Consider the following 230686-nt stretch of genomic DNA (forward strand, 5'->3'; position numbering starts at 1 on the left):
TCAACAGGCTGCTCTTGCAAGTAGGCAAGCCCTGTCTTGCCACAATGTGCACAATAAACGTCATACCCTTCTTGTTCGAGCACCTCTTGAAGTAACTCACAGAGAGCGATGTCATCATCTACAACCAGGATCTTAGACACAAAATACTACACTTATTGAAATCATTATCATTTGAGAAGCATTATCATGCCTCTATCTACTGCAATCAAGGCTAACACATGCACTCAGATACTGATTGCGTTCAAAATACACAGGCTTTTCTCGCAAAAAAGCAAAATTGAGCTGCGTCAATAACCTTTATTTTTCATGATGTTTTTATAATGATTTCATGAACACAGGTATTGACTTTGCTGAAGCCAGCATGGGGATTAGCTCTCCACCATTTCCCACAGAGTTACTAACAAGTTTTGTGGATAATAAAGTTATCCACAGGCTTGAGTAACTTTCCACCCAAGTAACGTCAAAAAATATTAACCTTTCATCAATCAACCAAAAGCCCCCACTAAACATTAAAAAAAACCAATTACAACACATAAATAGAGCGTAACCATGATTTTAACCACCAAAATACACTAAATAGCATAAGCTCGCCCATTATCAGCGCTTAAGGCTATGGTTTTATGAAAAGAAATCGTTTTCATATAAATCAACACAGTGCAAAATTATGATATCTGCGTTAAGAGTACGAAATGCGTAGCTGTTAGATTTTCTTTGTCAACAATAACTATCAAACACCGCCAGACAAACGTTTTCCTTTTTAACAGTCACGCATACCAAAAAAATGTAAATCATTGTTATAAATACATTTAAACAAACAACATTGCAAACAATAAAAAATATCATCAAAACAAATTTGACAGCTTCTATTTATCTACTAAAATACGCGCCGTTTATCTGTAAATCAGTACTATTATTTTAATGACGTTAGAGGTGTTTCAATGGCTGGCGATAACAACTACAGTCTAGGGCCTGTGCCGAAATCGGCACGTAAAGGAGTAGTTTCACTGACCATGGTGATGCTGGGACTGACCTTCTTTTCAGCCAGTATGTGGACAGGAGGCACATTAGGAACAGGGCTTTCCTTTGATGATTTCTTCCTCGCTGTTCTCATTGGTAACCTCATTCTTGGTATCTACACTTCCTTCCTCGGATACATCGGCGCTTCTTCTGGTCTCTCTACTCACCTTCTTGCTCGATTCTCTTTTGGTTCTAAAGGCTCTTGGCTTCCTTCGTTACTTCTTGGCGGTACTCAGGTCGGTTGGTTCGGTGTTGGGGTCGCGATGTTTGCCATTCCAGTTCAGAAAGCTACAGGCATTGATACCAACGTTCTGATTCTGGTGTCAGGCTTGCTGATGACAGCAACGGTATACTTTGGCATTTCAGCATTGATGGTGCTTTCTGCTATTGCTGTTCCAGCCATTGCCTTACTTGGTGGCTACTCGGTTTTTGAAGCCGTTGGCAGTTCTGGCGGTATTGACGGCCTAAAAGCCATTACACCAGAAAACCCTATCGAATTTTCAACCGCACTTGCGCTAGTTGTTGGCTCTTTCGTTTCAGCCGGTACATTGACTGCTGACTTTGTCCGCTTCGGTAAAAAGCCAATGGGTGCTGTCATGGTTACGATGATCGCCTTCTTTATCGGTAACTCTCTAATGTTCATTTTTGGTGCCGCAGGTGCCGCCGCTACTGGTCAGTCTGATATCTCTGAGGTAATGATTGCCCAAGGTCTTTTAATCCCAGCGATTATTGTACTTGGCCTGAACATTTGGACCACCAATGACAATGCGCTTTACGCTTCTGGCCTTGGTTTCTCGAATGTTACCGGCCTGCCAAGCAAATACCTTTCAATGGCTAACGGCCTTATCGGTACCCTGTGTGCACTATGGCTCTACAATAACTTCGTTGGTTGGTTAACCTTCTTGTCGGCGGCGATTCCGCCAATCGGTGGAATTATCATTGCAGACTTCATTAAAAACCGTCATCGTTACAAAGATTTCGCAAACGCCGAGTTCAAAACAGTTAACTGGGCTGCAATCATCGGTGTTGCGGTAGGTGTCGCTGCTGGCAACTTATTGCCAGGTGTTGTTCCAATCAATGCCGTACTTGGCGGTGCCATCAGCTACCTTATCCTTAATCCGATGCTAAACCGCGAAACAGAAGCTTGTGCAAGTAACGCGTAAGGACAACTAAGATGCAAACCTCAAATATGCTCATAAAAAACGTCACCATCAAAGGCAAGGATGGCCTGCATCAGATACTGATTAACGAAGGTAAGTTTCATTCTATCAAGCCAATGGACGAGCAGGTTGATTTCAACGGTCCAGAACTTGATGGCGAGGGTGGTATGGCTGTACCTCCTTTCTGTGAGCCACATATTCACTTGGACACTACCCAAACAGCGGGTGAGCCAAATTGGAATATTTCTGGCACCTTGTTTGAAGGCATCGAGCGCTGGGCTGAGCGTAAGTCCATGCTTTCGATCGAAGATGTCAAAGCTCGCGCGAAACAAACACTAAAATGGCAAATTGCTAACGGTGTTCAGCATGTCCGTACCCATGTTGACGTTTCAGATCCAACGCTTATTGCTCTAAAAGCAATGCTTGAAGTGCGTGAAGAAATGAAAGAATGGGTTGATATCCAGATTGTGGCATTTCCACAAGAAGGTATTTTGTCTTACCCAAACGGTAAAGAACTGCTTGAGGAAGCCGTTAAGCTAGGTGCTGACGTAATCGGCGCTATCCCCCACTTCGAGTTTACTCGTGAGTACGGTGTAGAGTCTCTTCATTATGTTTTCGAGCTAGCGCGTAAGTACGATCGCCTTATAGATGTTCACTGCGACGAAATCGATGATGAGCAATCTCGCTTTGTGGAAACCCTTGCCGCTCTTGCCCATAAATTTGAAATGGGTGACAAGGTAACAGCAAGCCACACGACTGCTATGCACTCATACAACGGCGCTTATGCTTCACGTCTGTTCCGTCTTCTAAAAATGTCAGGGATCAGCTTTGTCGCCAACCCGCTGGTGAATATCCACTTGCAGGGCCGTTTTGATGATTATCCGAAACGCCGCGGTGTGACCCGTGTGAAGGAGATGCTCGCTTCAAACATCAATGTCTGCTTTGGCCATGATGATGTTTTTGACCCATGGTACCCACTGGGAACAGCTAACATGATGCAGGTTCTGCATATGGGGCTACATGTTTGTCAGGTAATGGGCTATGAGCAAATCAATCAATCTCTGGACTTGATCAGCACTAACTCTGCAACAACGCTAAACATTCAAAACCGTTACGGTATTGAATTAGGCAAGCCAGGTAATCTACTAATTCTTCCAGCAGAAAATGGCTTTGATGCAGTGCGACGCCAAGTGCCAGTGAGATACTCTATTCGTGCCGGTAACGTCATTGCAGAAACCCAGCCTGCAGTTACGCATATTGAGCTGGCAGAAGGTAAAGAAGCCGTTTCTTTCCGCCGCTAACAAAAACAGCCACCCTCCGGGGTGGCTGTTTTGCTTTAATAGTTCTTAAGTGTAACCGCGCCGAAACAACAATATAGTTAGCAAGCTTACTAAGCCCAAGAAGCTTACCGTACCGCCGCCTCCGTCCGAATCAAGCGCACAGTTATTTGGGCTAATGCCTGAAACGTCAGGATCACATTCCTGGTCAGTCTTTCCGTCGCCTGTCTCATTGTCACTACCACTATCTGGGGCTGATTCTTCGATAAAATCTGGATTAGTGATTGGTTTGTCGGGAATTGTACCCACTCTTTCCTCAATCCAGTCATAGTACGTTCCAACTCTCGCGTAGAATCCAGGCCGCAAGTATGCACCGCAAAGTGGGCTCCCAATCGGCCCTCCACTTACAATACCTAATTGTACCCAGTTGCCATCAGAGTCTTTAGTTACCAATGGACCTCCGCTGTCCCCTTTACAAGAATCAGGGCCATAACCAAGTGACTCCCCCTCTTCATCGAATAAAACATCAGAAGGTAAAGCACATACTTTCGTTCTATTCTGTGGTCCATCGATAATGACATGCTCATCATTGCCTCTTTCAAGCAAATTGAAGCATTCTGCTATCGGTAAGTATGATAAGTCAGCAGACATTAATGTGTTTGATACACCTGTACCATCACTATTCGTAGATCCCCAACCAGTGACCATGACATTCTCTGGACGACGATCTTCATTCCACTGAATAGTTAAGTTATCCTCCAAGGTATCTGCTGTCTGGCTGCTAGCCAATTTGAGAGGTCTTACTCGAGGAAATGGAAAGGATCGATTTACCCTAAGAAGAGCAACATCGTTATCTAATGCTAGCGTAAGTACTTCAGTTGTTACTTTACCATCTTCATCAACAGAAATATTGATTTCTGCATTAGGAGAATAATCTGGGTGAACAACAACATGACTCACTTGATATAAATCTGAAGGGTCAATAACTTCAGTATCCAAGGCACCAACCATCACGGCAAGCTTGTTTGGGGGGATTGTAAACTCTCCGCCCACTTCACCTTGAACCACACAATGAGCTGCTGTGAGGACCCACCTATCATTTACAATACTACCACCACAAAAGTGTGAAGTTTCATCAGTCGTATTTCTTAATGAAGCCATCCAAGTAAAATCATCACCAGGCCTGACCGGCGTACCACCAACCACATAGCTTTCAACATCAGCAGCATGCCCAATTGTTGGCATACTGAACAATATACCCGCAAGGACACCAATACATTTCCTTTTCATCGATTTCCACCATCTCTTCCCTATAGGCGTTTGTTAAAATAGCAAAAATGGCGAAATCAAAGAGTACGAGAAGAAGTAAAATGCGAGGCATTTAATGAAATATAACTATAAGTATGAAACGTATATACCGTTTATTTTAAGCGGAGGGGAAGAGAGTAAACCCCAATAAAATCATCGTAAGGCTTACTCTTATTAATATTTACCGACTACAAATCAATACTTGAGCAACTCACTCTTTCAATATCAAAGTCAGAATACGTATCGCCTAACAGTTCTGCAGCTAGTTTGGGGTAGAAACCATTGTCATAGGCGCGTTTCACTTCATCGATATCAATGTTATAGAGTTTAATACCTAACTTGGTTACTTCATCGGGTACACATACCGTGTCACTGCCAGCACCAAAACAGACATCACCGCTGGTATCAATTATCCCACAGCCCGTACCTTCAATATCTATCCCTAATGAACCTAACCTATTATCCAAGGTTTCTTCAGTTCCCGAGGGAAACTCGTCAGGCAATTCGATTTGATATACATTCAACAGACTATCAACACTGGTATAACCTTGCGCTCCCCCAATTTCAGCTCCGGTAACGGCAAAGACTTCCGCATTGCCTGATACTGTGTTTACAACATCCTCATCATCACAACCAATTAGTGCTAAAGCTGAAAGTAAAAAAAGTGCCTTTTTCATACATTTTCCTATTTATTTTTCTGTAACTGCTTGGATAGGCACTTTGATCTTAGTCCCAACTAAATAATATCTCCTACATTTTTGTTGCATTATTTTTACCTACTCGTCGAGTTAGCCTATTTTTTGTTCGTAAGTCAATGAGAGTAATGTGATCTTGATCTTCATTCCTTTTCTTCTCAGAATTAAATGGCATAATAAACCGAACAATTACCTGTATGGTAACTAAGACCATTACACTTCCTTGGAATATTCCTATGAGCATTGAATCGATCGTTAAAGAGCGCTCTGGCGCTAAATGTGAACTATGTGGATCAGAAGACAGTCTGAGCGTTTACGAAGTTCCTGCTTCTCCTGACCAAACAGCAGGTAGCTGTGTGATGGTATGTGGAACTTGCCGTACAGAGATAGAAGACGCAGAAACACTGGATCAAAACCACTGGCGTTGCCTGAATGACAGCATGTGGAGCCAGGAGCCCGCTGTTCAGGTAATGGCTTACCGTCTTCTTAAGCGTCTGTCTTCTGAAACATGGGCACAAGATCTGCTTGATATGATGTACATGGAAGAAGACATGATTGAGTGGGCAGAGAAAGGCATTGCCCTAGCTGAGCTTGACGCTATCAAAACTGTAGACGTAAATGGCACGGCTCTTGAGGCGGGTGACAACGTCACTATCATCAAAGATCTTCCAGTAAAAGGCTCTAACCTTGTCATCAAACAAGGTACCGCTGTTCGTGGTATTCGCCTAACAGATAACCCTCTGCATATCTCAGGTAAAGCTGCAGGTACTAACATGGTGATCATTGCTGCATACTGCAAAAAAATGTAATGACCCCAGGCAGCCACGCCGTGGCTGCCTACTTATTCTCCTTCTGTATTATTCTTCATCCATCACCTCATTTTATTCCTAACATGTTTGCCCTATCGTAAAAAACATGTTTAGATTAGCCACATCTTCAGGCATTTAAGCCAGAAAACTGTTTTTCTTAGGTCAATATTCAATATTGGCCAGTTAGCACAAATTATATCCGTTAGTCGGGGAGCCGAGCGCTGAGACCACGTAGTGGGACCCGTTGAACCTGATCCATTTAATAATGGCGTAGGGAACTAGCTGCATTGCCCTATCTCGCACCGTTCATATTTTCGATGAATAGGTTCGAAGAATAGTTTCGATGGCATTGGCTACCTTACGTCTCAACAGAGGTAACGATGCCAATTCCATCAAAGACTCCAATTACCCTTACCATTGCTGGCTCTGATAGCGGCGGCGGCGCAGGCATACAAGCTGACATCAAAGCTATTTCTGCAACCGGCGGTTACGCATGCTCAGTCATCACTGCGTTAACAGCCCAGAACACCCAAGGTGTGACCGGCATCCTCGGCATCGACCCCGGTTTTGTTGAGCAGCAGCTTGACGCAGTGTTTACAGATCTAGATGTAAAAGCCGTTAAAATTGGCATGCTAAGCGATGCGAATATTATTCGCATGGTGGCCAAAAAACTTCGCCAATACCAGCCAAAATTCTTGGTTATCGACCCCGTCATGGTCGCGACAAGTGGTGATTTACTGCTTGAGCAAGATGCGATTTCAACACTGAAATCTGAGCTACTACCACTGGCAGATGTGATCACCCCTAACCTGCCTGAAGCGGCTGCTTTGATTGGCTCGGCGCTTCCTGAAACTGAACAAGCAATGACGGATATGATCGCTGCATTACGTAGTATCGGCTCTCGTTCAATCCTGCTCAAAGGTGGTCATCTTGAAAAGGATGAGTTCAGCACAGATTTGCTGATTCTAGAAAACGATGTAATCCGAATGAGTACACCGCGAATTGCAACCCGCAACACCCATGGTACCGGCTGTACCTTATCTGCTGCTACGGCCTCATTCCTTGCTCAAGAGTATCCACTGCAAGACGCTGTAAAACATGCCAAAACCTACATCACCAAAGCAATCGAGCATGCTGATGAACTTGAAATCGGTTCAGGTCACGGCCCAGTAAACCATTTCTTTGCAGGCCATTTCAAACCAGAGTAAGCATGGAAGCAATAAACAAGATGAATAGCAATCTTGCATCAAACACATCTGGCGATGCGTATGCTGCAAAAGGGATGGCTGTCAAAATCGAGGATTTAATGCTTCGATATAACGATGCTAGCACACCTTTATTCAGCCAGTTAAATGTTGAGCTGCCAGCCGGTCAATGGACTTGCCTGCTGGGTAAGAGCGGTTGTGGTAAAACAACACTGCTACGCCACCTCGCTGGTCTTCTCGAAGACAACGTGACATGGAGTGGCAATATCACCACCAGCAATGCATTGCCTTTAACTGGCAACATCGCTTACATGGCCCAGCAGGATTTACTGTTGCCTTGGCTCAATGTCATTGACAATATTTGCTTGAGTGCCCGCTTTGGTAAAGCACAGAAAGCAGACAAACAACGCGCGTTGGCATTGCTGGAAGCCGTCGGGCTAGCCGATAAATCGGACGTGATACCGAATCAACTCTCTGGTGGAATGCGTCAGCGTGTTGCTTTGGCGCGCACTCTGATGCAAGACAAGCCTCTTGTTCTGATGGATGAGCCTTTCTCGGCGCTTGATGCTGTCACACGGCATAAACTCCAATCCCTTTCAGCAAAATTGCTCGATGGGAAAACTGTATTGCTGATCACCCATGATCCACAGGAAGCACTTCGTCTGGGACACCAAATCTACATGATGTCAGGTACCCCAGCTTCACTCAGAGGGCTACCCGTACCTTCTAATCTTCCGCCAAGACAGTTTGATGGTGAGCTCGCAACCCACCAGCAAGGGATCATTAATGAGCTGGAGAGTGATTATGTCTGATCAATCTCTATCTTCGAAACTACAGAATCCTTTGTTGGAACAGCAAGAAGCTAATCAGCATACCAACAAGGTCAATAATTCACTGTTGTCCCAGCATATCTCCCGCTTTGTCATTAGCGTGGCAATTATTATGGGTCTTTGGCAGGCCAGTGTCGTTATTTTTGACCTACCGCCTTTTATATTGCCGGGCCCAGTAGCTGTTATCTCCAAGCTAATTGAACGGGCAGATGTTCTGTGGCACCACACAGTGGTAACTGGCACTGAAGTCCTTTTTGGTTTACTTCTTGGCTTAGCAATGGGGCTGTTCTTTGCCCTGCAAATGCTGGTCTTTGAGCCTCTGCGTCGTTGGCTACTGCCAATACTGATCACTAGCCAAGCTATACCAGTATTTGCTATCGCGCCCATTCTGATGCTATGGCTCGGCTATGGCATGGCGTCAAAAATTGTCATGGCTGCACTGATCATTTTCTTCCCTGTCACGACATGCTGTTATGACGGCCTTCGCCATACACCAAAAGGCTACCTTGATTTGGCCACAACTATGGGAGCCACCCGTTGGCAGCAACTTTGGCAGATCCGCTTGCCCGCCGCCCTACCCGCATTGGCATCAGGTATTCGCGTGGCGGTTGTCATCGCGCCAATTGGTGCTGTGATTGGTGAATGGGTGGGTTCAAGTGAAGGCCTTGGTTACTTGATGCTGCAAGCCAATGCACGCATGTTTGTCGATGAGATGTTCGCCGCTTTGTTTATCTTGGCGTTTTTCTCAATCAGCCTGTACTTCATTACCGATCTTTTATTAAAAAAAGCCATTCCATGGCAAAGCCAATAACTCGGTTACAAAACACGGAATGCTTTACTTCGCTCAACAACAAGGAAATAGAATGAAATCCACTTTTTTTAAAGCAGCTAAACCGCAACTGTTTGCCGCTGCTGCATTAATGCTGGCTTCTTTTAGTGCATCGGCAGAAGAGAAAGTCACACTCATGCTGGACTGGTTCGTTAACCCAAACCACGGCCCAATTATTCTAGCCAAAGAAAAAGGCTGGTTTGCTGAACAGGGATTAGATGTCCAAATTCAAGAGCCTGCAGACCCAAGCGTTCCAGACAAATTAGTTGCAGCTGGCCGTATTGACCTTGCGGTTTCATACCAGAGTACGCTTATCTCTAGTACTGCTGCAGAACTTCCTCTGGTTCGTTCTGCAACGCTCATTTCAGGCCCATTGAACTCACTGATTGTACTGGATAAGTCAGGCATTAAATCATTAGCTGATCTGAAGGGTAAAAACATTGGCGTTGCTATCGGCGGCAATGAAGATGCGACTATTGGTACCATGCTTCGTTCGGAAGGCGTTGATATGGACACGGTAAAAATTATCAATGTAGGCTGGGCACTGTCTTCATCTCTAGCATCAGGGAAAGTAGACGCGATTTGGGGCGGCTTGCGTAACTTCGAGCTTAACCAACTTGCCATCGAAGGCTATGACGCAACAGCTTTCTACCCAGAAGAGCACGGCGTACCACCATACGACGAGCTAATTTTCGTTGCTAACAAAAATAAGTACAACCCAGATACGATCAATAAATTTAATACCGCTATCGAGAAAGCGACGGTTTACCTAATTAACCATCCAGAACAAGCTTGGAAAGAGTTCGTTGCCTACTCGCCAGACACATTGAATAACGACCTGAACCGCCGAGCTTGGGAAGATACGCTAACCCGCTTTGCTTTGCGCCCAGGAGCTGTAGAGCTAAAACGCTACGATGAATACGCTGAATTCATGAAGCAGCACAACATCATTAAAACACTGCCACAAGCCAAAGATTACGTACTGACGTATTAAGCGTCAACAGTATAAGTTGATAAGGATACACCATGAATTACCAAGATTTGATCAGCTACTGCCAACAGGACTGGGAAGATTACACCGAGCACGACTTCGTCAACCAATTAGCGACCGGTGATTTGAACAAATATGCTTTCTTCCACTACCTAAAACAAGATTATTTATTCCTCAAGCACTACGCTCGCGCGTACGCCTTGGCTGTGTTCAAATCATCAACACTGGCTGAAATGCGCGAACCGCTACCGGGCCTTAATGCTTTACTTGAGTCAGAAATGAACCACCACATTGAGTACTGCCAAACCTGGGGCCTTTCAGCAGAAGAGATGGAAGCAGAACCAGAAGATTTCGGTACCGTATGCTACACCCGCTACGTTTTGGATACCGGTATGGCAGGCGATCGTACTGATTTGTTCACTGCACTTGCTCCATGTGCTATTGGCTATGCCGTAGTTGGTCAACGCCTGGGGCAATGGCCCGAGACTAAACTTGAGGGTAACCCTTATCGAAGCTGGGTTGAGCTATACAGTGGAGAAGATTACCAGTCAGGTGTAGAAGAAACCATTCGCCGTTTAAACGCGATGCTTGAAGAAATCCCTCTTGAAAGTAAACGTGGTCATCGCCTTTGTGAAATATTCAAAACGGCTACCCGCATGGAAGTTGCTTTCTGGGAACAAGGCATGAAAGCGGCACAATAATTTCGCAATGTGCATTAAAAAGCCCTGTTTTTACAGGGCTTTCTTATATCTTCTGGCAATTAACCTTATGTGAGCAAATGCTCCTTAAACCCCAGTTCAACCAACTTCTTGTAGGCCTGCCAAACTTCATCAGGGATATCTTGCTCAACAGAGTAACCATATGACGGATAGACTTTGATACGCTGCAGATCACCTAGCATGACATTAATAACATCACTGTATGACAAGGTTTCATTCGGGTACTCATCAAAGCCAATAGGAGGAGAGGTAACCGTCACTTTCTTGCCCGGCCAGTTTTGCTGGAAAGTCGCATAAGCCCTTCTTTCCATAAATGGCTTTTGGACGATAATAAAGCTCTCTGGTTCAAGCCCCTTCATCTCTAGTAATGCACGCGTGAACTGAACATTTTCGCCCGTATTGGTGGATTGTGGTTCAAGAAGAATAGCACCTTGAGGGACGCCCATGTCCAAGGCAACTTCTGCAAACGCTTCAGCTTCGGAGCCCTTAAACATACCACGGGTCAACTCACCTTCTCCCCCAGAAAAGACAATGTATGGCGCGTAGCCTTCTAGGAACAACTTTGCCGCATACTCAGCGACTCGAATATCATTACTACCCAGCACGAAGATACAGTCAGATGGCGAGAGTGTGTGGTTTAGATGATGGTAATTCCACACTTTTGTTGCTAAAGCATGCACATTTGATGGCATTGCACGACTCCTTGTTGCTGAAAAGGCGAAAGCTGCCTAGCATTCAGGCAGCAGTATCAATCTTGGTATACACGAGGATATCATGAAGGGCTGCGATGACTATTCAGTGACAGTCATCAATGGTAAAGACCAAAGGCTCACAACCGTATTAGCGAAGCCACCACTCTGGCGTTAGGGTACAGCTCTTATCACCCAGCATCAGCCAACCCTGCTCTGCTTCAATGGTTAACTGCAGGTTCATCGAACGTTCAACCATAGCCTCAAGTTCAGCTAACGTTTCGTCTTTAAAGAAAACGACTGAGATATTACCGTATTGGCTCACTTTAGCTTGGTGTTGCTTCCACCATACCGGGGCGGCGTTATCACCATAAGCAAAGATAATCACTTTTTTTGCCTTGTGGGCGGCTTTCTTCAGCCGTTTCTCATCAGGTAAGCCAAGGTCAATCCATAGCTCGATTTCATCACTCAGATTTTTCTTCCAAAGCGCAGGCTCATCGGCTTCACAAAGACCTTTGGTAAACTGTAACTCTTCATCGGCATTAAAGCCCCATGCAACCAACCTTAGCATTAGACGCTGCAGGGTCTCAGATGGGTGACAGGCCAATGTGTGCTGCTGATCGAGATACACATGACGATCAAGATCGGCAACATTGAACTGGGCTTTGTAAATTGTGGCTTTAAGTGCCATAAAAATATCCTAGAAAAATAAAAAACTGATATAGAAATAATAAATGCAGTGTAGTTTGAACAGGAAGAAGGTTCAATTTCAATTGTCTAACAAACACCCAAAAGGTCTTCAATAAACATAAAAATCTTAAAAAAACACAAATAGTGTCGCTGCGCTAATGCCTTATTCAACTAAGCTCAACACACTTACACTGCCTGTGACAATTTGCTCCTTGGTACACTTTGGCAGACGTTTTATCTTATATTCAAGCTGCATCGCTAAACGTTTATCTCCCACACACTCAGACCAAGCCAATTCCAGAGGCCCCTTCCCCTTTAGGAACTTTGCTCCACGCTTTGTAGAAGTATGCTCGTTGAAGCGTCTTTCTACATCTGTGGTTACGCCACAATACAACCGATTATCAACCGTCCTAATTAAATAGACCGACCACTGGCTAACTTTATTCTTTTGCCCTTCACTTTCGTTGATTTGAGCAGGGTTAGTACAGGCCATCTTTCTTTACACCTTACAAAAAAGCCCAGCATTTGCTGGGCTAACAACACTCACGCTATTTGACACTTATGAAGTTAACGATTCAAGCATTGCTTTGAGCTCTTGTACTTCTTTCTTAAGCTCTGCAACTTCATCTTCCAAGGCCGTTAAACGCTCAGAGGTCGGAGAAGACGGTGCACTCGCAGAAGATGCAGCCTGTTGTTGAAGCGCCTCGAGATCTATCTCGCCACTAAATAGGTGCATATAACGAAAATCACGCTTGCCCGATTCTTTTGGCAACTGAATAACAAATGGGCCTTTCGGGTGTTCCGATAGCGTACTCAACACTGATTCAACTTCTTTAACATCAGAGAAACTACACAGGCGATTAGTACGAGTTCGTAGTTCACCAGGAGATTGTGGGCCACGCAGCAGCATCACACAGATAATCGCTTTTTCTTGCGCGCTGAACTGGAAAGTACTGAATTCAGTATTACAAAAACGGTGCTGGTATTTCGCAACACGGCTACCTAGACCTGCGGTTACTTCTTGTACAAACCTTTTCGCCTTCAGCGCTTCGATAGTATCTTGCACCTCAGCTTCAGTAAGCGACATCACAGGCTCACGATTACTCTTCTGATTACAGGCTGTCGTTAGCGCATTCAGTGTTAATGGGTATTGATCAGGTGTAGTTACCTCTTTTTCAAGCAAGCAACCTAGCACGCGCGCTTCTGTCTGCGAAAAGCAAATATCCATGATCTTCCCTCACTTATTCTTCTTACAATACAAATTCCATTGAGCATAGCCGAAAACACGCTGTATTCATGGCAGGGATTCACTGCTACTCAAAAGAATGCACACTGCATTAGACATTCCTGTCTAACAGCAGATTATCACTGAAGAATGTTACGGCAAGCGCAAGGGAGGTTATTTGGCTGCAATTCAGCCAAATAACGCTTGGTAAAGTACAAAGTGTTAACTAGATCAAAAAATCAGGCGGGAGCTTAGGTAAATTCAGCGGCGACAAAACGATTTCGGCCTTGTTCTTTGGCCTTATATAACACCCGATCGACAATTTCATACATGTTTTCAACTGTCTCCAAGCCTGTTGGAACCCAAGAAACCATGCCCTGGCTAACCGTCACAATGTCAGCCGTGGTCGATTTGGAATGTGGAATTTCAAGCTGCTGAATACACAGTTTTAATCGTTCACATTCACGCACCGCTCTAGTCTTATCGCAGTTACTCAGTGCGATCACAAACTCTTCCCCTCCGTAACGGGCAGCAAGCTCTCCCGCACGGCTGAAGTTTTTCTTGAGTTCAGTGGCAACCGCTTGTAAACAGCGGTCCCCTTCTAAGTGACCGTAGTGATCGTTGAACAGTTTAAAGTGATCGACATCTAGCATGATCAGTGTCAATGGGAAGTTATTACGACCATGCCAAGAAATAAATTCAGCCAGCTTACTATCCAGATAACGGCGATTTGCTAACTTGGTTAAACCATCTTCATTAACCTGCTGTGACAGCTTCTCATTCGCCTGCTCCAAGCTTTTCGTTGTATCCTTCAGCTGATGACGCATATGGGCGATACGCTGCATCGCTTTGAGCTTAGCCGCTAGCACAATCTTGTTTACTGGTTTGACAATATAATCATCGCCACCCATATCAATAGCCTTAGCGATCATTTCCGGTTCATCATGCCCACTCAAGAAAATGATGGGCACCCAGTCAGGATGCTTAATTCTGATTTGCTCAGCAACTTCAGTACCACTCATATCCGGCATACTGACGTCTAAGAGTAATAAATCTGGGTCGAACAGCGGATATTTCTCGATAGCTTCATGACCTGAAGCGACAGCTTCAACCACGTGCCCGAGGCGCTGCAACCGCATGGCCAACTGCATCCTCTCAAGATGCACATCATCTACTAGTAGTATCCGCATCGCTTCCATCTAAGCATCCTATTGATATATTGGCTATTCCTTAAGCTATTTATAGCACAGAATGCCTTGGCTTAAATGGTTCTATAAAAAACTTTATGCAACATATTTACAACTTGTTATTTTCAAGGTGTCTGGAAACATGCATATCCCCATTTCTTCGAACCTTCTCCTTGTATTGAATACCCTCCCCGTCTGATTCCTTCATATTGAGATAACTTGGGTATACATCGCAGCCATTAACAATAATCGTGAGCAAATTAACGTGATTGTTCGGGTTTATCCGCTATCTTATACTCAAGTGACCACAAGTTGCATAATTCAGAGCTTCATCAATGAGGTCAGTTCAAGGAAAATAATCGAATGGATTAGCCAGCCTATTTCGAGATTATTTGACACAGGAATGGGCTCATTGATGAGCTCCCGAAGGGCGAGCTTACTTGGCTGCTATGCTGCGTTAGAGATTTTTGATTTAGAACACTAGACCTATAAATCGCTGCCTTGCCTATCAACCAAGTAATTCTCGCTGAACTTAGCATCTTGTAGTTACTTGAGTATATCAGTTGACATTTAGAGAGAGGACTATAGGATTCCCTCCCTTAAACAATTCATGCTTTAGGAATTAGCTATGTCTGATATTGAGAAAAAAGAAGATCAAACGATCGAAGAAGTTAAATTCACTCTTGACGATTGTTCACCAGAACTACGCCAAGTTGTTGAGTTTGAAGAAGTGCCTGAAGAGCTTCTAGACATGCTAATTAACGTTTACAAAGCGTCTGAGCCAACTTCTCGTGAAGCTTGGGACCAGCTTCCAGCAAGTGCTCAGAATGTCTTGGATAACTTCGAGCAATTTCATGCGCTAATCGCATTGAGCCAAAGCTACTCTGGTGTAGATTTCCTTGGTGAAATGCAGGAATCAGAAAAACCGTCAGATATGACTGACGAAGAGTACACTGATTACAAAGCAGTGATGCTAGACAAAGTTCTACACAACTGTGTTAAAGACATGTGTAAGCAGCTGAAAAAAGCGCGCCGTAACCCACCAATGAAGCGTGAGTTCCAGGAAATTTTCAAGAAGTAATTTTTTTACTTATTTGAAAACTCAACAAGCATCAAAGGGAGCCATTGTGCTCCCTTTGTTTTTCTGCAGCAATTATTCGCATACCATTTATTTTTTTTCATGATAAAATAAGCGTCTTCAATCAATTAGGCGTCATTTAGCTCGAGCAATGATTCCTAACGCCAATAAACAACTAAAATAGCAAATTTAGCAAGGGTCTCTGAGGTATCAATGTCTGGCCAGAAGCAATTCAAATTCACTAATGAGCTTATTTTCATTCCAGCTCTTGGGGTTATCAAGTCAGACACAACCAATCAAAAGCTCAACCTTTCAGAGCAATATATTCTGCTCTACTTAATTGAACATGCTAACAGCCCAGTAACAAAAGAGGACCTGCTCAAAGCCGGCTGGCCCGACCGCGTTGTCTCTGAGGCGTCTCTATTTCAGACAATTCGCAGCCTACGGGTAAAATTGCAAGAAAAAACAAAGGGCGAGATTATCGAAACCCTACCTCGTGTAGGTTACCAGATCACCCAAGTCGCGATTGAAAAATACTCTGATTTATCAACGGCCACCGTCATCAAAAAGACTGCGCCCTATTTACCTTACTTCTCGATTGCGACCCTAGTGGCTGCAATTTTACTTGTTGGTAGTTATCTCTGGTTCACTGGGTACAAATACCCAGATAAAACGCAGTACATCACCCGTACCAGCATGCTGCAAAATAGTACTGTCACGCTGATCTCAACCAGTGAGAAAGAAATTATCGAACTTCAAGCAAAGCTCGATGATCTCCATGACACATACACTCAGCTCGATAATACGCCTGATTTAAAAAACTTAAAGCTCTATGCATTCAAAGGGAAAGACTCATATTCTCTGGCTTGGTGCCGTGTAGATGAAAATAATCATTGCTTACCCTACACGGATTTTTCATACCAAATCAGTGATGAAGGCTGGCAATTGTTTAAGCATCAAGTCATGCAAGACTTACCACTGTCGCGCCAAGACCCAATCATTCAAACAGAACTTGCTCGCGAGCCAACATCTCAAGTCTTCCTCAACTTTATTGATGACTCAGGAATAGACTCCCAAGTGGTGTACCACTACATCACCAAAGATGAAGACAATAAACTTAACTTTTCTTATTTGAACTTTATATCCGAAGAAAAAACGGGTTATCACCATGCTCTGTCAATCAGTTCGGCAACCTTAACTGTCGTTGAGAATGAATCTCCATTTATCTCGACCATCGAGATAAAGCCTATCATGTACCATTGGGCTTACCAGCCTAATGAGTTTGTAAATGAAGAAACTTCAACTGCGATCTACATTGAAAATAAAGTCAAAAATCAATTTCTTGGTAAAAATATTGGCTATAGCTACCTACTCTACCAGCAACCTTATATTGATCTGGTCTTAAATGATCAAGTCGGTATCTTTTGGGTTCATAACAGCGAGAAAGACGCCAAGATTTTTAACTACAAGCGTCAAGTGATAACTCAATAAGCCGTATACCCAAGTAACATCAAGATGAACCTTGCTAATTGAAGCAGTTATACAGCACCACATACGAAAGCAGCTCAAATGAGCTGCTTTTTCTTACCAACAGAGCTCTACACCAAAAAAATAATACCAATCATTTTTCCAAAGTGTTTTGATAGACTTATACATAACATTAGCTTTTAACGCATTGCAGCTTGCTTGCATAAAAATAAGATAAAAACAGAATGACTAAAAATAACAGATATTTAAAACGTTCATGGCTGTTTGCCCTGATACTGTTTTTCTCCGGTTGTGCTGTCTACGCTGGACTTAACTTTGATCAGCAATTCGGCAAGCCCCAACCGCAAGAAAGGTTAGCCGCAGCTAACTCTCCCATAGCCAATCACTACTTGGACACTGTGAAACCAATTATTGAAAACCGCTGTGTCGTCTGCCATGCCTGTTACGATGCTCCATGCCAATTAAAAATGTCGTCAGCGGAAGGCATAGACCGTGGAGCCAGCAAAGATAAGGTATATGAAGGTACCCGACTTCTCGCCGCGAATACCACTCGTATGTTTATTGATGCACAGTCTACTGCCGAATGGCGAGAGAAAGGATTCAACCCTGTCCTCAATGAACGTATCCAATCCGAAGAAGCAAATACCCAAGCCGGTGTAATGGCTCGTATGCTTCAACTGAAACAGGCACATCCTCTACCTGAGCAGAAAGTCCTCAACCATGAAGAATGGGACTTCTCTTTAGATCGCAATCAGCAGTGTCCTACCATTGAAGAAATGGCGAAATATGAGCAGAATTACCCTGAATGGGGTATGCCTTATGGCCTACCTCAAATCAGCGACAAAGAGAATCAAGTTCTGATGGACTGGCTGGCAAATGGTGCGCTGATGGCAACGGCACCTCAGCCAAGCGCATCAACACTCTCTAAAGTGGCTGAGTGGGAAACGTTCCTGAACGGCAGTAGCCTGAAACAGCAACTTGCCAGTCGTTACATTTATGAGCATTTGTTTGTCTCTCATCTATATTTTTCAGACGAACAACAGCCTACATTTTTCAAACTCGTTCGTTCTCGTACAGCGCCGGGTGAGCCTATCGACCTTATCGCAACGCGACGCCCCTATGACGATCCCGGAACAACACGAGTCTACTACCGTTTCCAGCCTGTCAGGGAAACCATTGTCGATAAGACCCACATGCCTTACGCGCTAAATAAAGCCAAGCTGACTCGCTTCAATACGCTGTTTATCGAGCCGGAGTACATGGTAACGTCTATGCCTAGCTACCACCCGGACATTGCCGCCAATCCATTGATTGCATTTAAGCAGATCCCAGTCGATAGTCGCTATCGCTTTATGATAGACAATGCCCAGAATACCATTATGGGCTTCATAAAAGGCCCCGTATGCCGAGGTCAATTGGCACTGAATGTTATCAATGACCATTTCTGGGTGTTCTTTGTTGACCCAGCGATGGCAAACACCCCTTCTGTTGATGATTTTTATGAAACTCAGGCTGACAATTTAAGGTTACCGGCAGAAAACGAGAGTAACACGCTACCCGTAGCAAATTGGATTTCTTACTCCAAGCAGCAAGGCCGTTTCCTTAAGGCAAAAAATGCCTTTCTTAATGATGCATTTAAAAATGGTGAGCATCTAACGACGGATCTCATTTGGGATGGTGATGGCTACAACGACAATGCTAGCCTAACGGTGTTCCGCCATTTCGACAGTGCAACCGTTACAAAGGGTCTCGTTGGCAGCCAGCCAAAAACTGCATGGGTTATTGACTACTCACTGCTTGAACGTATTCATTATCTGTTGGTTGCAGGCTTTGATGTCTACGGAAACTTTGGCCACCAGCTTGTAACCCGAATGTATATGGACTTCTTGCGTATGGAGGGTGAATCTAACTTCCTCTCTTTGCTTCCAGCCGATGTACGACGAGAGCAACTTGCCTATTGGTATCAAGGCTCAAACAAACACCTTAGCGACTACCTACAGGGGGATATCAACCAATTTGATCAACCCACCGGCGTTAAGTTTCACACCCAGCATCCAAAAAATGAGCTATTCGGTATGCTTCAAGAGAAGCTGAAAGTCGTACTGCCAGATCGTTACGATTTTACTCAATCACAATTGGCCAAAAATGGCTCTCTTGCTCTGTATAAGTTGAACCGGTTGAGCGGTAAGCAAGCGAGCCTACTACCTGAAATTACTTTCATCATGGTCGAACCAACAGAACCAAACCAAGACGCAGAGTTGTTTACTTTAATCCGCAATAGCGCCCATAAAAACATCTCAAGTTTATTCAATGAAGAGTCTAACCGTTTGCCAGCTCAGGACAATGTGACACTAGTTCGCGGGCTGCTCGGTAGTTATCCTCGCGCTTTCTGGCACCTCAAAGCATCAGATTTGGATACTGCAGCTAAACAAATCAGCACCATCACGACAGAAGAAGATTACCGACTGTTTCTGGATAAGTACGGTGTACGCCGTACCAGCCCTGACTTCTGGTCGTTCAGCGATATGCTCAATGAAATCAACCATAATATGTTTCCTGTTGAGTCAGGGTTACTTGACTACAACCGGATTGAAAATCGATAAATAGAGCTAATCAAACAAAAAGGTCTAACTCATCAGTTAGACCTTTTTTATTTCTAGAGCAAAATGTTATCGAATCATTCTTGAGTAAGAATGCGTTCCCGATTCCAAATTTCACTGTCCCAGTTATGAGTAACTCGATGTCGGGTAATCAAGCCACGATTATCATAATAACTGACTTCTTCAGTAAACTCTGCCACCGGTTGACCATCTGCATCTAACGCCATTTCACCAGATTCTGTATAATAATCAGCTTCCCAACGGCGATACTCTTTACATGCTGGCACTGTTTCACCTGTAGCGCCATCATAAACAGCTTCAGTTCCAACAAAGACCGTGCTCATAACCTGAATGAAATTATCCAGCTCAGGTGTGGCATTGAGCAATTCCCCATGAGCTAGCCTGACGTCTGGCATATAGTAGCCACTCACTGCCGATTGGCTTTCAGAAAGTACGTGCACTGCTCCCCAAGCAGTGTAATCAAAACCATTCTCTGTCGCTTCAAAACCAACCATTACACCCGTATCAGGGGTTTCATAGTAAGTTTCTGTAAACTCATAATAAGGTGCAGCATTTAGGTCAGAATAATCGACAAAAGCACCATGCAACGTTGAAGTATTAAGGTTTTCTTGGCCTTTCCAGCTTACCCCTTCTGAACTATTGGGAGTTAAGGTATAAATCGCATCCTGAATTACAAGTTCATCGCCTTCACCTTTACCTCTCGTCATCAAATACTCTATCTGGACACCAGCATCAGCAACATAATTACTATCTGGCAAAGCCGCTAAACATTGCGACATAGATGCAAAACCATCTTCAGGTACCAAGTAATTTTCAGGGTCAACACCAACTAACTGTTCTTCATGTACAAAGCCAATTAGCTCTTTTGTATAACCTTTATATCCCCCAATTACAGTACCTAGGTCTGCAGGGTCATATTCACTATAGTCTTTAACGATTCGCTGAACGATATTATCGTTGTCAAGATACTCAGTGCTGCTCTCGACAATATGAAGAACTTCAGAAGGTTCGTCACCAGTATTATCAATTAACGTTAGCTCAGAGGAATATTCAACAACACAAACATCCCTTTCTCCTAAAAGGGTGTCAATTGTTTCCTTCCCTTTGTAGGTTGCATATAAGTTTTCATGCCTTATCGGCTCAGCTGGAGAAAATTGGTCAACCCTATCTACCCAATACTGGGTCACTTCATCAATATTCAAGTCATTTGGCTTATTGGAATCAATATTAGTGAACCACCAACGACTAAATACATCCTGGGTTCCTATATACTGAGAGCTGTCTGCATTAACATAAGAATGCTCAAAGCTTGGGTTCCATGGGTTTGCATCGACACCTTCAGTTGCAATTGAAATTTGTGTAACCTTCACATTTGTATCTGGCAATAAACCATTTGGTAAACCTACTCGATCCCCAACTTCAATCTCAGACTGCTTGAATTGTTGTTTTTTTTCCTCGCCATGATTTAATCTAGTGACTTGATATAAACGCGCATGACTTCTCGAATTAGCTGCCGTCGAAGCATCAAATGAATACGCTTCAAGGCTATCCATGCAACCACTGAGCGTACTTAAGTCGACTTCAACTTCTGGTTGAGTAACATTACCTGAATCATTACCTGAATTGGAATTGGTTTCTGGTGAGTCATCACTGCCCCCACCACACCCAGATAATAAAATAGCGGTGGATATAGCTAATGCAACCTTGCATACCTTCATAACAACATCCTACTTTGTTTGGATTATCAACCTAGCAACATTACAAGCAAAAAACCGCCCACCGAATAAGGATGTTTGAAATAACCGAGTGACTACACAAGAAATCTCAGCAATAAAGAATAATGGGTTAATCTTAACTCCACACCTCTATCTGAATGTCCTTCCTGCTAAAAAACTCACTCTGATGACTACTACCTTTTCGAGCTTCATACATAACCAAACTGGAAGGGGAAGTGTTTATGTAAATAAATGAAAAGAAACAACAACCACTGTAGCCAACATGTTTCAAAAGAGTAAAATGGCGGCATCATTTTTCATGGAAGGAATCGCTCATGACTCATACCCAGTTTCACCCAGTGTGGGACAGTTTTGTCCGTGGCTACCACTGGCTTCAAGCGCTCACCATTGGAGGGCTTTGGTATACGGGTACAGAGGGGCTAATGGACTGGCATTTCAGCTTGGCCTATTTTCTTTTGGCACTCATTACAACTCGATTGATTTGGGGTGTTTTTGGCAGTGAAACGGCTCAATTCCGCCGCTTTGTCCGTTCGCCTATCACTGTGTTCAAATACTTAGCTGCAAGTATTCGGGGTGAAAAAACTGCAGACTCTATCGGCCACAACCCTGCAGGCGCATACATGGTCGTCGCCTTCATGATCCTGCTGGCAACACAACTGACAACTGGGCTTTTTGCCAATGACGATATCATTTCCGAAGGGCCTTTTGCTTACCTTGTCAGTGGCGAAACAAGCAGTTACCTCACGGAAATCCATGCTATTAATTTTAATATTATCCTGGGTGCCATTGGGCTTCACTTAACCGCGATTGCTGTTTACTTATTACGAAAAGAAAACCTTATTACGCCAATGCTAACTGGGAAAAAACGGCTGGTCGGTAGCGCATTACCAAAAGTGGCCAATGGTGTTTGGGGCTGGGTAATATTCCTGGTTATCGGCGTAATCATTTATTTCACCCTCGCCAAAGATGTCGTTACTTATCTGTTCTAATCAAAAATGCCAGACTCATGTCTGGCATTTTTTTAGTGTCTATTTACACTCGAATTTATCTAACTTTAGCGATATTTATAGTCACTATGGCATGACTTACAGTTTTTGGCGGCTTCGCCGAAAGCACGCTTGGTGGCTCGCTCATCACCTTCCAGTGAGACTTTTGCCAAGTTGGCCATATCACCCTGGAACTTGTCCAACTTAGCGCTAAAGCCTTCCCAGTCAGACCAAATTTCTGGTTTAGCCTTAGTTTGACCTTTATCTGTACCTTCAACTTTGAAGGCTTCTTCCGGCATATAAGTTAGCTGTGAAATAAATTGCGCGCGCTGACTAAAGGTTTGCTGATCCCAGTCCTTACGCCCTTTTACCATTTCAGCCAAGTCGCCAAAGTTAGTCGCAATCATCGTGAAGGCCGCCTGACGATATTCAATGGCATCTTCAGGCTTTTCAAATGGTGAGGCCGATAGACTGGCTGCAAACATTACGCATCCTGCAAGCAGAACTTTTTTCATGACTTCTTTCCCTTTGTTATTATTCCATTTAAAAGTCACTCACGGTGTAAGTTACCGACTTGGCAAAGGATACACGTGAGCGCTTAGTGGCATATAGAAATGATACAGTGGCATAAAGACATGTAAACAACAGACAGCCAAAGATTACATTTATTTACAAACAATCAACGTATTGCTTGTCAAATCAGCACATATCTATATCTGCTGATTTTCTACTAAAGACTCAGGCACTATTGGTATAGACTATCAATACGAACAACCTCTTAGCCTCACCCCCTACTTCAAACTGTGGCTTCGAGGTAAATCTATAATTACATCGAAAGAGCAAAGTCATGCTAGGAACACTAAGCAAAATGAAATCTCAACTCGGCGATGTTGTCGAGTATCAACTCCCCGTTGGTGATGAGTTACTCCCTTTAAACCAGCTTATTGGCAAGCACCTCAAGCTTACCCATACCGGAAATATCTACTGTGATGCTTGTGGAAAGAAAACCAAAAAAAGTTACTCTCAGGGTCATTGCTTCCCATGTATGAAGAAACTGGCACGTTGTGACATGTGCATCATGAAGCCAGAAACCTGCCATTACGCAAAAGGGACTTGCAGAGAGCCTGAGTGGGGAGACGCTAACTGCATGGTTCCCCACTATGTCTATATTTCCAATACATCCGGTTTAAAAGTAGGCATTACCAGGCACACTCAATTGCCAACCCGTTGGATTGACCAAGGTGCAACACAAGCTCTGCCTATTCTCAAAGTCAAAACTCGTCAAATTTCCGGACTGGCGGAAATTGCACTGGCTGAGCTGGTGGCAGATAAAACGAATTGGCGAGCGATGTTAAAAGGTGACAATGACGATATTGCCCTACAAGACGAAGCGCAGCGCCTTTTGCCTGCCATTGAGCAACGCATCAACGAATTGCTGGAACTATACGGAGAAGATGCCGTAGAACGACTCAATGAGGAGATCGTTGATATCCAGTACCCAGTCACTGAATATCCTAAAAAGATTGCCTCTCATAACTTCGATAAAGAACCTGTCGTCGAAGGCACATTAGTAGGAATTAAAGGCCAGTACCTCATTTTCGACACTGGTGTAATTAATATTCGCAAATTCACCAGCTATGAAGTCAGCGTAGAAACGCCTGATAACTAAAATCAAAAACTCACCACCTCAAAACAGCAAAAAACGGCTGAGTTCACTCAGCCGTTTCTCTATGATTTTTATATACCCAAGCTACTTCAAAATGCTGGTTCAGCGAGAATTTATAAGCTTATAGACAAGGCTTTGTTTTGTAGATCTAGTGGCTCTAAATCAAGAAACAATAACGCTGTATATGAGCTTAGAAAACTCGCCCTTCGGGAGGGTGTCAGCCCATTCACTCCTTCGTTGAAGCTTTTTGAAAGGGAATGCCATTCCTGCAAACCTTCGCCTTGCATTGAATGCGCTGACAACCCTCTGAATCCTGCATATTGAGGTAGTTTGGGTATAATCAAACGTTATTTGGCTTTGGGTTGAACAAACTTACGACTATTATCGACAATCGCGACATCCCGAATAAAGTTCACCCCGAGCACAATTCCTTTACCGGCAGTCAGTGCAAATTCTGTTAGCTCATTAAGTTCACCTAGCTTCGCTCTAAGCTTAACAACCGCTTGGCGTGTATCTCTTTGTTTTGATTTCAGCCAGCGTTCTACAGGTAACTCTACCTCTTGGCCTCCAGCATTGAATTTCACCCAATCCTTGCCATCCCTCTCAAATGCCTGAACATTAGAAACACCGATCGATGAAAGTGATTTACCATCATCAACTTTGGCACGAATATGCTGCTGGGCTTGGGAGATCCATAACCACTCTTCGCTACCTAAGATCAGCTTACCGTCATCGGTTTTAGTGACGACTGGCTGAGGCATTGGTTCAGGCTTCACTTCAGGTTGAGGCAGTGGCTCTGGAGTAGGAACAGGGACTACGACAGGGTTTTCTGGCTCAACAACCGGTGGTGTAACAGGTTGCTCAATATTACCACCGACAACTTCAGGATCTGGTGTTGGCTCTGTTTTCTGCCCTGACTGCTGAGCACAACCCGCAAGTAATAATAGCGCAATATATACAGCCGACTTTCTCATCAAATTCATCCCTACAACTTCAAGTTACGCAATACGACCAAACACTTATAAATATCGTTTTAACAACTAGGTTATTTATAACATAGTATGCGCGATCGTTGGCAACATCCAAAATGATTTGCCAGATTGCAAGTTTAAATCACAGCATTAATGGAAGACAGAGCCGAAATCAGCTTTTGCTGTTTGCTCAAACTGTACCAGCTTATTTTGGATCCACGCTTCATCATACCATCCCATGTTTCGGCTGTGTTTGGCATCATCCCACAAGCTTAGGTACCAGCGTCGTATCTCGAACCCTGGTTGTAATGACACTTCTTGCTGATAACGCTCTGCTAGCTGAAATTCTGGCCTCACATCAAATAGATGAAAAATATCCATTTCCCTGTGTTTAAAACCAACATCGCAAGGGTCAAGTATGGCTGTTACTTCAAAAGACTTGGGATCAACCAGGATATTTCCGACATGACAGTCATCATGGATCAAAGAGGATTCAGAAGAAGCGGTGGATAATATGACGTCCTTCATTGTCCATAATGACTCATAGGCTCGCTTTTGGGCTGGTGTGAATGGAGAGACTTCACTGACTATATAGCGATATACAGTACCCATCCAATGCGTAAAGGCCTGAGATAAGTTTGCCTCGAACTGGCCATTATCCAGTTCGAAGCCTTGCGGGTTATTCATTTCATGCAAAGTATGCAAGAGCTCAAGGTAACCGTCGGAAAAACGTTTGATGGCAATAGGATCGTTCGGGATCTGGTGGGCTGATATTCCCTCTAGCCACTCCAACATAATGAAGTCGTAACCTTCCTCTCGACCAAAGTACAACACCTGTGGCACTGGGCATGGTAAAGCCTGATGAAGGCGTTCGAGGCCTTTGATCTCTTTTGCTAGCCTTCCTATTTCACGAGAGAACTTTACCACCACCTTGGCGTTATCCGAGGCTAGAAAAACTACCCACCCATAAAATGTTTCTTGAATTTCACTGACTTGCGGAGCCTGTCGAAACATAGTCTTATAACTAAATTCAGCAATCCTTTTTAGCTGCAATCTATTCAATCTGGCTTCCTTTTTTCACTCAATAACTTCTTTTATCCCTAACGTTACGGCAATGATTTTATATGAATAATTGTTAACCTTAACTGGGTATACCATACCCTTTTAGAAGCAATTTTGCGGCCATCATAATCAATTATGAGTTCAAACTCTCATAAAAAAGCCCGAGCAATGAAATAGCTCAGGCTTTTAGTTATTGGATAGCAATTCCAAGTATTTCAGCCAACTCTTCAAGTTGCTGCTCTGAATCAAGGCGAAGGGACCAATTTACACCAGAGCCCATTGCTGTGATCACATTTGCACCTCTACCAAGCAGTGTAATGTCATCCACTGTCGCTTGTAATGATACTCGTGATGCACCGTCTAGCCGAACCACAACTTCGTGCTGGTTTGCAATTATACGCCCCGTAGAGAACACTATTGTCATTTTTCCGCCTTCTTATGCTTCATTACTGCAATCGTCAAGCGACTGGTACACACCATACGGCCACGCGGATCCTTAATATCGATTTGCCAAACTTGAGTGGTGGCTCCTAAATGAACAGGCGACGCTGTGCCGATAACATGGCCGCTGCGCATGGCACGAAGGTGATTGGCATTGATATCAAGTCCAACACAATATTTGCCATCATCAACACACATGTTAGCTGCCAGCGAGCCGAGCGTTTCAGCCAGCACTACAGATGCGCCGCCATGAAGCATGCCCAACGGCTGGTGAGTTTTTGATTCGACAGGCATTACGGCAGACAAGCTGTTGTCATCGAACGCCGAATACTCAATACCCAAGTGTTCAACTAGCGTATTTACCGAAGTCTCATTTAAACTTTCAAGAGTGAAGGATTTTTTCCAAATACTCATCACGTTATCCGTACAAACTCATTTGGAGAGAATGATACATCAACTGTATAATTCCGCTATTGCGGTTTATACATTAAATGAAAGGAGTCTTTGATGAATCGCTTTCAACCTATTGCTTTAGCAGGCTTAATCGCCTCTACAATAGTACTTTCAGCTTGCAGCAGCTCTCCGACCGGCAGGCAACAAGTATTATTGTTCTCTGAACAGGACATGTCTCAATTGGGGGCACAATCATTTGATGCGCTCAAAGAGCAAGAAAAAATCCATACCGGCAAGAAAACGAACCAGTATGTGCAGTGTGTGACGGATGCATTAACAACCCGCTTAGGTGGCCAACAAGCAGTTAGCCAATGGGAAGTCGTGGTGTTTGACAGCGAGCAGGTTAACGCCTATGCCCTTCCCGGCGGTAAAATTGGTGTGTATACCGGGCTATTAAACGTCGCGACCAATCAAGATCAGTTGGCAACAGTGATTGGCCATGAAATTGGCCATGTTCTAGCCCAGCACAGTAACGAACGATTATCTCGGACCCAACTTGCGAACATGGGCATGCAAATAACCAGTGCAGCAATGGGTGGCGCTGAGTATCATGATGCTGCCATGGCTGGCCTAGGGCTCGGCGTGCAATATGGCGTTCTTATGCCTTATGGCCGTGCACAAGAATCTGAGTCAGACATTATTGGTTTGAGGCTAATGGCCGAGGCAGGCTTTGACCCTTACGAGAGTATCAACCTGTGGAAGAACATGGCGAAAGCTGCCGGTGGTAATCAACCTCCTGAGTTATTATCGACTCACCCATCTCATTCAACCCGTATTGATGATCTAAGGGCAGAGATTGCCAAACTACCTAATTACAACACGCCTAGACCACAATGTAACATTTAGAAATGAGCACCCTCTGGGTGCTTTTTTCATCGAATGAAGCCAGGATGTACTGCATACTATGCTCCCGAAAAAAGATTAAAGACCCGATGAATCTAGATACCAAATGGCTTGAAGATTTTCTCATGCTCGCCGAAACACAGCATTTTTCACGAGCCGCAGAAGCCCGACACATTACACAACCCGCATTTGGCCGTCATATCCGAGCGCTTGAAAAAGCAGTCGGCCACTCCCTTATTGATAGAACTACAACACCAGTGAGTCTGACACCAGCAGGGAGGCAGTTCAGAACTATAGCGCAGAATATGGTGTCACAGATGGAGGAAGGCGTTAGGGTGCTAAATGGTATTGAACAGCCACTACCAAATCCAATCAGAATCGCGACACCCCATTCATTATCATCGCCAACTTTGCTGGACTTAACTGACTTCATCACTATTGAGCACGATCTGCACTTTTCTATCGATATTTTACGTGTCGACTTTGCAGTTGAATCGCTAACCCAATCAAATTGTGATTTCTTACTGGGCTTCGAGATCCTATCCTTGCTTCAACCACCGTTTCATAACCTGTGCATTGGCCACGGCGATTTTTTACTGGTTTCACTCCCAGATGGATCCGGTAATGCGTTGTACAACCCTCTTGAGAGTAACTGCCCAATCCTTAGATATAGTGCGGAGTCTTACAGTGCAAGGCTTATAGAACAGTACCATCCACAACTTGAAGCCCTCAATACTTACCCAGTTTTTGAGAGTTCAATGTGTCAGTTACACAAAGACATGGCTTTAAGAGGAAAAGGCTTAGCTTGGATACCCGATACCATGATCCGCCAAGAGCTTGATTCTGGTAAATTAGTCGCCATTGCACCGGAACGTTACAGACTCCCTTACCAAATACGCTTATATCGGAACTCAGCGCCTTTACGCCAAGATGCCCAGCGCCTTTGGGACTACCTCAGCCACAGCATTCAGAATGGATGGCAAATTAATCGCCCATGGCACTCAATAAACTAAATGTCCATTAAAGCCAATTTCGGTATCAGGTTATAACCTAGTGCCGAATCGGCACTAGCATACCAATATTTGCATTTCACTTTATCTTGTAACAGGTAGATACTCGCACTCAAGGCAAACGTTTGCGCGCTTTTTTGAGGCAATGAGGTATCTGTGAAATCCACTCCCATAACACTCTCTGAGTTTTATCACCGCTTTCCAAAAGCGGATCTCCATTATCACCTCTTGGGCGGTGTTCGACTTGCAACCATGTTGTCACTGGCTGAAAAATACCAAGTCGAATTAACAGAGCATGACGCCAAAGCGTATTATCGCGCGCACCAGCAAGAAACCGGTATCGTTAAAGGGGGAATCGAAGCTCTGACCTTTCTTTACCAATTGATGCAAGAGCCATGCGATTATGCTCGGGTGTTACGAGAAGTGGCAGAAGATGCCCATGCTTGTGGTGTAAAATATATAGAGACCTTCTGGAATCCCTCAGACACAGAATTAAGCTATCTCGCTGTCACAACGGCATTGACTGATGCGATTGATGAAGCCTATCAACAAATGGGGATCATTATTCGGTTAATCCCTTCCATCAACCGCGAAAAATCGCCGGAAGAGGCGGTTGCCATGGTCAATGAGATGATCGCCCATCCCCATCCGTATGTGCTTGGTGTTGGTATTGACTACAAGGAACATAATGCGCCGGTTGAGAACTTCTGGAAAGCTTACCGTATCGCCAAAAAACAAGGTTACAAGCTCACAGCTCATTGCTCAGAATTTGGCCTACACTGGCGCAACGTAGAAACAGGTATAGAGTTGATCGAAGTTGATCGTATTGATCACGGATATTCCATTATCGACAACCCACTTCTGACCAAAGAGTATGCAGAAAAAGGTATCCCCTTTACTGTCATTCCATCGAATACCTTCTTTTTCAAGCAGTGGCCTGAACACCAACAATGGTGTGAACACCACCCGATAAGGGCGATGGCAAAAGCTGGCATGAATATCATTCCTTGTACTGATGACTGGCATATCCACAACACCACCAGTGCTAACTGTTACAGGGTAATGGTTGAAGATTTTGGCTTCGACCTAGGCAGCTTGAAACAGATGATAATAAACAGCATTGAAGCTTGTTGGATGCCTACTGAGGTGAAAATGCAGTGGCTAGCAGAATGGGTCGACGAGTTTGATACTTTGAGAACCAATTTAGTTGCTGAACCCGTTATCGCACCAGAAATGAAAATTTGCTACCGACGTTAAGTCAGATCACGAATATTAAAAAGACATGTAGAGGGAATCCATGGAAACTGTAGCTGACAAACCAGCTCTTAGCATTGCTAAGTGGTTTGACTTTAAAGGCAACAACACTAACTTAAAAACCGAGATCATCGCAGGCCTGACAACCTTCGCCACCATGGCTTACATGGTCGCCGTTGTACCAGGAATGATGAGCAAAGGCGGCATCCCGTTTGAGAGTGCGCTAACAGTCACGGTATTGATGACCGTTATCACTACAATTGCCATGGCGCTATATACCAATCGCCCCTTTGTATTGGGTCCAGGGCTTGGTAGTGTGGCAATTTTCTCTTTCACCCTCCTGGGTAACGATGTGCCCCTGAGTATTGCTGCCGGCATTGTATTTATTAGTGGCGTGCTGTTTATGCTGGTCTCTTTTCTTGGTGTTAGAGACTTTGTGGTTCGCATCATTCCACATAGTGTCAAAGTCTCGGTTGGTGTTGGTATTGGCCTTTTTATTGCTCTGCTTGGTTTTAAGCAGGCTGGTATTGTTATTGCCGATCCCCGTAAGAATGTATTGGTTTTCGGTGAGTTGGCTTCTATTGAAGTGATTACGGCTATCTTGGGCTTTTTCATGGTGCTGTTTTTCGTATCAAGGAAAATTCAAGGCGGGATCATTATAGCTGTGATTCTTACGACGCTTCTTAGCCTACCTTTAGGAATTACTTCTATTCCTGATAACTTTTTCAGTATGCCTGGCAGTATCGATAACATGACTTTCCAGCTTGATGTCATTGGTGCTCTAAGTCCGGTTTATCTACCCTTCTTGCTTGCCTTTTTCATTCCGGACTTCTTCTCAACCCTGGGGGCTATGCTAGGTATTGGTGCACAAGCGGGGTATTTGGATAAAAACGGTAACCTTCCAGGTATCGAGAAAAACTTCCACGTCGATTCCAGTGCCACCACCTTCGGTGCACTATTCTCCTGCCCAGTAATGACAACATACGTCGAGAGCTCGGCTGGAGTAGAGTCAGGAGGCCGAACAGGTTTTACCGCCTTGGTGACTGCCGCCTGCTTTTGCTTGACATTATTCCTTGCCCCTTTGGCAGGCATGATCCCAACTGTCGCAACGGCGCCCGTATTAATGTATATCGGTATCGCCATGATGGGTTCGATGAAAAAAATCAATTACGATGATATTACCGAATACCTACCAGCATTTGTCTGCGTTGTCATGAGTGTATTCAGCTTCAATGCCGGCAATGGTATTGCAGCCGCTATGCTGGTATACGCCTTCCTAAAGCTTGCGACTGGACGCTATAAAGAAGATCATTGGTCAGTATATTTAATCGCATCTTCAATGATTTACTACTTCTATATTATTTCCGCTCACTAAGTGGAGATGATAAAAGACCGGCAGTTTGCCGGTCTTTTTTGTTTCATATCAGACGCAAAGCTTATTGTTTTAATTCTTCAAACTTATCACTGAGCTCACTTGCAGTATCCGATGCTTTGTCAGACACATCTTCAAATACATCCTGAACTTCTTCAAACGAGCGCGAATCGGTAAGATCCTCAATTTGATCTTTATACGTCACGCCAATGTAAATCCCAAAACCAACGAGTGCCAGTATAATGTATTTCAGCATTTCAATTATTCTCTTCGCAAACCGAATGTATGAGGCATATACCCTACCTCTTTAAAAATAGTCTCTATGAATGAAAAACAGCTTCCGAAGAAGCTGTTTTGGTGGGTAATTACCGATTAACGCACCAAACAGATAAGAGACTTACCCAACAACCATTCAAGCTCTTTTTGGCTTTCTTCTCCAAAACGCTCAATGCAGAGGCTATATAGCCTATCGATACCGAGCTTGGCAAATTCACTGGTTGTTTCTGATGATGCGATGTGATGGAAGAGCAGGCGTAGCGTCGCCTTGAACTTCTCATCATCCAATGCTGAAATCCAGCTAGTCGAAAAACCTGCCAAGCCGTTGTCGAGATCGAGTTTTTCAACAAATAACCGAAAAATACGGCCATCCAGCGCGGTCGCAAAATCTTGCTTTTTGGGGAAATGATGGCTGATACCCGTACGAGAGATCCCGGTTTGCTTGCTTAAAGTGGTATAAGACATTTTGTCGTATCCTAACGTCAAAATTTGATCCACCACCGCATCCATAATTGTTTGGATGGTAATTTCAGTATCTTCTTTACTACGCTTCGGCATAATACGTTGACTCTATGATTCTCAATGATCACTCATAAACCCGCCGAAATCCTACGCGGGCTCCGTAACCATCTAAGCAAATATATTGAATCCCCATTGGTAACACTTTACATAAATAACAAGTCACACAATACGGGATATCGTTCCGTTAATCGATAATATTACCGTTTAGCAGCCAGTTTCAAGTCATTAAATGTCATGAAATGAAAAATTAATGCTTCAGTCATCAGCTAGCTCTTCACTATTCTTTATGAACCGCTGAATATGAAACACTTATCAAAACTTTCCATTTGGTTATTATCATTAATTAGAACTTCCGACCATTTAACATATCATTAACACTGTAAGACTCTAGAGTCACTGCAAAAAATTGGCACTATTGTAATAGAAACAGGAATTTATGAACAGGACATAAACAGTAAAAAAATTGTACACCTGTTTGAATTTTGTTCTATTTTAATCTTTGAAAACTAATTATTTTTTGCAGCTTTACCTACGTTTCAAGACATTTTAAAACCCGTTTAAAGCAAATAACTACTTGACCAAACAGTGAAAACAGCATTATTTTAACAAAAACATAACACGGAAGGATCGAAGTATGACTCTACCTCTGCAATCGGATCGCTTAAGGGATACACTGATGACTCAACCACTGCCAACTGAAATGATTCTAAAATGGGCAGAAGAACGCGCAGATGATGTGTATCTTCGCCAGATCATCAATCGACAATTTGTGGATTTTACTTATGCAGAGGTTGCTGACAAAGCGCTTCGCCTTGTAAGCGCTCTGCGTGCCCAAGGATTCAAACCTGGTGATCGCATCGCTCTGATGTCAAAAAACTGTGCGGAATGGTTTATTACCGATCTTGCGCTGATGTTAGGTAGCTATATCAGCGTGCCTATTTTCCCTACCGCGGGACCTGAAACCATTGAGCACTGTCTAACTCACAGTGAATCAAAAGCCGTGCTTGTGGGCAAGCTTGATGATAGTAAGGCAGCACTGTCAGTCATGGAGAAGCACCCGGAAATCTTGTCCATTGCCTTCAACTACCCTTCAGCACCAAAGTGTAACCACGATTTCAATACCCTGCTATCTCAGCACGAACCCTCTGAAGAACGCCCTAACCATCAGCAAGATGACCTAATGTCTATTGTGTATACCTCGGGTACTTCAGGGCTACCTAAAGGTGCCATGCTGAGTTATGGCTCATTCGCTTGGGCAGCCCAGCGCCTTGTTGACCACATTGGTATGCAAGAAGATGAACGCCTGTTCTCCTACTTACCTTTGGCGCATATTACTGAACGAGTCTACATCTTTGGCTCTTCAGTGATGTCTGGCATCCAGGTGGCTTTCCCTGAGTCCCTCGATACCTTTATTGACGATGTCAAAATGCATCGCCCTACCTTGTTTATTTCAGTACCGCGTTTATGGACGCTTTTCCAGCAGCGAATTTTGGATAAACTACCACAGGCGAAACTGAATCTGTTACTGAAAATCCCATTCATTTCTGGTGTTATCAAGCGCAAGCTTGCTGATGGTCTTGGCCTAAACAAAGCGCGTGTCCTGGGTTGTGGCTCAGCACCGGTTTCGCCAGCCCTACTTCGTTGGTACGAAAATATCGGGCTCAACATTACCGAAGCCTGGGGAATGACAGAAAGCTTTGCCTACAGCACGCTAAACCACCCATTCCGCAGCGATAAAATCGGTACGGTAGGTAATGCTGGACCTGGCGTTGAAATCAAAATTTCTGCTGATGACGAGATTTTGGTTCGTGGTATGGGGCTCTTCTCTGGCTACTACAAAAACGAAGATGCGACCAAAGAGATGTTCGATGAAGAAGGTTGGCTTCACACTGGGGACATCGGCTTTATGGATGAGGATGGTTACCTGACTATCCAGGGCCGTAAAAACGACACCTTCAAAACAGCCAAAGGTAAGTTCGTTTCACCGGTTCCTATTGAGAAACGTATCTTCGAGTTAGCCAATATTGAAATGATGTGTGTTGTTGGCTCGGGCATGCCAGCGCCAATCTTGCTTGCTGTGCCTCATGATTTCCCCAACTTTGACCGTGAACGTTATACCCGTACTGCAGAGAAGGTACTCAATACCCTTAACCAAGAGCTTGAATCTCACGCCAAGATAAAAGGTGTGCTAATGATTAAAGACCCTTGGAGTATTGAAAACGGCATTCTAACACCAACGCTCAAAATCAAGCGTCACCTGCTTGAGAAGAAATACCATGATATTGGTGCTAACTGGCCGAAAGATCAGCTTGTGCAATGGGAAGAGTAATCGTCATTAATTTTAGATAAACTAGCCCCCGCATTTTGCGGGGGCTTTCTTTTTATGAGTCTTTTCACAAGGAAGTTAGAGCTTGTAGCGCTGAACTTCCTTCTCTAGTTGGCCAGCTAACTCTTTCAAGGATTCTGCTTGACGAGCAGCTTCCATGGCTTCTTGCGCCATTTGGTTTGCCACTTCCTGCACCCCTTCCGTATTGCGACTAATTTCAGCCGTCACACTCGATTGCTCTTCGGCAGCAGAAGCAATCTGCGTCGCCATATCGCTAATCACATTAATTTCACTCGCAATACTGTTGATGCTCTCACCTGCCGCATCAACATCTTGTACGCTGGTATCCGCGAGTTGATGACTATCATTCATCACCGTCACGGCATTATGCGTCGTCGACTGAAGTGTCTCTATCATGGTTTGAATTTCTTCTGTCGAGGTATGTGTACGCTGTGAAAGAACACGGACTTCATCAGCAACAACGGCAAAGCCGCGCCCTTGCTCACCAGCACGTGCCGCCTCAATGGCCGCATTGAGCGCAAGAAGGTTAGTTTGTTCCGCAATATCACGAATGGTCGATAGAATGGTGCTGATCTTCAGGGCGTGCTCGTTAAGATCTTCAATAATGGATGCAGCATTCGTAACTTCATTGGCTAAATTGCCGATAGACTGCTGGCTTTGCCCGACTTGGCGGTGGCCGCTACCTGCCAAGGATACGGCTTGTTCAGCCGTCTTCGCCGTATTCTCGGCATTCCCTGCGATTTCTTGGGTAGCACTCGCCATCTCAGTCACAGCGGTGGCAACCATGGTAATTTCATCCTGCTGTTGGCGAATATTGTGGCTACGCTGAGTAGACGCCGTGGCAGCATCTGCTGCATTGCGGTTCAGTTCCATCGCAATGTCTCGCAGTTTTGTGGCCATCACATGCTGATGCGAAACAAACTGGTTGAAATTATCAGCCAACTGCCCGACTTCATCTTGGCTGTTCACCGGAATACGGGCTGTCAGATCACCTTCACCATGCGCAATATCCGCTAATGCAGCAGATACTTTTTTCAGTTCACTCAGTTGTTTTGTCAGCAACAAGCTAATTAAACCACAGACAACTACAAGAATAACCAAACCAATCAACAGCTCATCGAAAAGCATGTCACGAATTGGGGCTTCAAGCACTGACTTATCCATCACCATGACCAACGCCCAACCTGAATTAGGCACATCGTGAATAGCCACCGCACGCTCACGACCATCAAAGTCACTCAGGAAGAAGCCATTGCCGTGCATCTCGTTACGCAGCGACTGTACGTTAAGACCCAATTCTGAAATAGGCTTAAGCTGCATATCTTCATTTGGATGAGCAACCACAACCTGATTGCCCATATCCAGCAACATGGCATAGCCTTCACCCAACACCGGGATATTCAATACATCACGCATCAAATCGCCAAGTGCTAAATCAGCACCAACCACACCTTGCAATTGACCGCCCTGCATAACCGGCTCAGCCAAAGTCACAACCAGAGTTTGCATGGTATGACTCATGTAAGGTGCCGTGACAACCTCAGCTCTAGCTGCTGACGCTTCTTTGTACCATCCCCTTTCACGAGGGTCATAGCCCGCTCGATTCAATGACGGATCTTGGCGATGCATGTCACCTTGTTGGTTTCCATAAAAACTCAGGCTAAAATCACCAGAAATATGCATTTGCTTTAAATGCTCAACAATATCTGGCGTGTTATTGGTTGCCATCGTGGATACCACTGCTTTCACAGCCGCTTGTTTGTTTTCAAGCCAATCACCAATACCTTTTGTTACGGCAACCGATGTATTTCGACTTTCACTTTCAATCGACTGCCAAGCTTGGTTTTTCATTGACTGATAGGAGAAACCGCCCAAGGCAATAGCGGTAATAGAAATAGCGACAAAACTCGACAGTAAAAGTTTTGTTTTTAAGGATAACTGCATGACTTCCCTTTATCTCGAAACAAAATTGGTGCGATTATAGTGTGTGGCACGAATTAAATTCATGATCTACCACTAAAATATCTGACTTTATTCAATGAATATCATGCTTGTATGCATAGATACTCTTAGTGGGGCATTTTTACCTATAACGACCAATTCCTTGTAATATTCAAGAAATTCAAAACATTTTATTGGCCTTGGCACATACTATGTAAAATCAATCCACTATATTCATTTTCGGTTCACGTACAATCAGTTACAATTCAATGTATGAATAGAAAAAGCAAGTACATATCCCTTTTGTCTCTTCTCTTCATTGCTTCTTCAGCGCTTGCAAACGTTGAACTGGAAATAGAAGAGGATCACGACGATGTCATGCGAGCTGTTCAGCAAGGGCTGGTACAGCCATTCTCATCTTTAAAATCCAAAGTCAGCGAACAACTCCATGGCCGCATTATCCGCGTCGAACTAGAAGAAGACGATGACATTTGGATCTATGAATTAAAGCTTATTGACCCCAACAATAATATTGTCAAAGTGGAGTATGACGCCCAGACGTTGACCATTCTTGAGATAAAAGGCCGGGGTCTTGAAAATATTATCAAGGTAGAACAATGAAAATACTCGTCGTTGAAGATGAACAAACCTTGGGCGAACAGATTGTTGCAGGTTTAGAACAAAGTGGCTGGATAGCCGAGCTTTCCTGTGATGGCATTGATGCCCTGTACCGTGCTACCTCAGAGCCTTGGGACGGCATCGTCCTCGATTTAGGCTTACCAAAATTAGATGGCCTTACCGTTTTAAAAGGTATTCGCGATGAAAATGTCACTTGCCCGGTCATTATCCTCAGCGCCAGAAATGAACTGACCCAACGGGTTGAAGGTCTCAACGCCGGTGCTGATGACTATCTCACCAAACCCTTCCAGATGATTGAGCTGGTCGCTCGCTTGCGTGCGCAAGTTCGCCGCTCCACCGGCAACGCCTCTCCGGTGATACAAATCGGCGGTTTGAGCTTAGATACCCGTACCTCGAAGGTGATGCACAACGGTGAAAGCATCGATCTCACCGCGCTTGAATTCAAAGTGCTCTCCTACATGATGCACAATGCAGATAAAGTCATCTCCCGTACTGAGTTGGTTGAGCATATTTACAAGCAAGACTTTGACCGTGATTCCAATACTATAGAGGTTTTCATCGGTCGTATTCGACGTAAGATCGGTGGAGATGTCATTAAAACTGTAAGAGGGCTTGGATACCGTATCAATGCAGATTAAAGCACCACAGACACCTCTACCTAGCCTGCGCAGCCGCTTGCTTATTGCTGCGGCTGTTTGGTTATTGGGCATCACCCTTGCTGCCGGTTACCTGATGCCATCCTTTATCAAAACATATCTTGTGGATCAGGAAAAACACCAGCTATATATCTACCTCGATGAGTTAACAGCGCAAATCGATACAGACAGCGATGGCAATGTCATTTCGCCCAAGCCTTTATCTAACCCTCGCTTCCAGCAACCTTATAGTGGTCTTTACTGGAGCCTGAATGTGGCAGATACGGAGCTTCGTTCTCGCTCGTTATGGGACACCCGTATTTCAGGGGATGAAGAGTCAGGCTTTGTGGGTCCAGACAAACAATCTCTGATTGTTTTAACGCGAGATATTCTTCTTCCTGATCTCGATGTTCCTGTTACTCTTACCGTAGCGATTAACCAAGAAAGATTGCTAAAAACCCTAACTCAACTCACTAGCGGCCTTTGGTTAATTCTGCTAATCATGGCTGGCGGCATACTTTGTTTGATTTGGCTTCAAGTTAGCTGGTCTTTATGGCCCCTTCGCCGACTACAGAAAAACCTCAAACAAGTTCGTGAAGGCGAAACGTCTGAGTTGAGTGGGGTTTATCCCGCCGAAATACGCCCTGTCGTCGACGATTTGAATGCCCTTCTTTTCCACTATCAAGAAATCTTGGAGCGGGCCCGTAATCACGCAGGCAACTTGTCACATGCACTGAAGACACCGATAGCGGTATTGAATAACGAGGTTGCCCATCTGAACGAGCAAGAGCAATTACGTCTTCAGCCTTCACTTCAGCAATTACAACAACACATAGACTATCATCTTGGTCGTGCGAGAATGGCGGGAGCAACAAACATCTTGTCCGCTAAGACGGCACCATCACCACGTGTTGATGCCATTTCGATGGCGATGGATAAAGTCTACGCAAATCGCGGTGTTGTGCTTGTTAACGAGCTAGACAGCGATTTATTTGTGGCTATCGAGAAACGCGATCTCGATGAGATCATCGGTAACTTGATTGAGAACAGTTACAAGTGGGCGAAAAGCCTTATTCGGGTCCACCAGCTTGAACAAACCAATGACACCGTAGTGCTAGCGATTGAAGATGATGGCCCTGGTATTGAAGATGGCGCTTACCAAAGTGCCCTCAAGCGCGGAGTCAGACTCGATGAGACGACACCGGGTACGGGCTTGGGATTGAATATAGTGAATGAGCTCGCACACAGTTATCGCGGTGAACTAACTCTTAACAGAAGCCAACTTGGCGGGTTGAGAGCGTCGATTACACTGCCGAAACCAAGGCAATGAACCTCAAAACAAATCCTCGCATAATTTGACGTACTAGTGGGCAATCACTACCAATTGCCCACTAATTCAACCTGTCTAGGCAGGCCAGAAAGTTAGGTTAACGATCCTGACAATCACACCCAGCACCAACGCAGCAACACCCAGCCTATACCATTTGAACTCTGCGGCCGACATACCAATGCGGTTGTAAAACATCTTCAACACACCCGTCCAATCACTGGTGCGGCGGCCATATAAAATGATCCCGTTACCGACTAGGATTAAGCCAGCCAAAATCAATACATATTCAGCCACTGTCATTGATACCTGCAGCATGGTGTACTCCCTTTTTCATCATCTACACTCTGATTTAATGCCATTAACGACAAATGCTCAATTAGACCATGGTAGAGGGTCAGGCTTTCTTAAAGCTTCCTATTTAAGAAAAAAAGCCCCTAACGTCAAAGTTTGTATGCTTATTCAAGGCGTTTAGTGTAGAATCCTGCCCCCGGAATTTCTAACGAAGGTATCGAGGCGACATGCAATTACTCGAAGCAAAACTACATAAAATTGACCGTCATAATTACCGCAGCTACTCCAGCTTGCGCGGTGAATACCATTTCGTTGACTTCGATTTCTTCATTGATATCACTCAATCAGACCCATTTGCGCCAGCATCGCGTGTGCGCGCTCGTCGCAAGTGGTCATTGACCGATCTTGAATGGCTAAAAGAGCAGTCTCCTGACTATCAACGTGCAGCTCGTGACTTCATTGCCCGCCAGTTCGCTGAGCTGGCCCAGCAAATCAACGAGATTCAAATCGACCGTCCGGGCCAAGCGGTATTGGATCGTACCGCTGTTGTATTTGATGATGATGCGCTAGAGCTTCGCTTCCGTGTGAACCTTCCATCAGACGGTCGCACCATTATTGCCAAGAAAACAGCAAACCTGCTGACATTCACCATGCCAAAGATCATCCGTCGCGCTACGATTGCACGTGAGCTGCCGATGGACGAACTAAAACGCCACTGTGAAACAGTTGAAGATCAGGTTGCTCTTCGTAAGCAATTGGCTGATAAAGGCTTAATGGCCTTTGTTGCTGATGACAGCGTGCTGCCTCGTCTAGCAGGTAACAGTGATCAACCTATGGCTGATGCTATCCCATTTGTCAGCCCAGAGAGCCTAGCCGTAGAGCTTGAAGCACCTCACCGAGGTAAAATCCGTGGTATGGGTGTGCCTAAGGGCATCACCATGATTGTGGGTGGTGGCTTCCACGGTAAGTCAACCTTGTTGAACGCTATCGAAAACTCCGTCTATGACCACATTCCAGGTGATGGCCGTGAGTACATCGTTAGTGATGAATCAGCATCAAAAATCCGTGCTGAAGACGGACGCTGCGTGCATAACGTAGACCTGACCCCATACATCAGCAACCTGCCTATGGGTAAAGACACCAGCATGTTCTCTACCCAGAATGCATCAGGCTCGACTTCCCAGGCTTCATGGCTTCAAGAGTCCATCGAAGCGGGTTCAAATGCCTTGCTGATCGATGAAGATACTTCGGCATCTAACTTCATGATCCGCGATGAGCGTATGCAGGCACTGATCGCTAAAAATGATGAGCCAATTACGCCACTTGTTGACCGTATTTCGCTGCTGCGTGATCAGCTAAATGTTTCTGTACTGTTGGTTATGGGCGGCTCTGGTGACTATCTGGATGTTGCTGACACTGTGATTCAAATGCATAACTACCAGGCTCTTGATGTTACAGAAAAAGCCAAGGAAGTTGTTGCTTCGCACCCTACTCGACGTCAGCTTGAAGGCAGCACGGAAATCACACGTCCTCGCACCCGCAAACTTAACCGTGCAGGTCTAAAAGCGCAGCTTGAAGATGGTAAGTTCCGAATTCAAGTTAAAGATAAAACATCTATGCGTTTTGGTCGTGAGTATATCGATCTACAAGCCTTGGAGCAGGTTGCAGATTCAAGCCAGCTGCACGCTATTGGCTGGTTGTGGTTCCAAATTGCCCAAGGCAAAGGCTGGGAAAAAGCACCAAGCAAAGCATTCAGTCAAATGCTGGCAAGTGATGAGTGGTTCCGTACCATGCCAAACTACGGTGATATTGCCAAACCTCGGGTTATTGAAGTAATGGCGGTGCTCAACCGTATGCGAAAAGCTGAATTCAAATAAACCGCAGACACCAGACAGATATAAGCAAGCCCGCCGCACCAAAGTGCTGCGGGCTTTTTTATCGGCTCATTCTCTAAAGCAGCATGACACTGGCTAGAACCGGCGCTGGAATTGGTTCATCAATCTTTCCAAGCCTTCAAGGCGCGCTACCAACATACGGGTGCTGTCAACGGATATATCGCTGGTATGCGAAGTCTCATCTGCTAGCTGGTTAATTTTCTGTATATGCTCTGCAATGTCGGCACTCACACTGGCTTGCTGTTCGACAGCCGCCGCAATTTGATGGCTACTGTCTGTCACCGTATCCAGAACGAGGTTGATTTCTTTGAGCTGTTCACCCATTAACAGCGCTTGCTGGCGACAATGCTCAGACTGCTCCCCACCTCTCCCTACGGCGGCAACAGCTTGTCCTGCAATATCCTGGAGCTGGGATATCATTTTGTGAATTTCGCCTGTCGATGACTGGGTTTTCTGCGCCAGAGAACGCACTTCATCGGCCACTACCGCAAATCCTCTGCCCGCTTCACCAGCCCGTGCGGCTTCAATAGCGGCATTGAGAGCAAGCAGGTTGGTTTGATCAGCAATCGTACCTATTACGTCCAATATGCCTTCAATCTGACGGCTACTCTCTGACAGCGCAGTGATCACCCGCTTCGACTCTTCTAGCTCTTTGTGCAGCGTACTTACCGAGGCAATTGTCTCTTCCACCCTTACCTGGCCATTGCACGCCACGTCTTGCGCTTTTACCGTCATAACCGAAGCATTGGAGGCGTTCTCCGCCACTTCTTTTACCGTGGCCGACATTTGGTCGATGGCCACCCCCACCTGTTCGGTGGCTAAGGCTTGTTGCTGCAAGTTGGTTTTCACTTGCTGCGTATTGGCGAATTCATCTTCCGCTGACAACAAGATATCAGCCGAGGTTTCGCATGCCCGCCCTACGATGGCACGAAGTTCAGCTTGCCGCATTCTCAGTGCCAACTCGATACTGGAGTAATCATCAAACTTGCCGGTGTATATTTTCTCCATCATGGGATTTTCGTAGGCCGCTTGGGCTAATGCGGTAATTTTAGCTAGCCGCTTTTGCGCCAGCACATTGGCCACGAGGCCAAAAGATAACACTACAGTTAGTGCTACCGAAAAACTCGAAGCAGTAGAAATGGCATCGTAAGCCATCATCAGGGAGGTAAACGCCAAGATCGCATTGAGCAGTAGGCCATGACGGAATCTAAAGCGGCTTTTGCCAGGCTTCCCTGCATTCAGTGCTTGATAAGCCGATTCAGCGCGTTTGATCTCTTCTTTGCTGGGCTTGCTGCGTACCGATTGGTATTCAACAACTTTCCCTTCGCTGTTTACTATCGGTGTTACAAATGCAGACACCCAATAATAATTGCCGTCTTTACACTTGTTCTTCACCAGCCCCATCCAACTTTTTCCAGCCTTTACGTACTGCCAAAGTTGCGAAAAAGCCGCTTTAGGCATTTCAGGATGCCTGACCATGTTATGGGGGTGACCAATAAGCTCTGCAGAGCTATAGCCAGCTACGTCGCAGAATGTGCCGTTAGCATAGGTAATCGTACTGTCTGGGCTCGTCGTTGAGATCAAGTTCAAAGAGGCTGAATACTCGACTTCCCTTCCCTGATGTGAAGTATTCGCTGGATGTGTATTTTTCTCTGTCATTATTGTAACTTATTATTGTTATTTCGGTTCAGAAGATGCCGTAGCGAGCAAATTATCGCTCTTTATAACACCGCATTGTGACATTTATTCCAAACTATCAAATTGATTTATATTAAATAACAATAATCCCATCACAAATCCGCATGAATTGTCCGGCCACGGCCATGGTCCAGTGAGCAGGCCGGGATCAATCAAACGAATACGATATGCACGCCAAGCTATTTCAGCGCCGTCAATTTAGCCTTAAGCGCCGGCAGAGCCTCCATCATCGCTTGGTAACCTACATTCATCGCCGCGGTTCGCTCTGCGGAGCCACCGAAATTCACCAAGCTTGGATCCGGCGATACGGGTGCCAGCACAATATCCGCACTATCAATCTCGTCCTGAGCAGCAATACAACTTTGAACCCAGAAGGTATTTGCCATCGTATCGATGGCACTATACTCCAACGGTGGAGGCAAGCTGCAGAACACATCAACCGCAATAACAATATCCGCTCCCAACTGACGGGCGGCATAGACAGGTACCAATGAAAGTACCCCCCCGTCAACCAAAATATCGCCATGGTGATACACAGGGACAAACACCCCAGGCACACTGGATGATGTCTGCACCGCCCAGCCAATGTCCCCTCCGGTGAACATGACGGCTTTTTGCTGGGTTAGATTAGTGGCCACAATCCCCGTAGTCACTGGTAAGTCTCCTATATCCTCATAACCAGCATGCTTATCTATCCATTTCGCCAACGCCTTGCCTTTTATCAGACCGGCTCCAGACAGGTTGATATCGACAATCTCGTGTTCGGAAAATGCAAACATTTTACGCTCTATATCAGGGTACTCATTACTGCTGTAGAGTGCCGCCGCAATGGAGCCCACGGAGGTGCCGGTGACGATATCGGCGTCAATACCCGCTTCGTAGAGCGCCTTCATCACACCAAGATGCATCATGCCGCGTGAAGCACCGCCGCCGAATGCAATTGCCAACTTAGGCTTGTCACCCTGCTCTGCCTCAGCCCACTTTTCAGCGGACTGAACCGATGCGGCTGGCACCATGTCGATATCTTCGGCAGTCAGCTCGTTGTATTGATTGACGGTGGAGCAGCCATATAACCCGACAAGTAGCAGCGGTACCGTCAGCCGAAGCGCCATTTTCTTCCATGCAAAGACACTACTCATCGTCAACTCCGATTGCTATCAACTCTTGGCTATCCTGCCTCTTGGCATACTGCGCAATGATCGGGAATTGCGGGTGTTCGATACGCTTCGCCCAGATATGCTCAGGAATATGGCTGAACGTCCCTTCATAACTGGGCTCAATTTCTAGTACCAGTTTGGCGATATGATCAAGTTCCAGTGACTCGGCATAGGCTGGCAGTGAAATCACTGTTGCTGTTGAGCGCGCCAAAGGCTGGAGCTCCTCAAACCGATCGCCCAATAATTCAGGTGTTAGCAGATGTGGAGCCTGTCTGTCGCCAAGGCTGTAGTGACGCTGAAGCACCATGTACTTGTTTGGGATCGATTCTTGCGAATCCCACCATTTACCATCGACTGCAGCCAGGACTTCTTTCGATTGTGACTTAGTAACAATACCCAACTCTTCCAGGGTAGCGTTCAACCATAAGCTAACGTTCTGGTTGTATTCCACTTCGCTCAGCATCTTATGCGTCTGGATCAGCTGAAGTGCAATCTTTGCCCCCAGCATATTAGAGTAAAGATCTTCAAGTGAATAGGCCGAGATCGTTTCCGGCCAACCAGAAAAACTAGCGTAGCCGTGCCACTGGGCAATTTCGTGGGATTCTGCCTTAAAGTAAGCAAGTCTAGCCGCGAGGTGTGCGGCAACAGACCACTTTTGCTCTTCGGTGAGCTGCGACGCATCGAACGCCTTCATTTCGATATATCTCGGGCCAAGCTCGGCAGGCAATTCTATGCGATGAACTTTACCCAAGTTGGCCAATATTTCAAAAAACAGCCCCATGGTGTCATCAGCGGTATCACGGACATGGGCCAGATCGATAAAACCGCCTTTTGCCGTATACAAGATACCGTTGTTTTCACTGCCGCCATGATCTAAAACCGATGAAGACGAAGGAGTGTAATGATAAATTCCGCTGGCAAACTTGTGCGGACCAATATCCTCAATCCCGACGACATTGTTCAGCCGGAAAAAGGGCACCGGGACCGGACCCAGCTTGACTTTCTGCATATCGCCAAACGCACAGCATGGACGTACGTTCTGCGGCACGGTCACTTGCGGAAACCTGGATTCATCTAGGTGCCACTGCTGTGAAGAAGCTTGGCCGTCGGCCAGCATCTCTGCCACCGCATTCGAGCTCGGTACGGCATGGGTTTGCCAAGTACTAGACGAACAGCCAGCTAATAGTGAAAATAGAGCGACAGCGTAAAAAGGTCGAAAAAATGAACGGCTCATAGTTGTTTAGAATGCTTCGTTGATTGCAAAGTAAAAACCGCTTTGATCATTACCAAAGCCCATGTCCAAGCGCAGATTGACACGTTGTTTAATTTCAAAGCGATAGCCTACGCCCACCGAGTAAAGCCAGTCCTCTTCACCCAGCAGATCAAATTCCTCTGCCAGCGTCCCCGCCCCAAACCAGTACACCATACCATGGCGGCCGCCCAAAGGCTGGCGGTACTCCACTTGGGAGATAAGCATGTTCTTATCTCGGTACTGGCCTTGCTCGTAACCGCGTAACGCATCGGCCCCACCCAGCAGCGCCATCTGATCCCAGCGAACATCGCCAAAATTAGACTCTGCGCGCACCTGCCAGGCAAGCACGCCGGGAATAACGGACATTGAATGATAGTCGCTGTAGTTCAGCGTCACGCGCTCAAAATCACTGTCTGCGCCTAAGGCAGTATTGAAATTAAAATACGCGAGCTCTATCAGCCTGCCTTTGGAGGCATTGAGCGCAAAGTCCCGTGAGTCGTATGTCGCGCTGAGCATCGCGCCGACATTGCGCTGGGTACCGGGAAACTTAGCAATATCTTCACCAATCCAAGGCGCGTCAGTTTGCTCTTGCTCGGGGTTGAGCGCTTCGTTGTGGGAAAACGCCAAGCCCATTCCAAGATACGTAAAAGGCAGTACCCGTACCATACCGGTGATCGAAGCGGCATAAGTACGGCGCTCATAGTCCACCCGCTCGTTATGTTTACCAGCCTCGACTCCGATACCATGGAAAACATCGGGTGAATCGGTCATCTCGGCATCAAGGAATAGGCGGTACCTGTCATTTGCCAGGTAGTTCGCATTGTGTATCGATACCCCATAAGCGCCGTTTATCGAACCAAAACCGTTGATAGTTATTGAACTCGGCTGCGAGACCGCGTCATTGATATCCGGTTTATAAAGCCCAACCGCCGAGACCCCCATCCCCAATTTTTTTTCTGGAGTGTAGAAAGGACCAGGCATCACACTCCAGTCGATGCCTTTCTCGGGGTTAAACTGACCATCTGCGCCCAACTCCATTAAAAAATTATCGAGCCAGCGCTGGTAACGCTGATAGGCAGTCAGCTCATGCTTCTCCGTTACCGGATCGACCGGCTCAGCGAGAGTTGCACCTGACATGCACAGGCAAACAACAGGAAGTATTTTTTTCATTGTTATCGTGGCCTAAAATCGGCGGCCCAGCGCAAAAAAGAGGGTTTCACGCTGGCCAAACCCCGCTTCCATCAAGATGTCCCAATCGCGGTTGAAGGCATATTGGAATCCCACCACACCGTTCCAATTCTCGTCTGCGCTCTGGCTGACCTCAAACCCCGCATCGGGACTGAGCTTATCGACCAAACCCAAGACTTCCGGAGGCAGGTTTAAGCTTGATAGGTCGCCGGACAGCTCTTGCTGAACATTCTGGTACATGGCACCAACAAATACGCGCAGCTCACGACCGCCATCGTATTCCCAGCGGTGGCCGACACGAGGCGCAGCGACAAAAGTTTTGATGTTGCCGTCAATCGCCGCAATACTGGTGTAGGTGTAGTTCATATCAACAAGCGCAAACCAGTTCCCTACCCCTCCAGCCAGCGTGGTCCCGACGCCATAAGTACCACCGTCCATGTCCAACTCGAACATAGCATTGTCCGGAAGTTCATCACCGGCAGCATCAAGCAATAAACACAGCGCTTTGTTTCCAAGACCTGGCACTGAAGAGGCATCACAGCTCAGAGAGTTTATCTTGGCCTTACTGGTACCCTGGGTATAGCCAATGATGCCGTAGACATTCATGAACGGGAAAACCCAGACATCCCCGCGCAGGGTAATATTCGACCCTCTAAAGTCCGCATGGTTGGCATCAATATCCAGCGCTTCGAGTACCGGGTGACCGGTCAGATCAATACTATTGACCGTAATGGGATTGCTCATATCCATGTATGAGATCGAAAAGCCATAAGGCTTGGGAAGTGTGTAGCCTAGCTTTTCTGCTTCCTCGCCCCAAATTGGGAAAAAAGATTGTTGTGCAAAAGTGAACGGAGCAAAAAGCGCGGCTAAAGACAGTAAAATCTTTATTTTCAAAATGATATCTCTGCAAGTAAATAAAGTCCTATCCCTAGACTGTTTGCCGAGAATTGTTGCAATTGATCGTTTAACCCAGCCTGAACCAGCCATGAACATGTGATATTTATCACAAAAACTCACCCTCCTTGCAGCTGGAATACAAAAAAACCCGCAGCAACGTGCGGGTTTTTATGATCTATGATTTGCTCAATTACTTGAAGCGGTAGAACACAGTCGCCAACGGAGGAAGATCGATTGAGATAGACTGTGCAAGCCCGTGGCTCGCTACTTGTTCTGTCGCGATAGATGTCTTCACTGGCGCACTACCACCCCAGTACTTCTCATCATCGGTATTCAGTAGCAGCTCGTACTCCCCTTCGGCAGGAACACCCAGCAAATAATCTTCACGTGGGACAGGCGTAAAGTTGCTGACAACAAGCACTTTGTCACCATTGAGCGCAATACGCTCATGGGCCAAGATACTGTTAGCAGCATCGTCCTGAACACGCCACTCAAAGCCGGCTGGATCGCAGTCTTGTTCATACATTGCAGGCTCTGAGGTGTATAGGGCATTCAAGTCTTTAACCAATGACTGCATACCGCTATGGCGTGGGTATTGCAACCAATGCCACTCTAGTTGACCATCGTGATTCCACTCAGCGCTCTGGGCAATTTCTGCACCCATAAAGTTAAGCTTCTTACCCGGCTGGCCATACATGTAACCCATGTAAGCACGTAGGTTGGCGGTTTTCTGCCACTCATCACCCGGCATCTTATCCAGCATTGAACCTTTACCGTAAACGACTTCGTCATGAGACAAAGACAATACGTAGTTTTCGCTAAATGCGTACACCATAGGGAAGGTAATGGTGTTGTGGTGGTAACTACGGTGGATCGGCTCTTCTTTAATATAAGAAAGGCTATCGTGCATCCAACCCATGTTCCACTTAAAGCCAAAGCCCAAACCACCCATATCCGTTGGCTTGGTCACACCCGGGAAGGCCGTCGACTCTTCAGCGATGGTCATTGCATTCGGGTAGTGACGGTACACTTCTTCATTCACCCAACGTAGCAAACTGACAGCATCAAAGTTTACGTTGCCGCCTTCATGGTTCGGGATCCACTGATCGTGCTCACGGGAATAATCCAAGTACAGCATTGACGCTACCGCATCAACTCGCAGACCATCAATGTGGTAGTGCTCAAACCAGAACAGAGCATTTGACACTAGGAAGCGGCGAACATGGTCACGGCCGTAGTCATAGATGTAGCTCTGCCAGTCCTGGTGCCAACCACGGCGTGGGTCCGGATCATTGAACAGTGCCGTGCCGTCGAAATTCGCCAAACCATGGTCGTCCGACGGGAAGTGGGCAGGTACCCAGTCCAAAACGACACCGATGTTTGCCTGGTGACACTGGTCGACAAAATACTTGAAGTCGTCCGGTGAGCCAAAGCGGCTTGTTGGCGCAAACAGGCCAATTGGCTGATAGCCCCACGAACCATAGAACGGGTGCTCAGAAACCGGCATTAGCTCTACATGGGTGTACCCCATATCGCTCAGGTAAGGAATTAGCTCATCGGCAAGCTCACGGTAGTTCAGGAACTCGCCCTGCTCGTTCCTGCGCCAAGAGCCTGCATGCAACTCATAGAACGACAACGCCTGCTGGTGCTTGGCGGTTACCGGACGGGTTTGCCATGCACCGTCTTGCCAATCATATTTTGCCTGATCGAATACTTTAGAGGCAAAAGACGGGTGTTGTTCCGACTGATAACCCCATGGATCAGCTTTGTGAGGTAGCCCCTCGCCTGCACTGTCTTTAAGCTCAAACTTGTATAGGGTGCCTTCCTCTAGGTCAGGAATGAAAAGCCCCCATAGGCCATCATCAAGACGTTGCATTGGGTGACGACGGCCATCCCACGCATTAAAGTGGCCAACGACACTTACTGCTGAGGCATTTGGTGCAAAGACAAGAAAACGTACACCGGAAATAGAAGAGTTGCCTCGATTCAAAGTGACAAGCTGGGCACCCATTTCACTGTGCATTTGTGATGGGTCTGTAAGTGCTTCACCGGATTGAATCAGATTGTGGAATTGGTAAGGGTCGCAAATCGTTTGTTCGCCTTGCGGCCAGTTAACGACAAGTTGATATAGTGCAGTGGTAAAATCGAAATCACCCTCAAGCACAAAACCGCTATCAGCTTCGCGAGAGAGGGTAAAACGTTCACCGTTTTCAGTTATTGCTTCAATAGAATCAGCACCTGGCATGTACACACGAAGTGCAATGTCAGTCGACTGGTATTGAGGGCCTAAAAATGAAAATGGGTCTGAAAATGCAGCTCTCTCGAGCTGCATGTATTCCTTATCACTGCGGGTCACTGTAGATGTGTCCAACGCATTACTCCTGATATTACTTATTGTTTGATGCTTCTGCTCGTGTTTCGGTTAAACGACGAGTCAGGTCAACAATATTCTGACGGGTGAAGATATCATCCAATGTGGTCGATAGCTTACGACGCCAGTTCGGGTATTCGTCAACGGTACCCGGAATGTTGACCGGCTTGTCCATTTCTAGCCAGTCTTCCAGCTGTAGGCTCAACAAAGCACTAGAGCCGGCAGCTAGGTGGAGTTGCATGGCTTCGCTCAAGTGCTGATCCATCGGCACATATGCAGCATCATGCCCAACCCCTTCAGGAAGATAACCATGCCAAGCTAAACTATCAAGGATTTTTTGTTTGCTTTCGGCACGACTATCGAACAAACCTGCCAATTGTTCCTTGTTCGGGTACAAGCCAAGCTCTTCACCCATCTTAAGGTCATCGCAATGCCAGAAGCCACGCAACGTCGGCATATCGTGCGTACACAGTGCAGACATTGACTGATCAGCATAATGTTTTGGTGAGTAGAAACCACCATCTTCAGCTGTTTCGAAGAAGAACACTTTGTATGAGTGAATACCGGCTGTCGCAAGCTTATCAACGATTTCATCAGGTACTGTACCCAAGTCTTCACCGATAACCGTACACTGGTAACGATGACTCTCAAGCGCCAGAATCGACATCATGTCTTCAACTGGGTAGTACATGTAAGCACCGTTTTGCGCTGATTCACCTTTAGGGATCCACCATAGACGCAGCAGGCCAAGAACGTGGTCGATACGCAATGCACCACAGCTACGCATATTAGCGCGAAGAAGCTGGATAAACGGCTCGTATGAACGCTCTTTAAGCACTTCAGGGTTTAGCGGTGGCAGACCCCAGTTCTGGCCTAGTGGACCAAGGATATCTGGCGGCGCGCCCACACTGACATCCTGACACAGTGCCCCGTGATCAGCCCAAGTCTCTGAGCCCGAATCACAAACACCGACGGCAAGGTCACGGTACAGACCAATGGTCATACCCTTCTCTTCAGCCAGCTCATTCACTTCTGCCAACTGGGTATCAGCCAGCCATTGCAGGTACATGAATAGCTGTACTTGTGAGTAGTTTTTCTTGATAAACGTCTGTACGGCTGCATTATCGAAGTGGCGGTACTGCTCAGGGAACACAGGCCAGCCCCAAGTGTTATCGTCTTCTTTCTTCAGCTCAGCATGTAGCGCATCGAATGCCGCTTGGTGAAGCAAGCTCTCACCACCGTCTTCAACAAACTGCAGAAACTTCTGTGCACGCGCCGTATTATTCTCAAGATGGCGCTCGCTGAACGTTTTGAACAACAGAGGCAGAACAGCCATTTTCAGACAAGACACTTCGCTATAGTTTACCCAGTTCGCATTACGCGCTTCATTCAGGCGTTGCTGGAACTCAGGACTACCGACAAGCTGCTGGGCTTCATCACACTGGGCAAACTCAGTCACTGAGCTCACATCAATGTACATTAGGTTCAGCCAACGACGTGAAGATGGGCTGTATGGGCTCGCACCTTCCGGGTTAGCTGGGAATAAGGAGTGGATTGGGTTCAAACCCACAAAGTCACCACCACGGGCAGCAACATCAGCAACCAATTGCTTCAGATCGCCGAAGTCACCAATACCCCAGTTGTGATTAGTACGAATTGAATACAGCTGAACGCTGGTACCCCATAGTTTCTTGTTATTCAGCAGATCTTCTTGCTTGTAACAAGACGTTGGCGTAACGATCAAAGTCATTTCGAAAGGAGATTTACGGCGTTTACGGAACACCTCAAGCTTGTGATAACCCCACTCCAGATCATCCGGCAATGCGAAAACCAAGGTACCACCGTCTGCACGCTCGTCAGAAACAAGCTGAGACTGTAGCCAGCCTTCCAGCACATCACCCTGCTCTGTTTCCAAGCGCCAGCTGAAGTCGCTGATACGTGCGCTTTGGCCCAAATGCATTTCAATGTGCATCGGCTCACCACTGCGAACCACCTTCACCGGTGCTAGCACATCAGGGCGTAGCTTCTTGTTTGCCGATTCCAGCAAAGCTTCATCACTTTTGGTGTCGTAACCTAGCGCTGCCAACAGGCGACGGATTGTATCGCTGTCAACTTGCGCCTCATCCCCCCAAGCACTGACATAGTTATCGGCAATGCCGACCATGTCTGCCACTTGTTTTAATACTTGATCGTCTTTCATCGTTCTCTCCGTTAGCGGCCTTGCGGCCGCTACGATGTTTAAAGTTTTGCTGATATCAATTCGTACTTTTTGCAGCTGTGAGCAGTTACAGTGAAACTGGCTCTAGTTTCCAGATATTGTTAGCGTAGTCTCGAATACTACGGTCTGAGCTGAATTTGCTCATCAGTGCCGTATTCAGAATGGCTTTACGAGCCCATGTCTTCTGGTCACGGTATTCCGCATCGATTTTCTCTTGCGTCTTCACGTAATCGGCAAAGTCAGCCAGTACCAGGTAAGGGTCACCACCGTCCAGCAGGTTGTGGCGAATTGCCGCTAGCTGGCCAGGGTTGCCTGGTGTGAATTCATCGGTCTCTAACAAATCCAGTGCTGCGCGCAGAAGGCTATCAGCATGGTAGTAGCGGTAAGGGTCGTAACCCTCTTGCTTCAGTTTCAGTACTTCATCAACCAATAGGCCGAAGATGAAGATGTTCTCGTCACCCACTTCTTCGCGCATCTCAACGTTTGCGCCGTCCATCGTACCGATAGTCAGTGCACCGTTCATCGCGAACTTCATGTTACCCGTACCTGATGCTTCTTTACCGGCAGTCGAGATCTGCTCAGAGACATCAGCGGCTGGGAACAGGATTTCAGCCAGGCTTACGCGGTAGTCAGGAATGAATACCACTTTCAGCTTGCCGCCAAGACGTGGGTCGTTGTTCACTTTCTCTGCCACTTTGTTGATGGCAAAGATGATGTCTTTCGCCAGTGCGTAACCCGGTGCCGCTTTCGCACCAAAGAAGAACACACGTGGGTGCATATCAAACGTTGGGTCGTTCAATAGGCGGTGGTACAGCGCCAGGATGTTCAGCAAGTTCAGGTGCTGACGCTTGTATTCGTGCAGACGCTTGATTTGGATATCGAAGATAGCATCAGTATCAAGCTCGATACCCATGTTTTCTTGTACCCAATCAGCCAGGCGCTGTTTGTTTTCTTTCTTCACTGCCATGTAGCGTTTCTGGAAAGCTTCATCGTCAGCGAACTTCTCTAGACCGGCAATTTTCTCAAGGTTTGCTGGCCAGTCATCACCCACTTTCTCGCTGATCAGCGTAGAAAGACCAGGGTTACAGTATTTGATCCAACGACGTGGTGTTACACCGTTAGTCACATTGGTCAAACGGCCCGGGAATAGCTCGTTGAACTCAGGGAATAAGTCGCGCTTAACCAGCTCAGAGTGAAGTGCCGCTACACCGTTTACTGCGTAAGTGCTGACAACACATAGGTTCGCCATGCGTACCATGCGCTGTGGACCTTCTTGGATGATAGAAAGCTTACGCTTCACTTCATTGTTGCCCGGCCAAGTTTGCTCAACCAGCTTCATGAAACGGTGGTTGATCTCGAAGATGATCTCCATGTGACGCGGTAGCATCTGCTGGATTAATGCTTCGCTCCACGTTTCCAGTGCTTCTGGAAGTAGTGTGTGGTTGGTGTAAGCAAAGGTCTTCGAAGAAATTTCCCACGCCTTGTCCCAGCCTAGCTTGTATTCATCCAAAAGGATGCGCATTAGCTCTGGGATTGCGATAGTTGGGTGGGTATCGTTTAGCTGGATAGTTTCCAGCTCAGATAGCGACTCGATAGAGTTACCTGCAGCTTCGTGGCGACGAAGGATATCCGCAACCGAACATGCACAGTGGAAGTACTGCTGCATCAGGCGCAGCGCTTTACCTTGCTCGTGGTTATCGTTCGGGTAAAGGACCTTAGTGACGTTACCTGCTTCTAGTGCAGAGTATTGTGCACCAACGTAGTCACCATCGTTGAAGCGCGATAGGCTGAACGGAGCGTTTGAGCGACATTCCCATAAACGTAGCGGGTAAACACTCTTGTTATCGTAACCTACGATTGGAAGATCCCAAGCGACACCTTCTACGGTCATACCCGGTACCCAGCGGCGGCACTCAACACCGTTCTCATCGGTGTAAGCTTCAACATGGCCATATAGGCTAACTTCTTGGTTCAGTTCTGGGCGCAGAACTTCCCATGGGTAACCTTCAAGGCCACGCCATGCATCAGGCGCTTCAACCTGACGACCATCAACGAAAGACTGGCGGAAAAGACCATACTCGTAGTGTAGGCCGTAACCTACTGCCGGGTATTCCTGTGCAGCCAATGAGTCCATGAAACAAGCGGCTAGACGGCCTAGGCCACCATTACCAAGTGCAGGGTCGCGCTCTTCTTCTAGAAGGTCGGTTAGGTTCTGACCCATCTCTTCCATGGCGTCAGCAACGTTTTCGTATAGACCCATGCTGATTAGGTTGTTGCCTGTTAGGCGGCCGATCAGAAATTCCAGTGAAAGGTAGTTAACACTGCGAGCTTTCTGCTCAGCAAGATTCTTTTCGGTAGCCAATAGGTTGCCAGTGCTGATTTCTGCCAGCGCTTTACCCATTGCCAAATACCAACTGCGAGCCGTCGCAGTATCTGCTGTAGATGCGTAGGTTGTTGTAAGGTGTTTTTCTACTGCTGCTTGGAAAGCGGCTTTATCAAATTGTTGTGTCTGACCATTCTTAGGCATGGTTCAATCTCGCTCTAGGATTATTTCCAACTGCTGACAATATTGCCTGTATTTATCAGCGCTAACATCCTCCCGAATTGGGGAGGAGTAGGGATGAGTGGGAGGGGCGTAGTTATGAATCTCCCCCACTTTATGTGACACAATGCAAAATTCTGGGGTGTAGAAGGACTTAAACGCCCATCCATATGCATTTAAAGTCACAAATACAGACTACCTTTTCATGTGCAATTGGACAGATACAAGATGGTGAAAAATCAGAGATATGTGAACCGTGTCATAAATATAGGGATGAGTTGACATCTTTTGCTGAATTCAACCTAATGCGCTGTCAAAGTTATCATCTAGATCAAATGCCTCACTGCAATTTTTTGAAATGATAATCAGGATTACATGGCATAAATGCTCAGATAACATAATTCATTCAGAGCAAGGCTCCTGAGCAACAATGGAACTGAAACCTTACAATAAGATAGCAAGACTATGTGGATACCATCTAAATTAACTCGTCCGGCACGCCTTCATAATGCAATACTACGTCCCCGTTTGCTGGAAACGCTAGAGCAGGCCCCGTTTTATCGTCTTGTGCTGTTTCGATCACCTGCGGGCTATGGCAAAACGACCATGGCAGCCCAATGGTTGAATGAGCACCCGCATACCGGTTGGTTCAACATTGACGAGAATGACAATGACACCTTCCGTTTTGCCAATTACTTACTGCAAACCATCAATAAAGCGACAAATAACGCCTGCTTGAAAACCCAGGCCATGGCTGAGCGCCGTCAGTTTGCCTGCCTGTCTACTCTTTTCAGCGAACTGTTTGGTGAATTAGCTGATTACCATGAGCAGACCTACGTTGTCCTCGACGACTACCACCTCATCAACAACGATGACATTCACGACGGACTGCGTTTCTTCCTTAAGCATATGCCAGACAACCTAACACTGGTAGTTACCAGCCGGACATTACCTCCTCTTGGTACCGCGAACCTTCGTATTCGTGATTTGCTGATTGAGGTGGATAATGATCTGCTGGCCTTTGATGAAGAAGAAACCACCCGCTTTTTCGACAAGCGTATCGGTGACAACATCGAAGAAAACGTGCTAAGAACTCTCCACCATCAAGTAGAAGGCTGGCCTTCAGCCCTACAGTTAATCGCCTTGCACGCCCAGCAAAAGCCGCATAACCTGGTTGAGTCTGCAGAATCAATGGCTAACTTTAACCGTGGTCATTTGTGGGACTACCTAGCAGAAGAAGTGTTTGACCTGCTTGACGCTGAAACCCAGCAGTTCTTATTGCAGTGTTCGGTATTGGATATGTTCAATGCGCAATTGGTGACTGACCTCACGGGCCGTAGTGATGCGCTGGCGGTGCTTGAATCACTCAATCGTTTTGGCTTGTTCCTCAATACCCTTGAAGGTGACAGCAACTGGTACCGCTTCCACAACCTATTTGCCGAGTTCCTCCGCCACCAGCGCTACTCCCAGATCCCACAACAAAGGGCTGAGTTGCATGCTTTGGCCGCCAAAGCATGGCTAAAACAGAATTCACCGCAACAGGCCCTGCTTCATGCCCAAAAGTGTGAAGATACTGCGCTGGTGATCAATATCTTGTGCGATTTTGGTTGGGAAATGTTCCATCACGGTGAGATGAAACTATTACAAGATGCTTTGGATCAAATCGATGCCGAAAAGCTTTATAGCCAGCCTCGTCTAAATCTACTCCACATGTGGCTACTGCAAAGCCAGCACCTGTACAACGATGTGGGTGACATGATTGCGGAGACAGAAACCGAGTTTGCCAAGCGTGATATAGAACTTAATGATGCCCTGCAGGGTGAATTCAATGCCCTGCGCGCGCAAGTGGCTATCAACCAAGGAAAGCCAGACGAAGCGTTAATTTTGTCGGAACAAGCGTTAGGACAACTTCCGTCTACGACCTACCGTAGCCGAATTGTTGCAACCTCTGTAGTCGGCGAAGTTCACCACTGCTTGGGTAATCTAAGCCGTGCACTACCTATGATGCAGCAGACGGAAAAGATGGCACGCCAATACCATGTCTATCACCAGGCATTGTGGGCGCTTCTTCAGCAAGCTGAAATCTTGTTGGCCCAAGGCTATGTACAGAACGCTTATGAACTGCTTGAACAGGCTTTCAAGCTGGTCAAAGAACAGCACTTACAGCAAGTACCTTTGCACGAGTTCCTGCTACGCCTTCGCGCACAAATCCTATGGTGTTGGAACCGTTTAGAGGAAGCCGAAGAGTCGGCATTGAAAAGCTTGGAAGTGCTGGCCCCCTATGACGAGACCAAATCACTCCATGCTTACTCTATGCTAGCCCGTATAGCGATTACTCGTGGTGAGCAAGATAAAGCAAGCCGTTATCTTGATCTGTGCAACAGCCTAATGAGCCGTTCGATCTACCATATTGACTGGCGTGCTAATACCGACTTGGCCAATTTGCTTTATTGGCAAATAACTGGTGACATGGACAGCATCCAGCAGTGGTTAATCCATGCAGAACAACCTGAAGCGGCTTGTAACCACTTCCAGCAACTTCAATGGCGAAATATTGGTCGTGCTTGTGTCAATATTGGCGAATATGAGCGTGCTGAAATTATCTTTAACATGCTCGATGAAAACTGTAATAAGCACAATCTGATCACAGACAAAAACCGTAATCTTGTGGTACAAGCAGTACTAAGCAAGCGTCAGGGGCGTAGGGATCTCGCCTTGGCTCAAATGAAGCAAGCGCTTGAATTAACAAACAGTACTGGCATGGTTGGCATCTTCCTTTGTGACGGTAGCCAGATTTGTGATCTGATCCAAGAGTTGGTCGATACCAAAGCACTAAATGAGTTAGAGCTTCATCGCGCCCGTCAACTATTGCGGGAAATGACAAGTAAAGAGCGTAACCGTTCTGTCCACTTTGATGAAAGCTTTGTCGAGAAGCTGCTTAACCTACCAGACGTCCCTGAACTCATCCGTACCAGCCCGCTAACTCAACGTGAATGGCAGGTACTGGGATTGATCTACACCGGATACAGCAACGAGCAGATTGCCTCTGAACTTGATGTCGCTTCGACGACCATCAAAACGCACATTCGCAACCTGTATCAAAAACTCAATATCGCTAATCGACAACAGGCCATTGAAACAGCAGAAAATTTGTTGAAGTTAATGGGCTTCTAAGCCCCCTTACAACGGGTTAAGGATGACCTCTATGGAAGAATGGAGCAAGGATCGGCTCTGGTATTGGGACATGCCATTCAAATTGAATGGCATTCCTGTTGGCACTAGGATGACAGTCATCAGACTTGAGAATGGCAAGCTATTAATCCACTCTCCTATCCAACTGACGACTGCACTGCAACTTGAACTTAGCCAACTTGGGGCAATTCAAGCGATTGTGACACCAAATATGAACCACCACTTGTTTATCTCTGAGTGGTGGCTCGCCTACCCTGATGCTTATTTTTTTGCTCCTCCCGGGCTTCAAAACAAGCGTACTGACCTCGTCTTCGATGATGCACTGAGTGCCAACAGCCCTAAAATCTGGCAACACCAGTTATACCAGACTCTACTCAGAGGCAGCGACAAGATGGAAGAAGTGATCTTTTGCGATCCGCTATCCAATACCCTGATCGTCGGTGATACTCTTGCCTGGTTCCGCCCTTCAACCAATATCCTCACCATGGCACTGGCATTGGCCAACGGATGCTATCGACACCCTGCTATGCCCCTATACTGGCGCTGGACTTTCCAGAACAAAACAAGATTAAGGCAATCGCTGCAAGAAATCCTGACCTGGCCGTTTGACCGAATCATCTTATCTCACGGTCATAATATTGAAACGGATGGCAAAGCCATCTTCCATAATGCTTTTAAGTGGGCTTTGTAAGTCCGCTCTATCTTTGAAGCTCTAGATACAATTACAGTTACAATTTAATACGAACATTGTTCACTAAACATATTGAACATTGTTTTTATGGGTATATGATGGACGGCAGAATCTACTTGTTGTCATATTTACACTCATGAACATCCACCTACGCGCTTTCTCAATATTCATACTTGTCCTTACTGCCCCACTCGCACACTCAAAACAACCAGCGACGGAATTTGATTATATTAGTGGCGGGTTCCAATACACAGGGCTGAGCCATGAGTTTACTAGTTCCCATTATTTTCATCATGATACGGAAGGGACGACGGTTGCTGACAGTATGGCGGGTGCCTATTTAAAAGGCAGCTGGAATTTCACACACCGATTGTATGTAACAGGCAAAATCGAACTATCCAAACGGAACCAATTTTCTCTATCACAGTACAATGCTGGAGTAGGTTTCTATCAACCACTCTCTCCTTCACTAGCCCTTTTTACAACGCTGGGGGTCGCCCTTTTTGAACTGGAGCAAGGTGAAGTTCTTGGGCATAAAAGCAAAGAATACAGCGAATCAGGTGCTAGTGGCGAGATAGGGCTACGCTACACCCCGTTTGAGGTATGGCTGCTCGAGCCTTCATACCGCACCGATCAGCTCAAAGACACATTTAGAGTATACCGATTGAGCAATGTCTTCAACGTTTCTAACAACATGAAAATTGAAGCTAATTTTTCATATTCAACCATTGATAAATATTCAATGACGAGTTATCAGGTCGGTGTTCGTTATACGTTCTAAAGCGCACTGACTTGCTCAAAAATTGCCTTATATCAATAAACTAATAAGTATGGTTTAACTGAACCTCATATGTGATCAATATCACAACAGCAAGCATAAATAAGCGTATATTTATTTTCGATCATTTGTATGAGGAAATAGATATGAATGCTTCTAGGCTTTATTTAAGGGATTTATTAGGCATCGGCTTAGTGATCTCCGCAATTCTGGTAGTACTTGGCTTAATCTTTAGTGTTCTCGCTGCCTTAAACTTCATTACGCATGAAGAGGTGCTAGCCAATACGTATTTACATGAAGCATTACCGCTTTTTCCCTTTGTACTACCGGGCTTCTTGATCGCACGATTCATTAACCGCCCGCAATGGGTTCACGATGTTGAAGCGTATCATTTAGAGTCGGCAAAAAAATACAGTCAATCTCACTAATGCTCTTTGCAATTGCTGCAATGCTCTCCGCTTAGTTTGTAGCGATTGCTCTTTCTACTCATCCAGGCCGACTAAACTCCGCTCTCCATTTCTATACTGACATTAACTTGTCATACCCTGTAGATAGAATCCGGATAAGACAGTGGTCCTTATGCGACCATATATCATTGTACATAGTTCTTGGTTAATGGTTCATAGAGCAGGGCAAAGGAGTGAAGCGTATTGTTCAAGGAAGGCCTATACCGCAGATTGCCTGAGCTCATGCAGCTTGAAGCATTAATCAATCATTCACTACCGACGCTAAGCCACGTTAATGTCTCCACAGAAGTCGTTAGCTACGCCGACCTCGAAAATATCCCCCTACCTATCTATAAAATCAGCATCGGTGCTATTAATAAACACTCACCTTGTTTGTTTTTTGTCGGCGGCATCCATGGCTTAGAGCGTATTGGCAGCCAGGTCGTCATTTCACTATTAGATAGCGTATGCCAGCGCCTTCACTGGGATGAGGCCCTTCATCAAAAGCTAAGCCGGATCAAACTTGTTTTTATGCCTTTGCTCAATCCTGTTGGAATGGCAAAACGATACCGCTCCAACGGTAATCATGTTGATTTGATGAGAAACGCCCCTGTGGAGAGCACAGAGCGCACGGCTTGGCTTGTCGGTGGACATCGCATATCCAAATATATCCCTTGGTACCGAGGCATTGCGCAACACGCGATGGAAATCGAAGCACAAGCATTAAGTAATGAAGTACTAAAAGCGACTGAGTCCAGCCCGCTCACCCTAGCATTGGACTTCCACTCCGGTTTCGGAACCAAAGATAGGCTGTGGTTTCCCTACGCCCGGAGCAAGTTTCAACCCATCTCGCAGATTGGTGCCCTATATCATTTGAGGGAAATGTTCTTTAATGCTTTTCCCCATCAAAACTACCTGTTTGAGCCCCAAACAAAGCATTACACCTGCCACGGTGATTTGTGGGATTACTTATATGACATCTCAGACAACCGCCAGCAACACCTTCTACCACTCACGCTAGAAATGGGTTCTTGGCGCTGGGTAAGGAAAAACCCATTACAAATACTCGACCGCATAGGTCTGTTTCACCCTATAAAACCACATAGAATTCAGCGTGTTCTTCGTACACATTTGACACTGACTGAATTTCTGATGAACGCAACCTATTCTTATCAACACTGGTATCTTAGCGATCAAAATGACGACTTTGCTCAGCAAGCGCAATTACTCTGGTATCCACAATATGCCTCAAAACAGACCCAGCAGTGCTATGAACCAAACAGCTAATGATGCTCACCATCGCCCCATTCTATTGCTCAGAGGACTACTTCGTGAAACTCGTCATTGGGGTAAATTTGCCGACATGTTGGCAAACGCTTTTCCACACCGTGAAATCATTGCATTAGACATTGCAGGAAATGGTTCACGCTTTCTTGAGCAGTCACCAACTAACATTTCAGCCATGGTCGCTGATTTAAAAATCCAGCTCGCCAAACAAAAGTCGTCCTCCCCCACAGGCTTGCAAGCAGATAATACGCCGACACCGTCTTCCTCTGACGGTGTTGATATCATCGCTATCTCTATGGGCGGCATGATTGCTTTGGAATGGATGAGACAATGCCCGCAGGATGTAACATCTGCAGTTTTAATTAACTCGAGCCTGAATAACTACTCCCCCTTCTACAAAAGACTTAGGTGGCAGCAGTACAAGAACCTCCTGACATTTTTCTTCATCTCTGATGCAAAACGTGAGTCGCTAATATTTGATATGACGACACGGCAATCTCAGCCCAGTGTTATCGACAGTTGGGTGAAATGGCGTCAAACCAACCCGGTATCAATATCTAATACACTGCGGCAACTCTATGCGGCCAGCCGTTTTCAGTTTGAATCATCACCAACAGCAACAACCTTACTTATTGGCAGCCATAATGATGCGTTAGTCGATATCTCCTGCAGTAAAGTATTGGCTAAGCAGTGGGGCATTCCATTGTTGATTCACCCCGAGGCAGGCCACGACCTTCCGGCTGATGATCCACAATGGTTACTCGACAAGGTTGCGATGTTTTACCAGCGCCATAATCCCCATTAAAACAACATGAATGCAATATGAATTAAGCCCTCAGCATTAATTCAATCACAGGTTTGCACACTAGCTCCAGTAAAGACAAAAACTGGAGAAAGTTATGACACCTATAAGCATTGTAATCATCACATTAAATGAAGAGAAACGAATTAGCCGTCTACTGGACGATCTCAGCAAGCAAAGCCACCAGCAATTCGAAGTTATCGTTGTGGATTCCAACAGTGATGACAACACCTGTGAGGTTGCCAGAGGTTTTGAACAAGCCCTACCAAGCCTAACTGTCCACAAGATGGACGAACGTGGTACTAGCCTAGGCCGAAATACCGGTGCACAAATCGCCAAGCACGAACGTTTGTTGTTCCTTGATGCCGACGCCCGCTTAAGCCCGACATTCCTGACCAATGCTCTCTATGAGCTGGATAACCGCAAGCTAGAAGTTGCCGGGGCATATATGGCAGCTAAAGACTTATCTATTGGCTATAAATTGGGATATGGGCTGTTCAACGCCGGGTTGTTTACAACGTCCTTTTTCTTCCCTACCGCTGTTGGCGCCTGCTTGTTTTCAACCAAGCGAGCGCACAATGAGATCGACGGTTTTGATCAGACCATTGTGCTATGTGAAGACTGCGACTACGCAAAGAGAGCGGCCAAGACATGGCGCTACCGCATGATCCCAGTGAGTTTTTGGTTTGACCCTCGCCGTCTGGAACAAGATGGTTTTGTCAAAATGGGCCTTACTTACCTAAAAGCCAATGTCCGACGTTTCTTCTTAGGGGAAATGCGAAACAACGAAATGGAATATCAATTTGATCATTACAAGGATGCAAGGTAATTCATGCATGACGTTTCTTGGTGGTGGTATTTTGGAGGGAGCTTTCTTGATGCCCTGATCGGACCTAACCTGTTCTTCCCTGGTGAGCCATTCTTACTCGCGGCCGGGTATTTGCTTAGTAGTGGCGCGATATATGGCGTATTAGCCGTTCTTGCCGGAGGGTTTGTCGGCGATCAATTGAGTTTCTTCATTGGTCGCCGTTGCGGCCCGCAGGGGCGTCGCTGGTTAGTGCGCAAGTTCAGTAAAACCAAACGTCCGATCGCCAAGACACGTTTGATCCTACATAAAAAGGGCCCATGGATTGTTACGGCCTCACGTTTACTGGGTCCTGTCACTTGGATAATGCCATTTCTCGCAGGCAGCTATGCCATGCGTTGGACAAGCTTCACCCTCTACTCCTCCATTGGTTTGATATTGGGCGTCGGTCAATTTACGCTTGCTGGATTCTTTATCGGCAAAGGGATTGAGGTACTGCCAAACTGGCAGACTGTCGGGCTATTCTTACAAGAGCATAGTGTGCTACTTATCGCCTGCCTGATATCACTGATTGCCTCTGTGCTCATTTACCGGGTATATCGCTGGAGAAAGTGGTTCCTTATGGCTAGCTGCTGGATAATGGCGCTGATAACAGCCATTTAACCAAGTCACTTAACATAGAAATAGTCTACCAAAATTGGGCTTAAAAAAATCGTGCTTATACAAACGGAGTAATAGAAAGCCGCCAAAGTAGGCGGCTATTAATCTATAAGGCTATTTTTTAATGTAGGCGGCTAATATAACATTCTATCGCAGATTCACTTTTGAATTAACGAGGCTTAGCAAAGACTTGAGTCCAGTAAATACCGTACTGTGTTGATGAATTCTCAACATATGACGCACCCATTTCAGTAACGCTACCGTTCATGATGTTTTTACAGTGACCTGGGCTGTTCATCCACGACGTCATTACAGCATTTATGTCATTCTGACCTGCAGCAACATTCTCTGCCCATGTTGACCATGAATAACCTTCAGCTTCAATGCGATCTTGTGGCGAGCTACCATCTGAGCCGGTATGGCTCATAAAGTTATTGTTGGCCATGTCACTTGAATGAGAGAATGCGGCTGATTCCAAATCATAGTCCCATGTCAGAGCTGGTACTGCTGGCATGATTTGACCACCACAGTTTTGCTCTTGTGAGCGCGCTTGGTTCACTGCATACAGCATCTGCTCTGCAAAAGTATCCCCCGGTGCAGGCAACGGTTCTTCTGGAGTCGTATTGCCCTCCTCGCCATCACCCGGATCTGTGCCCGGTTTTTGACCTTCATCAGGCACCTCAATCGGATTGCCCGAATTTTCATCCGGCGAAGAGGAGCTAGAACCACCAGATCCACAGCCTACGAGCAAGAGTGATGACAAGACGAATAACGGAATAAGTTTCATAACACACCATGTAGTTTGCATTTGGTGTGTTTTATTAGGCACAACTAGATGATAGAGATAGCAGTAATTTAGCCTAATAAAACACAATAAATAAATTTTCTAATCATTTTTTACGAAACATACTATACTTACTCGCTGCTTAACGGTTCAATATGCAACCTTGATATTTTCAATGACCTGACAATAAATTAACAATATAAAACCTCACCCACCAAGACTTAGTTCAATTTAAGCCAATGAAAAAATTAAGAATAAATTAAAAATATCTATAAAAACATACTGCACATAAATCTATACCCATATGTACACTTATATAATTACAATTACTAAATAAATGAACTTTAAATTCGTGAAATAAGTGAAGCATGGTCGAAAACAGTAATTTATAGGACAAAAAAATTATATATATAACTAAATTAACTTAAATTATTTAGATAAAAAACAAAAAAGTACCACTACGTAGTGATACTTTTTTTCGTTTATTCGTTAGAGCACTTACTATTACATGGTTGCAAGGTCTTCTTGTGTCACACTGACACCTTTAATCTGGGCGAAGACTTTATCTCCAACCGAAAGGTTTAGCTCATCAGCTGCCCACTTGGTAATATTGGCCCACAATTGCGCTTCACCTACTCTCAGACGGACTTCGATACGTTCTTGCTCATTGACCGGGTGAATCTTATCTACCTTTGCCGCCAGTATGTTTCGAATACTGGTTTGCTCAGGCCTCACCTTGGTCAGTGACACATCATTGGAATGAACACGCACCCTTACCCATTCACCGCGCACACTTTGCAGACGATTAACCCAAAGGTAAGCATCATGATTGAGCATTACCTGAGTCAGAGCGTAGTGAGGGTGATGATGATTAACCCGAGCACTGATCAGTGAGCTTTGTTCCTTAGCCGGCATCCAAGGCCTCATCTCCGGCGAGCCCCAAACACTATTGATATGCCCTGACACCACCACCTTACCTTGGTGGATCATCGCCATATGATCAGCGAGCCGAAGGATCTCATCGAGACTATGAGTAACATAGACAATCGGAATTTTTACCTCTTTTGCCAATCGCTCTAAATAAGGCATCAGTTCCTGCTTTCGAGGTAAATCAAGCGAAGCGAGAGGCTCATCCATCAGCAGCATTGAAGGATTTGAAAGCAATGCTCGGCCAATCGCCACCCTTTGCTTTTCCCCTCCAGACAAAGAGGCTGGATAGCGCTTGAGTAAATGTTCAATCCCCAACAGCTGAGTCACTGAATGGAACTGCTCAGCATCTTCCGTCTTACAGCCGTAATTTAGATTACCAGCTACTGTATAGTGAGGAAAAAGCCTAGCATCTTGGAACACATAACCGATTCGACGCTTCTCGGGCGGCAAATTGATCCCTGCTTGCTGGTTATAAAGAACATGTTGGCCAAGAGAGATAGAGCCAGAATCAGGCGTTGCTAGTCCGCTTAAGACGTTGATCAATGACGTCTTACCCGCACCGGAACGGCCGAAAATAGCCGTAATACCTTGCATAGGTAACTGAAGCTGGATATCCATATCAAGATCACCCAGCTTTTGCTTTACATCAATCTCTATCATCTCGCCTCCAATCGCTGTCTTGCTGCGCGAGACAGCCACTCAGAAGCCAAAATAGATGCAAGCGCAATCACTATCGCAATAACACATAATCTTGCCGCCTGATCTTCAGCGCCAGGTGTTTCAATGAATGAATACATCGCCAACGGAATAGTTTGGGTTTCGCCGGGAATATTAGAGACAAACGTAATGGTTGCACCGAATTCACCCAGCGCGCGGGCAAATGCCAAAATGGACCCCGTTAACACTCCCGGCAGCGTCAGCGGTAAAGTAATAGTGAAAAACACCTTAAGTGGGCTCGCCCCTAATGTACGGGCAGCCTGCTCAAGTTTGTAGTCGACACTTTCGAGCGCCAACCGGATTGAGCGCACCATAAGCGGGAAAGAGACCACTGCAACTGCTAGTACAGCCCCACGCCAGCTAAAACTGAATGTCAGTCCAAACCAGTCATATAGCGCCTTGCCCACAACACCTTGACGCCCCATCACCACCAACAATAAATAGCCAATGACAACGGGTGGCAGAACCAAAGGCAAATGTACCAAACCATCGAGTAGTGACTTGCCAACAAACTGACAGCGAGCCAGTAACCAAGCGCAAATGACGCCAAAAGGTAGGCTAACAACAACCGCTACACTGGCAATTTTCAAGCTAAGCAGTAATGCTTGGACTTCATACTCGGTTAGCACTACTTCTCATCCTCGAAATTCACGTCCTCAAAACCGTATTCAGAAAAAATGGCCGCGGCTTCATCAGAATTAAGGAAGTCATAGAACGATTTGGCACTTTCATTTTGTCGTCCATCAACCATGGCAACAGGGTAACTGATCGCGGTATGGCTATCGGCAGGGAACTCACTGACGATTTTAACTTTGTTAGAAATTAGCGCGTCTGTTTTATACACCACACCCAGTAACGCCTCCTGCCGTTCTACAAGTAACAATGCTCCTCGCACGTTATTGGCTCTTGCAAGAAGGCGCTCTGCTTGTTGCCACAAGCCAATATTCTCCAATGCTTCTTTGGTATAGATCCCAGCAGGCACATGGTTAGGATCACCAACGGCTAACCGTGTGCCATCTAAAGCTTTGGTGAAATCCAATGAATCATTCAAGGTAATGTGTTGCTGCGGGTAATCATTAGGCGCCACCATCACTAAACTGTTGTGAAGTAGAGGCTTTCTCGTTGACGGCACAATCACACCTTGGTCGGAAAGATAATCCATCCATTTTTCATTGGCAGAAACATAGATATTAGCCGGTGCACCCTGGGCTATCTGACGTGCTAATGCCGAAGAAGATGCATAGGAAACCGTCGGCTTTTCACCGGTATTATGCTCATAGGCGGACACCACATCGTTCATGGCATTGGTCAATGACGACGCCGCAAAAACGGTCACCTTTTCAGCGGCAATCGTTGAAAAAGACGCTACAGATATAACAATAGCGGCAACAACCGCTTTCCAGCTCTTCATCTTCAGATCCTACGAGCAAAAACACCGTTATATACTAAAGTATATAACGCTAAAGCTAAATACCTAGATAGTGATAAAGGACACATGATGAGCACTGGCATACTTTCATTCTGTTAATCCTAATACGTAAGTATATAATTCTAGGTAATAAGATATAGAACACGAATGTCGTTATGCAAAATCGTTTAGGCTCTGCGATACAACTCGTCTTAGCCATATCTATTTTTTACTTGGGATACACCATCTACTCGTTTACCAACACGATTAATAAAGTGGTTGATACGTATCCTCAGATGATGGCAGATATCAATGCGACAGCCGATAAGCTTGAGATTGAGCAGTGGTTACTGCTGGCGAAAACCTTTGAACAGCTCACCCCACAGGCGCTGTTGTTGGCCGACGACATTCAAACGACCATAGAAGGAGTAAACCAAACAGTAGCCTCAGTAGATCAGAAAATTCCACGCCTGCTAGATGAAGTTCATGCAATACGCAGTGAAACCATACCCTCGGTTATCCAAACCGTGGACACAGTTAACAGCACTACCATCCCAACAGCCCTTAATGAAATAAAGCATTACCGGACAGATGTAATACCTGTGGTATTGGTTGAATCTGAAGAGTATAGAAGAGGAACAATTCCGGCGGTGATTGCTGAATCGGAGCACCTACGCAATGATGTGCCGATCATACTCGCAAAAACTGATGAGATCGTCGAGAAGAGTGAGCAACTAACCCTGCAGGCAACGCAAGGCGCGGTAAAAGGGGTATTACTTTCTCCGGTTAACCTGATAAAAGATGCTGGTACTGGGCTGATTAATCTTCCTTCGACAACCGAGTCTACACCGGACTAACGAGCAAAAATGAAACCCAAAATTTGATGAATGCTTCAACTGGGGGGATTTACTTCTGCTTGTTTTTCATTGAACTCACGATAAACACGATGCCCATCATACTTTGAATCCCCATTACAATGAGGAAAAGGCGCAGTGAGATTTCGCAGAAGATTATCTGATTTTTCGTTAGGAATACTGCTGAGGTGATCAGCTCATCCCAGAAGTACAAAAAAGAGGCGGGGAAAATTGCCAAAGTTATGGCTAATCCTTTGATATACCAAGGCTTAGCCTGCCATTCAGCAGGCGTATGGATTCTATAGCGCCCTGCAGTCCATAAGATCGCCGCTATGATTACCACTAAACTTTCCATACTCACCCGAATCAGCAAATCTAAACAAATTTAAAATTACCATCAGGAATACTTATCGAAAAGCTGATAATTGCGGTGTGCGGCAGCGGCATATAAAACAGTCAGAGTTTTGCAACACGAATAACTGGATACACAGATAAATATATAATTACATTTAGAAACACCCAGCCAACTTAGTGCTTATCACTATTACAAAGCCAACAACTGCAAATTATGGAATCTCATTTCTCTATTTTGAAGAATATAATCCGCTTAATTTACAATCATTCACATACAAGGGTTAAACGGGGTGGAGACTTGGCTGAGCAAGCACGCCCAGCCAGATTTACAAATAGGATTATGAACAGTTGCCTGCTTTTCGGTAACCGGCGGATAACGCTTCTTGCTCAGAATGGAAATTGACAATGTTCTTTGAGCTAACGCGATCATAGCTCGGACAACCAACAGGCAAGTGGTAAACCTTGCTGTTCTTATTGCCTCGGATATAACTCATCGCATCTGTTACCTTGCTGGACTCTTTCAATTTGACGGCGGTTTTTAGCCCTTCCCCACTATTCTTATGCCCCACCTGCCAGACCGCTTTGCCTGTAACGAACGGATTATCATTACCCATTTGTTTAGCAATTCGGTTGTTACGCTCTAGCTCCCATTGCGACACTGGGTACTGCCTATCCCAGGCCACCAGTAAACGCTGCTGTTGGGTAGACATCGATAAGTTATAGCGATCGAACATATAAAAATAGGTTCGAGCAATCTGGCCTTTAACCTCATTTCTCGGCTCAGCTAACCGGCTTTTGAAATCTACCTTGAAATCACATTGCCCGTATTGGCTAGCAGAAGCATTGAATTGACTGAAGTTGAAGTTAGAACGATCGCCATTCACCTCACCGATAGAAGGCGTTAGATTGTGCATGTCGGCTTCCATTGCGGCAAAAACAGGATCGTTCTTCACGCAATTTTTACGACCACCTTCCTGCCAACATTGTCTGGCACGACCAAAGTTAGACGCCGGAACAATATGTTCCCATTCAATTCGCTGGGCACGATTTTGGTTTTTTCGCACTTCGTACCCGCAGCTATCTAGATCCACACGACCACCACTTTTCCCCATAAAGGTGTAGTCACACCCGCAGTAGAACGTACCATTCTCTGTCTGATCGAAGTAGACATGTTCTTTCGCTAACACTTTGGCATGACTGAAATTATTCGGAGCGGAGACGGCGGAAGCTGAAAAAATAAGAGCTAATAAGGGAAAAATAATCTTTCTGGTCATGTTCCATGCAACAAAGGTATTGATAAGTAGCACTAGAATGACACAACACTATAGATAATTCGATAGGTAGATTACTGATACAATGTTGAATAGTAACTATATCAGCAGAGGTAGCTCACCTCTTACTCAACTGTTGCAGAGGTGTTTTACAAACACTTGGCAGCAGATATAACAAACTCAATTTCATCACATGATTAATGGCGACAAAGGCAGGTTCAAGACCAATTAATATTGATGCAGATAACACTTAAAAACAGAAATTCGCCACACCAACCGCACAAATGTAAACCAATATTTACACAATACATAAAACCAAAAAACAATGACAATATTGACATTTTATCTTGTGATGTCGTGAGAGTTCGATTATGTTGAACTGGAAAACAAACAGAGGCTCACCACGGCCCAGCTACAGCTTTTTATGACCAAACATCACACAACATAAGATACCGAACATGAAGCCAAGATTACTTACTACTGCGTTGCTTAGTGCACTTACCCTTGCCACCTCTTCTGCTTTCGCGGGCGAAGCACTTGACCGAATTGAACAAAATCAAGAGATCCGCGTTGGTGTAACGGGTGACTATATGCCGTTTTCTGAGAAACTCAGTGACGGTAGCTATGTCGGTATCGAACATGATCTTGCAGCCGTAATTGCAGAACGGCTGGGCGTCAAGCTTACTCTTGTACCAACCAGCTGGCCTACGCTGATGGAAGATTTCCAAGCAGGGAAATACGACATTGGCATGAGCGGTATTTCTGTTACCGATGCCCGTAAAGAGTATGCATACTTTTCAAATAGTTACTACAACTACGGCAAAACACCTATTACTCGCTGTGAAGACGTAGAGAAGTTTGATTCATTGGCAAAAATTGACCAGCCTGACACGACAGTGATCATCAACGAGGGTGGAACAAATGCTATTTTTGCCCGGGCAAATTTGAAGCAAGCCAAGCTACATGTTGAGCCTACCAACAAATACGTTTATGACCGGATTCTCGATGGTACTGTTGATTTAATGATCCCTGATTCAGTGGAAGCGGACTACCGCGCCCGCCACCATGATGAACTTTGCCGCTCAATGCCTGGATTTGAGTTCACAGAATCGACCATTGCTACCATGATGCCAAAAGACGACGAGCTAAAGGCTCGCATTAATGCAGCACTCTCTGAGTTAGAGCAAAATGGTCAGCTAGATAAAATCATCGATAAAAACATGGGTATCAAAATCTAGTTTGTTAAGCGCCACTTAGTATTTGGTGGCGCTTCACTGCCTCTCACTAGTTACCCTTTATCAACCGAAAAATAAATCACTAATTAGCTATAGTATAAGTTAGTTTTATCTCTAACCTTGCCCCACACATCGGCATATAAATAACTAAAAGTCGCGAAGTCTAGTATCTACAACCGTATTTGTTTTTTGGCTTTTTTATCAATAAGCTTTGTGAAAATATAATTGTCACACATTAAATATAACTATGAAAAGGAAGTTGTAATGATTGGAAGGATCACCCAGCTATTTCCCGTATGGGCCATACTCTTTGCCGTATTAGCCTATCTATCACCCAGCCTATTTGTCGAGCTGAAAACACAAATCGTACCCTTGTTGACTATCATCATGCTTGCCATGGGTATCAGCTTATCTCCCAAGGACTTCCTAAATGTCGCCCAACACAAAAAAGCCGTGGGTGTCGGTGTGGTTTTACAATTTCTTATCATGCCCCTGACAGCACTGCTTATCAGCTATCTGTTGGGCTTTAGCACCGAACTGACTGTTGGCATGGTCCTGGTAGGAAGCGTTGCCGGGGGGACCTCATCGAACGTCATGGCTTTTCTCGCCAAAGGCAATGTCGCACTTTCCATCTCAATGACCGCGATTTCTACACTACTTGGCGTGATCCTTACCCCTCTTTTGGTTGAGCTATTGGTAGGCGAAACGGTTGATGTGCCGGTATCTGCGATGCTGATGAGTTTGGTGAAAATTGTCCTTTTACCTGTTGGACTGGGTGTAGTCATCAACACTTTTGCTCAAAAAGCTGTTGCCAAGGTGAATGCTTTACTGCCTCTTATTTCAATGATCGCCATCGTATTGATTATTGCCATTGTTGTCGCTTTGAACGCAGAGAATCTAAACCAAGTGGGCCCAATGGTTGCACTTGCGGTGATACTCCACAATGGCTTCGGCTTAACTACTGGCTACTACTGCTGTCGCCTTCTAGGTTTCAACGAGTCAACCTGTAGGACCATCGCTTTTGAAGTTGGCCTGCAGAACTCTGGACTGGCCACCGCACTGGCGATGAAGTTCTTCTCACCTGCTTCCGCCATTGCCGGCACCATTTTCTCGGTATGGCACAATATTTCTGGCTCACTGTTGGCTGGTTACTGGGCTGGCAGGAAAGAATGCCAAGCTAAAACCTCGATCGCAAATTAGCGGGTTAGCTAACGCCTATTAAAATAAAGCCTTGCCGGTAACCATACCGACAAGGCTTTATTTTATTTTTAGACAAGTTGACTAAGGTTAGTAGCCTTTCTTGCGCTGCCGGCTTTGGCTTTGCACAGAGCGGTACATTTTACCCAACTGCTTATCTTTATTCCTAAGCTCACTCAGAGTAGCGGTATTGCGGGCTTGCTCCCTAAGCAGCTTGAGATAGTTCTGCAGTCGGCGCTCATCGAGCTCACCAGTTTCCAGTGCTTCTTGAATAGCACAACCGGGTTCAGACTGATGCTGGCAATCACTGAAGCGACATTGCTGGCTTAGCGCTTCAATATCAGCAAATGTTTCAGAAACACCGCTCTCGCAATCAGTTAATTGCAGTTCCCGCATTCCTGGCGTGTCGATCAATACCGCACCTGATGGCATGAAATGCAATGAACGTGACGTTGTCGTGTGACGCCCTTTGCTGTCATCCTCGCGGATAGAGCCCGTCTGCTGCACTTCGTTGCCCATCAAGGTATTGACGAGTGTTGATTTGCCTACACCAGACGATCCCATGAACGCAATTGTCTTACCTAGGCGACACCATGATTCCAACGCACCATACGAAGATACATCCAATGCATTTAGCACCTCAACCATTAGCATGGGATCGAGCGCCTGCACTTGCTGGCGTTTCTCATCACTGTCTTGGCATAAATCCGCTTTGGTCAATATGACGACAGGCTCAACATTGGCTTCTCGCGCTATCGCCAAATAACGCTCTATCCGGCTCAAGTTAAAATCCTGGTTCAACGAACAGACGATAAATAACGTATCGACATTTGCCGCAATGTATTGCTCCGCTATCTTGGTACCCGCAGCCTTACGGCTAAATAACGAAACTCGCTCCAACAAGCGAACGAAGCGGTTGTCACTGTCAATAAGTACCCAGTCCCCTACCGTCATTGCCGGTAACGAGTGATGGATATCAAGCGTGACCGAACCATCCTCTGTCTGCAAGGCGTAGCCATTTCGGTGATGCGCTAAAATACGGGCAATTTTTGCTTGTTCGTAATCTTCAAGTGTTAGTTGCTGTTGAAAAACTGGCTGCCAACCAAGCTGGCTAAGTGTAATAGTAGAGTTCATTATTTTCCCCACGCACAAGCCACTAATCAGTTTTGGCTCTGATAATGCGTATCAAAGAGAATTTAGGGTCAAATAAATATAGATAGACCCCGGGTTGAATAACACCGGGCAAGAGAAAGGAAGTTGTAAAGCGGTTAGTAAAGTGTCGCTGATGCTTGTTTGGTTAATATCAGCTCTATAACGCTTATTGTGTTTGCTTCGCAGTCTTTGCCGAGTGGGTACGTAATACAATCATCTTTTTCTCCTAGTGTTATGGTCAATTCTGATGCAGATAATAACAGATCTTTTGTAAATGGATAGCCTCCGTGCCTATATATTCATCAAGAATGACCTAGCGAGCCGTTGCTGGCTTTTCAAAAACACTATTTGACGCCTTTTTCTGGTGTGCACTGTATTGTTCCAGTAATATCGAATTAAGATTCTTCTTGGAATGACCAATCATGGATATTGAAGTTGTCGCAAAGGCGCTCAAAGAGCTGGGCCACCCTACCCGTTTATGCATTTATAAAGCTGTTGTCCGTGCAGGCTATCAAGGTACACCTGTTGGGAGCTTGCAGGAAAAACTCGGCATACCGGGATCAACGCTTTCGCATCATATCTCAAGCCTTGTTTCAGCCGGTCTTCTTTCCCAACGCCGTGAAGGCCGTACTCTGTATTGTGTTGCAGAATATGAGCAGCTGGATTGTGTTATCGGCTTCCTAAAGGAAGAATGTTGTGTTGATGAGCAAGCGCTAGAACACACTGTGGAACAAAAATAAACAAACAATTGATTTTACAAAAAAGCCCTCAAAATGAGGGCTTTATCTATTTTGCAGCATACCTAATTAAGTGTTTAGGCACACTCAATCTGCTTTTTTTCCAGTACAGACTCTTCTTCACCGGCATACATACGCAGGTATTGCTCCGCAGCATCTTTCCACTCAAAACGACACGCCATCGCGTTTTGTTGAAGGCGCTTAAACTCTTGAGGGCGCTGGCAGTATAGCAACAAGCTTCGCTGCATCTTGATAAGAAGCGCTTCTGGAGTTGGGGCATCGAACACGAAACCTGTCGCAAACTGCGGGGTTTGATCGTAATCGATAACCGTATCCTTCAAGCCGCCTACACCGCGAACAATCGGCAGAGTACCGTATGCCAGGCTGTAGATTTGGTTCAAGCCACAAGGCTCAAATTGTGATGGCATCAAGAAGAAATCAGAACCGGCTTCGACACAGTGAGCCAATGGATTATCGTATGCTTCAATAAAGGCAAACTTATCCGAGAAATCGTCACTGATCGCACGTAACGCTTCAGCCAGTTTAGGGTCACCGCTGCCAACAAGTACAATCTGCACATCATTAACCAAGAAGTCACGTAATACCGGCAGAAGATATTGGATCCCCTTCTGCTCCGTCAGACGACAAACCATGCCGTATACAGGCACATCATCCTGTGGCAAGTTTACTTGCTGCTGCAGATCACGCTTACATGCTTTCTTACCGCGCGCAAGACTGACTTTATTGGCTTTAAAGTGCTGCTTGATGTACGGATCTGTTTCCGGGCTCCAATCACCATAGTCACAACCGTTCACGATACCGTAAAGGACATCCGAACGGTGCTGGAAATCTGTCGCCATACCGTGAGAGCCAAGCTCTGTCAGCAGTTCTTTGGCATAGTTCGGGCTTACCGCATTTACCTTGTCGGCAAACGCAACGCCAGCTTTTAGCATGCTGATGTTAGCTGAACCATCTTCCAGCTGAAGGTAACGCTTCTGGATCAATTCAGGGATCAAACTGTACTGGTCATAATTAAACGTCCCCTTGAACACCGCATTGTGAATGGAAATAACACTTTGCGTATCAGCAAAAAAAGCATTATCTGCATAACGGGTTTTCAGCAGGAACGGGACAAGGCCAGTATGCCAATCATTGCAGTGAACAACATCTGGCTTGAAACCCAGTTTTTCGCACATATCCAAGGCAGCGGCACTGAAGAAAGCAAAGCGCTCACCGTTATCACGGTAACCTTCGTTGTTCTCTGCATACAGCTCAGGACGGTCAAAGTATTCAGGTGCATCAACGGTATAAACAGGCACATCACCATTATGTAGTTGTTTAACCTTGTACGATACAGCCTCAGGCTGGGTCGATACCAATAACTCAGTATCGAGTAATTCAACAGCATCAGCACCATTGGGTACTTTGCGGTATAGAGGCATCACCACTCGCACATCATGCCCTAGTTCCTTAAGGGCAGCTGGCAGTGATTTGGCAACATCTGCCAAACCTCCGGTTTTGACCAATCCGTCTACCTCTGAAGCAACAAACAAGATTTGCAGTGGCTTAGAGTTAGATTTCTTCCTAGTAACCAATTTTTGCTCCTTTTGGTATCACAACAATTCCTTCGTCAGATACGTGGTACTTCTTCTTGTCTTCTTCTAGGTTCTCACCAATCACCGTTCCCGGTGCAATCATTACATTCTTGTCGATGATAGCGCGGCGGATAGAACAGTTGGCACCGATCTTCACATCACCCAAAATCACAGACTCACTAATAGTCGTGTCATGATCGACATTGGTACGGAAGCCCAGTACAGACTTGTGTACCTTAGCACCACGGATATAACTACCTGCAGAAATCATACAGTTGTTGATATCGACCTTACAGTCGTCACTGTCTAGTACTGTTGCAGGTGGTAGTGGTGGGTAGTAAGTGTGTAGCTGCCACTGGCGGTTATATAGAGAGAATGGCGCATCTTCAGAAAGCAGATCCATGTGTGCCTGCCAGTATGACTCGATAGTACCTACATCACGCCAGTATCCTGCTGTTTTCTCACCAGGAATAATATTGGTCATGAAGTCGTAGACATACACTTTACCCTGTGGGAATAGCTTTGGAATAATGTCTTTACCAAAGTCATGGCTTGAATTTTCGTCAACTGCATCTTCTTCAAGCTCTTTGCAAAGAACATCTGTTTCGAAAATGTAGTTCCCCATAGAGACAAGTGCATTTTCTGGATCACCCGGAATTGACTTAGGATTAGCAGGCTTTTCTTCAAAACCAACCATACAACCGTTTTCATCAACCTCGATAACACCAAACGCACTTGCTTCACTAAGAGGCATACGAAGAGCAGCAACCGTTAGATCCGCTTTTTTCTCATTATGGAAATCAAGCATTTGCTTAACATCCATCTTATAGATGTGGTCACTACCAAAAATACAAACCTGATCAGGTTCTTCTAGCTGCATGAAACGCATATTCTGGTAAATGGCATCTGCTGTACCATCATACCAGCGCTTACCCATACGCATTTGTGCTGGAATAGGATCGATAAATCGCCCTGTGATCCCTGATACATTCCAGCCCTTTTTCATGTGCACATACAAAGATTGAGATTTGAACTGAGTCAGAACATAAATCTTCATCAGGTCAGCATTCAAAAAGTTGTTAAGTGCGAAATCAATAAGGCGGTAACTGCCACCAAATGGCACCGCAGGTTTAGTTCGTGTATCTGTTAACGGACGCAGACGAGAACCTTCGCCACCTGCTAAAATCATTCCTAAAACACCAGCCATGGTGTACCTCCTTGTTAGTAAGCAATCATAATCATATATACCATATTCCAATGGGGGATTAGAATAGGCTTGCAATGAAATTTGGTGAATAGTTTCAAAAATCTTGTTTTATTACATTATGAACACTGATTTTTACATCACCTCATACCACCTCATCCTTAGTAGTAGAACTATCAATAAACCATATAACAAGAAAACGCCAACAAAATATTATTTTGTTTACAGTATCCACAGTTTTCATACATTTTCGTAATAGTGGTCTGGCTACTCCCCCTCTGCTACTCCCCTTTTTTTAATCAAACAGCTGAATACTTTTTCATCAGCCAGCGGTAGACTGCACTCAGTTCATTGAAGGGACACAAACCATGACCACCAGCTATACTACTAAGACGACAATCAAAGCGACCAATGTCATTCTCCATGCCTTTGACTGGCCGTACAATCGAGTCACGCAGTATGCTAAAGACATTGCAAGATCAGGCTATAAGGCCGTACTTGTCTCACCTCCTCTGAAATCATACAAACATGAAAGCGGTACAGAATGGTGGCAGCGCTACCAACCGCAAGATTATCGAGTAATCGACAACCAGCTGGGTAATACCCAAGATTTCCGTAAGATGACAGCAGTATTAAAAGAACATGACGTGCATGTTTATGTCGATGTTGTCTTCAATCACATGGCCAATGAGTCATACCTCAGAGACGATTTAACTTTCCCATCTGATCAGGTATTGGATGAATATCAGCAATCAGCAGAATATTATGAAAAGCTGAAATTATTTGGAGATCTAACTAAGCCTCTATTTACTGAGCGGGATTTTATCAAGGCGTTTCCCATCAAAAATTGGACTGATCCCTGGGAAGTTCAACACGGCAGGATCAGCGGTGGCAGTGAAGATCCTGGATTACCGACACTGAAATGTAACCAAAATGTAGTAAAACAACAGAAAAGCTATATTGCCTGTTTAAAGCAATTAGGTATAAAAGGGTTCCGAATAGATGCTGCCAAGCACCTAACCCTCGAACATATACAATTGGTATGGGACAAAGATATTAGCGCTGATGTCCATATTTTTGGTGAAATCATCACGGACGGAGGGGCGACGAAAGAAGAATATGAGTTGTTCTTAGCCCCATATTTAAAGGGAACAAGCTTAGGGGCGTATGATTTCCCTCTATTCCATGCCATGTACAATGTGTTTGCAAAAGGCCAACCGCTTGCTGAACTTGATAATCCTTACTCTGTTGGACAAGCATTAGCTTACGACAGAGCTATTACCTTCGCAATCACCCACGACATCCCAAATAATGACGTGTTCTTGGATCAGGTAATGACTGAGCGTAACGAGCTCTTCGCATACTGTTATATTTTGGGGCGTGATGGTGGTGTTCCATTGATCTATAGCGATTTAGATACCAGCCAAATTGCAAATAACAGAGGACTACCTCGATGGAAAGATACCTGGAACGATCCGCTTCTCGTTCAAATGATCACCTTCCACAACCTGATGCAATGCCTGCCTATGAGAGTACTTGATAAAGGAGAGGATCATTTAGTCTTTAGCAGGGAAGATAAGGGGATCGTTGCGATTAATAGGGGAAGTGAACAACTGGCCGTTGAGCTACCTCCGGGTGAGTTTAGTGTCCTGATGAATTCCGATGAAAAGAACTCAATCTCATATGAAGTGGTATCCAATCAGTTCACTATCGCTGGGCAAAGTTGTGCCATGCTGGCTCTTAGCGACTTGCTAGGCTGAATGCCATAACAAAAAGCCGCACAGTGCATTTATTGTTGATAAATGCAAAGTGCGGCTTCCATAAATTCAAATAGGTAGAAACTTAATCTCTCTCGACAGCCAGAATTTTGCCACTAAAGAGATCCATTTCAATCTCAACGCGATGGCCATCGGCGTTCCTCGCCTCTACTTCAATTTCATGCTCATCTCGTTCAACTTTGATCTTACGAAAATCGTGGTAACCATGGCTTTGCAACATCCTCATTGCCTTAGGCACAGTCAGTTCCGGTGAGGCTGAACGCTCAACCGGGTCAGCATAGGCAGGTAGAGAAAAACAACTCGCTGTGAGCACCGCTAACAGAGATTTCAACATAACTTTCATACATCCACCTGTAACCATTACTACTCAGCGCATAATAACAAATGTGCAGGCAATAGCCTGCTTACACAGCATGCAAGGTGTGAAACCCATCACGCATTTATTAATATAAAACTAAGTATGATCCCTCATTTGTATAGATCTCGCTTCATTTCTGGGATTCTATCTATTGTTTTGGCGATGCAAGTCAGTGCTTCGTTAAATCTTCCTGTTTTATGAAATGCATCTAAGCTTTTCGTAACACCTTCATTTCTGCTTCCGAAGGGGGCACCATGACATCAAGATACCGAACAGAAGTTGACAGCATGGGGGAAGTAAAGGTCCCAGCCAATGCGCTTTACCGCGCACAGACACAGCGCGCTATTGATAATTTCCCCGTCAGCGGCATTCCTATGCCTACCCTTTTCATCCAAGCTCTTGCATTCATCAAACAGGCGGCGGCAAGAAGCAACCTTGAACTTGAGTTGCTGGACTTCGATAAAGCTCACGCCATTATCGACAGCTGTCAGGAAATTATTGACGGACAGCATTTAGAGCATTTCCCTGTCGATATATTTCAAACCGGCTCTGGCACCAGTTCAAATATGAATGCCAATGAAGTTATCGCAACTTTAGCTACCCAGAAGTTAGGTGATGATGTCAGTGCCAATGATGATGTCAATATGGGACAAAGCAGTAATGATGTGATTCCAACCGCCATTCAAGTCAGTTCAGCACTCGCTTGTCATCGGTTGTTGCTACCCGCTTTTGACCACATTATTACTTCACTTGAGAATAAGTCGCTTACTATAGGGCACCTCACCAAAACAGGACGCACCCATTTGATGGATGCCATGCCAGTTACTCTCGGCCAGGAGCTCGAGGGCTGGAAAACCCAGTTTTGCAAAGCCCGCCATGGGGTTGTGATGTCACTGGACAATGTGACTGCCCTTGGCCAAGGCGGTACAGCAGTAGGGACTGGTATTAATTCCGCGCCGGAGTTTTCAGCCATATTTGCCAACAACATCTCTGTTTCTACAGAAATTAATTTTACGGTCAGTGATAACTTCTTTTATAACCTCAGTAGCCAAGACGCGATTGTCAGCTTGTCAGGCCAACTTAAAACTACAGCTGTTGCCCTGATGAAAATCAGTAATGACTTGAGGTGGATGAACTCGGGCCCACTCGCAGGGCTCGGTGAAATTGAGCTAGAGCCTTTACAACCGGGGTCGTCCATTATGCCAGGCAAAGTGAATCCCGTTATTCCTGAATCATCGGCCATGGTCGCCGCGCAAGTGATGGGAAACGATACCACCATAGCGATTGCGGGGCAGTCGGGTAACTTTCAGCTCAATGTCATGTTACCCGTCATTGCTTATAATACTTTGCAAAGTATCGAGTTGCTAGCGAGCTCGCTGGAACTCCTTGCAAACAAAGCCATTGATACCTTCCAAGTGAAACAGGATACGCTGGAAAAAGCCTTGGCCCGCAATCCTATTCTGGTTACAGCTCTCAACCCAATTATTGGTTACCTAAAAGCCGCTAAGATTGCGAAAAAAGCCTACAAGGAACAACGAAACATCATTGATGTCGCTGAAGAGGAAACGGAAATCAGTAGGAGTGAACTAGAAAAACTCCTTGAACCACACCATTTGACTCAAGGCGGCGTCGCAGATAAAAATTAGCGATGCAATTCATTGGCTAATATATTGGCCAGCCGAAGCACACTAACTGGGCTGGCCAGCATTCCCCTTATTATTCACTTGATTAAAGTTTGAGGTACTTTGACTTTCTACATTTATGAGTTGAGGAAAACCAACATAAAAGCCCTGGAGGTAATCGGCCCCTAACGAAATTGCAGCATGATAACCTTTCAAGTCTTCGACGCCTTCGATAATGAATTTTGAACCCAGCTCCCTACACAACTCGCATACGTCCAAGAGCGGTTTCGTGTTTCCCTTTACATACTCAACTAACAGTGAAGCATCGGCTTTGATTATGTTCGGAGACACCGCCCTTGCACGCTGCTCTGACGATCCCTCTACGCCAAAGTCATCAATAACAATATTAAACCCTGCTTGCTTTAACTGTCGTATCGCCCGTGTCAAAGCTATATCATCATCAGTGTGGTGCTCTAAAATCTCGACGTAAATTTGCTCAGGCTTTAAGCCAAGTTCATAAATTCGAGGCAGTAAAATAGAATCAACCAACCCTTCATTTTCGCAAAAAAGTATGGTGGCCGGCATCATGTTAATAAATAATTTCGTTGAGGTTTGCGGCCGAGAGAAATTTCTGAGATGAATCACTCGTGCAAGGCGATCAATATTTAATAAATGAGCTGTGTGGCCTCGGTAATGATTGATCAAATCACCATTATTAAGTAGCACCCCTTCGGAGTTATATACCCTCATTAGGGCTTCGTAAGCAAAGATACGGCCACTCGCCTTTACTATTGGCTGAAAAACACTTTTAAGAACAAGTCCTTGATACAAAGCAACAGACTGCCCCTCCTTTTGCAAAAGGAGATGCCTTTCAATTTCATCTCTTGTTCTTAAAATTTTATCCACAATAAAATGCCCTAATAAAGACTATTGCCAAATAACAACTATCTAAAATAGGTTAGACCATATCCTAACGTCATTTAGTTAATTTACAATATCTTGACAATTCATACTGACGACAAGAAACATTTTATTACTTAAAAAAATCTCATTGGCAGCAAATACCACATAAATATGAACCAACACGAATACTTAATTCTCCCCCCCCCCAAATGCAACACACCGCATAAATTTTTGCGACTTTACAATCAGTTTCCATCAAAATGGTAGCGAAAGGTGATCTCACATCGTCTTACAGGTAGAATTGCCGCCCTTAATCCCTATCGGCTTCTTTGTGGATTTGGTAGGACTGGATAACTTCACCAAAGATCAGCTTATGCACGCCCCGGAACATTGTTTTACGCCCTTTACCTCATCTATCGAGCAATATGAATTGCCCGAGCGTTTTACATACCCGTTCTACTACGAACCTCACCCTCTGTGTATTGTTGCAGCAGAACAGCTTCAGCAGCACCTAGAGACGCAAACTGGCTGGCAGCATAACTTTGGCTTAGATGGCGAAGCTGAATCCGCTATCGGTAAAATGTTTGGTGTCCTTCTGGTGAAAAACCAGCAGGGTGAAATCGGCTTCCTATCTGCATTTTCAGGAAAAATTGCCGATCAAAACTTATTACCCCATTTCGTCCCGCCTGTGTTCGATATGCTTGCAGAAGGCAGCTTTTTTCTTAGCGGCCAAGATACACTCAATGAACTTAGCCAGCAGATCAGACGCTTAGAAGCCAACCCTGCACTTGCTGAAGCGAAAAAAGCGCTAAAGGAAGCACACACTAACGCCAGTGAGGCATTAGCGGCCCATCGCAGCAATATGGTCGAAGCAAGAAAAGTCCGTAAAGCAAAGCGGGCTGCAAGCGCTGATCTTGACCCTGAAGTGCGAAACGAGCTGAAAAAACAACTTAGCCAAGAAAGCGTGATTGAAAAGCTACAGCTTCGCGATCTCAAAATTCACTGGGAAGCTGAAATTGCAAAAAAACAAGAACAGCTCGATCACTGGCAAAATGAAATCACGCCTTTGATTGAACAACGCCGTAATTTCTCTTCTTCCCTGCAGCAACAGCTGTTTGAACAGTACCGCTTTCTCAGTAGCAAAGGTGAAGAAAAATGCCTAGGTGAGCTTTTTGTCGACACTGCACAAGGCGTCCCACCCGCAGGAGCCGGTGAATGTGCTGCACCAAAGCTGCTTCAGTACGCGTTTAAACACAATATGACGCCTATCGCGATGGCTGAATTTTGGTGGGGCAGCTCACCCAAGTCTGAAATTCGACGCCACAAGCACTACTACCCTTCGTGCCAAGGTAAGTGCCAACCTATCCTGACCCACATGCTAGACGGTATGGAGCTTGATGATAACCCGCTGCTCACTAACCCTGCCGAAGGGAAAAGCGTTGAGATTATCTACCAGGACGAAGATATGGCCGTGGTCAATAAGCCGGCTGAGTTCTTGTCTGTTCCGGGTAAAACCATCGAAGATTCGGTTTACCTAAGAATGAAGCATCAGTTCCCTAAAGCAACGGGGCCATTGATAGTTCATCGCCTCGATATGTCTACTTCAGGCCTGATGGTTATCGCCATATCCAAACGTGCGAACAAGAGTCTGCAGAAACAGTTTATCCAGCGTACGGTTCAGAAACGCTACGCAGCGTTAATTGATGGTGTTTTGGAGCACGATACGGGTTATATCAACCTGCCGATGCGTGGCGATCTCAATGACCGTCCTCGCCAGTTGGTCTGCTACGAACACGGTAAGCCCGCTGAAACCAAGTGGGAAGTCATCAGCCGCAGTGAGAAATACACTAAAGTCCATCTATACCCGAAAACAGGCCGAACTCACCAATTACGTGTCCACTGTGCCCACGCTTCAGGGCTGAATATGCCTATCCTAGGTGATGATTTGTATGGTGTGAAAGCCAACCGTCTTCACCTGCATGCTGAACGTTTGGAGCTAGTCCACCCAATTACGGGCGAGCCGATGGTGTTCCAAGTAGAAGCAGAATTTTAAGCCACATCCTATTTATGGACATAAAAAAGCCCCGGAACCCAAAGGATCCGGGGCTTTCTTTTTCAACTCTGATTACGACTGAGCAGCTGCCGCTTGGGTGCTTTCGTCTTGGTTTTTGTACAGCTTATAAGACATAATGCCGATCACCAAGGCTTTGATGATCATCATCTGAGGGTTACCGTAATAACCTACCATGCCAACGAAGCCAGACATCAGCATAAGCACTCGGTACTTACGCAGGCTAGTCATATAAATTGCGGTCAGGATAATACCCAGATCCATGAACTGGAAGCCGACAGCTAATGTTGGCTCGGCGACAAAAGAAGATACCGCCACATAAAGAATGTAACCAATGCCTGCCGCCATGATGCTACCCAAGGCTATCAGCAGTACCTTGGAGACTTTCATGAAGTCTTTCGCATAACGATAAGAGTTAACACTTGCTACCGCAAGGTTAAGAATTACCTTTGGGTACCACCCCATCAACAAAGCCCAAACTGTATCGTTCGCAGCAGAGCCAAACGCGGCAAAGCGCGTTGCCTTCATACTGTTGAAAATAGTCAGTGAAATGTAAAAGGCAACACTGGTCCAGCCCAGCACCTCGACGATAAAGTCCATTAAAGTATCTCCACAAGGTAAAATTCGGCGTAGATACTAATGGTGTAGACCTGATGAAACAAGCGTTTTTGCCAGCTGAAACAGAATTAAACACTATATAAAAACCACAAACCAGCCATTAACATAGACATAAAAACCATCAACAAAATATAATAAACTTACACCGGGTAATATTTACTATATAAATCAAGCCGTAACTATGATCTTACCTTATCATTTTTGCGAGTTATCCACAGTTTCTGGGGATAGTTTGTTGCTAATCCTGTTTATATACCCAAGTTGTCTCATTTCACATTGAGTTAGCCTTTTTGACTCATCACCTGCCGCCAGACATTCACAATATCGTCACTAAATAGATAGAATGACTTTTCTAGTTGCTGGAAATCACTTTCCGAGCAGACATCTATTGCTATCTCTGCGGCCTCACGCAGTGGATAACCATATACCCCACAGGATATCGCTGGGAAAGCAATACTTTGACAGCCATTTTCCAATGCAAGCCGCATAGCATTGCGATAAGAGGAGGCTAGCACCCTCTCTGGCTCTTCGGATTGTGAATAAATAGGGCCTGCAGTGTGTATGACAAACTTCGCAGGCAGATTCCCCGCCGTTGTGATCCTGGCTTCACCAAACGGACACCTCACCCCGTTAATAACTGGTACTTCCCGACAGGCTGCCAATAGTTCAGGTCCCGCGGCACGATGAATAGCACCATCAACCCCGCCACCACCCAGCATGGTAGGATTCGCCGCATTGACAATCGCATCGACTGAAGCCTTCGTGATATCGCCTTGCACTATTTGAATAGCCATCATGCGCCTCTCAAGTTAAAACAGTCACGCAGTAATAGTAGAAGTTGGAAGAAGTTTATCAGATGGGATTGGGAATACGAAAGAGGCTGCACTACGCAGCCTCTTCCAAAGTAGAGCATTTTGATGCCAACACTTAGTTAGCTCTGCGGTCAAGCTCATCAAGTGGTAGCCAGTTCACGGCTACACCCGCCTGTTCGAACATCTCCTGGCTCACCTGGATTTTATCCCCCCAGCGAGACAAGAAGTCTTCAGTTTGCTCAGGGCAATGTACAGTGGAGATGCCAGTTTGAATAATTTTCGCGGCACAGTTTGGACAAGGGAAATGCGTTACCCAGATATCACAGTCTGCCAAGTCACGCTTAGCAAACAAAATGGCATTTTCCTCTGCGTGAAGTGTTTTTAGTAGCTTCATTTCGCGATCATCAGTATCAGCACTGTCTGACACGCCATGGGGATAGCCATTAAAGCCTACCGACACAATTCGGTTCCCTTTGGTGATCACCGCACCAACTTGGGTCGAAGGATCTTTACTCCATGAGCCTACTAGCTCCGCCATTTGAAAAAAGCGCACTGCCCATTTCGAAATCATGATCTTTACCTTTCTTACTCGTTATCGGTATTGTTCTATAAGTTCAAGCAACGCCCAAAAGCCGGTCTTGAAATCAATGGGATATATGATGCAAAACTTATGCTCATCACTCAAGTCCGACCTTGTCAATGATTGTGCATTTTAGCGCCAGGCTAATACCCTCACTTCATTGCCTTCTTCTGGTTTAGTTGGAATATTCAGCGACAACAGCAACGACACTCCGGCCATGGCAGATCCTGCAAAAAATACTGCTGATGGAGACGTTAGCCAAAGCAGCCCGAAACTAACCGGTATAACAACTGCTGCAATATGATTGATGGTAAACGCAACGCCAGCTGTCGAGGCCATATCTGCAGGGTCGGCAATTTTCTGGAAATAGGTTTTCATCGCCAATGCTAAGGCAAAAAACAAATGGTCAACCACATACAGTACAGCCGCGGCTTCGGCCTGCTCGACAACCGCATAACCGGCAAAGACGGCTATGAGGCCAACATATTCGAACACCAAGGCCTTACGCTCACCAACTTTACCAATGAAACGACCGATTTTTTTCGCAAATAGCCAATTGAATAAATAGTTGATTAAGAACAGTAAGGTAATGTCTGCGGCAGAATAACCGAACTTTTCAACCATTAGAAAGCCAGCGAAGACAATGAAGATCTGCCGGCGAGCACCACTCATAAATGTCAGTGCATAGTAAAGCCAGTAGCGCTTACGAAAAACCAATTTTTTGGTCTGTACAGTTTCACTCTTAAACTCTGGAAATGCCAAGGCGATAAACACCAAGACGGCGAAAGCCGCCGTTCCGGTAATAAGGTAAACCCACTTGAACGATAACTCAAACTGTTCCAGCATCAGCCATAAAGCCCCATAGGTACAAAGCGAAGCTAATGCGCCAACAGAGATCAGCTTGCCTAGTACTTCTGGCGCTTCATCTTTGCTCAGCCATTGTAGCGAAAGGGACTGTTTGAGCGTTTCAAAATAATGGAACCCCGTCGACATCAGCAAGGTTGTCATTAATATGCCGCCTACAGAAGGGAAAAAGCCAGTAATTGCTACCCCGATCGTTAGCATCGCAAGCGATAGGATCATAAACCTCTGTTCACGAATAAACAGCAGTACAAAAACGGCAGTGAAGGCGAGAAAACCCGGTATTTCACGCACACTTTGTAATAGACCGATATCAGCCCCGGTAAAGGCCGCTTCTTCAATGACAAAATTATTAAGTAGTGCCTGCCAGCTTGAAAAAGCAACCGGGACAATAATTGAAATTAAGATCAAAAAATTTTGCGGGGTACTCCACCCCTGCTCCTGACGTGTAGCGAGCATAGCTTCCCTACTGTTACTGATAAAATAATATTCAACTAGCTTATCAGCCTAGTAAAAAAAGGCTATGTAAAATCATCGCCCTTGCTGAGCAGACGATTTGTCTTCATTTATGGATGCTTGGTAGAGCTGAACAACTTACCTTCAATTATCGCTTTCTATCCGTCCCTGCCTAGCCAAACGTCGATCTACCATTTTTCTGTACCCGCGAGAAAGCCGTATTTTCACAAAAGGCAAAGCCATCACCCATGCTATTGGTCGTAAATACCATACCTGTTTAAACAACAGGATGTAGGCATCTAACTCCTTGAAGATCTCCCCCTCCACATTCATTACATGGAGTTCCCTAACAGCAAGATAAGGGTCTATTCCCAACGCCCTCAAGTCCTCTTCCTTGCCAGTAATATCATACCAATCAATATTGTCAGGCTGCCTGAGGCGCCGCTCAAACCAATTGCGGTCATCGACACAACTCGGGCAAGCACCGTCATAGAAAATGGTCAACTTCCGCTTTGACATTTTCCTCTCCCAGTATTCAGTATTATATTTCACGTCTATTTAAATTGTAGCGAGGCTAAAAGTAGAGAGAAGGCATAACAGCAACACGCACAGCTTCCACCTACGGACGCCCCATAAAGTCATACAGATATACTATGCTTTCGCTGTGAGTTTTATCTCTTACTTGAGGGAGTATGATTATGGCAAAAGCATTAATTGTGGTTACCAGCCATGCGGCATTGGGCAATACAGGAACAACTACTGGATTCTGGCTATCTGAATTAACCCACCCCTACTTTGCTCTGGCAGACAAAGGGGTCGAGGTAGACATTGTGTCAATCGCTGGCGGTGAAACCCCCATTGATCCTAAGAGTTGGGATGAAGAAGATGAAGCTAACGCCCGCTTTCTGGCCAATCCGGACCTAGTTGATCAATTAAAAAACAGCCATTCCCTCAACAACATCATGCCTTCTGACTATCAGGCCATCGTATTTGCCGGCGGTCACGGCACCATGTGGGATTTCCCCGATGATGAGCACGTCAAACGTGTCGCCATCGCTATCTATCAACAAAATGGTATCTTAGCCGCTATCTGCCATGGCCCTGCCGCTTTGGTTAACATGACTTACAGTAATGGCGACCACCTAATTGCCAACATGAAAGTCACCGGTTTTACCAACGAGGAAGAAGAAGCTGTTGGGCTAACTGGCGTTGTTCCATTCTCGCTTGAAGACAAACTCAAACAAGCCCATGCGACTTTTATTGGCGCAGAGGCCTGGGCCAATAATGTCGTCATTGACGGGCACCTTATCACTGGCCAAAACCCCCAATCGGCCGCTGGTGTTGGCGAAGCTGTTGCAGATTTACTGTTAGAATAGTAACTTGGCGTTGAGCAATAGCTAACAATAACAGGACGTACAATGGAATATTTACATACTATGGTACGAGTCAGCGATCTTGATGCATCGCTAGATTTCTACTGTAACAAACTGGGCCTAGTAGAAACTAACCGTAAAGAAAGTGAAAAAGGTCGCTTTACATTGGTCTTCCTTGCTGCTCCAGGTGACGCGGAGAATGCCAAAACCACCAGCGCTCCTTTGGTTGAATTGACCTACAACTGGGACAAAGAAGAGTACACGGGTGGTCGTAACTTCGGTCACCTGGCTTTCCGTGTTGATAATATCTATGACCTGTGTGCGCACCTACAGTCAAGTGGCGTAACCATCAATCGTCCACCTCGTGATGGCCATATGGCATTTGTCCGCTCCCCTGACGGAATTTCTATTGAGCTACTGCAAAAAGGCGAGGCACTTGCACCTGCCGAGCCTTGGGTTTCAATGGAAAACTCCGGCCAGTGGTAATTCATTATTGAAATGAAATAAAGGCCCTTACTTTTAATTAGGGCCTTCTATTATTTCTCACCTAATAGATGATTGTGTCTAACATAAAATAGCCAGCTCTATGGCACACCATGGCCTTTCGAGGCAACCCAAACTCGGTACCACTGCTCACGTGTCAATGTGATGTTCAATGCATCCACAGCCGTTTGCACGCGCTCAATTTTACCTGAACCGATAATCGGTAGCGGGTTTGAAGGCAAACGGCGTACCCAGGCATAAATAACCTGATCAATACTCTCGGCCCCCACTTCTTCACGAATGGCTTCCAGTTCATTACGAACACGAACTTGTTGCTCTGACTGGCCAGAGAAGATTGCACCGCCACCCAAACATGACCACGCCATCGGCTTAACACGCTTCATCTGCAGTTGATCAAGTGTACCGTCATGCGCCACTTCAAAGTTCAGCGGGTTGATCTCGACTTGGTTGGTTACCAAAGGAGCATCCAAGCGGGATTGCAGCAACTCGAACTGTGAAGGTGTGAAGTTAGACACACCGAAGTGATTCACTTTGCCCTGCTGCTTTAGCTCAGCGAACGCTTCAGCAACCTCGTCAGCGTCCATCAAAACATCCGGACGGTGGATCAGCAACACATCGATATTCTCTACATTCAATCGCGACAACGAATTGTTCACCGAGTTAACAATATGCTGCTTGCTGGTATCGTAGTGATTGATCTTACGCTCTGGCACCAAGTCGCTGCAAAGGTTGATGTCGCACTTGGTCACGATTTCAATTTGCTCACACACACTCGGATCAATTGCCAGTGCTTCACCAAACAGCTGCTCACAAGTATAACCGCCGTAGATATCGGCATGATCAACAGTGGTAATACCCAGCTCAATATGTTGCTTGAGGAAGCTCAAACGCTCCTGCGGGCTCATATGCCAATCAGCTAGACGCCAATATCCTTGAACTAACTCAGAAAACTGCTGCCCGTTCGGGGTGAGTTCAACTTTTGCCACCATCTGGACTTAACTCCGTTTACTCAAAATTCGCACTCCATCCTAGGCTTGTTCTGCCCACGAGGCAATGCTATAAATCCATACCTTCGAACTGGAGTACGAACTATGTCTTTTTCCACTCGCCTGAAAACCCTCATTGGTGAAGAGAGCATCAGCGGCTTTGCCCGCAGGGTTGATATCAGCGAAGCCCTGATCCGCAAGTACCTCAAAGGCAGTGAACCAAGTTTAGCCAAGGCCAATCAAATCGCCATGCGGGCAAATTGCTCACTGGAATGGCTGGCAACCGGTTGTGGTTATCTCTACCGACAAGCCGAAGTTGTCGACAAATCGGCACTTAATGCCGCTTTTGAGCATGTGAACGATAAAAAAATCAGCGATACTGAAGCAGAGAATCTGTTAAAAATTGTGACTGGCTACCAGTACCTCCGAGCCCATAAAAAATCTGATGGTTACTTAGATATCAGCGGGATGGCAACATTCCTCAGTATCGCGAAACAAGAAAAACCTGAATGATTTCTGTCAGCACACGAATTTCCCAACTGGCAGGAGTAGTGTTTTGATATTAGGGGGTTACAATCCGCCGCAGTCATTAGCTAAGAAGTACTGCTATGCCAAAACTAAATCTCCATCGACGTGATCACATGAAAACCGTGGTCAATGACTTCACTGCTGACGAGCTGCAGCAACGACTTGGGGCTAACTTTGCCAAGCCGGAAAAAAAACAGCCACGCACCCCCTACCTGACGCCTAAGGCAGTAGAGCGACGCTGGCAAATGCTCGACAACGAGGAAGCCAAAGCGCAATTGCTCGATGGACACACGCAGGAGCAGATGCTCTGCTACTACAAAAACATTGAAAACTTCATCGGTACGGTCAAAATGCCGATCGGCATCGCGGGGCCTTTGCGTGTAAACGGCCTGTTTGCCCAAAATGATTTTCATGTCCCTCTCGCAACAACCGAGGCCGCACTCGTGGCGTCCTATAACCGCGGATCGCAGCTCATCACCCAAGCCGGCGGTGCTAGCGCTATGCTACTGAACGAAGGGGTGACCCGCACTCCGTGTTTTGCCTTCTATGATTTGGCGCAGGCTGGTCAGTTTGTCGCTTGGGTTGTGACCCAATATGATGAGTTCCGCCGTATCGCCGAATCAACCACTCGCCACGGTAAATTGGCTGATATCAGTGTGAACATTGAAGGCAACCATGTTTACCTTGTGTTCGAGTACTTGACGGGCGATGCCTCGGGCCAAAATATGGTGACTATCTCCACCAATGCGGTGTTCGAGCATATCTTGCACCACTCGCCAATCAAACCGCTTGAAGCCTTTCTTGATGGCAACCTCTCTGGTGACAAAAAAGCAACGGCGCAAACACTCCGCGGTGTACGCGGCAAAAAAGTAACGGCGGAAATCAATATCGAAAAAGCCTTGGTCGAGAAAATGCTGCACACCACGCCACAGAAAATGGCAGAATTTGCCCGCATGAATACCATTGGTGGCACACTGAGTGGCAGTATCGGTATCAATGCTCACTATGCTAATGCCCTCGCCGCTTTCTATATTGCTTGCGGTCAAGACGCAGCCTGCGTGGCGGAGTCTGCAGTCGGTATCACCCGTATTGAAGTCAACCAGCATGGCGGTCTGTATGCATCGGTGACTCTGCCTAACCTAATGGTAGGTACAGTAGGTGGCGGGACATCCTTGCCTAGCCAAAAAGCCTGCCTCGACCTGCTGGGCCTGCATGGTTCTGGTAATTCTCAGGCACTCTCTGAAGTCTGTGCTGCGCTGTGTTTGGCTGGCGAACTCTCCATTGTTGGCGCTTTTTGTGCAGGGCATTTCTCCCGGGCACATCACAAGTTAGCCCGCTAACTGATACCTTAAATTCCTAGCAACATCGCCTCACCTCGTCAAAACGATGTGAGGCGATTAGATTTCAGTTTCTAGCGCATATTTACAACTGTTCAATATCAATCAATAACTGTTTGGCTTTATCTAGAACAGCTTGCTGGTTTTCATCAGGTTGGTTATCCCAATTTCGATAGACCATCCCCACCCTTGGGTTTCGTTCAAACTGCTCACGATGCTGCGTCATAAAATGCCAATACAGACTGTTTAGCGGACACGCATTTTCTGAAGTTTTTTCCTTCACTTGATAATGACAATGCAGGCAGTAGTCGCTCATCTTGTTGATGTAGTTACCGCTAGCTGCATATGCTTTACTTCCGACTATACCACCATCAGCATACTGGCTCATTCCACGGGTATTTGGCATTTCTACCCATTCAATAGCGTCAACGTATATACCGAGATACCAAGCATCAACCTCATCAGGGTCAATTCCAGCAATCATGCAAAAATTACCGGTGACCATTAGCCGCTGTATATGGTGGGCATAGCCATATTCAAGGGATTGGGATATAGCGTGATGAAGACAGTTCATTTTGGTCTCACCATTCCAAAACCACCCCGGCAGAGATTGGCTCGCATTGAGATGGTTTCGCTGAGCATACTCGGGCATATGGGTCCAATATATCCCTCGGACAAACTCACGCCAGCCAAGGATCTGCCGGACAAACCCTTCAATTTGTGCAATGTTAATCACGTCACTAGAACGGTAATGGGTAATTGCACATTCGATCACTTCTAAGGGGCTTATTATTTTACTGTTCAACGCAAACGACAACCGGGAGTGGTATAAGCTCCATTGCTTCTGATCAACTAAATCATCCGCCTGGCAGGTCATGGCATCCTGAAAACGGCCGAAATTTGGTAAGCAATGGGTACAGAAAAAATCCAACAGTTGCAGTGATTGTTTCCGGGTTACTGGCCAAAGCAATGAGTCCCTACCTACGCCTATACTTTTAACCTTATGGCGAGCTAAGCGCTGGTTGATATCGGAGATATCATTGTCAAACAATAGCGGCTGCGGAAGCTCTGTAATATCATTGGGCTTGAGTTTATCCCTGTTTGCTTTATCGAAATTCCACTTGCCTCCCTCAGGCTTCTCTTCATCCTCCATCAAAATTTGGTGCTTCTTCCTAAGCTTTCGATAAAAGGTTTCTAGCCGGCCATTTTTATCTCGGGTGAAATACTGAGGCAGATCGTTAAACGGCACGATAAAGTGCTCGCCATCAACACATACAGTGGCAATAGATAGCTGCTGACAGAAGTCATCAAGCTGCTGGTGTAACCGTAATTCATCCGGCTGCTGGTATTCAAATCGCTGGCACTGAAAGCGTGTGATGAGTGCTGTCAGCAACTCAGGGAGATCCGTATATTCAGTCGTCTCATCCAGCGTCAGGTGCAAGACGTGGTGACCAGATGCCGTCAGCGAATCTGCCATATGCTGCATCGCCAAAAAGAAGGCTTGGATCTTTTGGATATGATGGGACGCATAATCCATTTCCTGTGGCAACTCGGCAATCACATATACAGTGCTATGGTCAACGTCTTGAAACCAAGAGTGCTTATTATTCAGTTGATCCCCAAGCAGCAACCTCAAACACTTATAGTGCTTATCCATGATTTACCCTCTTCTGCATCCGACAACGTTTCGAGCAATACTTCACCTCATGCCACACCTTTTCCCATTTCTTGCGCCAAGAAAAAGGCAGGCCACACACAGCACATTGTTTGCTCGGTAAGTGAGATTTCTTCATGTCCTGTTGCTATTTCATTTTTCAAGTTACTGAACTAAAACGTCTCTAACTGGTATATCGATCATAGATGTTAATTACATAAAAAAAACAAATCAGAGGGTTTCTTTGTGCCAAATTTTTATCTGAATTCATCACACATATCTGGTGCGTTATGCATCATTTTCAGGCAAACTTGCGGCAGCGATTCCCATTATCATTTGGAGCAGCATTTTCTTGTTGCATCACACCTGAGGTTTCAATTTCACCAATGCACAAAACCCTTGTTCCCTCTTTTTTTAAAAACTCTCTACTGGGTCAACTTCCTATTGGGCTTAGATTCATGCTGCTATCTGCGCTTGGTTTTGCACTTATGGCAGCCTGTGTGAAACTGGTCAGCAGCACTGGCATGCCGATATTCCAGATAGTTGCAGCCAGGGCATTTATCTCACTGGTGATCAGCTACCTTGATATCAAACGCAAAAAGATCCCGGTATGGGGCAATAACAAACCGCTTCTCATTGCGCGGGGAACCGTCGGTACACTAGGGCTGATTTGCGTTTACTATGCCATTGCGCACCTGCCATTGGCTGAAGCGACTATCCTTCAATACCTGCACCCGGTATTTACAGCAGTACTGGCACTTCTGTTCTTAAAAGAGCGTATCCAGTTGTCTACTGTCGCCTGTATCGTGTTAAGTATTCTTGGTCTGGTTATTACCGTTAAGCCGAATATGCTGGCTAGTAATGCGGTAGAGCTGCCCACTTTTGCTGTCGGTATCGCAATGCTAGGCGCGTTTTTCAGTGCGGTTGCTTATACCATCGTCAAACGTTTGAGCAAGAGTGAAGACAGCTCGGTTATCGTGTTCTATTTCCCGTTCATCGCCCTGCCTCTATCCCTTTTCCTGTTGGGTGGCGATATCCAGATGCCAACACTGTTTGAAACTGGTTTGTTGCTACTGGTGGGTATCTTTACCCAAATCGGCCAAGTCTGTTTAACCAAAGCGATGCAAACAGAAGCAGCGAGCAAAGCGACTGCTTACTCTTACATCCAGGTGGTCTTTTCAATCTTGCTAGGCGCATTCCTGTTTAATGAATTGCCTTCAATTTGGACGCTGCTGGGCGGCAGCTTGATCATAATCGGTACCCTGATCAACATCTTCGGCAGTCAACGCGCAGCACCGGGTAAGTAATATCAAATACTGATTCGTGTATTACCATCAGTGTAAATTGCAAAAAAAGACCGCCATCGGCGGTCTTTTCGTTTAACTCATAAATACTTACCTTAGGGCATTGAGTTTAAGCTGAGCCTGACCCAGCACACTATCAACAGGGAAGATACCATCCAAACCAGCTTGTCCTGCAACTTGACCAATCAAGATTTCAATGGCTTCCGTGACATGACGGATAGCCCAGATATTGAAGTCCCCTTTCTCAACTGCTTCTACGATATCTTTTCGCAGCATCAGGTTATGAACATTAGACTGCGGGATAATAACACCCTGCCCTGGTTTCCGCCCCTTTATCGCACAAACATCAAAGAAGCCTTCAATTTTCTCGTTCACTCCACCAATTGGCTGGGCAGCACCAAACTGGTTCATCGAACCGGTAATGGCAACATCTTGCCTTATTGGCAGTTGAGAAAACGCCGAGACAATGGCACACAGCTCTGCCATCGAAGCACTGTCACCATCGACCCCGCCATAGGACTGCTCAAACGTCAGGTGGGTGGTCAGTGGAATACGCTTACTGCGGCCAAACACAGATGCCAAATAGGCAGATAAAATCATCACACCCTTAGAGTGAATTCGACCACCAAGATCAACGCTGCGTTCTATATCGAATACACCCCCCTCGCCGTAGGAGGTTGTAGCCGTGATCCGGTTTGGCGAGCCAAATTGGTAATCCGAGGTAGAAATCACTGACAAGGCATTCACCTGCCCGACGGCTTCACCATCGGTATCAATCAACGTTGTGCCGTTGGTGAAGGTCTGCATGACATGATCTTTCAGCCTGCTTACCCGCATTTCCTGATTGCTCAAGGCAAGCTCAACATGGTTAGCCCTGATCATCGTGGCATTGGACGACTTGGCGACATAATTGGACTCACGCAGCAAGTTAGCAATGTCTGCCGAGTGCAAAGACAACTTGTTCTGATCATCCGCCTGGCGCGAACTGTATTCAATGATCCGGCCAATTGCCTTTCGATCACAGTGCAACATCTTGTTATCATTAACAATACTGGAAATGAACTTGGCGTATTGCGCCTCCGACTCATCGGTACGGTTCATTTCATCTTCAAAGTCCGCCGTTACTCGAAATAGCTCGCTAAACTCAGGATCATAGTGCTGAAGCAACTGGTAGGTTTGGTAATCACCAAATAAAATGATCTTCACATTGAGTGGGATCGGCTCAGGGTCTAGCGAAATCGTGCCCGACAGCGTTACTTCTTTCTCTAGCGAGCTCACACTCAATTTGCGGGAACGCAGTGCACGTTTCAACCCATCCCAAACATATGGGCGTTCCAGAACCTTCACCGCATCCATCAGCAGCACACCGCCATTGGCCTTGTGCAAGCTACCCGGACGTATCAATGAAAAATCTGTAAACACCGTACCTTTATACGTGGCGTTTTCCACATAACCAAAAATAGAGTGATAATTCGGGCTCTCTTCGACCACAATCGGAAACTTAGAGTCGTCTTGGTTCACCAGGACATTCACTTGGTAACGGCGAGGCATTTTCTTATCTAGTGCAGCATAAGCCAATGCAACTTGCTCTTCGCTCTCTTCCAGGAAAATATCAAGGTTTTCCAGGATATCCGCCTGCATAGCCTTTAAGTAAGCAATCACTTCTGGCAAAGGCTTATATTCTTCTTTCAATTCCTTGATAAAGTGCGACACCACATCCAGCGCAACTTCTTCATTAAGCTTCTGAATTTTATCGGAAAACTCCTCCTCCAGCTCTGTTAACTGACGAACAATATTACGCAACTGGCGTTCTAGCTCATTGATGGTGTTCTCAAACTCCATTTGCTTTTCATCGGGTAACTTGGCAAATGATTCTTCGGTATGAGGCTCTTCACCGTTGAGGGCAACAAGCTGATATTCACCTGTGGTTGTCACCGAAAGACTGACGCTGTGTTCTTTTGCTTCTTGAGTCAGTGTTAAAAGTGCACTCTCTTGCTTCTGGGTCAGCTGGTTTTTCAGCTTTTCCGAGCGGCTGTAATACATTTCGTTGTCAAAAGCCAAAGGCAGAGCTTTCACCAAGCGGGTCATCAGCTTTTCAATATCTTTTTTGAAAGCATGCCCACTGCCAGCAGGTAGTTTTAGAACCTTGGGGCTACGGGTTTCTTCAAAGTTGGCGACGTAACACCAGTCATATAGAGGGTTACCATTTCCGTTAGGATCGTGACGATTGAGGTAGCGCAACACCATTGTGCGCTTGCCAAGGCCGTTACGGCCAATGGCATAGATGTTATACCCCTTCTCCTTGATAGACATGGCGAACTCAACGGCCTTCTGGGCACGTTCTTGACCGACGATTTCATCAAGTGGGGTCAGGTTTTTGGTCGACTTACAATCTTCAGGCAAGCCATTTAGTTCTGAGGCGCGGTACAGTTTGTCACTGCTTAGCGGTTGAATAGTCATATGGCTCCCTCCATAAACAATCAGTTACATCCAGTGTAGTCAGTAAATTATTATGATTTAGTGACTTAGACTACGTTTACTGCTGCCGAGCCAGCCCGAAAGGTATCGTTTGCTGTATTTATGTACAAAAACCATACCAAAAAGAGGTTTTTATACAATTTCAGTGTCAGCTCATAGTATGTCCGCCTACCCCTTAACCTGTCTCTCTGTTACTATGCCGCGCTTGAAACAAGCTCAGCGGAAATCATCAATGAAAAACAACCGAGTCAGTATTGGACTTAGTAACCCTAAAAGCCCTACCAATGTTGGGGCGGTCATGCGTGCAGCGGGCTGCTATCGTGTCGATTCAGTCAAGTATACGGGCAATCGCTACGGTTATGCGGCTAAATTCCATACCGACACCAAAGACATTACCGATAAGATCCCACTGACCAACGTAGAATCGCTACTTGATGACTTACCTGCCGACACCAAAATTGTTTGTGTCGAACTTGCAGAAGGCGCAACAGCCCTACCCGCTTTTGAGCATCCTGACAATGCTTTGTATATCTTTGGCCCGGAAGACGGCACAATTGCCCAAGAGGTTGTCGACCAAGCCGACGCTGTTGTCTACGTACCTACCGTCGGCTGTATGAACCTGGCCGCAACGGTAAATGTGCTGCTTTATGACCGCTTGGCAAAAGCGGAAAATGTGATTATGGGTGATGAACTTATCCGAGAGAGTCGTGATAACCGGAACAGGCTTGTTGTGAAAAAATAAGGCCAGGCTAGTGGCCTAATTTCGCTAATATTTTCCTGACGTTCGCTGCATTGTTTTCATAGGCAGCGAGCATCTGTATTACGGACAAACAATCTTCCGTCAAATTTGACTGGTTATTGTCGATAACAGTGGCAAAAACCGATTGAGGGAAATCCTCTCCTAGCCCTTTGGGTTCAACGTAAACCACCTTTGATTCTTGGTAATCCCGATGGTACTTCAAGCATGGCCAACTGATCATTTCGACCGCAGCTTTGGCAATACCACATTGCCACTCTTCACGCACCTCTTCAGGTGTTTGTTCGAAATGTATCTCTTCCCCACTCTCTATATCTAGCCATCGTTGCACTGATGCCAGATAGTGCTGATGATCATAATCCTGGATCAGCTCAACTATCGAAGAAGATGAATACGAAAAACAAACACTCATAAAATACAGCTCTGACAAAGACATCTCTTCAAGGTAAGACAATGCTCTGTTGTAGGCTTGCACATGAAGCACACCTTCGACCTGCTCTCTTTGTGTCTCCTCAAGCTTACGTTTTTCTTTCAGGGATTGTACTCGGGCTTTTCCGTTGTCAATGAGTTGCTGTGCTTGCTGCAACAGCTCTATTTCAGCCTGAGAATACAGCTCAATAAAGTCGACCAAAATTACGTTCTTGATGATGTTGGACGCTGTGGTCGCTTTCGCCTGCTTACTCTTCAATACGCTGCTATTTGCCAAATCAAGCATGATAACCCCCTAATAATCGAAGACTGATGCTTTCGCACCAGTGAGATACAAACGGTTGTTCAGTTATTGGAAAGGGTGTGAGAAACGACTGTTGGGAAGAGTTGATTTAAATATGACGACACGTCTTCTACTTAGAGTATAGAAAAGAATATCTCAAAGTTAGCGGCTTAGTTTCAATTTATGATCCTAATCTAACAACCTGACAGAGTTATTGATGCATGTGCTAAATCACAAAAGCCGCCAGGGTTACCCAGCGGCTTACACTCGTTAATTTTATTTGTATTAGCTCGGCGAATTAATGCTTAACAAGCGCAATTTCCAAGTCACGATCAGCAATCATCCACCAGCGATTACCATATTGGCTATCATAGCCCACAACCGGCTTGTCAGCACACGTTGCATCACGGACAGGCTCATTGACCAAATAGTACTCATCCCATGGCGCATCAACCACACAGTTTTCTGTGACCAACGGTTTCCACTCCCCGTTCACCTGCTCGCCCAGTACCAAATCTTTAGCATTCAAATCAGCGTCAGCGGTAAATTGAACGCCATATTTGTCACCGATGATTTCCTCAACATTCCAGTCTTGGGTAGCGGTTAAAGGTAATCGAGCGTGTGGCCTTTTTTCCGTGCCATCTGGCTGCGAGCCTGGCAAACCCGACTCGCCTCGAATGTTCTTTTCACCACCAAAGGCATTTTGGTAAACACCACCGTGATTCTGCATACCACTGACGATCAAAATATCAGAGCGCGTCTCGTTAGTTTTTGGCATCCAACTCAACGTCACATGCTTCTTCATATCAATTGTCGTGGCAGGGACAGTCACAGACCCCTTCTCTGCGCCCGTTTCATCTTGCTCAGGAATACCGGCTATGACACGTTCGCTACTATTAAGGTTCGGATCCCATGCTTTGTTTTGCGTAAACAGGAACTGATAGGTCAGGCGCATCATATCATTCATCGTCTCAGCACGTGTTAGACCCGCGTTGTAGCCCATTGTGCGTTCATCTGTATCTACCCGGTTGAATGTTTCATTTACGCCACCGACCAAGCGTGCTGAAGAGCCGTCATAGCCCAGACAATCGTTAGTTTTGTATTCAGAAATATGATTAAGAACTGGGCGCTGTCCCTCTGGAATAGAGTTAGGATAGATAAGCGCTTCACAACGATCCAATGTACGACTGAAGGTATCCATCAAAGTCCAGTTCGGATCTTCAAGTTCCTTCATACCATCTTCATTACGCGTAATGGTATGAGGGGCATAGTAGGCATGGTAATCAACGCGGTTGCCATCAAAACTTAAAATTGCAGCATTGGCATCATAATGGTTTGAGTCATAATCAGCTTTCATTGTGGCCATTTTGTGCTGGATGACGTCCTGAATCAGTTCACGTTCACCATAACGGTATTCATAACCTTTGTAAGAGGCATTACCACTTACAATCTGTGTATATGAAGGCATACGGTAGTTGCCACCACTAGGTGTAGAAGCAAGCGTATCAACATTACTGCGGCCACCTGGATCGTTCGAACCATATACGCGAGCATGGATTTGAGAGCGCTGATACATATGTTCATGGCCCTGCACCCAAATCACATCATACTTTGCAAATAGCTCTCGAATGTCTTTATGAATATCAAACAGGCGGTTGTCGTCTTTTACACCTTGGACTATTTGCTCACGGGTTTGACCGTATTTAGCACCGACAAGGCCGTCATGACTTGCAATAACTACGTGGTCAAATTTACCTTCGTTTTGTGCGATAACGTCCTCAATCCAACCAAAGGCAATCGGCAAATTGTAGTAAGCCAAACCAATCATCAAGACATTGTCGCGAATAATGTAGTAATTCAGCCACTCAGCCGAAGGCATATGCACGGCATCTTCTGGGATAAAGTGACGCATATTATCTATCCACTCGACAGTATAAGCCCAACTCGTTTCATGGTTACCCATGACTGGCAAGAACTCCATACCCGCTTCACGATACTTATCTGCAACTGAGCGCCACTGTTCCCACTCTTTAGTAGAACCGTTATCAGTTAAGTCACCCACTGGGATAACGACATTCACCCCCTCTTCTTGGTGCTTGGCCAACACAGCTTCCATCGGATGGATAGCAACATTCCAACCACCACCTTGAGTATCAGGGAGAAGGCCGACTTTTAACGCTGAATCTGGTTTTGGTGATGTTTTACCTGAATCATCTGAAGAAGAACTATTACAACCCGCCAGCGTTGCAATAATAGACATCGCTACAAGTGAACGTTTCCATGTGTTATTTTGCATGATTACCACTGCTAATATTATTTGAAAGAATAATTTGCGAGTAATCTACGAATAAAATATGACATTATTTACTTTTTCGCTCTGCAATTGTTGCAGAACAAATTCAATCAAACTGTCATCGATTAGCGATATTCTCAGGCAAAACTTCTTATATACCTTTGAACATGAAACCAGTAACAGCCCTATTTATTACCGTGCTCAGTGCACTATTAAGCCCAACCGCTATTGCCAATGAAAACCAAACACAAACTGTACAGCCTCGCCAGCTTGCACCTGAAGAAATGATGTTTGAGCTAAATGAAGAAGCAACCTGTCTAGCGGCTGCCAAGTACCTTGAAAAAGAGCGATATGATATCCACCTTTCTAGCTACCAATCTTTGGTTGCAGAATTCAATGTCCCGAAGAAAGCTGCCGAGTCTATTGTGAACCGTACTCATAGTGAGTATTTATACTTTGCCGATCGCGCAAAAAGACGTTATACCGAAATAGACCATCATATGCTGCTTACTTCAGCGTACACGCACCGCTGCCTGTTCATGAATGGATTTGAGGCTCAAAGGCCTTTTATTGAAGCAGGTAACAACAGCTGAAGCATTATTGAGTTTGTGCATCCCTTTATAAAAGGGATGCACAAACTAGACCACTTCAACCGAGATACCGCGTTCGTTGAAATCTTCTATACAGCTAACCGGAAACTCACTGTCAGTGATCACTTTATCGAAGCACTCAATATCCACAGCATGAAACGTTGCTACTTTTCCGTATTTGGAAGAGTCACTGACAAGATAGCTTTGCTGCGATGAAGCAATAATCGCTTTCTTGACCAATACCTTTTCTTCGCTTGGGGTTGAGATCCCACGCTGATTCCAGGAAGAGGTCGAGACAAACGCCAAATCAATATTCATTTCCCGCAAGATATGCGTCGCTTGTTGACCGACACAAGATTGGTTTCCCTTATCAACCTTTCCACCTGTATGGTAAATGCTGCACTCAGAATGGTTCATCAAATAACAAGCTATGGCGAAATCATTGGTGATCACCAAAAGATCGTCTCTATGATTAAGCTGATGAGCAATTTCCAGCGTCGTTGTCCCCGCATCGAGATAAACCGTCATATTCGGTTTGATCAGTTGGGCGGCATAAAAGCCAATATCAGCCTTTTCATTTCTATGCTGGTTAATTTTCACATCATGTGAAAGCTCGGTATGGATTGTCTCGGTAAGTTGTACCCCACCCGATACAGACATAACGCGCCCGTCAGACTCTAGCTTGGCAATATCACGGCGAATAGTCATATGTGAAACGTCAAGTTGGTGAGTCAATTCACTAATGCTGATGACTTCCTGATTACCCAACAAAGTCAGGATCGTTCGTTGTCTTTCTGCCGGAATCATATTGGTTCTTCTATATATTGTTATCTTGCACATATCTTAACACCACATAGCAACACTTGTGAATATATGTGAGCATTTGGTAAGTCAAAAATTAATTATCCTTAATTATTTCAGGATCTTAGCTACACAAACCAGCTTCATTATAAAAATACGCTATATTTTCACATCCTGCTTTCACACTTTTTATCATTGCCACTGTTAAAAAGTGTGAAGTCACACCTTCTCCTTTGCTGAAAAGCAACATAGAATCACAAACAAGAACACAAATTCACAAAAGTTAACATGGAGAGGCAAATGGAAAGTCAACAATTACAATCAGTTGCCGTAATTGGTCTTGGTTCGATGGGTATGGGGGCCGCAAAGTCTTGTATTCGAGCAGGTCTCGATACTTATGGTGTCGACTTGAGCACCGACGCACTGAAAGAGCTTGAACAAGCCGGTGCGAAAGGCGTTTCGCACAACGGTGCAGACTTCGCCAATATACTCGATGCAGTCTTATTACTGGTTGTGAATGCCCGCCAAGCTAAAGCAGTACTTTTTGATAACCAACTTGCCGCACAACTTAAACCAGGCACAGCCGTAATGGTTTCTGCGACTATTTCTGCAGAAGATGCCAAAGCTATTGAGGCAGGCCTTAATGAGCATCAATTGCTTATGCTTGATGCGCCAGTTTCAGGCGGCGCAGCAAAAGCCAATATTGGTGAAATGACCATTATGGCATCAGGCTCGGAAGAAGCCTTTAACAAGCTAAAGCCAGTTCTCGATGCTACCGCCGGTAAGGTTTACAACATTGGCACCGAGATCGGCATGGGAGCCACAGTCAAAATTATCCACCAACTGCTTGCAGGCGTTCACATTGCTGCTGGAGCCGAAGCCATGGCCCTTGCCGCTCGAGCCAATATCCCTCTGGACTTGATGTACGACGTAGTGACGAATGCTGCGGGTAACTCTTGGATGTTCGAAAACCGCATGAAGCACGTTGTAGATGGCGACTACACACCGACATCAATGGTCGACATTTTTGTTAAAGATCTCAACCTTGTTTCTGATACTGCAAAAGATCTGAAATTCCCACTTCCTCTCGCCTCTACAGCACTGAACATGTTCACCAGCGCCAGTAATGCAGGTTTTGGCCAGGAAGACGACAGTGCGGTCATTAAGATTTTCGACGGTATCGAACTGCCTAAGAAGGAGCAATAACCATGTTACTAGGAGTTATCGCTGACGATTTTACCGGCGCTACAGATATTGCTGGCTTTCTCGTTGAGAACGGCATGCGCACCATTCAACTCAATGGTGTCCCAGAAACCAAGCTAGATATTGACGCCGATGCGGTTGTGATCAGCCTAAAATCACGTTCTTGCCCTGTTAACGAGGCTATCGAAACCTCGGTTGAAGCCCTTAACTGGTTACAACAGCAAGGCTGCCAACAGTTCTACTTTAAATACTGCTCGACATTCGACAGTACTCGCGAAGGTAACATTGGCCCGGTCACAGATGCACTGCTTGAGGCCCTAAACGAAGAATTCACTATCGTTTGCCCTGCCCTTCCGGTTAACGGGCGTACTGTTTTCAATGGCCATCTATTCGTTTTGGGTGAATTACTTTCTGACTCGGGGATGCGTAATCACCCAGTTACCCCAATGACAGACTCAAGCCTCGTTCGCTTGATGGATGCCCAATCAAAGGGCACTACGGGTTTGGTGAACTACCAAACCATTGAACAAGGTGCGCAGGCTATTACTGAGTGCTTCTCCGCCATAAGCCAAGAAGGCAAGCGCTATGTGGTTGTTGATGCCTTCAACCAATCCCACCTTGAAACGCTCGGTGAAGCAGTAAAAACACTCAAGCTGGTCACAGGTGGCTCTGGTCTCGCCTCAGGTATTGCCAAAAACTGGACCGAACATTTAAGCGATCAGTCATCAGCAAAAGAAGCCGGTAAACCTCAACAAGCCAAGACCGTGGTTCTATCAGGTTCATGTTCAATCATGACCAACCAGCAAGTTGCCACTTACGCTCAAAAAGCACCACACCTAGCATTGGATGTTAAAGCGTGCCTTGAACAGCAAGATTACTGTGAATCGGTCTTTAAGTGGGTGCTTGAAAACCTTGATGCTGACTTCGCGCCTATGGTTTATGCCACCGCAGAGCCGGAAGTACTGAAAGCTATCCAAGCTCAATATGGAGCGCAGGCTTCCAGCCAAGCGGTTGAACAATTCTTCAGCCAACTAGCGCACCAGCTAAAAGAAAATGGCGTGAAGAACTTCATTGTCGCGGGCGGCGAAACATCCGGTGTTGTAACCCAAAGCCTTGGTGTTAAAGGTTTCCATATCGGCCCTCAGATTGCACCGGGTGTGCCTTGGGTCAAAGCGGTAGACAACAACCTGTCACTGGCACTGAAATCAGGCAACTTTGGTGACGCCAACTTCTTTGAAACGGCACAAGGGTTCTACCATGACTGAACAACAACTCAGGGAGCAAATGGTAACGCTTGCTCGCTCGATGTTCGAGCGAGGTTACGCCACCGGCGGCGCGGGTAACCTTTCGCTCAAACTGCCTAACGGGCACTTTCTCGCTACACCAACAGGCTCTTCATTTGGCCGATTGGATGCAGAACGTTTATCGGTGATTGATATCGATGGCAACCATATTTCTGGTGACCGCCCTTCGAAAGAGGTCGCCTTCCATCTAGCGATTTACCGTAACAACAGTGAATGCAATGCCATTGTTCATTTGCACTCGACTTACCTGACAGCGCTGTCCTGTTTGGAAGGGCTGGATACCGACAATGCCATTAAGCCGTTCACGCCATATTTCGTTATGCGAATCGGGAAACTACCCGTGATCCCGTACCTACGCCCGGGGGATCCGCGCATCGCTGAAGAGCTCGCTAAACGTGCGAAGGATTACCGTGCCTTCTTGCTGGCTAACCATGGCCCGGTTGTTACAGGTAGTGACCTCATTGATGCGGTCGACAATGCCGAAGAGCTGGAAGAAACCGCGAAACTCGCATTGATGCTAGATGGCAAACCAATCAGATACCTAAGCGAAGAAGAAATTACTGACCTACAAGGGAGAGGCAAATAATGGCAAAGTTCGCAGCAAATCTCACCATGCTATTTACCGAAGTACCTTTTTTAGAGCGCTTTGAGCAAGCGCACCAAGCCGGTTTCAAGGCCGTGGAATACCTTTTCCCATATGCCTTTGATGCTGAGGTGCTTGCTTGTGAACTAAAGAAATATGGCTTCGAACAAGCATTATTCAATATGCCTCCGGGTGATTGGGATGCTGGAGAGCGTGGCTTTGCCGCCATTCCTGGTCGCGAAGAAGAGTTTCGTGCCAGCGTCGATACGGCTCTGAACTACGCCCTCACCTTAGGTTGTAAAAAAGTCCACGCAATGTCAGGTATTGTCGATAGCACCTTCAGCTACCAACAACACGTTGACACCTTCATTAACAATATTCGCTTTGCCGCTGATGTGTTTGCTGAACATGGCATTGAGCTGATGATTGAACCACTGAACAACCGTGATGTACCGGGGTACTTCATTTCTCGCCAGCGTGATGCGGTTGAGCTGATCAAACAAGTTGATCGCCCGAATGTGAAGTTACAGCTAGATCTCTACCACGCCCAAATTATGGATGGTGACCTATCAGTTCTTATTCGCGATTTGGCTAACTACACCGGCCATATCCAGATTGCCTCGGTACCAGACCGTCACGAGCCAAGCGAGGGCGAGCTTAACTACCCTCACCTGTTCAATGTGTTGGACGAATCAGGCTATATCGGTTGGATTGGCTGCGAGTACAACCCTAGAACAAATACCCAAGCGGGTCTGCAATGGGTTCAACCTTATTTATAAATCAATAACAAATTATAAGTAGCCACAGGTTGGCTACTTCAATCAAACGACGTGAAAAAACAGGGAATGAAAATGAATATAGTGATTACCGGCGGAGCTGGATTTATCGGTACCCTACTTGCCGAATCCCTCCTAAAGAACAATGATGTTAATAAAATCACCCTTGTCGATATTCAGGAATCAAAATTAATTGGCACAGATCCAAGGCTTGAATCCATTAATATCGATATGACTCTCCCTCACAATGTTGACCAAGTGATTACCGATAAAGTCACCCATGTTTTTCATTTAGCGGCCATTGTGTCGAGCCATGCCGAGGAAGACTTCGACCTTGGAATGTCAGTCAACCTAGAAACTACACAACTGTTATTGGAAAAATGCCGTCATACCAATCCGGCAATTCGTTTTGTGTTCTCCAGCTCATTGGCTGTGTTCGGTGGCACCCTGCCGGATGAAATTCTACCTATGACTGCCATGCAACCTGTATCGAGTTATGGCACACAAAAAGCCATTGGCGAATTGCTTGTTAACGACTACGCACGCAAAGGGTATGTTGATGCTGTTACAGTAAGGCTACCAACGATTTGTATACGCCCGGGTAAACCAAATAAGGCCGCAAGCTCTTTTGTCAGTGGAATCATCCGCGAACCTTTAAATGGCCTAGAGTCAAACTGCCCAGTCGATCCTGAGTTGAAGCTATGGATCTCTAGCCCGAACAAAGTTGTAGAGAACATCGCTCGCGCAGGCTTTATCTCAACACAAGAGCTCAATCAATTAAGTTTCAGAACACTTAACCTCCCGGGATTTCAAGTTACCCCGTCAGAGATGATTGCGAACATGAATGCCGTTGTCGGTAAAGATTTATCGCATTACATATCCTTTGAGGCCGATGCTCAAATTAACCGCATCGTTAGCAGTTGGCCACAGTGCATCAATAATGATATTGAGAAAACGCTTGGCTTTGTGGCAGACAGTGACTTCACTGAGGTGCTAGCCCATTTCCTAAATACAGAGAATAAAGAAACGGAGGCAACATTATGATCCTTCCAACTTCTGTTGTCGGCCTAATTATTGCTGTCGCGGTATTAGTTTTTCTAGTACTTCGTACAAAAGTTCACGTCCTTATTGCCATGCTAGCTGCTGCATGTATCGCTGGTATCATCGGAGGACTCAGTGTAAATGACACCATGTCGACCATTAGTGCTGGGTTTGGTGGCACCTTAGGTGGAATAGGTATTGTCATCGGTCTTGGTGTAATGATGGGCGCGATCCTTGAAACAACTGGTGCCGGCGAGTCTATTGCCTACCATTTCATCAAGTGGCTGGGGAAAAAGAAAGAGGAAACCGCACTAGCGGTAACTGGATATATAGTCTCTATTCCCGTTTTCGTAGACAGTGCTTTAATCATCCTCTACCCAATTGCCAAGTCTCTATCTAAGACATCGCAGCGCTCAATCTTGACTTTGACTGTTGCTCTGGCCGGTGGCCTAGTTGTTGCCCACCATGCAATACCACCAACACCTGGGCCGCTGGGAGTTGCCAGTATCTTCGGGGTTGATTTGGCATCAATGCTTGGCTTTGGCCTTGCCGTAGCGGCTCCATGTATCATGGGTATTGTTTGGTACGCTCGCTGGCTTGAAAAACACTTCCCTGAGTTTGTACCTGTAGAGCACCTGAGTAAAACAGATGAGCAACTTGCCAAAGATCATACTGACTACCTAGCCAGCAAGGAAAATAAGAACTTACCAACGCTTGGGCGTTCAATTGCACCAATTATCGTTCCAATTGTATTGATTCTATTTAAATCCCTGATGGCACTATTCGAAAGCAACTTTGGTTTTGAAGGCCTATCTCAAAGCGTTATTGGCCAATTTATTGATTTTGTTGGTAGTCCGGTTATCGCTCTTTCTATTGCCACCCTACTTGCAATCTACACACTAGGAAATCACCTAAGCAAAGAACAAGTCACTGAGAAACTAGAAGAAGGTATCTCAACCTGCGGGATCATTTTACTTGTTACCGGTGCTGGTGGAGCACTTGGTGCGGTGCTTCGTGAAACTGGGGCGGGTGCAGAAATTGCCAACCAAGTTGCTTCATTACCCATTTCACCAATCATGATCCCATTCATCATTGCGACCTTGGTCCGTATCATCCAGGGTAGTGGTACAGTATCGATGATTACAGCAGCCTCTATATCTGCCCCTGTTCTTATCGAAATCCCAGATGTGAACTTACTCTTTGCTGCTACCGCGGCCACTATGGGGAGCTTATTTGCAGGCTATTTCAATGATTCGTTATTCCACATCGTCAACCGCTTGATGGGTGTAACTGAAGTGAAGAAGCAACTTGTTATCTGGACGATCCCTACTACTATTGCCTGGGCGATTGGCGGTACTTTAGTGATGGTATTAAACCTAGTATTCGGTTCACAAGGTTCTATTATCGATCCTTTGCTGCCGTTGCTGGTGTTAGCTGGCTGCTACTTCTTCATTCGTTCTTATGACAAGAAAAATAGTGAAAACCTTGCACCATCAAATTCCTAACAAAATCTAGAAAAACAAATGATTAGGGAGGCAACCTGCCTCCCTCCATTTTTCTACCGTTAATGAACAACCCCAATCAAGCCAATATCACTCCGGGTGACAATTCCTTTCTCATCAACCTCAAAGGTAAGGCCGGATTCAGTTTCGAATGACAACATATACTCATTCAACGTCAGCTTACCTACAGAAAGGGATGAATATGCATTTTCACTAATCTTCACGAAATTGTGAAAATATGATGCTTTGCGTGCTGTGTTCATCACCGTATCGCCATATTTCACTGCTATCTTAAAGTCTCCGATACTGGTATCAAGCGCCACATAATCGTCTTCTTTCGCACATACCCGCAAATTCTCTACGACAAAAATCACGTCTTCCTGTAGTTGAGGACTGTAGTATTCATATGCCTCTTTCACATAACAGCCATTAGGCTTGGCTTTCGCAATGGCAGATAAGTTCTCGAATTCCGAATGAGGAATGAAGCTGTAGTTTATTTGCTCCTGTCCTAACGCCAAAATCAACTGCTCTCTAAACTCAACCATGTCTTTATTATTCATTTCTGCTTCTGTGAGTAGATACTGAACATCTAGGGCATCTGTTGTCGCTTTTTCGCTCAGCACCTCAATTAGCTCACTCTTCTGTAGATCCACCGGAATCACTTTAGAAGTTTCATTTTCACTTGGGCTTGCACACCCAAAAAGAAACATCGATATAACAGCCATTAATGTTAAATTTTTCATCCTGACACCAACTGGTTGAGTTTAACTCGCCGTCGAATATAAAACACCGTTCAATTCTTGAGCAAACTAGATTCTATTTATTTTAATTTTCCTCTAAATCAACAATCCTACTAGTTTGATATTAGGGGCTAGATAGCAAATCAATGCTTATTGAAATGACTATAACAGATGAGAAGCAAAAAGTTGTAACCTAACTCAAAAAATTATGAACACCGTTTGAAACTTATACAGTATGATGCCCTGACGATCAGGGCATCCGTAAAAATTATCGAGGCTTAGCCACATATTCATAATTATCACCACGGCGTTTGTAGTAATGATTATCGATAATGGCATAGGTTGCGCCTGCAATTACAGCAAATGTTGCGATTTCTGGTAGACGACTACGATGATAGTGGCGGTGCTTAGGGTACTTGTGTACAACCACTACTTTCTTATGCTTTTTGGGTTTAGGTTTCACCACTACCACATGATGCTTATGTTTATGTTTATGATGCTTGTGTTTGTGATGATGGTGGTGCCCATGTTTATGCCCTTTCGCCTCTGCAACATTGGGTACAGTGATCCCCGCAGTTGCAATGATCACCGCTATTGCGCTTGTCATCAGGACTTTGGTCAATGATTGCTTGGTCTTTGGCAGTTGCTTTGATTCCGCTCTAAGTTGTAATTTCATGGTTTAGCTCCATTCTTTTATGGCGCTAGATTACGTCCTGCAGTGCAAAACAATGTTCGATTTCTGTAAAATTTCGTCAAGCTGACGGTCAAAAACCATAAAGATATTAATGGTAATGATTAAGTGATTGAATTCTTAGTAAGGCAAGAAATATCTCCTTACATTTCAACTAGAGCAAAAAGACTATTCCAGTTTTGCAATCTAGGGTTTTTCATTCAGATAGTTCATTTTTTCGCCGCCGACCAGGGCGTATAGATAACCCATCAACGAGAGACGTGCGTTGATGGGAGAAGAAGCGGTCAGGACAATTGTGCGCAACCATATGTAGCCAGCCCAACCGTGACAGTGTCACAAGTTTTGCAAAAGTAGTGATTCAATGACGGCATCATGGCTGCATTATTCGAATTTCGACGTTCACAATATCAATCAAATTCAGCCTTTACTTTATCTTTCACTGACAAAAGAGGCTGGGCAAAGACGTTTATGGCGCCCGCTAGCCCAACTCAAAGGTAGTAACACCGAATGTACGGTCAACCGAAATATCAGGCGTATCCCCTGTATACATCCGCGCTGTGGTAAATACGGGTTCCATACTGTACTTTTCTGCTAATGCAACACCGGGGAGGTTCACTTCCGGCACGTCCAAATAAATATTGTCTTTTACGGTTGCTTTCGCTCGAAGAGCAAGAAAAAGCTCTTCTGCTAACAAAGCATCATCTGCAAACAATGGCCCTATCTTAAACCCGTTACGACACGGGCGGATCACTCCATAACCAACCAGTTTGCCCGCTTGTTTAATACCCAGGGCACGAGAGCCCGTTTGGCTTATCCAATGCCGTAAAAAATGCTTCCTCTCCGTTGGGAAAAAAGCAGCGTCATAATCCAGTACTTCACTTAATGGCAATTCACTGAGATCGACCAACCCTATACCTTCAGGCTCATCACCTCCACCAACACCTTCAAAACGAATGTTGCCATAAGCGAGCTTAAACCCTGATTGCTTATAGTTGCCCTGCTGCTCAACTACACCGTCTAGTCCCACATTGCAACCTTCCAAGTATTGCAACCCTGCTTGCCAGAGCTTGAAACCATATCCCTTACCGCGATATTCAGGCTTAACGATATAAAAACCCAAGAAGCCGTAACTATCGTCGTACTTCACCACCGAAATCGAAGCAATGGCTTCGTCTCCTAAATAGCCAACCAAGAAGCCATTCGGGTCTGCGGCATGAAATGACTCAATATCATAAAGCCCCGGATTCCAGCCTTCTGCGGCTGCCCAGTCAATGGCCTGTAATAAATCCTGTTTCGACATCACCTTTATAAGATAATCTTGTTCTGCCATCACCGCCCTCCAACATAGCTCTACTTCCATACGGATATGCTAAGGGTAGAAGATTAATTAGTTTGCCTGGTTCACTGAAGTGCTTTAATGCCACCTCACTCGCAAATTAATGATTGGGAAAGACTTGAAAACGAGAAGTCGAATTTGAAAATCTCTCTTTGCCATCGGTACTGAGATCTTATCGAGTAGCTTACTACAGATAATTATTATCAAATCTTATTTGATAATAATTCAAAATCACACCTGTTTTCAGAAAAGCTATAGGCAGCTATTATTCAAAACATCAACCCGGTATTCAAAGCCGTCATAAAGATATCCATACAACATTTCAATTAGAGGAAGCCTAATGACTAAGCTAACCATCGTTGCCAACATCATCGCCAAAGAAGACAAAATTGACCTTGTGAAAACTGAGCTATTGAAGCTTATCGATGTAACACGTGCGGAAGAAGGTTGCATCAACTATGACCTTCATCAAGACAACGAAAACCCTGCACATTTCCTGTTTTTTGAAAACTGGACCTCACGTGAGTTATGGCAGCAGCATATGGGCAACCAACACCTTGCTGATTACATGGCCGCGACTGAAGGCTGTGTGGAGCAGTTTACCATCAATGAAATGACCCAAATCGCATAATTTTACTCCCTCCCTTTTCTGTTACCCCATTGCCAGCGAAATGCAGGTGATGGGGTTTTGCATTTCAGCTTAGTAGGTTACTAAAAGTTAACTACTTGAAGATAGCGGTATCCGTGTCCACAATGAGCACTGTGATTTACCCCCCCCCATAACCTGTACCCAGAACCGGTACAAAAGGAGTGAAACATGGATTATTCAGTGAAGCTCAAAGCGGGTAACGATTTCCCTACCCTTACAGCAACAAGGCTAGATGGCTCCGATGTAAAGCTTGGATCCCCTCAAGGAGAAGCGACCTGGCAAGCTGTCTTTGTATACCGAGGCAAGCATTGCCCTCTCTGTACCCAGTATCTCAACGACCTAGAAAATTACAAGCAAGCCTTTGCTGATGCTGGTGTTGATATCCTTGCTGTTTCGGCAGATTCAAAAGCGCAGCTTGAAACCCACCTTGAAAAGCTCGATATCTCATTTCCTATCGCTTATGGGCTTACCGAAGAGCAAATGAAAACATTGGGTGTCTACATTTCTCTGCCACGCTCCGAGCAAGAAACAGATCATAACTTTGCCGAGCCGGGGTTGTTCGTTGTCAATGAACACGGAAAGTTGCACGTGGTCGATATATCAAACAACCCGTTTGTCCGCCCTGAACTAGGCGCTTTAACCCGTGGCCTTGCATGGATCAGAAACCCGGATAACCACTATCCAATCCGCGGCACGTTGGATTATTGATTTAGAATACAAATATGCGTCAGCACACGGAATGCTGGCGTTTAACTATGATAAAAAACACGATGATACAAAACACACAGTCCGCTATGAACTCGCCTACTGTTCAACATTGTGAAGCAAAAAGGTCACAAAGCTGAAAACCTTTTGTCATCCCCCTTGCATAGTCTCTATCGAAACTGAGCGAATGCCAGTAGAAAGCAAAATACCAAAAGGCTTTTACCAAAAGAGTTTTACCAAAAACGACTTATACAATAAAGATGATAGGAACACAGTTTGACAACCAATAACTCTGCAAACGTTAACTCGACAAACAAGCAGCCAGCAAAAAAAGTGACACCTTACCTTGCGGTTTTCGATCTTGATGAAACATTGATTGCTGCTGACTCTGCTAGCCTGTGGAGCGCCTTCTTGGTAGAGAAAGGCGTGGCGCCATCAACACTTTTGCAAGAAGAGCAAGAATTGATGGAAGCCTATGCCAAAGGCCAAATGGACATGGATGACTACATGCAGGCAACTCTCAAGCCAATGATTGGTATGGATAACACAGCGATTACGGCTCTAGTCAGTGAGTTCATTGTTCAACACATCAAACCTGCACTATACCAAGATGCAATTGAACGAATTGAGTGGCACAAGCGCCGTGGCGATACCATTTTAGTGATATCGGCTACCGGTGAGCACCTCGTTAAGCCTATTGCTCACCTGCTTGGTGCTGACGACGCCATTGCCATAAATCTGGAACAGGTCGATGGTAAATTCACTGGTAAGACGACAGGTACACTCTGTTACCAATATGGAAAGGTGATCAGGATGAAAGCTTGGCTCGACCAACAAGATACCGCGTTCAAAGGCAGTTACGGATACAGCGATTCAATCAACGATCTCCCGCTATTAGACGCAGTCGATCGCCCTTTTGCTGTCAACCCGGACCCAGCTCTGGCGCTCCACGCCCAGATGAATGAGTGGACTATCATGGATTGGCGACACGATAACAATATCCTGCGCTAACCCCTCCCTTCTTATATAAACCGTCATCAAACGAGGTGACGGTTTAACACCCTTTCATCCGTTGCTTCATTCTTATCTTTTCTTCATTCATATCGCCCTGTGCCCAATGTTATTCAGATAATTTGATGTTGTTGTTCTACTGTTACTACTTATGTTCCAGACAGCCATGTCTACAATATCCTTATTAGTGACATACGGTAGAACACGATGAACAAGGACAGAAAGACTTATGATGGTTTATCCATCTTTATTCACTGGCTTACAGCAATCACTGTGATTGGCTTGTTTGCGGTTGGCTTGTGGATGGTTGATCTCAACTATTACTCGCAGTGGTACAAGCCAGTTCCCCATTGGCACAAATCCGTCGGCATCTGCCTTGCTCTGGTAACGATTTTCAGGCTGATATGGAAGCACATCAAAAAGCAACCTGCTATTGGAGGAGCAGCGTGGGAAATCGCTGCAGCAAAGGTGGCACATGGCCTAATTTACATTTTGCTTCTCAGCATCTTCATTTCTGGCTATCTCATTTCAACAGCAGATGGTCGCTCAATCGAAGTGTTCGATTGGTTCGCTGTACCGTCTATGGGGGAGCTATTCCCTAACCAGGCAGATATTGCAGGAGAGGTACACTATTACCTTGCCTTCACCCTTATCGGACTCGCTAGCTTGCATGCCTTAGCGGCACTCAAGCACCACTTCATAAATAAAGACAACACCCTAAAAAAAATGTTGGGAGTAAAGTAAATGAAAAAGCACATCATCGCCATGGGACTAATGGCAGCGGCAACAGTTTCAGGTATGGCTCAAGCGGCTGATTACGCCATTGATACAAAAGGAGCCCATGCCTCTATCAACTTCAAAGTAGAGCACCTGGGTTACAGCTTCATAAAAGGCCGCTTTAACACTTTTGACGGCACATTTAGCTACGATCCGCAAAACTTGTCAGCTTCCAAAGTACAAGTGAATGTAGATACAACCAGCCTTGACAGTAACCATGCAGAACGTGATAAGCACCTGCGCAGTGCCGATTTTATTGATGCGGGTAAATACTCAACAGCAACATTTACTTCGACAAAAGTTGAGCCTAAAGGCAATGGCGAAATGACCATTTTTGGTGAACTAAGCCTACACGGCCAAACCAAACCTATTGCCATTGATGCCAAGTTCATCGGTGAAGGTGAAGATCCATGGGGTGGCTATCGAGCAGGTTTCACTGGTACCACTCGCATCGACTTCAAAGATTTTGGCATTCAGGTGATGGGCTCTTCTAGCTATGCGGATATCGAACTGCATGTTGAAGGTATTCGCCAATAGACATTGGATATAACAGGCGAAAGTCAATTAATTGCAAAATCCGGCTATTTGCCGGATTTTTTGTATGCAATTCAATCAATCGGCAATGTTTTTTACTCATGGTTACAGATTGAAACAGGAACCATGGGCTAGGATGAAGGTCATAAAAACAAGCGTATTAACGTGCTACTCAATGAGAAGGTAAATCATGACACCACAAGAAAAAGAGCTGATTCAAAATGTCGCCAACAAGCTGAAGCAGAGCCCAAACAAAGCCAAGGATACTGAAGCAGAAAGCTTGATCAACAATGAAATTGGTGCTCAAGATGACGCTGTCTACAAGCTTACCCAAGCAGTTCTTGTACAAGAAATGGCGCTGAAGGAACTCAAGCAAAAAAATGAATACCTTGAGAAGTGCGTTGACCATCATAAATCGGAAGCTAACCGCGGAGCTCTGAGCAAAATGATGGGAGGCAGCCGCCCTGCTCCTCAACCGCCACAGCCGACCCATCAACCAAGTGCCTTTGGTAGCTTTATGCAAACGGCAGCCAGCGTCGCTGTGGGTATGATAGCCGGTAATATGATTAGCAATATGCTGTTCAATAATGACGACCCAGCAGCTGATGCTATGGCAGCAACCGATGCTCAAGCTGCAGACACTACAGCTGAAGACGTTCCTGCAGAAGAAGCAGGAGCAGATGATGCCCTGGCGAGCTCTGGCGCTGAGGAAAGTTCTGGTGGCTTCTTGGATGACTCCTCTAGCTTTGCATCAGAATATACTGACAATACAGGCGGCTTTGGTACTGATGGGCTAGGTGGCGACAGTGAAGGGTTTGGAAGTGATGGCTTCGAAAACACGGGCTTCGACGACACACTAGCCAACAATGGCTTCAGCAGCGATGATGACTTCTTCGGTGGCGGCGGCGATGACGGCGACTTTGATTTCGGCGGCGACGAATAACCAACCACCCAGTCCATATTTGAGGGCACACATCGTGCCTTTTTACCCTCTATCATCTTTGGGGGTGTCCATCACCACCATGGTGGTAATTGAGTTCACTTGAGGGATCTCACCCAGAACATCTGCATGAAAGCGCTTGTAAGCATTCAAGTCAGACGTTTCAACCCTAAGCAAGTATTCACTCGCACCTGTGATGTTATGACACTCCACGACCTGCTTTGCCAAACATATATGCGACTCGAAGTCCAACTGTGATTTTTTACTGTGGTTAGCTAAGCCAACACTCACATAAGCAACAAAACCGACGCCCATTTTGGTCTGGTTTAAGATCGCTTTATAACCGGTGATGACCTTTTGCTTCTCAAGCTCCTGTACACGCCTGAGGGTCGCTGACGGAGATAACCCTACCCTCTGCGACAGCTCTACATTGGTTAATCGACCATCGGCTTTTAGCTCAAGCAATATTTTTTCGTCAAATCTATCCATTGCGCAACTTTATTGTGATTGAGGGGCTTTACAAGCAAAGTTAGACACAAAATTGCCTGACTCTTTCATTAATATACAGATTAAAGATGAACAGACCAACTAGGCAACATTATGGAATACCAACACCTTTTCGCTCTTGTGACCTTTGCTTTCGTTTCAACCGTCACTCCTGGGCCTAACAATATTATGTTAATGACCTCGGGGGCGAATGTCGGTTTTTTTCGCACCATTCCTCATATGATGGGCATTATCTTTGGGTTTAGCTTCATGGTTATTCTGGTAGGGATTGGATTAGTCGGTGTCTTTCACAGCTACCCAGTATTGCATGAGGTTTTGCAAGCGGTTAGCGTCATATACCTACTCTATTTAGCTTTTAATATTGCTAAAAGTCGACCTACGCTTTCTGATAGTACCCAATATAAGCCAATGACATTTTTCTCGGCAGCGGGCTTTCAATGGGTGAACCCCAAAGGGTGGACAATGGCTATCACCACTGTCAGCATCTACAACACAACTTCAGATTGGCGCGGGATTGCACTCATTTCATTGGTCTTTGCTATTGTGAATATCCCATCAGTGAGTATATGGACCTTTGCGGGCAGACAATTGCAGTCCCTGCTTCAGCAACCAACTAAAATGAGGTACTTCAACTTTGCAATGGCTGGATTACTGGTTGCTTCTCTGAGCCAGGCCTTATAATTGAGTAATGCTGAAATGAAGAAAGCCTCCAAAGTGGAGGCTTTCAAGGTTTATTTTTTCGCTTTTGCATTATCTAGAATTTCTTTAATACGCTTATTTGATACACGTTTAGCCATAACAATAACTCCTTTTAAAATTACATACCACGGTCTAAAATATCGTCCGTAAACTCATTCTTAATGTTTCTGATTCATGGACTTAGTTTCAATATACTCAAGTTGTTATGCATTGAAACACCTTTTCGCATCCAACACGCTTTCACAAATCGGCCCAAAAAAGAACAAATCACCAAAAAATAACACGCGGGAAGATTAAAAAAACATAACAAGAAAATAAGTTAGAATCATACGGCGTACTAGCGTGACTACTTAGAGCTTCACTGAATGTGCTGTTTTGTGACCACCACCAAAGAAATGATGGCGAGACAATTCACTGTACACCTTTCTACTGACGAGAACACGTAATTACTATGGTTTCCCCACATCGTAAAAAAATATAACAATTACACTAGCAAACTTCGACCTCTAGTTTCTCACCTTTGAATACTTTAAAGTCATTCACTGCAAGTCGAACACGTCCTCGCTGCCTTTCAATTAACATAGGCTCATTTATACCTTCTGCATTCATTTTGTCGGCTAGTTGCTTCCTTGCCCTATGTATTTGTATATTGATATGACTCTCAGATAAACCAATATCTTTACTAAGTTGCTCTATCGATCGCCAACCACGCTGCGTTTCAGGAACATCATTGATGGAATCCTCTCCCTTATAACGAGCAAGTAATGCTGTGAGGTAGTGATGGCTCCTAATTTCACAGTTAATATTTTTATTTCCATTTATAATTATTAGCTTAGTCAGTTCTTCATCCTGACTTATATTAAAAACATAGCAAACCTTACTATTAAAATCATCTGTTACAGCAATGGTTTCTTTTTCAGAAACATCTGCACCTTCGATTAATTGCCACATAGAGTGAGAAAACTCCAGCATCTCACCATCATTAATTTTGCTCGTAACACATTCATTTACATTCTCACAGTACCAACTCTTTTCTTTTGTATCATAGAAAATGATCACTTCAGGCGAAGACTCTGTTGGTAAAAAATGGTAATGCTCAAGATAAATAGGCTCTACATTCACCCGACTCGATAATCCTTCAGGTACCACAGGAATTAAAACATCTGCTGGCTTGTCTAAATTTAAAACAGTAAATGTTATGTGCGGTTGTCCAGCAAACATCAGATTATCATCAAGAGACAGTTTATAAAGTTTGTTTGCTTGTATTGTCTCACCATTTACTTGCAGTCCATTCTTACTAAGATCCCTGACATACCAAACATTGTCTATCCATTCGACGACTGCATGTATTCTAGAAATTTCAGGGCTATCAATTAATGTATCAACAGCTGTCGCTAAACGCCCAAATTGGTGAAACGCTTTTAAAAACACAGGAAACTTTGAATTTGCTGTTGTTAGATACGCCACATTATCCTCCTAGCTACACAGATAACCTAATATTTACTGGGTTAACACTTACATACATTTCTATTTGGTAGAAAAACAGAACTTACTTAATTACTGACACCTTTTAACCCTAAGATTATCAAGTGTTACTCATACACCAGCAATATTTGTACAATATAAGTAACTGTACACAAGGTGTCAGTATCTTTCTATTACATGTTATTACCAGAGTAAATCATATGAGACATTGCCAATATAAGTCGTCATAGACATAATTTGACTATCAGAAAAAGTCTGGTTCATTCCACTAAACAAGTTTTTGGCAAGATTATCAACAAAGCTTGAAGGAGCAACTTGGTTTTGAGTATCAACGAGCTGAAGTAATGATTTCAATGCTATTGAATCATTATCGTTTATAGCATTATCAACTTCATCTTTGTAACCGGATTCGCTTTCCAACCTAAAAGTTAACGCTAATACCCAAGCTTCATAGCTCTCCCCTGAATCTTTATGTACCCGATATAATAAATTCAAACCATTACAATGATTAAAGCCTTTTTTGTAAATAGACTCGAGGACAGCATCCCCTACAATCAACTGCAAAAGCTCTAAAGAACGAGAGTCAGTGGATACATTCAACTTCATAATCTCAGAAATATAGGCATCCGTCATTTGTGTGCCATCTACGGCGACTGAATTTGATTTATATACCGCTGATAACTCCCTCTCGGCCTTTTCTTTATCCTTCCCAGTTGTAGAAACAATTTCATCGTAATAATTATTGCAAGTATTCTTGATATTTTTCCCACTATCATACGGCTCATCCAATGTAGAGTAAGCATTTGATAGGAACGCCGTCATATTTTCTCTATTTTCATCGATCATTTCTAAAATAGTATTATTGACCTTGCTATAAATAGAAAAACCTGTCTGTTTGAATGTCGTACTCATTGTAACTCCCTTTATATATCTGATTACTTGTTTACTTTAACACCAAGAAGAGAAGAGATACTGAATATCATATCTGTCTCTTTAGCTTTTGAATGACAATTAAAACAGCTTGAATTACCCATGATTTTGTCACCATGGAAATATTCATAATTGTCAAAATATGGTTCTAACATTGGGTTAGAAAGAAATACCGGCTTAACTATATTAGTCGTGCTATTCATCCATTGATTATCTATCAACCTATAATTACCCCACGGCTCTAGGGCAGGGCTTGAAGCCTGAGACGTCGCGGGGCATAACTGTACCAATTGCGCACTATCACCCTGCGATGCTGGCTTCTTATTGATGATGCAATCAGGGCTCTCAATAATTACCTTTGTTAAAGTTTCACATTGTGTTGGAGTAAAGCGACTTACCGAGTCACAACATGCTTGTTGATACTCTATGACTTCCGGACAAACCTGAACAGGTTGCATAACCGGCTGCCCAGAATTAAACATAAGCCAAACATTATTTGAAGCATCTAAGTCATTAATTTCTTGGTAGTTTGGCACTGCTTTAGAGTGGATGAACGTCGCCCAAGTAAACTGTTTCCCTTCCCCATTTGACATAGGTTTCAAAGTTATATGCATTCCCATTAAAACGACAGTAATACGTTCACACTTGTCACGAGTTGGTAGATGGGCAAGAACTTGTTCTCTATAAAACCCACTTGCGAATTTATCTGATAAGATTTCATCTTCAGACAGAACTTTCCAAGCGAACTTTATAAAAATAGCGCCAGGAACTTGCGGGCTTGTATCCTGAATTTGCCCTGGAAAAGAAAAAGTTTTCTCCTGCTTGAATTTATAATCAATAATAGATTGAACAGCCGTATGGTTAAGCAGAACATCATAAAGTATTGGATTACCATTATTATCGTAAAGCGCAACTTTGTCAGGTGTGACAAAGTCACTAACAATACGGTGCGACTCCCCTTGCAGCAATAAGCTTTCTTGCAATGACAGGCAAGAACCATAAGCAATTGCTGATGAGTTAAGCTCCGCTTGATCCCAAGCTCCGCCATCATGTTTCATCTGATTAATAGACTTCCAAGACGATTCATTCCATATAGGTGTCGGTGAAGTAAATCTCTCTAATGCTCTTACGGCAAATTTTCGCATTCCCTGGTCATTCAATTGCGCGTTGATAAGTGGTACAACTTCCCTTTGATTAACCTCGGCATGATCAATTTCTTTACTAATCGCTTCTGCAGCGAAAAGGAAACAGAAGAGACAACAATGGCAAATGAGTAACCACAGTTTATATTTCAGTTTTCCGTCGAACTTCACGTGAAGAGAGTGAAACTTTAACCAGTTAGGTTGTGAGATATGTGCCATCATTTTATCGCACCTCTCTCAATCTCTTTATGAATAAACGAGCTTCTTGATTTACCGCTATTTGTTCAGCAAGTTCAACATACCCTTGAGCCTCTTTTCTACGCGTTTTACTTTGACCTAATGATTTAGCCAGAACCCTATAAGTTTCGGATAGGTAAAAATTATCACCTGTAACATCACAATTTTTGACAGTACGTCGACACACCTTCGCAGCGTGTTCAGCTTCGCCCGACTCCAGCAGCGCTTCAGCGTATAGTGTTTGATAGATCGCGTTATTAGTTACAGCCCCGGTTTTAGAATAGGCGTCTAAGCTAATTCTCAACTGCTCAAGTGAATGCACTTTGTGGTACATAAATACATCACAATATGCCTCAATGATTCCTGCGACTGCAAGCCATAGTGCTATATCGCATTGTGTCGCAATTTGTTTAGCTTCTGCTGCTAATCGATGTCCTTCAGGGTAATTTCCAACAAGAGCATAAATTAACGCCGCTCGACAAAGACAATGGACATGCGTATACGGGTGACCACTTTCCTTAGCCAACCTTAAAGCCTCAACCGCTAACTTGATACTTTCACCTTTATCTCCAGTCAAAACTAATGTGTTCAAACCGAGATAAACTTTTGAAGCCACAAACGTGTTATACCCATATATAGATGTACATAGTTCATGGAAGCTTGTTCCATATTCCTCGCCAGCCAAAACACTGAGTGTTTCAGTTCTTACCAATAAATCATGAGCCTTTCGATTTTCACCCTGCCACAAATAAATAAAAGCATCCGATAGATTAGGACAAATTTGGTACAAGGCAGGAGCCTTATCCAATGCTGAACGGTAATCAGAGGTAATTTTCATGGCATCATTAAAGTTTGCAGACACCATTTGAAAAACAGACTGTCCCCAGCAATCAGTGGCGGCTTGAACCATAGATGTTCCGTCACATTGGAGTGATATCTCTTCATTTGATGACTTAAAACGTCTTAACACAGCGACTTTGGACTGGATCTCTTCAACTTCGTCACTGGCATACCCAGCCTTCATGGTTAAGGCATTACTTAACTTACCGTAAACGCTGATGGTCTCTTCTATCTTGTCAGTTTCACAAAGTTCGAGCTGTTTAATTGACTCATTGAAGAATGTGACTGCTTCATTATTTGATGAAATGTGTAAAGCCTTCTCCCCTGCAAGATCATAGAAATATGCTGCTTTATCATGGTTTTGTGCACTAGCATAATGACGACCAATATCTGAAGGACGGTGTCCTTCATCCTGTTGTCGACAGAGTTCATCGGCAATGAGCTGATGGCATTCTCGCCGCGCACGTTGAGTCAATGAGTCATAAGCGGCATCTCTGACCAAAGCATGTTTGAATATGTAAATGTCACCATCGGCTTGCCGATGCTTAACCACGAGTTCTGATTTCAGCAGCTCTTCCAAATCCATTTGAAGTTGCGCTTCGCCTTTCCCGCAAACCGCTGTTAACACTTTATGGTTGAAAGTACGTCCAATACATGAGGCTAGCTGCGCAGTGTCTTTCGCAAACACTAGCCGATCCAATTTTTGCTGAAGTGTGCTTCGCAATGTTTCCGGTAGCTGTCCACGCTTATCCGAATTAATAAACTTAATCACACCATTTATTTTGTGGACAAGTTGTTGTGAACGTAAACTCGAGACTAACTCTTCAATGAATAAAGGTACGCCATCAGTTCTTTCTAGTAGTAATGACCGTAGCTCGGTTTCAATGGGTTGCTGTTCAAACAACGCATCAATCAATGCATTACTTGTTTCAGTATCAAACTTATCGACAGAAACTGTCTCAAACTTACCATCGCTTAACGTTTCAGGAAGTGGCAAGCGTGAAGTATTCACCCAAGCATGGCCACGCTGAACAAAGCTCTCGTTGTCAACGAGATACCTTATAAACTCAATTGTTGTTGAGTCGGCCCAATGTATATCTTCACAGAAAAACAAGTATTGAGTTAAGTTGCACTGCGTATGCTCTTTGCTCGAATGACATAACAAAATAGCAAGCGTATAAAACAAGATGGTTTTTTGGCGCTCAGGTGTCAGTTGCGCTAATTCATCTCTCTCTTCAAGTGGCAAGCCCATCCACATTGACAACACCAAATATCCATTTCGAAGTTGCTTCCCTTCTAAACCTGACCTGATCATCGCTTTATTCAGTATTTCGAGAATCAAATCATCATTTAACCCCTCCAGTTCTAGTTGGTAAGACAGTAACTTCAAAATAGGGAATAACGCATTGTTTTGGTGTTCAGGCAGGCACTGTGCGATCAAATGTTGTGTGTTATTGAAGCGCCCCCTTAACTCATAAATCAAACGAGACTTACCGACTCCGGCTTCTCCGCAGAGATGTACATGTGTCACTTTTTCTCTATGGTGATTTGAACCACCATCAAAATGGGCAGATAAAATAGCCTCTATGTCAGTTAATTCACGGCTACGGCCAATGAAAACGCCATTCCTACCATGCCCACGTAAAAACCCAAACGCTTCAGACTGCCGCTCTCCCAACAACGTGTACATTGCGCAGCCACCGGCTTCAAGCTCAGTGTTGGTCTGCGGCTTTTCAAAATGATGATGACTTTGAAGAAGCCTTCTAACCGACTCAGAGCAAACAATTTTACCGGATCCTGCATATCGACTAAGCTGCATAGCCTGATGAGCGACTTTGCCCTGCGGGAGGTTATCGGCAAAACTCAACATGACCCCACTCTCTATACCGATGCTATACCTACACACCAAGCCATTATTCTGCTCTAACAAGAGATTCTTTTTCTTGAAATTACTGGCAATTTCTAATGCTGCACGACAACATAGGCGCCCATCATTCTCTGTTACCTGCGGAAAACCAAAATAAAACAGCACTGTATCGCCCAGTGTACCTACATGAGTTGCACCATAACGGACTGCAATATCAATACACTGCTGCATCTGGTCGGCATGGATAGTGTCAATAACGTCTTGATCAATTGCATTATTATTCTCATTATCGACTCGATCGGTTGTCACTATTACACTCAGTGCCGATATTTGCTTTCTTTCAGTTAACTGTGAGTAAGTGAGCTTTGGCTGGTTAATGGCTGTTTCCGTGTCACCATTTGCATGATCTTTGAAATGCTGAGACGGAACCAATAAACGGTCGTCAGTTTTCAAGCAACCGGTTAAATCAGAAAAGTTAAGTTGGCACAATTCATGGTATAAACTGGCTGTGTTATCTGGCCTATCAGAGTATTTCTTATTTAAAACTCGTCGAAAAAAATGTGCAGAGTTATGACCGGCTAACACACCAAGTGAAATATTGGCGGGGCTAAGATGTTGATGGAAGATATCAGCAAGGCTCCTTCCTGTTATCGGAGGTTTGCCAAAAAGACACTCTAAAAATACAAGCCCCCAGACATAAATGTCTGTTTGAGCCACTGGCGGTTCGCCCCTCAACTGCTCCGGAGCACTATACGTCGGCGTACCCAAGGTCTCTTGACTCAAAGTAATGCTCTTGTAGTCCAATTGCCGAGCTTCAGACTTTAGAGTGCCGATGCCGAAATCAAGTACCTTAACATGCGTTTTCGCGCCTACGCGGTAGAGCATGATATTTCCAGGCTTTATGTCCCTGTGGATCACTCCCTTCTCATGTGCATGTGCTAATGCATCGAGTACAGCGGCCATTATTTCAGCCGCTTCGACTGGCTCTAAGGCGCCTTTTTTCTCCAATCTTTGCTTGAGAGTTTCACCATCAATAAGCTCATAAACAGCATAAATTAAGTCATCACCTTGTTGTCCTTTGTCAATAAGGTGTACGATATTTGGGTGGTTTAATCGGCAAATCAAATCACATTCACGATGGAATCGCTCAATATGGCGGTGATTCTTTTCTCTTGATGCTAACGGATTAAGTGTTAGAAATTTTATTGCTACTTGCTTTTGTGTGCTTAGCTGAATCGCTTTATATACTTGGCCAAAGCCCCCCTCTCCTATTTTTTCAACGAGCTTATAATCATATGATTCAAAGTTTGACTCTACTGTCGGTTCAGTCAGGAAATCCGTTTCCATTGATTCTACCCACGATTAATATGATTGAGTGTTCGTTCACACTCATCACTCAACATCAATATTAGCTGCCCATAAATCAATGCTTTAGATATTCACCACACAAACATCCATAACCACAAGCAATGCCTTAAGCGCAACCACAAAAAAGCAATATGACAAATGTTGCACACAAGTTGAGTATGGTAAAGTTTTCTTAACAACATTGGCATTTTTTTGCTTACGAGATCTATTTCACACTCAGTGATATAAATTTGTCATCGCACGCCTCGCCATTTAAAATCCAGGATAGAAATTAGAAAGGAATCAGCCCAATCCACCATGGCTTACTTGTTTGTTTTTTTTCGTTACCTCGTTGTATTAATTAGTTTTATTTCTTTCATTGGTTGCGCGTCTACTCCTACGGCCGAGAAAGTTCCTAGCTATACCATCCCTTTCGATTCTCAAACCCAACTTGCCAGCCAAGCGCTACCCTATATCAATAAGCATCCAGAACAGACTGGATTTTATCCGCTTGGTGATGGACAAGAGGCATTTCTCGCTCGTTTGGCTCTCATCTATGGTGCTGAGCACAGCATCGATCTTCAGTACTACATCTATCGCGATGACAGTACCAGTTCTTTGATGACCTATGCCTTATACCAAGCTGCGGAGCGTGGTGTCCGAGTAAGACTATTGCTCGACGATATGCAATCTCGCAATGATAAGTCCATGGCACAGTTGGCAAGCCATCCCAACATCAAAATTCGGCTGTTTAATCCATTTGAAAACCGTAGTGCCCGTGTCTTTGGCTTTATTACAGATTTTGAGCGCCTAAACCGTCGCATGCACAACAAAGCATTAATCGCTGACAATGCTTTCGTCATTACTGGTGGGCGAAATATCGGAGACGAGTATTTTGCAGCCAACACCTCTGTCGATTTTGGTGATTTCGACATTCTGATGCTAGGCCAGTCAGTCACAGACGTAGCCGTGCAATTTGATATGTATTGGAACAGCAAGCCATCTACCCCCATTGAATCTTTTGTTTATGATGCTGCCAAGCCGACAAAAGCTGAGATTGAAAGCTGGGAAGATAGCCTCAAGCGAGAGTTCAAAAACTCAAAGTACATAAAATCTCTGGCGGAGCTTCCTCTGACCCAGCATATAAAAGATGAATCATTGGACTTTTTCTGGGGCAAGGCAGAAGTACACTATGACCTCCCTTCCAAGATCTATTCTCCAGAAGATACCGACCTTATGCTCCACCAGCTAGGAGCCATACTGGCGAAAACCAATGAGGAGCTGCTGCTGATTTCCCCTTATTTTGTGCCAACCAAACAGGGGGCAGCGGCACTCGTTGATGCCGCACAAGATGGCATCGATATTACCATTATTACCAATTCTCTTGCCTCTAACGATGTCTTTGCGGTACATGGATGGTATGCCAAATACCGCGAGCCTTTATTGGCTGGTGGGGTAAAACTCTATGAAGTAAAAGTCGATCCTAGTTTGAAGAAGCAGCGCTCGTGGTTAGGTAGCTCCCGTACCAGTTTACATGCTAAGACCTTCCTAATTGACCGTAAAGACTTGTTTGTCGGCTCATTTAATTTTGACCCTCGTTCTGCCTATCTCAACACAGAAATGGGCGTACTTATCGAGTCAGAAGAATTTGGTGAAATAATTTACCGGGAAATTGATCGAAATCTTCGCAAGAATACTTATCGCTTAGCACTCAGCGAAGACAATGAGCTTGAATGGCATAATGATCTGAGCGGCACATCTAAACGATCCGAACCCGATGCCAGCATATGGCTTCGGTTTTCTGCCTGGTTGGCTGGAATATTACCAATAGAAAATCAGCTTTAAACGAAAAGCCCCATCGATACAGAGTATGATGGGGCTTTTGCTATATAATTTGTGATTTAGCGGTTAAAGCTTAAGCTGGCCAACCGTAGAAGCCATCGCACCTTTACCGACACCTTCATAAGCAATCACATCAACGCTTGAACCTGATGTAACAGATACGCTCACCTGCTCAGCAATGTATTGAGCAAGCAGTTCAACCGTTGTATCGGTTTCAATCATTTCCACATCACTGCGGGCAATCGCCAATTCAAACTCACCCTGAGGCGCTGTGTAGCGGAAAGCATGGTGAGTCTTTGAAGTCAGACCTGCAGCAAACTCGCTAAGGCTGAGTTCTTCCAACGTGCATTCATCTTCGGTACTACCAAGGTAGATATCCTGCCAACGCTCAGCCCACTGTTGCTCCAATGACAGATCCCGCTTACCGTTAACCAATAACTCAACCGGTGAACGGTGGCCATGAGCAATACGCTGGCAGTTACCATCGTGTTTTTTCAAACCGTGGCTGTAGTGATAGAACGGCCCTGGGATAGGCTCGTGGCGTAGCGTTAACTCCAACCCCTGCACATTCTCTGGTAGTTTACCTTCCAGTACTTTATAGATATGTCGGGTGACAGATTCAATAGTGACTTCACTGTCATCAATAAAGCAATACGCTTGCTCAGGACAATGCAGATGCAGGCTTTTGTCTCCACGCAACAAATCGACGGTAGCATAGCCCGGTTTGGTTACTGCAGTACGAATTGCATTATTTTGGCTTGGAACAATCAAACGATGATCGACAAACTCATCTACAATCTGTTTGATCTGCTTTTTCACCCGACTGAAATCAAGCACCATGCTCATTTCATTCAATTCGCCCGACATCACCACATCGAGGATCCAACTCTCCCCTACCATGCCTCGCTGTTGGCAAAGGTAAGAGGCATCGATGACGGTAAGATCTCTAACAAATAGCTTCAAACTGAAGTCCTTACTGATTCTGGTTGCGGCAAGGCATTATACGCAGCTAAATTCCTGAGTAAACCGCTCAAGCTATACCAGAGACCATTAAAAACGGTAGGTGGCACCAAGATAAGCAGATGTCACGCCTTTCAGCTGGGTTTCAACGGTCACAGACTCACCAGCACTGTTTTCTGCCTGCCAAGTGCTGCGCTCCGATGGAAGAACAGTATGGCGCAAGCCAACCTCTAGACCCAGATCATGGGTGACTTCCCAGCCTATACCGGCCTGGAAGCCGAAAACAATGCCACTTTCTTTATACTTACCAGTAAAGTCTGAGTCCGTTTCAGCAAAAGCATACCCCATATGTAGGCCAACAAAAGTCCTAACGGATCTTTGCGGACGGAAGATATGATCAGCACTTAAAAGGTGTAGCCCAACGTTGGTGTCATAAGCGTCCTGACCATCGAATTTAACTGTCGATGTATGATATTCAAAACTGTAATAGATTCTTCCTCGATCATTGGGCATATACACGCCTAAATCAAGCGCGCCGAACGAGCCAAAATCATTGTCATCAGAGTCAATGTTACCAGTAGAAATAGACGCGCTATCATCACTGCCGATTAAGTTAACACCACCGCGAAGACCTGCGAAGTATTGAAAGCCTTGCTCGCTTGCTATTGGCTCATATTCCGTTTGAGCCGCTTTCACTTGCCCTGAAACAGTCTCATCACACCATGCCGGCATAGAAACTAGCGACAGCAAAACCCCAGACGCAATTACATTCCTTTTCATTTTCACCATACCTGTAGCGAAATTTATCACTTTAAATAGGGTCTGCTTAACTTTCCCCAAAACTATCAGCATCTTAATGTAAACACAGAGGCAATACTAGGTAGCGTTATTTTTTCCCTCCTACCTTACGCTTCTCGCAGCCAACTGATTGCTTCCAGTGAATCTTCAAAGTAGAGGACTTCTCCACTGACAAACCATCCCCCTACCTTGCTCATCACTTCTTGCCAATGCTGGTTACCATAGATGGCCACTTTATTAAATTTACGGCCAAACCTGAGACCTAGCTTAAGATCATCCCAGGCCGCATGCAGATCCCATCCTTCAAAGTCAGTACCATCAAAGTACACATTCACGATCGGGCTTTCGATCCCCTCTAAAGCTTCTTCTATTAATGGGGTGATCTTTTCATAATCAGCGTGTGTCAAAGTACCTACAGCCTTCAGCTCCATGAAGACCAAATCATCTAACCGCTCAACCTCAAGGTGGATACCATGGACATAACTCATGTTTACTCCTTATTGCATCCGGCTATCTCAATAGTTTATACCCTAGTTGCCTGAGTAGCAGATTGAAGTCACCTTTGTATATCTACATGTACTTAACTCAATGTTCTCGCTATCATTCAACGAATACACAAGCTGTAATCTCACCAATATGGCTCTTATCACCGAAAAAGACAGATTCAACCCAGACGCAATTAACAACCAAATTGTCGGTATTGCCGCGAATATTGGTCGCCATGATTCAGGTATGCACAGCCACCAGAAAGCGCAGCTGTTATACGCCCCCTCTGGCTCTATGAGTATTACGCTTGAAAATCAACAGTGTATATTGCCGCCTACACGTGCAGCCTGGATCCCTGCAGGCGTCCGTCACTGTGCCGTCATGACAAATGTAGTTGCTTATCGTTCGGTGTATTTCGACATTTCAGATGCCAATCAACAAGAAGATCAAATTAGGATTTTGTCGGTCAATCCATTGCTCCGAGAGCTGATCGAAAGAATGGCTTTTTGGCCTTGGCAAATGCCCTACAAAGAACAAGAAGTACTGGTGAAGTTATTCTGGCAAGAACTCTCAGCAGCCCCAGATGAAGCCTTGTTGCTACCTTTGCCATCTGATGGCAGGTTGACAACTTGGTTAAAACAACTCAGTGAAGAAGGTCATACCCCATCACCGCTCAATGAGGCTGCGCAGTCTATTGGCGCAAGTGAAAAAACCATTTCACGTATATTTAGCCGAGAAACAGGCATGCCCTATCAGGCCTGGCGCCAACAGTGGCGACTGATGAAGGCGATAGAGCTTCTTTCTGAAAATAAATCCGTCTCAACCGTCGCTTTCGAATTGGACTTCTCCAGTGACAGCGCCTTTGTCAGCTTTTTCCGTAAGCAAACAGGAAGTACCCCGAGTGTGTATATCAAGCGCGCAAATCAATGAAGTGCCATCACATCAATTGATATTAACTGAGACGATGAAAGATGCGGCTCCGATGAAAAGAGCCCAGTTTCATCATAACGAATTTCTATTTCTCCAGAAAAAGGCCTGAGCAAATCATATAATTCATCTAATGGATGATCAGCCATGCTCAAAGCAAGTGTTACTTCCACCCTGACAATTTGGGTCATTTGATAGCCTGCTTGAGTTAAGTTTCTCTTGATACTGGAGATTTCTCTTTTGGTTTGTCTTATTAAACACTTATAGTCTTTCGAAAAATCTGATGTATGAGACTGAAAGCTTGAACTAAAAAAGTTCACCTCACCACTTTTGGCAAACAAACAAGCTAAAGGTAACTTAATGAAAGGTAGAAAATTTTTATCGATTGCCTTGAGAATTTCCATAACGCCCCCAAACCACTCATCCTTACGCATCACTCATAAAGAGTAGTATAAAAAAGTGATATGGTGTCCAAAAAAGTTATAAATGACAGAATTAACACCAACGTCTAACTCGCTGACAGTATTGGTCAAATTGCTCGCCAAACATTGCCTGCAATACGGCTTCCTCGGGTGCTATCTGAAAATTATTCATGTAGAACACAAATAGCCCTAACATAAGTAAAGGGCTAAGAGCAGAAAGATACACAAACGCTGCGCATAAAAAACACAATAAACCGAGATACATAGGGTTACGTGAAAAGCGGTAGATACCGGATGTCACCAGCTTGGATGTTTTATTGGGTAAGCGAGGGTCAATCGTGGTTCTGGCCTTCGAAAATGACCAGACTGCAGCCAAGCCGAGAAATGTCCCCAACAGGCAAAATACTAATATAATCAGTGTCTGAGCCGAAAATGAGAATGCATATAGCGGCCAATATCTAGCAAGTGCATACATGCAGCCAAGAGTGATGAGTAAAACTAACGGTGGGGGCAGGCGCAATTCCATTCGTTTCTCCTTTTTCTTTTATTCTAGTGTCACTTCTTGCCGCAATCCTAGTCTTTGATTGCCCGTATCATTCAAAATGTTTAAAATCGCGCAACATTTCTCTCGTTGATCGACATCTGGCTGCGAAAATGCAAAAACTCAAATACCTACAGGGCTACCCCGACCAACTTGTTGGCCAAGTCAGCCAACTGGTGGAGCAAGGTAACCTCAAACGCTACCTGCTACGAAAATACCCAGAGCAACATACCATCCAGTCAGAGAAAGCGCTCTACGACTATGTGATTGAGATAAAAAACCAATATCTGAGAAAATCGTCACCTGTAAGCAAAGTAGCTTATGATGGCAAAATCCATATGGTCAACCATGCTTTGGGGATGCACAGCTTTGTCTCTCGTATTCATGGCAACAAACTCAAGGCCAAAAACGAGATACGGGTATCGACTATCTTTAAGCAGGCTCCCCTTCCCTTGCTGCGCATGATAGTGGTGCATGAGCTTGCCCATATTAAAGAAAAAGATCATAACAAAGCATTCTACCAGTTGTGCTGCCATATGGAGCCTGGCTACCACCAGCTTGAACTCGATGCCCGCTTACTGTTAACCCAGCTAGAAATTGACGGTCCACTGTACAACTAACGGTAAGCATTATTTAATTTCTGGTATTTATTGCGCATTTGCCTAAAATACCCTGCTAACTACATTATTAGGTGTTTACATGAAAATTTGTGCTGTTGAGCTTCGTAGCAACGAGGCCGTCATTTGCCTTCTTACCAAGAGTAACGGTCTGTTCGATCTTCCAGAATGCCGTGCTCAAAAGTTCATCATGCAAGACTCAATGGACAATGAGCAAATGCGTAACTTCCAGCAGACTTTCAAAAAGCTTCTGGATGACTACCAAATTGACCGCGTTGTGATCCGTACTCGTGAAACCCGTGGTAAATTTGCAGGCAGCGCTGTTGGTTTCAAACTTGAAGCAGCGATCCAGCTAATTGATGGTGTTGAAGTGGACTTCATCACAAGCCAAGAGATCAAGCAAAAGATGAAGCGCAACCCACTGGCTATCGAATTCCGCGCAACGGGTCTTCGTCAGTTCCAAGAAGCTGCTTTCATGACCGGTTACGCATACCTTGGCAAATAGTGTCAACGTATAGCGTTCTAAAAAAGCCAGCATTGCTGGTTTTTTTTGATTAAAATCCATTCAAAGTCAAACTTTTGACACAGATCGGACCTGACAATCCACTACAATTGTAAAAATTGTTTATCAGCGGCTAAATCCTGCACTATTAACCTCTTTACCCAATTTCTAAGCCTCATTCTCCCAACCGCTCTTTACGCATGGACTCACCATATCCAAAGAATGGTGTTAACCCGATACAGTATCAATACAATTCAGGACATATATCCAAACCGCCCCCACCTATAATCCTGCCCAATCATTACATGGACAGTTATATATCTTTTATCAAACTCAATTTACACGGTCTCATAATGAAAAAAACGATTATCAGCCTTTCTATCATTTCTCTTCTCACCGGTTGTGGCGGCGGTGGTGGCAGCTCAACACCAGATGACAAGAAACCAGCGCCAACACCAAAAATTGATTTCCCCCTGAAGGGAGCAACTTTTGATGCCGCTAAGCTCAACAGCACGACAATATCGATCAAAGAATACAACTCATCTTTCATGGAAGATGATGCCTTAGCTGAAACCAACTATGAAAAAAGCACGTACCAGCCAATTGAAGACAGCGATATTGCCAAATACGATATCCTCAACGTTCTTGCCAACGAAGAAGGTCTAGAAGGCTTCTATGTAGTCAACACTACTGAATTCGAGGATGCAGGGTTAACCCAGCCGAAGGATCAAGACTCCTCCTTTGCAGGCAAAATGGCTAACAAGCACTTTGTTACCTATATCGATGAAGACGCCAGCAAAGATCAGCAACCTTGGGGCCTGCCTGACTTTTTTGCCAACGGTGACTTTGCACTTGCCCAACTAGGCAAGTATCAAGCGACGTTTGTATCAGAACTGTCGGGTTTATCTAAAGATGCCATTCATTACATTCTAGAAGATAACGGTATAGCGGAAGGTAATGAGAACATTACCCGATGCGATGATTTTAGTATCTCAAGAACCTTCGATTTTACACGCGCTTCAAAAGAGGTGATCACGGTTAAGTCGAAAAAAATCGAGACCATTAAGTTCTATATTCGCGACCGAATTACAGGTATGTGTACTGAAGAAAATGGACAAACAAATTATCTATCAGAGATTAAAAACGGCGATCCAGTCGGCCTTGAAGTGTGGGTGAACCCTGCCCTAGGGATTGTAAAAGGCATTGAGAAAAATGACTCCAAAAAAGAAGCATACCTCATCGAGCTTGTTGATTTCTCGCTAAAACAATAAGCCAGGCACATCCGACGCCAACCCAAGCTTTGCAAAAAGCTTGGGTATCTTTGTTCGCTTTCTATTTTGAATTCAACTACGGGAATGCCGCTTCTTCCTTAACTTATATAAGGTTAAAATCAGCAACGCACTGACGACAACAGAAAGCACAACAAACCCATAGATCAATAGATTGGTACTCTTCATCCACCGTAATAAATGAACGGCACCAAAGAAGAAAAGAAAATAGCCACCGATCACGGTGAACAACTTGTAAAAATCGACCTCACTGACTTTCCTAAGCATCACTGATCGCTCCTATTGCTATATCCAAGCAACCTTATGAAACAGCGTTATTTGGAATACGTTACAAGTATGGTGCGTCCTGCCGGTTTTGCCTCTACCTTGAGGTAACTTGGGTATATAATTACTTTATATTTAATTAGTTAAGTTTGCAGTGACAGGTGCCCATCAGATACAAAATCGAACAAATACTAACCAACACACATAGTGTTACATGGATGCTTTTACATTTCATGCTATGTGGTCAGGCTCGCAGCTTTCACCTCTGAGTTTACCTATACTCATCAATAAGATAGCGATTTAAGCTCTTACAAAAGGAACTCTAATGGATAAGGTCTACGATTACATCATTGTCGGTGGTGGTATCGTCGGTATATCAACGGCTTGGCAATTGAAGCAACGCCGTCCAGATGCATCAGTCATTGTTATCGAGAAAGAAGCATCGTTGGCTATGCATCAAACCGGGCATAACAGCGGTGTTATCCATGCAGGGGTTTACTATGCGCCGGGAAGCTTGAAGGCAACACTCTGCAAAGCGGGAGAAAAAGCGACCAAAGCCTTTTGTAATGAGCATCAAATCCCTTTCGAGCAATGTGGCAAGCTGCTAGTCGCAACCAATAATACCGAATTAGAGAGAATGCAGGCCCTATATAAGCGCTGCTTGGAAAATAGCATTGATGTGAAGCTCCTAAGCCAAGAGCAATTGCGCCAACAGGAGCCCAATATTACAGGGCTTGGGGCATTTTTGGTGACTGCTACAGGCATAGTCGATTACAAATTAATCACGAATAAAATGGCAGAGCTATTCGTCACACTCGGCGGCGAAATTAGCAAGCGAGCCGAAGTCAAAGCGATTGAAGAAAAACCAGATAGCGTTGTGGTTAAGTGTAAGAGTGATGGCCAGCCTTTTCAATTAAAGGGTAAGTTCTTAATAAGCTGCGCTGGCTTGATGGCTGACAGGCTCACCCGAATGATGAATATCAATACTGATTTTCGGATCATTCCCTACCGCGGGGAATATTACCGTTTAGCACCACAGCACAACCAGATCGTAAACCATTTGATTTACCCGATTCCTGATCCTGAACTGCCTTTCCTCGGTGTTCACCTTACCCGGATGATTGATGGTACCGTGACCGTTGGCCCAAACGCTGTCCAGGGCTGGAAACGAGAGGGATACAATAGAATCAACTTCAGCGCCAAAGACACTGCCGAGATGCTCTCTTTCAAAGGTTTTTGGAAGGTAACGGCTAATAACCTCAAGGCGGGGTTAGCTGAAACCAAAAACTCATGGTGGAAACCGGGTTACCTAAAGCTGGTCAACAAATACTGCCCGCAATTAACAACCGCTGATTTGCAGCCCTACCCTGCAGGGATCCGTGCTCAAGCGGTGCTTATTGATGGCACCTTAGTCCATGACTTCCTGTTTGCAGAAAGTCCGCTCAGCCTGCATGTTTGTAATGCACCATCTCCAGCCGCCACTTCTGCGATGCCAATTGGTCAATACATTTGCGATAAAGTATTGAACCTATAACGTATGGTGGCGTTTAGACCTTTGGCGGTAAAGGCTTAATGCCAAGTCTTTGTCATACTCTCGCTTAGATTGGTAGCCCAAAACCTGCCATGAGTATCCTGCTTGGTAGCTACAGACAACCCTTGCCAGGCAGTCACGGCGGGTTTCAATAATCAGTTTATTAATCATTTTTATAAGCTTTTTCATTGTTTTGGCTCCTCGTATGGCTTGCCTCAACAATACGCTTCAGGGAAGGGCTGACTTATCCAAAGTTATCAACTATTAGTACTATCCCTTCAAAGCATTCACTTTAGGTATTATTCCAGTACTATATTGATAAAAATTGGTACTTTTCCTTAATACTCGGATTGGCTTTCAATGCAACAAGCAACTATCGAAAGAGTCATGCAGCGCCAAGGCTATTCATGGCGTTATCGCAAGATAGAAGAACCACACAAGCACTACGAGTGGCACTTCCATCAAGAGTATGAGTTAGCGATTCATCGCCACTTTCGCGGTAAGGCCAGTATTGGTCATTACGAGGGGGAGTTTGGCGATAACAATATGGTTCTAATTGGTCCAGGCCTGCCGCACCGCTTTACCTCAACAGAGACGCAAGACAACCAGCTTTGTGAGACCCATATCATTTGGTTCAAGAAAGAATGGATTGCCAATATGATGTTTAGCTGCGTGGAAATAAGGAAGATCGATTCTTTGCTCAAGCGAGCCGAAAAAGGGGTCGAGTTCTCTGGCAGCGCTTGCCAAAATGTTCTTAAGTTATTGGAAGGTGTGACAAGCCATACCCCAATGGCCCAGCTCGGTATCCTGCTTCAGGTGCTCAGCACTTTGATAGCGGATAAAGAGAGCCGTACCCTGCTCTCTTATGCCCCACAAAAACAACCTGATGGCTCACACAAAGAAAACGTAGCCGAGAAAGCTAATCAAGAAAAAATCGAGAAGGTATGCCAGTACCTCGAAGAGCACTTCAGCCAAATGGTGACCCTCGCTGATCTCGCCGCGCACATGAATACCAGCGAGAGCAGTATTCACCGGCTGTTTTCCGTCCATTTTAAAGAAAGCTTTAGCCAGTATTTGAAAAAGTTACGCTTGAACCATGCAGCGGAGTTACTGCAGACCACCAGCCAACCTATCGGCCTGATTGCCGAAAGCGTAGGCTATCGCAATCAGGTCAACTTCAACCGCCAGTTTAAAGACTACAAACAGATGACACCACGCCAGTACCGCAACAATTATAAAATCAATGCAGCGGTCTGACTGGCATAGATATCCACGGGTTCAATTGATTACTGTGGATTACTGTGGCTAATAACAGTTTTGTACCCCGTTTCGGCACAACCCACAAAGTCCACAAAGTTGTGGATACTGTCGAGGGCATCTTCTGAGTGATGAGAGACATATAACAACTGGCTGAGGTTGTTGTTGGCAATCATCTCCAACGCATTTTTAACCAACTGGCGGTTGAGGAAGTCTAGCCCTTGATATGGCTCATCAAGAATAAGGATCTTCGGCCGCTTAATAAGCGCGCGGGCCACCAACAGCAACCGTTGTTGGCCATATTCCAACTGTTTGAAAGATGTCGAAGCAAGATGTTCCATATGCAGTAGCTTCAGCCAGTCTCTGGCCTGCTTGATTTCATCAATGCTTGGCTGCTGGTATAGGCCGATAGAGTCATAGAAGCCTGATAGAATGGTATCCAATGCCGAACACGACACACGGTATTGCAGATGGAGAGCCGAAGACACCATGCCGATATGTTGTTTTATCTCCCAAATGCTCTCGCCGCTACCCCGCTTGATACCGAAAATATCAATATCATTGCTGTACCACTGTGGGTGATCGCCAAAGATCAAGCCGAGCAATGTACTCTTGCCACACCCGTTCGGCCCTCTGACCTGCCAGTGCTGACGATTATTGATTTGCCAATTGACATCATCAAAGATCAACTTATCGGTATACTCAACTTTGCCATTGCGTATAGCCACTAAGGGATCGGGCATGTCGGTTTGATGCTGATACTGTTGGATCAACGCTAGCATGGCTTCGCTACGTTCCGCCGATTGCGCTCGGAGGTGGGCAAGCAGGGGTAAAGACTCCCACTCTTTGCGTGAATAACTCCCTGTCAGTTTCTCCTCATTAAAAACACCAATGTGGGTAATACTGTCTGGCAACGCCTGTTCACGCGATGTGATCAGAATAACTTGGACATCATTTTGTAGCTGATCGATCAGCGTAATAAGTTGGGCTTGATGGGAAATATCTAAGCCAGCGAGCGGATCATCTAAGATCAACAGATCTGGTTGTTCGGCCAGCGCTCTGGCCAACATGACGCGGCGAATCTCGCCCGTAGACAGATTTCGGAATCCGCGGTATCTCAGGCTCTGAAGATCAAACAGCGTAATGAGCTCTTCAGCATATTCTGAGCTTTGACAGCATGCGACAACTAACTGTTCGACACTTGTCCCTTTATCCAATCTGTCGAGAAAATCCGTATCATCCTTCGCCAGTTCTTCCTCTAGTAATGCTTGTTGCTCAGCAAGAGAGACCAGGCTGATTTTCTCAGGCAGACCAGATAACTCGCCGTCGAGTTCCACTTCTTCCTTCGGCTTATTATTTTGTTGTTCTTTGTCGTTAGTTAAGAGCTGGGCGAACACTGAACCTGCATCACCTTTGGCGCAGAAGAAAGCCCAGTGCTGTTCTGGCTGAATATCCAACTTGGGAATGGATAAGCGGATGACCGGCTTAGGGATATTCGGTCGGCTGCTATAAAGTTTGATTTGGTGTAGCTGGATAGACATTGGCTCCCTTCCATGCAAGGCCGTTGGGTAATAACAGATACCTTACATGGAACACGTGAAGCCAATCAAATAATGTAACTGTGGCGAGCAAGCTTTAGGCTTTAGGGAAAGCCATGGTGATAGCGCCGGTATAGCAAGCCGTTCGGCACTGACCACACCCGTCACAAGATTCAGCATTAACGGCTGGAACCTGTCCCTGCTCAATAGTAATTGCTTCGTGTGGGCATTGCTCTGCACACAGTTCACAATACCCTGATAACCTGTTTGCACAGCGGGTGGTGAACTCGGGCCGTACACCTATATCGGTTACCTCAGATGAAAGCGCCTGGGTTGGGCACGCTTTCTGGCACTCACCACACTGGCTGCAATCATTGTACTCAAGGTTTAACTGCGGTAACCCCTCCGGGCGTTCAATCACCTGTTGAGGACAAGCCTTTTCACAGGCATCACATGACTGGCAGACTTGAAGAAACAGCGCCTCTTCAATCGCACCGGGCGGACGAGGCACCGTGCGAACGATAGTCGGGGCTTGCGCCTCTTTTTTTACGCGGTTTGCCCCGGAGAATAACCCGCGCAGTAAACCACGTCGGCTTACCGTGTAATGCTCCATGCAAGCTTTGTAATATCGTTCGTCACGTTCAATCATTAGAAGTAAACCTTTTTCTCCACGGCTGTTACCGCAAGCTCTTCGCCGATAAAGGCCAGCCATTGCGCTGCCATCGCACCAAGCAACTGATAAGACTGAGTGTTGGCGTTTTTCTGCATGAGCTCTAGGTATCTTGGTGCCCATGGTAGTAAGTGAACGGATAACAGAGCCTTAATCGCTTCGTTATCTTCGGCCTCTGCCAGTTTTGACATTGCCATTAGCATCAAACCGAACTGATCTTCAGGCTCGCGCATGCCCGTATCTAGCGACATCTCCTTATCGGCTAGGAAGCGACGGTAGGCAACGGTGGTTTCCCCGAAGATCACCTGCTCTTTATCTAGGTAAACCGAGCCCCATGGTGGCGCAGGCATCACTTCGCAGCCTTCAAACAGTTGCTGGAAGTCCATTGCAAGATCATCAGCCCCATCCGCTTCAACAGCTTTAAGCAATTCTGCAAACGGAGAGTCCTCTTGATCTTCACTATCAGCAATCATCTGACAGACCTGTCGGTTCGTTTCGTGGGTCAGTGGATAATAAAAAAAACTACCCAGAATACGAGCGATTGTTGAAATGTGCTCCATGGTCACATCCGCCTCCAAAAATATGTAATATCATGCAATAAGTTTTCATGATGCCAGTGGAATAACAGCTAAATTAGGTTATTCATTAACATTTTCCTAAGCACGATAGCCGATAACTAACACGGAAAACATGCTTTAGGACAATATTTACCGCTTTAACCTGTTGATAGTGAATAATAATCACTATCAATACCCTAAATTTAGAAATATTCTGTTACACGTATTAACCCCTACGCTCACATTGTTACAGATACATAAATATTCAAAATTATTCCCCGCCATTTATTGATCGACGGCAAAGTTAAACGCTAAAGCAGACGGAAAATGCGTGTCAGAAACCTACCAATTAAGTGTAGGACTGTTAGTCAATACCGAGAATGTCGTGTCATGAAATCACAACTCAAAAAGCTATTGGCACCTAAATTCACCCGCCGAGACTTTGTTAAGTCAAGCTCGGCCCTAGGTGGATTAGCTGCAGTTGCAGGCAGTGTTTCCCTGCCATTTAAATCAAGTAAAGTCGAAGCCGCTACAACAACCGACGAAAAAGTTGTTTGGAGCGCGTGTACCGTTAACTGTGGTAGCCGTTGCCCGCTGCGCATGCATGTATCCGACGGTGAAATCAAATGGGTTGAGACCGATAACACCGGTGATGACCAATACGGCAATCACCAAATCCGTGCTTGTCTACGTGGCCGCTCTATGCGACGCCGCGTCTACAACCCTGACCGCTTGAAGTACCCAATGAAGCGTGTCGGCAAGCGTGGTGAAGGTAAGTTCAAGCGCATCAGCTGGGATGAAGCCTTTGACGAGATCACCAACAACCTTAACCGTATCCGCAAAGACTACGGTAGCGAAGCGGTATACCTGAACTACGGTACAGGTACCCTTGGCGGCACAGTCACCAAATCATGGCCACCAGGTGCTACGCTAATTGCGCGCCTTATGAACCTGAGCGGCGGCTACCTAAACCACTACGGTGACTACTCAACCGCACAGATTGCTGCTGGTATGCCTTATACCTACGGTAACGGTGCCAATAACTCATTCTCCGATGTTGAAAACACCAAGCTGATCGTTCAGTTCGGTAACAACCCTGCCGAAACCCGCATGTCAGGCGGCGGCCAGATCCACCATTTGATGGAAGGTAAAGCACGCTCTAACGCCAAGATGATCGTTATCGATCCTCGCTACACGGATACTGCCGGAGGCCGTGAAGATCAGTGGGTTCCAATCCGTCCAGGTACGGATGCAGCACTTGTTGCGGGTATGGCCCACGTAATGATCAGCGAGAACTTAGTTGATCAGCCTTTTCTAGACAAATACTGTGTCGGTTACGACGAGAAGACACTACCTGCTTCTGCCCCTGCCAACTCAGACTACAAGTCATACATTCTTGGCCGTGGCGAAGACCAGACCGAGAAATCACCAGCTTGGGCGGCAGACATTACTGGTATCCCAGCAGATATCATCATCAAGCTTGCACGTGAAATTGGTTCAACCAAGCCATGTGCCATCTTCCAGGGTTGGGGCCCACAGCGTCACGCTAACGGTGAGTTGGCGGCACGTTCAATTGCGATGCTGGCAATCCTAACCGGTAACGTCGGCGTAAGCGGTGGTGGTACAGGTACTCGTGAAGGTAACCAGGCAATTCCATTTGTTCGCTTCCCTATCCCAGAGAACCCGGTGAAAACCGCTATCTCTATGTTCCTATGGACAGATGCCATTACCCGTGCAACCGAGATGACAGCAAAAGCTGACGGTGTTCGCGGTAAAGACAAGCTTGACGTGCCAATCAAGTTCATCTGGAACTACGCAGGCAACTGCCTGATCAACCAGCACTCAGACATCAACCGTACCCATGAGATCCTGCAAGACGACAAAGCGTGTGAAATGATTGTGGTGGTTGATAACCACATGACCTCATCGGCTAAGTACGCCGACATTGTTCTGCCAGATCTAACAACATCTGAACAATCAGATTTCTGTATGGATGGCGCAGCAGCCAACATGCCTTACTTCATCTTTGCTAGCCAAGCGATTGAGCCAGTATTTGAAGCCCGCAGCATTTACGATATCTGTACTGAGCTTGCCAAGCGCCTTGGTATTGAAAAAGAGTTCACTGAAGGCCGTGATCAGGAAGGTTGGCTACGCCACCTATACGCGCAGACGCGTGAGCTTGACCCTACACTGCCAAGCTTTGATGCAATGCGTGAGCAAGGTATCTACAAGCGCAAGGCTGAGCACTTTATTGCCCACGAAGACTTCCGCAAAGATCCTGAAAACAACCCATTGGCTACGCCGTCGGGCAAAATCGAGATCTACTCTGAGCGTCTTGCCGACATTGCGGCTGAATGGGAACTGCCTGAAGGCGATGTGATCCACCCACTTCCGGTATACGCTTCAACCTTCAACGGTTGGGACGATCCTAAGCGTAAGGATTACCCGCTACAGCTTACTGGTTTCCACTACAAGTCTCGTACCCACTCGACTTACGGTAACGTTGAGCAGCTAAAAGAAGCTGCGCCACAGCAGATGTGGATGAGCCCGATGGATGCAGATCAGCGCGGCATCAAGAATGATGACCAAATCCGTATCTTCAACGAGCACGGTGAAATTCACCTTACAGCCAAAGTAACCCCTCGCATGATGCCGGGTGTAGTTGCGCTGGGTGAAGGTGCATGGTACGCACCGGACAAGAAAGGTGTTGACCACGGCGGTAGCATTAACGTACTGACTACCCAGCGTCCTAGCCCGCTGGCAAAAGGTAACCCGCAACACACCAACCTAGTCGACGTGCAACTGCTGAAAAAAGCATAAGGTTTAAACCATGAAACAATACGGTTTTTATATCGATTCAAGCAAATGCACCGGCTGTAAGACCTGTCAGCTGTCGTGCAAAGATAACAAGGACTCAGACATCGGCGTTAACTACCGCCGCGTTTATGAGTACACCGGTGGTAACTGGGTAAAAGAAGGCGAAACTTTCCGTCAGGACGTATTCTCCTACTACCTATCTATTGCCTGTAACCACTGTGATGAGCCAGCCTGTGCCAAGGTTTGTCCGTCTGGTGCAATGCACAAGCGTAAAGAAGACGGCCTGGTTATCGTTGATACCGATACTTGTATCGGCTGTCAGTACTGCTCAATGGCCTGTCCTTACGGCGCGCCTCAGTACAATGCAGAAAAAGGTCACATGACCAAGTGTGATGGCTGTTACGAGCGTGTTGGCCAGGGCCTTGAGCCAATCTGTGTCGGCTCTTGCCCACTGCGTGCACTTGAGTTTGGTCCAATTGATGAGCTACGTGCAAAATACGGCACCAACGCCGATGTTGCACCGCTACCTTCGTCGCTGAAGACCAAACCAAATCTAGTCATCAAAGCAAACCGCCATGCGCGCCCAACAGGCGATCGCACCGGTTTCCTAGCAAACCCTAAGGAGGTATAAGATGGCTTGGCATGAGTGGCCTCTGATCCTATTTACAGTATTGGCGCAAACTGCTGTTGGTGCTTTCATCCTGCTAGGTGCAGTGATCCTGAGCGGCAAGTTGTGTATTGGCGTGAACGATCGTGTTCACAAAGCTATGTTCTTTATCTGGGTAATCATGGGGCTGGGCTTTATGGCTTCAACCATGCACCTAGGTAGCCCGCTGCGTGCATTCAATGCACTGAACAATGTGGGCAGCTCTTGGCTTTCTAACGAGATCTTCACCGGTAGTGCCTTCTTTGGCCTAGGTGGTGTTTACTGGTTGCTTGAAATGCTGGACAAAGGCAGCGAGAAAATCCGTAAAGCCCTGCTTGTTGCTGGTATGGTTGTTGGCCTGAGCTTTATGTTCTCAATGACCAAGCTGTACCTACTGGACACAGTACCGACTTGGAACACGATTTACACACCTATTGCTTTCCTGAGCACTATGGTTATCTCTGGCCTTATCTTTGGTCACCTGCTACTAACAGGTGCCCAGCATAAGATGGCGGGTCTTGACCGAGTATTGCCACACGTTGGCGCAGTCGCTGTTGTCGTTAGCTTGGTTGCTCTAGTTAGCCAGCTGATTGGCCTTGCTGAAATCCAAACCTCTGTCATTACAGCAGCGGAACTGATCCCGAACATGGCGCAGCTGCAGATCATCCGTATTGGTCTTCTGCTAGCCGCATTGGCGGTATGGTTTATCCCTAACCTGATGAACAGCCGCCCTGCAATGCCAGTTATGGGCGTGAGCTTTGCGCTGGTACTACTTTCAGAGCTCGTTGGTCGTGGCGTTTTCTATGGCCTGCACATGACCGTCGGTCTGTAATCACTGATTGATCGCCAATAAACAAAAATAGACAAAAGGGAGAAATGGCTGGTGCCGTTTCTCCCTTTTTTGCATCTTGTTTGCATTACGTATGCAGTCTGCCTATCAGGCTGCACATTTAGCGATTAAGGAATGTAGACTAGCAACTCAAGCAGATCATCCCAATTCCCTGCCAAAAACCAAGTCGCAAAAAAACACACCGAGTCCGAACTTCAGGCATAGAAGAAGCATCCCTATCTTCGTCTTCACAGAATCAAAGTTAGTTATCGTCATCTTAAAACCACCAAACCATAAATTTGATAAACCAAAGCAAAATAAGAATAAATATCATTACATAAAGCGCTGATATGTAAGACGTAATTCACACTCTACATTTTTGTATGATGAATATCACACTCCGATATATTTTATGCCGACATCGCATTTATATGCGCCGTTTATTGATAGAAAACAAAGCTAGCTATACCCACCCAGACGATTATCTCAATAGAACCCTACCCCTAAAGTAGTGTGAATAACGAAAATCAAGAGAATGTCGTGCTATGAAAAAAAAGCTCAAACAGCTCCTGTCTCCTAACTTCAGCCGCCGTGATTTCATGAAATCCACGTCTGCGGTAGGTGGGTTAGCAGCCGTTGCCGGTAGTATCTCCCTACCCTTTAAATCATCCCCAGTTGCTGCGGCAACGACACCTTCCGAAGAAAAAGTTGTCTGGAGCGCCTGTACCGTAAACTGCGGTAGCCGTTGCCCGCTTCGCATGCACGTTGCCGACGGTGAGATCAAATGGGTCGAAACCGACAATACCGGCGATGACGAATACGGTAACCACCAGGTTCGCGCCTGCTTACGAGGCCGCTCAATGCGCCGCCGGGTATACAATCCTGACCGCCTGAAATACCCAATGAAACGGGTTGGCAAACGTGGTGAAGGCAAATTCAAGCGTATCAGCTGGGAAGAAGCCTACGATGAAATCGCCAACAACCTTACCCGTATCCGCAAAGACTATGGTAGCGAAGCCGTATACCTAAACTACGGTACCGGTACGCTAGGTGGCACGGTCACCAAATCTTGGCCACCGGGCGGTACCCTGATAGCCCGCCTGATGAACCTGTCTGGCGGCTACCTAAATCACTACGGTGACTACTCAACCGCGCAGATCGCAGCTGGCCTGAACTACACCTATGGTGGATGGGCAAGCAACAACAGCTTCTCTGATTTGGAAAATACCAAGCTTATTGTCCAGTTTGGTAATAACCCGGCTGAAACCCGTATGTCTGGCGGTGGCTTGATCCACCACTTGATGGAGAGCAAAGCGCGATCAAATGCCAAGATGATCATGATTGATCCGCGCTATAACGACACCGCAGGTGGTCGCGAAGATCAGTGGATCCCAATCCGACCAGGTACTGACACTGCATTGGTTGCCGCCATAGCCCATGTATTGATCACCGAAAACATGGTCGACCAACCATTCTTGGACAAATACTGTGTCGGTTACGATGAAAAAACACTGCCAGCCTCTGCCCCTGCCAACTCTGACTACAAGTCATACATTCTTGGCAAAGGCGAAGATGGCATAGAAAAAACACCAGCATGGGCATCGCCGATCACGGGTATTCCTGTCGATATCATCGTCAAACTGGCTCGCGAAATTGGCCAAGCCAAACCATGTGCCATCTTCCAAGGCTGGGGGCTACAGCGTACTGCCAACGGTGAAATCGCTTCCCGTGCAATTGCTATGCTGGCACTGCTCACTGGTAACCTCGGGATCAACGGTGGTGGCTCGGGTGCACGTGAATCTGACTACAATATCCCGTTTGTTCGCTTTCCTATTCCAGAAAACCCAGTCAAAACCTCTATCTCTATGTTCCTATGGACCGACGCGATTATACGCGGGCCAGAGATGACAGCCACCAAAGACGGCGTCCGGGGCAAAGACAAACTCGATGTACCAATCAAGTTCATCTGGAACTATGCAGGCAACTGCCTGATCAACCAGCATTCAGACATCAACCGTACCCATGAGATCCTCCAGGACGACAAAGCCTGTGAAATGATCGTGGTAATTGATAACCACATGACCTCATCAGCCAAGTATGCAGATATTTTGCTGCCAGATTTGACTACCTCCGAGCAAGCCGACTTCTGTATGGATACCAAGGCAGCCAACATGCCTTACTTCATCTATGCCGACAAAGCCATTGAACCTCAATTCGAAGCGCGCGGCATTTATGAAATGTGTACTGAAATCGCCAAGCGCTTGGGTATAGAGAAAGAATTCACCGAAGGTCGCGATCAGCAGGGCTGGTTGGAACACCTCTACAAGCTAACCAGAGCGAACGATCCATCATTGCCTGATTTCGAAACCGTCAGGAAACAAGGCATTGTGAAGCGCCGCGATCCAAACGGCCACTTCGTGGCTTACAAGGCCTTTAGGGATAACCCAGAGCAGAACCCGCTTTCTACGCCATCGGGCAAAGTGGAAATCTATTCTGAGCGCTTGGCCAACATTGCTAAGGAATGGGAACTACCAGAAGGTGATGTTATCCACCCATTACCTGTCTATGTATCGACAGCTGAAGGCTGGGATGATCCGAACCGCAGTAAGTATCCACTTCAGCTAACAGGCTTCCACTATAAGGCACGCTGTCACTCGACCTATGGCAATGTCGACATCATTAAAGAAGCCGCACCGCAAGAGATGTGGATGAACCCAGTAGATGCCGAGCAACGAGGCGTCAAGAACGGCGATCTTATCCGTATCTTCAACGACCGTGGTGAAGTGCACATTAATGCCAAAGTCACCCCACGTATGATGCCGGGTGTTGTAGCCCTTGGTGAAGGTGCTTGGTACGCCCCTGACGGTCAAAAGGTAGACCACGGCGGCTGTATCAATGTATTGACCACCCAGCGCCCTAGCCCGCTGGCGAAAGGCAACCCGCAACACACCAACTTGGTGGAAGTACAACTGGTGAATAAGGCATAAGGTGTAAACCATGAAACAATACGGTTTTTATATTGATTCAAGCAAATGCACCGGCTGTAAAACCTGTCAGCTGTCGTGCAAAGACAACAAAGATCTGGATGTTGGCGTCAACTACCGTCGCGTCTATGAATATACCGGCGGTAACTGGATTAAAGAAGGCGAAACCTTCCGTCAGGATGTGTTCTCCTACTACTTATCAATCGCCTGTAACCACTGTGATGAGCCAGCCTGTGCCAAAGTTTGCCCATCGGGTGCCATGCACAAACGCAAAGAAGATGGCTTGGTCATAGTCAGCGAAGATGTATGTATTGGCTGTCGCTACTGCGAAATGGCCTGCCCTTACGGCGCGCCGCAATACGATGCCGATAAAGGCCATATGACCAAATGTGACGGCTGTTACGAACGTGTCGGCCAGGGTCTTGAGCCCATCTGTGTCGGCTCTTGCCCGCTGCGTGCATTGGAGTTCGGTCCAATCGATGAACTGCGCAAGAAATACGGCACCAACGCCGATGTCGCGCCATTGCCTTCGTCGCTGAAAACCAAACCAAACATTGTCATTAAACCAAATCGTCATGCCCGCCCAACCGGCGATCGCAGCGGTTTCCTAGCAAACCCTAAGGAGGTATAAGATGGCTTGGCATGAATGGCCCCTGATCCTATTTACCGTGCTGGCACAAACCGCCGTTGGCGCCTACTTGCTGCTCGGTGGCGTGATCTTGAAAGGCAATCTTTGTGTGGGCGTTAACGACCGCCTGCATAAGGCGATGTTCTTCCTGTGGGTATTAATGGGACTGGGTTTTGCAGCTTCTACTATGCACCTAGGTAGCCCACTGCGTGCTTTTAACGCATTCAATCAGGTGGGTAGCTCTTGGCTATCCAATGAAATCTTCACTGGCAGCGTATTCTTTGCCCTTGGTGGTGGTTACTGGTTGTTGGAGATGCTAGACAAAGGCAACGAAGCGCTGCGCAAGCTGCTGCTTGCTGCCGGTATGCTGGTGGGTATCGCCTTTATGTACTCCATGATCAAACTGTACCTGCTTGATACGGTACCGACTTGGAATACTGTTTATACCCCGATTGCGTTTGTGATGACCATGCTGACATCTGGCCTAATCTTTGGTCATTTGTTGCTTACAGGCTCACAGCACAAGATGGCAACCCTAGATCGCACCTTGCCATTTGTTGGCTCTTTGACGGTAGCCATTAGCCTGACTGCCTTGGTCAGCCAGCTTATCGGCCTGGGTGATATTCAAACTTCGGTGACCACCGCATCTGAGCTTATTCCTAACATGGCTCAATTGCAGGTGATCCGAGTCGGTCTATTGCTTGGCGCACTCGCAGTGTGGTTTATCCCTAACCTGATGAACAGCCGCCCGGGTGTACCTGTGATGGTGTTGAGCTTTGCTTTGGTGCTGCTATCAGAATTGGTTGGTCGCGGTGTCTTCTACGGCCTACACATGACAGTGGGTATTTAATACCTCATTATAAATGAGCATAGAAAACGGGGGCCTTTAAAAGGCCCCCGTTTATTTTTGGCTCTAATCAATGGTTAGAAGTTAGCAGTCATACCCAAGTACCAGCTGCGAGGCTCAATAGAGTAGCCGCGCTGTGTCACTTCGAGCTCATCAAACTGTTCATCGGTGATGTTGCGTACGCCCGCACGCAGACGCCAGTCACTGTTGATAAGGTAGTTCATACCCAGGTCAGCAGTCGTGAAGCTTGGACGGAATAAATCACTACCAGAATCAATCAGGGCTTCACCCGTGTAGTTAACGCGTAGGAAAGTATCAATCCATTCAGTGGCATACCATGTCATACGCACGTTTGCTTGATGGTCTGGACGATCTTCAAGAGCTTTACCCGTGGTTTTATCTTCAGTATCTAGATACGTATAAGCACCATTTAGCTTAATTGACTCAGTCACATCATAGTGCGCAGTAAGCTCTAGGCCCTGTGTCATGGCTTTATTGATATTCTTATAGGTGTAAATATCACGCCCATCAGGTGAGATACCAACTGCATTGTCACGGTCTTGATCAATCAGGTTTTTGATATCATTACGGAATAAGCCGGCTTCGATACTCCATAAAGTCTCGTTGTAAATGGCAGAGACTTCATAGCTGACGCTCGTTTCTGGATCAAGATCTGGGTTACCAACAACCTGGCAGTCACCTTTACAGCTGTTAATGATGTTTTCTTCTGAAGTTTGCAGCAGCGTCGGCGCATTAAATGCCGAGCCCACACCACCTTTCAGTGTCAGTTTATCCGTTACGGTGTTCACCAAGTAAGCACGTGGGCTCCAGTGGCTACCGTATGATTCGTGGAAGTCGAGGCGCGTACCGTAAGTAAGGGTATAGGCATCGTTGATATCCCACTGATCCTGTACAAACAAAGCTTGTTCATGAACATCAGCCTTGCCGGTTTCAGTCAGGCTCTCTGGGTTCTTAAGCTCCGAGTAACTCCACTCACCACCGAAGGTCAATGTATGGTTGCCAACATAAGTCGTACCGTGACCATAGACTTGCTGGTTGGTTTCATCAATATCAGAGACACCCGTGTCAATTTCCGCTGCATCAACACTTGATACTGCATCACGGTTATAGCGAAGTTGTGCTTCACCCCAGTCAAACATACCGTTGTACGTTAGTGCCTGCATATCGCGCTTTACACGTGAGTCGGAGTCAGTAAGGCCGACTGTTGACTCAATCATACCGTCACGTTCATCATCGGTATAAGAAAAGTCAAAAGCGATATCATGCATATCATTGATATACCAAAGAAGATTACCGCTTACCGCAAGGGTTTCACGCTCTTCAAGCGTAGTCGCTTGTGAACGGTCATATTCACCATTAGAGCCTTCTGCCAGACCAGAGAAAGCACTATAAGCATCACGCGCTGTTTGGCTTACAGAAAACGACATATACAATTCGTCATCAATCAAGGCACCAGAAGTATTGAAACCCGCCGAGTACTCACCACCGTTGTCATCATCACGGTAGCTATAGTCGCCACTGATTTGCGAATTCCATTCATTGGTTGGCTTTTTGGTGATCACGTTGATCACGCCACCCAACGCTTCTGAGCCATATAGTGCCGACATAGGACCACGGATCACTTCTATTCGTTCGATGCTCTCTTTCGGAATTGCTGATAAATCAAAGTCGTTACCGCGGAAAATCGCATTAGAAGAACTTAGTTTACGGCCATCTACCAAAATCATGGTGAATTTCGGGCTCAAGCCACGGATGGAAATCATCTCACGCCCTGCACGGCCACCGTCCATTTGGTTTTCTACACCAGCAATATCTTTGACCAAGTCATTCAGCGCAAGGCTCGGCTCTGACAAAATATCTTCTTCTGTCACCACTGCAATTGACGCCGGAGCTTTTGCCAATGTGGTCTCAGTACGTGTTGCCGTAACAACCATCTGCTCATCTGTTTGATCTTCATGAAGGTCGAAGTCTGCGTAAACTGGAACAGAGAAAAACACAGAAGCAACAGCAAGTGCCAAAGGCTTACGAATGAAAGAGGTGCTGGTATACATAAACGTCCCTATATAGAACTATAAAGCCAAACATAATGATAATGATTCGCATTAGACACATTATTCATAAAAATGGCAATACAAGTTCCATTCGGGTTTTGAATTATGATTATTCAATATTTAGATAATATCAGCAGTGTTAATTCACTTTTTAGCTAGTATGCAGTTGCTTGATGATATCTCTTACCCACATACAAAGCTCATCATTGTGGTATCGCTTATGCCAATACAAATAGACATCTTGATAAGGCGATCTCAACCCTTCCGGCACAGGGCGAGCCACTAAATTGCGGTTAATGCAGGCTTCTTCGGCAAATGGCGTTGGCAGGTGGAAGATCACATCTGAGTGCTCCGCCATTGCCGGGGCAACGTTGAAATTGGTCAGCATTAACGGCGTAGAAACTGGTTTGTTCCTGTCCGACAAACCAAGATCCCTAAAGCGCTGTTCTATCGATAGGTTACGATCACCATGCAATGAAATTTGGCCGAACTGGCATGCAGCCAGTTTTTCAGGGGTGAGCTCCTGCTGTGCCATTGGGTGGTCGGCACTCATCAGCAGCCTGTAATCACGAGATGCTATGAAGCTACGATAAATATTCTGTTCAGAAGACGGTGGTTGCTGTGTCGATAAGACGAAATGCACGTCACCTGCTATGAGCGCATCAAAATGCCGCTTAGGTACCGTATCAATCTCAAGTGTCAATAAGGGTGCATGCTCTCTGAGGTATTGAAAAACCTTGGGCATTAGCCAATTGATCTGAGGAACCAGCCCAAACATCTTCAATGATTTTTGGCAGCTCTTGGGATCAAATTCTTGGTCATGCACCAAACGATCCAAAGAAGCCAGCATAGAGCTGATTTCGGTTTTTACTGATTCAGCCTTCGGCGTCAATTCATAACCATGACTGGATCGAACCAACAAGTCATCATTGAATAGCGCCCGGCACTTTTGCAGCGAGCGGCTTACCGATGGCTGACTAATATTCAACGCTTGCGCAGTATTCGAAACATGTTTTCGCTCTAAGAGGTGCTTTAGAACGATTAGATGACTGATGTCAATTTGGCATAACTTCATAATTCAATAACAACTTTCCACTTATCTCAACGCGCTTGACCTAGCACCCTACCCATCGAAATCGTATAACTCAAAATTGAAATACATAAATATTGCATATTCAAATATTGAATAATCACTATTCAAAGTCAAAATGCCGTAGGTCAAATCAACTGTGCTACAAATAGCTCTCAGCGCTTCAGAGTGTAAATAAAAATTAATATTACTATGATTTATGCCTCTTTCATGAGTAATATCAATAAAAACCATTCTCATTTGTGATTAGATTGCACTTATCAGCTATTAATCAGCTTCAAGTTTACAAGGTTCGTTATGACTTGCTTTTCCACTGCGTTAAAATCAGCACTTCTTGTGGGTGCAATGGCTATCAATTTCCCGGCTCTTGCAGAATCAGTGACCGTTGAGCACTCATTAGGCTCGACAACCATAGAGCAAACCCCACAGCGTGTTGTGGTGGTTGGTGGTCATGGCAGCCTTGATACACTAAACCGTTTGGGCATTGAACCTGTTGGCGCCGTAACAACCATGCTGCCGGATTACCTTGCAGATTACAGTGAGAAAGCCACCCATATCGGCAGCATGAAAGAAGCCAACTTTGAGCAAATCTTCACCCTACAGCCTGACGTGATCATTGCAGAAAGCCGTATGGCTGATGCTTACCCGACCCTATCGCAAATTGCGCCGACGGTTATGCACGTCGTTGAGAACGGTAACTACTGGGAAGATACCAAGAACAACTGGCGTATGCTGGGCAAAATCTTCGACAAAGAAGCAGAAGCCGAGCAGCTGATTGAAGAAACTGAAGCCCAAATGGCTGAAGTGCGTGAGCAAGTTCAAGAGCAAGGGCTGAAAACCCTAGCGGTAATGAACAACGGTAACAACGTATCCATGTTCGGTGAAGTAAGCCGCTTCTCGGTGCTATTTGATGAATTCGGCTTCGAGCCAGCACGCACTTCTGATACGCAAAACCCTCACGGTAACCTGATTTCCTTCGAGTTCATCGCTGATGCAGCCCCTGATGTGCTATTCGTGCTCGATCGTGAAAGCGCAATTGGCCAAAGCTCTGGCAAAGCACAGCAGCTCTTCGACAATCCGCTAGTCAAAAGTACTCCAGCGTACAAGAACAACCGCATTGTGTTCCTAAACCCAAGTGCATGGTACCTGACAATCGCTGGTGTTAACGCCACTGAAGTCATGATTGATGATGCACGAAAAGCGGTAATGTCTACTCAATAACAATCTATCAGCCCGGCGGTAGCCGGGCATTATTACCATGCATAATAAAAAATTATTCTGGGCTGTAATTGCCCTGTTCCCACTTGCGGCCTTTTCGCTCTTTATTGGTGTCGCCAATATCAGCCTAGAGAGTTTTCTCGCTGGCGATGAGCATACCCTTTCCATTCTGTTCGGCAGTCGCTTACCGCGTTTACTGGCCATTTGTCTTGCTGGCGCAGGTTTGAGCGTCGCAGGTTTGATCATGCAGCAAGTCTGTCAAAACAGATTTGCCGCCCCATCGACAACCGGTACGATTGATTGTGCAATGCTGGGCTATGTGTTGGGTATTGTCTTTTTCGCCGGTGCCAACCGCTGGATCAGCCTTGGTGTTATTCTGACTTTTGCGCTGGTTGGCACGCTGGTCTTTGTTCAGTTTTTACAGCGCCTGCAGTTCAAGAATGCCGTTTTAGTTCCGCTTATCGGCATCATGTACGGCAACGTAATATCAGCAATGACCACCTTTATTGCCTATCGCTATGACTTGGTTCAAACCATGTCGGCTTGGACTGTCGCTAACTTTGCGTCAGTACTGCAAGGCAATTACGAATTCCTATACCTTGCCTTACCCGCCTGTTTGGTTGCCTACTACTTCGCCAGCCAATTCAGCGCTGCCAGTGTTGGTGAGAGCTTTGCCAAAAATATTGGCTTGGACTACCAGAAAATTGTATTTATCGGCGTTTTGATTGTCGCCATCCTGGCTTCAACAGTCGTGATGATCGTTGGTGTTATTCCGTTTCTTGGCCTAATTGTCCCTAACCTGGTCGCTATTTTTATGGGCGATAACATGCGCCGCAACCTACCTTGGACTGCCTACTGGGGTGTGGTGATGGTACTGGCCTGTGACATCCTGGGCCGCTTGATTATTTTCCCTTATGAAATGCCTATCTCGATGATTATCAGTATTTTCGGTGGAGCTATCTTCATTGCTCTCGTTCTGAAGGATAAATCCAATGCGTGATGGTGTTAAAGTTTCCCTGCTTGCGGTATTTGGGTTACTCATTACTGCCTACTTCATTGGCCAAGGCCTCAACGCCCAGAACTATCAGTTCTTCTTGTCACTCCGCCTGCCGAAGGTAATGGCTATTGTGCTGGCCGCGATTGCCATTTCAACCTCGTCGCTGGTATTCCAGACCATTACCAATAACCGGATCCTGACGCCTTCGATCCTAGGGTTCGATTCACTTTATGTGATGATCCAAGTGATTATCGTGGTGATGTTCGGCAGCATGAGCGTATGGTTTGCTGATGCCAAGGTGAACTTCCTGCTGACAACAATCACCATGAGCGGCTTCTCTATGCTGCTGTTCAGCCTGTATTTCCGCCGAGCCAACAGCAATGTCTTCACCTTACTATTGATTGGTATCATTTGCGGTAGCTTGTTCAGCAGTATTACCAGCTTCTTTACTATGATTCTGGATCCGAATGAGTTCGCCAACTTGCAAAACACCATGTTCGCCAGTTTCAATAACGTCAATGGGCAATTGGTTTACTGGTCGATTATCCCTCTTGGCATTTGCCTTGCCTTGCTGTTCTCCCTTTCCAATAAGCTTGATGTGTTCTGGTTGGGGACTGACAACGCCAAAAGTCTTGGGGTTGATACCCATAAGGTGACCATGCAGGTCATGATGGTGATCACGGTTATGGTCGCTATCTCAACGGCTCTGGTTGGCCCAGTACTGTTCTTTGGCTTGATCGTGGTGAGCTTAACCCGCCAGCTATTTCGCAGTTACCACCACCACTTCCTGATGCTGGCTGCCAGTACCATGTCGATTGTGCTGCTTGTTGGCGGCCAATGGCTCATCGAGACCGTCTTCGCTTTCGATACCACTATCAGTGTCATCATCAACTTTGTCGGTGGTAGCTACTTCCTCTTCCTTCTAATGCGCAACAAGTTTTGATTTATCATGATTAAGTTAACTGGACTCTCAAAAAAATATAACGGCAACTTGGTGGTTAGCGAGGCGAGTGCCCTGTTCCCATTAGGAGAAGTGACTTCGATTATTGGCCCTAATGGTGCCGGTAAAAGTACTCTACTTTCAATGGCTAGCCGCCTAACAGAAAGTGATGCCGGTGAAGTGCTGATTGCGGGCAAGCCGCTCTCACAGTGGGATACCCAAGAGCTATCTACTCGCTTGGCAGTATTGCGCCAGTCGAACAATATCAATATGCGCTTTACCATTCGTGAACTGGTCGCCTTTGGCCGTTTTCCACATAGCAAAGGCCGCCTAACCGATGAAGATAACCGTATTATCAATGATGCCCTCGAGCACCTGGATATCACCCATATCCAGAATAAGTTTCTTGATCAACTCAGTGGCGGCCAGCGCCAAATGGCATTCATTGCCATGGTGGTCGCGCAAGATACCGACTACATTTTCCTTGATGAACCGTTAAATAACCTGGATATCAAGCACTCGGTGGAAATCATGCAGACTATCCGCCGTCTTGCCCACAAGATGAACAAGGCCGTTGTTATCGTGATCCACGATATCAATTTTGCTTCTTGCTATTCAGATAACATCGTTGCGATGCGCAAAGGCGAAGTGATCAAAAGCGGAAAAGTCGATGAGGTCATCCAGCAGTCAATCATGGAAGATATCTACAATATCCCATTCAAGATCCAAGAAGTCGATGGCAGCCGTATCTGTATGTATTACGGTTCTTGACGCCATCAAAAATAAAGGCGGCAATTTCGCCGCCTTAGCCACTTAATCAACCTTGAGCCTCTGTTTCCGCATCCTGTTTTTTAAGTACCTTGTGACCATCTTCGGTTACACCTTGCTTCCAGTAACTGCTGAAGTAACACATTTTACGATCTACCGCTTTGTCCGAAGTAATATAGCTGCGGATAGCACGCATTTCACTGAACTCACAGGCACACCACACAGATAGACAGTCAGTATCGAGAGCAAGTGCTTTGACGCAATCAGACAGCGCGCTTTCAGCGCTGATGTTGACAACCAACTCCACGCCTTCTGGCAATGTAAGTGGCTGTACATCAGCTTCAGTCGGTACATCAAGAACAACATAACCTTTCGCGCTCTCGGGCAATAACGCCAATTTACCCTGCAATGCAGTTTGCGCTGTCATATCTGCCACCAACAAGAAACGCTCTGCTTCAACAGGCATCGCCTGAATCGGACGAGGGCCAACCAAAGAAATAGGATCACCGACTTGCGCTTTAAGCGCCCAGCGAGAGGCATAGCCACCGATATCTGGCGTCATTTCACCATCTACTTCTGCTAGCTCATGCTTAGCAATATCTATGGTTATCGTGCCATCTCCACCCTCAGATCCAGCTTGATAACCTGAAACTGTAAAGGTACGCATCATAGGTCTTTGCCCCTCAGGCAGCGCACTGATATCCGTACTGCCATCAGCAGCAAATAGGAACTTCACATATTGCCCAACACTCTCTTGAGAAAAGTGGTGGCTCCCTTCACCGCCAAGCGTCAAACGGATCATATTTGGGGTGATCAGCTCGTTTCCCACTACTGAAAGCTGTTTGGGGCTCATCTTTGGACTCATCGCCTGGGCCATGTAATACTCCACAATAAAAGTGATAATAAGATTGATTATCACTGATAAAATCAGCTTACTTCAACTTAAAATTCGCTACCATGGCATTTAATTGGCTATTGGTAACAGCAAGTTGCTCGGTACTGGCGACAGAATCATCAGCGTTGCGATTCAGCTCGTTGATCATGTCGTGAATCGCAATCATATTTTTGTTCACTTCTTCCGTAACCACACTCTGTTCATTGGCTGAAGTGGCAATCTGGGTCGTGAGATCGTTGATCTGGCTAATGGAGTTAGTCATCGATTCCAAAGAAGCCATGACGTTGGCTGTATGCTCGACCGTCTGGGCGCAACTTCCCCTTGTCGTGTCCATCGACTGCACCACGACCGACGTCGCCTTGCGAAGATCAGACAGCATGGTATCGATTTCAGACGTGCTCTGCTGCGTTCTCGCAGCAAGCGCCCTAACCTCATCAGCAACTACCGCAAAGCCCCTACCCTGCTCGCCAGCACGGGCAGCTTCAATAGCCGCATTCAAAGCTAGCAGGTTCGTCTGTTCAGCGATTTCACCAATCACATGCAATACCGCATCGATCTTCTCGAAGTCCTTGCTCATGGTTTGGATTGAAGCTGACATGCTTTCCACTTCCGTCGATAGCTGGTTCACACTACCTGAAGCGACCTTGACCACATCTTTCGACTTCTCTGCCTCGACATTCGTGGCTTGAGTAAAGTCTGCAGCACTCTTGCCGCTGTGCGCCACAGATTCCGCCGTTGCGCTCATTTCATTTATCGCAGTAACGACTTTTTCCGTTTCTTGAGTATGGCGAATGAGCAAAGACTTATTGGAATCCGCTTTGTCTTTCAGCGCCACCACCTCATGTTGAATCGCCTGGCTAGACTGCGAGACCTCCAACATCATCCTTTGTAGGTTTTCAATAAAGTGGTTAATACCATTGGCGATTTTGCCCAAGTCATCGTTACTGTAGACATCTAAGCGACGGGTGAGATCCGCATCCCCTCTTGAAAGGCCAACAATGATGTTCCTGAGCGTACTGAGGTGCTTGAAGATGGTATTGATAAAAAGAATGCTCAAAGGAATAGAAATCAATGCCACCATCACCAACGCCATGGTGATACTGCCACTCAAGGCATTGGTATTTTGCAGAATGTAACCGCGGTCAATGTAACCTGTCAGCGTCCATTGGCTATCACCTACGGCAAACTGGTTGGTATAAGGGATTAGATCACCCTCTATACGATTGCTAAAAAGGAGTGCTCCTTTGCTATCTTTCAGATCGAAGTAACTCCCTTCTACAGAAGACTGAGAAAGCAATTCTTGCGTATTTCTCATATCGAGATAAAAGATATCACCACCATTTCCACTAGGCACAGTAATTGATATTAATGGGATATCATTTTGATAGAAAATATCACTTACTGTTGTTCCGTTGGCACTACTTACCAGCTCAATGTAATGATTCGCTACGGATTCATCATCAATTCGCCCTTTATCGGTAATGACAAAATCAGCAATCACTTTTGCTGCAGCATGAAAACCAGCTCGTTTGGTAACTTCCTGAACGCTAGTAATATCCAAGCTAATGTTTTCAGAAATCAATACCTTATTACGTATATCATCATATAGTTTATCTTTCACTAAGCTAATTTGTGCATTGATACTTTCAGCATCACTGTCAAAAATATAACGACTCAAATAATAATTGACGCTAAAGAATGACGTAATTACGGTAGCTATTAATATAGCTATCAAAGTGGTAATTATTTTAACTTTGAATGATAGTTTATTTGCCATATGTTATCCCTGTTGTGGCAAGTGTCGGGTACGAGAAATAGCCCATAGATGAATGGGAAAGAAACACCTTACATGTAGTGCCACAAAATAAATGTCGGTTTGATCGAGAAATATAAAAAAGGCCCGATAATCGGGCCAAACGTTGGTAGGTATATACACATTTATTTTACGTATATAAGGACTTTTTATTTTTTAAAGAAAGCGCGCTTAAGTGCCATTTCCAGGCCACGTACTTCAGCAAGCCCTTTCAATCGGCCAATAGCCGAGTAGCCTGGATTGGTTTTCTTCTTCAGGTCGTCCAGCATTTGGTGACCATGGTCTGGGCGCATTGGGATCAGGCGAGTATCACCAGCTTCTTCACGGCGCTGCTCTTCTTCCAAGATAGCCATGACGACATTGTACATATCAACATCGCCATCTAGGTGAGCGGCTTCATGGAAGCTCAACTGGTTCTCTTCGCGCTGTGTTGAGCGCAGGTGCGTAAAGTAAACACGATCACCATGTTGCTTAATCATGTTGACCAAGTCATTGTCACCACGGACACCGTAAGAGCCAGTACACATGGTAATACCATTGTTCTTACTTGGTACTTCTGTCGTCAACCAATCAATATCTTCAATCGTCGAGACAATACGTGGCAGGCCAAGGATTGGACGCGGTGGATCATCTGGGTGAACTGCCATTTTCAGTCCAGTCGCATCACACACTGGCATCAACTCACTCAAGAAGTGCTTCATATGCTGACGCAGTTTATCTTTATCAATGCCTGCGTAGCGATCAAGTTGCGCCTGAAACTCTTCAAGGGTATAACCTTCCTCAGCCCCTGGAAGCCCAGCAATAATGTTGCTTGTTAGCTGAGCAACCGCCTCTTCAGACATCGCATTAAAATATTCCAGCGCTTCGGCTTGCTCTTGTGCTGAGTATTCATCTTCAGCGCCCGGGCGTTTAAGAATAAATAATTCAAATGCAGCAAAAGCAATTTGATCAAAACGCAGTGCTTTTGAGCCATCAGGCATTTCAAATTCCAGATCGGTACGTGTCCAATCTAATACCGGCATAAAGTTATAACAAACCGTATCAATACCACATTCGGCCAGATTACGAAGGGTCTGCTTATAATTATCAATCCACTGTTGGTAATTACCTGTTTGTGTTTTTATTTCTTCATGAACAGGCACACTTTCAACAACAGACCAAGTTAATCCTTTGTCTTCAATAATTGCTTTGCGCTTTTGGATTTCTTCTACCGTCCAAACTTCACCGTTTGGAATATGGTGTAGTGCGTTTACAATTCCCGTTGCACCTGCTTGACGAATATCATCAAGCGATACTGGGTCATTAGGGCCATACCAGCGCCAGGTTTGTTCCATGACAATCACCTTTTATAGACACACTTAACCCGCTCAATAATTCTGAGTTAAGTACTTTACAATTTAGAATGCACAATTACGTTAAAATAACTGCTTTTAAAGAGGCCAATAAAGAGTAATTGGCCTAATTGAATTTATTCGGCGGTTTATTTCTCACCGCCAAGGAGAACTACCGGATTCGAGCTAAATAAGTAGCCATCAAAATTCGGATCATCAATATCAGAAAGCTCTAACAGGCGTTGTTTCACATTCTCAAGGTGTTGCCACATGGCATTTTTCGCTGCAATCGGATCCTTGCGCTGCATCGCTGCCAATATACGCGCGTGATCTTCCAACCATTCCTCACGATATGCCATGTCAATAATGTGCGAGTGTAGCTTCTTCCACATCGGGCTTTGCTCACGCCGCTCCCACGATTGTTTTAGCATATCGACCAATACTGAGTTCTGCGTCGCTTCGGCAATACACATATGGAACTGCTCATCACCAAAACACTCATCTGCCCCAGAGGCAATTTCACTGCGCTCAAGATCCAGCGCCGCACGCATCTTCACAATATCACTCGGTGTCACCTGGATAGCTGCAAACTCGGCAATATTACTTTCGAGCAACTGCCTTGCCTGCAGCATTTCAAATGGACCAGCATCATCGCTAATCACATTCTCCCGGCTATTGGAGTGGCTTGGAATATTGAGGACATAAACCCCAGATCCCTTCTTCACCTCAACAAGATTTTCAAGTTCCAGCATAATTATCGCTTCACGGACCACCGTTCGGCTGACATCCAGTCGCTCGGCGATATCCCGCTCTGGCGGTAACCGATCGCCCACTTTATAGCGGCCATCGATAAGTTCTTGTCTCAACACCAAACCAAGCTCTTGGTATGGGCGTTTCGGTTCGAAGGGCATCATGATGATATTGTCACTTTTTTCCATTGCACTTATTCGCCATCATAATGACCAATATAAATTGGTCAACCTCTTAATGTAAAAGTGTGGCAACACTTTGATTTTAATGATTACAACAGTCTGTTTTTACCGCTTATTGAACCGCTTTAATGCGCTCTACGATTTCGTTCAGCTCAGGGTTAGACTTCTCAAGCTCGTCGTACATTGGCTGTACCGCTTCAACGAATGCCGTTTTGTTTGGCTTAACAAAGGTTACGCCCATTTTTTCAGCTTTCGCACGCTCTTTCGCTTCAGACTCAGCCCATAGCTCTTTCATCACTTCCATCGAGCTCATAGCTGCTTTTTTCAATGCTTCCTGGTGTTCTTCTGATAGACCATCGTAGGCTTTGGTCGAGATAACCAGTACATCAGGAACCATGGTGTGCTCATCTAGGCTGAAGTACTTAGATACTTCACTGTGACGGCTCAGGCTGAATGAAGGAATATTGTTTTCTGCAGCATCAACAACACCTTGCTGCAGTGCTGTGTAAAGCTCACCGTATGCTAGCGGCGTTGGGCTACCACCCAATGCATTTACCATCGCAATCGCTGACGGGCTAGGCTGAACACGGATCTTCATACCTTTCAGATCTTCAGGAGTTTCAATTGGCTTAGATGTGTAGAAGCTACGAGCACCAGCATCATAGTAAGTCACACCGATGAAACCACTGTCGCGAGAAGACGCTAGGATTTCCTCACCAACTTCACCTTCTTTGACGTTGTAGTAGTGAGTCTTATCACGGAATAGGTATGGCAGGTTGAATGCCGAGTAAGCTGGAGCAAAGGCTTCAAGCTCAGCAGCGTTGGTTTTTACCATTTCCAATGCGCCGTTCTGCATTAGCTCCATAGATTCACGCTGAGTACCTAGCTGCGCATCAGGATAGATACGAATGCGAACTTCGCCATCAGTAAGAGCGCGAACTTCTTTAGCCATGTGGTCCATCGCTTTGTGTACAGCATGGTCACGCGGGTGGTTATGACTTAGCTTGAAGGTCGTTGCTGCGTAAGCAGAAGCTGTAGCACCAAAAGTAAGGGCAGCACCGATCACTGCAGTAAGTACACTTTTACGCGTCATCATTATTATTTCTCCGTGGAATTGGTTGTCCATTGTGTAGGGTATTTCTTAAGTACGGGGCCAATATTGCGTTGAAATCGAAAAACCGTCAAAACAAAAAAGCAAATTGATTGACCAATATCACAATAAAAACCCTAAAATTGGTCAACCAATTCAATTGTGACTTGGCTCACGTGACTAAAAATCACACTATCTTATAATCCTCACAGAAAAAGCGCGTGCTTAAACATAGCTAGATGACATATCTGCTTGCATTGGTTCACCAATAGACAAATCTGAGCATGCTTATTATTTGAAAGGAACTAAAGATGAATAAATTGGTTGGTTACATAAATAGAGGGTTGGCGATGTTTACCGTGTCTCTCTCTACCTTCCTGGTGTTCTGTGTGATCTGGCAGGTGATCTCCCGCTATATCATTGGTAAACCAAGCACTATTACTGATGAGCTAGCGAGATATCTATTTATGTGGGTAGCCCTGATTGGCGCGGCTTACACCACAGGCCTCAAGCGCCACCTTGCCATTGACCTCCTAACCATGAAGCTCAGCGGCAAAAGAAAGCTGTTCAATGAAATCTTTATCCAGTTAGCCATTGCCGTCTTTGCCTTTATTGTCCTTGTATACGGCGGCACTAATTTAGCAATGAAAACACTAGCAACCGGTCAGGTAACACCAGCACTGGGCTGGGAGATGGGCTACATCTACTTCTGCCTACCGATAAGTGGCGCTCTAATGATTTTCTACTCGGCACTATTCGCCTGGGAAAAAGTTAAACAGCTGATTTCCGGCAATATCTGCATTGCTGATCCCCAAGAAAGCTAATTAAACATATCCAACGGTGAATAGAAAAACTCTTCACCATTGAACAAGACTTTATAAGAAGGATTCCACAATGGAATGGCAAGTCATTCTCACTCTGTTCGGTAGCTTCGGCGTATTACTCGCGCTGGGGATCCCTGTATCATTCGCCATCGGCCTTTCATCGCTAGCAACCATTATGATGAGTCTGCCGCTAGAACCGGCTATAGCCGTTGTCGCCCAACGTATGGCGGCAGGCCTTGATAACTTTGCCCTACTGGCTATCCCGTTCTTCATCCTTGCGGGTAACATCATGAACCAGGGCGGTATCGCCATCCGCTTGATCAACTTCGCCAAAGTATTAGGTGGTCGCCTACCAGGCTCGCTTGCTCACGTAAACGTGATGGCAAACATGATGTTCGGTTCTATCTCTGGCTCTGCGGTAGCGTCTGCGGCAGCTGTCGGTGGCACAATGTCTCCTCTACAAAAAAAGGACGGTTACGACGAGCACTTCTCGGCTGCGGTTAACATTACTTCGTGCCCTACTGGTTTGTTGATCCCGCCAAGTAACACCCTCATCGTGTTCTCTCTCGTATCTGGCGGTACCTCTATTGCAGCATTATTCTTGGGTGGCTACATCCCGGGCATCCTGATGGGTCTAAGCCTGATGGTTGTGGCTGGTATTATTGCCAAACGCCGTGGCTATCCTGTTGCCCCTAAGCCGTCACTGGCTGTGGTATGGGATACCTTCATCAAAGCCATGCCTTCGCTGCTGCTGATAGTGATCATCATGGGCGGCATCATCGGTGGTATCTTCACTGCGACAGAAGCCTCGGCGATTGCGGTTGTCTACACCTTCGTATTGGCGGTAATTTTCTACCGTGAAGTGAAAATACGTGACCTACCGAAAATCATCCTTGAGTCTGCGGTTACGACATCTATCGTACTGCTGCTGGTTGGCGCTTCAATGGGTATGTCTTGGGCCATGGCAAACGCTGATATCCCATACATGATTGCCGATGCCCTACTGGCTGTTTCTGAAAACCCACTGGTTATCTTGCTAATCATCAACTTGATCCTGCTGATTGTCGGTATCTTCATGGACATGACCCCAGCGGTACTGATCTTTACCCCAATCTTCCTGCCAATCGCATTGGATATGGGTATCGACCCGGTTCACTTCGGTATCATGATGACCTTCAACCTTGCTATCGGTATCTGTACTCCACCGGTAGGTAGTGCTCTGTTTATCGGTTGTTCGGTAGCGAAAGTGTCTATCGAGAAGATCATCAAGCCACTGCTGCCATTCTATGCCGCTCTCATCGCAGCGCTATTGGCAGTCACCTTTATTCCTCAGTTAAGCCTGTTCCTACCTAACTTGGTTCTGGGCTACTAATTCTAGGGACTTGTCCCTCAATCAATAACACGCTGAAGACTTCCCTGAGAACCCGCCCACCAGCAGATGTTGGTGGGCCAAAGGAAAAAGAAAATGGACACAATTTCAAATACGCCACTCAACACAAACGTCATTCGCCCAACCTTTGATCGCTCGCGACTAAAAAGCCGCATCGTTCACTTGGGTTTTGGCGCCTTCCACCGTGCGCACCAAGCCTTGTTTACCAACGAGATGCTAGAAAAAACAGGCAGCGACTGGGGGATCTGTGAGATCAATTTGTTTGGCGGTGAAGATCTGATCACCCAGCTTCGCGCCCAGGATCACATGTACACCGTGGCTGAAAAAGGTGCCAAGGCAACCGACGTTAAACTCATTGCTTCTGTTACTGAGTCGCTTCACCCTAGCTTTGAAGGCAAGCGTGCAGTCCTGGAGAAAATGTCTGAAGAGCAAGTCGCTATTGTCTCTATGACGATTACCGAAAAAGGCTACTGCGCTGACCCAGCGACAGGCCGCTTGGACAAAAACAACGCCTTGGTTAAAGCTGACCTGGACAACCCTCGTGAGCCTAGCTCTGCTATCGGTTACATCGTTGAAGCCCTGCGTATCCGCCGAGAGCTTGGTCTGAAGCCATTTACCGTAATGTCTTGCGATAACGTGCAGGAAAACGGCCATGTTGCCCGTGCTGCGGTACTGGATTTTGCCAATTTGGTTGACCAAGAACTCGCTGGCTGGATCGAAGCCAATGTGACCTTCCCATGTACTATGGTTGACCGTATTGTCCCTGCGGCAACCCCTGAGACGCTGGCAGAAATCACCGAGCTGGTTGGTGTCGCAGACCCATGTGGTATTGCCTGTGAACCTTTCCGCCAGTGGGTGATTGAAGATAACTTCGTAAACGGCCGCCCTGAATGGGATGTTGCCGGCGCTGAGTTCGTTGCCGATGTTGTACCGTTCGAAGAAATGAAGCTGCGCATGCTTAACGGCAGCCATTCGTTCCTGGCTTACCTTGGTTACCTTGGTGGCTACAAGCACATCTCAGACACAATGACCAACGACAGCTACCGCAAAGCCGCGTTTGACATGATGATGCAGGCACAGGCAACTACCCTGACCATGCCGGAAGGTACGGAGCTTGAAGCTTACGCCAAGTTGCTTATCGAGCGCTTTACCAACCCTAGCCTAAAACATCAGACCTGGCAGATTGCGATGGACGGCAGCCAGAAGATCCCTCAGCGCATGGGCGGCTCACTTCGCCATCACTTGGCGGCTGGCACCGAGTACAAGTGGCTTGCCATGGGCATTGCCGGCTGGATGACTTATATCAGCGGTGTTGACGAAGAAAATAAAACTATTGATGTCCGTGACCCAATGGTTGAGCAATTCCGTGAAATCTATCAGCAATACGGTAAAGAGCCTGCGGTTGTTAAAGCCATCTTGGGTATTGAAGCCATTTTCGGTACCGACCTGATCCAAAACGAAGGCTTCGTAGAAGCAGTGACTAAAGCATACCAGCTTATTATCAGCAAAGGCGCACGCGCAGCCGTTGCCTCTCTTTAACCGATTGGAGCTTATGATGAAAGACTTTCTTTGTGACGACTTCCTACTATCCAATGAAATTGCGCGTGTGCTTTACCATGATTACGCCAAAGACATGCCAATCTATGATTACCACTGCCATTTGAACCCGCAGGAAGTCGCTGAAGACCGCCGTTTCGATAACATCGGTCAAATGTGGCTGGAAGGCGACCACTACAAATGGCGCGGCATGCGCTCGGCGGGTGTTCCAGAGTCATTGATCACTGGCAAAGAGACCAGCGATTACGACAAATACATGGCGTGGGCCAAAACGGTTCCTCAAACACTGGGTAACCCACTTTACCATTGGACTCACCTAGAGCTACGCCGTCCATTTGGCATTACCGGCAAACTCTTTGGTCCGGAAACTGCTGACGGGATCTGGCACGAGTGTAATGAAATGCTAGCAAGTCCTGAATTCTCTGCCCGTGGCATCATGAAGCAGATGAATGTGGTGATGGCTGGTACAACCGATGACCCTATCCACTCTTTGGAATACCACAAAGCGATTGCCGAAGACGACAGTTTCGATGTCGAGGTTGCCCCTAGCTGGCGTCCTGACCGAGCCTTCAAAATTGAACTAGATGGCTTTGCTGAATACATGCAGCTATTAGGTGAAGCTGCGGATATCGAGATTGCTTCGTTTGCCGAATTACTTACAGCTCTTGACCGCCGCCTTGATCATTTCGCTGCGCACGGCTGCCGAGCGGCCGACCACGGTATTGAAATTGTACGCTACGGCAAAGTACCGTCAGAGCAAACTCTCAATAGCATGCTTACTCGCCGTCTGGCTGGTGAAGTGCTGACTGAAGAAGAAGTTGACCAATTCAGCACAGCAGTGCAGGTATGGCTTGGCAAGCAATACGCCAAGCGCGGCTGGGTAATGCAGCTACATATTGGCGCCCAGCGCAACAACAGTACCCGTATGTTCAAGCTGCTCGGTGCAGACGCCGGATTTGACTCTATTGGCGATCGCCCGTTTGCCTTCCAGCTTGCTTCGCTGCTGGATGACATGGATCTGACTAACGAGCTTCCAAAAACCATCCTGTATTGTCTAAATCCTCGCGACAACGAGATGATGGCTACCATGATTGGCAACTTCCAAGGTGGCGGCATCGCGGGCAAAGTGCAGTTTGGCTCCGGTTGGTGGTTCAACGACCAGAAAGACGGCATGCAGCGCCAGATGGAGCAGCTATCTCAGCTTGGCTTACTTAGCCAGTTTGTCGGCATGCTGACCGATTCTCGCAGTTTCTTGTCCTATACCCGCCACGAGTATTTCCGCCGCATTCTGTGCAACATGATTGGTCAGTGGGTTGAAAACGGTGAAGTACCTAACGATATCAACATGCTAGGTAAGATGGTACAGGACATCTGCTTCAGTAATGCCAAATGCTACTTCACCCTACCGGGAGAGAAAGCATGAAGCGCATTGCCCTTATCGGCGAGTGCATGATTGAGCTCAATGGTGCGCCGTTCGGTGACATGCACCAGACGTACGGTGGTGATTCACTTAATACTGCCGTCTACCTGGCTCGTACAGCCGGCAAATCTGCCGAGGTTAATTACGTTTCTGCTCTAGGCCAAGATGCTATCAGCGAAGGCATGATCACCCGCTGGCAGGAGGAAGGTGTCAGCACCGACTTGGTGCTTCGCGATAACTCCCGTCAGCCTGGTCTGTACTTGATTCAATTGGATGACAAAGGAGAGCGGACTTTCCTTTACTGGCGTAACCAATCTGCAGCCCGTTACATGCTTCAACATAATCATTTCCAGCATGTTGCAACAGAGCTGAGTCAGATGGATATGGTTTACCTCAGTGGGATCAGTCTGGCTATCTTGCCGCAGCAAGACCGTCAAAAACTTATTGATCTACTAGAGCAGCTAGCTGAGTCCGGTGTCGATATCTTGTTTGATACCAATTACCGCCCTGCCCTGTGGGAGTCAGCCGAACAGGCGAGAGAGTGCTACCAACAGGTATTTGCATTCACAGCATTGGCACTTGTTACCAATGATGACGAAGCCAACCTGTGGGGCGATAGCAACGAAGAAGTGACCTTGGAAAGGCTAAAGACTGCAGGCGTTCGTCAAGCGGTTGTCAAAATGGGAGCGAAGGGTAACTACTTCGAGGACTTTACTACCCAGACCCGCACTTTTGTAGCCACAACACCGGTCAAGCAGGTGGTCGACACCACCTCTGCGGGCGACTCGTTCAATGCCGGTTTTATGGCCGGTTTAATAGCTGGGAAATCTCCGGTGAAGTGCTCGGAGCAAGGTCATCAGCTGGCAGGAACAGTAATCCAACACAAAGGTGCGATTATCCCTAACCAAGCGATGGCACACATCCAATTTAACGAACAAGAACCTGCTCTATCTGAGCACTTATTCTAGCAGATACTTAACTAAGGAAGACTCAACAATGAGCACTACAGCACAACAACTTGCACAAATTAAAGTCATTCCAGTGATCGCGATTGATCGCGCTGAAGATATTATCCCGCTAGGCAAAGCACTGGCTGAAAACGGCCTGCCTGCAGCAGAAATTACCTTCCGCTCAGAAGCAGCTGCTGAAGCTATTCGACTGCTTCGCGAAGCACAGCCAGACATGCTGATTGGTGCAGGTACGGTACTAAATCGTGAGCAAGCCATTGCAGCCAAAGAAGCCGGTGCAACCTTCGTGGTCTCACCTGGCTTTAACCCTAATACCGTAAAAGCTTGCCAAGAGTTAGGGATTGAAATTGTCCCTGGCGTCAATAACCCAAGTGCGGTAGAAGCGGCCATCGAGATGGGCGTGACTACACTGAAGTTCTTCCCAGCAGAAGCTTCTGGGGGTATCAACATGGTGAAATCCTTGTTGGCACCTTACACCCAAATCCAGTTTATGCCGACTGGTGGCATTAATGCCAAGAACGTTAATGACTACCTCGCCGTTGACCGAGTATTTGCCTGCGGCGGTACCTGGATGGTTGATAAGAAGCTGATCAACGAGGGCCGTTGGGACGAAATTAGTCGACTTGCCCGTGAAGCCGCTGACTTGGTAAGCTGATTTCAATCAGCATACCCAAGTTACTTCAAGGCTTCCCATGGGAAGCCTTTATTTTCCAATCAATTTTTATCTCGGCTAAGGATTGCACCCAATGAAAATTGCTTTTCTCTACACGCTAGAAGCCAACAAAGAACTGTTTCGCCCATACATCGCCCAATACCTTGCCGAAAAGAACGTGACGATTAGCCACTATGTGAATGAGCAGCTTCTGAGGCAAGCCATGGCTGATGGCCTGACACCGGACGTTATCAATCAAGTCCAGCAGGAAGTTCAGGGCATTGCCAAGGCCGATGCTGATATCATTATCTGCACCTGCTCGACTATAGGTGATGCGGCAGAACAGACAGCAAATATAACTGCTCGGGTAATTCGTGTTGATCGTCCGATGGCAAAGCAAGCGGTATTGGACAGCAAGGTTCATGTCCTTGCAGCACTAGAAAGCACTATCGAGCCTACTCTAGAGCTACTTCAGCAATGTGCAAAGCAGCTTAATCAGTCTCCTGCTATTGCCTGTGATGTCATTCCCGGAGCCTGGCAGTACTATGCTGACGGTGATACGGTTTCCTATGCCAAAGCCATTGCAAAATACATCGAACGCAATGAGATTTCCGACGATACCATCGTCCTTGCTCAAGCCTCAATGGCCACGGCAGTTGAATATATCCAACATTGGCCAACGCCAATTTTATCAAGTCCAACATTGTGCTGTCAGTATCTATCCAAGTTAGTTCCGTCACACGATTAACCCTAAGAGATCACCGTAGAGACTTACCATGTTAGAACTTGATTTCGCCCAGAGTGTTGGCCTGTTTGCCTTTATTGTTGGTGCCTCGGCTTTCCTCCATCAAAACGGTAACCGCTTTCGTCTGCACCTGACCGTATTCCAAATTGTCTTGTGCAGTCACTTTTTGCTCATGGGTGCTGTTACTGCTGCGTTTGGTTGCGGGATAAGCGCATTAAGAAGCTATGCTTCAACAAAAACCAAATCGAATAAAGTGATGTGGTTCTTTATTTCCTTATTATGGCTAATGGGCGTGCCAAGCTTACAACATAGTTATGAGTTACTGACCATTTTTGGTGCTTCTGTTGCGACTTGGGGCTTATTCCAAGCTGAAGGTATAAAGTTACGTTTACTCATCTTGTTTAATTCGTTTTGTTGGTTAACGAATAATTTGCTGTTGGGGTCTATCGGAGGCACATTGATGGAATCGACCTTCATTGTTGTCAATTTGTACACTATATCAAGAATGCTTATATCACGCCGAACAGCATAGCTAACTTATGAAAACTAGACATTTAAGTTAATAGCACCTTCATCTAAAATAAAAGCACATCAATATTATCCATGATGTGCTTTCTTATAATTTTTTAATTTTCTTCAACAAGGAATGATAAAAATACAGAAGGTAGAAATCGTTTATCTAAGCTGTTTATAAAATGGCCTTCAATAACCCCTGATCATGAGTCATACCCGGAATAAAGGCTAATTTGTCCGCTGACATCTTTTGCATATCGGCGAGCTGAATATGATTAACTGTCCAGACAACACAACCATTGTCGAGATTAAACAAGCTTCTAACTTGAGAATATAAACAGCCGTCATCATAAGCATCAGATACCGCAGCAGCCCTTCCCTGCCAAGCGCCCATCACCTTTTCTTGCGATACCGGAAGTTCAAGGTAAAGCATCTCGGGATCAACATCTTTCACGATCTTCATGCACAGGCGAGTATGGTTTCGGTCAAGCTTCTCAATCCACAAACGATGAGGAATGGCAGTATCTTCCCACTCCAGCACATTCATATATGTATTCATTCAAACCTCTACGTTTCACTTAAGTATTTCGGGTTTATTTTTATTACTGCTTTTTTTACCGACTCAGGCTTATCAACTGCAATAAGAGGACGATGAGGCTGTTGCGTATTAAAAATAATAAAGTCCTCTTTATACAAGGTCACAAACTGCTCATCATTAACATCTTGACTAAAAGCAATATCTTTCTCTTCAATCAAATCCTCTGAGATTGAATTAAAAGGACTTAGGCTATAGCCATATCTTTCTTTTCCTTCTAATACAATTTGAACATCAATATACTTTTCATGGATTTCTGACTTTGTCTCTGAAAAATGCTTTGTCTTATCGTCGACAATAAAATAGAAAACATCATCTCCAATCACTGAGTAGGTGCCAATCTTGCTAGTAGATTGAATTTTCCGCTTCACCACTTGGATGAGTTCAATCAACGGATAAGGAATATGACGATAGCTTTCCAGAGAGCATAAATTACCTCTGTACACGTATACCTCTAACGGATTAGTAAAAATATGTTCACATTATATACCAACCAACCGAAGTGGTTGACCAATTCATTTTAATTAGTAGACCAAGATCAAAAAAAGAGCCTGATGTTTATCAGGCTCTTTTTCATCAACAAATTAAAAGAGATTATTTATAGCTTAGGCCATGTCCAAACTCGTATAGCGTGTCCCCTGATTTGTAATTCGGGTCATCCGAGTCTTGGTCGATGATTGCCTGGGCGCTCTTCGCTAGAGCAAACGGCAGCTTACCCGTCGGGTTAAATTCACCACTCACAATATCCATGACTGCGCGGTCATCGGAGCCGAAGGTTGCCAAAATTGCACCAGCACCTTTCAGACCACTTGCATCATCAAGGACATATGGTTGGCGGAAGTAAATCGAAAGTACTGTATTTTCTGCACCGATCTCATCCATTACTTTCTGGATGTCTTCTAGTGAAGGTGTAATAACCCAAGAATTCGACTCTGCCATTCCCGTGAAATCAAGCACTGATAGTTCATCAAAGTCTGCCCCACCAAAGACTAAAGCACGGTTATTTGGAATATCCCCAGAAATGACAGCAGGAATATTATCAACTCGAACACGGATGAGTGCATGATCTTTGCCGCTCGCATCAGCAACTTTGTTACCGTCCTCATCATCACCCACAGTCACATCGAAGCCGTACTCTTTAGCAATTTCTCCGTCCATCCCCATGGTGAACAGGCTCGAGTTTGTACGGAGTGGCAAGGTTTGATTTTGGTTATCAAGTAGAACGACTGCTTTACGTTGAGCTAGTTGGGCTTTCTCCTGGAAATCCGCATTACCAACGATTTCATTGGCTTTACTCGCATCGACATAGGCATTTTCAAACAGACCCAAATCAAACTGTACTTTCAGCAGGCGTTTAACCGACTCATCTATACGGGCCTCAGAAACTAAGCCTTGCTCAACTACAGTCCTGATTTCATCATTGCGGTTAAAGCCAGAGAACACATCTGTCCCCGCTTCAATAGCAATAACAAATTGCTCAGTCTTGTTTTTATCTTGAAGGCCCCAAGCACGGTTATTGTGCATCATTTCATAATCAGTGTGCGGGTTATTTGGATCATTAATGATACCGGTATCTGAATTGATCACCCCTTTATATCCAAGCTTCTGACGCAATAGGTCATCCAAGATACCTTTAGAGAAAGCCACACCAACATTACCCGCTGGTTGACCTACCTCAGTCGAATAATCATTGTTGGCCACTCGGATAGTATCGTGGTCACGTGGATGAAGAAGCTCTCCAAGTAACTGACCGTTACCCACATCTAAGTTTGTCTCGTTATCAGGATTATTTATCGACCAGTCGCCACCACCCACGATACCGTAATATGGCATGATTGCCGCCACCCCGGCATCAATAGCGGTAATGAAAGGCTTGAGGTGGTATTCAAATTTGCCCGCTGGATAGCTTTGATGTTGACCTGCGAAATAGTGAGGGTCTGAACCCAAGAACTGTGGACCGCCGCCAGGGAAATGCTTCATCGTCAAGACAATACTTTCTGTACCGACTTCTTTACCCTGTAATTGCTCGACAAGAGTTTGAATAATATCAGAGGTGAGGTCAGCATCTGAGCTGAAGGTTTCGTGTACACGGTACCAGCGAGGCTCTGTCGCCAAATCTGCCATGTAGCCATACATACCCCGTAAACCTATGGCATTCCATTCAGCGCGCATTACTTCACCAAACTCAGCGATCAGCTCCATATCACCTGTTGCTGCTAAGCCGCCTTCTTTTGGCCAACCCGTAAAGGCACCGGAATCAACGTTAATACCTGCTTTTGCATTTGGATCAATGTGGTTTCGTGCATTGGATTTAAATAGAGCAGGAATACCCAATCGTGTGCGTTCAGTTAGTTCCTGCACCGTATTCATATACTGAGCAGCTTCTCTTGGGCTAATGACATAGTTAGGGCCACCAGGACCACCAGCAGCTCCGCCATCCTGACGTTCCTCATCTGTCAATGCATCAATTTCTTCCTGCGTTAGGATATTGTTCCGGAAGATAAAACGACTCATCTTTTGACGATTAACATAATCTTGGTGTTGACTGCCAATATAGCCATAAGCTTCGGCATTAAGTGTATCAATCAACATCATGCCGACTTTCTCTTCAAGGGTCATTCGGCTCACAAGATCAGCGGCTCGCTCCTCGGAAGACAAGCGCCAATCCTCATATGGCGTAAGTTTGCCATCACCATTGGCATCACGGAATTGGTAACCGTCAACTTCTAGAATGTCATGTACACGGGACTGAACAACTGGTTGTACAATTTTATCTTTATCATCAGTGTCACTAGATGATGAGTTACAACCTGCCAGAATGAGCGCCACCGCTACAGGCGCTAGGGTAAAGAGTTTTTTGCTCATGGTTCGCCTTTTAATTATTCATCATTGGAAACACGATGAATATTACTCCTCACACACATTTGGTTAACCAATTTGTTTTATTATGGCGATCAAGATCAACCAATTAATTATTTTGGTATACCTTGATCACGATATCGTTGTTACAAATAGAATTATTCAATTTGTTTGCTACCAGCTCACAGAATCGCCTCACTAAAACTGGTATTGCAGAAGGAAATATTTGAAGTAACATCAAAGGTATAAGGAAAGTGCGTAACCAAAGAAAGGAGATTTTGTGATAACTATCAAACCTGCAAGATTGGAAGACCGAAACGCTATTAGTCAATTACACGCTAGAAGCTGGCAAACTGTCTATGCCGGTTTGCTCACTAAAAAGTACCTTTCTGAAGATGTCTTCAACGAGCGAGATGCTGTTTGGCAACAGCGTTTTAGCCAGCCTGCTGCTAATCAACGAATCTTTGTCGCTACAGAAGACGACAAGCTACTCGGCTTTATCTGTATCTATCTCGATCAACACCAAGAATATGGCACTTTGATCGAAAACCTCCACGTCGATACTAGCACGACAGGCAAAGGGATCGGCAAAGCGCTATTGCAACACGCGGCAAGCGTCATCCAAGATGAAGCATCATACATTGGCGCTTACCTGGAAGTACTGTGCCAGAACCTCAGAGCCCAGAAGTTTTATGACTATCTAGGCGGTAGCCCAATTATCAAACAACAATGGCAAGCGCCTGAGGGCAGCTTGGTGGATGAGCTGGTATATGCTTGGGCCTCAGTGACGCCTATATTAAAGAGCTAGAACAGAGAGCAAGAAATCTAATTCTCGACTCTGACAAACAATAGGTCACAAGGCATTTTTCGCAGCAAAGGTTCACTGCTGGACATAGTCAGCTGATGGAACCAACTTGATTTGTGGTGCCCGAAAACAAGGAGATCAACATCAAACTCCTCAATGGCTTTGATGATTTGATCTTCTACATATCCCGCATAAAAGATGTGTTTAAAAATAGGGTAATCAGCCTCTTTCAGCAATGCTGTCATTTCGCGTACAGACTCACTGTGTACCGAGTCATCATACACTGATGGGTTAAATTCCCTCACCCCTTCATATAACTCGGTGAAATCTGGGTCAATATGAATCACGCTCAAAAGAGCATCATGTGATCTTGCCTGCTCGGCAGCCTTCATGACTAAATACTCAGCATTCGCATCAAAGTTCACAGCCAACAAGACATGTTTGTATTTCATCTCTTATTCCTCAAGGGGCAGGATTTCTGAACACTTTGAGTTTAGCTTACCGTGCGCATCTAAGAATCGTGACAGCTCTGACCCGCTATACTGTTAGCCAGATGTCTGAAGTTTCTCTAGTTTCATTGCTTCAGGTCACGCAATTCACTCGTACATTTGGTTGAGTTTCTTTTCAAGGTTGTCGTATGTATCAAGAATCCTTTATCGATTCTCTCTCAATTTTTATCATCCTTGGATTAATTTTCGGGGCTATTGCCCTGATGTTTGAATTTGGCTACCGCTTGGCACTTCGCTTTCCATCCAACGAATACAGTCAATCTATCAGCCCGATGGCAACAGGGCTAGCAAGCTTGCTTGCCTTCATTCTCGCCATCACTTTCAGCATGGCGGCTGCGAAATCTGCTGACAGGAAAGAGTTGGTTCTGACCGAAGCCAATGCAGTAGGCACAACAATCCTACGTACTGGGTTATTGGCCGAACCTTACCGCTCCCGCAGCCGTGAGTTATTACGTGACTATGTCACCCTGAGGGTGATTGAAAAGAAAAATGAGCAAGAACAAAAGGTGAATACCGTTATCAAAGAAAGCGAGATCCTCCAGCTACAACTTTGGAACCAAGCGGTAGAATCCCATGGGAGTACCTCACCAGAGCTGCTTTTACTGTATATCAACTCCCTAAACGAAGTTATCGATGTGCATACAGAGCGTGTCAACAAGGGGATTAGAGGCCGTATACCTGTCAGTATCTGGTTCACGCTTGGGTTGCTTACATTTCTGACTATTGCCTTAAATGGTGTTCAGGTGGGAGCGCAAAACAAAGGCAGAGCCTTGGTTGCAGCCCTGCCCTTTGCTCTAGCTTTCTCTTTAGTTTTAACCTTAATTGTCGAGCTCGACCGACCAACAAGAAGTATCATCGAGATCAGCCAACAACCGCTAATCGATTTACGTGATAGCTTGGATAAAGTGCTGTATCCCGATGATGTAGGAAAGCTAAAACTTAGCGAGCACCCTTAGAGCGGGACCTTTGACTGGTATAGGGTACGCTGTTCATCCTTGTCTCGTTGCTGGCAAGTAGCGCAGTTTTTCTTGCCATCTAGCTTGTACTTCAAGCAGCAAGTTTCCCGGCGAATATAATAGATACTCATGTTTCCTTGGCTCGCTACCTTAACGCTGTTCAGTTCAGCAAATTCAGGTAATAAGTTTGCTAGCCAAGCGTCTACTTCAGGCTCTAAGCGCTCAATTAACTCTTTGTCACAACCATGCTGGGTCAGTTTCTGGAAAACCAAACCTAACGCATAGCCAATGGCACCCCAGTATTGAGGAGTATTCACTTTTTGCTGTTTAAACTTAGGGGCGAGATATTGTCCGGCCTCAGTCACAAAATCAGATAACGCTTGATCCAGCGCTTGCTCTGATTCAACGACCTGTGCCTGGGTCAGGTGCGCCAAAGGATCGCCTGCGAGGCAATAAAAAGAGCAATTCTCAGCGATACCTACTCGCTTAAGCTTACCATTGTCTGCCACATCAAGACTGATTTGCTCAAGTGTCGGCATGAGTACACGGTTAAACTTCAGCCTCAGCGCTGCCAAACCCGAGAACAAATGAGCAGTGAAACTCTTCAACCACAGCGAAGCACCAACCGCTTGCCTCGTATCAACATCTTGAGCAAACACATTGATTGTTGCCTCAATGTCCCCTTCTGCCCACTGTGTTAATGGCGTACCAACACGGCCATAATTCAGACGGAAAAAAGGCTCTCGCTCATAAAGCCAATCTAATTGAGATTCGAATGTGTGCTGTGCCGGCTCTCCGAGCCAAATAGGAGCCAGTGCCGCTGATAAAGTCATCTTGTTGTCTACTTAGAGTGTTGGGCGTTTAAACATTGATTTTATCTGAACCAAATGTTTGTTCAATAGCTGCCAGCATGAAGCAAAAACAACCTTTCAATAGAACAAATACTCCACACACGCATAAGAATCACGGCGCATAAAGTTGATGAAGATCACGAAATTATGGGTTTTAACCGTATTGCAATACCATAAAGCTTTAATTGCACAACAGTTTTGTATATATTTCCTTGCAAAAGATGCATGGAGTTGGGACGAAAGTCACACTCCATAGCCAATAAAATCAATAATTAGCAACGTTGGTAAAACGTGCATGGATTGCATAGGAATATTTTTTATGAGTAAGGATGCCAAACTGGTTAGGCAAAAACTGAAATCAGAAACACAATCAGCACTGAGTAAAGCAAGGATTGCGTTTCTAAAGGATTATCAAAAAGCCACGTAAGTGGCTTTTTAATAATCAGCAGGGACAACCATTCCGCCTAAAACCACCTGTTTTACGTTTAGTGAAGCGTGAGGTATCGCGCTTGGCGTCATCATCGCATCATACTCATCGATACTATGGCGTGGTGAGATAGGCTCAACAGGGTATGAAACTTTCCTTTTCAGTTCGCCCGATGCTGTTGATGTCGTTATCTGCGTCGAATTTTGGGCAAATTCAGTATTTGATTGATACGTAGGGACGTTCACGTAGTCAGCTGTGTCATCATCAAACACCGACAATTTATCAAGCGCAAGAGCCGCAAGTGCAAACCCAATAACAATAAAATTGAAATGCATAGCATCCTCCTTTTCGCAATGCACTGTTTCTATTGATAGTCCACAATACAAATATGATCAAGATCACAGTGTGCAGTCATTAGCTTAAACAATTGATTTACGCCTGCCGTTCCTAGTTTAATTCAATATCCTTTAGCAAATTGACATAAAAAAGCCCTTCAATGGCATCGAAGGGCAGTTACTATCACTACAAAGCAGTGTTTTATACACAATAATTTGTCTAGAGTAAGTAATGGCTTTTTTACTGCATTATCCCAGTACTTTTTCAATTTCACTCAAGCTTGAAGGATCATCAATAGTAGATGGCACCACATACTGCTCACCATCAGCTATTTGCCTAATGACCCGACGCAAAATTTTGCCGGAACGTGTTTTTGGCAGCCTATCGACCACCAGCGCACGGTTAAAGCAGGCGACTGCACCAATTTCGCTTCTGACTTTCAGCAATAGCTCTTTTTCTATGCTTCCATCTGCCGAATAGTAACCGTCTTTCAAAACCACTAAGCCCAACGGTAGCTGGCCTTTTAAGTCATCATGGATACCAATAACTGCACACTCTGCAACAGCTTCATGCCCACCGACTACCTCTTCCATCTCCCCGGTTGATAATCGGTGACCAGCGACATTGATCACATCGTCTATCCGTCCCATCACAAATAGATACCCGTCTTCATCAATATATCCGCCGTCACCTGAAACGTAATAGCCGGGGAACTGGCTGAGGTAACCGGATTGGAATCTGTCGTGGTTACGCCATACGGTCGGCAAGCAACCAGGCGGCAATGGGCGTTTAATCGCTATATATCCTTGCTGATTGGCTGCTTTTTCTTCACCGGATTCATCCAGTACCACAACGCCATATCCCGGTATCGGCATAGTGGCAGAACCAGGCTTAATCTCGAAGCTCTCAAGCCCTACCGGATTGCCTGCAATCGCCCACCCTGTTTCGGTCTGCCACCAATGGTCAATCACAGGACGTCCGGTTTTTTCCTGCACCCAATCCAGCGTTGGGGGATCTAACCTTTCTCCAGCCATATATATCGCTTTGAGATCACTCATTGGGTAATCGGCCAGCAATGCTCCCTCTGGATCTTCTTTCTTTATTGCCCGAAATGCTGTCGGCGCCGAAAACAGCACCTTTACGCCATATTCATTACAAACCCGCCAAAAAGCCGCAGGATCAGGCGTTTTGACCGGTTTACCCTCAAACATTATGGTTGTACAGCCATGAATAAGCGGGCCATAAACAATATATGAATGACCAACCACCCAGCCTACGTCAGAAGCAGCCCAGAACACCTCACCCGGATTGACGTTATAGATGGTCTCCATACTGTATTTCATTGCTACAGCATGGCCGCCGTTATCCCTGACCACACCTTTGGGCTTACCCGTTGTGCCTGATGTATATAGGATATAAAGAGGATCAGTGGCTCTCACAGGGACGCAAGGGTGCATCTCGGCTTTTTGCTTCAAAGCCAGCCAGTCACGATCCCTTTCCTCGGTTAGTTCCGCGCGGCAGGCGTTGCGTTGAAAAACAACCACATGTTCTGGCTTCCAGCGACTATCCATAATGGCTTGATCAACCAAAGGCTTGTAGGGAATCACCTTGTTGACCTCGATTCCACAGCTAGCCGTCAGCACCAGCTTAGGCTCGGCATCCTCAATTCGCACAGCCAGCTCATTGGGTGCGAAACCGCCAAACACCACGGAGTGAATTGCACCGATACGGGCACATGCCAGCATCGCCATGGCCGCTTCAGGGATCATCGGCATATAGATCACAACACGATCGCCTTTTGATACCCCCAGTTCGGCCAGCATGCCAGCTGTTTTCGCAACCTGATCCCTTAGTACCTGGTAGCTGTATTGCACCTTGGTGCCGGTTACCGGTGAATCATATATCAGGGCAGTCTGGTTCCCTTTCCCGGCGTCGACATGCTGGTCTAGTGCCAGATAGCAAGTGTTCAATTCACCATCAGCAAACCAGCGCTCTATACCATTTTCGTCCTTGCTTAATATGTTTTGTGGAAACTGATACCACGGGAGTTTTTGTGCTTGCTGCTGCCAAAATTCTTGCGGCGCAGTTTGTGCAAGTTGATATTCTTTCTGATAGGCAGACATAATGCTTCCTCCAGTATGTCCTGACATTGCTTCATCAAAGAGCTTTAGATTAATAGCGTTCTATTCGGCGTTTAAATGAATACTGTCATTCAAAAACATCAGACGGAACACGAACAAAGCCTTCCATCAAAATACGCGCGCTACGGCTCATCATGACTTTCTCGACCACCCAGCCATGCTCAGCTTCTGTTGCCTGCGCACCGACCTTCAACGCCCCTGATGGGTGCCCGAAAGTTACTGACTCTCTATTTCCGCCACCGGCAGCCAGGTTAACCAACGTGCCGGGTACACAAACTGCTGACGCAATGGCAACCGCTGCAGTGCCCATCATGGCGTGGTGCAATTTGCCCATAGACAATGCCCGGACCAGAACATCCACATCGTTCTCTATCACCGCTTTACCGCTCGAGGTCAAGTATGGTTTAGGTTTAGAAACGAAGGCCACTTTCGGGGTGTGTTGGCGGGTTTCGGCTTCTTCCAAACGGGCAATCAAACCCATTTTCAGTGCTCCGTAAGCTCGAATTCGCTCGAACCTGGCCAATGCCTGCTCATCGCTGTTGATGTCTTCCTGCAGTTCAGTACCAATATAACCCAGCGCTTCAGCATCAATAAAGATGGTCGGGATCCCAGCATTGATCATAGTGGCATTGAACGTGCCGACTTCCGGTACCTCCAGATCATCGACAAGATTGCCGGTCGGAAACATCGATCCATCACTGTCCGCCGGATTTAGGAAATCCACCTGAATTTCAGCGGCTGGGAATGTTACACCGTCAAGCTCAAACTCACCGGTTTCCTGGACAAAACCATTGACGACAGGCACATGGATTTCTATCGTTTTCTTAATGTTGGCCTGCCAAACACGTACTTTCACGATACCGTTTTCTGGAATGCGATCATTTGGGATCAAACCTGCATGAATCGCAAAAGGTCCCACTGCCGCCGACAAATTCCCGCAATTACCACTCCAATCAACAAAGGGCTTATCAATCGAGACCTGGCCAAACAAGTAATCCACATCGTGATCATCTTTGCTGCTTTTGGACACAATGACTGTTTTGCTGGTACTGGAGGTTGCCCCGCCCATACCGTCTATTTGCTTAGCGTAAGGATCCGGACTGCCAATAACCCGCATCAGTAATTTATCGCGTGCCTCACCCGGTACTTGAGCTTCTGGTGGCAAATCAGTCAGGCTGAAAAACACCCCTTTGCTGGTACCACCACGCATATAGGTGGCTGGCACTTTCATTTGCGACTGGGCATTTTGTGAAGGCAGGGAAGATAAGTTTGTCATGTCAGTCTCCCCCCCTATTGCGCCAAGAAATCTTGAGCAAAACGCTGCAGAACACCGCCAGCTTTATACACTGAAACTTCATCAGCAGTATCAAGTCGGCAAATCACAGGGACATCGACTTTCTCACCGTTGGCGCGTGTCACCACCAAAGCCAAATCTATGCCAGCTTGGATGTCCCCGACGACGTCATACACTTCCGTTCCGTCCAACGCCAGGGTGTGACGGTCTGTACCGGGCTTAAACTGCAGTGGCAATACGCCCATCCCCACCAGATTGGTGCGGTGGATGCGTTCGAACCCTTCGGCCACAATGGCTTCTACCCCTGCCAAGCGAACCCCTTTTGCTGCCCAGTCCCTTGATGAGCCCTGGCCATAATCGGCTCCGGCGACCACGATCAAGGGCTGCTTGCGTTCCATATAGGTTTCAATGGCTTCCCACATCCGTACCACCTGCCCTTCCGGTTCAAGTCGCGCCAGCGAGCCTTGTACCACCTCGCCATTTTCCTTCACCATTTCATTAAACAGTTTCGGGTTGGCAAACGTTGCCCGCTGGGCAGTAAGGTGATCACCACGGTGCGTGGCATAAGAGTTGAAGTCTTCTTCCGGTACGCCCATTTTCGCCAAATACTCACCCGCCGCGCTGGAGGCAAGAATGGCATTGGAAGGAGATAAGTGGTCGGTGGTGATGTTATCCCCAAGAATCGCTAGAGGACGCATTCCAGATAGTGTTCTTTCACCGGCAAGCGCGCCTTCCCAATAAGGCGGTCTGCGGATATAGGTACTCATCGGGCGCCAGTCGTAAAGCGGATTACTATTGCGCTTGCCATCATCGAGTTTGAACATCTGGATATAAACCTGATTAAACTGCTCGGGTTTAACATGCTTTCCAACAACCGCATCAATTTCTTCGTCTGAAGGCCACAGATCATTAAGGTAAACTGGGTTGCCTTGTTTGTCCGTGCCCAGCGCATCACGCTCGATATCAAAGCGAATTGAACCTGCGATTGCATAGGCCACCACCAGCGGCGGTGAGGCTAAAAATGCCTGCTTGGCATAAGGGTGAATACGTCCATCGAAGTTACGGTTACCCGATAACACTGCGGTTGTGTATAGATCTCGGTCGATGATCTCCTGCTGAATGTCTGGATCCAACGCACCACTCATACCGTTACAGGTGGTACAGGCGTACGCGACAATACCAAAGCCGAGCTTTTCCATCTCAGGCAACAGACCCGCTTCTTCCAAATACAGCTTGGCCACTTTCGAGCCCGGTGCAAATGAGGATTTCACCCAGGGCTTGCGAACTAAACCCAACTCATTGGCTTTCTTGGCAAGCAGGCCCGCCGCTACCACATTACGCGGGTTACTGGTATTGGTGCACGAAGTGATGGCGGCAATAATCACAGCACCATCAGGCAACTCACCTTCTTTCTCCTGCCAGTCACCAGATATCCCACGAGAGGCCAACTCTGATGTTGGTAAACGTCGGTGAGGATTCGATGGCCCTGCCATGTTGCGTGATACGCTCGACAGGTCGAACTCCAGTACTCGTTCATATTGGGCTGAAACTAAATCGTCTGCCCACAAACCAGTCTGTTTGGCATAGTTCTCTACCAGTTCAACTTGCTGCTCATCGCGCCCAGTCAGTTTTAGGTAGTTAATGGTCTGCTCATCGATATAGAACATCCCAGCGGTTGCACCATATTCCGGTGTCATGTTGGAGATGGTGGCACGATCACCAATGGTAAGATCCCGCGCCCCTTCACCGAAGAACTCCAGATACGATGAGACAACCCGCTCATTTCGTAAGAACTCAGTAATGGCCAGCACAATATCCGTCGCGGTTATACCCGGCTGGCGTTTGCCCGTCAGGTTAACCCCAACAATATCTGGCAGACGCATCATAGAAGGACGGCCAAGCATGACGGTTTCTGCTTCCAGCCCCCCCACCCCGATAGCAATTACGCCCAGAGCATCAACGTGTGGCGTGTGGCTGTCGGTACCGACACAAGTATCGGGGAAAGCGACCCCATTCTTGGCCTGAACCACCGGCGACATTTTCTCGAGGTTAATCTGGTGCATGATCCCGTTACCCGCCGGGATCACACTGACATTTTCAAACGCGGTTTTACACCACTCGATAAAATGAAAACGATCTTCATTACGACGCTCTTCAATTGCGCGGTTTTTATCGAAGGCTTCCGGATCGAAACCAGCATGCTCAACCGCGAGAGAGTGGTCGACAATAAGCTGAGTTTCCACCACCGGATTAACTTTCGCCGGGTCGCCGCCTTGATCTGCAATAGCATCGCGCAATCCAGCTAGGTCAACCAAAGCGGTTTGGCCTAGGATATCGTGACAAACCACCCGGGCCGGGTACCAAGGGAAATCAAGATCGCGTTTACGCTCGATGATCTGCTTCAGGCGGTCTGTCAGTGTCGCTGGATCGCAGCGCCTGACCAATTGTTCGGCCAATACCCGAGAAGTGTACGGTAGGGTTTCGTAAGCTCCCGGCGATATCTCGTTGACGGCCGCTCGGGTATCGAAGAAATCAAGGCCGCTACCTGCAAGGGGTTTACGGTATTGAGTATTCATATTCATAATAGACATCCGTGATTTGAGGTTTTAACTGCGCTCTTCTATTGGCAGCCAGTCCTGATGCTCAGGTCCTTCATAATCAGCACTCGGACGTATGATCCGGTTGTTGGCGCGTTGCTCGAACACATGGGCAGCCCAACCTGTGACACGACTCATCACAAAGATTGGGGTAAACAGTTTGGTTGGGATCCCCATAAAGTGATAGGCCGAGGCATGGAAAAAGTCCGCATTACAGAACAGTCCTTTCTCCCGCTTCATGACCTGCTCCACACGCTCGGATACCGCATACAAGTGAGTATCGCCAACATTAGCAGACAGTTTTTCCGACCATGCTTTAATTAAAGCATTGCGCGGGTCAGATTCACGGTAAATCGCATGGCCAAAGCCCATGATTTTGTCTTTGTTCGCCAGCATCTGCATGATGCCCGCTTCGGCTTCTTCAGCCGTCTGCCAATTCTCGATCATCGCCATTGCTGCCTCGTTGGCACCACCGTGCAATGGTCCACGCAAGCTGCCGATCGCGGCAGTGATACAAGAGTGAAGGTCAGACAAAGTAGAGGCACAAACACGGGCAGTAAACGTCGAAGCATTGAACTCATGCTCGGCATAAAGCACCAATGAACAGTGCATGACCTGCTTATGAAGTTCTGATGGTGACTTACCTGTGAGCATTTCAAGGAAATACCCACCAATACTGTCTTCACTGCTGTTGGCGGTATCGATACGAACGCCGTCATGGCTGTAGCGGTACCAGTAACAAATAATGGCTGGCAGCATGGCGAGAAGCTTATCGGTCTTTTCATCCTGCTCAGAGAAGTCGAGTTCTTGGTCAAGGTTGCCTAACATTGAGCAACCGGTTCGCATCACATCCATCGGGTGGGCATCAGCAGGTATCGTTTCTAATACTAATTTCAGGGATTCCGGCAGCCCTCGGAAAGCCATTAATGCTTGTTTATAACTTTGTAATTCTTTTTTATTTGGTAGTTGGCCTTTTAGTAATAAATAAGCCACTTCTTCAAACTCAGCATTATTGGCCAAATCAGTGATATCGTATCCCCGATAGGTTAATCCGGTACCCGATTTACCCACCGTACAAAGTGATGTCACACCGGCACTTTGGCCTCTCAAGCCCGCACCACCAATGGCATTTGGTTTCTTTTCGCTTCCGTCCTTCTTTACATCAGCTACGGCTATCGCAGTCATAGCAGACTCCTTCTTCAGTTGTATTCACGATATTGAATGGATTGGGCTTCCCTCTATTCCTGCGGGATAAATAGGTACACTGATCCCCAGAGGTTATTACCACCCTGTATTCATTTATTCTTAATATTATTATTTGGTCTTTGTGCCTATTAAGGCTGTTTGAATAGCTTATCTAACGTTTGTTCGTAGTCGTGATAACCCAAATAGTGGTATAGCTCTTCACGAGTTTGCATTTGGTCGACGACATTGCGCTGATGGCCGTCTTGCAATAAGTGCTGGTAAACATTCAGTGCTGCTTGGTTCATCGCCCTGAATGCAGACAGCGGGTAAAGCACCATATCGACGCCACATTCAGCGAGCTCATCGGTACTGAACAGAGGCGTCTGTCCGAACTCGGTAATGTTTGCCAAAATAGGTACTTTAACGGCGTCTGAGAATTGCTGGTATTGCTCAAGCGTATTTATCGCCTCAGGGAAAATCATATCCGCCCCAGCCTCGACACACGCTTGGGCACGCTCAATCGCTGAATCCATTCCTTCAACAGCCAGTGCATCGGTGCGAGCCATGATCACGAAATCCGGATCCACTCTGGCATCAACCGCCGATTTGATCCTATCAACCAATTCTTGCTGGCTGACAATGGCTTTATTCGGGCGATGACCACAACGCTTCTGCGCCACTTGATCTTCCATATGAACCGCTGCAGCCCCGCTTCGCTCCACTTCTTTAATGGTGCGGGCAATATTAAACGCGCCGCCGAACCCAGTATCAATATCGACCATCAGTGGCAGCTTGGTGGCTGCTGTAATGCGGCGAACATCTTCCAACACATCATTTAACGTCGTAATACCCAAATCCGGCAAGCCATATGAAGCATTGGCAATTCCTCCTCCCGATAGATATACCGCCTGATGGCCTACCTGCTCTGCCATCATGGCACAATACGGATTGACCGTACCGACAATCTGTAACGGGTTGTTGTTGGCTACCGCTTGGCGGAAGCGTTTCCCTGGACTCATGAGACCTTCTCCTTATCCTGCTTCAACTGTTGTTCAATTAACTGGCGGCTTCTCATAATGTGACGCCGCATTAACATCTCGGCCAACTCTCCATCGCGCTCTTTCAACGCACTCAGAAGATGAAAGTGTTCCTTTAGGGCTTGCTCTGGGCGGGAATGTGACCGCTGAGATTGGTAACGGTACATTCGCAGCAAATGATATAGCTCATCGCATAGCAGGCTGATTAATTTGGTGTTGCGGCTGGCTTTTATCACCCGGTAGTGAAAATCGAAGTCACCCTGCTGGTGAAAATACGATGCTCCCTCAACCTGTTCTATGTGCTGGTGATGGGCATCTAACAAGGCTTCCAACCCAGCAAGCTCGTCATCGGTAATGTGCTCACAGGCAAGCCTAGCTGCCATTCCTTCGAGGGCTTCGCGAACCGCATAAATTTCAATTAGCTTTTCCTGGCTTAGAGCCACAACCCGGGCACCAACATGGGGAATACGCTCAACCAACCCCATAGATTCAAGACGCATCATGGCCTCACGCAACGGCCCCCGGCTCACACCATAGTGCTTGGCGAGTTCCGGCTCGGAAATTTTGCTGCCCGCTGGATAAGTACCGCTTACAATCTGATCGATTAACTGCTCGGTTAAACTTTCAGATTTGGTGCCCTCTTTCTCACCTTGGTTGTCGACACTTTTCAATTTCAAATCTTGTTTGCCCATCATCATTGTCAACAATTTCTTAACTTATGAACAAATTTAGCGCTATTTCGCCATCTTTACAAGCCAATTGTTAACAATATGTATTAGACCTTAGTATAGATTGTCGACAATCTGGCGATGGGCGATGGGCGATGGGCGATGGGCGATGGGCGATGGGCGATGGGCGATGGGCGATGGGCGATGGGCGATGCAACATAAAGAAAAAGGGCTACATGATGCAACCCTTTCGAACAATGAGGTGAAGTCTTTATTCAGTAGCCACTACGCCGTAGCCATATTGTCGGTTTGGATAGGCTTCGGTTTTCGCTGGGCGAGAATCACACCAGAGAGAACCATACCGCCACCAATATAATGGTAAACCGCTAGTTGCTCTCCTAATGTCACGCTGGCAATCAGCGCAGTCAGCACTGGCATCAGGTTCATGAACATAGCAGTACGGTCCGCGCCTAGGATCTCGATCCCTTTCAGCCAGCACCACGGCGCCAGTACCGAGGCAGGCAACGCCGCGTACATAATCAATGGCAGTGATTCACCAGTGATCGCCATACGCTCACTGCTTAGCAGCATAGGGGTAAGCATGGTTACCGCAAACAGCCCCTGTACATAGACAGACTGCCAATTGTTCAGTGGCATTTTCCAACGCTTAAGCAATACACAGTAAAGCGCATACACAAACGCGGCAATTAACAATAGTGCGTCACCCTGCTTAATACCTTGCGAAGTCAACGTACTGACATCGCCGTGACCCAGCATGAATATCAAGCCAGCCAAAGAAAGCACTGCCCCTACCATAGCCAAAGGTAGCAGACGCTGACCGAGCAACGGGACACTCAAGAACATGCTCATCAACGGCACCAACGAGATAATCAACGCCATATTGGTAGCTGTTGTCGTCGCCGCTGCAAAGTAGCCCAGCGACTGGTTAAGCACCATACCCAACAAGGCAAGAAAAGCGAGCTTGGATAGATGCGGTTTGATTTCATGACGCTTACGCCACACCGATGGTAGAACAAAGGGGGTTAATACCATCATGGCAAAAAACCAGCGATAAAAAGAGATCGCCCCAGGGTCGATCACGCTGTAAGACATTTTGTTTACGATGGCATTCCCTGCCCAAATAATGACAGTCAGAAGAGGAAATAAATAGAACATGGTTTGCCTTTTGATTTGATTACGAGGGAATTGTGGCACGTCAGCTTACAAATAAATATCTCTAAAAAGACATCGTGGTTCTATTGTCGGACATTTGAATTTTTTGCCCGCTGTATTGCACTAATCATGCCCTTTCCCTCGGCAAGAAAAACCACACAAAACATTGAAAAATAATAATTAATTAATGAAACTAGTCATTCTTCACTTATTCATTCCAATCAAGAAAGAGTGATCTATCTCGCAGGAATGTACCTTGTTTAGCTCGTCGCTGGCATACAACTACATGTTAGAGTGACAGCTCTATTTCCTACTTGCATTCTGGTCTGACCAGACTATAAATAAAAATATACCTCTCAGCCATTTCGAAAAGGACATCCCAATGCGCAAAAACCTCAAAATCTACAAACAGATGAGTAGGTTACCTTTTGGCAACAAGCTATTTAGTTTTGTTGTCTGTCGTCTTGCCCCTTACTTTGGAAGCATCAAGCCCAAAGTCACGGAACTAAAGCCAGGCTATGCTGAGGTGACAATTAAAAAGCGCCGACGCGTCACCAACCATTTAAATACTGTCCACGCTATTGCAATGTGTAATATGGCAGAGTTAGCGGGTGGAATGATGACTGATGTTTCTATTCCAGTTAAAAGCCGCTGGATCCCCGTTGGCATGACTGTAGAGTATTTAAAAAAAGCAAAAACTGATCTCACTGCTCGTGCACAAGGTGAGAATATTGATTGGAACACAGAAGGCGACAAACTTGTGCCGGTTGAAGTGAAAGACACAGAGGGGAATGTCGTCTTTAAAGCTGAAATCACGATGAATGTAAGATTTACTTAACAGATGTAATCAACAGAAGTAAAAATGGCCCATTGATTACTGGGCCATTTTTTATGAATGTAAACTAGCTCAGGATGTTTCCAATACGGGTGCTGACGTTTTATTAACCTTTGGCAACCAATGGAACATATATTCAAACAGCTGCTCCTCATCCATTTTTGCTAATTTGCCATGAATGAAAGAGCTCATGTCAATCAAGTGATCGACCTTTGCCAGTGGTTGGTAAGGCTCTTTGAAGCGACGCCAAATGTCAGAATGATTGACATAAAAATTAGCAGCAGCCACTGCCTCTTCAAAAGTCGTATGCTCCGAGATTAACCTAGGTCCATCCCAGGTCGCACCATCAAGCACAGATACCCCAATTTCCCCTGACTCTTCATACGTTAACTCATCCACAAATGGAACATTCCACCAGCGAACAATTTCGTCACATGAACGTTGCTCATTGAGTTTATCTGAGCAGGGGAACTCGTCCATGTTGAGTCTATTCCGTACCGGAATTTGACAAGTTGTAAAGTCCATAGCCAACAATTTGCATATTTATATTTTTGCATAATCTTAGCTATCATGATTGATTTGTCAATTCCTTTTCATCAAAAAGGCTCCTAAAATTATAACCTTACCGGAAAAATAGTACGGAAATAATAGACAACATGACGAATTGGGAACATATCTAGCGCATCTGAAAGATTAACAGCGACCAAATTCACCGTTCAATTAATCATTACTGAATAATGTTTTCGCCAAGCGGGCCAAATTGTATGCATCATCATACCCTGAATGCTGACGCCCTTCCCAGTCGATACCCGCCATTTCCATTGCTGCACGCTGACCACAACGTTTTTTGGTAACATGGCGCTGGAGCCTGAATAAGGTTGCCAAATTCAAATACTCTTCAAATGGCACTTTAAGACCTTTTACCTCACACTCTTTACGAAGAATGAGATCATCACGCCCCCAAGCTGCATAAATCTTATGACGGCCACCAAACTTTTGTTCAACCGACTTTAAAATATGCCCAAGCGGCTTACCGTTTTTTTCTATGACCTCAGGTTTGATACCTGTTAGCTCAGTACAGAACGGTGATACTTCATCATTATCCGGTTTTACAAAGTGTTGAGCTCGGCGCACAATCTCACCGTTGGTCAGATCAAGTTCTGCGACGCCAATCTCTATGATCTCACCTGTTCTGGACTCTCTGCCATCGTTCCAACAGCACATTTCGAGATCAAAACAGACAATACGGTTAAAATTCATCTTACTTCCGGATATCACGCTATAACTGGCACGAAGGATAGCATTTAGAGGCGGGTTAGCCAAAAATGAAAATGGTTAATCTCATTTAGCTAACCAGATATCACAGAATCTAAATATAGCAAGGAGAGCAAGGCTGGCTTCATTACGCACCACAGCACTCTACCCAATACCGGGCAATAGGATATGGGAATACTATCCCCTGAACAATGTTCTCAAACTGTCCGCCATTACGTTCGATGACAGTACGCGAAGCAATATTGTCTTCATCAGCTGTGATCAACGCTCTATGAATACCGAGTTGGCAAGCTTTCGGCAATACAAGTTTCAGCATTGCTGTGCCATACCCTTTACCACGAAAACTCGGAGCAATATCATACCCGATATGCCCTCCTTCATGGGATAAGAATGGTGGATCGATATTATGGCGCACCCGAATGACACCGATGATTTCTTTGTCTCGGTTAATAAGCCAATAATGGTGGCAAGGCACATACCCTTCCGGCAGATTCACGCCCTTTGATTCATCGATTAAAGATTGAACATATTGTTCAAAGTTGTTGTTTCCGTCCTGGTAATATTCGGCGTTTTCTACATCATTTTGCGCAAAGTCATCATAAAATCGCTGAAACGCCTTCATGTATTCAAGATTGGGCGAAATTAATTCCATCTACATAATCCTTATTGAGTTAACTCTTCTAAAGCGCCTATTACCCGAGATTTCTCATTGTCGCTACTAACAGCTTCAGGGCGATACCAAACCGCATTAAGCCCAGCATCAATGGCAGGCAATATGTCTTTGTCCAAGCTATCGCCAACCATTGTGATGCTCTGAGGTTCGGCATTTAAAGCCAATGCAATTTGCTTAAAATACGCCGGAGTCCCTTTAGCGATTCCGATATTTTCCCGGCAAAAATATCCCTTGATAAACGGTGCTAAACCAACTCGAGCAAAGGCCAGTTGAATCTCTTCAACAGATGAGTCTTCAGCATTGGTTGCAATATAAATCTCTGCTTTATCAGACAAGTGACAAAGCGTTTCTAGCGCCCCTGGAACAACGCTTACTTCAGGCCAATCACACATCGGGCCTTGATAATGCGGGAAGTCAACCATCAAGGTATCACCCCAATCAAATAAATATATCTTTGCCATATCGATTCCTTTCAGTCTGGCAAGTTAATCTGAGCGGTATTTTATGAAGAGAAGGATTGCAGTGCATCCAGAGCTTCTGTTGCCTTGGCACTTTGCACAAACACATGGTCATGATAATAAGCTGCGATTACATTGGCACTGATTCCCTGCTCAGCGAGTTTGCTAGCAATCGCGGCGGTTAATCCTACGGCCTCGAGGCTGGAATGTACCGTCAAGGTTATCATCCGAAAGGTAGCTTCATAATCCAAGCCGGCTTGATCTGCCTTGTCTCTGCTGAGTACCAGGGTCAACCCTTCTTGCTCTTGAAAAGTCGATATAGGTGACAAGTCCAAATATTGTGATAAATCGCCCTCTACCGTACAGAAAACAAATTCGCCTTCTATTAGTTCAGGCGCCATCGATTTCAGTAACTGTTGCAGGTCGGTCATTCCACTCATGTATCCTCCTTGATAGTCGGCTTCACCTTAGCCTAGAAATCAACCTTAATATTACTTTTAAGCCATGTTTCTCGAGTTATTTGATACAAACAGTGGCGCTCCAAATGATGCCCTTGCGGCAATTTAGGATGGTCAAAATCTTGGCCAATGTTAGTCATTCCGATTTTCTCCATTACTTTTTGTGATGGAATATTCGGTAAAGCGGTAAATGCGTAAATGCTAGGCGCCGCCAACTCTTCAAACGCAAACTGCAATGCCCTGTTGGCCGCTTCAGGCGCATAGCCTTTCCCCCAATGCTCTTTGGCAAGCCGCCAGCCTATTTCAATAAATGGCGCATTGGGTATTCCTGATTGCTCATCTTGACTATGCAAGCCCACAAAACCAATAAATGCCCCAGTAGCCTTGAGTTCAGCTGCCCAAAAGCCCCACCCTTTTTCAGCAATCAACTGAGTGATTCTCGCCGCTTGGGCGTCACTCTCCTGCTGCGATAAAACAGCTGGAAAAAACTGCATAACAGCGGGGTCTGCATTAATCTTGGCGTAATCGGAGTAATCTTCTCTTTTCCATTGCCTAAGGATCAATCTATCTGTTTCTAACTGCGCTGCCATATACTTTTCGGAGTCCTTGTCCAACTTATATCAATTAGATCAGTATAACCATAACTTCATTTTGAATGGGACTGCACTATGACAGTGGTAATGTTGATATTTTATCGATAGCCGCCTTTCTGCGCGCCAATTGGAGTAATGCGTCTAGCTTTTCCATCTTTACCTTTTGAGCAAATCTTCTGTTATCTCTGAATCGCCAGTCTTTCCCGATCGGCTTTTTTCATCTTCGAAACGACTAATTCATAGGATCGATCAATCAGCCCTTTCAGCATGCCATCTTCTATTTCTTCTGTGACCGATACGGTGACCCAGTGTTTTTTGTTCATATGGTAACCTGGACGTATCGCAGTAAACATCGAGGTCAATGCTTCGTTGTCAGCCGGTGCCCCTTTGAGGTTAATATCGACGACACCGTCATTGACCGACAACAATGCAAACATCTTACCCAGCACCTTGAACACCATAACATCTGCACCGAAAGGGTAATCCAATTCAGACTCCGGCAGCGTCAGCATAAAGTCGACAATCTCTTGTTTGTTCATCACATCCCTCACTCGTTGTTAGCGCGCAGTTCGCTTTGCCATAGGGTGTTCAGGATTGAGCTGCAGCAGATCCCACAAATTTCCATAAAGATCTTCAAAAACAGCCACCGTGCCGTAATCTTGCTCTTTCGGCTCACGGACAAAACTAATACCGTCTGCGACCATACGGTTGTAGTCACGCCAAAAATCATCGGTATTCAAAAACAGGAACACCCTGCCCCCCGCTTGGTTCCCGATGAAGTCTATCTGCTCAGGCTTTGACGCTCGTGCAAGCAGTAACGTCACTCCATTGGAGTTCGGCGGTGATACGACGACCCAGCGCTTATCCTGCTCTGGCTGGTAGGTGTCCTCGATTAACTCAAACTGCAGCTTGTTAACGTAAAAGTCTATTGCCTCATCGTAGTCTTTTACGACAAGGGCAATATGAACGATATTCTGTTTCACTATGCTTCCTTAATGCGGCGCGAACCCGGTTTAGTTAATAGTAACCTTCATATGCTCTGAAGGGCTGCTGTCGACAAAATGCGCCCAAACATGATCATATACCTGCCGCTGGCCGGGAAATGGTACTAGAGATTTCGCCTCTTCAAGACCCACCCAACGATACTCCGTATGCTCCTCATTGAGCGTTACAGGCTGGTTGGGCGGACACAGAACAGCAAAAACCGGTATGATTTGCAGCACATTCACATTGGCTTCAAAAAACTGTTCCAGAAACTGAGCGTTATAAAGCTCAGAGACAGCGATTTGTGTCTCTTCATAAAACTCCCGCACAATTGCCTGCCACCCTTTCTCTTCCCCTTCAATAGAGCCAGCAACATGGCACCAGTAGTCACCTTTAACCCGCTTCATCAATAGCATTTTTATTTCGCCATCAATTTCCGACAGAGCAACACCTGAGACAATCGAGGTATTCACCGGGATCTTTTGAGTAGCCATCACTTATAATTATTCCTCTTTTGGAGCATATTGCTCGAAGACCTGCTGTGCCGTCATCTTTTGGGTGTCATTGCTGAATTCGTAGTAATCCGGCTTTTCGTCAATGAATATTTCACTGACCAAGGTAAAATCCTGGTCCTGAAACAGGCCTGCCGAGACAATATACTCATCACTAGGCAGCAAATGATAGAACAAATGCGAACCACAAGTCCCACAGAATACCCGCTCAGCCCACTCCGACGAGCGATACACCACAGGCTGCTGTCCATTAATTTGCACCTTAGAGTGGCAATGAACCGCAAACAAGGGGCCGCCAGACCATCTGCGGCACATATCGCAATGGCACAGCCCAACCTCTTTTTGATCGTCCGCCGTTAGCTCGATAGCGCCGCACAAACATTGTCCTTTCATCTTTCTCTCCTTCTAATCTGAATAGCCACTTCAAGTCTATGTCGAGTAGGGAGGTATTGTGACAGGTGATGCTATCTCAATCTGTGACTGGTGAAAGGCCTAAGCAAAAAAAAGCCCCCACCGAATGGCAAGGGCTGAATAGCTATTAAAGCAATCAGTCTTTCTTTTGACGTTTGCTTTTTGGCACGTAGTTCAAAATAGAAATTGGTACCGGTTTTCTTGGCTCAAAGCCTTCGATTTCACGGCGCTCGATCAGGTGACCCAAACGGCTTTCGATCATGCACAAGTTCTTGAAGTTATCTTTCGATACGAACGAGATTGCCTCACCCGATGCATCTGCACGGCCGGTACGGCCAATACGGTGAACATATTCATCCGCCGGGAACGGCAAGTCATAGTTTACGACACGGGATAGCTCTTCAATATCAATACCACGTGCACCAACGCCTGTTGCTACAAGGTATTTGATCTTGCCTGCTTTAAAGTCTTCCAGTAGTTGTTCACGAACTTTTTGGCTACGGCCACTGTGGAATGCCTCGGCAGCGATGTCGCGTTTTTCCAGCTGAGATACCAGTTTGGCGGCACCGTGCTTGGTTTCAATAAAGATCAGTGCCTGATCCCAATCATTTTCTTTGATCAGGTGGCTAAGCAAAGCAGACTTCTTGTCTTTATCAACCGTGATCAACCACTGCTCAATATTGGCCTTGGATGCTTGGTTAGCCGCGATACTGATCTCATGCGGGTTTTCAACCACCGACTTGGCCAAGTCACGTACTTTGTTAGAAAGCGTTGCAGAGAACAGTAGGAACTGCAGCTCTTCAGGCAGGCGGTCAATGATCTTGTTGATGTCATCGATAAAGCCCATATCCAGCATGCGGTCGGCTTCATCAAGCACCAGCATTTCCACTTCTTCAAAGTGGACAGCGCGCTTACCATACATATCGAGCAAACGACCCGGCGTCGCGACCAACACATCCACACCATCGATTAAGCGCTGCTTTTGCTCTTTTTCATCGACACCACCGTACATCGCCAACGATGTCAGGCTTAGGTGTTTGCTGTAAAGGGCGATCTTCTCTTCTACTTGAACAGCAAGCTCACGGGTAGGAACAAGGATCAACGCACGGATGCGTTTTTTACGCTGCGTTTTGCCCTGGCTGAGTTTTTCAAGAATAGGCAGAACAAAGCTGGCTGTTTTACCTGTACCAGTCTGCGCAGCCGCAATCAGGTTCTTGCCCTGCAAGATGACCGGAATAGCCTTGTTCTGAATAGTGGTTGGCTTGCTGTAGCCAAGTTCACTGACCGCTTTGGTTAATGACTCGCTGAGCCCAAGTTTAGAGAATGGCATGAATCGCCTCTAATTATACTGAATCTTAATATGGTAGAGCCGCCTCTACATGAAGCGCGGGAGTGTACCACGAACACTCTTGGCAAGAGACAACTTTCCTTACCGACGCCACTAGTTGTCGAAAGTATAGGCCGAGTGAATGTTCAGTCGGCCCAGCCCTGTTCGCTCAGCGGCATACAAATGCCACTACATAAAACTGACCTTGTGCAGTCTTCCCTCATTGAGGCTATGGTTGCTAAAAGTTTCGTGGTAGATCTGCATGAAGTCTTCTCGGATCAGCTGCTCTAAGTGTGTCGCCATTTCTGTCGGACAAAACAGCATGATATGTAACACCTGCTCGCCAGTTGCTGTCGTAGTGATGTGCACATGTGGATCTGGGCCAGGCAAATCAACACCTGCGTGCTTTTCAATCACCCCATTGTAGCGCCGCGCAACATCGATAAACTCTTCACAGTGCCCCTCGATTTGCTCAATAAGCTCCGGCACCAGGACATACAAGTTGACAAACTCTTTAATGGTAATGCTGAAACTATGGTACACATAGCGCTTCATAAAGTTCAGGTTCTTCACTGGATAGGTAAAAAACATACTGTTTGGCAAGGTGGCCGTTTTACCCGTGAAATGATACTGCCCGTGGTGAAGGTCAATCTCCTGGATCACCGTCGCCATCATATTGTGCTCGATAACTTCTCCGCATAGGGAACCGACTTCGATCCAATCACCAATGCGAAACGAACGGGCACTGGCACGTTGAATAGAGCCGGTGAAACAAAGAATAATCTCTTTGGATGCAACCACAATAGCAACGGCAATGGCGGTGACTGACAGAGCAAACTCGCTGATTTCAGACTGCCAGAGCATAAACAGCACCACCACCATAAGGGTGAAGGTACCGTTTTTGGTACGTGACATCCATTTACGCTGATGCCCTGATACAAACGCGACATCCCCACGAATTTGTTTCAGGATCAAGCGTCTAAACATCAGGACCAATGTGACGATCAGTACACTGAGCAATACTTTATTTTCTAAAAAGAAATCGATTACCGATAATAACTTCTCTGGCATGCGCGCCTCTTTCCACTCCTACACATCATTTTCAGCACCTAAATCGCAGGCCTAAACTCCCATAGTTTGCGAATAAAATCCAGCGCTAACCACACCCTACCGTTTAAAACGCCATCCACACAAAACCCGTCAAATATCACCAGCATTTAAATGCCCACAAACCTCTACAGCTCAACCAATAGGCAGTGCCTGCGGCACAAAAGCAAAAATATGCACGGGATAGCGATCACCTACCGTTTCACCAAATAAACCCTCATCGAACAGAGGATAAAACCACTAAATGCATGCACATCAGCTTTATAATTGGTTTTGAGTTCATTTAACGCAAGAGCCTATAACTGTGTCGGGATATACAAAAACTTCTTATTAATGACCAGCTTTCAAGGCATTTTCATATTTTCTTGCCACGACATCATAAATTTAAATAAAACAAAGTGAAATATTCCCCATACCAATATTTCACTTCCAAGATAGAGATACCAACAACCAAAAACCGCTTCATTACGGAGGTGAATCTCTATGGAAGGATTAACATACCGCCAGGCTTCCAGATTCTTGGATATGGCAACAATGGGGACAAAAAAAGGAGAGATCGAGGATTTTCTTAACCTTGATAGCCGTACCAGCTGGATTAACAGCCAACTCACCGAACCTTATGAAAGCCACAAAGAACGCACGCTATATCAGGCACAGCAGCGAGGCAGTTCCTCAACCACCCAAGAAATGCGGGTTTGTGCGTGGTTTGATATTGCATTATGGAAAGGGGCGCAATTGCGTCAGCGGATGGCATATGCCCTCAGCCAAATCTTAGTTGTCGGCGACCGTGATGCCCAGCTTGCCCCCTTCCCAACAGAAATGGCTCATTACTACGACATCCTTACCGAGTACGCATTCAGCGATTACAAAACATTGCTTTATCATGTTACCCGCTCCCCAATCATGGGCCACTACCTCACCATGGTAGGCAACTTGCCAAAAAGCCATACCGGGGTTAACCCAGACCAAAACTATGCCCGGGAAATCATGCAGCTCTTCACTATCGGCCTTGAAGAACTCAACCTCGATGGCACACCAAAACTCGATGCAAACAACCAGCCTATCCCAACCTATAGCGACACCGACATAGAAAATATGGCACGGGTGTTCACTGGCTGGTTTATGGATGGCAGCAGTATGGAAAACCCTATGGTGGCCTATGATGACTCCCATGACATGGAAGCCAAATCCATTTTAAATACCGACTTCCCCGAAGGCGTGGGTGCAGAAGCAGAATTAGATCAGGCACTGGATCTGTTGGTTAACCACCCCAATACCGCACCGTTTATCAGTACCCTGCTGATTAAACGCTTCGTCACCTCCAACCCAAGGCCCGAATATGTCAAAAGAGTTGCCACAGTTTTTCGAAACACTGGGGGTAACTTAGGCGAGGTCATCACCGCCATACTGACCGATAGTGAGGTGTTAAAGGAAAACGACCAGCATGTCGCCAAATTGCGCGAACCCATTCTTGCCATGACCTACTTCTATCGTGCGATGGATGCCTATCCGGGTAAAGGCGGTGACATCATCTATAATCCGATGAATTATGCCGACACATTTGGGCAATATCCGCTGGGGTCGCCTTCTGTATTTAATTTCTACTCTCCCGATCATAGCCCGCAGGGAGCCTTGCTAACCGCCAATCTAACAGCACCTGAACTGGAGCTTATCGATTGGAGCCAGGTGATCAAAATCGGCAATGTCTTCTACCGTACAGTACTCAATTACGGCCAAGACCGAAATAAAACCAACAACAAACAAGAGATGTATATCGCCCCTGTTGATTTCGAAGATGCCGCCAACAACCAAGACAAAGAAACAATGATGTCACTACTCAAAAACCGCTTTTTGCATGGAGAAATGGTTCCTGAACTAGAAGAAAGAATCGGGGCAATCTATGACACTCATAACAACAAGTACTACGCCGTTGCCAAAATGATTTTCTTTGCCGTCATTTCCCCTAACTTCATGGTACAGGAGTAGTCACTATGAGCATTTCACGCCGACAGTTCTTAAAAAGTTCAGCGATAGCAACTGCATCTTCAGCATTACCATTATCTTTAACCCTTCCGAGCAATGCCTTTGCCGCTGGTAGCGATGACTATAAAGCGTTGGTCTGCCTTTTCCTCTATGGCGGCAACGACTCTTTCAATATGATCGTGCCCGCCGCTGGCGCTAACTATGACAATTACGTCAACGCGAGACCAGACATCCACCTTTCTGCAGCTGAAATGCTATCGATACCGCCGACAGCATCCGGACAGGCAACCGCAATCAATAGCAGCATGCCAAACATCGCCCAGCTAATGGCAGAACAGAAGGCAACAGCTGTCGTTAATGTCGGTACCTTGCTGGAGCCAACCAATAAAGGAAATATTAACAGTGTAAGAAAGCCTTCAAACCTCGGCGCGCACAACAAACAACAATCGGCATGGCAAATCGCTTGGAATACATCTGAATACCACTCTTATGGCTGGGCTGGGATGATGATGGATCTGCTTGCCAATGAGGCCGCCACCGTATCAGAAAGCCTCTCACTCTCAGGTAATGAATTATTGGGCGGACAAAGTAGCCAAGACTTGCGCATCAGCAGTGACGGGGTAAGAGCAATGGATGCGCTCGGCCACTCCAATGCTGTGAATAACAACTTTATTAAACTGGTAGACCAGCCTTATGGATCTTTGTTCTCTCAAGAGTACATTTCTCGCCTCAAAGGTGTGATCGATTTTCAGGCTGAACTTGACTCGGTGATGAACAACTTCCCTGAGGATGAAACCATCCCAGCCAGTTACCTTGGCAGCCAATGCCGCATGGTCAAACGTATGATCCAAGCCAGTGAGCAACTCAACCACCAGCGCCAAGTATTCTTTATCAGCCTTGGCGGTTTTGATAATCACGGAAACCAGCGTGGTAAGCATGATAACCTGCTAGCCCAAATTGATAGCGCATTGAGTGCGTTTTATCGCTCACTAGAAGCTGAAGGATTGCAGGATAAAGTCGTCACTTTCACCATGTCTGACTTTGGCCGTACGATTGCCAATAACAGTAACCGGGGAACTGACCACGGCTGGGGGAGTAACCAGCTCATCATTGGCGGTGCTATCAATGGCGGTATGACATATGGAGTGCTGCCTGAGTTCATCCCTTCTTATGGTCAAGATGCGACGGGCAATAAGTTCATTCCATCCACCTCTTCCGAGCAGATGGCGGCAACGTTATGTAAGTGGTTCGGCCTATCTGACAACAGTGTCGACTATATTTTCCCAAGCTTGAATCCTGCCAACGACAACCCGTTTCCCAACCGCTATCTTGGCTTTCTCGGCGATGCAACCCAACCACCGGCGATACCCGATAAATTAGTCGTTGCCAGTGTTTCAGCCTCTGAAACCCGAGCGGATCATACGCCTGAAATGGCCGTTGACGGAGACAGTGCCACCAAGTGGACGGCGAAGGGGGTGGGGATCACCTTCACCTTGGAACTCACTCAGATGGCCAAGTTAAGCGAGATAAAATGGTCTCAAGCTAAAGGGGATGTTCGCCAGTACTTCATCGACATTGCCGTAAGTAGTGACGGCATCAATTACTCACCGGTTTCCAGTATTGTCACCCCTGGCACAACGACCGGATTAGTGAGTAACCCAATCAATGCCAGCGATGTGAAATATATTCAGCTCACCTGCAACGGCAATAACGATCCAGATCGTGCTGATTTAAGAACATGGAATAACTTCCAAGAAATAGAGGTATGGGGGAGTTAAAAAAAAAAAGAAAGGGCCATCAGGCCCTTTCCTTATAGAGTGAAATCGAAGATTTTCTCTTGCATTTTATCTAGTGTGATTTCGAACCGCTGATTTTCAGGGTTGGCAATAATGATCTCGCTATCATATTGGATAGGATCATCATCGACTGCATTACACGTGAATGCGACGGTATAGTCACCCGCTGGAATATAACCGAAAGCATAATCACCGTTTTCATCCACCGCGGCTGACGCATACGGTGAAATGGAGTTTTCAGGTGGGTATACGCCGTCAAAATCAACATCAAACGGGTCATAGTTATCCACTAGTAGGTAATCGGCCAAACCATGCTCAGGGTACAGGTAAACAAAGTTACCCGTTTCATAAGAACAATTTTCTCCCGCATCAAATAGAGAAAAATCTACCTTTCCCCAAAGCGATGCCGCCTGACGGTTGTCGACAATCTTCACCCCATGCGGTTTTAGATTGTAACCATTTTTACCGGCATTACCACGCTCAACCAGCGACTGGCGCAGGTCGAACTCAATGGTAAAGCCCTGAACCGTATTGTCATCTTCCGGAGTGACTTCAAAGCCACCCAGCTTCAGTTTGTTACTCGGGATTTTTAGATCATACTCACCCGATGTGTCATCATCTTTCACCCAGTTCATATCACCAGGCTTAGTGTGTACAATCAATTCCTTGTACACACCGGCAGGAAGCGTGTGCTCAGTAATAATCAGTGCCGCATCTGTGCCTTGGTAATCAAGCAAGTCGAGTTGCTGGTAGTCATTACCGTCTTCATCCTGATCCACTTCAATGATGTAAGAGTTGCCATTCTCATGCTTGAGCTCGAGTTTATCGAAAGCAACAACAACTTCTGACATCGAATCAACCGGCGCGTCGGATACGCTGAAAGAAACTTTGGCATACTGGGTAGAATCGCCACCGCTGTCGCTGCCGCAAGCTGAAAGCAACGTCGCCACGGCTAATACTGGTAAGGTTTTGTAAATTGTCATGATGCTCTCCATTTATGGCGAAATTTTATCGCCATTAACCATCAAGACTCAATAAACCCTAACTGAATTGACAAATAACTGACAAAGCTGGCTGAACCTTCAATTTTGAATTATAGAAAATTTGATAGTAATTCATTAAGCCCACTCATGCGCACCTAGATGTAAATATATTTAGACAACCTCAACCTTCCATATCAAAAAGCCTTTGAAATCGGTATCTTAATAAATTCGCTAGGTAACTTTCCTGCCAAAATATTTACCTGTACCGAAGGATATAGCAATTTAGGCACATTCAATTGTTTATCTCGTTCAATTCTAAATTCAACAAATTCTTTTTCAGGTGTCTCACCCCTAATATGGATATTGTCTGATTTGCTCTCACCGACGGTTGTCTGGTACATCAGCTCCCTACCGCCGGGTTGATAGTCATGACACACCCACAAACGGGTCGAATCCGCAAGAGAGTATATTCGCTGAATGCTCTCGAATAGCTGCTTTGGACTCCCACCAGGAAAGTCACAGCGTGCTGAGCCGAAATCAGGCATGAACAAGGTATCACCAATAAATGCATTTTGGTTAATGACATAAGTGACGCTGTCACTGGTATGGCCCGGCGTTTCCAAAACGGTTGCAGTAAGCTGGCCAATAGCAAACTCTTCTTTGTCTCCAAAATAATGGTCAAAAGAGCTGTTATCGTTGAAGTTAATATCATCCATACCTAGCAAAGGTTTAAAAGCAGCCTGCACATCAACAATATGGCAACCAACCCCGACCTTGCCGCCAAGTTTCGATTTGATATAACTCGCTGCAGTCAGGTGATCTGCATGGGCGTGGGTTTCTACTATCCAATCCAGAGTCAGTTGGTTTGACCTGATATACCCAATAATGCTATCGGCAAACTCTGTACTAACAACACCTGAAGACAAATCAAAATCCAGAGCACTATCAATCACTGCACAGTGCCCACCCGCCATATCAAACACCACATAGCTCAGCGTTGATGATGGGCTATGGAAGAATGCTTCAACAGAAACCGTCATCATCTCCCCCTCCTGCTTTCTTTAACCAGATACATATCTGATTAACTCACCACACTGATAAATTTTAGTCTGGTTTAACTGCTCATTGATTGTTCATAGCCTCTGACGATGTAAGGCTTGCCTTCCTGTTTCAGCGCGATTACTGTTGGTCATCAAGAATCTTATCAATATGTTCTAACTCCGGGATGCAATGAAGAAAATCTACCAACCGCTATTTGATAACGATAACCCACCAGGAGAGATTTTTTTCGGCCACGAGGTGTTTCTGCCAAATACAACGACACCCAGCCATAGCCACCCATGGGGCCAATTACAAATTATCAATGGCGGGATACTGGAACTCAGGGCTGAAAAAAAACGCTTTTTATCCCCATCGCAATATGCTGTGTGGGTACCGGCTGAGATCGAACATGAAAGCTTTATGAGACGAAGCCTCAACTATTGCTCGATGAATATTACCCATCCATTGGCTGCTCCACTCCCCGATTACCCCTGTTTATTGGAAGTTAGCCCGATCATGGAAGCGATCATCAATGATCTCAAAGCCCGCCAGTTAACAGTGGCAGAATCAGAGCAGGATAAAAGGTTGATCAGTGTGTTGCTTGATCAAGTCTACCAAGCGAAAGAGCACGAGCAGTTTTTGCCATCCAGCAACGATAAACTGCTCAAGCCTATCCTCAATGAACTTGAGCACAATCCGATGTCAGAAAAAACATTGAAAGACTGGGCTGAGGTTCTCCACACGACGGAAAGAACATTGGCTAGGCATTGCCAGGATAAACTCGGGATGAGTTTTACCGAATGGCGACAACGGCGCAAATTCCTCTATTCTTTGCATTTGCTGCGCAAAGGATCTTCGGTGAAGGAAGTAGCGCTAACCTTGGGGTATCATCAGGCATCCCCATTTATTACCCTTTTCAAGCGCCATGCCCACTGTACGCCAGAGCAGTACCGCCAACGCTTCTTTGCCAGCAAAGATTAGGCTGTGATAACTCACGGCTGCTAATTTCAGCAAGGAAATTGAAAGTTTCCCCAGCCGATAAGGCGGACTTTTTATCCTGAAACCAAAGTGGACAAAGCACGATAACGCTCAAAAAACAAGCAAATTAATAATCAATTAAGCTCACAAGGCACCTATCATAGTTGCATATCACAAAAACAAAAACAAAAGCAGAGCTTTACTTTATACTTGAACATAAAAAGCAGAGAATAAAACCACGAAGACAACATATGACTAGGTTTTACAACTATGATTGACATGATTTTTCCTGCATTGTTCTTATCCACTGTGATCGGGTTTAGCCTATGGGGCTGGACGCAAGTCATACGTGTGGTATTTCGTTTCTAATCCCATGTTCCTTATGGAAGCCTTCAGATAGTCGCTCAATAAAAACTAGAAAAGAGCAAGCCAGCAGAAATGCTGGCTTGCTCACGCATAAACCTTGAACGGTTGTAACATATTAACAACAATAGACAATTTACAACATTGAATTACTCTTCAAAATTCCCGATTACAAGTTGCTCTTTTTCTAAAATTATTGCTCTGCCCATCGAAAATGCCGAATCAATATCAAAATTGTCGTCGAGCAGTAAGAAATCCGCATCACTGTTCAGCGCTATTTTTCCTTTGTTAATGCCCAATGATTTCGCAACATTTTCTGACATCATTGCGCTTGCTTGACCGATATCTAAACCACGATCAATTAAGCTACGAAATAGCTGAATATTCGAGTCAACAGCTGCAGCTGCGATCGTGACCATTTCTCCAGCATCATTGAATACAGGCAAGCTTCCGTTGCCATCCGAACTGATTGTAATTCGCTCTGTTGGTACACCTGATTCCAAGGCGGCAAACACAGCTTCACCGGGATCGCTAAAGGCGCAACTACCACCAGAGGTAATGTCCATCACACCACCGGCTTTTGCAAAATTCGTGGCCTCCTCGAATAAAGGGATCGTCCTAGCAACGTGTGTCGGAGAGAAGTTGCTGTGTGGAATACCCCGCTCAACAAGCTCATTGATTTGCTTGAATGGGTCAGGCAAGCCCCCCATATGCATATGAAGTACCCCTTTCTTTCCTGCTAGCATCGCCCCCATCCGCACATCCGAGGTAATCCGCAATAATTCATCGGTTGACGGGAATGAACCACGGTGATCGGCAATGGCGATTTTCACCCCTAAGACGGGCTCCAAAAACACCAGGTCATCACGAATACTCTTTGTTAGAGTAACCGTTGGCACTTGGTAAGAGCCGGTATGCATCCAGGCAGAAAGCCCCTCAACACGTAACCCCATCACTTTTGCAAACAGATCCTGCGGCGAACGAGTCGAACCGTCTGTACCCATCACACCGATGACAGAGGTAATACCTGCTTTGATCAATTTGGAAAATGTGATTGATGGGGTACGGCTGCTAAACCCACCTTCACCGCCCCCACCTGTTAAGTGCACATGTTGATCAATGATACCGGGGATCATCATTTTGCCCGTTGCATCGATGGTATTTACTTGTGTGCCCAGCCCACCCACATTCATATTATCTTCGATGGCAACAATTTTGTTACCCGCCACCAGTACATCCTTTACGCCCAAAGAGTCTGGAGCATATACATCGGCATTTTTGATCAGGGTAAGATGCGTCATTCTTTTATTTCCTATTATATACTTCTTAATCTCATCACTTTTTTAACTCTATTGTCATCAACTATTCCTATCATTGTTACTTAGCCGATGCGATTTTAATCGTGATTTATTCTATATTTGTCACAAATAGTGATATCAGAAAAAATACATGCCATACCAACACTATAATATTATCTAGATGATTGAGTTGTATTAAGTTATATTTCGAATTCATAAACACTAATAATAAAGCAATCAAATAATCTTATTTCTCACTAATATTGTAAAATGCAAAATGTGGCTTCATTATGCAAAAAATGCATAACAAAGCCAATAAATGCATTGGATATAACGATAAAACAATTAAATCATTTCAAACTGTGTATTTATTTTAGTATTCACCATCATTACCATGAAATAAAACAAGCCAGCAACAGGCTGGCTTGTTTTAACTATAGCCCCAAGTAACTTCAAGTTACTTGGGTATAGGCCTATCTATATGTTCTCATCCATTACTGGCGAATCATCCTGTTGTATTCCCGAGGCATCATCATCAAACGATGCGCTGTCATCCATAACATCAACCCCCTGGTTGGTATTGTCACCTTGGGTCCAATCCCCATTTTGCCTATTATCGTCTTGCATAGCAGGTTGACTAGGGTTGCTCCCCCCCTTATTACCTTGCATCGCATATTCTTCAGATACATCCATCGTTAGTGACCCTGAAGCCCCATCGATTGCAGCACCTAAATCAGATTGCCCTTCAAACTGCAGCGTCGCTTCACCTTCAAATTCATTTGATAACTTCATCAGCAGTGGCTTTGAGAGGTTCCCACTAACGGTATAGGAGCCATCTCCATTGAGTAACGCATTGGCAATCGTCGCCCCCTCGGGTAGATCGCTGATCTCTACCTGCTCCACATCAGGGTTGTTAGCTATTTCATCAGGCACTTCGAAGTGAACATTGTTCCCAGGAGCTGCAGTGATATCACTGTCTGCCTCCTCACCCTCTTGCTGGGCAACCTCAACAGACTCATCGACTGTTGATGTTTGGGTATCCACACCCTGACTATCCCCTTGCTGTGATTCAGCCACTTCCGACTGACTGTCTGGGTCTTGGTACTCATCGACATCCAGTGACAACTGATGAACAGCCGTTGTTTCCCCATCTGAGGAAGTGACTTCAAGAGGCAACTGACCGGTAAAGTCATCATCACTCCAGAACACCCACCAACCTTCTTCATCTTCTATTACCGTACCTTGAACGCCATGGTAATCAACCGCAGTAATTGTTGACTCTTCCCCTAAGTTCAACGCATCTAATAATATGCTTTGCGTGAGCTCCAACGACCCCATTTCATCTAGCATAAATTCAGAAGGTTCCGGCTCTGCTACTTCCACGTTGAAGTGAGACTGAATACTGCTATTACCGTCAGTGGCAACAAAAGCGATTTGTGCTTGACCTGCAAAACCTTGTGCGGGTGTGAAGGTGTATTGTCCTTCACTGTTGGTTTCAAGTACCCCTTGCCCTCCAATCACTTGGACAGATTCGATACTTAGTTGATCGTTCTCCGTATCTGATAATTGCCCTAACATATCCGCATCGGTGAAGCTTAGTTCATTACCCGAGCCAAGCTCGGTAGTGGTGATATGATCCACTGCAGGCGCACTATTAGCACTTTCCTGAGCTTCAGCGCCAGTAACCACAATACTGCTTTGCACAGCCACCAAGTTGCCGCCTTGATTCACCTGGTAGGCGAAATCGACTGACCCTTCTTCTCCTTCTGCTGGCGTGAAGGACCAAGTTCCATCACCATTATCAACCAGCTCGCCCTGAGAGCGATCTATCAGATGGACACCCAGAACCGAATCACCATCAGTTGTCTCCACCCCTTCAGCCATATCCAGCAAATCGTCCAACGTTAGCAGAAGTGTCTCCCCCTGCGCGGTATCGAAATCGGCATAAGCTTCCGTTGCCTCAGGCAGTGCATTCGATGGCTCATCTCCATAATCTGCCGTAGTCGCAGAAACAGTAATAAAGAAACTGCCGTTGAAATTATCTGGCGGAGTTAATGACAAGTCATCAAAGCTCCAGGTTGTGACATCAATAACCTGCCCGGGCTCTGTGATGGTAATAGTGTTATCACCATCAGAAACGACAAAGCCGACCGGGAAACCAGTGATCACCAAGTGACTTAGCTGCTCAGAAGCATCGAGCATATCGACATTAAGCCCCAGCAGTCCGGTTGTGTCTTCATCAAACACCAAAGGCCCATCATGATCAGTGGTGATCACAGCACCGTCAGCGACCGGACGAATATACACAGGTACGTCCAGTACCGTTGTCGCCCCACTAGGATCACTGACCTCGACCTGCAACTCGACCGTACCGGAATAATCATCCGCCGGCGTAAATGTCCAGCTGCCGTCTTCATTCTGTTCAACATCACCCGCTTCTTCGCCTTCAACGGTGATCACTCGGGATACAACTAGATCGTCACCATCAACATCGCCGAACAGATCTAGCATATCTTCAGCTCTAAAGGTGAAAGCCCCATCTTCATACGTCGTCAGATGCGCGTTTCCACCGTTAAACGGAGCATCATTGACTGGCACAACATCCACTTTAAGCGAACCATCCACCACGTCATCGCCATCCGAGATAGCGTAATCCAACTCAATCAAACCATTGAAATCTGCCGGGGTGATCAGGTGATACATTCCATCTTGCTGCAGCTGCAAGTTACCTGTTGGCGGCTGCTTCAACGACAGACTTTCAAGCGACAGTTTATCGCCATCGGCATCTGAAGCTTGAGAAAGAATAAATGCCGGATCTATTTCCAATATTTGATCTTCATTGACATCAAAGGTTAGTGTCGGTGCCTGAGGAAGATCTTCTACGGGTTTAACATCGACCGATACGGTTGCGGTATCAAACGAGCCGTTGCCATCGGTGACGGTATAGGTGAATGATGCTGGCCCGTTGTAATCAGGATCCGGGGTAAAGACAACATTGCCGTCCTCATCCAGCTCTACCGTCCCGTGGGTATCATCTGTCGCTTCAACCGCTGTAATAGTAAGCACATCACCATCTGCATCGGTATCATTGGCTAGCAGATCTGAAGGGGCAATAACCAACTGACCATCTTCTTCCACTTCTATTGCCCGGCTAGTAATACCTTGTTGGATATCCACCAATTGCTCGGTGACATCCATCGGCTCATCAGCCTTGTTGTGGTTGAGATCCAAAGCAAGGGTATTAGTATCTTCGCTACCGTCAGCCTGAATTGTGGTCAGCTGAATTTCATCAGACATGGTGCGGGATACCGTCATATTCTGGACAACATAGGTGCCTTTGCCACCTTCAGTGCCTAGAGTGAAATGATGTACCGGTATATCTGTGGTAAAGGCGTAGGTATCCTGTAACTCACCGGATTCACGATAGCCACCTTGTGAATCGATCAAGTTTCCGTTGGCATCAAATGCCTGAATAATTACCTCTGTTGCCTTGCTGCTACTTTCATCGAAATAGCCACCCAAGCCATCAAGCTGGAAAGTAATCTGGTTGACATCTTCCCCTTCGACCGTCACCGTGAGGTATTCATCATCACTCAGACCATTGCGACTGTCATTGCCTATCCCAGCTCCCATAGCCGATCCAGCCCCATTCCACGCAGCCAAATCCCCCTTGCTGACTTCGGTTGTAATGGTGACGCCATCTTCTTGATACACAGCCTTGTTGCCATCTACCGTGCCCCAGTCATCAACGCTGGCGGTGCCGTCAAAAACCGTTGTCGAGGTGTCATTATCAAAGCTACCCACCATGATATCGCGGGTACCTGCCTTGACGTCGTCGGTATCTGGGACAAACTGTACTTGGGCATCTGCGGGGTACTCCCGGCCGACAACCATGTCTTCCCATTCACCGTCAGCATTCATGCATTGGACCGTGCCATGCTCTGGTGCTGCCTCCAATCGAATTTGCGGCTCTTGGGCAGACATACGGCTGTCATCAGCAGCGATAACTTCATCGTTGACCGAATTAACCGTGAGATCCAAACCGGTTGCCACCGTTTCCTGGCCATCCGTGACATCGAAGGTCAAATTCAGCTCACCGTTGAAGTTTTCATCCGGCGTAATGGTGTATGAGCCGTCTTCATTACGCTCTACCGTGCCATCAGCATCTAGCTGAAGGTTTTCAGCGGCCAACTTATCGCCATCGACGTCCGACGCATTCGCCAACAGCTGCTCTTGGGACAGTGTAATAGTGCCATCTTCATCGATGGTATAAGCCAAATTCGCACTGACTTCAGGTCCATCATTAACAGCTGCGACCTGCAGTGTCGCTCCTGAAGCTACTTGGCTGCCTTCGCCATCGGTGACATCGAAACTTATTGCCAAATCGCCGTTCACATCCTGATCTGGCGTGACTACGTAGGACTTATCGCCTGTCTCAGGATCAACCACGGTGGTAAACGAGGCATTGGCAATATTAAGGTTAACTACCGACAGGTCATCACCGTCAACATCGCTGGCATTGGCCAGCAATGCCGCTTCGGTGATCACTATCTGGGTATCTTCATCAGTATTGAATTGCAGCGGGCTATTCGCATCGATAACTACTGCATCATTGACAGGCACGACATTGAAATCCAACGTTGCTGTTGTCAAGGCCGTTTCAGGCGTGTCATTATCCGCCGTCGCATCTTCGATTGCAGTCGCAGTGACCGTCAGGGATACCGGACCATGGAAGTTCTCGCCCCCCTGGAAGGTCAACAGGCTCAAATCCCAGTCGTTGATATCAACGCTGTTGTCATCGCCATCTGCGGTGAACCTATTGTCACCGTCAGTCAGTACCGCACCATCGGGCAAACCATCGACCACCAGAGAAGCCAGCGATTCCGAACCATCGGTATCACTCAGCGCGGCGTCGATATTGAGTGGTGTCGGTAAGTCTTCCGTCACCTCTTTCACGACGGTGATGGAGTCCAAAATGCCGCCTAGGCTGTTGTCATCCGGTGAATCGAACTCGATCTTGGGGTTATCCGTCGTCGCAGTAAACTGGTAGCTGTAATGGTTCCAGCCTATTTCATCCGGTGCCAGTGAATCGATCAACTGGCCTTCGAAGTAAATATCTACCTGCGAATCTTCACCTTCCCAGCCTTTTCGTGCCGACATATCAAATTCAAGTGTGACTACTTCGCCCGCTTTGACATCTAGGTTGGTGTAAAGATTGGATTCATCGCCGCGGTTGGCTTCGAGCTCAATGACACCACCACGGTTATCGCCCACGCCGTAGACATAATCCTGGTGGATTTCGATATGATTATTGGCATTGTCGGTATGCCAACCGGTTAGGGCTGTATCTTGCCCAAGCCCGAAATCTATCAGGCTCATGTCGGTCAACGATACGGTCAACGATGGCTCATCAGCCTCTGGCGTAATCGTCACCGGCGCGTTGAACACCGCATCGACCTTGGTATCGTTGACAGTGATTTTCAGCGTCGCATCACCGCTGTAGTCAGCATCAGGGGTGAAAGTCCAATCCCCGGTCTCGTCATCACGGGTAACTGTGCCACTGCCTTCAACGCTGATGTCGGTCACGCATAAATCATCATTATCAACATCGGTCACATTCGCCAGCAGAGAAGCCTCGGATATCGTAATCGAGCCATCTTCAGCAATGGTGTATGACGTCTCGGCGAAAACGGGGACATCATTAACCGCGGCAACATCTAGCGTTCCCGAAGCCGGGGTCACCGCCCCATCATTGTCATCGACATCAAAAGTAAAGGGCACTTCGCCATTGAAGTCATCTTTCGGGGTAAAGGTGAAGGTTCCATCTTCGTTATCAATCAACGCACCGTATTGTGGATCAATCTGAAGGTTTATCGCCGTCAGGGTATCGCTATCCACATCGGTGGCATTTTGCAGCAGCATGTCCTGAGTAAAGGTAATCGCTGCATCTTCGGTGCCGTCGATGTTGGTCTCTGCGACTACAGCCGCATCATTGACAGGTTCGACCGTCAACGTCATCTGGGTAGGAGTAATAAATTCACCGTCTGTAATCTCGAAAGACAGTGAGATGTCTCCATGGAAGTCTTGTGGCGGCGTAATATCAAAACTGCCATTGCCGTTATCAACAATCACGACATCCGGGTGATTGGTCGTTACATTCTGGGCAACCAGCGCATCGCCGTCAGCATCTGAAGCATTCACCAACAAATCATCCTGCGTGATGGTGATGGTCGTATCTTCATCTGTCGATGCAGCAGCAGGGCCTGTTACCTCTGGGGCAAACTCCCTTGCATCAACGTGTATAGTCTGGGTTGTGGTCGCTTCATCATTGTTTGACCGTTCAGTTGAGGTGGCCTCAACCACCAGATCAAACTCATCATTAAAGTCTTCAGGTAGTTGCAGCTGAATAGTTTCTTCAATGGCGACAGATGGCAGCACGATCGGTGTCTCACCGTCAGAGAGGATTTCACCACGGAAGATATTGCTGTTTTCTTCTCCCATATCAATGGTGAACATAAAGTCATCGTAATCGCGGTCGCCGCCTCCCAACCAGTCTTCAATCCCGTAGACTATCTGCCCATCATCATTAAGCGTGGTGTGGGTGTGCTGGAAGTTATCCTGATTAAGGTTTTCACTGCTTCCGCCATGGAAAATAGCATCACCAAACTGGCTGCGAATAACCGTTTCGGAACCATCATCACCCACAAAGACCAATTGTGGATCCGTTGATGACATAGAGGCAGGGTTACCTTCTTGGTCTCGGAACTCAAATACTCCCTCCCCAAAGCCATCAAAATCATTTTTATTAAAACCGTTAGGGATAACGAAAATATTAAAACTCTCGCCTTGTTCCAACTCGAAACTAAACGATGATTCTCCCGGTAACAAATCGCCACCGCCTCTGACCTGAGAGGCATTTTCGTACACTAGATCGACATCCGAGATATTGCCCTCTTCATCGATGCGGTAATACCCAACCGAGTTTTTAAACCCAGCGCCTTCTCCTGCGAAGGTTACTGTCACTTCGGTATCTACGTAGCTTGTTAAGCCATTGTCCTGGGCATCAAGTACTGCCTGGCCGTCATACTGAATAACCCCGCCTTCCGGCACGCCATCAATGGTCACACTGAGTGTTTCTGACAGGTCCTGATCCGTTAAGCTGGCAGCAATATTCAACGCAATAGCGTCATCAGGATCTGTGTCTAATATATTGTTCTCGAAAGCATTGCCTTCCCCATCAGTCACACTAAGCTCTGGAGCATCAGCGACCGCATCTACTGAAATGGAACCTGAAGCAGGGGAAATAGCACCATCATTATCATCAACATCAAAACTGAAGGGTACTTCACCATGGAAGTCTTGAGCGGGTGTAAAGGTGAAGGTTCCATCTTCGTTATCAATCAACACACCGTATTGCGGGTCAATCTGAAGGTTTATCGCCGTCAGGTTATCGCTGTCCACATCGGTGGCATTTTGCAGCAGCATGTCCTGAGTGAATGTGATTGCGGTATCTTCCGTACCATCGATGTTGGTCTCTGCGACTTCTGCCGCATCATTGACTGCAGTGACATCGACTGACACCGTCGCGCTATCAAACGAGCCATTACCATCGGTGACCGTATATTCAAACGATGCTGGACCGTTGTAATCGGCAGCCGGAGTAAACACCACATTGCCGCTTTCATCCAGCTCTACGCTGCCGTGGGTATCGTCGGTGGCTGTAACTTCAGTAATTGTCAGCGTGTCGCCATCTGCATCAGTATCATTGCCCAACAAATCTTGAGGACTCAATACCAATTGGCCATCTTCTTCAACTTCAATGGGTCTTGACTGAATATCACCATTGATTTCAATAAGCTGCTCGGTGATGTTGAGGCTCTCATCGGCAGTATTATGATTCAGGGCAAGCTGCAATGTATTGGTAACTTCGCTACCATCTGCCTGAATAGTGGTGACTTGCAGTTCTTCAGGCACAGTCCGGGAAATCGTCATGTTTTGCACAACGTAAGTTCCATCACTTCCCATAGTACCAAGGGTAAAGTGATGGACGGGAGTATCTGTAGTGAAAACGTAGGTGTCTTGGTACTCCCCAGAATCTCGGTAGCTGCCTTGAGAATCAATCAAGTTGCCTTGCTCGTCATAGGCTTTAATGACCACTTCTGTTGCGTGGCTATGTGTTTCATCGAAATAGCTGCCCAATCCATCAAGCTGGAAGGTGATCTGATTTACCTCCTCACCTTCTATGGTCACTGTTAGCATTTCATTCGTATCAAGCCCTTCACGGCTTTCATTACCTATACCCGCGCCAACATGGCTACCAGAGTTATTCCAAGCTGCAAGCTGACCGGTATTGACCTGGGTTGTAACAGTGACACCATCTTCTTGATAAACAGCAGTATCACCATCAACTATTCCCCAATCCTCGACCCGGGCTGTCCCGTCAAACATCGTGGTTGATGTGTCACTATCAAAACTACCAACCTGAATGTCTCGCGTTCCTGCCTGGATATCTTCGGTATCTGGCACAAATTGCATCTGGGTATTAGCCGGGTATTCCTGGCCGACCTGCATTTCGACCCACTCACCTTCCGTGTCCAGATATTGAACCGAGCCATATTCAGGCTCCGCATCTAGGCGGATTTTCGGCTCAAGGCCATCTAAGCGATTATCGTCAGTAGCAACCACGGCATCGTTAACGGATTGAACATCCACCGTTACGGTAGCACTATCAAACGTCCCGTTACCATCAGTTACCGTGTATTCAAAAGCCGCCGGGCCATGGTAGTTTGGCTCAGGAGTGAATAATACATTGCCGCTCTCGTCTAACTCCACAATACCGTGGGTATCGTCAGTGACCGAAACTTCAGTAATGGTCAGGACATCACCATCAGCATCGGTATCATTTGCCAACAGGTCTTCAGGCCGTAACACCAACTGGCCATCTTCATTAACTTCTATTACCGAATTCTGCTGGGGGTTCGCAGGGCCACCAAAGGGAGCAATTGCCGGGCCACTGGCACCATCATCGGAAGCAATAACAGCATCATTGACATTATCCACCTGAATTTCAAAAGTCTCAGAAACGGTCTCGGTATCAAAGTCACCATCAATAACCTTTTCCTTTGAGGTCGCATCAGCAACATCAACCTGAAAAGTTTCGCTGGTTGTTTCAGTATCAAAAGGAGTCTGCTCTCCACCTTGCCCTGATAGTCCGCCACCACTTCCATTTGCACTTCCACTAGCGCCCGAATCTTGGGCTTGGGCTTGGCCTTGGGCGTTTTGTTCAGCTCTGCCTTGTCCTTCTTCTTGTCCCGGTTGAGCATTTCTTTGCGCTCCGCCCCCCACCGCCTGTGGTGCAATGCCGCCATCAACCCCACCCTCTGCTTGTGGTTGAGGCTCTGTTGATTGATCTTGTCCTCTGCCAGCAGTTTGCCCCTGACTTTTTCCCGCTTCACCAGAGCCAGAATCTTCGGCCACGGTTTGCCTACCCGCCCCTTCACTGTTCTCACCGCCTGACTCATTAGCAGAACCATTGACCTGATCATTTTGCTCTGCCGCATCAGCGCCTGTAGCCGTTGTAGATGCCATGGTATTTTGCTGATTTTGCCTATCCTGCGCACGGTGCTCATCGGTACTGCCATCGGGCGTTGCGTTATGCTCGACCGCATTATTGAGTGGAGCATGTTTATCCTGATTTTGATTGTCCTGGGCCATGGAGTGCCTCCGTGCAAATGCCTGCTATTCTGTACAAATAAGAGTTTTCTAACTCTATGGATAGATTCAAATAAGCAGAAATGACAACGGGATAAAAAGAAATTTAAAACAAAATCAAAAAACATTGATATAACGCACACTTACTGTGAGCTTCATGTTTTTTTCATGATGAGATATTGATCAATAAATTAAATATTCACTCGCGACTTCGCCTTGTATTCCAGCATGAGCTAGACCATACATAATGAATAGCAAACTATGTTTTTTCAGTAACTTGGGAAGAAACCTGACTTAGGGCCATAGAAATGATTGATTACAGTGCATTTACCGAAGCGATGGATGGCGATGAAGATATGATGTCTATGATCATCGACCTCTACAGTGCAGAACATGGTGAGGATATCGAGCTGATGACAGGATTATATGCTAGCAACAATATTGAAGGCTTATACCAAGCAGCACACTCTTTAAAAGGTGTTTTGCTGACATTATGCGAAGACAATGCTTCACAACAACTCGAAACCATTGAACAACTCTGCAAGCAAGGGCAGCTTCCTGCCAAAAACCTCATTGATGACATGCTGGCTGAAGTCGCCAATGTGAACACGCAAATTGAGTCGCTGCCGCTGGCGAATTAACTCATGATAACAATAGACATTGCTTCAGGGAGTCGATGCAATGGGAATAGAAAAGCACATCAAGCATGCGCTTGTGGAAGCAAAATACAGCCAAGAGCAGGATAGCAACGATAGTGTATATATCCAAAGTGCTATGACAGCGGTACACAAGTCGTTGCTGTTACTGTTTATCGTGGTAATGCTGCTTATCGTTCTTGCCGCACAGGCAAGAATAGATATTGTTGTTTCCTCAAGGGGGGAAATTCTACTCGATTCCGATATCGAACGGGTACAACATCTCGAAGGCGGGATCCTTGATGCCATGCTGGTTAAAACTGGGGATTACGTTTTCGCCGGTCAACCCATTGCCCGTTTGCGCTCGGTAGATAGAAATACCCAGCTTGACTCAGCAACGCTTGATATCGCCAGCCTTGAAATGGATATTCTTCGCTATGTGTCCCTGATTAATCATACCGAGCCGGATTTTTCCGCTTATTCCACCTTCCCCCACCTAATCGCTCAATACACTGAGTCCTGGCAAAAAGAAGCACAGAAAAATAGCTCCAACCAAGCGCTTATTGCACTGGATATCGAGCACAAGCAGAAATTGGTCAACTCGATGCAAAAGCGTATCGCAAGTTCGCGCAAGCAGCTTGGCTTGATCCAAAAGCAGCTGACAATTAAAGAAACCCTCTACAAGGAAGAAATGGCTTCTTATATCGATGTGCTCAACATGCAAGTACAGGAAGCGAATATGGTGAGGGAAATTGAAAACCTGACCGAAGCGGTCATGAATGAGAAATTCCAGTTTGCCCGGTTAGAGAAACAATTAAAAGACACCATTGCTAACCGCAATGCGGGTTACCAAGCCCAAATTAACCAGCTTGAAAAAGATCTCTCGCTGAAAAAAGCCCAGCTGCCGCAACATACCGACAAAGTCGAACGCCTGACGGTTTATTCACCTATTGACGGCATTGTTGACAAGATCCACTTCAATTTTAAGTCGGCAGTGATCCCTGCCAATGAGAGTATTGCGGATATCTCGCCGATTCATAATACGCTGCACGGCGAAGCGAAAATCGCTAAAAAAGATTTGGGCTTTGTGGAAGTCGGCCAAGAGGTCAAACTGAAGTTCGACACCTATAACTTTTCCAAGTATGGCTTTATCAGCGGCACTATCGACTCGATCAGCCGTTCATCTTACCAAGAAGAAGAAAACGAGTTTTACATTGCCAAGATTGCTATCGAAAAAGATTTTCTGGAAGACGGCGGGGCAACCTACACCCTCTCGCCCTATATGGAATTTACTGCCGATATAAAAACTGGCTCCCGTTATGCCATTGATTACGCCTTGAAACCCGTGGTCAGCGCCATGGAAGATGCATTTGACGAGAGGTAACCAGCAGTGAAATTGTCAAGAAAAGCGCTTATTCGGTTTATTGTCATCTTCATGACCATTGGTATTGCCTGCCAAATGGCCATTGGCCTGCAATGGCATAGCCAAACAACGGAGTATAATCAGGCTTTAAGTTCCGAACTAGTTACTAGCAGCCATCGATTAAATCACACCGCTCAAGGACTCATAAATACGCTAAAGAGTTGCCGAACCACCGAGTGTCTTGCCGGGACTGTGATTGATACACAGGCCAATACACTACAGCAGGACATCAAACGCTTTAAACATGCCGCGTCGATGGAAAAAACCACGATCAGCTTGGTGGGCAATACCCTATACCCTCAGCTGGAGCTGGCGCTTGTCAGGTTTAATACTGAAAGAGATCACCAGCAACTGCTACAGACGATGTTGCAGTTATTGCCCCAACTGCAGACCACGCAACAGAATTTGGCAGCCACCATAAATAATGATTTTCATCAAAGCCAACAAACCTTGTTCTATCGTGCACTTGTGGTATTTCTGATTTTCGGCCTGATCTTATCCGCCCTATTATTACTTCTGGTGACGGCTTCCAAGCAAAAAGGACGTCAGTCAGACCACGCTCAGTCAGATGTCAATGAGCTTGCCAACCAACTAGAAAGTATCTCGGTCAATGAGATCACTGATTTGTTGAATGATATCAGCACTCCCCCTGCACAACGGCGTATTTTTGCCAACCTCTCGACCATGTACCAAGATGTCGAACAGCAAAAACGCAATGCCGACTTATACCGCCAGCTCTATACCTTGATCGGCTACGAAATCCGCGGCATGACCAATACTATCCAAGGAGGCGTCCGGCTCATTGCCCAAGAGGCAGGCGAAAATGGAGCTGTTCTTGCCAGAGATATTACTTTAGCGACCAATACACTTTCTGAATTGGCAGATAACTATAACCGATTGATTTCAGGCGGTAACTCCGCCTCTGCGGGAAATGTTACCTTCCTTCCCCTAATGTCTGAATTATTGGTCCATTTGAGTGCTAAAACTCAGCATTCACAACGCCACTTAGAATGTCATTTGGGTAGCAATTTACCGGGCGAGATTGAAGGTAACCCAACCAGTTTATTTTGGGTATTGTTTCTACAGCTATCGAACGCTATTTCAGCGCAGAACGAACCTTATATTTTATTCCACATTAATACCGAATCGGCTGACGAGGTGGAGCAATCACGAATCATCTTCGAGATAGTCTTTTTACCTAGCAATTCACTCAACTTGCTAGATATCAAAAATGCCAACTGGCAGATGCTTGAAGAGAAAAGTGGCATTAATGACGAATGGTCAAAAGCTATTCTCTCCAAAGTCACCCGTTTTGAATCTACTTGGCTGAAATCAGAAATCACCCTGAACGACAACGATCAGCAGCCACAGCAAGCCAATATGCAGAAGCTTCGGATTGGTATTGATATTACCCCTAAAAGCTTCCATCAAGCTGAGCGCTCTCTTGAGAACAAACACTTGATGATTTGCACAGACTCACAGCTACAAATCGACATTATGTCGAAGATGCTGGCACGCTATGGTGCAACGGTTGAGATCATCCGCTCTGCCAACGATATCTTTAAGTCGCTCAACCGGATCAATGACTTCGACGGCATCATCATTACCGATACGATCAAAGGCATCCAGCTCAAGTCGTTTTGTAAAACACTGCATTCTAGGCTGAAAAAGAGCAATAAAACCAAACTGTTCTTGGCAGCATCTGAATCCAGCACGGTACAAGATACCCATGAGTTTGTAGACCGGGTTTTCTTCACCCCTTTCATTCCCCATGAGCTGGTTCCTAACCTTACAGAAGCCATGCAGGCAACAGAAGAAGCCGACGAGCAAACACAAAATGCTTTCCTGATTGTCGAGGACGACAAGGTACAGCAGTTCTTGCTGAAAAAGCTGCTTAGCAAACAAGGTTATGACGCCCATACCGTTAACGACGGCGCGCAAGCTGTCGAATACATGAAAGAGCACGGTGCCGATATCGTCTTCATGGACTGTATTATGCCGGGCATGGGCGGTATCGAAGCCACCAAACTTATTCGTCAACGTGAACAAGACTTGGACGTCTATCACCCCGCCACCATTATTGGCGCAACCGCACTCACCAGTGCCAGTGAACATAAGTCATGTATTGAAGCAGGGATGGACTATGTCATCAGTAAGCCGTACAAAAATGATGAAATTATCAAAGTTATTAAAAAATACATGGCCATCAAGAAGATCTGCTAATTCGCTAGTGGCAGTCTGTATATCTGCCTCTCTTGGGTTGCCGGTAAAAGCTGCTGATCTGCTCAATGTAGTGGACGTGGCTTTACAACGGAATTTATCGCTCAGTAGTGCCGAAACCAATTTGGCCGCTACTGAGTATGAGCTTGATATCAACCGGGGCAAGTTCTTGCCATCGTTGAATGTGTCGGCCAATACCAATTGGAATGATGGGACGACGCACAAATACAGTAGCTCTGATGACAGAAACAGCTATAACAACCATGGTGTCAATGTCACCCTGACCCAAAGCTTGTTTGACCTAGGAGATATCTATTCCCACGGCAGTACGCAAACCGATATCGATATCGAGTCGTTAAGAACCGAGCAGACCCGGCAACAAATTATCAGAGAAGCCGCAACGGCCTATTTTGAGTACCTGAAAAATCAAGCTCAAATAAGGGCAACCCAAGCCGAATTAGACTCATCGGAAGCCAGGCTAACTCTGATCAACCGCAATATTGAACTGGGAAATGTTGCTGGTACCGAACGCTATGAGGTGCTCGCGCAAAAAGAGCGGACTGCTGATAGCCTGCGTACCCTGAGAAAAGACCAACGTATCATTCTCAATAATCTCGCCAATATTGTTCAGCAGCCGCTGAAACCCGATTTCGATCTGCAGTCTAGCATTCAGTTTGAGGCTATTTCTTCTGCCCGCCAGAATGAACTCAATAGCATCATGTACACGTCTGATCTGACCTTGCTAATAGCAAAGCAAGAGGTCAACAAAAGCCGGCAAGTGTTAAGGGAAACTGGCTCCACCTTCGTTCCTTCTCTAAAAGGCAGTATTGGATACACCTATGACAACACTAACGACGCATCGGCTAAGATCTATCCGGATAAAGGTGTAACCGAAGAAACGGTTTATACCCTGACTCTGGATGTGCCGATCTTAAACGGTGGGCGTGACTACTATCGCTACCAGCTAAATAAAGTCGACATAGATAGAACGGAAATCGACCTACAGAACAGCAAAAATTTCAGCCAGCAACAGTTTGATGAGTTCATTTACAACATCAATGATTTTTCGGCTTCGCTAACCAGCCTGACCACCATAATCCAGGCAAACTACGCCTCTTATATCGGTATTCAAAAAGCGCACAAACTCGGTACCCGTACCATTACCGACCTGCTTTCGGCCGAAAGCAAGTTGTACGGCAGTATTCGTGATTACGAAAGTGCCCGCTATGACTATGTCATAAACCTCATTCAACTTAACGAACGGATCGGCAACCTCAATATGGCCACGGTCGGTAAAATCGCTGAGCAGATGTCCCCCATGGGTGATGACAGTTCGCAATCCCCTATTCCGCTCCACCTGATGGTTCAATGACGGAGTAAGCAATGAAAAGCCAACCCTTTACCCGAAAAATAAGCCCGTTGGACAAGCTGTACTTGCTGTTCTCGACATTAATGACCACCCTGCTCGGTTTGGTGCTGCCTTTCTCCATCCTGATCATTTTTGACCGTATTCTGCCAAACCAGTCAACCAACTCCTTGATGCTGCTTTTTGCTATTATTCTGCTGGCTATCTTCCTCGATTACCAACTCAAGCGGCAGGAAGAAAATTTGGTGTCAGTGATCATGAAGCGCTTTGAAAGCCAGTTGACCAACAGAGTCTTCCTCGCCATCTGCGCCGCCAATATTGAGCGTTTCAACCGGTTGGAAATGGGGGAATACCTGGAGCGCATTGCCACCATAGGAGATATCAAACAGTTTTTCGGTGGTGAAACTATAAAGGCAGTGATCAATGCGGGGACCAGTGCTATCACTGTGCTGATTATTTTGCTGATCAACGTCTGGGCTGGGTTGGCGCTCATCACCGCTTCCATCGCCTTGCTGTATGCTGCACGCCTGCTGTCTAAACGACGGGTCGAGGTACTTTCCCAACGTTCAGATATCGAAGGGATGACCAATTCAAAAATTATCGAGATTGTTTCGAACCCTCTGGATATAAAAAGCCGCACCATGGAGTACCGCATAGAAAGCATCATGGTCGAAATGATAGGAGAGCGTGAAGAGCAGAGCATTGCCTATGAGCGCTTGGAGTCTTCGTTCAATCTGACGTTAAACCTCATCCAACAACTCTCCGTAGCGATTGTCGTCGTTCTCTGTGCCCTATCGGTGATCAATTTGGAAATTAGCCAAGGGGTAATGGCAGCCGTCATCTTACTGACAAACCGCTATTTCGCTCCCTACCAGCAGGTCATGCGTACACTGAGCCGCTGGAGAACGAACCAGCTCAACGTTCAGCGCATTGCAGAAGTACTTGAGCTTGAATCTAGCCAACCAAGCTCACTGGAAAAAGAACCGGTTAACACCCTGTTCGTCTCCCCTCTCAATGATGGTACTGAACCGTGCATACCCGTCATGTCTTTATCAAAAGGTCAAATCCACCTGCTGACAGGCCCTAGTGGCAGCGGGAAAAGTCACCTTCTCAGGTGCTTAACTCGCGACAGCCATGACGATAATCTTCGGGTAACGCTTGGCGACAAAAACATTTGTGAGATTGACTATAGCCATTGGCGAGATAATGTCATCAAAGTGGATAAAAACGCCTCGCTAGTAGAGGGAACCATCATTGATAATCTGACCTGCTTTCAGCCGCACCTTAACAGCGCTGCGTTCTCCCTATGTGAAAACCTGGCAATCAAACAAAAGATCGATGGCCTCAAAAACGGTTTTTACACCAATATATCAAGCCATAGCCAACTGCCTTTTTCACGCCAAGTACTGTTTGCACTGCTCATTGTCAGAGCCCTGCTCAGCAACAAACCGGTATTGTTAATTGATGACATCGACATGGTTTACGACGAAGAGTTCGGCCGCTTGCTGTTAGCTTGCATTACCCCTAAAACGAATAATTTTATCTGTGTCATAGCGAGCAACAAACTGGGTCATTCAGACCCTCGCTTAGTTAGCCATAAACTTGCTTCAAGGGTCGCCGCATGAGTGTATTAATCGATTTCAGCAATACTGACGAGCGGCTAGGCGACTTTGGCTCTGCCAAGTTCAAGCAGCGCTACAAAAGCTCCCCAACGCTGCTGGGGCTCGCCTATACCCTCGTCACTTTGCAGTGGGAAGGGACACCGGAGATCCTCAGTGATGCCTTTGTTCCCAAAGCTAGGGATGTAGATAGCTTTGCTTGTACCTTAAGACGTTTAGACTACGAATGTAATGTACGACATCTCGCCAGCATGACGCAGCTTACAGAGGTATCAACTCCTGCATTTGTCCAGTTTGACAATGTCTGTACTGTTTTTCTTGGTATCGAGAACGGCCAAGCGAAGTTGTTCGACTATCGTAACAACGTCCTCATTGAACACCCGCTAACCACTGATAGCTGCACAGTATGTGAAATTTCAAGCTACTCAAAAATATTCCGAGAGCCGCCGCCTGAATCGCAAGACAAATCCAACTGGATTAAATACGTGTTCTACCGTTACAACAATGAAATCAAAAGCCTATTGCTGCTGAGCCTTATCATCAATGTATTAGGCGCGATGCAACCCTTCTTTATCATGGGGGTATATAGCTTTGCCCTGAGCCCTGGTTCACAGACTACACTGTTTTGGCTTGCCGGGTTTGCGGTTTTTCTCGCCTTATCCGAGTTCGCTTTCAAGCGAATGCGAATGAATATTTTGGCTACCTCGGGGAAAGATCTCGCGACCCACATTTCGCAAAACGTTATCAGCAAATTGCTGTGGCTCCCCTATTCGATGACATCATCGGCAGGCGTCTCGTCGCAGTTGGCAAGGCTGAAAGATATTGACCAGTTCCGAAAGCTGGTAACGGCAGAATCATCCCTCAGCTACTTCGATATGCCCTTTGTGATCATCTTTATCATGGCAATCACCATTATATCCGGCTCTGCGGCTCTTACCGTCTTGGCGGGGATCGCCCTTATGCTGTTCTTCTGTGTCTATGCCCGCTATATCTATAACCAAGTGACGGCCAGAAGTTCACGCGCCAATGCCATGGTGTCCTACCAGTGGAACGAGTTGCTAAGAAATATCGTAAGCATCCAAGGACTTCCTTTGATCAGAGTGATCCGCTCCCGCTTCCAAGCCGCTCATGGCCAAAGCCTAGAGGATGCCAAAGGCGTATCGGTCACCAATGGTAAAATCCAAGCAATGGGGCAAGGGTTAATCCAAGCGATTGGTACTGCCAGCATTGTGACAGCCGTTTTTGGTGTGATGGCCGGCGAAACAGATGCGGGTGCCATGCTTGCTATTATTATTCTGGTTTGGAAAGCGCTTGGCCCTATCATGGGGATCTACAACTCGCTTACCAAGTTCAAAACCATCAAATCAGCCAGTGCTCAAATCAATGCGCTGATGTCACTCAATGATGACCGCCATTCGCTGGAAAGCAGCCCACCTATCCGTCAATTCAAAGGCAACATCGCCATTTCCGGGCTTACCCACCGTTATCAGGGGGCAGCAACAGGGTTAACCAACCTCGTTTTAAGCGCTCAGCCTGGGGATAAGATCTCCATTTCCGGAGGCTCGGGATCAGGGAAAACGACCTTACTCACCATTTTGGCCGGCCTGGAAGAAAGGTATCAGGGAAACGTTCTGCTCGATGGCTATAACATCAAGCAGTTCAACAACTTTCGTTATAGAAAAGCGATCAACTACATACCGTTTGAACTGCATATCTTTGATGGTACGCTGGAATCGAACTTCATTATTCATGATGGCGTCATATCATCCGAGCAAATGGAAGAAACCATTGAGTTTTTCAACCTAACTCCTTGGCTGCCAGACGGACTGCAAACCCAGATGTCGACAGAGTTTGTCCAGCAGCTTCCAAATGGCGTACAGCAACTGATTAGAATGGCGCTGGGGCTCGGCAGTTGCGATCAAGGCATTATCATCATTGATGAACCCTTCGTAGGAAGTGAAAGGGAATACACCAAGTACATCAACAAGCTGTTTACCGAAAAGCTTGCCCAGGCCACGGTGATCTACACCACCAATGACAAAGCCTATATTGCCGCTTCCACCAGCTGCCTCTTACTCGACAACGACGGAGCCCAGAAGTACTTTGGCTTCCCGGATAAAGTAATTCAGACGATGAAGGGGTAATTATATTTCAACTTGGGCGGCTATTACCGCCCAACCTATCAGCTTCACTCTTTTATACCCACAAATCAAAGCCACTGCGATGATTAAATCATCACCCTTTACTTCTCACCACTAGCCCTATAGCTTGTAGGCATAAAGCACGATAAAGGAACATTCAATGAACAAGGATTTGCGCAACCAATGCCATACCATACTGCCTGGAAACCAGGATGAGTCACCCGCAGAACATTTCCAAAAAATGGCTCAATGGTGCGAGCAAAACGATATCAAGCATGATATCTATGGTGAAGGTAAGCTAATTAAGTCGTTCGAGCAAAAGGTTGCCGACCTACTGGGTTTTGAGGCCGGGATATTTGTCATCAGTGGCACCATGGCTCAGGTAACCGCCCTTGAGCTAGTCTGCCGGCAGAAACGCAACCCGATTGTTGCCATGCATGAGTCCAGCCATATTACCCGTTTTGAAAGACAGGGTTACCAACTACAGAACCGTTTTAATGTTCTTCCTGTCGGTAATATGTTTCGACCTTGGACAAGGAAAGAGCTGCAGGCGTGGCCAGATGAAATTTCAGCCGTATTATATGAATTACCAATGCGTGAGTTGGGTGGGCAATTACCTTCGTGGGATGAGCTAAGAGACATCAAGCAGCACTGCCAGCTGCAAAATATCCACCTGCATATGGACGGTGCCCGCCTGTTTGAGACAGCCGCGTATTACGAGAAATCTTACCAAGAAATTGCCCACGGCTTTAACAGTGCCTATGTCTCTTTGTACAAGGGAATCAACGGACTCGGCGGTTCAATGCTGCTGGGAGATAAAGCGTTTATTGAGCTGGCGGATATGTGGATGAAGCGCCAAGGCGGTAATGTCTATCATCGAACCCCTTACGTTGTTTCTGCCGCCATGCAGTTTGATGAGCGCATCGCGATGATGCCGGCTTTGTTCGAAAGAACGCAGGAAATCTACTCACTGATCTCTGACTTCCCGCAACTCGCCGTCAACCCGACCCGCCCTCATTGCAATATGCTGCACTTGATCCTGCCGCTGAGCTATGAGAAAACCGTGGAGCTGTGTGAAAAATTAGCAACCCAAAAAGGCATTTGGCTGGGTAACCCACAAATAGCCCAACATCCTGATCAGTCGGTCATTGAATGGTACATCGGTGACAATTTACTGAAGATGGATAACGAGCAGCTTAGGGAGGTTTTCCAACTTATCGTTGGGCAGATTTAACAACCTTCAGGCCAGCGTACATATTGATTGATGATGAAAAGATACAGATCGCAACTTCATTTACTCTTAGGCCAGTAAAATTCAATAATGCCATCCTATCTCATCATCAATCTGTTACTACTCCTTATATTCACTCTTATCGTCGCGGTGATGGCCATTTACAGCAAATCATAATTTTAAATTATTAAACCAATAATTTTTGATAATTTCTTATCACCCTCCTTCATCGCTATAGTAGCCACATCAAAAATGGTTACTCAGACTAGGCACAATCAACTGATTGGCTCTGCGTCCCGATATAAGGCTGCGATATGAAATTCCTCCACACCATGATCCGCGTTTCTGATTTAGATAAATCTATTGAGTTCTACACCAACGTGCTGGGCATGCAGGTGTTAGACCGTTTCGAAAACACTGAATATCGCTACTCACTGGTCTTCGTTGGTTACGATAAGAATGGCCCGACCATCGAACTAACCTACAACTGGGATACAGACGCATACGATCTCGGTAATGGTTTCGGCCACCTTGCATTGGGTGTAGATGATATTTACCAGACTTGCGATCAGATCAAAGCCGTTGGCGGAAACGTTACCCGCGAACCAGGCCCAATGCTTGGCGGTACGACCCATATTGCTTTTGTTAAAGACCCAGATGGTTATGCCATCGAACTGATTCAAATTAGCAAATAATTTAAGGTTGGAGTATTCAAGATGAAAGATTCACTATTTCAGCCAATGCGCCTTGGCAAAACGACACTGAAAAACCGTATCGTGATGCCACCGATGACCCGTTCGCGTGCAAGCCAACCGGGTAACGTCGCTAATGACATGATGGCTAAATACTATGCCCAGCGCGCTGACGCCGGTTTGATCGTTGCTGAAGGAACCCAGATTTCTGAAATGGGCCAGGGGTACGCTTGGACACCGGGTATATACACCCAGGAGCAAATTGCTGGCTGGAAAAAAGTTACTGATGCGGTACACGAAAAAGGTGGCGTGATTTACGCGCAGCTTTGGCACGTTGGCCGTGTTACCCACCCGGCCAATATTGGCGGCAAGCAACCAATTTCATCTTCAGCCCTAAAAGCTGAGAACGTGAAAGTATTCATCGACGACGGCAACAATGCCCCTGGCTTTGTTGACGTGGTAGAACCGCGTGAGATGACCAAAGAAGATATCCAGAATGTTATCGGTGAGTACCGCCAAGCCGCTCTTAACGCTATTGAAGCAGGTTTTGACGGTATCGAATTACATGCCGCTAACGGTTATCTGGTAAACCAGTTTATCGACTCTGAAGCCAACAACCGCACAGATGAGTACGGTGGCTCAATTGAAAATCGCCTGCGCTTCCTAGGTGAGGTGGTTGAAGCCATGACTGGTGCCATCGGTGCAGACCGAGTTGGTGTTCGCCTTGCTCCGTTTACATCCCTAAACGGTACGGTGGATAAGACCCCAGTTGAAACATACACGGCAGCGGCAGCACTTCTTAACAAACTGAATGTGGTTTACCTTCACATTGCAGAAGTTGACTGGGATGATGCGCCGGAAACACCAAAAGAGTTCAAACCCGCAGTTCGTGAAGCCTACAAAGGCACTATCATTTACGCTGGCCGCTACAATGCCGAGAAAGGTGCAGAAGCGATCTCTGAAGGTCTTGCTGACATGATTGGATTTGGTCGTCCATTTATCTCAAACCCGGATCTGCCAAACCGAATCATGAATGGCTACCCGCTAGCAGCTCATGATCCTGACACCCTATTTGGCGGTGCAGAAAAAGGGTTGCTTGATTACCCAGAGTACCAAGCTAGTTAAATGATATCCCCCATAGCAAAAGCCCTGTTCAAACATGAGCAGGGCTTTTTTGTTTGTACCACAATCCCATCAGCTATTGTGAAGCTAGCAAATGGTGCCATTCATCATGTTTCCCCATATAGTGGACAACATAGCTGCACTGCGGGATCACCTTAAAGCCTTCTTCATCAATGACCTTCAAAACAGCTTCCATCATAATACTGGCATAGCCTTGGCCACGCAGTGCATCAGGTACCGATGAATGATCAAGTGTCAGCACGTTACCTGAGATCTGGTAACTCACTTTGGCTTGATAGCCATCGACAAGGTCAACGAAATATGTTCGGTTGTCTTTATCATGAGTCACATGATGATTGCTTGTGTTAGTCATGCCGCTTCCCTGTTATCCCTGCCAACTTACTATTTTGGCATTAATTAAAAATGGTAATTGGCAATTATAACCACTTGTTGCGTATTTTCTATTTCAACGTCTTCTTCATCGAAGTCTTGGTGTATATATCGCCATTACCCTATGCTGCGAGTCTATGGTTAAACCCGCATTAAGTAGCACCAATGCATCCTCACCATTGGAGGCCGCTGCCCCATCAATTTAAATGCCACCCATTAATTAAGTATTTATCATATTGATAAATTTAACATTCGTCATGACTAAATGATTACCCCTGCCCGTATCAGCATTGTTTCAAACAGAGCAAAGTCCGAGCCACAATAACTAACGAGATACCGCCTTTCTCGCTATATACATTGAGATATTTGGAAAAAATCAGGATTACCGACTACAACACCTAACCAGCCATACCTGCTATTAGTTGCTTTCAGCGAGTCTTCAAATGAATTTAGCTCCGTAATATAGCAGCCAAATTATCGCAAAAAGCGCATGACCACATCCACAAAATCTGAACGACCAACGCAACTTGCCGTAAAAACACGTCATTAAGCGCTTCATGTTCAAATAGATAGTTTAGCTTTTACAGTAAAGGAGACTTGGAGCGGGCAGCGGGAATCGAACCCGCATCATCAGCTTGGAAGGCTGAGGTAATAGCCATTATACGATGCCCGCTTTATAGAAGTTGGACTGAAAATCCAACATTGATGTGCATCGAACAATTGATATATTGTCACAAGTTACAAAGAAGAAAAGCCTTGATTTCCAGTGCGTGACACTCATCACAAACAACAACACCAATCGCTTACAAAACAAACACCTAGTATCCTAATCACTCAAAGAAGGGGCTCGTTATCTTTCAGTAACCCAAATAAACATCATTGATAATCCACTATGCAATAAATGCATTATTGCTAAATTTTAGGCATTTCACTTTCGGGCGCAAAAAGAACAAGGTGTTGGTGTCTTATCATTAATAAAAGGTACCCACCATGAGCGACATTGTTATTAACACTCGTATTGAAGAAGATCTACTTGGTAAGCGTGAAATCCCGGCAGATGCCTATTATGGTATCCACACGCTTCGTGCGTATGAGAACTTTAATATCTCTACGACAAAGATTTCTGATGTGCCTGAGTTTGTTCGCGGCATGGTGTTTACGAAAAAAGCAGCGGCTAAAGCCAATATGGAACTAGGCACTATCCCTAGTGATGTTGGCCAGTACATTATCCAAGCTTGTGATCTTATTTTGGACTCGGGTAAATGTATGGATCAGTTTATCTCTGATGTTTACCAAGGCGGCGCCGGTACTTCAGTTAACATGAACGCCAATGAAGTGATCGCCAACGTTGCACTAGAGCTAAAAGGTGACGATAAAGGCGAATACCACATTATTAACCCTAATGATCATGTGAACAAAAGCCAGTCAACCAACTGTGCCTACCCGACCGGTTTCCGTGTAGCGGTGTACAACAGCATTATCAAGATGATCAGCTCTATCGAATATCTGCGTACCGCTTTCGATGCCAAGAGCGAAGAGTTTAATGACATCCTGAAGATGGGGCGTACCCAGTTGCAAGATGCGGTGCCAATGACTGTTGGGCAGGAATTCCACGCGTTCAGCACCTTGCTTAAAGAAGAAGTGAAGAACCTTAAGTACGCAGCTAACCTGCTGCTCGAAGTTAACCTAGGCGCGACAGCTATCGGCACCGGTTTAAACGCACCCGAGGGCTACCAGGAACTGGCTGTCAAATACCTTGCAGAAGCCACAGGTCTAGATTGTGTGCCTTCTGAAGATTTGATTGAAGCCACCTCTGACTGCGGTGCCTATGTGACGGTACACGCGGCCTTGAAACGCCTTGCAGTTAAGTTATCCAAAGTCTGTAACGACCTGCGCCTGTTGTCTTCAGGCCCACGTGCAGGCCTTAATGAAATCAACCTACCAGAAATGCAGGCTGGCTCATCAATTATGCCAGCTAAAGTTAACCCGGTGATCCCTGAGGTCGTTAATCAGGTTTGTTTCAAAGTTATCGGTAATGACACAACAGTCACATTCGCAGCAGAAGCCGGACAATTACAGCTGAATGTTATGGAACCGGTTATTGGGCAGGCTGTCTTTGAATCCATAGAACTACTTGGCAATGCCTGTATCAACCTTGCTGACAAGTGCATCAGCGGTATTACCGTTAACAAAGAAGTATGTGAACATTTCGTCTTTAACTCAATCGGTATCGTAACCTACCTCAACCCGTTCATCGGCCACCACGAAGGCGATATCATTGGTAAAATCTGTGCCGAAACGGGACGTAGCGTGAAAGATGTCGCTCTTGAGCGCAACTTGCTTGGCGAAGAGCAACTGAACGAAATCTTTTCAGCGAACAACCTAATGCACCCAGAATACAAAGCTAAACTATATAACTAATCTTTGAACAAGGGGCTTAATAAAGCCCCTTTTTAAATCACTTCAAAATGTTATGTTGGTTACTGAGGGTAAATTTAAGTGGTAATAATCAGTCACAACCGCAGAATCGATTAATTACCCAACAGACTTTCACCAGTTAGTTCTTTTATTGGGCAGATCTTGCTTAGTTCATTCCACATCGCTTCACAGGAGGAATGTAATTTCGAATAATAACGGTAAACATATAAATCCAAAGGCACTGGCTCTCTCGATGAAAGTATTTTCAACTGTCCTGATGCCAACTCATCCTTTATTGCATAATCAGGCAACCAACTAATTCCTTTACCTTGCAAGACTAAGGCCTTAATAAAGTCTGTCATCGAAGAAGAACACACTGTGTTATTAGTCAACTTGCTTTTAGAGCGATGAAGAGCCCTTCCCATATAACTTTCCGGCGTATAGTCCAAACAGGGAACATCATCATTATTTGCCAAGTCGAACAGCTCTCTCCCTTCCTCATCGACCGCTGACACGCAATACAGGTAACTGCGGCCAAGATAGATTGATCGATAGGGGGCAACTTGTAGCCTGTCTTCATAAAACGAGAACAAAAAGTCACACTTACCGTCTATCAGTTGCTCAACAGCGTCATCTACTTCATTCGCAACAACAGATAGACGGGTGTTTAATTGAGGGTCGAACAGGCATGAGTGCAGCTTGGGCAATAAACTGATGGAGATAGAGTGGGCCGCACTCAAACGCACCGTATGCCGGCCGTCGAAAGAGCTGCCAGCAAGACGATTAACCTCTTCATCAATCTGCTGAAGAATGGACAGCGCCGTTGTTTTGAACTGCTTGCCGCAGAGAGTCAGCTCAATCGGCGTTTTGCTGCGTTCGATTAGCACCAAGCCTAACTCAGCCTCCAGTGACTTTATCCTGCGACTGAATGCTGGTTGGGTAACATTTCGGACAGCCGCAGCATGGGAGAAGTTTTTTAACTCCGCAAGAGTAAGGAAGTCTTGCAGCCATTTTGTCTCAATATTTTTCATTTATTTTTCTCAATAAACATCTACCTATGGCAATCGTCATCCCCTAACAACCCAACAAAAATTACGGCTATCAGCAAGATAATGAGAAGTCACCCGCAGAAAACCCTAAGCATTAATCAGCCATTAACATATGTCTATTAACTTGATCACACCCCGCGAATTTACCCTGATGCATTTTAATAACCAAGCCTTTTTTTTCTGCATTTCACAAGCCTTGAGAATAATCATACCATCCAGCTGTAACATTAATAACACTGACTCATTTATTATTTTAACAAACATATAAACTGAGACATTTTAAAATTTATTCTAATTATTAATTATTCAACCAATAAGTTTAACAAACCTACTAACCATTATATGAACCCTGTATCCTAATAAATAAAAGGTCAACAAGATGAACTTAATTATTAAGTTATTGTGTGGAATATTCGCTGGTATTCTCATGGGCATGTTTGCCCCTGAAGTTATTGTTCAAGCCCTAATTACAACTAAATACTTAGTTAGCCAGTTAATTAAATTTACCATCCCTCTCCTTATCCTGTTCTATGTCACCAGTGGTATTGCTAGCCTCCCGAAAAACTCCGGTAAACTGCTTAGCAAAACCGTTGGATTAGCTTACTTATCAACGTTAGGAGCCGGTATCCTTGCCTTCTTGGTGGCGAAGAGTCTTTTCCCAGCACTGCTCAGCGGAGCCGGCCAACTGCCTGAAGCCGAAACCGTTCTAACCCCATTCTTAGAGCTTCAGATCCCACCGATCATGAATATCATGACCGCATTGACCGTCGCTTTCATTTTCGGCTTGGGAATTTCAAACACCGGTGCAGACAACCTGAAGAAAATCAGTGACCAAGGCCGTGACATCATCGAACTGTTCCTT

Annotated in this window: 201 protein-coding genes, 1 tRNA gene, 2 pseudogenes and 1 riboswitch (2 of these 205 running past the window's edge); of the genes and pseudogenes, 99 read left to right on the top strand and 105 right to left on the bottom strand. The window is 45.8% G+C overall.

The window, feature by feature from the left end; genetic code table 11:
* Positions 1–140, bottom strand: the 5' end (the start) of a protein-coding gene (locus tag R2X38_RS01640; RefSeq protein ID WP_317520267.1) for a response regulator transcription factor. Its footprint begins 526 nt before the window's first position; only the first 140 of its 666 coding nucleotides appear in the window; its start codon is at positions 138–140; its stop codon lies beyond the left edge, outside the window.
* A gap of 798 nt (positions 141–938) precedes the next feature.
* On the opposite strand from R2X38_RS01640, the gene codB reads away from it, so the two are divergent.
* Together codB and R2X38_RS01650 are read left to right on the top strand one after the other, a co-directional pair.
* Entirely contained in the window at positions 939–2180 is a 1242-nt protein-coding gene (gene codB / locus R2X38_RS01645; protein WP_317520268.1) for a cytosine permease, read from the top strand.
* An 11-nt stretch (positions 2181–2191) separates the two neighbouring features.
* On the top strand, positions 2192–3478 hold the full coding sequence (locus R2X38_RS01650) for a cytosine deaminase (RefSeq protein ID WP_317520269.1): 1287 nt from the start codon (positions 2192–2194) through the stop codon (positions 3476–3478).
* A 45-nt stretch (positions 3479–3523) separates the two neighbouring features.
* On the opposite strand, the gene R2X38_RS01655 is transcribed toward R2X38_RS01650, so the two are convergent.
* Both R2X38_RS01655 and R2X38_RS01660 read right to left on the bottom strand, forming a co-directional pair.
* On the bottom strand, positions 3524–4744 hold the full coding sequence (locus R2X38_RS01655; RefSeq protein WP_317520270.1) for a serine protease: 1221 nt from the start codon (positions 4742–4744) through the stop codon (positions 3524–3526).
* A gap of 206 nt (positions 4745–4950) precedes the next feature.
* Entirely contained in the window at positions 4951–5439 is a 489-nt protein-coding gene (locus tag R2X38_RS01660) for a hypothetical protein (RefSeq protein WP_317520271.1), read from the bottom strand.
* Between the two features lie 254 nt (positions 5440–5693).
* On the opposite strand from R2X38_RS01660, the gene R2X38_RS01665 reads away from it, so the two are divergent.
* The 6 genes and pseudogenes from R2X38_RS01665 (at position 5694) to tenA (ending at position 10822) form a co-directional block, all read left to right on the top strand.
* Positions 5694–6266, top strand: coding sequence for a PhnA domain-containing protein (locus tag R2X38_RS01665; RefSeq protein ID WP_317520272.1), 573 nt, complete (start codon positions 5694–5696; stop codon positions 6264–6266).
* Positions 6267–6463: 197 nt separating this feature from the next.
* Positions 6464–6560: riboswitch (TPP riboswitch) on the top strand.
* Positions 6561–6646: 86 nt separating this feature from the next.
* Complete coding sequence (gene thiD, locus R2X38_RS01670) at positions 6647–7474, top strand: bifunctional hydroxymethylpyrimidine kinase/phosphomethylpyrimidine kinase (RefSeq protein WP_317520273.1); 828 nt, start codon at positions 6647–6649, stop codon at positions 7472–7474.
* A gap of 20 nt (positions 7475–7494) precedes the next feature.
* Positions 7495–8283 carry an ABC transporter ATP-binding protein gene (locus tag R2X38_RS01675; protein WP_317520274.1) on the top strand — a complete coding sequence of 263 codons (789 nt, stop codon included), beginning with the start codon at positions 7495–7497 and terminating at the stop codon, positions 8281–8283.
* A 103-nt stretch (positions 8284–8386) separates the two neighbouring features.
* Positions 8387–9112, top strand: a pseudogene (locus tag R2X38_RS01680) (ABC transporter permease); the annotation flags it as partial.
* Between the two features lie 52 nt (positions 9113–9164).
* The gene (locus R2X38_RS01685) at positions 9165–10124 is read left to right on the top strand and encodes an ABC transporter substrate-binding protein (protein WP_317520276.1); all 960 of its coding nucleotides are present in this window, start codon (positions 9165–9167) and stop codon (positions 10122–10124) included.
* Positions 10125–10156: 32 nt separating this feature from the next.
* Positions 10157–10822, top strand: coding sequence for a thiaminase II (tenA, locus tag R2X38_RS01690; RefSeq protein ID WP_317520277.1), 666 nt, complete (start codon positions 10157–10159; stop codon positions 10820–10822).
* 65 nt (positions 10823–10887) lie between these two features.
* Here tenA and R2X38_RS01695 read toward each other — a convergent pair whose 3' ends face one another.
* The 5 genes from R2X38_RS01695 to R2X38_RS01715 form a co-directional block, all read right to left on the bottom strand.
* The gene (locus tag R2X38_RS01695; protein WP_317520279.1) at positions 10888–11532 is read right to left on the bottom strand and encodes a YdcF family protein; all 645 of its coding nucleotides are present in this window, start codon (positions 11530–11532) and stop codon (positions 10888–10890) included.
* 148 nt (positions 11533–11680) lie between these two features.
* Positions 11681–12220, bottom strand: coding sequence for a YaeQ family protein (locus tag R2X38_RS01700; protein WP_317520280.1), 540 nt, complete (start codon positions 12218–12220; stop codon positions 11681–11683).
* A 162-nt stretch (positions 12221–12382) separates the two neighbouring features.
* On the bottom strand, positions 12383–12712 hold the full coding sequence (locus R2X38_RS01705; RefSeq protein WP_317520281.1) for a GIY-YIG nuclease family protein: 330 nt from the start codon (positions 12710–12712) through the stop codon (positions 12383–12385).
* Between the two features lie 66 nt (positions 12713–12778).
* Positions 12779–13447: a YceH family protein gene (locus R2X38_RS01710; RefSeq protein ID WP_317520282.1), complete on the bottom strand. Its 669-nt coding sequence runs from the start codon at positions 13445–13447 to the stop codon at positions 12779–12781.
* A 248-nt stretch (positions 13448–13695) separates the two neighbouring features.
* Positions 13696–14643 (bottom strand): diguanylate cyclase domain-containing protein, encoded by a 948-nt coding sequence (locus R2X38_RS01715; RefSeq protein WP_317520284.1) that lies wholly within the window; start codon positions 14641–14643, stop codon positions 13696–13698.
* A 616-nt stretch (positions 14644–15259) separates the two neighbouring features.
* Between R2X38_RS01715 and R2X38_RS01720 the strand changes: the two genes are divergently transcribed.
* The 3 genes from R2X38_RS01720 (at position 15260) to R2X38_RS01730 (ending at position 19800) form a co-directional block, all read left to right on the top strand.
* Positions 15260–15712: a DUF3069 domain-containing protein gene (locus tag R2X38_RS01720; RefSeq protein WP_317520285.1), complete on the top strand. Its 453-nt coding sequence runs from the start codon at positions 15260–15262 to the stop codon at positions 15710–15712.
* A 210-nt stretch (positions 15713–15922) separates the two neighbouring features.
* On the top strand, positions 15923–17200 hold the full coding sequence (locus R2X38_RS01725) for a transcriptional regulator (protein WP_317520286.1): 1278 nt from the start codon (positions 15923–15925) through the stop codon (positions 17198–17200).
* 221 nt (positions 17201–17421) lie between these two features.
* Complete coding sequence (locus tag R2X38_RS01730; RefSeq protein ID WP_317520287.1) at positions 17422–19800, top strand: fatty acid cis/trans isomerase; 2379 nt, start codon at positions 17422–17424, stop codon at positions 19798–19800.
* A gap of 74 nt (positions 19801–19874) precedes the next feature.
* Here the strand turns inward: R2X38_RS01730 and R2X38_RS01735 are convergent, their stop codons facing one another.
* Positions 19875–21536: a hypothetical protein gene (locus tag R2X38_RS01735; RefSeq protein ID WP_317520288.1), complete on the bottom strand. Its 1662-nt coding sequence runs from the start codon at positions 21534–21536 to the stop codon at positions 19875–19877.
* A gap of 332 nt (positions 21537–21868) precedes the next feature.
* Here R2X38_RS01735 and R2X38_RS01740 point away from each other — a divergent pair, with 332 nt between their 5' ends.
* Positions 21869–22543, top strand: a complete 675-nt coding sequence (locus R2X38_RS01740; protein ID WP_317520290.1) for a cytochrome b/b6 domain-containing protein — start codon at positions 21869–21871, stop codon at positions 22541–22543.
* A gap of 65 nt (positions 22544–22608) precedes the next feature.
* Here R2X38_RS01740 and R2X38_RS01745 read toward each other — a convergent pair whose 3' ends face one another.
* Positions 22609–23055, bottom strand: a complete 447-nt coding sequence (locus R2X38_RS01745) for a cytochrome c (RefSeq protein WP_317520292.1) — start codon at positions 23053–23055, stop codon at positions 22609–22611.
* 332 nt (positions 23056–23387) lie between these two features.
* Between R2X38_RS01745 and R2X38_RS01750 the strand changes: the two genes are divergently transcribed.
* Positions 23388–24209 (top strand): DUF2797 domain-containing protein, encoded by an 822-nt coding sequence (locus tag R2X38_RS01750; protein WP_317520294.1) that lies wholly within the window; start codon positions 23388–23390, stop codon positions 24207–24209.
* 344 nt (positions 24210–24553) lie between these two features.
* Here the strand turns inward: R2X38_RS01750 and R2X38_RS01755 are convergent, their stop codons facing one another.
* The 4 genes from R2X38_RS01755 to R2X38_RS01770 all read right to left on the bottom strand — a co-directional run bounded on the left by R2X38_RS01755 (position 24554) and on the right by R2X38_RS01770 (position 27094).
* Positions 24554–25180: a RimK/LysX family protein gene (locus tag R2X38_RS01755; protein ID WP_317520295.1), complete on the bottom strand. Its 627-nt coding sequence runs from the start codon at positions 25178–25180 to the stop codon at positions 24554–24556.
* A 147-nt stretch (positions 25181–25327) separates the two neighbouring features.
* Positions 25328–26239 carry a phosphotransferase gene (locus tag R2X38_RS01760; protein ID WP_317520297.1) on the bottom strand — a complete coding sequence of 304 codons (912 nt, stop codon included), beginning with the start codon at positions 26237–26239 and terminating at the stop codon, positions 25328–25330.
* A gap of 190 nt (positions 26240–26429) precedes the next feature.
* Complete coding sequence (locus R2X38_RS01765) at positions 26430–26663, bottom strand: DUF3389 domain-containing protein (RefSeq protein ID WP_317520298.1); 234 nt, start codon at positions 26661–26663, stop codon at positions 26430–26432.
* Positions 26660–27094, bottom strand: a complete 435-nt coding sequence (locus R2X38_RS01770; RefSeq protein ID WP_317520299.1) for a hotdog fold thioesterase — start codon at positions 27092–27094, stop codon at positions 26660–26662. The genes R2X38_RS01765 and R2X38_RS01770 overlap by 4 nt, the downstream gene beginning before the upstream one ends.
* A gap of 93 nt (positions 27095–27187) precedes the next feature.
* Between R2X38_RS01770 and R2X38_RS01775 the strand changes: the two genes are divergently transcribed.
* The 4 genes from R2X38_RS01775 (at position 27188) to R2X38_RS01790 (ending at position 31615) form a co-directional block, all read left to right on the top strand.
* Positions 27188–27979: a M48 family metallopeptidase gene (locus R2X38_RS01775; protein WP_317520300.1), complete on the top strand. Its 792-nt coding sequence runs from the start codon at positions 27188–27190 to the stop codon at positions 27977–27979.
* A gap of 86 nt (positions 27980–28065) precedes the next feature.
* Complete coding sequence (locus tag R2X38_RS01780; protein WP_317520301.1) at positions 28066–28989, top strand: LysR family transcriptional regulator; 924 nt, start codon at positions 28066–28068, stop codon at positions 28987–28989.
* A gap of 153 nt (positions 28990–29142) precedes the next feature.
* Entirely contained in the window at positions 29143–30243 is a 1101-nt protein-coding gene (locus R2X38_RS01785; protein ID WP_317520302.1) for an adenosine deaminase, read from the top strand.
* Positions 30244–30283: 40 nt separating this feature from the next.
* Positions 30284–31615: an NCS2 family permease gene (locus tag R2X38_RS01790; RefSeq protein WP_317520304.1), complete on the top strand. Its 1332-nt coding sequence runs from the start codon at positions 30284–30286 to the stop codon at positions 31613–31615.
* Positions 31616–31676: 61 nt separating this feature from the next.
* Here R2X38_RS01790 and R2X38_RS01795 read toward each other — a convergent pair whose 3' ends face one another.
* A complete protein-coding gene (locus tag R2X38_RS01795) occupies positions 31677–31868 on the bottom strand; it encodes a YtxH domain-containing protein (RefSeq protein ID WP_317520306.1) in 192 nt (63 codons plus the stop codon).
* 116 nt (positions 31869–31984) lie between these two features.
* Positions 31985–32446 carry a TetR/AcrR family transcriptional regulator gene (locus R2X38_RS01800; protein ID WP_317520307.1) on the bottom strand — a complete coding sequence of 154 codons (462 nt, stop codon included), beginning with the start codon at positions 32444–32446 and terminating at the stop codon, positions 31985–31987.
* 598 nt (positions 32447–33044) lie between these two features.
* Here R2X38_RS01800 and R2X38_RS01805 point away from each other — a divergent pair.
* Complete coding sequence (locus R2X38_RS01805) at positions 33045–34739, top strand: AMP-binding protein (RefSeq protein WP_411184432.1); 1695 nt, start codon at positions 33045–33047, stop codon at positions 34737–34739.
* A gap of 75 nt (positions 34740–34814) precedes the next feature.
* Here R2X38_RS01805 and R2X38_RS01810 read toward each other — a convergent pair whose 3' ends face one another.
* The gene (locus tag R2X38_RS01810; protein WP_317520308.1) at positions 34815–36701 is read right to left on the bottom strand and encodes a methyl-accepting chemotaxis protein; all 1887 of its coding nucleotides are present in this window, start codon (positions 36699–36701) and stop codon (positions 34815–34817) included.
* 270 nt (positions 36702–36971) lie between these two features.
* On the opposite strand from R2X38_RS01810, the gene R2X38_RS01815 reads away from it, so the two are divergent.
* Genes R2X38_RS01815 through R2X38_RS01825 form a run of 3 tightly spaced genes read left to right on the top strand, consistent with a single transcriptional unit; the run spans position 36972 to position 39302 of the window.
* Entirely contained in the window at positions 36972–37319 is a 348-nt protein-coding gene (locus R2X38_RS01815; protein ID WP_317520309.1) for a PepSY domain-containing protein, read from the top strand.
* Positions 37316–37975 carry a response regulator transcription factor gene (locus R2X38_RS01820; RefSeq protein ID WP_317520310.1) on the top strand — a complete coding sequence of 220 codons (660 nt, stop codon included), beginning with the start codon at positions 37316–37318 and terminating at the stop codon, positions 37973–37975. The genes R2X38_RS01815 and R2X38_RS01820 overlap by 4 nt, the downstream gene beginning before the upstream one ends.
* A complete protein-coding gene (locus R2X38_RS01825; protein WP_317520311.1) occupies positions 37965–39302 on the top strand; it encodes an ATP-binding protein in 1338 nt (445 codons plus the stop codon). Before R2X38_RS01820 ends, R2X38_RS01825 begins: the two co-directional genes overlap by 11 nt.
* A gap of 75 nt (positions 39303–39377) precedes the next feature.
* On the opposite strand, the gene R2X38_RS01830 is transcribed toward R2X38_RS01825, so the two are convergent.
* The gene (locus R2X38_RS01830) at positions 39378–39617 is read right to left on the bottom strand and encodes a hypothetical protein (RefSeq protein ID WP_317520312.1); all 240 of its coding nucleotides are present in this window, start codon (positions 39615–39617) and stop codon (positions 39378–39380) included.
* A 203-nt stretch (positions 39618–39820) separates the two neighbouring features.
* Between R2X38_RS01830 and R2X38_RS01835 the strand changes: the two genes are divergently transcribed.
* Entirely contained in the window at positions 39821–41470 is a 1650-nt protein-coding gene (locus R2X38_RS01835; protein WP_317520313.1) for an ABC-ATPase domain-containing protein, read from the top strand.
* A 93-nt stretch (positions 41471–41563) separates the two neighbouring features.
* Here R2X38_RS01835 and R2X38_RS01840 read toward each other — a convergent pair whose 3' ends face one another.
* The 8 genes from R2X38_RS01840 to R2X38_RS01875 all read right to left on the bottom strand — a co-directional run bounded on the left by R2X38_RS01840 (position 41564) and on the right by R2X38_RS01875 (position 54796).
* A complete protein-coding gene (locus R2X38_RS01840; RefSeq protein WP_317520314.1) occupies positions 41564–43147 on the bottom strand; it encodes a PAS domain-containing methyl-accepting chemotaxis protein in 1584 nt (527 codons plus the stop codon).
* A gap of 218 nt (positions 43148–43365) precedes the next feature.
* A complete protein-coding gene (locus R2X38_RS01845) occupies positions 43366–44325 on the bottom strand; it encodes a patatin-like phospholipase family protein (RefSeq protein ID WP_317520315.1) in 960 nt (319 codons plus the stop codon).
* Positions 44318–45577: a DUF4056 domain-containing protein gene (locus R2X38_RS01850; protein ID WP_317520316.1), complete on the bottom strand. Its 1260-nt coding sequence runs from the start codon at positions 45575–45577 to the stop codon at positions 44318–44320. The genes R2X38_RS01845 and R2X38_RS01850 overlap by 8 nt, the downstream gene beginning before the upstream one ends.
* A gap of 6 nt (positions 45578–45583) precedes the next feature.
* Positions 45584–46765 (bottom strand): BamA/TamA family outer membrane protein, encoded by a 1182-nt coding sequence (locus tag R2X38_RS01855; RefSeq protein WP_317520318.1) that lies wholly within the window; start codon positions 46763–46765, stop codon positions 45584–45586.
* Positions 46766–46777: 12 nt separating this feature from the next.
* Positions 46778–47677, bottom strand: a complete 900-nt coding sequence (locus tag R2X38_RS01860) for a hypothetical protein (protein WP_317520320.1) — start codon at positions 47675–47677, stop codon at positions 46778–46780.
* A 193-nt stretch (positions 47678–47870) separates the two neighbouring features.
* Positions 47871–50012, bottom strand: a complete 2142-nt coding sequence (gene glgB, locus R2X38_RS01865) for a 1,4-alpha-glucan branching protein GlgB (protein ID WP_317520895.1) — start codon at positions 50010–50012, stop codon at positions 47871–47873.
* Between the two features lie 55 nt (positions 50013–50067).
* On the bottom strand, positions 50068–52251 hold the full coding sequence (malQ, locus tag R2X38_RS01870) for a 4-alpha-glucanotransferase (RefSeq protein WP_317520322.1): 2184 nt from the start codon (positions 52249–52251) through the stop codon (positions 50068–50070).
* Positions 52252–52336: 85 nt separating this feature from the next.
* On the bottom strand, positions 52337–54796 hold the full coding sequence (locus tag R2X38_RS01875) for a glycogen/starch/alpha-glucan phosphorylase (RefSeq protein ID WP_317520324.1): 2460 nt from the start codon (positions 54794–54796) through the stop codon (positions 52337–52339).
* 480 nt (positions 54797–55276) lie between these two features.
* Here R2X38_RS01875 and malT point away from each other — a divergent pair, with 480 nt between their 5' ends.
* The 8 genes from malT (at position 55277) to R2X38_RS01915 (ending at position 63475) form a co-directional block, all read left to right on the top strand.
* Positions 55277–57985 carry an HTH-type transcriptional regulator MalT gene (gene malT, locus R2X38_RS01880; protein WP_317520325.1) on the top strand — a complete coding sequence of 903 codons (2709 nt, stop codon included), beginning with the start codon at positions 55277–55279 and terminating at the stop codon, positions 57983–57985.
* A 31-nt stretch (positions 57986–58016) separates the two neighbouring features.
* On the top strand, positions 58017–58694 hold the full coding sequence (locus tag R2X38_RS01885) for a DUF4336 domain-containing protein (protein ID WP_317520326.1): 678 nt from the start codon (positions 58017–58019) through the stop codon (positions 58692–58694).
* A 136-nt stretch (positions 58695–58830) separates the two neighbouring features.
* A complete protein-coding gene (locus R2X38_RS01890) occupies positions 58831–59475 on the top strand; it encodes a hypothetical protein (RefSeq protein WP_317520327.1) in 645 nt (214 codons plus the stop codon).
* Positions 59476–59618: 143 nt separating this feature from the next.
* Positions 59619–59900, top strand: coding sequence for a D-fructose-6-phosphate amidotransferase (locus R2X38_RS01895; protein WP_317520328.1), 282 nt, complete (start codon positions 59619–59621; stop codon positions 59898–59900).
* A gap of 222 nt (positions 59901–60122) precedes the next feature.
* Positions 60123–61205: a M14 family zinc carboxypeptidase gene (locus R2X38_RS01900; RefSeq protein ID WP_317520329.1), complete on the top strand. Its 1083-nt coding sequence runs from the start codon at positions 60123–60125 to the stop codon at positions 61203–61205.
* Entirely contained in the window at positions 61189–62010 is an 822-nt protein-coding gene (locus tag R2X38_RS01905) for an alpha/beta hydrolase (RefSeq protein ID WP_317520330.1), read from the top strand. Before R2X38_RS01900 ends, R2X38_RS01905 begins: the two co-directional genes overlap by 17 nt.
* 94 nt (positions 62011–62104) lie before the next feature.
* Entirely contained in the window at positions 62105–62836 is a 732-nt protein-coding gene (locus R2X38_RS01910) for a glycosyltransferase family 2 protein (RefSeq protein ID WP_317520331.1), read from the top strand.
* 3 nt (positions 62837–62839) lie between these two features.
* Positions 62840–63475 carry a DedA family protein gene (locus R2X38_RS01915; protein ID WP_317520333.1) on the top strand — a complete coding sequence of 212 codons (636 nt, stop codon included), beginning with the start codon at positions 62840–62842 and terminating at the stop codon, positions 63473–63475.
* Between the two features lie 166 nt (positions 63476–63641).
* Here the strand turns inward: R2X38_RS01915 and R2X38_RS01920 are convergent, their stop codons facing one another.
* From R2X38_RS01920 to modA, 4 genes are all read right to left on the bottom strand, one after another.
* Positions 63642–64259: a CAP domain-containing protein gene (locus R2X38_RS01920; RefSeq protein ID WP_317520334.1), complete on the bottom strand. Its 618-nt coding sequence runs from the start codon at positions 64257–64259 to the stop codon at positions 63642–63644.
* 501 nt (positions 64260–64760) lie between these two features.
* Positions 64761–65846 (bottom strand): molybdenum ABC transporter ATP-binding protein ModC, encoded by a 1086-nt coding sequence (gene modC / locus R2X38_RS01925; protein WP_317520335.1) that lies wholly within the window; start codon positions 65844–65846, stop codon positions 64761–64763.
* Complete coding sequence (modB, locus tag R2X38_RS01930; RefSeq protein WP_317520336.1) at positions 65843–66532, bottom strand: molybdate ABC transporter permease subunit; 690 nt, start codon at positions 66530–66532, stop codon at positions 65843–65845. The genes modC and modB overlap by 4 nt, the downstream gene beginning before the upstream one ends.
* Complete coding sequence (gene modA, locus R2X38_RS01935; protein ID WP_317520337.1) at positions 66532–67314, bottom strand: molybdate ABC transporter substrate-binding protein; 783 nt, start codon at positions 67312–67314, stop codon at positions 66532–66534. The genes modB and modA overlap by 1 nt, the downstream gene beginning before the upstream one ends.
* 173 nt (positions 67315–67487) lie before the next feature.
* Here modA and R2X38_RS01940 point away from each other — a divergent pair, with 173 nt between their 5' ends.
* Positions 67488–68168, top strand: coding sequence for a hypothetical protein (locus R2X38_RS01940; RefSeq protein WP_317520338.1), 681 nt, complete (start codon positions 67488–67490; stop codon positions 68166–68168).
* Positions 68169–68217: 49 nt separating this feature from the next.
* Here R2X38_RS01940 and R2X38_RS01945 read toward each other — a convergent pair whose 3' ends face one another.
* Entirely contained in the window at positions 68218–68520 is a 303-nt protein-coding gene (locus R2X38_RS01945; protein ID WP_317520340.1) for a hypothetical protein, read from the bottom strand.
* Between the two features lie 589 nt (positions 68521–69109).
* Positions 69110–69793: pseudogene (locus R2X38_RS01950) on the bottom strand (endonuclease); the annotation flags it as partial.
* A 455-nt stretch (positions 69794–70248) separates the two neighbouring features.
* On the opposite strand from R2X38_RS01950, the gene R2X38_RS01955 reads away from it, so the two are divergent.
* Both R2X38_RS01955 and R2X38_RS01960 read left to right on the top strand, forming a co-directional pair.
* Positions 70249–71028 carry a transporter substrate-binding domain-containing protein gene (locus R2X38_RS01955; RefSeq protein ID WP_317520341.1) on the top strand — a complete coding sequence of 260 codons (780 nt, stop codon included), beginning with the start codon at positions 70249–70251 and terminating at the stop codon, positions 71026–71028.
* A 261-nt stretch (positions 71029–71289) separates the two neighbouring features.
* Positions 71290–72225 carry a bile acid:sodium symporter family protein gene (locus R2X38_RS01960; RefSeq protein WP_317520342.1) on the top strand — a complete coding sequence of 312 codons (936 nt, stop codon included), beginning with the start codon at positions 71290–71292 and terminating at the stop codon, positions 72223–72225.
* A gap of 87 nt (positions 72226–72312) precedes the next feature.
* On the opposite strand, the gene rsgA is transcribed toward R2X38_RS01960, so the two are convergent.
* A complete protein-coding gene (gene rsgA / locus R2X38_RS01965; protein ID WP_317520343.1) occupies positions 72313–73356 on the bottom strand; it encodes a ribosome small subunit-dependent GTPase A in 1044 nt (347 codons plus the stop codon).
* A 440-nt stretch (positions 73357–73796) separates the two neighbouring features.
* On the opposite strand from rsgA, the gene R2X38_RS01970 reads away from it, so the two are divergent.
* On the top strand, positions 73797–74114 hold the full coding sequence (locus R2X38_RS01970; RefSeq protein WP_317520344.1) for a metalloregulator ArsR/SmtB family transcription factor: 318 nt from the start codon (positions 73797–73799) through the stop codon (positions 74112–74114).
* A 74-nt stretch (positions 74115–74188) separates the two neighbouring features.
* Here the strand turns inward: R2X38_RS01970 and glgA are convergent, their stop codons facing one another.
* Both glgA and glgC read right to left on the bottom strand, forming a co-directional pair.
* Positions 74189–75706, bottom strand: a complete 1518-nt coding sequence (glgA, locus tag R2X38_RS01975; protein ID WP_317520345.1) for a glycogen synthase GlgA — start codon at positions 75704–75706, stop codon at positions 74189–74191.
* Positions 75696–76913 carry a glucose-1-phosphate adenylyltransferase gene (gene glgC, locus R2X38_RS01980; RefSeq protein WP_317520346.1) on the bottom strand — a complete coding sequence of 406 codons (1218 nt, stop codon included), beginning with the start codon at positions 76911–76913 and terminating at the stop codon, positions 75696–75698. The genes glgA and glgC overlap by 11 nt, the downstream gene beginning before the upstream one ends.
* 365 nt (positions 76914–77278) lie before the next feature.
* On the opposite strand from glgC, the gene R2X38_RS01985 reads away from it, so the two are divergent.
* Positions 77279–78670, top strand: a complete 1392-nt coding sequence (locus R2X38_RS01985) for an alpha-amylase family glycosyl hydrolase (RefSeq protein WP_317520347.1) — start codon at positions 77279–77281, stop codon at positions 78668–78670.
* Between the two features lie 82 nt (positions 78671–78752).
* Here the strand turns inward: R2X38_RS01985 and R2X38_RS01990 are convergent, their stop codons facing one another.
* Entirely contained in the window at positions 78753–79031 is a 279-nt protein-coding gene (locus tag R2X38_RS01990; RefSeq protein WP_317520348.1) for a PepSY domain-containing protein, read from the bottom strand.
* A 269-nt stretch (positions 79032–79300) separates the two neighbouring features.
* Here R2X38_RS01990 and R2X38_RS01995 point away from each other — a divergent pair, with 269 nt between their 5' ends.
* On the top strand, positions 79301–80692 hold the full coding sequence (locus R2X38_RS01995) for a class II fumarate hydratase (protein WP_317520349.1): 1392 nt from the start codon (positions 79301–79303) through the stop codon (positions 80690–80692).
* Positions 80693–80734: 42 nt separating this feature from the next.
* Here R2X38_RS01995 and R2X38_RS02000 read toward each other — a convergent pair whose 3' ends face one another.
* Positions 80735–81574 (bottom strand): EAL domain-containing protein, encoded by an 840-nt coding sequence (locus R2X38_RS02000; RefSeq protein WP_317520350.1) that lies wholly within the window; start codon positions 81572–81574, stop codon positions 80735–80737.
* A gap of 370 nt (positions 81575–81944) precedes the next feature.
* On the opposite strand from R2X38_RS02000, the gene R2X38_RS02005 reads away from it, so the two are divergent.
* Complete coding sequence (locus R2X38_RS02005; RefSeq protein ID WP_317520896.1) at positions 81945–83624, top strand: RluA family pseudouridine synthase; 1680 nt, start codon at positions 81945–81947, stop codon at positions 83622–83624.
* A 72-nt stretch (positions 83625–83696) separates the two neighbouring features.
* Here R2X38_RS02005 and R2X38_RS02010 read toward each other — a convergent pair whose 3' ends face one another.
* The 5 genes from R2X38_RS02010 to R2X38_RS02030 form a co-directional block, all read right to left on the bottom strand.
* On the bottom strand, positions 83697–84242 hold the full coding sequence (locus R2X38_RS02010) for a hypothetical protein (protein ID WP_317520351.1): 546 nt from the start codon (positions 84240–84242) through the stop codon (positions 83697–83699).
* A 299-nt stretch (positions 84243–84541) separates the two neighbouring features.
* On the bottom strand, positions 84542–85057 hold the full coding sequence (locus R2X38_RS02015) for an O-acetyl-ADP-ribose deacetylase (protein WP_411184445.1): 516 nt from the start codon (positions 85055–85057) through the stop codon (positions 84542–84544).
* Between the two features lie 130 nt (positions 85058–85187).
* Positions 85188–85643: a cytidine/deoxycytidylate deaminase family protein gene (locus R2X38_RS02020; protein ID WP_317520354.1), complete on the bottom strand. Its 456-nt coding sequence runs from the start codon at positions 85641–85643 to the stop codon at positions 85188–85190.
* A 141-nt stretch (positions 85644–85784) separates the two neighbouring features.
* Complete coding sequence (locus R2X38_RS02025) at positions 85785–86972, bottom strand: MFS transporter (RefSeq protein ID WP_317520355.1); 1188 nt, start codon at positions 86970–86972, stop codon at positions 85785–85787.
* A gap of 141 nt (positions 86973–87113) precedes the next feature.
* Complete coding sequence (locus R2X38_RS02030; protein ID WP_317520356.1) at positions 87114–87488, bottom strand: DUF393 domain-containing protein; 375 nt, start codon at positions 87486–87488, stop codon at positions 87114–87116.
* 179 nt (positions 87489–87667) lie between these two features.
* Between R2X38_RS02030 and R2X38_RS02035 the strand changes: the two genes are divergently transcribed.
* Both R2X38_RS02035 and R2X38_RS02040 read left to right on the top strand, forming a co-directional pair.
* Positions 87668–88345, top strand: a complete 678-nt coding sequence (locus tag R2X38_RS02035; RefSeq protein ID WP_317520358.1) for a type 1 glutamine amidotransferase domain-containing protein — start codon at positions 87668–87670, stop codon at positions 88343–88345.
* Positions 88346–88387: 42 nt separating this feature from the next.
* Complete coding sequence (locus R2X38_RS02040) at positions 88388–88828, top strand: VOC family protein (RefSeq protein ID WP_317520359.1); 441 nt, start codon at positions 88388–88390, stop codon at positions 88826–88828.
* 98 nt (positions 88829–88926) lie between these two features.
* Here the strand turns inward: R2X38_RS02040 and R2X38_RS02045 are convergent, their stop codons facing one another.
* Positions 88927–89835, bottom strand: a complete 909-nt coding sequence (locus R2X38_RS02045; protein WP_317520360.1) for an aldo/keto reductase family oxidoreductase — start codon at positions 89833–89835, stop codon at positions 88927–88929.
* Positions 89836–89937: 102 nt separating this feature from the next.
* On the opposite strand from R2X38_RS02045, the gene R2X38_RS02050 reads away from it, so the two are divergent.
* Both R2X38_RS02050 and R2X38_RS02055 read left to right on the top strand, forming a co-directional pair.
* Positions 89938–90345, top strand: a complete 408-nt coding sequence (locus R2X38_RS02050; RefSeq protein WP_317520361.1) for an XRE family transcriptional regulator — start codon at positions 89938–89940, stop codon at positions 90343–90345.
* Positions 90346–90440: 95 nt separating this feature from the next.
* Positions 90441–91700 carry a hydroxymethylglutaryl-CoA reductase gene (locus R2X38_RS02055; RefSeq protein ID WP_317520362.1) on the top strand — a complete coding sequence of 420 codons (1260 nt, stop codon included), beginning with the start codon at positions 90441–90443 and terminating at the stop codon, positions 91698–91700.
* Between the two features lie 82 nt (positions 91701–91782).
* Here R2X38_RS02055 and R2X38_RS02060 read toward each other — a convergent pair whose 3' ends face one another.
* Entirely contained in the window at positions 91783–93354 is a 1572-nt protein-coding gene (locus tag R2X38_RS02060) for a cryptochrome/photolyase family protein (RefSeq protein ID WP_317520363.1), read from the bottom strand.
* Complete coding sequence (locus R2X38_RS02065) at positions 93347–93490, bottom strand: DUF2256 domain-containing protein (RefSeq protein WP_317520364.1); 144 nt, start codon at positions 93488–93490, stop codon at positions 93347–93349. Before R2X38_RS02065 ends, R2X38_RS02060 begins: the two co-directional genes overlap by 8 nt.
* A gap of 247 nt (positions 93491–93737) precedes the next feature.
* Between R2X38_RS02065 and R2X38_RS02070 the strand changes: the two genes are divergently transcribed.
* Positions 93738–94658 (top strand): DMT family transporter, encoded by a 921-nt coding sequence (locus R2X38_RS02070; protein ID WP_317520365.1) that lies wholly within the window; start codon positions 93738–93740, stop codon positions 94656–94658.
* Positions 94659–94745: 87 nt separating this feature from the next.
* Here the strand turns inward: R2X38_RS02070 and R2X38_RS02075 are convergent, their stop codons facing one another.
* Complete coding sequence (locus tag R2X38_RS02075; RefSeq protein ID WP_317520366.1) at positions 94746–97115, bottom strand: ATP-binding protein; 2370 nt, start codon at positions 97113–97115, stop codon at positions 94746–94748.
* A gap of 250 nt (positions 97116–97365) precedes the next feature.
* Between R2X38_RS02075 and R2X38_RS02080 the strand changes: the two genes are divergently transcribed.
* Complete coding sequence (locus R2X38_RS02080; protein WP_317520368.1) at positions 97366–97875, top strand: RNA methyltransferase; 510 nt, start codon at positions 97366–97368, stop codon at positions 97873–97875.
* Between the two features lie 7 nt (positions 97876–97882).
* Here R2X38_RS02080 and R2X38_RS02085 read toward each other — a convergent pair whose 3' ends face one another.
* Positions 97883–98605 (bottom strand): hypothetical protein, encoded by a 723-nt coding sequence (locus R2X38_RS02085; RefSeq protein ID WP_317520369.1) that lies wholly within the window; start codon positions 98603–98605, stop codon positions 97883–97885.
* Positions 98606–98900: 295 nt separating this feature from the next.
* Positions 98901–100898, bottom strand: coding sequence for a metallophosphoesterase (locus R2X38_RS02090; RefSeq protein WP_317520370.1), 1998 nt, complete (start codon positions 100896–100898; stop codon positions 98901–98903).
* 164 nt (positions 100899–101062) lie between these two features.
* Between R2X38_RS02090 and R2X38_RS02095 the strand changes: the two genes are divergently transcribed.
* Positions 101063–101488 (top strand): hypothetical protein, encoded by a 426-nt coding sequence (locus R2X38_RS02095; RefSeq protein ID WP_317520371.1) that lies wholly within the window; start codon positions 101063–101065, stop codon positions 101486–101488.
* A 45-nt stretch (positions 101489–101533) separates the two neighbouring features.
* On the opposite strand, the gene R2X38_RS02100 is transcribed toward R2X38_RS02095, so the two are convergent.
* A complete protein-coding gene (locus R2X38_RS02100) occupies positions 101534–102292 on the bottom strand; it encodes a DeoR/GlpR family DNA-binding transcription regulator (RefSeq protein WP_317520372.1) in 759 nt (252 codons plus the stop codon).
* A 294-nt stretch (positions 102293–102586) separates the two neighbouring features.
* On the opposite strand from R2X38_RS02100, the gene ltnD reads away from it, so the two are divergent.
* From ltnD to R2X38_RS02130, 6 genes are all read left to right on the top strand, one after another.
* On the top strand, positions 102587–103492 hold the full coding sequence (ltnD, locus tag R2X38_RS02105; protein ID WP_317520373.1) for an L-threonate dehydrogenase: 906 nt from the start codon (positions 102587–102589) through the stop codon (positions 103490–103492).
* Between the two features lie 2 nt (positions 103493–103494).
* Positions 103495–104754: a 3-oxo-tetronate kinase gene (otnK, locus tag R2X38_RS02110; protein ID WP_317520374.1), complete on the top strand. Its 1260-nt coding sequence runs from the start codon at positions 103495–103497 to the stop codon at positions 104752–104754.
* The gene (locus tag R2X38_RS02115) at positions 104747–105379 is read left to right on the top strand and encodes an aldolase (protein WP_317520375.1); all 633 of its coding nucleotides are present in this window, start codon (positions 104747–104749) and stop codon (positions 105377–105379) included. The genes otnK and R2X38_RS02115 overlap by 8 nt, the downstream gene beginning before the upstream one ends.
* On the top strand, positions 105379–106155 hold the full coding sequence (gene otnI, locus R2X38_RS02120; RefSeq protein ID WP_317520376.1) for a 2-oxo-tetronate isomerase: 777 nt from the start codon (positions 105379–105381) through the stop codon (positions 106153–106155). The genes R2X38_RS02115 and otnI overlap by 1 nt, the downstream gene beginning before the upstream one ends.
* Positions 106156–106227: 72 nt before the next feature.
* Complete coding sequence (gene denD, locus R2X38_RS02125; RefSeq protein WP_317520377.1) at positions 106228–107196, top strand: D-erythronate dehydrogenase; 969 nt, start codon at positions 106228–106230, stop codon at positions 107194–107196.
* Positions 107196–108698 carry a GntP family permease gene (locus R2X38_RS02130; protein WP_317520897.1) on the top strand — a complete coding sequence of 501 codons (1503 nt, stop codon included), beginning with the start codon at positions 107196–107198 and terminating at the stop codon, positions 108696–108698. Before denD ends, R2X38_RS02130 begins: the two co-directional genes overlap by 1 nt.
* A 59-nt stretch (positions 108699–108757) precedes the next feature.
* Here the strand turns inward: R2X38_RS02130 and R2X38_RS02135 are convergent, their stop codons facing one another.
* The 3 genes from R2X38_RS02135 to R2X38_RS02145 all read right to left on the bottom strand — a co-directional run bounded on the left by R2X38_RS02135 (position 108758) and on the right by R2X38_RS02145 (position 111456).
* Positions 108758–109438, bottom strand: a complete 681-nt coding sequence (locus tag R2X38_RS02135) for a hypothetical protein (protein WP_317520378.1) — start codon at positions 109436–109438, stop codon at positions 108758–108760.
* A 265-nt stretch (positions 109439–109703) separates the two neighbouring features.
* Entirely contained in the window at positions 109704–110111 is a 408-nt protein-coding gene (locus tag R2X38_RS02140) for a hypothetical protein (RefSeq protein ID WP_317520379.1), read from the bottom strand.
* A gap of 493 nt (positions 110112–110604) precedes the next feature.
* Positions 110605–111456, bottom strand: coding sequence for a GNAT family N-acetyltransferase (locus R2X38_RS02145; RefSeq protein ID WP_317520380.1), 852 nt, complete (start codon positions 111454–111456; stop codon positions 110605–110607).
* A 346-nt stretch (positions 111457–111802) separates the two neighbouring features.
* Between R2X38_RS02145 and R2X38_RS02150 the strand changes: the two genes are divergently transcribed.
* From R2X38_RS02150 to R2X38_RS02175, 6 genes are all read left to right on the top strand, one after another.
* The gene (locus tag R2X38_RS02150) at positions 111803–112093 is read left to right on the top strand and encodes a putative quinol monooxygenase (RefSeq protein ID WP_317520381.1); all 291 of its coding nucleotides are present in this window, start codon (positions 111803–111805) and stop codon (positions 112091–112093) included.
* A gap of 186 nt (positions 112094–112279) precedes the next feature.
* Complete coding sequence (locus tag R2X38_RS02155) at positions 112280–112819, top strand: peroxiredoxin family protein (RefSeq protein WP_317520382.1); 540 nt, start codon at positions 112280–112282, stop codon at positions 112817–112819.
* Positions 112820–113092: 273 nt separating this feature from the next.
* Positions 113093–113827, top strand: coding sequence for an HAD family hydrolase (locus tag R2X38_RS02160; RefSeq protein ID WP_317520383.1), 735 nt, complete (start codon positions 113093–113095; stop codon positions 113825–113827).
* 207 nt (positions 113828–114034) lie between these two features.
* The gene (locus tag R2X38_RS02165; protein ID WP_317520384.1) at positions 114035–114571 is read left to right on the top strand and encodes a cytochrome b; all 537 of its coding nucleotides are present in this window, start codon (positions 114035–114037) and stop codon (positions 114569–114571) included.
* On the top strand, positions 114572–115141 hold the full coding sequence (locus R2X38_RS02170; protein WP_317520385.1) for a YceI family protein: 570 nt from the start codon (positions 114572–114574) through the stop codon (positions 115139–115141).
* 187 nt (positions 115142–115328) lie between these two features.
* The gene (locus tag R2X38_RS02175) at positions 115329–116081 is read left to right on the top strand and encodes a DUF2076 domain-containing protein (protein ID WP_317520386.1); all 753 of its coding nucleotides are present in this window, start codon (positions 115329–115331) and stop codon (positions 116079–116081) included.
* A gap of 42 nt (positions 116082–116123) precedes the next feature.
* On the opposite strand, the gene R2X38_RS02180 is transcribed toward R2X38_RS02175, so the two are convergent.
* Positions 116124–116567 (bottom strand): Lrp/AsnC family transcriptional regulator, encoded by a 444-nt coding sequence (locus R2X38_RS02180; RefSeq protein ID WP_317520387.1) that lies wholly within the window; start codon positions 116565–116567, stop codon positions 116124–116126.
* A 111-nt stretch (positions 116568–116678) separates the two neighbouring features.
* Here R2X38_RS02180 and R2X38_RS02185 point away from each other — a divergent pair, with 111 nt between their 5' ends.
* Complete coding sequence (locus R2X38_RS02185) at positions 116679–117266, top strand: LysE family translocator (protein WP_317520389.1); 588 nt, start codon at positions 116679–116681, stop codon at positions 117264–117266.
* A gap of 507 nt (positions 117267–117773) precedes the next feature.
* Here the strand turns inward: R2X38_RS02185 and R2X38_RS02190 are convergent.
* The 4 genes from R2X38_RS02190 to R2X38_RS02205 form a co-directional block, all read right to left on the bottom strand.
* Complete coding sequence (locus R2X38_RS02190) at positions 117774–118751, bottom strand: FHA domain-containing protein (protein ID WP_317520390.1); 978 nt, start codon at positions 118749–118751, stop codon at positions 117774–117776.
* A 201-nt stretch (positions 118752–118952) separates the two neighbouring features.
* Complete coding sequence (locus tag R2X38_RS02195; protein WP_317520391.1) at positions 118953–119681, bottom strand: hypothetical protein; 729 nt, start codon at positions 119679–119681, stop codon at positions 118953–118955.
* A gap of 23 nt (positions 119682–119704) precedes the next feature.
* The gene (locus R2X38_RS02200) at positions 119705–121063 is read right to left on the bottom strand and encodes a hypothetical protein (protein ID WP_317520392.1); all 1359 of its coding nucleotides are present in this window, start codon (positions 121061–121063) and stop codon (positions 119705–119707) included.
* Between the two features lies 1 nt (position 121064).
* Positions 121065–125132, bottom strand: coding sequence for a TOMM system kinase/cyclase fusion protein (locus R2X38_RS02205; RefSeq protein WP_317520393.1), 4068 nt, complete (start codon positions 125130–125132; stop codon positions 121065–121067).
* 318 nt (positions 125133–125450) lie between these two features.
* Between R2X38_RS02205 and R2X38_RS02210 the strand changes: the two genes are divergently transcribed.
* Positions 125451–126977, top strand: a complete 1527-nt coding sequence (locus R2X38_RS02210) for a phospholipase D family protein (RefSeq protein ID WP_317520394.1) — start codon at positions 125451–125453, stop codon at positions 126975–126977.
* 63 nt (positions 126978–127040) lie between these two features.
* Here the strand turns inward: R2X38_RS02210 and R2X38_RS02215 are convergent, their stop codons facing one another.
* The 3 genes from R2X38_RS02215 to R2X38_RS02225 form a co-directional block, all read right to left on the bottom strand.
* Positions 127041–127937 carry a 6-pyruvoyl trahydropterin synthase family protein gene (locus R2X38_RS02215; RefSeq protein WP_317520395.1) on the bottom strand — a complete coding sequence of 299 codons (897 nt, stop codon included), beginning with the start codon at positions 127935–127937 and terminating at the stop codon, positions 127041–127043.
* A gap of 87 nt (positions 127938–128024) precedes the next feature.
* Complete coding sequence (locus R2X38_RS02220) at positions 128025–128714, bottom strand: hypothetical protein (RefSeq protein ID WP_317520396.1); 690 nt, start codon at positions 128712–128714, stop codon at positions 128025–128027.
* 125 nt (positions 128715–128839) lie between these two features.
* Positions 128840–129220 carry an STAS/SEC14 domain-containing protein gene (locus tag R2X38_RS02225; RefSeq protein WP_317520397.1) on the bottom strand — a complete coding sequence of 127 codons (381 nt, stop codon included), beginning with the start codon at positions 129218–129220 and terminating at the stop codon, positions 128840–128842.
* 148 nt (positions 129221–129368) lie between these two features.
* Between R2X38_RS02225 and R2X38_RS02230 the strand changes: the two genes are divergently transcribed.
* Positions 129369–130148: a helix-turn-helix transcriptional regulator gene (locus R2X38_RS02230; RefSeq protein ID WP_317520398.1), complete on the top strand. Its 780-nt coding sequence runs from the start codon at positions 129369–129371 to the stop codon at positions 130146–130148.
* On the opposite strand, the gene R2X38_RS02235 is transcribed toward R2X38_RS02230, so the two are convergent.
* Together R2X38_RS02235 and R2X38_RS02240 are read right to left on the bottom strand one after the other, a co-directional pair.
* Positions 130142–130549, bottom strand: a complete 408-nt coding sequence (locus R2X38_RS02235) for a hypothetical protein (protein WP_317520400.1) — start codon at positions 130547–130549, stop codon at positions 130142–130144. The two genes, R2X38_RS02230 and R2X38_RS02235, sit on opposite strands and share 7 nt — an antisense overlap.
* A 91-nt stretch (positions 130550–130640) precedes the next feature.
* Entirely contained in the window at positions 130641–131093 is a 453-nt protein-coding gene (locus tag R2X38_RS02240) for an isoprenylcysteine carboxylmethyltransferase family protein (protein WP_317520401.1), read from the bottom strand.
* Between the two features lie 128 nt (positions 131094–131221).
* Here R2X38_RS02240 and R2X38_RS02245 point away from each other — a divergent pair, with 128 nt between their 5' ends.
* From R2X38_RS02245 to lhgO, 4 genes are all read left to right on the top strand, one after another.
* Positions 131222–131728, top strand: a complete 507-nt coding sequence (locus R2X38_RS02245; RefSeq protein ID WP_317520402.1) for a M48 family metallopeptidase — start codon at positions 131222–131224, stop codon at positions 131726–131728.
* A 79-nt stretch (positions 131729–131807) separates the two neighbouring features.
* Positions 131808–132230, top strand: coding sequence for a DUF3010 family protein (locus tag R2X38_RS02250; protein WP_317520403.1), 423 nt, complete (start codon positions 131808–131810; stop codon positions 132228–132230).
* Positions 132231–132580: 350 nt separating this feature from the next.
* Positions 132581–133498 (top strand): hypothetical protein, encoded by a 918-nt coding sequence (locus R2X38_RS02255; RefSeq protein ID WP_317520404.1) that lies wholly within the window; start codon positions 132581–132583, stop codon positions 133496–133498.
* A 607-nt stretch (positions 133499–134105) separates the two neighbouring features.
* The gene (gene lhgO / locus R2X38_RS02260; protein WP_317520405.1) at positions 134106–135314 is read left to right on the top strand and encodes an L-2-hydroxyglutarate oxidase; all 1209 of its coding nucleotides are present in this window, start codon (positions 134106–134108) and stop codon (positions 135312–135314) included.
* Here the strand turns inward: lhgO and R2X38_RS02265 are convergent.
* Entirely contained in the window at positions 135309–135500 is a 192-nt protein-coding gene (locus tag R2X38_RS02265; RefSeq protein ID WP_317520406.1) for a hypothetical protein, read from the bottom strand. The two genes, lhgO and R2X38_RS02265, sit on opposite strands and share 6 nt — an antisense overlap.
* A gap of 171 nt (positions 135501–135671) precedes the next feature.
* Between R2X38_RS02265 and R2X38_RS02270 the strand changes: the two genes are divergently transcribed.
* Positions 135672–136568, top strand: coding sequence for an AraC family transcriptional regulator (locus R2X38_RS02270; protein WP_317520407.1), 897 nt, complete (start codon positions 135672–135674; stop codon positions 136566–136568).
* A gap of 29 nt (positions 136569–136597) precedes the next feature.
* On the opposite strand, the gene R2X38_RS02275 is transcribed toward R2X38_RS02270, so the two are convergent.
* The 3 genes from R2X38_RS02275 to R2X38_RS02285 all read right to left on the bottom strand — a co-directional run bounded on the left by R2X38_RS02275 (position 136598) and on the right by R2X38_RS02285 (position 139336).
* The gene (locus R2X38_RS02275; RefSeq protein WP_317520408.1) at positions 136598–138109 is read right to left on the bottom strand and encodes an ATP-binding cassette domain-containing protein; all 1512 of its coding nucleotides are present in this window, start codon (positions 138107–138109) and stop codon (positions 136598–136600) included.
* 94 nt (positions 138110–138203) lie between these two features.
* The gene (locus R2X38_RS02280) at positions 138204–138755 is read right to left on the bottom strand and encodes a ferredoxin-type protein NapF (protein WP_317520409.1); all 552 of its coding nucleotides are present in this window, start codon (positions 138753–138755) and stop codon (positions 138204–138206) included.
* On the bottom strand, positions 138755–139336 hold the full coding sequence (locus tag R2X38_RS02285; protein WP_317520410.1) for a molecular chaperone TorD family protein: 582 nt from the start codon (positions 139334–139336) through the stop codon (positions 138755–138757). The genes R2X38_RS02280 and R2X38_RS02285 overlap by 1 nt, the downstream gene beginning before the upstream one ends.
* A gap of 387 nt (positions 139337–139723) precedes the next feature.
* Between R2X38_RS02285 and R2X38_RS02290 the strand changes: the two genes are divergently transcribed.
* From R2X38_RS02290 to R2X38_RS02315, 6 genes are all read left to right on the top strand, one after another.
* A complete protein-coding gene (locus R2X38_RS02290) occupies positions 139724–142153 on the top strand; it encodes a DmsA/YnfE/YnfF family dimethyl sulfoxide reductase (RefSeq protein WP_317520411.1) in 2430 nt (809 codons plus the stop codon).
* A gap of 10 nt (positions 142154–142163) precedes the next feature.
* The gene (locus R2X38_RS02295; protein WP_107296230.1) at positions 142164–142781 is read left to right on the top strand and encodes a DMSO/selenate family reductase complex B subunit; all 618 of its coding nucleotides are present in this window, start codon (positions 142164–142166) and stop codon (positions 142779–142781) included.
* Between the two features lies 1 nt (position 142782).
* Entirely contained in the window at positions 142783–143628 is an 846-nt protein-coding gene (locus R2X38_RS02300) for a DmsC/YnfH family molybdoenzyme membrane anchor subunit (protein WP_317520412.1), read from the top strand.
* 542 nt (positions 143629–144170) lie between these two features.
* Positions 144171–146612, top strand: coding sequence for a DmsA/YnfE/YnfF family dimethyl sulfoxide reductase (locus R2X38_RS02305; protein ID WP_317520413.1), 2442 nt, complete (start codon positions 144171–144173; stop codon positions 146610–146612).
* 10 nt (positions 146613–146622) lie between these two features.
* A complete protein-coding gene (locus R2X38_RS02310; RefSeq protein WP_317520414.1) occupies positions 146623–147240 on the top strand; it encodes a DMSO/selenate family reductase complex B subunit in 618 nt (205 codons plus the stop codon).
* 1 nt (position 147241) lies between these two features.
* Positions 147242–148087: a dimethyl sulfoxide reductase anchor subunit family protein gene (locus tag R2X38_RS02315; protein WP_317520415.1), complete on the top strand. Its 846-nt coding sequence runs from the start codon at positions 147242–147244 to the stop codon at positions 148085–148087.
* Between the two features lie 74 nt (positions 148088–148161).
* Here R2X38_RS02315 and R2X38_RS02320 read toward each other — a convergent pair whose 3' ends face one another.
* Together R2X38_RS02320 and R2X38_RS02325 are read right to left on the bottom strand one after the other, a co-directional pair.
* Positions 148162–150156, bottom strand: a complete 1995-nt coding sequence (locus R2X38_RS02320; protein ID WP_317520416.1) for a TonB-dependent receptor domain-containing protein — start codon at positions 150154–150156, stop codon at positions 148162–148164.
* 151 nt (positions 150157–150307) lie between these two features.
* Positions 150308–151231 (bottom strand): LysR family transcriptional regulator, encoded by a 924-nt coding sequence (locus R2X38_RS02325; protein ID WP_317520417.1) that lies wholly within the window; start codon positions 151229–151231, stop codon positions 150308–150310.
* A 312-nt stretch (positions 151232–151543) separates the two neighbouring features.
* Here R2X38_RS02325 and R2X38_RS02330 point away from each other — a divergent pair, with 312 nt between their 5' ends.
* The 4 genes from R2X38_RS02330 to R2X38_RS02345 are packed head-to-tail and all read left to right on the top strand — an operon-like array spanning position 151544 to position 155172.
* Positions 151544–152467 carry a siderophore ABC transporter substrate-binding protein gene (locus R2X38_RS02330; RefSeq protein ID WP_317520419.1) on the top strand — a complete coding sequence of 308 codons (924 nt, stop codon included), beginning with the start codon at positions 151544–151546 and terminating at the stop codon, positions 152465–152467.
* A gap of 37 nt (positions 152468–152504) precedes the next feature.
* The gene (locus R2X38_RS02335) at positions 152505–153464 is read left to right on the top strand and encodes an ABC transporter permease (RefSeq protein WP_317520420.1); all 960 of its coding nucleotides are present in this window, start codon (positions 152505–152507) and stop codon (positions 153462–153464) included.
* Complete coding sequence (locus R2X38_RS02340; RefSeq protein WP_317520421.1) at positions 153457–154404, top strand: iron chelate uptake ABC transporter family permease subunit; 948 nt, start codon at positions 153457–153459, stop codon at positions 154402–154404. Before R2X38_RS02335 ends, R2X38_RS02340 begins: the two co-directional genes overlap by 8 nt.
* Before the next feature lie 6 nt (positions 154405–154410).
* Complete coding sequence (locus R2X38_RS02345) at positions 154411–155172, top strand: ABC transporter ATP-binding protein (protein WP_317520422.1); 762 nt, start codon at positions 154411–154413, stop codon at positions 155170–155172.
* A 46-nt stretch (positions 155173–155218) separates the two neighbouring features.
* Here the strand turns inward: R2X38_RS02345 and R2X38_RS02350 are convergent, their stop codons facing one another.
* The 5 genes from R2X38_RS02350 to R2X38_RS02370 form a co-directional block, all read right to left on the bottom strand.
* Entirely contained in the window at positions 155219–156046 is an 828-nt protein-coding gene (locus tag R2X38_RS02350) for a siderophore-interacting protein (RefSeq protein WP_317520423.1), read from the bottom strand.
* Positions 156047–156101: 55 nt separating this feature from the next.
* Positions 156102–157685: a methyl-accepting chemotaxis protein gene (locus R2X38_RS02355; RefSeq protein ID WP_317520425.1), complete on the bottom strand. Its 1584-nt coding sequence runs from the start codon at positions 157683–157685 to the stop codon at positions 156102–156104.
* A gap of 341 nt (positions 157686–158026) precedes the next feature.
* Positions 158027–159211, bottom strand: a complete 1185-nt coding sequence (gene uxuA, locus R2X38_RS02360; protein WP_317520427.1) for a mannonate dehydratase — start codon at positions 159209–159211, stop codon at positions 158027–158029.
* A gap of 146 nt (positions 159212–159357) precedes the next feature.
* Entirely contained in the window at positions 159358–160146 is a 789-nt protein-coding gene (locus R2X38_RS02365) for an FCD domain-containing protein (RefSeq protein WP_317520429.1), read from the bottom strand.
* 106 nt (positions 160147–160252) lie between these two features.
* A complete protein-coding gene (locus R2X38_RS02370; protein ID WP_222550763.1) occupies positions 160253–161236 on the bottom strand; it encodes a TRAP transporter substrate-binding protein in 984 nt (327 codons plus the stop codon).
* 305 nt (positions 161237–161541) lie between these two features.
* Between R2X38_RS02370 and R2X38_RS02375 the strand changes: the two genes are divergently transcribed.
* From R2X38_RS02375 to R2X38_RS02410, 8 genes are all read left to right on the top strand, one after another.
* Positions 161542–162054: a TRAP transporter small permease gene (locus tag R2X38_RS02375; protein WP_317520430.1), complete on the top strand. Its 513-nt coding sequence runs from the start codon at positions 161542–161544 to the stop codon at positions 162052–162054.
* Between the two features lie 70 nt (positions 162055–162124).
* Complete coding sequence (locus R2X38_RS02380; protein WP_317520431.1) at positions 162125–163426, top strand: TRAP transporter large permease subunit; 1302 nt, start codon at positions 162125–162127, stop codon at positions 163424–163426.
* Between the two features lie 93 nt (positions 163427–163519).
* Positions 163520–164983 carry a fructuronate reductase gene (locus tag R2X38_RS02385; RefSeq protein ID WP_317520432.1) on the top strand — a complete coding sequence of 488 codons (1464 nt, stop codon included), beginning with the start codon at positions 163520–163522 and terminating at the stop codon, positions 164981–164983.
* Positions 164984–164999: 16 nt separating this feature from the next.
* Positions 165000–166424, top strand: coding sequence for a glucuronate isomerase (uxaC, locus tag R2X38_RS02390; RefSeq protein ID WP_317520433.1), 1425 nt, complete (start codon positions 165000–165002; stop codon positions 166422–166424).
* On the top strand, positions 166421–167389 hold the full coding sequence (locus R2X38_RS02395; protein ID WP_317520434.1) for a sugar kinase: 969 nt from the start codon (positions 166421–166423) through the stop codon (positions 167387–167389). Before uxaC ends, R2X38_RS02395 begins: the two co-directional genes overlap by 4 nt.
* A gap of 28 nt (positions 167390–167417) precedes the next feature.
* Positions 167418–168044: a bifunctional 4-hydroxy-2-oxoglutarate aldolase/2-dehydro-3-deoxy-phosphogluconate aldolase gene (locus R2X38_RS02400; RefSeq protein ID WP_317520435.1), complete on the top strand. Its 627-nt coding sequence runs from the start codon at positions 167418–167420 to the stop codon at positions 168042–168044.
* Positions 168045–168135: 91 nt separating this feature from the next.
* Positions 168136–168789, top strand: a complete 654-nt coding sequence (locus R2X38_RS02405; protein ID WP_317520436.1) for a hypothetical protein — start codon at positions 168136–168138, stop codon at positions 168787–168789.
* Positions 168790–168817: 28 nt separating this feature from the next.
* The gene (locus R2X38_RS02410; RefSeq protein WP_317520437.1) at positions 168818–169318 is read left to right on the top strand and encodes a YgjV family protein; all 501 of its coding nucleotides are present in this window, start codon (positions 168818–168820) and stop codon (positions 169316–169318) included.
* A gap of 156 nt (positions 169319–169474) precedes the next feature.
* Here the strand turns inward: R2X38_RS02410 and R2X38_RS02415 are convergent, their stop codons facing one another.
* The 3 genes from R2X38_RS02415 to R2X38_RS02425 form a co-directional block, all read right to left on the bottom strand.
* Positions 169475–169858 carry a hypothetical protein gene (locus R2X38_RS02415; protein ID WP_317520438.1) on the bottom strand — a complete coding sequence of 128 codons (384 nt, stop codon included), beginning with the start codon at positions 169856–169858 and terminating at the stop codon, positions 169475–169477.
* 8 nt (positions 169859–169866) lie between these two features.
* Complete coding sequence (locus tag R2X38_RS02420) at positions 169867–170340, bottom strand: YhcH/YjgK/YiaL family protein (protein WP_317520439.1); 474 nt, start codon at positions 170338–170340, stop codon at positions 169867–169869.
* A gap of 148 nt (positions 170341–170488) precedes the next feature.
* The gene (locus tag R2X38_RS02425) at positions 170489–172759 is read right to left on the bottom strand and encodes a glycoside hydrolase family 3 protein (protein ID WP_317520440.1); all 2271 of its coding nucleotides are present in this window, start codon (positions 172757–172759) and stop codon (positions 170489–170491) included.
* A gap of 274 nt (positions 172760–173033) precedes the next feature.
* Between R2X38_RS02425 and R2X38_RS02430 the strand changes: the two genes are divergently transcribed.
* A complete protein-coding gene (locus tag R2X38_RS02430) occupies positions 173034–173561 on the top strand; it encodes a GNAT family N-acetyltransferase (protein ID WP_317520442.1) in 528 nt (175 codons plus the stop codon).
* A gap of 17 nt (positions 173562–173578) precedes the next feature.
* On the opposite strand, the gene R2X38_RS02435 is transcribed toward R2X38_RS02430, so the two are convergent.
* Positions 173579–174010 (bottom strand): universal stress protein, encoded by a 432-nt coding sequence (locus R2X38_RS02435; protein ID WP_317520444.1) that lies wholly within the window; start codon positions 174008–174010, stop codon positions 173579–173581.
* A gap of 185 nt (positions 174011–174195) precedes the next feature.
* Between R2X38_RS02435 and R2X38_RS02440 the strand changes: the two genes are divergently transcribed.
* Entirely contained in the window at positions 174196–175023 is an 828-nt protein-coding gene (locus R2X38_RS02440; protein WP_317520445.1) for a hypothetical protein, read from the top strand.
* On the opposite strand, the gene R2X38_RS02445 is transcribed toward R2X38_RS02440, so the two are convergent.
* From R2X38_RS02445 to R2X38_RS02485, 9 genes are all read right to left on the bottom strand, one after another.
* Complete coding sequence (locus R2X38_RS02445) at positions 175020–175856, bottom strand: (2Fe-2S)-binding protein (RefSeq protein WP_317520446.1); 837 nt, start codon at positions 175854–175856, stop codon at positions 175020–175022. The genes R2X38_RS02440 and R2X38_RS02445 overlap by 4 nt on opposite strands.
* Before the next feature lie 453 nt (positions 175857–176309).
* Positions 176310–176636, bottom strand: a complete 327-nt coding sequence (locus tag R2X38_RS02450) for a hypothetical protein (RefSeq protein WP_317520448.1) — start codon at positions 176634–176636, stop codon at positions 176310–176312.
* A 249-nt stretch (positions 176637–176885) separates the two neighbouring features.
* Positions 176886–178760 (bottom strand): propionyl-CoA synthetase, encoded by a 1875-nt coding sequence (locus R2X38_RS02455; protein ID WP_317520449.1) that lies wholly within the window; start codon positions 178758–178760, stop codon positions 176886–176888.
* An 85-nt stretch (positions 178761–178845) separates the two neighbouring features.
* Positions 178846–180054 (bottom strand): 2-methylaconitate cis-trans isomerase PrpF, encoded by a 1209-nt coding sequence (prpF, locus tag R2X38_RS02460; RefSeq protein ID WP_317520450.1) that lies wholly within the window; start codon positions 180052–180054, stop codon positions 178846–178848.
* A 14-nt stretch (positions 180055–180068) separates the two neighbouring features.
* On the bottom strand, positions 180069–182654 hold the full coding sequence (gene acnD, locus R2X38_RS02465; protein WP_411184471.1) for a Fe/S-dependent 2-methylisocitrate dehydratase AcnD: 2586 nt from the start codon (positions 182652–182654) through the stop codon (positions 180069–180071).
* Positions 182655–182678: 24 nt separating this feature from the next.
* Positions 182679–183854, bottom strand: coding sequence for a 2-methylcitrate synthase (prpC, locus tag R2X38_RS02470; protein ID WP_317520452.1), 1176 nt, complete (start codon positions 183852–183854; stop codon positions 182679–182681).
* A 149-nt stretch (positions 183855–184003) separates the two neighbouring features.
* Complete coding sequence (prpB, locus tag R2X38_RS02475) at positions 184004–184873, bottom strand: methylisocitrate lyase (protein WP_317520453.1); 870 nt, start codon at positions 184871–184873, stop codon at positions 184004–184006.
* Complete coding sequence (locus R2X38_RS02480) at positions 184870–185583, bottom strand: GntR family transcriptional regulator (protein WP_317520898.1); 714 nt, start codon at positions 185581–185583, stop codon at positions 184870–184872. The genes prpB and R2X38_RS02480 overlap by 4 nt, the downstream gene beginning before the upstream one ends.
* Before the next feature lie 261 nt (positions 185584–185844).
* On the bottom strand, positions 185845–186735 hold the full coding sequence (locus R2X38_RS02485) for a DMT family transporter (protein WP_317520454.1): 891 nt from the start codon (positions 186733–186735) through the stop codon (positions 185845–185847).
* A gap of 379 nt (positions 186736–187114) precedes the next feature.
* Here R2X38_RS02485 and R2X38_RS02490 point away from each other — a divergent pair, with 379 nt between their 5' ends.
* Complete coding sequence (locus R2X38_RS02490; protein ID WP_317520455.1) at positions 187115–187570, top strand: hotdog fold domain-containing protein; 456 nt, start codon at positions 187115–187117, stop codon at positions 187568–187570.
* Between the two features lie 69 nt (positions 187571–187639).
* Here R2X38_RS02490 and R2X38_RS02495 read toward each other — a convergent pair whose 3' ends face one another.
* The 12 genes from R2X38_RS02495 to R2X38_RS02550 all read right to left on the bottom strand — a co-directional run bounded on the left by R2X38_RS02495 (position 187640) and on the right by R2X38_RS02550 (position 195329).
* Positions 187640–188047: a hypothetical protein gene (locus R2X38_RS02495; protein ID WP_317520456.1), complete on the bottom strand. Its 408-nt coding sequence runs from the start codon at positions 188045–188047 to the stop codon at positions 187640–187642.
* Between the two features lie 240 nt (positions 188048–188287).
* Positions 188288–188827: a 3'-5' exonuclease gene (locus tag R2X38_RS02500; RefSeq protein WP_317520457.1), complete on the bottom strand. Its 540-nt coding sequence runs from the start codon at positions 188825–188827 to the stop codon at positions 188288–188290.
* A gap of 142 nt (positions 188828–188969) precedes the next feature.
* On the bottom strand, positions 188970–189494 hold the full coding sequence (locus tag R2X38_RS02505) for a GNAT family N-acetyltransferase (RefSeq protein ID WP_317520459.1): 525 nt from the start codon (positions 189492–189494) through the stop codon (positions 188970–188972).
* Positions 189495–189505: 11 nt separating this feature from the next.
* Complete coding sequence (locus tag R2X38_RS02510) at positions 189506–189976, bottom strand: HAD family hydrolase (protein ID WP_317520460.1); 471 nt, start codon at positions 189974–189976, stop codon at positions 189506–189508.
* 41 nt (positions 189977–190017) lie between these two features.
* Positions 190018–190413 carry an ACT domain-containing protein gene (locus R2X38_RS02515; protein WP_317520461.1) on the bottom strand — a complete coding sequence of 132 codons (396 nt, stop codon included), beginning with the start codon at positions 190411–190413 and terminating at the stop codon, positions 190018–190020.
* A 32-nt stretch (positions 190414–190445) separates the two neighbouring features.
* Positions 190446–191021 carry a GNAT family N-acetyltransferase gene (locus tag R2X38_RS02520; protein WP_317520463.1) on the bottom strand — a complete coding sequence of 192 codons (576 nt, stop codon included), beginning with the start codon at positions 191019–191021 and terminating at the stop codon, positions 190446–190448.
* A 182-nt stretch (positions 191022–191203) separates the two neighbouring features.
* Entirely contained in the window at positions 191204–191563 is a 360-nt protein-coding gene (locus R2X38_RS02525) for an MmcQ/YjbR family DNA-binding protein (protein WP_317520465.1), read from the bottom strand.
* A gap of 18 nt (positions 191564–191581) precedes the next feature.
* Positions 191582–192007: a VOC family protein gene (locus R2X38_RS02530; protein WP_317520467.1), complete on the bottom strand. Its 426-nt coding sequence runs from the start codon at positions 192005–192007 to the stop codon at positions 191582–191584.
* 30 nt (positions 192008–192037) lie between these two features.
* On the bottom strand, positions 192038–192502 hold the full coding sequence (locus tag R2X38_RS02535) for an NUDIX hydrolase (protein WP_317520899.1): 465 nt from the start codon (positions 192500–192502) through the stop codon (positions 192038–192040).
* A gap of 9 nt (positions 192503–192511) precedes the next feature.
* A complete protein-coding gene (locus R2X38_RS02540) occupies positions 192512–192913 on the bottom strand; it encodes a GFA family protein (RefSeq protein ID WP_317520469.1) in 402 nt (133 codons plus the stop codon).
* 154 nt (positions 192914–193067) lie between these two features.
* Positions 193068–194261 carry a DEAD/DEAH box helicase gene (locus tag R2X38_RS02545; protein WP_317520471.1) on the bottom strand — a complete coding sequence of 398 codons (1194 nt, stop codon included), beginning with the start codon at positions 194259–194261 and terminating at the stop codon, positions 193068–193070.
* Positions 194262–194447: 186 nt separating this feature from the next.
* Positions 194448–195329 carry a mechanosensitive ion channel family protein gene (locus R2X38_RS02550; protein WP_317520472.1) on the bottom strand — a complete coding sequence of 294 codons (882 nt, stop codon included), beginning with the start codon at positions 195327–195329 and terminating at the stop codon, positions 194448–194450.
* A gap of 519 nt (positions 195330–195848) precedes the next feature.
* Between R2X38_RS02550 and R2X38_RS02555 the strand changes: the two genes are divergently transcribed.
* Together R2X38_RS02555 and R2X38_RS02560 are read left to right on the top strand one after the other, a co-directional pair.
* On the top strand, positions 195849–197351 hold the full coding sequence (locus R2X38_RS02555) for a DUF1800 family protein (RefSeq protein ID WP_317520473.1): 1503 nt from the start codon (positions 195849–195851) through the stop codon (positions 197349–197351).
* Between the two features lie 5 nt (positions 197352–197356).
* Positions 197357–199126, top strand: a complete 1770-nt coding sequence (locus R2X38_RS02560; RefSeq protein WP_317520475.1) for a DUF1501 domain-containing protein — start codon at positions 197357–197359, stop codon at positions 199124–199126.
* 32 nt (positions 199127–199158) lie between these two features.
* Here R2X38_RS02560 and R2X38_RS02565 read toward each other — a convergent pair whose 3' ends face one another.
* Both R2X38_RS02565 and R2X38_RS02570 read right to left on the bottom strand, forming a co-directional pair.
* Positions 199159–200127, bottom strand: coding sequence for a DUF4382 domain-containing protein (locus R2X38_RS02565; RefSeq protein ID WP_317520476.1), 969 nt, complete (start codon positions 200125–200127; stop codon positions 199159–199161).
* Positions 200128–200321: 194 nt separating this feature from the next.
* Complete coding sequence (locus R2X38_RS02570) at positions 200322–201170, bottom strand: MBL fold metallo-hydrolase (protein WP_317520477.1); 849 nt, start codon at positions 201168–201170, stop codon at positions 200322–200324.
* A 187-nt stretch (positions 201171–201357) separates the two neighbouring features.
* On the opposite strand from R2X38_RS02570, the gene R2X38_RS02575 reads away from it, so the two are divergent.
* On the top strand, positions 201358–202149 hold the full coding sequence (locus R2X38_RS02575; protein WP_317520479.1) for a helix-turn-helix transcriptional regulator: 792 nt from the start codon (positions 201358–201360) through the stop codon (positions 202147–202149).
* A gap of 509 nt (positions 202150–202658) precedes the next feature.
* Here R2X38_RS02575 and iadA read toward each other — a convergent pair.
* Positions 202659–203810, bottom strand: a complete 1152-nt coding sequence (iadA, locus tag R2X38_RS02580) for a beta-aspartyl-peptidase (protein ID WP_317520482.1) — start codon at positions 203808–203810, stop codon at positions 202659–202661.
* Positions 203811–204284: 474 nt separating this feature from the next.
* Entirely contained in the window at positions 204285–213521 is a 9237-nt protein-coding gene (locus R2X38_RS02585) for a tandem-95 repeat protein (RefSeq protein WP_317520484.1), read from the bottom strand.
* A 305-nt stretch (positions 213522–213826) separates the two neighbouring features.
* Between R2X38_RS02585 and R2X38_RS02590 the strand changes: the two genes are divergently transcribed.
* From R2X38_RS02590 to R2X38_RS02630, 9 genes are all read left to right on the top strand, one after another.
* Positions 213827–214159, top strand: a complete 333-nt coding sequence (locus tag R2X38_RS02590; protein WP_317520486.1) for an Hpt domain-containing protein — start codon at positions 213827–213829, stop codon at positions 214157–214159.
* Positions 214160–214199: 40 nt separating this feature from the next.
* The gene (locus R2X38_RS02595) at positions 214200–215537 is read left to right on the top strand and encodes an HlyD family type I secretion periplasmic adaptor subunit (protein ID WP_317520488.1); all 1338 of its coding nucleotides are present in this window, start codon (positions 214200–214202) and stop codon (positions 215535–215537) included.
* Between the two features lie 6 nt (positions 215538–215543).
* Complete coding sequence (locus R2X38_RS02600) at positions 215544–217799, top strand: response regulator (protein ID WP_317520490.1); 2256 nt, start codon at positions 215544–215546, stop codon at positions 217797–217799.
* Complete coding sequence (locus R2X38_RS02605; protein ID WP_317520900.1) at positions 217747–219168, top strand: TolC family protein; 1422 nt, start codon at positions 217747–217749, stop codon at positions 219166–219168. Before R2X38_RS02600 ends, R2X38_RS02605 begins: the two co-directional genes overlap by 53 nt.
* 11 nt (positions 219169–219179) lie before the next feature.
* Complete coding sequence (locus R2X38_RS02610) at positions 219180–220787, top strand: ATP-binding cassette domain-containing protein (RefSeq protein ID WP_317520492.1); 1608 nt, start codon at positions 219180–219182, stop codon at positions 220785–220787.
* Positions 220784–222925, top strand: coding sequence for an ATP-binding cassette domain-containing protein (locus R2X38_RS02615; RefSeq protein WP_317520494.1), 2142 nt, complete (start codon positions 220784–220786; stop codon positions 222923–222925). The genes R2X38_RS02610 and R2X38_RS02615 overlap by 4 nt, the downstream gene beginning before the upstream one ends.
* Before the next feature lie 157 nt (positions 222926–223082).
* Complete coding sequence (locus R2X38_RS02620; protein WP_317520496.1) at positions 223083–224156, top strand: threonine aldolase family protein; 1074 nt, start codon at positions 223083–223085, stop codon at positions 224154–224156.
* 311 nt (positions 224157–224467) lie between these two features.
* Positions 224468–224848 (top strand): lactoylglutathione lyase, encoded by a 381-nt coding sequence (gloA, locus tag R2X38_RS02625; protein WP_317520498.1) that lies wholly within the window; start codon positions 224468–224470, stop codon positions 224846–224848.
* Positions 224849–224869: 21 nt separating this feature from the next.
* The gene (locus R2X38_RS02630; protein WP_317520500.1) at positions 224870–225970 is read left to right on the top strand and encodes an alkene reductase; all 1101 of its coding nucleotides are present in this window, start codon (positions 224870–224872) and stop codon (positions 225968–225970) included.
* Positions 225971–226043: 73 nt separating this feature from the next.
* Here R2X38_RS02630 and R2X38_RS02635 read toward each other — a convergent pair whose 3' ends face one another.
* The gene (locus R2X38_RS02635; RefSeq protein WP_317520502.1) at positions 226044–226340 is read right to left on the bottom strand and encodes a GNAT family N-acetyltransferase; all 297 of its coding nucleotides are present in this window, start codon (positions 226338–226340) and stop codon (positions 226044–226046) included.
* 615 nt (positions 226341–226955) lie between these two features.
* Positions 226956–227030, bottom strand: a tRNA-Gly gene (locus tag R2X38_RS02640).
* A 317-nt stretch (positions 227031–227347) separates the two neighbouring features.
* On the opposite strand from R2X38_RS02640, the gene aspA reads away from it, so the two are divergent.
* The gene (aspA, locus tag R2X38_RS02645; protein ID WP_317520503.1) at positions 227348–228778 is read left to right on the top strand and encodes an aspartate ammonia-lyase; all 1431 of its coding nucleotides are present in this window, start codon (positions 227348–227350) and stop codon (positions 228776–228778) included.
* 110 nt (positions 228779–228888) lie between these two features.
* Here aspA and R2X38_RS02650 read toward each other — a convergent pair whose 3' ends face one another.
* A complete protein-coding gene (locus R2X38_RS02650) occupies positions 228889–229806 on the bottom strand; it encodes a LysR substrate-binding domain-containing protein (protein ID WP_317520504.1) in 918 nt (305 codons plus the stop codon).
* Positions 229807–230203: 397 nt separating this feature from the next.
* Here R2X38_RS02650 and R2X38_RS02655 point away from each other — a divergent pair, with 397 nt between their 5' ends.
* Positions 230204–230686, top strand: partial view of a dicarboxylate/amino acid:cation symporter gene (locus R2X38_RS02655; RefSeq protein WP_317520505.1) — the beginning only. It continues 705 nt past the right edge of the window; the window shows 483 of its 1188 coding nt (coding positions 1–483); its start codon is at positions 230204–230206; the stop codon falls past the right edge of the window.

Origin of the sequence: Photobacterium rosenbergii, assembly GCF_033022775.1 — a bacterium.
GTDB classification, from domain to species: Bacteria; Pseudomonadota; Gammaproteobacteria; order Enterobacterales; family Vibrionaceae; genus Photobacterium; species Photobacterium rosenbergii_A.

Excerpts from the sequence above, each read along its gene's own strand:
- R2X38_RS01800 (WP_317520307.1), bottom strand. The coding sequence starts at position 32,446 with ATGCCGAAGCGTAGTAAAGAAGATACTGAAATTACCATCCAAACAATT.
- R2X38_RS02085 (WP_317520369.1), bottom strand. The coding sequence starts at position 98,605 with ATGCTTGATTTGGCAAATAGCAGCGTATTGAAGAGTAAGCAGGCGAAA.
- R2X38_RS01815 (WP_317520309.1), top strand. The coding sequence starts at position 36,972 with ATGAATAGAAAAAGCAAGTACATATCCCTTTTGTCTCTTCTCTTCATT.
- R2X38_RS02205 (WP_317520393.1), bottom strand. The coding sequence starts at position 125,132 with ATGGAAACGGATTTCCTGACTGAACCGACAGTAGAGTCAAACTTTGAA.
- R2X38_RS01700 (WP_317520280.1), bottom strand. The coding sequence starts at position 12,220 with ATGGCACTTAAAGCCACAATTTACAAAGCCCAGTTCAATGTTGCCGAT.
- R2X38_RS02415 (WP_317520438.1), bottom strand. The coding sequence starts at position 169,858 with ATGAATACATATATGAATGTGCTGGAGTGGGAAGATACTGCCATTCCT.
- R2X38_RS02005 (WP_317520896.1), top strand. The coding sequence starts at position 81,945 with ATGCACGCCCCGGAACATTGTTTTACGCCCTTTACCTCATCTATCGAG.
- R2X38_RS02185 (WP_317520389.1), top strand. The coding sequence starts at position 116,679 with ATGGAATACCAACACCTTTTCGCTCTTGTGACCTTTGCTTTCGTTTCA.
- R2X38_RS02210 (WP_317520394.1), top strand. The coding sequence starts at position 125,451 with ATGGCTTACTTGTTTGTTTTTTTTCGTTACCTCGTTGTATTAATTAGT.
- R2X38_RS02380 (WP_317520431.1), top strand. The coding sequence starts at position 162,125 with ATGGAATGGCAAGTCATTCTCACTCTGTTCGGTAGCTTCGGCGTATTA.
- prpF (WP_317520450.1), bottom strand. The coding sequence starts at position 180,054 with ATGACAAACTTATCTTCCCTGCCTTCACAAAATGCCCAGTCGCAAATG.
- R2X38_RS01915 (WP_317520333.1), top strand. The coding sequence starts at position 62,840 with ATGCATGACGTTTCTTGGTGGTGGTATTTTGGAGGGAGCTTTCTTGAT.
- R2X38_RS02585 (WP_317520484.1), bottom strand. The coding sequence starts at position 213,521 with ATGGCCCAGGACAATCAAAATCAGGATAAACATGCTCCACTCAATAAT.
- R2X38_RS02395 (WP_317520434.1), top strand. The coding sequence starts at position 166,421 with ATGAAGCGCATTGCCCTTATCGGCGAGTGCATGATTGAGCTCAATGGT.
- R2X38_RS02090 (WP_317520370.1), bottom strand. The coding sequence starts at position 100,898 with ATGCAAAATAACACATGGAAACGTTCACTTGTAGCGATGTCTATTATT.
- R2X38_RS02095 (WP_317520371.1), top strand. The coding sequence starts at position 101,063 with ATGAAACCAGTAACAGCCCTATTTATTACCGTGCTCAGTGCACTATTA.
- R2X38_RS01850 (WP_317520316.1), bottom strand. The coding sequence starts at position 45,577 with ATGAGCCGTTCATTTTTTCGACCTTTTTACGCTGTCGCTCTATTTTCA.
- R2X38_RS01855 (WP_317520318.1), bottom strand. The coding sequence starts at position 46,765 with ATGAAAAAAATACTTCCTGTTGTTTGCCTGTGCATGTCAGGTGCAACT.
- R2X38_RS02605 (WP_317520900.1), top strand. The coding sequence starts at position 217,747 with ATGAAATTATCAAAGTTATTAAAAAATACATGGCCATCAAGAAGATCT.
- R2X38_RS02510 (WP_317520460.1), bottom strand. The coding sequence starts at position 189,976 with ATGGCAAAGATATATTTATTTGATTGGGGTGATACCTTGATGGTTGAC.
- R2X38_RS01895 (WP_317520328.1), top strand. The coding sequence starts at position 59,619 with ATGAATGCTTCTAGGCTTTATTTAAGGGATTTATTAGGCATCGGCTTA.
- R2X38_RS01810 (WP_317520308.1), bottom strand. The coding sequence starts at position 36,701 with ATGCAGTTATCCTTAAAAACAAAACTTTTACTGTCGAGTTTTGTCGCT.
- R2X38_RS02200 (WP_317520392.1), bottom strand. The coding sequence starts at position 121,063 with ATGATGGCACATATCTCACAACCTAACTGGTTAAAGTTTCACTCTCTT.
- R2X38_RS01730 (WP_317520287.1), top strand. The coding sequence starts at position 17,422 with ATGACTAAAAATAACAGATATTTAAAACGTTCATGGCTGTTTGCCCTG.
- prpB (WP_317520453.1), bottom strand. The coding sequence starts at position 184,873 with ATGAGTCCAGGGAAACGCTTCCGCCAAGCGGTAGCCAACAACAACCCG.
- R2X38_RS01920 (WP_317520334.1), bottom strand. The coding sequence starts at position 64,259 with ATGAAACTTATTCCGTTATTCGTCTTGTCATCACTCTTGCTCGTAGGC.
- R2X38_RS01820 (WP_317520310.1), top strand. The coding sequence starts at position 37,316 with ATGAAAATACTCGTCGTTGAAGATGAACAAACCTTGGGCGAACAGATT.
- R2X38_RS02310 (WP_317520414.1), top strand. The coding sequence starts at position 146,623 with ATGAAACAATACGGTTTTTATATTGATTCAAGCAAATGCACCGGCTGT.
- R2X38_RS01985 (WP_317520347.1), top strand. The coding sequence starts at position 77,279 with ATGACCACCAGCTATACTACTAAGACGACAATCAAAGCGACCAATGTC.
- R2X38_RS02630 (WP_317520500.1), top strand. The coding sequence starts at position 224,870 with ATGAAAGATTCACTATTTCAGCCAATGCGCCTTGGCAAAACGACACTG.
- R2X38_RS02400 (WP_317520435.1), top strand. The coding sequence starts at position 167,418 with ATGAGCACTACAGCACAACAACTTGCACAAATTAAAGTCATTCCAGTG.
- R2X38_RS02030 (WP_317520356.1), bottom strand. The coding sequence starts at position 87,488 with ATGTCAAAGCGGAAGTTGACCATTTTCTATGACGGTGCTTGCCCGAGT.
- R2X38_RS02565 (WP_317520476.1), bottom strand. The coding sequence starts at position 200,127 with ATGACAATTTACAAAACCTTACCAGTATTAGCCGTGGCGACGTTGCTT.
- R2X38_RS02245 (WP_317520402.1), top strand. The coding sequence starts at position 131,222 with ATGCAAAAACTCAAATACCTACAGGGCTACCCCGACCAACTTGTTGGC.
- R2X38_RS01650 (WP_317520269.1), top strand. The coding sequence starts at position 2,192 with ATGCAAACCTCAAATATGCTCATAAAAAACGTCACCATCAAAGGCAAG.
- R2X38_RS02590 (WP_317520486.1), top strand. The coding sequence starts at position 213,827 with ATGATTGATTACAGTGCATTTACCGAAGCGATGGATGGCGATGAAGAT.
- R2X38_RS01955 (WP_317520341.1), top strand. The coding sequence starts at position 70,249 with ATGAAGCCAAGATTACTTACTACTGCGTTGCTTAGTGCACTTACCCTT.
- R2X38_RS02320 (WP_317520416.1), bottom strand. The coding sequence starts at position 150,156 with ATGTATACCAGCACCTCTTTCATTCGTAAGCCTTTGGCACTTGCTGTT.
- R2X38_RS02560 (WP_317520475.1), top strand. The coding sequence starts at position 197,357 with ATGAGCATTTCACGCCGACAGTTCTTAAAAAGTTCAGCGATAGCAACT.
- R2X38_RS02325 (WP_317520417.1), bottom strand. The coding sequence starts at position 151,231 with ATGAAGTTATGCCAAATTGACATCAGTCATCTAATCGTTCTAAAGCAC.
- R2X38_RS02175 (WP_317520386.1), top strand. The coding sequence starts at position 115,329 with ATGACACCACAAGAAAAAGAGCTGATTCAAAATGTCGCCAACAAGCTG.
- R2X38_RS01910 (WP_317520331.1), top strand. The coding sequence starts at position 62,105 with ATGACACCTATAAGCATTGTAATCATCACATTAAATGAAGAGAAACGA.
- R2X38_RS02065 (WP_317520364.1), bottom strand. The coding sequence starts at position 93,490 with ATGAAGAAATCTCACTTACCGAGCAAACAATGTGCTGTGTGTGGCCTG.
- acnD (WP_411184471.1), bottom strand. The coding sequence starts at position 182,654 with ATGAATATGAATACTCAATACCGTAAACCCCTTGCAGGTAGCGGCCTT.
- R2X38_RS02520 (WP_317520463.1), bottom strand. The coding sequence starts at position 191,021 with ATGGCAGCGCAGTTAGAAACAGATAGATTGATCCTTAGGCAATGGAAA.
- glgB (WP_317520895.1), bottom strand. The coding sequence starts at position 50,012 with ATGCAGCTCGAGAGAGCTGCATTTTCAGACCCATTTTCATTTTTAGGC.
- R2X38_RS02495 (WP_317520456.1), bottom strand. The coding sequence starts at position 188,047 with ATGGACGAGTTCCCCTGCTCAGATAAACTCAATGAGCAACGTTCATGT.
- R2X38_RS02035 (WP_317520358.1), top strand. The coding sequence starts at position 87,668 with ATGGCAAAAGCATTAATTGTGGTTACCAGCCATGCGGCATTGGGCAAT.
- R2X38_RS02220 (WP_317520396.1), bottom strand. The coding sequence starts at position 128,714 with ATGAAAAGGAATGTAATTGCGTCTGGGGTTTTGCTGTCGCTAGTTTCT.
- R2X38_RS02340 (WP_317520421.1), top strand. The coding sequence starts at position 153,457 with ATGCGTGATGGTGTTAAAGTTTCCCTGCTTGCGGTATTTGGGTTACTC.
- R2X38_RS01715 (WP_317520284.1), bottom strand. The coding sequence starts at position 14,643 with ATGGAAGCGATGCGGATACTACTAGTAGATGATGTGCATCTTGAGAGG.
- R2X38_RS01755 (WP_317520295.1), bottom strand. The coding sequence starts at position 25,180 with ATGAGAAAGTCGGCTGTATATATTGCGCTATTATTACTTGCGGGTTGT.
- R2X38_RS02300 (WP_317520412.1), top strand. The coding sequence starts at position 142,783 with ATGGCTTGGCATGAGTGGCCTCTGATCCTATTTACAGTATTGGCGCAA.
- R2X38_RS02445 (WP_317520446.1), bottom strand. The coding sequence starts at position 175,856 with ATGACTTTATCAGCGGCACTGGCTCCTATTTGGCTCGGAGAGCCGGCA.
- R2X38_RS02615 (WP_317520494.1), top strand. The coding sequence starts at position 220,784 with ATGAGTGTATTAATCGATTTCAGCAATACTGACGAGCGGCTAGGCGAC.
- R2X38_RS02490 (WP_317520455.1), top strand. The coding sequence starts at position 187,115 with ATGCGCAAAAACCTCAAAATCTACAAACAGATGAGTAGGTTACCTTTT.
- R2X38_RS01960 (WP_317520342.1), top strand. The coding sequence starts at position 71,290 with ATGATTGGAAGGATCACCCAGCTATTTCCCGTATGGGCCATACTCTTT.
- R2X38_RS01655 (WP_317520270.1), bottom strand. The coding sequence starts at position 4,744 with ATGAAAAGGAAATGTATTGGTGTCCTTGCGGGTATATTGTTCAGTATG.
- modA (WP_317520337.1), bottom strand. The coding sequence starts at position 67,314 with ATGAAGAGCTGGAAAGCGGTTGTTGCCGCTATTGTTATATCTGTAGCG.
- R2X38_RS02485 (WP_317520454.1), bottom strand. The coding sequence starts at position 186,735 with ATGTTCTATTTATTTCCTCTTCTGACTGTCATTATTTGGGCAGGGAAT.
- R2X38_RS02010 (WP_317520351.1), bottom strand. The coding sequence starts at position 84,242 with ATGGACTTTATCGTCGAGGTGCTGGGCTGGACCAGTGTTGCCTTTTAC.
- R2X38_RS02140 (WP_317520379.1), bottom strand. The coding sequence starts at position 110,111 with ATGAAATTACAACTTAGAGCGGAATCAAAGCAACTGCCAAAGACCAAG.
- R2X38_RS02335 (WP_317520420.1), top strand. The coding sequence starts at position 152,505 with ATGCATAATAAAAAATTATTCTGGGCTGTAATTGCCCTGTTCCCACTT.
- R2X38_RS01905 (WP_317520330.1), top strand. The coding sequence starts at position 61,189 with ATGAACCAAACAGCTAATGATGCTCACCATCGCCCCATTCTATTGCTC.
- otnI (WP_317520376.1), top strand. The coding sequence starts at position 105,379 with ATGGCAAAGTTCGCAGCAAATCTCACCATGCTATTTACCGAAGTACCT.
- R2X38_RS02050 (WP_317520361.1), top strand. The coding sequence starts at position 89,938 with ATGTCTTTTTCCACTCGCCTGAAAACCCTCATTGGTGAAGAGAGCATC.
- R2X38_RS02020 (WP_317520354.1), bottom strand. The coding sequence starts at position 85,643 with ATGATTTCGAAATGGGCAGTGCGCTTTTTTCAAATGGCGGAGCTAGTA.
- prpC (WP_317520452.1), bottom strand. The coding sequence starts at position 183,854 with ATGACTGCGATAGCCGTAGCTGATGTAAAGAAGGACGGAAGCGAAAAG.
- R2X38_RS02505 (WP_317520459.1), bottom strand. The coding sequence starts at position 189,494 with ATGGAATTAATTTCGCCCAATCTTGAATACATGAAGGCGTTTCAGCGA.
- R2X38_RS01750 (WP_317520294.1), top strand. The coding sequence starts at position 23,388 with ATGCTAGGAACACTAAGCAAAATGAAATCTCAACTCGGCGATGTTGTC.
- R2X38_RS02405 (WP_317520436.1), top strand. The coding sequence starts at position 168,136 with ATGAAAATTGCTTTTCTCTACACGCTAGAAGCCAACAAAGAACTGTTT.
- R2X38_RS02435 (WP_317520444.1), bottom strand. The coding sequence starts at position 174,010 with ATGAAATACAAACATGTCTTGTTGGCTGTGAACTTTGATGCGAATGCT.
- R2X38_RS01660 (WP_317520271.1), bottom strand. The coding sequence starts at position 5,439 with ATGAAAAAGGCACTTTTTTTACTTTCAGCTTTAGCACTAATTGGTTGT.
- malT (WP_317520325.1), top strand. The coding sequence starts at position 55,277 with ATGTGGATACCATCTAAATTAACTCGTCCGGCACGCCTTCATAATGCA.
- R2X38_RS02280 (WP_317520409.1), bottom strand. The coding sequence starts at position 138,755 with ATGATTGAACGTGACGAACGATATTACAAAGCTTGCATGGAGCATTAC.
- R2X38_RS02595 (WP_317520488.1), top strand. The coding sequence starts at position 214,200 with ATGGGAATAGAAAAGCACATCAAGCATGCGCTTGTGGAAGCAAAATAC.
- R2X38_RS02570 (WP_317520477.1), bottom strand. The coding sequence starts at position 201,170 with ATGATGACGGTTTCTGTTGAAGCATTCTTCCATAGCCCATCATCAACG.
- R2X38_RS02375 (WP_317520430.1), top strand. The coding sequence starts at position 161,542 with ATGAATAAATTGGTTGGTTACATAAATAGAGGGTTGGCGATGTTTACC.
- codB (WP_317520268.1), top strand. The coding sequence starts at position 939 with ATGGCTGGCGATAACAACTACAGTCTAGGGCCTGTGCCGAAATCGGCA.
- R2X38_RS02345 (WP_317520422.1), top strand. The coding sequence starts at position 154,411 with ATGATTAAGTTAACTGGACTCTCAAAAAAATATAACGGCAACTTGGTG.
- R2X38_RS02450 (WP_317520448.1), bottom strand. The coding sequence starts at position 176,636 with ATGCATTTCAATTTTATTGTTATTGGGTTTGCACTTGCGGCTCTTGCG.
- R2X38_RS01745 (WP_317520292.1), bottom strand. The coding sequence starts at position 23,055 with ATGAAAAAAGTTCTGCTTGCAGGATGCGTAATGTTTGCAGCCAGTCTA.
- thiD (WP_317520273.1), top strand. The coding sequence starts at position 6,647 with ATGCCAATTCCATCAAAGACTCCAATTACCCTTACCATTGCTGGCTCT.
- R2X38_RS01735 (WP_317520288.1), bottom strand. The coding sequence starts at position 21,536 with ATGAAGGTATGCAAGGTTGCATTAGCTATATCCACCGCTATTTTATTA.
- R2X38_RS02080 (WP_317520368.1), top strand. The coding sequence starts at position 97,366 with ATGAAAAACAACCGAGTCAGTATTGGACTTAGTAACCCTAAAAGCCCT.
- R2X38_RS02100 (WP_317520372.1), bottom strand. The coding sequence starts at position 102,292 with ATGATTCCGGCAGAAAGACAACGAACGATCCTGACTTTGTTGGGTAAT.
- R2X38_RS02150 (WP_317520381.1), top strand. The coding sequence starts at position 111,803 with ATGACTAAGCTAACCATCGTTGCCAACATCATCGCCAAAGAAGACAAA.
- R2X38_RS02060 (WP_317520363.1), bottom strand. The coding sequence starts at position 93,354 with ATGGATAAGCACTATAAGTGTTTGAGGTTGCTGCTTGGGGATCAACTG.
- R2X38_RS02330 (WP_317520419.1), top strand. The coding sequence starts at position 151,544 with ATGACTTGCTTTTCCACTGCGTTAAAATCAGCACTTCTTGTGGGTGCA.
- R2X38_RS02240 (WP_317520401.1), bottom strand. The coding sequence starts at position 131,093 with ATGGAATTGCGCCTGCCCCCACCGTTAGTTTTACTCATCACTCTTGGC.
- R2X38_RS02650 (WP_317520504.1), bottom strand. The coding sequence starts at position 229,806 with ATGAAAAATATTGAGACAAAATGGCTGCAAGACTTCCTTACTCTTGCG.
- glgC (WP_317520346.1), bottom strand. The coding sequence starts at position 76,913 with ATGGCTGGTGTTTTAGGAATGATTTTAGCAGGTGGCGAAGGTTCTCGT.
- denD (WP_317520377.1), top strand. The coding sequence starts at position 106,228 with ATGAATATAGTGATTACCGGCGGAGCTGGATTTATCGGTACCCTACTT.
- R2X38_RS02235 (WP_317520400.1), bottom strand. The coding sequence starts at position 130,549 with ATGGAAATTCTCAAGGCAATCGATAAAAATTTTCTACCTTTCATTAAG.
- R2X38_RS01945 (WP_317520340.1), bottom strand. The coding sequence starts at position 68,520 with ATGGAAAGTTTAGTGGTAATCATAGCGGCGATCTTATGGACTGCAGGG.
- R2X38_RS02070 (WP_317520365.1), top strand. The coding sequence starts at position 93,738 with ATGCACAAAACCCTTGTTCCCTCTTTTTTTAAAAACTCTCTACTGGGT.
- R2X38_RS02270 (WP_317520407.1), top strand. The coding sequence starts at position 135,672 with ATGCAACAAGCAACTATCGAAAGAGTCATGCAGCGCCAAGGCTATTCA.
- malQ (WP_317520322.1), bottom strand. The coding sequence starts at position 52,251 with ATGAAAGACGATCAAGTATTAAAACAAGTGGCAGACATGGTCGGCATT.
- R2X38_RS02295 (WP_107296230.1), top strand. The coding sequence starts at position 142,164 with ATGAAACAATACGGTTTTTATATCGATTCAAGCAAATGCACCGGCTGT.
- R2X38_RS01970 (WP_317520344.1), top strand. The coding sequence starts at position 73,797 with ATGGATATTGAAGTTGTCGCAAAGGCGCTCAAAGAGCTGGGCCACCCT.
- R2X38_RS02025 (WP_317520355.1), bottom strand. The coding sequence starts at position 86,972 with ATGCTCGCTACACGTCAGGAGCAGGGGTGGAGTACCCCGCAAAATTTT.
- R2X38_RS01790 (WP_317520304.1), top strand. The coding sequence starts at position 30,284 with ATGGAAACTGTAGCTGACAAACCAGCTCTTAGCATTGCTAAGTGGTTT.
- R2X38_RS02455 (WP_317520449.1), bottom strand. The coding sequence starts at position 178,760 with ATGTCTGCCTATCAGAAAGAATATCAACTTGCACAAACTGCGCCGCAA.
- R2X38_RS02170 (WP_317520385.1), top strand. The coding sequence starts at position 114,572 with ATGAAAAAGCACATCATCGCCATGGGACTAATGGCAGCGGCAACAGTT.
- R2X38_RS02275 (WP_317520408.1), bottom strand. The coding sequence starts at position 138,109 with ATGTCTATCCAGCTACACCAAATCAAACTTTATAGCAGCCGACCGAAT.
- R2X38_RS01805 (WP_411184432.1), top strand. The coding sequence starts at position 33,045 with ATGACTCTACCTCTGCAATCGGATCGCTTAAGGGATACACTGATGACT.
- R2X38_RS02480 (WP_317520898.1), bottom strand. The coding sequence starts at position 185,583 with ATGGGCAAACAAGATTTGAAATTGAAAAGTGTCGACAACCAAGGTGAG.
- uxuA (WP_317520427.1), bottom strand. The coding sequence starts at position 159,211 with ATGGAACAAACCTGGCGCTGGTATGGCCCTAATGACCCAGTATCGCTT.
- R2X38_RS01795 (WP_317520306.1), bottom strand. The coding sequence starts at position 31,868 with ATGCTGAAATACATTATACTGGCACTCGTTGGTTTTGGGATTTACATT.
- iadA (WP_317520482.1), bottom strand. The coding sequence starts at position 203,810 with ATGACGCATCTTACCCTGATCAAAAATGCCGATGTATATGCTCCAGAC.
- R2X38_RS02550 (WP_317520472.1), bottom strand. The coding sequence starts at position 195,329 with ATGCCAGAGAAGTTATTATCGGTAATCGATTTCTTTTTAGAAAATAAA.
- R2X38_RS02135 (WP_317520378.1), bottom strand. The coding sequence starts at position 109,438 with ATGAAAAATTTAACATTAATGGCTGTTATATCGATGTTTCTTTTTGGG.
- R2X38_RS01830 (WP_317520312.1), bottom strand. The coding sequence starts at position 39,617 with ATGCTGCAGGTATCAATGACAGTGGCTGAATATGTATTGATTTTGGCT.
- R2X38_RS02370 (WP_222550763.1), bottom strand. The coding sequence starts at position 161,236 with ATGATGACGCGTAAAAGTGTACTTACTGCAGTGATCGGTGCTGCCCTT.
- R2X38_RS02115 (WP_317520375.1), top strand. The coding sequence starts at position 104,747 with ATGACTGAACAACAACTCAGGGAGCAAATGGTAACGCTTGCTCGCTCG.
- R2X38_RS02540 (WP_317520469.1), bottom strand. The coding sequence starts at position 192,913 with ATGAAAGGACAATGTTTGTGCGGCGCTATCGAGCTAACGGCGGACGAT.
- R2X38_RS01720 (WP_317520285.1), top strand. The coding sequence starts at position 15,260 with ATGTCTGATATTGAGAAAAAAGAAGATCAAACGATCGAAGAAGTTAAA.
- aspA (WP_317520503.1), top strand. The coding sequence starts at position 227,348 with ATGAGCGACATTGTTATTAACACTCGTATTGAAGAAGATCTACTTGGT.
- R2X38_RS02440 (WP_317520445.1), top strand. The coding sequence starts at position 174,196 with ATGTATCAAGAATCCTTTATCGATTCTCTCTCAATTTTTATCATCCTT.
- R2X38_RS02180 (WP_317520387.1), bottom strand. The coding sequence starts at position 116,567 with ATGGATAGATTTGACGAAAAAATATTGCTTGAGCTAAAAGCCGATGGT.
- uxaC (WP_317520433.1), top strand. The coding sequence starts at position 165,000 with ATGAAAGACTTTCTTTGTGACGACTTCCTACTATCCAATGAAATTGCG.
- R2X38_RS02525 (WP_317520465.1), bottom strand. The coding sequence starts at position 191,563 with ATGAACAAACAAGAGATTGTCGACTTTATGCTGACGCTGCCGGAGTCT.
- R2X38_RS01890 (WP_317520327.1), top strand. The coding sequence starts at position 58,831 with ATGAACATCCACCTACGCGCTTTCTCAATATTCATACTTGTCCTTACT.
- modC (WP_317520335.1), bottom strand. The coding sequence starts at position 65,846 with ATGATAGAGATTGATGTAAAGCAAAAGCTGGGTGATCTTGATATGGAT.
- otnK (WP_317520374.1), top strand. The coding sequence starts at position 103,495 with ATGTTACTAGGAGTTATCGCTGACGATTTTACCGGCGCTACAGATATT.
- lhgO (WP_317520405.1), top strand. The coding sequence starts at position 134,106 with ATGGATAAGGTCTACGATTACATCATTGTCGGTGGTGGTATCGTCGGT.
- R2X38_RS01705 (WP_317520281.1), bottom strand. The coding sequence starts at position 12,712 with ATGGCCTGTACTAACCCTGCTCAAATCAACGAAAGTGAAGGGCAAAAG.
- R2X38_RS02620 (WP_317520496.1), top strand. The coding sequence starts at position 223,083 with ATGAACAAGGATTTGCGCAACCAATGCCATACCATACTGCCTGGAAAC.
- R2X38_RS02040 (WP_317520359.1), top strand. The coding sequence starts at position 88,388 with ATGGAATATTTACATACTATGGTACGAGTCAGCGATCTTGATGCATCG.
- R2X38_RS02575 (WP_317520479.1), top strand. The coding sequence starts at position 201,358 with ATGAAGAAAATCTACCAACCGCTATTTGATAACGATAACCCACCAGGA.
- R2X38_RS02055 (WP_317520362.1), top strand. The coding sequence starts at position 90,441 with ATGCCAAAACTAAATCTCCATCGACGTGATCACATGAAAACCGTGGTC.
- R2X38_RS01875 (WP_317520324.1), bottom strand. The coding sequence starts at position 54,796 with ATGCCTAAGAATGGTCAGACACAACAATTTGATAAAGCCGCTTTCCAA.
- R2X38_RS02165 (WP_317520384.1), top strand. The coding sequence starts at position 114,035 with ATGAACAAGGACAGAAAGACTTATGATGGTTTATCCATCTTTATTCAC.
- ltnD (WP_317520373.1), top strand. The coding sequence starts at position 102,587 with ATGGAAAGTCAACAATTACAATCAGTTGCCGTAATTGGTCTTGGTTCG.
- R2X38_RS02145 (WP_317520380.1), bottom strand. The coding sequence starts at position 111,456 with ATGGCAGAACAAGATTATCTTATAAAGGTGATGTCGAAACAGGATTTA.
- R2X38_RS02195 (WP_317520391.1), bottom strand. The coding sequence starts at position 119,681 with ATGAGTACGACATTCAAACAGACAGGTTTTTCTATTTATAGCAAGGTC.
- gloA (WP_317520498.1), top strand. The coding sequence starts at position 224,468 with ATGAAATTCCTCCACACCATGATCCGCGTTTCTGATTTAGATAAATCT.
- R2X38_RS02555 (WP_317520473.1), top strand. The coding sequence starts at position 195,849 with ATGGAAGGATTAACATACCGCCAGGCTTCCAGATTCTTGGATATGGCA.
- R2X38_RS02410 (WP_317520437.1), top strand. The coding sequence starts at position 168,818 with ATGTTAGAACTTGATTTCGCCCAGAGTGTTGGCCTGTTTGCCTTTATT.
- R2X38_RS02305 (WP_317520413.1), top strand. The coding sequence starts at position 144,171 with ATGAAAAAAAAGCTCAAACAGCTCCTGTCTCCTAACTTCAGCCGCCGT.
- R2X38_RS02155 (WP_317520382.1), top strand. The coding sequence starts at position 112,280 with ATGGATTATTCAGTGAAGCTCAAAGCGGGTAACGATTTCCCTACCCTT.
- R2X38_RS02350 (WP_317520423.1), bottom strand. The coding sequence starts at position 156,046 with ATGGCCCAGGCGATGAGTCCAAAGATGAGCCCCAAACAGCTTTCAGTA.
- R2X38_RS02535 (WP_317520899.1), bottom strand. The coding sequence starts at position 192,502 with ATGGCTACTCAAAAGATCCCGGTGAATACCTCGATTGTCTCAGGTGTT.
- R2X38_RS01840 (WP_317520314.1), bottom strand. The coding sequence starts at position 43,147 with ATGACAGAGAAAAATACACATCCAGCGAATACTTCACATCAGGGAAGG.
- R2X38_RS02225 (WP_317520397.1), bottom strand. The coding sequence starts at position 129,220 with ATGAGTTATGTCCATGGTATCCACCTTGAGGTTGAGCGGTTAGATGAT.
- tenA (WP_317520277.1), top strand. The coding sequence starts at position 10,157 with ATGAATTACCAAGATTTGATCAGCTACTGCCAACAGGACTGGGAAGAT.
- R2X38_RS01835 (WP_317520313.1), top strand. The coding sequence starts at position 39,821 with ATGCAATTACTCGAAGCAAAACTACATAAAATTGACCGTCATAATTAC.
- R2X38_RS02500 (WP_317520457.1), bottom strand. The coding sequence starts at position 188,827 with ATGAATTTTAACCGTATTGTCTGTTTTGATCTCGAAATGTGCTGTTGG.
- R2X38_RS02515 (WP_317520461.1), bottom strand. The coding sequence starts at position 190,413 with ATGAGTGGAATGACCGACCTGCAACAGTTACTGAAATCGATGGCGCCT.
- R2X38_RS02265 (WP_317520406.1), bottom strand. The coding sequence starts at position 135,500 with ATGAAAAAGCTTATAAAAATGATTAATAAACTGATTATTGAAACCCGC.
- R2X38_RS02250 (WP_317520403.1), top strand. The coding sequence starts at position 131,808 with ATGAAAATTTGTGCTGTTGAGCTTCGTAGCAACGAGGCCGTCATTTGC.
- R2X38_RS01845 (WP_317520315.1), bottom strand. The coding sequence starts at position 44,325 with ATGAGTAGTGTCTTTGCATGGAAGAAAATGGCGCTTCGGCTGACGGTA.
- R2X38_RS02230 (WP_317520398.1), top strand. The coding sequence starts at position 129,369 with ATGGCTCTTATCACCGAAAAAGACAGATTCAACCCAGACGCAATTAAC.
- R2X38_RS01770 (WP_317520299.1), bottom strand. The coding sequence starts at position 27,094 with ATGAGTATTTGGAAAAAATCCTTCACTCTTGAAAGTTTAAATGAGACT.
- R2X38_RS02315 (WP_317520415.1), top strand. The coding sequence starts at position 147,242 with ATGGCTTGGCATGAATGGCCCCTGATCCTATTTACCGTGCTGGCACAA.
- R2X38_RS01665 (WP_317520272.1), top strand. The coding sequence starts at position 5,694 with ATGAGCATTGAATCGATCGTTAAAGAGCGCTCTGGCGCTAAATGTGAA.
- R2X38_RS02290 (WP_317520411.1), top strand. The coding sequence starts at position 139,724 with ATGAAATCACAACTCAAAAAGCTATTGGCACCTAAATTCACCCGCCGA.
- R2X38_RS01995 (WP_317520349.1), top strand. The coding sequence starts at position 79,301 with ATGACATCAAGATACCGAACAGAAGTTGACAGCATGGGGGAAGTAAAG.
- R2X38_RS02015 (WP_411184445.1), bottom strand. The coding sequence starts at position 85,057 with ATGATGGCTATTCAAATAGTGCAAGGCGATATCACGAAGGCTTCAGTC.
- R2X38_RS02610 (WP_317520492.1), top strand. The coding sequence starts at position 219,180 with ATGAAAAGCCAACCCTTTACCCGAAAAATAAGCCCGTTGGACAAGCTG.
- R2X38_RS01740 (WP_317520290.1), top strand. The coding sequence starts at position 21,869 with ATGACTCATACCCAGTTTCACCCAGTGTGGGACAGTTTTGTCCGTGGC.
- R2X38_RS02385 (WP_317520432.1), top strand. The coding sequence starts at position 163,520 with ATGGACACAATTTCAAATACGCCACTCAACACAAACGTCATTCGCCCA.
- R2X38_RS02255 (WP_317520404.1), top strand. The coding sequence starts at position 132,581 with ATGAAAAAAACGATTATCAGCCTTTCTATCATTTCTCTTCTCACCGGT.
- R2X38_RS02045 (WP_317520360.1), bottom strand. The coding sequence starts at position 89,835 with ATGGTGGCAAAAGTTGAACTCACCCCGAACGGGCAGCAGTTTTCTGAG.
- R2X38_RS01725 (WP_317520286.1), top strand. The coding sequence starts at position 15,923 with ATGTCTGGCCAGAAGCAATTCAAATTCACTAATGAGCTTATTTTCATT.
- R2X38_RS01775 (WP_317520300.1), top strand. The coding sequence starts at position 27,188 with ATGAATCGCTTTCAACCTATTGCTTTAGCAGGCTTAATCGCCTCTACA.
- R2X38_RS01765 (WP_317520298.1), bottom strand. The coding sequence starts at position 26,663 with ATGACAATAGTGTTCTCTACGGGGCGTATAATTGCAAACCAGCACGAA.
- rsgA (WP_317520343.1), bottom strand. The coding sequence starts at position 73,356 with ATGAACTCTACTATTACACTTAGCCAGCTTGGTTGGCAGCCAGTTTTT.
- R2X38_RS01675 (WP_317520274.1), top strand. The coding sequence starts at position 7,495 with ATGAATAGCAATCTTGCATCAAACACATCTGGCGATGCGTATGCTGCA.
- R2X38_RS01885 (WP_317520326.1), top strand. The coding sequence starts at position 58,017 with ATGGAAGAATGGAGCAAGGATCGGCTCTGGTATTGGGACATGCCATTC.
- R2X38_RS01940 (WP_317520338.1), top strand. The coding sequence starts at position 67,488 with ATGCAAAATCGTTTAGGCTCTGCGATACAACTCGTCTTAGCCATATCT.
- R2X38_RS01685 (WP_317520276.1), top strand. The coding sequence starts at position 9,165 with ATGAAATCCACTTTTTTTAAAGCAGCTAAACCGCAACTGTTTGCCGCT.
- R2X38_RS01710 (WP_317520282.1), bottom strand. The coding sequence starts at position 13,447 with ATGGATATTTGCTTTTCGCAGACAGAAGCGCGCGTGCTAGGTTGCTTG.
- R2X38_RS02365 (WP_317520429.1), bottom strand. The coding sequence starts at position 160,146 with ATGGAAAAAAGTGACAATATCATCATGATGCCCTTCGAACCGAAACGC.
- R2X38_RS02545 (WP_317520471.1), bottom strand. The coding sequence starts at position 194,261 with ATGCCATTCTCTAAACTTGGGCTCAGCGAGTCATTAACCAAAGCGGTC.
- R2X38_RS01780 (WP_317520301.1), top strand. The coding sequence starts at position 28,066 with ATGAATCTAGATACCAAATGGCTTGAAGATTTTCTCATGCTCGCCGAA.
- R2X38_RS02635 (WP_317520502.1), bottom strand. The coding sequence starts at position 226,340 with ATGACTAACACAAGCAATCATCATGTGACTCATGATAAAGACAACCGA.
- R2X38_RS01825 (WP_317520311.1), top strand. The coding sequence starts at position 37,965 with ATGCAGATTAAAGCACCACAGACACCTCTACCTAGCCTGCGCAGCCGC.
- R2X38_RS02075 (WP_317520366.1), bottom strand. The coding sequence starts at position 97,115 with ATGACTATTCAACCGCTAAGCAGTGACAAACTGTACCGCGCCTCAGAA.
- R2X38_RS01695 (WP_317520279.1), bottom strand. The coding sequence starts at position 11,532 with ATGCCATCAAATGTGCATGCTTTAGCAACAAAAGTGTGGAATTACCAT.
- R2X38_RS02425 (WP_317520440.1), bottom strand. The coding sequence starts at position 172,759 with ATGAGCAAAAAACTCTTTACCCTAGCGCCTGTAGCGGTGGCGCTCATT.
- R2X38_RS01990 (WP_317520348.1), bottom strand. The coding sequence starts at position 79,031 with ATGAAAGTTATGTTGAAATCTCTGTTAGCGGTGCTCACAGCGAGTTGT.
- R2X38_RS02285 (WP_317520410.1), bottom strand. The coding sequence starts at position 139,336 with ATGGAGCACATTTCAACAATCGCTCGTATTCTGGGTAGTTTTTTTTAT.